Source organism: Nocardia sp. CA-084685, assembly GCF_050955785.1.
Lineage (GTDB): Bacteria > Actinomycetota > Actinomycetes > Mycobacteriales > Mycobacteriaceae > Nocardia.
The window spans coordinates 1723127-1953812 of sequence record NZ_CP192094.1 but is presented as its reverse complement, the minus strand read 5'-3'; the positions used below and the strand labels follow the sequence as shown (position 1 = coordinate 1953812).

At 65.0% G+C, this 230686-nt stretch carries 212 protein-coding genes, 6 tRNA genes and 11 pseudogenes (2 of these 229 cut by a window edge); 114 read left to right on the top strand and 115 right to left on the bottom strand.

Features of this window, described 5'->3' with window-relative positions:
- Together tig and ACQP2U_RS08580 are read right to left on the bottom strand one after the other, a co-directional pair.
- On the bottom strand, positions 1-775 hold the 5' portion of the coding sequence (tig, locus tag ACQP2U_RS08585) for a trigger factor (protein WP_433714178.1). Its footprint begins 599 nt before the window's first position; the window shows 775 of its 1374 coding nt (coding positions 1-775); it begins with the start codon at positions 773-775; its stop codon lies off the left edge, out of view.
- Positions 776-931: 156 nt separating this feature from the next.
- Complete coding sequence (locus ACQP2U_RS08580) at positions 932-1519, bottom strand: FKBP-type peptidyl-prolyl cis-trans isomerase (protein WP_433714177.1); 588 nt, start codon at positions 1517-1519, stop codon at positions 932-934.
- A gap of 271 nt (positions 1520-1790) precedes the next feature.
- Here ACQP2U_RS08580 and ACQP2U_RS08575 point away from each other — a divergent pair, with 271 nt between their 5' ends.
- The 4 genes from ACQP2U_RS08575 to ACQP2U_RS08560 all read left to right on the top strand — a co-directional run bounded on the left by ACQP2U_RS08575 (position 1791) and on the right by ACQP2U_RS08560 (position 9855).
- Positions 1791-4259, top strand: coding sequence for a phosphoketolase family protein (locus ACQP2U_RS08575; RefSeq protein WP_433714176.1), 2469 nt, complete (start codon positions 1791-1793; stop codon positions 4257-4259).
- A gap of 54 nt (positions 4260-4313) precedes the next feature.
- Positions 4314-5930: a 3' terminal RNA ribose 2'-O-methyltransferase Hen1 gene (locus ACQP2U_RS08570; protein WP_433714175.1), complete on the top strand. Its 1617-nt coding sequence runs from the start codon at positions 4314-4316 to the stop codon at positions 5928-5930.
- Positions 5930-8500, top strand: a complete 2571-nt coding sequence (locus ACQP2U_RS08565; protein WP_433714174.1) for a polynucleotide kinase-phosphatase — start codon at positions 5930-5932, stop codon at positions 8498-8500. Before ACQP2U_RS08570 ends, ACQP2U_RS08565 begins: the two co-directional genes overlap by 1 nt.
- Positions 8501-8616: 116 nt before the next feature.
- Positions 8617-9855, top strand: a complete 1239-nt coding sequence (locus tag ACQP2U_RS08560; RefSeq protein ID WP_433714173.1) for a serine hydrolase domain-containing protein — start codon at positions 8617-8619, stop codon at positions 9853-9855.
- Positions 9856-10171: 316 nt separating this feature from the next.
- Here ACQP2U_RS08560 and ACQP2U_RS08555 read toward each other — a convergent pair whose 3' ends face one another.
- Positions 10172-10888 carry a TetR/AcrR family transcriptional regulator gene (locus tag ACQP2U_RS08555; RefSeq protein WP_433714172.1) on the bottom strand — a complete coding sequence of 239 codons (717 nt, stop codon included), beginning with the start codon at positions 10886-10888 and terminating at the stop codon, positions 10172-10174.
- Between the two features lie 99 nt (positions 10889-10987).
- Between ACQP2U_RS08555 and ACQP2U_RS08550 the strand changes: the two genes are divergently transcribed.
- A complete protein-coding gene (locus tag ACQP2U_RS08550; RefSeq protein WP_433714171.1) occupies positions 10988-11689 on the top strand; it encodes an NAD(P)-dependent oxidoreductase in 702 nt (233 codons plus the stop codon).
- Positions 11690-11857: 168 nt separating this feature from the next.
- Here the strand turns inward: ACQP2U_RS08550 and ACQP2U_RS08545 are convergent, their stop codons facing one another.
- The 6 genes from ACQP2U_RS08545 to ACQP2U_RS08520 all read right to left on the bottom strand — a co-directional run bounded on the left by ACQP2U_RS08545 (position 11858) and on the right by ACQP2U_RS08520 (position 16978).
- Positions 11858-13810 (bottom strand): GMC family oxidoreductase N-terminal domain-containing protein, encoded by a 1953-nt coding sequence (locus ACQP2U_RS08545; protein ID WP_433714170.1) that lies wholly within the window; start codon positions 13808-13810, stop codon positions 11858-11860.
- Between the two features lie 35 nt (positions 13811-13845).
- Positions 13846-15375, bottom strand: coding sequence for a sensor histidine kinase (locus ACQP2U_RS08540; protein WP_433714169.1), 1530 nt, complete (start codon positions 15373-15375; stop codon positions 13846-13848).
- Between the two features lie 79 nt (positions 15376-15454).
- Positions 15455-16171 carry a response regulator transcription factor gene (locus ACQP2U_RS08535; RefSeq protein ID WP_433714168.1) on the bottom strand — a complete coding sequence of 239 codons (717 nt, stop codon included), beginning with the start codon at positions 16169-16171 and terminating at the stop codon, positions 15455-15457.
- 195 nt (positions 16172-16366) lie between these two features.
- On the bottom strand, positions 16367-16747 hold the full coding sequence (locus ACQP2U_RS08530; protein ID WP_433714167.1) for a hypothetical protein: 381 nt from the start codon (positions 16745-16747) through the stop codon (positions 16367-16369).
- Between the two features lie 39 nt (positions 16748-16786).
- Positions 16787-16860: transfer RNA gene (locus tag ACQP2U_RS08525), tRNA-Pro, on the bottom strand.
- Between the two features lie 44 nt (positions 16861-16904).
- A tRNA-Gly gene (locus ACQP2U_RS08520) sits at positions 16905-16978 on the bottom strand.
- Between the two features lie 491 nt (positions 16979-17469).
- On the opposite strand from ACQP2U_RS08520, the gene ACQP2U_RS08515 reads away from it, so the two are divergent.
- Entirely contained in the window at positions 17470-18423 is a 954-nt protein-coding gene (locus tag ACQP2U_RS08515; RefSeq protein WP_433714166.1) for a diguanylate cyclase domain-containing protein, read from the top strand.
- 73 nt (positions 18424-18496) lie between these two features.
- On the opposite strand, the gene ACQP2U_RS08510 is transcribed toward ACQP2U_RS08515, so the two are convergent.
- From ACQP2U_RS08510 to ACQP2U_RS08485, 6 genes are all read right to left on the bottom strand, one after another.
- A complete protein-coding gene (locus ACQP2U_RS08510; RefSeq protein WP_433714165.1) occupies positions 18497-19300 on the bottom strand; it encodes an alpha/beta fold hydrolase in 804 nt (267 codons plus the stop codon).
- Between the two features lie 24 nt (positions 19301-19324).
- On the bottom strand, positions 19325-20260 hold the full coding sequence (locus tag ACQP2U_RS08505; protein WP_433714164.1) for a PDR/VanB family oxidoreductase: 936 nt from the start codon (positions 20258-20260) through the stop codon (positions 19325-19327).
- Positions 20257-20451 carry a hypothetical protein gene (locus ACQP2U_RS08500; protein WP_040687624.1) on the bottom strand — a complete coding sequence of 65 codons (195 nt, stop codon included), beginning with the start codon at positions 20449-20451 and terminating at the stop codon, positions 20257-20259. Before ACQP2U_RS08500 ends, ACQP2U_RS08505 begins: the two co-directional genes overlap by 4 nt.
- Entirely contained in the window at positions 20448-21527 is a 1080-nt protein-coding gene (locus ACQP2U_RS08495; protein ID WP_433714163.1) for a Rieske 2Fe-2S domain-containing protein, read from the bottom strand. The genes ACQP2U_RS08500 and ACQP2U_RS08495 overlap by 4 nt, the downstream gene beginning before the upstream one ends.
- A 97-nt stretch (positions 21528-21624) precedes the next feature.
- The gene (locus tag ACQP2U_RS08490; RefSeq protein ID WP_433714162.1) at positions 21625-22368 is read right to left on the bottom strand and encodes an IclR family transcriptional regulator; all 744 of its coding nucleotides are present in this window, start codon (positions 22366-22368) and stop codon (positions 21625-21627) included.
- Between the two features lie 12 nt (positions 22369-22380).
- Complete coding sequence (locus tag ACQP2U_RS08485) at positions 22381-22839, bottom strand: MarR family winged helix-turn-helix transcriptional regulator (RefSeq protein WP_433714161.1); 459 nt, start codon at positions 22837-22839, stop codon at positions 22381-22383.
- 183 nt (positions 22840-23022) lie between these two features.
- Here ACQP2U_RS08485 and ACQP2U_RS08480 point away from each other — a divergent pair, with 183 nt between their 5' ends.
- The 6 genes from ACQP2U_RS08480 to ACQP2U_RS08455 are packed head-to-tail and all read left to right on the top strand — an operon-like array spanning position 23023 to position 29407.
- The gene (locus tag ACQP2U_RS08480) at positions 23023-24471 is read left to right on the top strand and encodes an aldehyde dehydrogenase family protein (protein ID WP_433714160.1); all 1449 of its coding nucleotides are present in this window, start codon (positions 23023-23025) and stop codon (positions 24469-24471) included.
- Positions 24472-24490: 19 nt separating this feature from the next.
- Positions 24491-25591 carry an NAD(P)-dependent alcohol dehydrogenase gene (locus ACQP2U_RS08475; RefSeq protein ID WP_433714159.1) on the top strand — a complete coding sequence of 367 codons (1101 nt, stop codon included), beginning with the start codon at positions 24491-24493 and terminating at the stop codon, positions 25589-25591.
- A gap of 24 nt (positions 25592-25615) precedes the next feature.
- Entirely contained in the window at positions 25616-26539 is a 924-nt protein-coding gene (locus tag ACQP2U_RS08470) for an SDR family oxidoreductase (RefSeq protein ID WP_433714158.1), read from the top strand.
- Positions 26536-27411 carry an amidohydrolase family protein gene (locus ACQP2U_RS08465; protein WP_433714157.1) on the top strand — a complete coding sequence of 292 codons (876 nt, stop codon included), beginning with the start codon at positions 26536-26538 and terminating at the stop codon, positions 27409-27411. The genes ACQP2U_RS08470 and ACQP2U_RS08465 overlap by 4 nt, the downstream gene beginning before the upstream one ends.
- Positions 27408-28922 (top strand): acyl-CoA synthetase, encoded by a 1515-nt coding sequence (locus ACQP2U_RS08460; protein ID WP_433714156.1) that lies wholly within the window; start codon positions 27408-27410, stop codon positions 28920-28922. The genes ACQP2U_RS08465 and ACQP2U_RS08460 overlap by 4 nt, the downstream gene beginning before the upstream one ends.
- A gap of 26 nt (positions 28923-28948) precedes the next feature.
- Complete coding sequence (locus ACQP2U_RS08455; protein ID WP_397039075.1) at positions 28949-29407, top strand: MaoC family dehydratase; 459 nt, start codon at positions 28949-28951, stop codon at positions 29405-29407.
- Between the two features lie 10 nt (positions 29408-29417).
- Here ACQP2U_RS08455 and ACQP2U_RS08450 read toward each other — a convergent pair whose 3' ends face one another.
- Positions 29418-30233: an Fpg/Nei family DNA glycosylase gene (locus tag ACQP2U_RS08450; RefSeq protein ID WP_433714155.1), complete on the bottom strand. Its 816-nt coding sequence runs from the start codon at positions 30231-30233 to the stop codon at positions 29418-29420.
- A gap of 209 nt (positions 30234-30442) precedes the next feature.
- Positions 30443-30916: a ribose-5-phosphate isomerase gene (locus tag ACQP2U_RS08445; RefSeq protein ID WP_433714154.1), complete on the bottom strand. Its 474-nt coding sequence runs from the start codon at positions 30914-30916 to the stop codon at positions 30443-30445.
- 174 nt (positions 30917-31090) lie between these two features.
- Between ACQP2U_RS08445 and ACQP2U_RS08440 the strand changes: the two genes are divergently transcribed.
- Positions 31091-32266, top strand: a complete 1176-nt coding sequence (locus ACQP2U_RS08440; protein WP_433714153.1) for a M48 family metalloprotease — start codon at positions 31091-31093, stop codon at positions 32264-32266.
- 1 nt (position 32267) lies between these two features.
- Here ACQP2U_RS08440 and ACQP2U_RS08435 read toward each other — a convergent pair whose 3' ends face one another.
- Positions 32268-32930 carry a DsbA family protein gene (locus ACQP2U_RS08435; RefSeq protein ID WP_433714152.1) on the bottom strand — a complete coding sequence of 221 codons (663 nt, stop codon included), beginning with the start codon at positions 32928-32930 and terminating at the stop codon, positions 32268-32270.
- A gap of 163 nt (positions 32931-33093) precedes the next feature.
- Between ACQP2U_RS08435 and ACQP2U_RS08430 the strand changes: the two genes are divergently transcribed.
- The 3 genes from ACQP2U_RS08430 to ACQP2U_RS08420 all read left to right on the top strand — a co-directional run bounded on the left by ACQP2U_RS08430 (position 33094) and on the right by ACQP2U_RS08420 (position 36064).
- Positions 33094-34341, top strand: coding sequence for an NAD(P)/FAD-dependent oxidoreductase (locus tag ACQP2U_RS08430; RefSeq protein WP_433714151.1), 1248 nt, complete (start codon positions 33094-33096; stop codon positions 34339-34341).
- Between the two features lie 97 nt (positions 34342-34438).
- Positions 34439-34840, top strand: a complete 402-nt coding sequence (locus ACQP2U_RS08425; protein WP_433714150.1) for a YciI family protein — start codon at positions 34439-34441, stop codon at positions 34838-34840.
- Between the two features lie 6 nt (positions 34841-34846).
- Positions 34847-36064: an RNA polymerase sigma factor gene (locus tag ACQP2U_RS08420; protein WP_433714149.1), complete on the top strand. Its 1218-nt coding sequence runs from the start codon at positions 34847-34849 to the stop codon at positions 36062-36064.
- Positions 36065-36255: 191 nt separating this feature from the next.
- Here the strand turns inward: ACQP2U_RS08420 and ACQP2U_RS08415 are convergent, their stop codons facing one another.
- Positions 36256-36651 carry a hypothetical protein gene (locus ACQP2U_RS08415; protein WP_433714148.1) on the bottom strand — a complete coding sequence of 132 codons (396 nt, stop codon included), beginning with the start codon at positions 36649-36651 and terminating at the stop codon, positions 36256-36258.
- 688 nt (positions 36652-37339) lie between these two features.
- On the opposite strand from ACQP2U_RS08415, the gene ACQP2U_RS08410 reads away from it, so the two are divergent.
- Entirely contained in the window at positions 37340-37876 is a 537-nt protein-coding gene (locus ACQP2U_RS08410; RefSeq protein ID WP_433714147.1) for an NUDIX hydrolase, read from the top strand.
- Here ACQP2U_RS08410 and ACQP2U_RS08405 read toward each other — a convergent pair.
- Positions 37860-39215, bottom strand: coding sequence for a hypothetical protein (locus tag ACQP2U_RS08405; RefSeq protein ID WP_433714146.1), 1356 nt, complete (start codon positions 39213-39215; stop codon positions 37860-37862). The genes ACQP2U_RS08410 and ACQP2U_RS08405 overlap by 17 nt on opposite strands.
- Positions 39216-39667: 452 nt before the next feature.
- On the opposite strand from ACQP2U_RS08405, the gene ACQP2U_RS08400 reads away from it, so the two are divergent.
- From ACQP2U_RS08400 to ACQP2U_RS08385, 4 genes are all read left to right on the top strand, one after another.
- Positions 39668-39991 carry a hypothetical protein gene (locus tag ACQP2U_RS08400; protein ID WP_433714145.1) on the top strand — a complete coding sequence of 108 codons (324 nt, stop codon included), beginning with the start codon at positions 39668-39670 and terminating at the stop codon, positions 39989-39991.
- Positions 39992-40466: 475 nt separating this feature from the next.
- Positions 40467-40949 carry a hypothetical protein gene (locus ACQP2U_RS08395; RefSeq protein ID WP_433714144.1) on the top strand — a complete coding sequence of 161 codons (483 nt, stop codon included), beginning with the start codon at positions 40467-40469 and terminating at the stop codon, positions 40947-40949.
- 44 nt (positions 40950-40993) lie between these two features.
- Positions 40994-42184, top strand: a complete 1191-nt coding sequence (locus ACQP2U_RS08390) for a hypothetical protein (protein ID WP_433714143.1) — start codon at positions 40994-40996, stop codon at positions 42182-42184.
- Between the two features lie 164 nt (positions 42185-42348).
- Positions 42349-42825, top strand: a complete 477-nt coding sequence (locus ACQP2U_RS08385) for an NUDIX domain-containing protein (protein WP_433714142.1) — start codon at positions 42349-42351, stop codon at positions 42823-42825.
- A gap of 515 nt (positions 42826-43340) precedes the next feature.
- Here the strand turns inward: ACQP2U_RS08385 and ACQP2U_RS08380 are convergent.
- Positions 43341-44177: a phosphoribosylaminoimidazolesuccinocarboxamide synthase gene (locus ACQP2U_RS08380; protein ID WP_433714141.1), complete on the bottom strand. Its 837-nt coding sequence runs from the start codon at positions 44175-44177 to the stop codon at positions 43341-43343.
- Positions 44178-44314: 137 nt separating this feature from the next.
- Here ACQP2U_RS08380 and pepN point away from each other — a divergent pair, with 137 nt between their 5' ends.
- The gene (gene pepN / locus ACQP2U_RS08375) at positions 44315-46897 is read left to right on the top strand and encodes an aminopeptidase N (RefSeq protein ID WP_433714140.1); all 2583 of its coding nucleotides are present in this window, start codon (positions 44315-44317) and stop codon (positions 46895-46897) included.
- A gap of 138 nt (positions 46898-47035) precedes the next feature.
- Here the strand turns inward: pepN and ACQP2U_RS08370 are convergent, their stop codons facing one another.
- The 4 genes from ACQP2U_RS08370 to ACQP2U_RS08355 form a co-directional block, all read right to left on the bottom strand.
- Entirely contained in the window at positions 47036-47500 is a 465-nt protein-coding gene (locus tag ACQP2U_RS08370; RefSeq protein ID WP_433714139.1) for a DUF5130 domain-containing protein, read from the bottom strand.
- Entirely contained in the window at positions 47487-47768 is a 282-nt protein-coding gene (ctaJ, locus tag ACQP2U_RS08365) for an aa3-type cytochrome oxidase subunit CtaJ (protein WP_433714138.1), read from the bottom strand. The genes ACQP2U_RS08370 and ctaJ overlap by 14 nt, the downstream gene beginning before the upstream one ends.
- Positions 47769-47974: 206 nt before the next feature.
- Entirely contained in the window at positions 47975-49579 is a 1605-nt protein-coding gene (locus ACQP2U_RS08360) for a glycoside hydrolase family 13 protein (RefSeq protein ID WP_433714137.1), read from the bottom strand.
- Positions 49580-49712: 133 nt separating this feature from the next.
- Entirely contained in the window at positions 49713-50117 is a 405-nt protein-coding gene (locus ACQP2U_RS08355; RefSeq protein ID WP_433714136.1) for a globin, read from the bottom strand.
- Positions 50118-50373: 256 nt separating this feature from the next.
- On the opposite strand from ACQP2U_RS08355, the gene ACQP2U_RS08350 reads away from it, so the two are divergent.
- Complete coding sequence (locus ACQP2U_RS08350; protein WP_433716405.1) at positions 50374-51081, top strand: HNH endonuclease; 708 nt, start codon at positions 50374-50376, stop codon at positions 51079-51081.
- Positions 51082-51620: 539 nt separating this feature from the next.
- On the opposite strand, the gene ACQP2U_RS08345 is transcribed toward ACQP2U_RS08350, so the two are convergent.
- Positions 51621-52181 carry a helix-turn-helix domain-containing protein gene (locus tag ACQP2U_RS08345; protein WP_433714135.1) on the bottom strand — a complete coding sequence of 187 codons (561 nt, stop codon included), beginning with the start codon at positions 52179-52181 and terminating at the stop codon, positions 51621-51623.
- A 108-nt stretch (positions 52182-52289) separates the two neighbouring features.
- Between ACQP2U_RS08345 and ACQP2U_RS08340 the strand changes: the two genes are divergently transcribed.
- Together ACQP2U_RS08340 and ACQP2U_RS08335 are read left to right on the top strand one after the other, a co-directional pair.
- On the top strand, positions 52290-52988 hold the full coding sequence (locus ACQP2U_RS08340; RefSeq protein ID WP_433714134.1) for an AzlC family ABC transporter permease: 699 nt from the start codon (positions 52290-52292) through the stop codon (positions 52986-52988).
- Positions 52989-53025: 37 nt separating this feature from the next.
- Positions 53026-53346 (top strand): AzlD domain-containing protein, encoded by a 321-nt coding sequence (locus ACQP2U_RS08335; protein ID WP_433714133.1) that lies wholly within the window; start codon positions 53026-53028, stop codon positions 53344-53346.
- Between the two features lie 444 nt (positions 53347-53790).
- Here ACQP2U_RS08335 and ACQP2U_RS08330 read toward each other — a convergent pair whose 3' ends face one another.
- The 7 genes from ACQP2U_RS08330 to ACQP2U_RS08300 all read right to left on the bottom strand — a co-directional run bounded on the left by ACQP2U_RS08330 (position 53791) and on the right by ACQP2U_RS08300 (position 66056).
- Positions 53791-54456 carry a hypothetical protein gene (locus tag ACQP2U_RS08330; RefSeq protein WP_433714132.1) on the bottom strand — a complete coding sequence of 222 codons (666 nt, stop codon included), beginning with the start codon at positions 54454-54456 and terminating at the stop codon, positions 53791-53793.
- Between the two features lie 183 nt (positions 54457-54639).
- Positions 54640-55062: an acyl-CoA thioesterase gene (locus tag ACQP2U_RS08325; RefSeq protein ID WP_433716404.1), complete on the bottom strand. Its 423-nt coding sequence runs from the start codon at positions 55060-55062 to the stop codon at positions 54640-54642.
- 41 nt (positions 55063-55103) lie between these two features.
- Positions 55104-60041: an NAD-glutamate dehydrogenase gene (locus ACQP2U_RS08320; protein ID WP_433714131.1), complete on the bottom strand. Its 4938-nt coding sequence runs from the start codon at positions 60039-60041 to the stop codon at positions 55104-55106.
- Positions 60042-60595: 554 nt separating this feature from the next.
- The gene (gene ettA, locus ACQP2U_RS08315; RefSeq protein WP_433714130.1) at positions 60596-62272 is read right to left on the bottom strand and encodes an energy-dependent translational throttle protein EttA; all 1677 of its coding nucleotides are present in this window, start codon (positions 62270-62272) and stop codon (positions 60596-60598) included.
- Between the two features lie 76 nt (positions 62273-62348).
- Positions 62349-62873: a single-stranded DNA-binding protein gene (locus tag ACQP2U_RS08310; protein WP_433714129.1), complete on the bottom strand. Its 525-nt coding sequence runs from the start codon at positions 62871-62873 to the stop codon at positions 62349-62351.
- Positions 62874-63027: 154 nt separating this feature from the next.
- Positions 63028-63996, bottom strand: a complete 969-nt coding sequence (locus ACQP2U_RS08305; protein ID WP_397038847.1) for a threonine/serine dehydratase — start codon at positions 63994-63996, stop codon at positions 63028-63030.
- A 20-nt stretch (positions 63997-64016) separates the two neighbouring features.
- Entirely contained in the window at positions 64017-66056 is a 2040-nt protein-coding gene (locus ACQP2U_RS08300) for a cytochrome c oxidase assembly protein (protein WP_433714128.1), read from the bottom strand.
- Positions 66057-66276: 220 nt separating this feature from the next.
- Between ACQP2U_RS08300 and ACQP2U_RS08295 the strand changes: the two genes are divergently transcribed.
- Together ACQP2U_RS08295 and ACQP2U_RS08290 are read left to right on the top strand one after the other, a co-directional pair.
- A tRNA-Arg gene (locus ACQP2U_RS08295) sits at positions 66277-66353 on the top strand.
- Positions 66354-66789: 436 nt separating this feature from the next.
- The gene (locus ACQP2U_RS08290) at positions 66790-67665 is read left to right on the top strand and encodes a TIGR03621 family F420-dependent LLM class oxidoreductase (RefSeq protein WP_433714127.1); all 876 of its coding nucleotides are present in this window, start codon (positions 66790-66792) and stop codon (positions 67663-67665) included.
- Positions 67666-67817: 152 nt separating this feature from the next.
- Here the strand turns inward: ACQP2U_RS08290 and ACQP2U_RS08285 are convergent, their stop codons facing one another.
- Positions 67818-69236 carry an amino acid permease gene (locus tag ACQP2U_RS08285; RefSeq protein WP_433714126.1) on the bottom strand — a complete coding sequence of 473 codons (1419 nt, stop codon included), beginning with the start codon at positions 69234-69236 and terminating at the stop codon, positions 67818-67820.
- Positions 69237-69319: 83 nt separating this feature from the next.
- On the opposite strand from ACQP2U_RS08285, the gene ACQP2U_RS08280 reads away from it, so the two are divergent.
- The gene (locus tag ACQP2U_RS08280; RefSeq protein ID WP_433714125.1) at positions 69320-70270 is read left to right on the top strand and encodes an FAD-dependent oxidoreductase; all 951 of its coding nucleotides are present in this window, start codon (positions 69320-69322) and stop codon (positions 70268-70270) included.
- 198 nt (positions 70271-70468) lie between these two features.
- Complete coding sequence (locus tag ACQP2U_RS08275; protein ID WP_433714124.1) at positions 70469-71068, top strand: hypothetical protein; 600 nt, start codon at positions 70469-70471, stop codon at positions 71066-71068.
- A 26-nt stretch (positions 71069-71094) separates the two neighbouring features.
- On the opposite strand, the gene ACQP2U_RS08270 is transcribed toward ACQP2U_RS08275, so the two are convergent.
- The 4 genes from ACQP2U_RS08270 to ACQP2U_RS08255 form a co-directional block, all read right to left on the bottom strand.
- Positions 71095-71490: a hypothetical protein gene (locus ACQP2U_RS08270; protein WP_433714123.1), complete on the bottom strand. Its 396-nt coding sequence runs from the start codon at positions 71488-71490 to the stop codon at positions 71095-71097.
- A 41-nt stretch (positions 71491-71531) separates the two neighbouring features.
- Positions 71532-72131 carry an Rv1733c family protein gene (locus tag ACQP2U_RS08265; RefSeq protein WP_433714122.1) on the bottom strand — a complete coding sequence of 200 codons (600 nt, stop codon included), beginning with the start codon at positions 72129-72131 and terminating at the stop codon, positions 71532-71534.
- 157 nt (positions 72132-72288) lie between these two features.
- Positions 72289-72765 (bottom strand): DUF4383 domain-containing protein, encoded by a 477-nt coding sequence (locus ACQP2U_RS08260; RefSeq protein WP_433714121.1) that lies wholly within the window; start codon positions 72763-72765, stop codon positions 72289-72291.
- 140 nt (positions 72766-72905) lie between these two features.
- Positions 72906-73289 (bottom strand): VOC family protein, encoded by a 384-nt coding sequence (locus ACQP2U_RS08255; protein ID WP_433714120.1) that lies wholly within the window; start codon positions 73287-73289, stop codon positions 72906-72908.
- A gap of 120 nt (positions 73290-73409) precedes the next feature.
- On the opposite strand from ACQP2U_RS08255, the gene ACQP2U_RS08250 reads away from it, so the two are divergent.
- Positions 73410-74069 carry a L,D-transpeptidase family protein gene (locus tag ACQP2U_RS08250; protein WP_433714119.1) on the top strand — a complete coding sequence of 220 codons (660 nt, stop codon included), beginning with the start codon at positions 73410-73412 and terminating at the stop codon, positions 74067-74069.
- Here ACQP2U_RS08250 and ectB read toward each other — a convergent pair whose 3' ends face one another.
- The gene (gene ectB, locus ACQP2U_RS08245; RefSeq protein ID WP_433714118.1) at positions 74070-75398 is read right to left on the bottom strand and encodes a diaminobutyrate--2-oxoglutarate transaminase; all 1329 of its coding nucleotides are present in this window, start codon (positions 75396-75398) and stop codon (positions 74070-74072) included.
- A 152-nt stretch (positions 75399-75550) separates the two neighbouring features.
- On the opposite strand from ectB, the gene ACQP2U_RS08240 reads away from it, so the two are divergent.
- From ACQP2U_RS08240 to ACQP2U_RS08230, 3 genes are all read left to right on the top strand, one after another.
- Positions 75551-76405: an ABC transporter permease gene (locus ACQP2U_RS08240; RefSeq protein ID WP_433714117.1), complete on the top strand. Its 855-nt coding sequence runs from the start codon at positions 75551-75553 to the stop codon at positions 76403-76405.
- Entirely contained in the window at positions 76398-77231 is an 834-nt protein-coding gene (locus ACQP2U_RS08235) for an ABC transporter permease (protein ID WP_433714116.1), read from the top strand. Before ACQP2U_RS08240 ends, ACQP2U_RS08235 begins: the two co-directional genes overlap by 8 nt.
- Before the next feature lie 128 nt (positions 77232-77359).
- Positions 77360-78223 (top strand): ABC transporter ATP-binding protein, encoded by an 864-nt coding sequence (locus tag ACQP2U_RS08230; protein WP_433716403.1) that lies wholly within the window; start codon positions 77360-77362, stop codon positions 78221-78223.
- Positions 78224-78259: 36 nt separating this feature from the next.
- On the opposite strand, the gene ACQP2U_RS08225 is transcribed toward ACQP2U_RS08230, so the two are convergent.
- Entirely contained in the window at positions 78260-78934 is a 675-nt protein-coding gene (locus tag ACQP2U_RS08225; RefSeq protein ID WP_433714115.1) for a DUF4389 domain-containing protein, read from the bottom strand.
- A 167-nt stretch (positions 78935-79101) separates the two neighbouring features.
- A complete protein-coding gene (locus tag ACQP2U_RS08220; RefSeq protein WP_397038820.1) occupies positions 79102-79428 on the bottom strand; it encodes a hypothetical protein in 327 nt (108 codons plus the stop codon).
- A gap of 391 nt (positions 79429-79819) precedes the next feature.
- On the opposite strand from ACQP2U_RS08220, the gene ACQP2U_RS08215 reads away from it, so the two are divergent.
- Positions 79820-80356: a DUF4254 domain-containing protein gene (locus tag ACQP2U_RS08215; RefSeq protein ID WP_433714114.1), complete on the top strand. Its 537-nt coding sequence runs from the start codon at positions 79820-79822 to the stop codon at positions 80354-80356.
- Here ACQP2U_RS08215 and ACQP2U_RS08210 read toward each other — a convergent pair whose 3' ends face one another.
- Genes ACQP2U_RS08210 through ACQP2U_RS08200 form a run of 3 tightly spaced genes read right to left on the bottom strand, consistent with a single transcriptional unit; the run spans position 80357 to position 82889 of the window.
- Entirely contained in the window at positions 80357-80623 is a 267-nt protein-coding gene (locus ACQP2U_RS08210) for a hypothetical protein (protein WP_433714113.1), read from the bottom strand. It abuts the gene before it with no gap.
- A gap of 42 nt (positions 80624-80665) precedes the next feature.
- Positions 80666-81814: a fatty acid desaturase family protein gene (locus ACQP2U_RS08205; protein WP_397038815.1), complete on the bottom strand. Its 1149-nt coding sequence runs from the start codon at positions 81812-81814 to the stop codon at positions 80666-80668.
- Between the two features lie 16 nt (positions 81815-81830).
- Complete coding sequence (locus ACQP2U_RS08200) at positions 81831-82889, bottom strand: ferredoxin reductase (RefSeq protein WP_433714112.1); 1059 nt, start codon at positions 82887-82889, stop codon at positions 81831-81833.
- 183 nt (positions 82890-83072) lie between these two features.
- Between ACQP2U_RS08200 and ACQP2U_RS08195 the strand changes: the two genes are divergently transcribed.
- Positions 83073-83690, top strand: coding sequence for a TetR family transcriptional regulator (locus ACQP2U_RS08195; protein WP_433714111.1), 618 nt, complete (start codon positions 83073-83075; stop codon positions 83688-83690).
- A 159-nt stretch (positions 83691-83849) separates the two neighbouring features.
- Here the strand turns inward: ACQP2U_RS08195 and ACQP2U_RS08190 are convergent, their stop codons facing one another.
- Positions 83850-85211, bottom strand: a complete 1362-nt coding sequence (locus ACQP2U_RS08190) for an MFS transporter (protein ID WP_433714110.1) — start codon at positions 85209-85211, stop codon at positions 83850-83852.
- 148 nt (positions 85212-85359) lie between these two features.
- Here ACQP2U_RS08190 and ACQP2U_RS08185 point away from each other — a divergent pair, with 148 nt between their 5' ends.
- From ACQP2U_RS08185 to ACQP2U_RS08170, 4 genes and pseudogenes are all read left to right on the top strand, one after another.
- Positions 85360-85941: a PadR family transcriptional regulator gene (locus ACQP2U_RS08185; RefSeq protein ID WP_433714109.1), complete on the top strand. Its 582-nt coding sequence runs from the start codon at positions 85360-85362 to the stop codon at positions 85939-85941.
- Positions 85938-87968 carry an FAD-dependent oxidoreductase gene (locus tag ACQP2U_RS08180; protein WP_433714108.1) on the top strand — a complete coding sequence of 677 codons (2031 nt, stop codon included), beginning with the start codon at positions 85938-85940 and terminating at the stop codon, positions 87966-87968. The genes ACQP2U_RS08185 and ACQP2U_RS08180 overlap by 4 nt, the downstream gene beginning before the upstream one ends.
- 142 nt (positions 87969-88110) lie before the next feature.
- Positions 88111-88914: a mycolate reductase gene (cmrA, locus tag ACQP2U_RS08175; RefSeq protein ID WP_433714107.1), complete on the top strand. Its 804-nt coding sequence runs from the start codon at positions 88111-88113 to the stop codon at positions 88912-88914.
- A 65-nt stretch (positions 88915-88979) separates the two neighbouring features.
- Positions 88980-89139, top strand: a pseudogene (locus ACQP2U_RS08170) (diaminopimelate decarboxylase); the annotation flags it as partial.
- Positions 89140-89149: 10 nt separating this feature from the next.
- Here ACQP2U_RS08170 and ACQP2U_RS08165 read toward each other — a convergent pair.
- Positions 89150-89593, bottom strand: coding sequence for a MarR family winged helix-turn-helix transcriptional regulator (locus ACQP2U_RS08165; protein ID WP_433714106.1), 444 nt, complete (start codon positions 89591-89593; stop codon positions 89150-89152).
- Positions 89594-89644: 51 nt separating this feature from the next.
- Between ACQP2U_RS08165 and ACQP2U_RS08160 the strand changes: the two genes are divergently transcribed.
- Positions 89645-90739, top strand: a complete 1095-nt coding sequence (locus ACQP2U_RS08160; protein WP_433714105.1) for an FAD-dependent oxidoreductase — start codon at positions 89645-89647, stop codon at positions 90737-90739.
- Between the two features lie 3 nt (positions 90740-90742).
- On the opposite strand, the gene ACQP2U_RS08155 is transcribed toward ACQP2U_RS08160, so the two are convergent.
- The gene (locus tag ACQP2U_RS08155; protein WP_433714104.1) at positions 90743-92386 is read right to left on the bottom strand and encodes a S8 family serine peptidase; all 1644 of its coding nucleotides are present in this window, start codon (positions 92384-92386) and stop codon (positions 90743-90745) included.
- A 130-nt stretch (positions 92387-92516) separates the two neighbouring features.
- On the bottom strand, positions 92517-94370 hold the full coding sequence (locus ACQP2U_RS08150; RefSeq protein WP_433714103.1) for a helicase HerA-like domain-containing protein: 1854 nt from the start codon (positions 94368-94370) through the stop codon (positions 92517-92519).
- Between the two features lie 224 nt (positions 94371-94594).
- Here ACQP2U_RS08150 and orn point away from each other — a divergent pair, with 224 nt between their 5' ends.
- Entirely contained in the window at positions 94595-95236 is a 642-nt protein-coding gene (orn, locus tag ACQP2U_RS08145; RefSeq protein WP_433714102.1) for an oligoribonuclease, read from the top strand.
- Positions 95237-95291: 55 nt separating this feature from the next.
- Positions 95292-95364: transfer RNA gene (locus ACQP2U_RS08140), tRNA-His, on the top strand.
- Positions 95365-95536: 172 nt separating this feature from the next.
- Here ACQP2U_RS08140 and menC read toward each other — a convergent pair.
- Positions 95537-96643, bottom strand: a complete 1107-nt coding sequence (menC, locus tag ACQP2U_RS08135) for an o-succinylbenzoate synthase (protein ID WP_433714101.1) — start codon at positions 96641-96643, stop codon at positions 95537-95539.
- 148 nt (positions 96644-96791) lie between these two features.
- On the opposite strand from menC, the gene ACQP2U_RS08130 reads away from it, so the two are divergent.
- The gene (locus ACQP2U_RS08130; RefSeq protein WP_397038791.1) at positions 96792-97070 is read left to right on the top strand and encodes a hypothetical protein; all 279 of its coding nucleotides are present in this window, start codon (positions 96792-96794) and stop codon (positions 97068-97070) included.
- Position 97071: 1 nt separating this feature from the next.
- On the opposite strand, the gene ACQP2U_RS08125 is transcribed toward ACQP2U_RS08130, so the two are convergent.
- A complete protein-coding gene (locus tag ACQP2U_RS08125; RefSeq protein WP_433714100.1) occupies positions 97072-98286 on the bottom strand; it encodes a L,D-transpeptidase in 1215 nt (404 codons plus the stop codon).
- Positions 98287-98601: 315 nt separating this feature from the next.
- Between ACQP2U_RS08125 and ACQP2U_RS08120 the strand changes: the two genes are divergently transcribed.
- Positions 98602-98674 (top strand) — tRNA-Lys (locus ACQP2U_RS08120).
- A gap of 413 nt (positions 98675-99087) precedes the next feature.
- Here ACQP2U_RS08120 and ACQP2U_RS08115 read toward each other — a convergent pair.
- Positions 99088-99432, bottom strand: a complete 345-nt coding sequence (locus tag ACQP2U_RS08115) for a hypothetical protein (protein ID WP_433714099.1) — start codon at positions 99430-99432, stop codon at positions 99088-99090.
- Between the two features lie 34 nt (positions 99433-99466).
- Between ACQP2U_RS08115 and ACQP2U_RS08110 the strand changes: the two genes are divergently transcribed.
- Together ACQP2U_RS08110 and ACQP2U_RS08105 are read left to right on the top strand one after the other, a co-directional pair.
- The gene (locus ACQP2U_RS08110; protein ID WP_433714098.1) at positions 99467-100351 is read left to right on the top strand and encodes a nucleotide sugar dehydrogenase; all 885 of its coding nucleotides are present in this window, start codon (positions 99467-99469) and stop codon (positions 100349-100351) included.
- Between the two features lie 80 nt (positions 100352-100431).
- Positions 100432-100764, top strand: coding sequence for a hypothetical protein (locus ACQP2U_RS08105; protein WP_397038754.1), 333 nt, complete (start codon positions 100432-100434; stop codon positions 100762-100764).
- 239 nt (positions 100765-101003) lie between these two features.
- On the opposite strand, the gene ACQP2U_RS08100 is transcribed toward ACQP2U_RS08105, so the two are convergent.
- The 3 genes from ACQP2U_RS08100 to ACQP2U_RS08090 all read right to left on the bottom strand — a co-directional run bounded on the left by ACQP2U_RS08100 (position 101004) and on the right by ACQP2U_RS08090 (position 102901).
- On the bottom strand, positions 101004-102071 hold the full coding sequence (locus ACQP2U_RS08100; RefSeq protein WP_433714097.1) for an NAD-dependent epimerase/dehydratase family protein: 1068 nt from the start codon (positions 102069-102071) through the stop codon (positions 101004-101006).
- 125 nt (positions 102072-102196) lie between these two features.
- Positions 102197-102343 (bottom strand): hypothetical protein, encoded by a 147-nt coding sequence (locus ACQP2U_RS08095; RefSeq protein WP_157110833.1) that lies wholly within the window; start codon positions 102341-102343, stop codon positions 102197-102199.
- Positions 102344-102511: 168 nt separating this feature from the next.
- Positions 102512-102901: a hypothetical protein gene (locus ACQP2U_RS08090; RefSeq protein ID WP_433714096.1), complete on the bottom strand. Its 390-nt coding sequence runs from the start codon at positions 102899-102901 to the stop codon at positions 102512-102514.
- 379 nt (positions 102902-103280) lie between these two features.
- On the opposite strand from ACQP2U_RS08090, the gene ACQP2U_RS08085 reads away from it, so the two are divergent.
- The 3 genes from ACQP2U_RS08085 to ACQP2U_RS08075 are packed head-to-tail and all read left to right on the top strand — an operon-like array spanning position 103281 to position 105401.
- Positions 103281-103664, top strand: coding sequence for a hypothetical protein (locus ACQP2U_RS08085; RefSeq protein ID WP_433714095.1), 384 nt, complete (start codon positions 103281-103283; stop codon positions 103662-103664).
- Positions 103665-103721: 57 nt separating this feature from the next.
- Positions 103722-104930: an alcohol dehydrogenase catalytic domain-containing protein gene (locus tag ACQP2U_RS08080; protein WP_433714094.1), complete on the top strand. Its 1209-nt coding sequence runs from the start codon at positions 103722-103724 to the stop codon at positions 104928-104930.
- A gap of 33 nt (positions 104931-104963) precedes the next feature.
- Positions 104964-105401, top strand: coding sequence for a hypothetical protein (locus tag ACQP2U_RS08075; RefSeq protein ID WP_433714093.1), 438 nt, complete (start codon positions 104964-104966; stop codon positions 105399-105401).
- Positions 105402-105419: 18 nt separating this feature from the next.
- Here ACQP2U_RS08075 and ACQP2U_RS08070 read toward each other — a convergent pair whose 3' ends face one another.
- The gene (locus ACQP2U_RS08070) at positions 105420-105818 is read right to left on the bottom strand and encodes a MarR family winged helix-turn-helix transcriptional regulator (protein WP_433716402.1); all 399 of its coding nucleotides are present in this window, start codon (positions 105816-105818) and stop codon (positions 105420-105422) included.
- A gap of 30 nt (positions 105819-105848) precedes the next feature.
- On the opposite strand from ACQP2U_RS08070, the pseudogene ACQP2U_RS08065 reads away from it, so the two are divergent.
- The 6 genes and pseudogenes from ACQP2U_RS08065 to hemB form a co-directional block, all read left to right on the top strand.
- Positions 105849-105959, top strand: a pseudogene (locus ACQP2U_RS08065) (VOC family protein); the annotation flags it as partial.
- A gap of 316 nt (positions 105960-106275) precedes the next feature.
- Complete coding sequence (locus ACQP2U_RS08060) at positions 106276-106566, top strand: hypothetical protein (protein WP_433714092.1); 291 nt, start codon at positions 106276-106278, stop codon at positions 106564-106566.
- Positions 106567-106571: 5 nt separating this feature from the next.
- Complete coding sequence (locus ACQP2U_RS08055) at positions 106572-107282, top strand: maleate cis-trans isomerase family protein (protein WP_433716401.1); 711 nt, start codon at positions 106572-106574, stop codon at positions 107280-107282.
- On the top strand, positions 107279-108427 hold the full coding sequence (locus tag ACQP2U_RS08050; RefSeq protein ID WP_433714091.1) for an FAD-dependent oxidoreductase: 1149 nt from the start codon (positions 107279-107281) through the stop codon (positions 108425-108427). The genes ACQP2U_RS08055 and ACQP2U_RS08050 overlap by 4 nt, the downstream gene beginning before the upstream one ends.
- A 1-nt stretch (position 108428) precedes the next feature.
- A complete protein-coding gene (locus ACQP2U_RS08045) occupies positions 108429-109220 on the top strand; it encodes an aspartate/glutamate racemase family protein (protein ID WP_433714090.1) in 792 nt (263 codons plus the stop codon).
- The gene (gene hemB / locus ACQP2U_RS08040) at positions 109217-110194 is read left to right on the top strand and encodes a porphobilinogen synthase (protein WP_433714089.1); all 978 of its coding nucleotides are present in this window, start codon (positions 109217-109219) and stop codon (positions 110192-110194) included. Before ACQP2U_RS08045 ends, hemB begins: the two co-directional genes overlap by 4 nt.
- Positions 110195-110657: 463 nt before the next feature.
- Here the strand turns inward: hemB and ACQP2U_RS08035 are convergent, their stop codons facing one another.
- Complete coding sequence (locus ACQP2U_RS08035) at positions 110658-111032, bottom strand: cupin domain-containing protein (RefSeq protein ID WP_433714088.1); 375 nt, start codon at positions 111030-111032, stop codon at positions 110658-110660.
- 77 nt (positions 111033-111109) lie between these two features.
- On the opposite strand from ACQP2U_RS08035, the gene ACQP2U_RS08030 reads away from it, so the two are divergent.
- The 3 genes from ACQP2U_RS08030 to ACQP2U_RS08020 all read left to right on the top strand — a co-directional run bounded on the left by ACQP2U_RS08030 (position 111110) and on the right by ACQP2U_RS08020 (position 113155).
- Entirely contained in the window at positions 111110-111580 is a 471-nt protein-coding gene (locus ACQP2U_RS08030; RefSeq protein WP_433714087.1) for a MarR family winged helix-turn-helix transcriptional regulator, read from the top strand.
- 538 nt (positions 111581-112118) lie between these two features.
- The gene (locus ACQP2U_RS08025) at positions 112119-112751 is read left to right on the top strand and encodes a transglycosylase SLT domain-containing protein (protein WP_433714086.1); all 633 of its coding nucleotides are present in this window, start codon (positions 112119-112121) and stop codon (positions 112749-112751) included.
- Positions 112752-112843: 92 nt separating this feature from the next.
- Entirely contained in the window at positions 112844-113155 is a 312-nt protein-coding gene (locus tag ACQP2U_RS08020; RefSeq protein ID WP_433714085.1) for a hypothetical protein, read from the top strand.
- A 1-nt stretch (position 113156) separates the two neighbouring features.
- On the opposite strand, the gene ACQP2U_RS08015 is transcribed toward ACQP2U_RS08020, so the two are convergent.
- The gene (locus ACQP2U_RS08015) at positions 113157-113621 is read right to left on the bottom strand and encodes a MarR family winged helix-turn-helix transcriptional regulator (RefSeq protein WP_433714084.1); all 465 of its coding nucleotides are present in this window, start codon (positions 113619-113621) and stop codon (positions 113157-113159) included.
- Between the two features lie 58 nt (positions 113622-113679).
- On the opposite strand from ACQP2U_RS08015, the gene ACQP2U_RS08010 reads away from it, so the two are divergent.
- A complete protein-coding gene (locus ACQP2U_RS08010) occupies positions 113680-114657 on the top strand; it encodes a pirin family protein (protein ID WP_433714083.1) in 978 nt (325 codons plus the stop codon).
- Positions 114658-114793: 136 nt separating this feature from the next.
- Positions 114794-115090, top strand: a complete 297-nt coding sequence (locus ACQP2U_RS08005) for an excalibur calcium-binding domain-containing protein (protein WP_062993065.1) — start codon at positions 114794-114796, stop codon at positions 115088-115090.
- 61 nt (positions 115091-115151) lie between these two features.
- Here ACQP2U_RS08005 and ACQP2U_RS08000 read toward each other — a convergent pair whose 3' ends face one another.
- On the bottom strand, positions 115152-115373 hold the full coding sequence (locus ACQP2U_RS08000; RefSeq protein WP_397038730.1) for a DUF3618 domain-containing protein: 222 nt from the start codon (positions 115371-115373) through the stop codon (positions 115152-115154).
- Positions 115374-115560: 187 nt separating this feature from the next.
- On the opposite strand from ACQP2U_RS08000, the gene bcp reads away from it, so the two are divergent.
- Entirely contained in the window at positions 115561-116034 is a 474-nt protein-coding gene (bcp, locus tag ACQP2U_RS07995) for a thioredoxin-dependent thiol peroxidase (RefSeq protein WP_433714082.1), read from the top strand.
- 150 nt (positions 116035-116184) lie between these two features.
- Here the strand turns inward: bcp and ACQP2U_RS07990 are convergent, their stop codons facing one another.
- Complete coding sequence (locus tag ACQP2U_RS07990) at positions 116185-117444, bottom strand: hypothetical protein (RefSeq protein ID WP_433714081.1); 1260 nt, start codon at positions 117442-117444, stop codon at positions 116185-116187.
- A gap of 314 nt (positions 117445-117758) precedes the next feature.
- On the opposite strand from ACQP2U_RS07990, the gene ACQP2U_RS07985 reads away from it, so the two are divergent.
- Complete coding sequence (locus ACQP2U_RS07985; RefSeq protein ID WP_245567053.1) at positions 117759-118379, top strand: TetR/AcrR family transcriptional regulator; 621 nt, start codon at positions 117759-117761, stop codon at positions 118377-118379.
- Positions 118380-118439: 60 nt separating this feature from the next.
- Here the strand turns inward: ACQP2U_RS07985 and acpS are convergent, their stop codons facing one another.
- Together acpS and ACQP2U_RS07975 are read right to left on the bottom strand one after the other, a co-directional pair.
- Positions 118440-118874: a holo-ACP synthase AcpS gene (acpS, locus tag ACQP2U_RS07980; protein ID WP_040687506.1), complete on the bottom strand. Its 435-nt coding sequence runs from the start codon at positions 118872-118874 to the stop codon at positions 118440-118442.
- A gap of 93 nt (positions 118875-118967) precedes the next feature.
- Complete coding sequence (locus tag ACQP2U_RS07975) at positions 118968-128324, bottom strand: fatty acid synthase subunit beta domain-containing protein (protein ID WP_433714080.1); 9357 nt, start codon at positions 128322-128324, stop codon at positions 118968-118970.
- A gap of 387 nt (positions 128325-128711) precedes the next feature.
- Between ACQP2U_RS07975 and ACQP2U_RS07970 the strand changes: the two genes are divergently transcribed.
- From ACQP2U_RS07970 to ACQP2U_RS07955, 4 genes are all read left to right on the top strand, one after another.
- A tRNA-Leu gene (locus ACQP2U_RS07970) sits at positions 128712-128793 on the top strand.
- 170 nt (positions 128794-128963) lie between these two features.
- Positions 128964-129398: a hypothetical protein gene (locus tag ACQP2U_RS07965; RefSeq protein ID WP_433714079.1), complete on the top strand. Its 435-nt coding sequence runs from the start codon at positions 128964-128966 to the stop codon at positions 129396-129398.
- A complete protein-coding gene (locus tag ACQP2U_RS07960; RefSeq protein WP_433714078.1) occupies positions 129395-130438 on the top strand; it encodes a tyrosine-type recombinase/integrase in 1044 nt (347 codons plus the stop codon). The genes ACQP2U_RS07965 and ACQP2U_RS07960 overlap by 4 nt, the downstream gene beginning before the upstream one ends.
- 23 nt (positions 130439-130461) lie before the next feature.
- On the top strand, positions 130462-131373 hold the full coding sequence (locus ACQP2U_RS07955; RefSeq protein ID WP_433714077.1) for a DUF2637 domain-containing protein: 912 nt from the start codon (positions 130462-130464) through the stop codon (positions 131371-131373).
- 281 nt (positions 131374-131654) lie between these two features.
- Here ACQP2U_RS07955 and ACQP2U_RS07950 read toward each other — a convergent pair whose 3' ends face one another.
- Positions 131655-132962, bottom strand: coding sequence for a tyrosine-type recombinase/integrase (locus tag ACQP2U_RS07950; RefSeq protein WP_433714076.1), 1308 nt, complete (start codon positions 132960-132962; stop codon positions 131655-131657).
- A 271-nt stretch (positions 132963-133233) separates the two neighbouring features.
- On the opposite strand from ACQP2U_RS07950, the gene ACQP2U_RS07945 reads away from it, so the two are divergent.
- The 3 genes from ACQP2U_RS07945 (at position 133234) to ACQP2U_RS07935 (ending at position 135882) form a co-directional block, all read left to right on the top strand.
- Entirely contained in the window at positions 133234-133572 is a 339-nt protein-coding gene (locus tag ACQP2U_RS07945; RefSeq protein WP_433714075.1) for a hypothetical protein, read from the top strand.
- Between the two features lie 928 nt (positions 133573-134500).
- Positions 134501-134833 carry an AbrB/MazE/SpoVT family DNA-binding domain-containing protein gene (locus ACQP2U_RS07940; RefSeq protein ID WP_433714074.1) on the top strand — a complete coding sequence of 111 codons (333 nt, stop codon included), beginning with the start codon at positions 134501-134503 and terminating at the stop codon, positions 134831-134833.
- Positions 134830-135882 carry a tyrosine-type recombinase/integrase gene (locus ACQP2U_RS07935; protein WP_433714073.1) on the top strand — a complete coding sequence of 351 codons (1053 nt, stop codon included), beginning with the start codon at positions 134830-134832 and terminating at the stop codon, positions 135880-135882. The genes ACQP2U_RS07940 and ACQP2U_RS07935 overlap by 4 nt, the downstream gene beginning before the upstream one ends.
- Positions 135883-135908: 26 nt before the next feature.
- Here ACQP2U_RS07935 and ACQP2U_RS07930 read toward each other — a convergent pair whose 3' ends face one another.
- Positions 135909-136328 (bottom strand): hypothetical protein, encoded by a 420-nt coding sequence (locus ACQP2U_RS07930; RefSeq protein ID WP_433714072.1) that lies wholly within the window; start codon positions 136326-136328, stop codon positions 135909-135911.
- 944 nt (positions 136329-137272) lie between these two features.
- On the opposite strand from ACQP2U_RS07930, the pseudogene ACQP2U_RS07925 reads away from it, so the two are divergent.
- A pseudogene (locus ACQP2U_RS07925) lies at positions 137273-137422 on the top strand (TerD family protein); the annotation flags it as partial.
- Between the two features lie 446 nt (positions 137423-137868).
- Here the strand turns inward: ACQP2U_RS07925 and ACQP2U_RS07920 are convergent.
- A complete protein-coding gene (locus tag ACQP2U_RS07920) occupies positions 137869-139257 on the bottom strand; it encodes a sensor histidine kinase (RefSeq protein ID WP_433714071.1) in 1389 nt (462 codons plus the stop codon).
- Positions 139244-139960 (bottom strand): response regulator transcription factor, encoded by a 717-nt coding sequence (locus ACQP2U_RS07915; protein ID WP_433714070.1) that lies wholly within the window; start codon positions 139958-139960, stop codon positions 139244-139246. Before ACQP2U_RS07915 ends, ACQP2U_RS07920 begins: the two co-directional genes overlap by 14 nt.
- Positions 139961-140592: 632 nt before the next feature.
- Between ACQP2U_RS07915 and ACQP2U_RS07910 the strand changes: the two genes are divergently transcribed.
- From ACQP2U_RS07910 to ACQP2U_RS07895, 4 genes are all read left to right on the top strand, one after another.
- The gene (locus tag ACQP2U_RS07910) at positions 140593-140790 is read left to right on the top strand and encodes a hypothetical protein (RefSeq protein ID WP_433714069.1); all 198 of its coding nucleotides are present in this window, start codon (positions 140593-140595) and stop codon (positions 140788-140790) included.
- The gene (locus tag ACQP2U_RS07905; RefSeq protein WP_433714068.1) at positions 140778-141290 is read left to right on the top strand and encodes a hypothetical protein; all 513 of its coding nucleotides are present in this window, start codon (positions 140778-140780) and stop codon (positions 141288-141290) included. Before ACQP2U_RS07910 ends, ACQP2U_RS07905 begins: the two co-directional genes overlap by 13 nt.
- Positions 141291-141579: 289 nt before the next feature.
- Positions 141580-143580 carry an NACHT domain-containing protein gene (locus tag ACQP2U_RS07900; RefSeq protein ID WP_433714067.1) on the top strand — a complete coding sequence of 667 codons (2001 nt, stop codon included), beginning with the start codon at positions 141580-141582 and terminating at the stop codon, positions 143578-143580.
- A gap of 36 nt (positions 143581-143616) precedes the next feature.
- A complete protein-coding gene (locus tag ACQP2U_RS07895; protein ID WP_433714066.1) occupies positions 143617-143799 on the top strand; it encodes a hypothetical protein in 183 nt (60 codons plus the stop codon).
- A gap of 77 nt (positions 143800-143876) precedes the next feature.
- Here the strand turns inward: ACQP2U_RS07895 and ACQP2U_RS07890 are convergent, their stop codons facing one another.
- Positions 143877-145676, bottom strand: a complete 1800-nt coding sequence (locus ACQP2U_RS07890; protein ID WP_433714065.1) for a chloride channel protein — start codon at positions 145674-145676, stop codon at positions 143877-143879.
- Between the two features lie 109 nt (positions 145677-145785).
- The gene (locus ACQP2U_RS07885) at positions 145786-146277 is read right to left on the bottom strand and encodes a MarR family winged helix-turn-helix transcriptional regulator (RefSeq protein WP_433714064.1); all 492 of its coding nucleotides are present in this window, start codon (positions 146275-146277) and stop codon (positions 145786-145788) included.
- A 218-nt stretch (positions 146278-146495) separates the two neighbouring features.
- Between ACQP2U_RS07885 and ACQP2U_RS07880 the strand changes: the two genes are divergently transcribed.
- The gene (locus ACQP2U_RS07880; RefSeq protein WP_433714063.1) at positions 146496-148694 is read left to right on the top strand and encodes a hypothetical protein; all 2199 of its coding nucleotides are present in this window, start codon (positions 146496-146498) and stop codon (positions 148692-148694) included.
- 6 nt (positions 148695-148700) lie between these two features.
- On the opposite strand, the pseudogene ACQP2U_RS07875 reads toward ACQP2U_RS07880, so the two are convergent.
- Positions 148701-148832 (bottom strand): annotated as a pseudogene (locus ACQP2U_RS07875) (multicopper oxidase domain-containing protein); the annotation flags it as partial.
- Positions 148833-148905: 73 nt separating this feature from the next.
- The gene (locus ACQP2U_RS07870) at positions 148906-149256 is read right to left on the bottom strand and encodes a hypothetical protein (protein ID WP_433714062.1); all 351 of its coding nucleotides are present in this window, start codon (positions 149254-149256) and stop codon (positions 148906-148908) included.
- Between the two features lie 160 nt (positions 149257-149416).
- Between ACQP2U_RS07870 and ACQP2U_RS07865 the strand changes: the two genes are divergently transcribed.
- Genes ACQP2U_RS07865 through ACQP2U_RS07850 form a run of 4 tightly spaced genes read left to right on the top strand, consistent with a single transcriptional unit; the run spans position 149417 to position 153598 of the window.
- Complete coding sequence (locus tag ACQP2U_RS07865; RefSeq protein ID WP_433714061.1) at positions 149417-150043, top strand: TetR/AcrR family transcriptional regulator; 627 nt, start codon at positions 149417-149419, stop codon at positions 150041-150043.
- Positions 150006-150755: an ABC transporter ATP-binding protein gene (locus ACQP2U_RS07860; protein ID WP_433714060.1), complete on the top strand. Its 750-nt coding sequence runs from the start codon at positions 150006-150008 to the stop codon at positions 150753-150755. Before ACQP2U_RS07865 ends, ACQP2U_RS07860 begins: the two co-directional genes overlap by 38 nt.
- 5 nt (positions 150756-150760) lie before the next feature.
- Complete coding sequence (locus ACQP2U_RS07855; protein WP_433716400.1) at positions 150761-153115, top strand: ABC transporter permease; 2355 nt, start codon at positions 150761-150763, stop codon at positions 153113-153115.
- A gap of 12 nt (positions 153116-153127) precedes the next feature.
- A complete protein-coding gene (locus tag ACQP2U_RS07850) occupies positions 153128-153598 on the top strand; it encodes a nitroreductase family deazaflavin-dependent oxidoreductase (RefSeq protein WP_433714059.1) in 471 nt (156 codons plus the stop codon).
- A 1031-nt stretch (positions 153599-154629) separates the two neighbouring features.
- Here ACQP2U_RS07850 and ACQP2U_RS07845 read toward each other — a convergent pair.
- The 5 genes and pseudogenes from ACQP2U_RS07845 to ACQP2U_RS07825 all read right to left on the bottom strand — a co-directional run bounded on the left by ACQP2U_RS07845 (position 154630) and on the right by ACQP2U_RS07825 (position 158868).
- Positions 154630-156258, bottom strand: coding sequence for an ABC transporter permease (locus tag ACQP2U_RS07845; protein WP_433716399.1), 1629 nt, complete (start codon positions 156256-156258; stop codon positions 154630-154632).
- Positions 156259-156260: 2 nt separating this feature from the next.
- Positions 156261-157208 (bottom strand): ABC transporter ATP-binding protein, encoded by a 948-nt coding sequence (locus ACQP2U_RS07840; protein WP_433714058.1) that lies wholly within the window; start codon positions 157206-157208, stop codon positions 156261-156263.
- A 97-nt stretch (positions 157209-157305) separates the two neighbouring features.
- A pseudogene (locus ACQP2U_RS07835) lies at positions 157306-157509 on the bottom strand (TetR/AcrR family transcriptional regulator); the annotation flags it as partial.
- Between the two features lie 131 nt (positions 157510-157640).
- Positions 157641-157859: a TetR/AcrR family transcriptional regulator gene (locus tag ACQP2U_RS07830; RefSeq protein WP_433714057.1), complete on the bottom strand. Its 219-nt coding sequence runs from the start codon at positions 157857-157859 to the stop codon at positions 157641-157643.
- Positions 157860-158616: 757 nt separating this feature from the next.
- The gene (locus tag ACQP2U_RS07825; RefSeq protein ID WP_433714056.1) at positions 158617-158868 is read right to left on the bottom strand and encodes a hypothetical protein; all 252 of its coding nucleotides are present in this window, start codon (positions 158866-158868) and stop codon (positions 158617-158619) included.
- A gap of 227 nt (positions 158869-159095) precedes the next feature.
- Here ACQP2U_RS07825 and ACQP2U_RS07820 point away from each other — a divergent pair.
- A pseudogene (locus ACQP2U_RS07820) lies at positions 159096-159850 on the top strand (SulP family inorganic anion transporter); the annotation flags it as partial.
- 1 nt (position 159851) lies between these two features.
- Positions 159852-160259, top strand: a complete 408-nt coding sequence (locus ACQP2U_RS07815; RefSeq protein WP_433714055.1) for a MerR family transcriptional regulator — start codon at positions 159852-159854, stop codon at positions 160257-160259.
- A 459-nt stretch (positions 160260-160718) separates the two neighbouring features.
- On the opposite strand, the gene ACQP2U_RS07810 is transcribed toward ACQP2U_RS07815, so the two are convergent.
- Together ACQP2U_RS07810 and ACQP2U_RS07805 are read right to left on the bottom strand one after the other, a co-directional pair.
- On the bottom strand, positions 160719-161030 hold the full coding sequence (locus ACQP2U_RS07810) for a hypothetical protein (protein WP_433714054.1): 312 nt from the start codon (positions 161028-161030) through the stop codon (positions 160719-160721).
- Positions 161031-161485: 455 nt separating this feature from the next.
- Positions 161486-161938 (bottom strand): LapA family protein, encoded by a 453-nt coding sequence (locus ACQP2U_RS07805; protein ID WP_433714053.1) that lies wholly within the window; start codon positions 161936-161938, stop codon positions 161486-161488.
- A gap of 172 nt (positions 161939-162110) precedes the next feature.
- On the opposite strand from ACQP2U_RS07805, the gene ACQP2U_RS07800 reads away from it, so the two are divergent.
- Positions 162111-162698, top strand: a complete 588-nt coding sequence (locus ACQP2U_RS07800) for an LGFP repeat-containing protein (RefSeq protein WP_433714052.1) — start codon at positions 162111-162113, stop codon at positions 162696-162698.
- Between the two features lie 103 nt (positions 162699-162801).
- On the opposite strand, the gene ACQP2U_RS07795 is transcribed toward ACQP2U_RS07800, so the two are convergent.
- From ACQP2U_RS07795 to ACQP2U_RS07760, 8 genes are all read right to left on the bottom strand, one after another.
- Positions 162802-163203: a sensor histidine kinase gene (locus tag ACQP2U_RS07795; RefSeq protein WP_433714051.1), complete on the bottom strand. Its 402-nt coding sequence runs from the start codon at positions 163201-163203 to the stop codon at positions 162802-162804.
- Between the two features lie 829 nt (positions 163204-164032).
- Positions 164033-165217, bottom strand: coding sequence for a phosphatidylserine decarboxylase (locus ACQP2U_RS07790; protein ID WP_433714050.1), 1185 nt, complete (start codon positions 165215-165217; stop codon positions 164033-164035).
- A 363-nt stretch (positions 165218-165580) separates the two neighbouring features.
- On the bottom strand, positions 165581-166180 hold the full coding sequence (locus ACQP2U_RS07785; protein ID WP_433714049.1) for a TetR/AcrR family transcriptional regulator: 600 nt from the start codon (positions 166178-166180) through the stop codon (positions 165581-165583).
- A gap of 290 nt (positions 166181-166470) precedes the next feature.
- Entirely contained in the window at positions 166471-168033 is a 1563-nt protein-coding gene (locus tag ACQP2U_RS07780) for a carboxylesterase/lipase family protein (RefSeq protein ID WP_433714048.1), read from the bottom strand.
- Between the two features lie 129 nt (positions 168034-168162).
- A complete protein-coding gene (locus tag ACQP2U_RS07775) occupies positions 168163-168573 on the bottom strand; it encodes a DUF6653 family protein (protein WP_433716398.1) in 411 nt (136 codons plus the stop codon).
- A 450-nt stretch (positions 168574-169023) separates the two neighbouring features.
- Positions 169024-169359 carry a hypothetical protein gene (locus ACQP2U_RS07770; protein WP_433714047.1) on the bottom strand — a complete coding sequence of 112 codons (336 nt, stop codon included), beginning with the start codon at positions 169357-169359 and terminating at the stop codon, positions 169024-169026.
- Between the two features lie 109 nt (positions 169360-169468).
- Complete coding sequence (locus ACQP2U_RS07765) at positions 169469-170107, bottom strand: potassium channel family protein (protein ID WP_433716397.1); 639 nt, start codon at positions 170105-170107, stop codon at positions 169469-169471.
- Between the two features lie 25 nt (positions 170108-170132).
- Entirely contained in the window at positions 170133-171566 is a 1434-nt protein-coding gene (locus ACQP2U_RS07760) for a TrkH family potassium uptake protein (RefSeq protein WP_433714046.1), read from the bottom strand.
- 516 nt (positions 171567-172082) lie between these two features.
- Between ACQP2U_RS07760 and ACQP2U_RS07755 the strand changes: the two genes are divergently transcribed.
- Positions 172083-172724, top strand: coding sequence for a potassium channel family protein (locus tag ACQP2U_RS07755; RefSeq protein WP_433714045.1), 642 nt, complete (start codon positions 172083-172085; stop codon positions 172722-172724).
- 118 nt (positions 172725-172842) lie between these two features.
- Here ACQP2U_RS07755 and ACQP2U_RS07750 read toward each other — a convergent pair whose 3' ends face one another.
- From ACQP2U_RS07750 to ACQP2U_RS07740, 3 genes are all read right to left on the bottom strand, one after another.
- Positions 172843-173031 carry a hypothetical protein gene (locus ACQP2U_RS07750; RefSeq protein ID WP_433714044.1) on the bottom strand — a complete coding sequence of 63 codons (189 nt, stop codon included), beginning with the start codon at positions 173029-173031 and terminating at the stop codon, positions 172843-172845.
- Between the two features lie 631 nt (positions 173032-173662).
- Entirely contained in the window at positions 173663-174877 is a 1215-nt protein-coding gene (locus ACQP2U_RS07745; protein ID WP_433714043.1) for an FAD-dependent monooxygenase, read from the bottom strand.
- Between the two features lie 275 nt (positions 174878-175152).
- Complete coding sequence (locus ACQP2U_RS07740) at positions 175153-175386, bottom strand: SGNH hydrolase domain-containing protein (RefSeq protein WP_433716396.1); 234 nt, start codon at positions 175384-175386, stop codon at positions 175153-175155.
- A 318-nt stretch (positions 175387-175704) separates the two neighbouring features.
- On the opposite strand from ACQP2U_RS07740, the gene ACQP2U_RS07735 reads away from it, so the two are divergent.
- The 7 genes from ACQP2U_RS07735 to trpS all read left to right on the top strand — a co-directional run bounded on the left by ACQP2U_RS07735 (position 175705) and on the right by trpS (position 180526).
- Entirely contained in the window at positions 175705-176157 is a 453-nt protein-coding gene (locus ACQP2U_RS07735) for a CBS domain-containing protein (protein WP_433714042.1), read from the top strand.
- Between the two features lie 28 nt (positions 176158-176185).
- A complete protein-coding gene (locus ACQP2U_RS07730) occupies positions 176186-177463 on the top strand; it encodes an SLC13 family permease (RefSeq protein WP_433714041.1) in 1278 nt (425 codons plus the stop codon).
- A 28-nt stretch (positions 177464-177491) separates the two neighbouring features.
- Positions 177492-178034 (top strand): TerD family protein, encoded by a 543-nt coding sequence (locus ACQP2U_RS07725; protein WP_433716395.1) that lies wholly within the window; start codon positions 177492-177494, stop codon positions 178032-178034.
- A gap of 277 nt (positions 178035-178311) precedes the next feature.
- A complete protein-coding gene (locus tag ACQP2U_RS07720; RefSeq protein ID WP_433714040.1) occupies positions 178312-178728 on the top strand; it encodes a TIGR02391 family protein in 417 nt (138 codons plus the stop codon).
- A 28-nt stretch (positions 178729-178756) separates the two neighbouring features.
- On the top strand, positions 178757-178912 hold the full coding sequence (locus ACQP2U_RS07715; RefSeq protein ID WP_433716394.1) for a TIGR02391 family protein: 156 nt from the start codon (positions 178757-178759) through the stop codon (positions 178910-178912).
- Between the two features lie 262 nt (positions 178913-179174).
- Positions 179175-179318 (top strand): hypothetical protein, encoded by a 144-nt coding sequence (locus ACQP2U_RS07710; protein ID WP_433714039.1) that lies wholly within the window; start codon positions 179175-179177, stop codon positions 179316-179318.
- Positions 179319-179506: 188 nt separating this feature from the next.
- Positions 179507-180526, top strand: coding sequence for a tryptophan--tRNA ligase (trpS, locus tag ACQP2U_RS07705; protein ID WP_433714038.1), 1020 nt, complete (start codon positions 179507-179509; stop codon positions 180524-180526).
- Here trpS and ACQP2U_RS07700 read toward each other — a convergent pair.
- The 9 genes from ACQP2U_RS07700 to ACQP2U_RS07660 all read right to left on the bottom strand — a co-directional run bounded on the left by ACQP2U_RS07700 (position 180521) and on the right by ACQP2U_RS07660 (position 189322).
- Positions 180521-181771, bottom strand: coding sequence for an MFS transporter (locus ACQP2U_RS07700; RefSeq protein ID WP_433714037.1), 1251 nt, complete (start codon positions 181769-181771; stop codon positions 180521-180523). The two genes, trpS and ACQP2U_RS07700, sit on opposite strands and share 6 nt — an antisense overlap.
- Positions 181764-183218: a hypothetical protein gene (locus ACQP2U_RS07695; protein ID WP_433714036.1), complete on the bottom strand. Its 1455-nt coding sequence runs from the start codon at positions 183216-183218 to the stop codon at positions 181764-181766. The genes ACQP2U_RS07700 and ACQP2U_RS07695 overlap by 8 nt, the downstream gene beginning before the upstream one ends.
- A gap of 117 nt (positions 183219-183335) precedes the next feature.
- Entirely contained in the window at positions 183336-183488 is a 153-nt protein-coding gene (locus ACQP2U_RS07690; RefSeq protein WP_397034970.1) for a hypothetical protein, read from the bottom strand.
- A gap of 222 nt (positions 183489-183710) precedes the next feature.
- Positions 183711-184331, bottom strand: a complete 621-nt coding sequence (locus ACQP2U_RS07685; protein ID WP_433714035.1) for a hypothetical protein — start codon at positions 184329-184331, stop codon at positions 183711-183713.
- The gene (locus ACQP2U_RS07680; protein WP_433714034.1) at positions 184328-185122 is read right to left on the bottom strand and encodes a hypothetical protein; all 795 of its coding nucleotides are present in this window, start codon (positions 185120-185122) and stop codon (positions 184328-184330) included. Before ACQP2U_RS07680 ends, ACQP2U_RS07685 begins: the two co-directional genes overlap by 4 nt.
- Positions 185119-186555 carry a B12-binding domain-containing radical SAM protein gene (locus ACQP2U_RS07675; RefSeq protein WP_433714033.1) on the bottom strand — a complete coding sequence of 479 codons (1437 nt, stop codon included), beginning with the start codon at positions 186553-186555 and terminating at the stop codon, positions 185119-185121. Before ACQP2U_RS07675 ends, ACQP2U_RS07680 begins: the two co-directional genes overlap by 4 nt.
- Positions 186556-186666: 111 nt before the next feature.
- Positions 186667-187557: a ParB N-terminal domain-containing protein gene (locus ACQP2U_RS07670; RefSeq protein WP_433714032.1), complete on the bottom strand. Its 891-nt coding sequence runs from the start codon at positions 187555-187557 to the stop codon at positions 186667-186669.
- A gap of 424 nt (positions 187558-187981) precedes the next feature.
- Positions 187982-188509 carry an MspA family porin gene (locus tag ACQP2U_RS07665; RefSeq protein WP_433714031.1) on the bottom strand — a complete coding sequence of 176 codons (528 nt, stop codon included), beginning with the start codon at positions 188507-188509 and terminating at the stop codon, positions 187982-187984.
- A gap of 162 nt (positions 188510-188671) precedes the next feature.
- Entirely contained in the window at positions 188672-189322 is a 651-nt protein-coding gene (locus ACQP2U_RS07660) for an MspA family porin (protein WP_433714030.1), read from the bottom strand.
- Positions 189323-189697: 375 nt separating this feature from the next.
- On the opposite strand from ACQP2U_RS07660, the gene ACQP2U_RS07655 reads away from it, so the two are divergent.
- The 4 genes and pseudogenes from ACQP2U_RS07655 to ACQP2U_RS07640 all read left to right on the top strand — a co-directional run.
- Entirely contained in the window at positions 189698-191413 is a 1716-nt protein-coding gene (locus ACQP2U_RS07655; protein ID WP_433714029.1) for a hypothetical protein, read from the top strand.
- Between the two features lie 337 nt (positions 191414-191750).
- Positions 191751-191951 (top strand): hypothetical protein, encoded by a 201-nt coding sequence (locus ACQP2U_RS07650; RefSeq protein ID WP_433714028.1) that lies wholly within the window; start codon positions 191751-191753, stop codon positions 191949-191951.
- A 698-nt stretch (positions 191952-192649) separates the two neighbouring features.
- A complete protein-coding gene (locus tag ACQP2U_RS07645; RefSeq protein WP_433714027.1) occupies positions 192650-192832 on the top strand; it encodes a hypothetical protein in 183 nt (60 codons plus the stop codon).
- Positions 192795-193274 (top strand): annotated as a pseudogene (locus tag ACQP2U_RS07640) (alpha/beta fold hydrolase); the annotation flags it as partial. The gene ACQP2U_RS07645 and the pseudogene ACQP2U_RS07640, both read left to right, overlap by 38 nt.
- Before the next feature lie 120 nt (positions 193275-193394).
- Here the strand turns inward: ACQP2U_RS07640 and ACQP2U_RS07635 are convergent.
- From ACQP2U_RS07635 to ACQP2U_RS07625, 3 genes and pseudogenes are all read right to left on the bottom strand, one after another.
- A pseudogene (locus tag ACQP2U_RS07635) lies at positions 193395-193559 on the bottom strand (alpha/beta fold hydrolase); the annotation flags it as partial.
- Positions 193560-193717: 158 nt separating this feature from the next.
- On the bottom strand, positions 193718-195259 hold the full coding sequence (locus ACQP2U_RS07630) for an MFS transporter (RefSeq protein WP_433714026.1): 1542 nt from the start codon (positions 195257-195259) through the stop codon (positions 193718-193720).
- Between the two features lie 35 nt (positions 195260-195294).
- Complete coding sequence (locus ACQP2U_RS07625; protein ID WP_433714025.1) at positions 195295-196719, bottom strand: MFS transporter; 1425 nt, start codon at positions 196717-196719, stop codon at positions 195295-195297.
- A gap of 185 nt (positions 196720-196904) precedes the next feature.
- Here ACQP2U_RS07625 and ACQP2U_RS07620 point away from each other — a divergent pair, with 185 nt between their 5' ends.
- On the top strand, positions 196905-197534 hold the full coding sequence (locus tag ACQP2U_RS07620; protein ID WP_433714024.1) for a TetR/AcrR family transcriptional regulator: 630 nt from the start codon (positions 196905-196907) through the stop codon (positions 197532-197534).
- 179 nt (positions 197535-197713) lie between these two features.
- Here ACQP2U_RS07620 and ACQP2U_RS07615 read toward each other — a convergent pair whose 3' ends face one another.
- From ACQP2U_RS07615 to ACQP2U_RS07575, 9 genes are all read right to left on the bottom strand, one after another.
- Positions 197714-199150, bottom strand: coding sequence for an MFS transporter (locus ACQP2U_RS07615; RefSeq protein ID WP_433714023.1), 1437 nt, complete (start codon positions 199148-199150; stop codon positions 197714-197716).
- Complete coding sequence (locus ACQP2U_RS07610) at positions 199147-200274, bottom strand: PLP-dependent cysteine synthase family protein (RefSeq protein WP_433714022.1); 1128 nt, start codon at positions 200272-200274, stop codon at positions 199147-199149. The genes ACQP2U_RS07615 and ACQP2U_RS07610 overlap by 4 nt, the downstream gene beginning before the upstream one ends.
- 106 nt (positions 200275-200380) lie before the next feature.
- Positions 200381-200878: a hypothetical protein gene (locus ACQP2U_RS07605; protein ID WP_433714021.1), complete on the bottom strand. Its 498-nt coding sequence runs from the start codon at positions 200876-200878 to the stop codon at positions 200381-200383.
- Positions 200879-200950: 72 nt separating this feature from the next.
- A complete protein-coding gene (locus ACQP2U_RS07600) occupies positions 200951-201529 on the bottom strand; it encodes a DUF305 domain-containing protein (protein WP_433714020.1) in 579 nt (192 codons plus the stop codon).
- 552 nt (positions 201530-202081) lie between these two features.
- A complete protein-coding gene (locus ACQP2U_RS07595; protein ID WP_433714019.1) occupies positions 202082-202297 on the bottom strand; it encodes a heavy-metal-associated domain-containing protein in 216 nt (71 codons plus the stop codon).
- 75 nt (positions 202298-202372) lie between these two features.
- The gene (locus ACQP2U_RS07590) at positions 202373-203794 is read right to left on the bottom strand and encodes an MFS transporter (protein ID WP_433714018.1); all 1422 of its coding nucleotides are present in this window, start codon (positions 203792-203794) and stop codon (positions 202373-202375) included.
- A 297-nt stretch (positions 203795-204091) separates the two neighbouring features.
- Positions 204092-204373 (bottom strand): hypothetical protein, encoded by a 282-nt coding sequence (locus ACQP2U_RS07585; RefSeq protein WP_433714017.1) that lies wholly within the window; start codon positions 204371-204373, stop codon positions 204092-204094.
- A 224-nt stretch (positions 204374-204597) separates the two neighbouring features.
- On the bottom strand, positions 204598-205254 hold the full coding sequence (locus ACQP2U_RS07580; RefSeq protein WP_433714016.1) for a class I SAM-dependent methyltransferase: 657 nt from the start codon (positions 205252-205254) through the stop codon (positions 204598-204600).
- Positions 205255-205264: 10 nt separating this feature from the next.
- Positions 205265-205834, bottom strand: coding sequence for a TetR/AcrR family transcriptional regulator (locus ACQP2U_RS07575; protein ID WP_433714015.1), 570 nt, complete (start codon positions 205832-205834; stop codon positions 205265-205267).
- A 108-nt stretch (positions 205835-205942) separates the two neighbouring features.
- Between ACQP2U_RS07575 and ACQP2U_RS07570 the strand changes: the two genes are divergently transcribed.
- On the top strand, positions 205943-206569 hold the full coding sequence (locus ACQP2U_RS07570) for a class I SAM-dependent methyltransferase (RefSeq protein ID WP_433714014.1): 627 nt from the start codon (positions 205943-205945) through the stop codon (positions 206567-206569).
- Positions 206566-207189 carry a DUF2218 domain-containing protein gene (locus tag ACQP2U_RS07565; RefSeq protein ID WP_433714013.1) on the top strand — a complete coding sequence of 208 codons (624 nt, stop codon included), beginning with the start codon at positions 206566-206568 and terminating at the stop codon, positions 207187-207189. The genes ACQP2U_RS07570 and ACQP2U_RS07565 overlap by 4 nt, the downstream gene beginning before the upstream one ends.
- Positions 207190-207372: 183 nt before the next feature.
- Here ACQP2U_RS07565 and ACQP2U_RS07560 read toward each other — a convergent pair.
- Positions 207373-207630: pseudogene (locus ACQP2U_RS07560) on the bottom strand (DUF302 domain-containing protein); the annotation flags it as partial.
- A 367-nt stretch (positions 207631-207997) separates the two neighbouring features.
- Here ACQP2U_RS07560 and ACQP2U_RS07555 point away from each other — a divergent pair.
- From ACQP2U_RS07555 to ACQP2U_RS07545, 3 genes are all read left to right on the top strand, one after another.
- Positions 207998-208876 carry a hypothetical protein gene (locus ACQP2U_RS07555; RefSeq protein ID WP_433714012.1) on the top strand — a complete coding sequence of 293 codons (879 nt, stop codon included), beginning with the start codon at positions 207998-208000 and terminating at the stop codon, positions 208874-208876.
- Between the two features lie 139 nt (positions 208877-209015).
- Positions 209016-210401 (top strand): MFS transporter, encoded by a 1386-nt coding sequence (locus ACQP2U_RS07550; RefSeq protein ID WP_433716393.1) that lies wholly within the window; start codon positions 209016-209018, stop codon positions 210399-210401.
- Between the two features lie 577 nt (positions 210402-210978).
- On the top strand, positions 210979-211365 hold the full coding sequence (locus ACQP2U_RS07545) for an ArsR/SmtB family transcription factor (RefSeq protein WP_433714011.1): 387 nt from the start codon (positions 210979-210981) through the stop codon (positions 211363-211365).
- 57 nt (positions 211366-211422) lie between these two features.
- Here ACQP2U_RS07545 and ACQP2U_RS07540 read toward each other — a convergent pair whose 3' ends face one another.
- Entirely contained in the window at positions 211423-211629 is a 207-nt protein-coding gene (locus ACQP2U_RS07540; RefSeq protein WP_433716821.1) for a hypothetical protein, read from the bottom strand.
- Here ACQP2U_RS07540 and ACQP2U_RS07535 point away from each other — a divergent pair.
- The 3 genes and pseudogenes from ACQP2U_RS07535 (at position 211561) to ACQP2U_RS07525 (ending at position 212488) form a co-directional block, all read left to right on the top strand.
- The gene (locus ACQP2U_RS07535) at positions 211561-211773 is read left to right on the top strand and encodes a hypothetical protein (protein ID WP_433716392.1); all 213 of its coding nucleotides are present in this window, start codon (positions 211561-211563) and stop codon (positions 211771-211773) included. The genes ACQP2U_RS07540 and ACQP2U_RS07535 overlap by 69 nt on opposite strands.
- 63 nt (positions 211774-211836) lie before the next feature.
- A pseudogene (locus tag ACQP2U_RS07530) lies at positions 211837-212043 on the top strand (plasmid pRiA4b ORF-3 family protein); the annotation flags it as partial.
- A gap of 304 nt (positions 212044-212347) precedes the next feature.
- The gene (locus ACQP2U_RS07525; RefSeq protein ID WP_433714010.1) at positions 212348-212488 is read left to right on the top strand and encodes a hypothetical protein; all 141 of its coding nucleotides are present in this window, start codon (positions 212348-212350) and stop codon (positions 212486-212488) included.
- 15 nt (positions 212489-212503) lie between these two features.
- Here ACQP2U_RS07525 and ACQP2U_RS07520 read toward each other — a convergent pair whose 3' ends face one another.
- From ACQP2U_RS07520 to ACQP2U_RS07510, 3 genes are all read right to left on the bottom strand, one after another.
- Positions 212504-212938 carry a PIN domain-containing protein gene (locus ACQP2U_RS07520; RefSeq protein ID WP_433714009.1) on the bottom strand — a complete coding sequence of 145 codons (435 nt, stop codon included), beginning with the start codon at positions 212936-212938 and terminating at the stop codon, positions 212504-212506.
- Complete coding sequence (locus tag ACQP2U_RS07515) at positions 212935-213186, bottom strand: CopG family transcriptional regulator (protein WP_433714008.1); 252 nt, start codon at positions 213184-213186, stop codon at positions 212935-212937. The genes ACQP2U_RS07520 and ACQP2U_RS07515 overlap by 4 nt, the downstream gene beginning before the upstream one ends.
- Positions 213187-213302: 116 nt before the next feature.
- A complete protein-coding gene (locus ACQP2U_RS07510; RefSeq protein ID WP_433714007.1) occupies positions 213303-213737 on the bottom strand; it encodes a transposase in 435 nt (144 codons plus the stop codon).
- Between the two features lie 7 nt (positions 213738-213744).
- Between ACQP2U_RS07510 and ACQP2U_RS07505 the strand changes: the two genes are divergently transcribed.
- The 5 genes from ACQP2U_RS07505 to ACQP2U_RS07485 all read left to right on the top strand — a co-directional run bounded on the left by ACQP2U_RS07505 (position 213745) and on the right by ACQP2U_RS07485 (position 220806).
- Positions 213745-216264, top strand: a complete 2520-nt coding sequence (locus ACQP2U_RS07505; protein WP_433714006.1) for a flavin-containing monooxygenase — start codon at positions 213745-213747, stop codon at positions 216262-216264.
- Between the two features lie 159 nt (positions 216265-216423).
- Positions 216424-218739, top strand: a complete 2316-nt coding sequence (locus ACQP2U_RS07500) for an ATP-binding protein (RefSeq protein ID WP_433714005.1) — start codon at positions 216424-216426, stop codon at positions 218737-218739.
- A gap of 316 nt (positions 218740-219055) precedes the next feature.
- Positions 219056-219709, top strand: a complete 654-nt coding sequence (locus ACQP2U_RS07495; RefSeq protein WP_433714004.1) for a hypothetical protein — start codon at positions 219056-219058, stop codon at positions 219707-219709.
- A 3-nt stretch (positions 219710-219712) separates the two neighbouring features.
- Positions 219713-220120, top strand: a complete 408-nt coding sequence (locus ACQP2U_RS07490; RefSeq protein WP_433714003.1) for a hypothetical protein — start codon at positions 219713-219715, stop codon at positions 220118-220120.
- 122 nt (positions 220121-220242) lie between these two features.
- The gene (locus ACQP2U_RS07485; protein ID WP_433714002.1) at positions 220243-220806 is read left to right on the top strand and encodes a hypothetical protein; all 564 of its coding nucleotides are present in this window, start codon (positions 220243-220245) and stop codon (positions 220804-220806) included.
- Between the two features lie 354 nt (positions 220807-221160).
- Here the strand turns inward: ACQP2U_RS07485 and ACQP2U_RS07480 are convergent, their stop codons facing one another.
- Positions 221161-222081, bottom strand: a complete 921-nt coding sequence (locus tag ACQP2U_RS07480; RefSeq protein ID WP_433714001.1) for a cyclase family protein — start codon at positions 222079-222081, stop codon at positions 221161-221163.
- 248 nt (positions 222082-222329) lie between these two features.
- Here ACQP2U_RS07480 and ACQP2U_RS07475 point away from each other — a divergent pair.
- Positions 222330-222497, top strand: a pseudogene (locus ACQP2U_RS07475) (helix-turn-helix domain-containing protein); the annotation flags it as partial.
- Between the two features lie 157 nt (positions 222498-222654).
- Here ACQP2U_RS07475 and ACQP2U_RS07470 read toward each other — a convergent pair.
- Entirely contained in the window at positions 222655-223386 is a 732-nt protein-coding gene (locus ACQP2U_RS07470) for an alpha/beta fold hydrolase (RefSeq protein WP_433714000.1), read from the bottom strand.
- 227 nt (positions 223387-223613) lie between these two features.
- Here ACQP2U_RS07470 and ACQP2U_RS07465 point away from each other — a divergent pair, with 227 nt between their 5' ends.
- The 5 genes from ACQP2U_RS07465 to ACQP2U_RS07445 form a co-directional block, all read left to right on the top strand.
- Positions 223614-224423: a PaaX family transcriptional regulator gene (locus ACQP2U_RS07465; RefSeq protein ID WP_433713999.1), complete on the top strand. Its 810-nt coding sequence runs from the start codon at positions 223614-223616 to the stop codon at positions 224421-224423.
- Positions 224424-224522: 99 nt separating this feature from the next.
- Complete coding sequence (locus ACQP2U_RS07460; protein WP_433713998.1) at positions 224523-226232, top strand: FAD-dependent monooxygenase; 1710 nt, start codon at positions 224523-224525, stop codon at positions 226230-226232.
- Positions 226229-228361, top strand: a complete 2133-nt coding sequence (locus ACQP2U_RS07455; protein WP_433713997.1) for an acetate--CoA ligase family protein — start codon at positions 226229-226231, stop codon at positions 228359-228361. The genes ACQP2U_RS07460 and ACQP2U_RS07455 overlap by 4 nt, the downstream gene beginning before the upstream one ends.
- Positions 228358-230040 (top strand): (2,3-dihydroxybenzoyl)adenylate synthase, encoded by a 1683-nt coding sequence (locus ACQP2U_RS07450; protein ID WP_433713996.1) that lies wholly within the window; start codon positions 228358-228360, stop codon positions 230038-230040. The genes ACQP2U_RS07455 and ACQP2U_RS07450 overlap by 4 nt, the downstream gene beginning before the upstream one ends.
- A 4-nt stretch (positions 230041-230044) precedes the next feature.
- Positions 230045-230686, top strand: partial view of a cupin domain-containing protein gene (locus ACQP2U_RS07445; RefSeq protein WP_433713995.1) — the 5' portion only. The gene runs 435 nt beyond the window's last position; 642 of the gene's 1077 nt are visible here — the first part of the coding sequence; its start codon is at positions 230045-230047; the stop codon falls past the right edge of the window.

Below are 230686 nucleotides of genomic sequence, written 5' to 3'. Positions count from 1 at the left end.
GGGTGTCGAATTCGCTGGCCAGCTGGGCGAACTCGTCATCGGCCTCGGGCAGCTCGCGCTCCTTGACCGAACGCACGGTGACGGTGATGACCGCCTCCTTGCCCGCGTGCTCGCCGGCGACCAGCGTCGAGGTGAACTCCTTGGACTCATCGACCGAAAGACCGATCAGCGCCTCGTCCAGGCCCTCGATCAGCTGTCCGGAGCCGACCTCGTGGGACAGGCCGGTGGTGGCCGCCTCCGGTACGTCCTCGCCGTCGACGGTGGCCGAGAGATCGATGGAGACGAAGTCACCGTTCTGGACCGGACGCTCGACACCGGTCAGGGTGCCGAAGCGCTGACGCAGCGAGTGCAGCTGCTCCTCGATGTCCTCGTCGCCGATGGTGAACGAATCGACGGTCACCTCGATGCCGTCGTAGGCAGGCAGCGCGATCTCCGGACGCACGTCGACCTCGGCCGTGAACGCCAACTCCTGGCCGTCCTCGATCTTGGTGATCTCGATCTCGGGCTGACCGATAACCTTGACCTCAGAGGTGGTGACGGCCTCGCTGTAGCGGCCGGGCAGCACATCGTTGACGACCTGCTCGAGGATCGCGCCGCGGCCCAGGCGGGCCTCGATGAGCTTGGCCGGGGCCTTGCCCGGACGGAAGCCGGGGATGCGAACCTGGTTCGCCAGCGCCTTGTAGGCCTTGTCGAAGTCCGGCTTCAGCTCCTCGAAAGGCACCTCGACGTTGATCCGGACCCGGGTCGGGCTCAGCTGCTCGACGGTGCTCTTCACGGACATGCTCCTTGTTCGTTGGTTCTGGTCGACTTGCTTGTGGCCGACTTGCTGGGGGTTATCACGAGCGAAATCGGCGCACGGCTTAACGTGCGTATCTCGACCAGGTTAGTTGACCCGTCGCGACGGGCTGCAGGCAGCACCGCCGCGGCGCGATTACTTGCCGACAGCGACCGCGTCGGTGACGAAGACCAGCGTTTCGTTGGGCTTGATGCCATTGCCGCCCGCGCCGTAACCGAGATTCGGCGGGATGATCAGCAGCCGCCGCGCACCGGCCTGCACGCCGACCAGCCCCTGCTCCCAACCCGGAATGACCTGTCCGGCACCGAGGGTCAGCTGGAAGGGCTTGCCGCGGTCGAACGAACTGTCCAGCTTCTTCTTATCCGACCAGGTGATCAGCGTGTAGTTCATGGTGAGCGGCTGGCCGGCGACCGCGCCGGGCCCGGTGCCGGGGACCAGATCCTTGACGACGAGCTGGGTCGGCGGGGTGCAGGTGTCCGGGATGGTGATCTTGGGCGTCACGCCGAAACCGCCGACCACCACGATGTCATCGGCGGTGCATTCGGCGCCGGTGTTCTGCGCGGGCAGCTGACCGAAGGTGGGCTGCGCCGATGCCGCGGCCGATGAGGTGGCGGCGGAGGTGCTGGCGCTCGAGCCCTTATCGCCGTCCGAGCCACAGGCGGCCAGCGCGAATGTCGCGGCGGCGATGGTGCCGATACCGATGATCCTGCGCAGTGTTTGCATGCGGCGGACCATAATCCACCGCGCCTCGTCCAGCTCAGCCACCCGCCGATAGCGCGACGACAGATGGCATCCGATCAGGTGACTTCCGGCACCAGACGCCGCCGCCGCGACGCGAGACCGTGAGAACCGATTGACACGGGCGCACGTGGGTAGGCTGGCTGTGAATTCTCCATCCGGCGTTATCAATCCAACGTCGGCAACCGTGCAGGACCCGGTAACCGGCGGTCCCTCCAGGTGCCGCCGCCGATGCCCGAGTGAGGAGAGTCGGCGCATGACCCAGATGGCCAGTGTCGGGGGCGATACCTCGGCCGACAATGTCGAAAGCAGCGGCGGTACGACCGTCGCGCCGCAACCGTATCGGCTCGCGGAGGTGGCGGGACCGCTCGATCGCCCGGAGCTGGAATCGCTCGACGCGTGGTGGCGGGCCGCGAACTATCTGGCGGTCGGCCAGATCTATCTGATGAGCAATCCCCTGCTGCGCGAACCGCTGCGGGCCGAACACATCAAACCGCGCCTGCTCGGGCACTTCGGCACCGTGCCCGGCCTGAATCTGGTCTGGGTGCACGCCAATCGGGCGATTCGTCAGCGAGACCTCGATGCGGTCTTCGTGGCCGGGCCCGGACACGGCGGGCCGGGGCCGAATGCCTGTGCGTGGCTGGAGGGGACCTACTCCGAGCTGTACAGCCATGTGCCCCAGGACGAGACCGGGATGGGCGCGTTGTTCGCCCAGTTCTCCTTCCCGGGTGGGGTACCGAGTCACTGTGCGCCGGAGACACCGGGTTCCTTCCACGAGGGCGGCGAGCTCGGCTATTCGTTACTGCACGCGTTCGGCGCGGCGCTGGATAATCCGGATCTGACGGTGTTCTGCGTCGTCGGCGACGGTGAGGCGGAGACGGGGCCGCTGGCCACCAGTTGGCACGCCAATAAATTCCTCAGCCCGGTGCGCGACGGCGCGGTGCTCCCGATTCTCGCGTTGAACCAGTACAAGATCGCCAATCCCACCATTCTGGCTCGCATTCCGGAATCGGAATTGCTGCAGCTGATGCGCGGATACGGCTACGAGCCGATAGTCGTCGCGGGCAGCGATCCCGCGGCCGTGCACCAGGAGATGGCCACCGCCGTGGACACCGCCCTGGATCGCATCGCGGAAATTCAGCGCGCCGCCCGCTCGGGGACCGATGGGGTGCGCCCGAACTGGCCGATGATCGTGCTGCGCACACCGAAGGGATGGACCTGCCCGCCGGTGGTCGACGGCGACCCGGTCGAGGGCACCTTCCGAGCGCATCAGGTGCCGTTGGCGGGTGCGCGCACCGATGACAGGCACCGGACGGTGCTCGAACAGTGGTTGCGCTCCTATCAGCCGGAGCAGCTCTTCGATGAGTTGGGCAAGCCGGTGTCGGCGTTGCTCGACTTGGTGCCCGATGGCAATCGACGCATAAGCGCCAATCCGATTACCAACGGAGGCACGCTGGTTCGTGATCTGCGGCTGCCCGATTGGCGGTCCTACGGCGTCGAGGTGCGCGAGCCGGGAGCGACCCAGCACGAGGCGACCCGGGTGCTCGGCACGTGGCTACGCGATGTCACCGCACGCAATCCGGACAACTTCCTGACCTTCGCGCCAGACGAATTGGCCAGCAATCGGCTACAGGACATTCTGCAGGTCACCGGGCGCAACTGGCAGGCCGAAATCGGCGAATTCGATGTCGATCTCGACCGCACCGGGCGGGTGATCGAGGTGCTGTCCGAGCATATGTGCCAGGGGCTGCTCGAGGGCTATCTGCTGACCGGCAGGCACGGGGTGTTCACCTGCTACGAGGCATTCATCCACATCATCGACGCGATGTTCAACCAGCACGCCAAATGGCTGGACGCGAGTGCGGCGGTACCCTGGCGGCGACCCATCGCTAGCCTGAATTACCTACTGTCATCCCATGTTTGGCGTCAGGACCACAATGGCTTCACCCATCAGGATCCGGGCTTCCTCGATGTGGTGCTGAACAAGAAGCCATCGATCGTGCGGGTTTATCTGCCGCCGGACGCGAATACGCTGCTGTCGACCTACGATCACTGTCTGCGCTCGCGGCATTACGTCAATGTGGTGGTCGCCGGGAAACAGCCGCAGGCCGATTGGCTTTCGGTCTCCAACGCCGCCGTGCACTGCGCGCGCGGTGCCGGAATCTGGGGCTGGGCCGGACAGAACGACGATCCGGGCACAACGCCCGATGTCGTGCTCGCCTGCGCCGGGGATGTGCCGACGCTGGAAACACTTGCGGCGGCGGCGATTCTGCGCGCACGTCTGCCGCAACTGCGTCTGCGGGTGGTGAATGTGGTCGACCTGATGCGGCTGCAACCATCCGACGAACATCCACATGGCCTGTCCGACAGCGAGTTCGACTCGCTGTTCACTCGGGACCGTCCGGTGATCTTCGCATTCCACGGGTACCCGTGGCTGATCCATCGACTCACCTACCGACGCGCCAACCACGGTGAGCTGCATGTGCGCGGATACAAGGAAAAGGGCACCACGACAACACCTTTCGATATGGTTATGCTCAACGATCTGGACCGGTATCACCTGGTCATGGATGTGATCGACCGGGTTCCGACCCTGCGGGAGAAGGCGGCGGGCCTTCGACAGGAGATGGTCGACCTGCGGTGGAATGCCCGCGCCTGGACTCGCGAGCACGGCGAGGATATTCCGGCCGTCGCGAACTGGTCCTGGCCGAACCTCAGCCTCTGACAAGGCCCGCGAAACTTCCTTGCGTGCGGTGTGCGGCTCGGCGACGATCGCAAGATGCTGTTGACGATCACCTGCACACCGTCGGAGGATGCGGCCTGGCCCGCGACCGATCTGGGCTTCTTGCTGCACAAGAACCCCGACCGGGTGCAGGCGTTCGAACAGTCCTACGGCACCGCGCATGTGGTGTACCCGGAGGCGACCGCAGCGCGCTGTACGGCGGCGCTGCTCTTGGAGGTGGATCCGATTCGGTTGGTGCGCGGGCGATCGCGCAGCACACCGGATTTCAGTCTCGGGCAGTATGTCAACGACAGGCCGTACGCGGCGTCGTCATTGCTGTCGGTGGCACTCGGCGCGGTATTTCGTACCGCGCTGCACGGACGTTGCGATCAGCGGCCCGACCTGGCGCAGACCGCGCTGCCGCTGCGGATCGCGTTGCCCGCGGTGCCGTGCAAGGGCGGACCCGAGGCGGCCGAGCGGGTCTTCACGCCGCTCGGCTGGACCGTGGTCGCCGAACCACTCCCCCTCGACCCGGCCTTTCCGGAGTGGGGCGATTCGCATTACGTGCGGCTGGAACTCACCGGAACCATCCGGCTAGCCGACGCACTCGCGCATCTTTATGTGCTGCTACCGGTGCTCGACGGGGCCAAGCACTACTGGTTGGCGGCCGACGAGGTCGACAAGCTGATTCGCGCGGGGGCCGGGTGGCTCGCCGAGCATCCGGAACGCGGCTGGATCACGCGACGGTACTTGGCACGACGTCAGTCGCTGGTGCGGACCGCGCTGGCGCGACTGGCCGAGGTCGACGAAGTGGAGCCCGAGGAACTCGATGCGGTCGAGGAAGGGTTCGACGAGGCGCTGGAGCCGGCCGCACTGGTCATGACCACAGAAACCACAGCCGCACTGGTCACGACCGCAGGACTCACAGGCGCTGTGGCCGCGGGGACGGAATCCGCAAGGGCGGAGACCTCGGCGGCGGAAACTACGTCGGCGCTGTCAGCGTCGACGGAGCCCACGGCGAACGGGGTCGAGGAGCGCGCACCGTCGTTGGCGGTCATGCGACGAGCGGCGGTCTTGGCCGCACTGCGGGAGGTCGGGGCACATCGGGTGCTCGACCTCGGCTGCGGCGAGGGAGCATTGTTGCGGGAATTGTTGGTGGACAAGGCTTTTACCGAGGTAGTCGGCGTCGATGTGTCGATGCGAGCGTTGAATATCACCAAGCGGCGCTTGCGGCTGGACCGGCTACCGGAGCGGGTGGCGCGGCGATTGACGCTGCTCCAGGGCGCGTTGACGTATACCGACGCGCGCTTGCGCGGCTATGACGCCGCCGTGCTGATGGAAGTGGTCGAACATGTCGACGAGCCGCGACTCGGCGCGCTCGAGTACGCCGTATTCGGTTCGGCCGCACCGGGTTCGGTAATCGTGACGACACCGAACGCCGAGCACAATGTGGTGTACGAAACGCTGCCCGCGGGCAAGTTCCGGCACTCCGATCACCGATTCGAATGGACCCGCGCGGAATTTACGGATTGGGCGTGTCGCGTGGCCGAGCGGTACGGGTACGCGGTGCGCTTTGTACCCGTCGGTGTCGAACATCCCGAATTCGGCCCGCCCACCCAGCTGGCCCTGTTCACCAAGGCCGCGACCGACAGCAGTACGAGCGGAGCCGCGTGATGACCGAGCTATCTGTTCCGGAGCTTTCCCTCGTCGTGCTGATCGGCAGCACTGGATCTGGCAAATCTACGTTCGCGCGCAGGCACTTTCGGCACACGGCGATCGTCTCCTCCGATACCTGTCGCGGCATCGTCAGCGACGACGAGAACGATCAGTCCTCGACGCCGGACGCCTTCGCCTTGCTACATCACATCGCCGGTATCCGGCTGCGGCGCGGCCTGCGCACCGTTATCGACGCAACCAATGTGCAGCCCAAGGCACGTCAGGAACTGATCGCGGTGGCGCGAGCGCACGATGTGCTGCCGGTAGCGATCGTGCTCGATGTGTCCGATGACGTGTGCTTCGAACGCAATACCCAACGTCGCGACCGGGCGCACCTGCCCAGGCATGTGGTTTCCCGGCAGCAGCGCGAACTGCGCCGGGGTCTGCGCGGTCTGGAACGTGAGGGCTTCCGGAAGGTGTACGTACTGCGAGGCGTCGAGGAGATCGACTCGGCGACCATCGTCGACGAAAAGGCCTGGAACGATAGGCGTGAACTCACCGGACCCTTCGACGTGATCGGCGACGTGCACGGCTGCCGTGCCGAATTGGAAACGCTGCTGGGCGAACTCGGCTACGAAGTGGCGCGTGACGACACAGGCCGGGCCGTCGGTGCGAGCCACCCAGCCGGGCGTACCGCGGTATTCGTCGGCGATTTGGTCGATCGCGGGCCGGATACACCGGGTGTACTCCGACTCGTCATGGGGATGGTGCGCGCGGGAACGGCATTGTGCGTCACCGGAAATCATGAGAACAAGCTGGTGCGCGCACTCGACGGTAAGAAGGTGCGTATCGCGCACGGCCTCGCGGAATCGCTGGCCCAGCTCGAGGCTGAGGACGAAGATTTCCGCAAGGCGGCGCTGGACTTCTGCCGTGGCCTGATCAGCCACTATGTGCTCGACGGCGGCCGGTTGGTGGTGGCGCACGCCGGGCTCAAAGAGGAGTACCACGGGCGTGCTTCGGGGCGGGTCCGCGCCTTCGCGATGTACGGCGAATCCACGGGGGAGACAGACGAATACGGTTTGCCCGTGCGTTATCCGTGGGCCGAGGATTACCGTGGCCGCGCCACCGTGCTGTACGGCCACACGCCGGTAACCGATCTGCGTTGGGTGAACAACACACTGTGCCTGGATACCGGGGTCGTTTTCGGTGGCGAGCTCTCGGCGCTGCGCTATCCGGAGCGCGTGCCGGTTTCGGTTCCGGCCGAACGGGTTTGGTACGAGCCGGCGCGCCCGCTGCAGGCCACTACCATTGCGACGCCTGACGGTGTGGTGCATCGCGACCATGGCGTGCTCGATCTGGACGATGTGATGGGTCGCCGGGTGGTGGAAACCCGCCAGCACGGCCGCGTCGGTGTCCACGAGGAAAACGCCGGGGCCGCGTTGGAAGTGATGAGCCGCTTCGCCATCGATCCACGCTGGCTGGTGTACCTGCCGCCGACCATGGCGCCCTGTGCGACCACTCAATTGGACGGCTACCTCGAACATCCCGCCGAAGCCTTCGAGTACTACCGGTCCGAAGGTGTGCGGCGCGTGGTGTGCGAGGAGAAGCATATGGGCTCGCGCGCGATCGTCCTCGTGGCACGCTCGGCGCCGGTCGCAGCCGATCGGTTCGGTGTCGACGACGGGAGTACCGGCGCGCTCTACACCCGCACCGGGCGTCCGTTCTTCGACGACACCGCGCAGACCGAGGAGCTGCTCGCCCGGGTGCGTACCGCGGCCGAAACAGTTGGCCTGTTCGAGGAATTGAACACCGAGTGGCTGCTGCTCGATACCGAGCTGATGCCGTGGTCGGCCAAAGCCATCGGCTTGCTGCGCAATCAGTACGCAGCAGTCGGTGCGGCCGCGCGTGCGGCACTCGGCACCGCGACCGATCTATTGGCCGACGTCGCGGCCAGGGGCCTGGATGTCACCGAACTCGCGGAGCGTACTGCCGCACGCAAGACCGATGCGGCGGCCTTCACCACCGCCTACGGCCGCTACTGCTGGCCGGTGGATGGCCTGTCCGGTCTGCGCATCGCACCTTTCCAGATCCTGGCTGGTGCGGGCGTCAACTACGCGATGCGCGACCATGAGTGGCACCTGGCCAACATCGACCGCCTAATCGCTGCGGACGCCGAGCTGTTTACCCCGACCGGCCGAAAGATCGTCGATCTGACCGATGCGGACAGCGAGGCTGCGGCCACCAGTTGGTGGACCGAACTGACCACGGCCGGCGGTGAAGGCATGGTCGTGAAGCCGTACGACGCGATGGTCCGTAGCTCAGGCGACCGCCTGGTCCAACCGGGCGTGAAATGTCGCGGGCCCGAATATCTCCGGATCATCTACGGCCCGGAGTACCTGCGCGACAACAACCTACGCAGGTTACGCACCCGCGGTCTGGGCCGTAAGCGTTCGATGGCGTTGCGCGAGTACGCGCTGGGCCTGGAGGCGCTGGACCGCTTAGTCGTGGGCGAACCGCTGTGGCGCGTGCACGAGGCGGTGTTCGCCGTCCTCGCCCTCGAATCGGAGCCGGTCGACCCGCGCCTGTGAAGGGTCACCCGGTACGCACCATTGCGTCTATCAGGTAACGCTGGTTACAGTAAGTTAGCAGGCTGCTTGCAACTGTTAGCAGCAGCCCGTTATCTGACAGACAAAGGAGTCTGACCATGCCAGCTGCGAGCACCGACGGCGCGGGTGTGCCCGGCCATATGCTGGTCGACGACCGGTTCACCGCTGTCGCGGCCAAGTTCTTCGCAATGTTCCGGCGCAAGAGCCAGGGCGGCGGCGCGCTGGCTGTGTACCTCCACGGAGAGCCGGTGCTCGATATCTGGGCGGGATGGGCCGACAGTGACCGGCGGTGGCGGGCCGACTCCATGGCGCTGTCTTATTCGACCGGTAAAGGGGTCACCGCGACCGTCGCGCATCGGCTGATCGAGCGCGGCGCGCTCGACTTGGACGCCGCGGTGGCGGACTACTGGCCGGAATTCGCGGCGCAGGGTAAGGGCGACATCACGATCCGCGAGGTGCTGAACCATCGCGCCGGACTGCAGCGCACCCGTGGCCTGGTCGCCGATTCGGACGAGTTACTCGACCACGATGCGGTCGCCGCCGCGATGGCCGCATCCGCGGCGGATCCATTGCGGCTGCGGGCTTCCGGATACCACGGCCTGACCTTCGGCACCCTGGTCGCGGAGATCGCGCAGCGCGCCACCGGCCGCGCCTTCACCGACCTCGTGCGCAGTGAACTCCGGGATCCGCTGGGCGAGCACGATTTCTGGTTCGGTGTCCCCGAAAACCAGCGGCAGCGGCTGGCTAGGCTCTCACCCCGTCTCGGTATCGCCGGGGTTCCGTTCGACACGCTCATCGCACCGTTCGCCTCGGTGAAGGTGATGAAATCCGCACGCAGTGCCGTCTACGACGGCTGGGCCGATATGACCCTCGGCATGCGCCCCTACGATGCGATGATGCCGGGCTGGAATGGCGTTTTCACCGCTCGTGCCATCGCCAAGATGTACGGCGCGATCTCCAATGACGGCTTGGTCGGCAACCGCCGCCTCCTCGGTTCCGAAACCACGCGTCGCATCGCGGAAATGCCGCCGAACAGCCGCTACGACTATGTTCTCGGCGCAGCACCGCATTTCGCACTCGGATACCACCGCGCCATCGTCGGCACCCGTCTCACCCGACAAGCCCTCGGCCATTTCGGCATCGGCGGTTCCGGCGGTATCGCCAATCCCGGCCTCGGACTCGGCATCGGCTTCATCACCAACCACCTCGGCAACCACGCCATGTCCCTCGGCGACGCCCGCCTCCCCTTCCTCGCCGCCCTCGCCGAGCACGCCGCCCGCGGAGTCGTCGGCGATCAGTCCACTGACATGCTGAACAGCACCCGCGCTGCCAGCTGATACCGCACCGTCGGCGAAGGCGATCAGTCGGCGGCCTCGACGCCGAGCGCAAGATCGCGGGTCTGCGCTGACGTCGGCGATCAGTCCACCGACACTCTGAACAGGACCTGCGCTGACGCCTGAACCGAGTGCGAGCGATTAGTCCTTATCCCGTGGGCGCCCTCAGGCTCGAAACCGCGTGCCCACCCCTCGCGCACTGCCACGGCCGCCGCGACAACGCAGAACGCAGCGGTCGGCCGAGCCTGTCAGTGCGATGCCGACCCAGGAAGGCAGCCAGAAACGACAGCTGACAATCGACGGAGCACCATAACCGGACTCATTGCTCGGGCGGATCCAGGCCCAGCGAACGGATGAGGTGGCGGATTTCGTTGCGGTAGAGCTTTTCCGGGTCGGTGGTCTGGGAACGCAGGTGGCCAAGGATTTCCAGGGAGACCAAGCCGTGCAGATGGCCCCAGATGCGCAGGGCGATCGCGACCGCGGCGGGAGGTAGGCCGGGGAATTCCGCCTTGACCTCTTCGACGAGTTTCGGTTCGAAGTCCGTCCACTCGAAACCATTGTCCGCGTATAAGTTTTCGGCGTGCGGCCACGCGCCTGCGGCCAAGCCGGTCAGGCCAGCGCACACACGGTGTTCCGCGTCCGGGGCCGCGCCGCCCTCGGGAGCCTCGTAGTTGGGTACGGGATCGCCGTAGATGAGGCGGAACCCAGCTGGATTCGCCACGGCCCAATCGCGAAATGCACAGGCCCACGCGATTATTCGTGCCGAAGCGTCGGCAGCGGGACGGGCATCGCGGGCAGCCTCGACCGCATCGGCGAGCTCGGAGTACACATCGTTGATCAGCGCGGTGATCAGGTCGTCGCGGGTCGGGAAGTAGCTGTAGACCGCGTTGGCCGTCATGCCCATTTCGCGCGCGATTGCCCGCAGGGTGATGGCGCCCGGTCCGCCCTCGGCCATCAACCGGAGCGCCACCTGCTTGATCTCCGCTGTCGTCTCGGAGCGTCGTAACTCCCGCCGGCTCGGCGTCGCAGTGCCCACGTCGGCAACTCTACAGCGGCGTGAGAAAACTAGACGTTGCTCACATAGTTCACGGCATATAGTTTATACACGCCGTATCAAATAGTTTCGAGGAGAACCATGTTCATCGGAATCGTCGGCGCGACCGGCAATATCGGCCAGCGGGTACTCACCGAGGCAGTCGCCCGCGGTCACCACGTCACGGCGTTCACCAGGGACGCCAGTCAGATCACCACGAGCCAACCGAATGTCAGCTGGCGCAGCCTCGACATCTTCGACAGCGCGGCCGTTGCCGCGGTCCTCCCCGGCATGGACGTCCTGATCAGCTGCTACCAACCGGGAAATGCGGCAGCGGATTTCAACGACACCCTCGCGCGCTCCATCGCCGATCCGACGGTCTACGGACGTGCCGCGCGTTCACTGCTCGATGCATTGCACACGCACCCGCGCACCCGCCTGATCGTGGTCGGCGGTGCGGGAAGCCTGGAGTACGAACCCGGCCGGGTCACCGCCGATGACGACCAGCGCCTGGCCGACACCCTCGACGGACTCGGCCTGCCCCGCGAATACGCGGCAGCGGTCCGCGGCCACCGCGCCGCCCTCGATATCCTGCGCACCTCGAACCGACTCTGGACTTACCTCAGCCCGGCCGAATTGATCGCCCCCGGCGAACGGACCGGCCGCTACCGAGTCGGCGGCGATCAGCCGATCCGCGACACCGACGGCCACAGCCGCATCTCCATCGAAGACGCCGCGGTCGCACTACTCGACGAGGTCGAGCTACCGCGGTTCATCCAGCGGCGCTTCACAATCGGATATTGACCGGATGATCGCGCACCGACAATCGATGCGGGAGTTCAGCTTTCGCTTTTCAACTTGCGCCTCGACCGCTTCCTGAACCACCTGATCGCACTGACCGACAGCCGCGCCCCTGTCCGACAAGGGGTTGCGGCTGCGGGATATCCGACACACCGACCGGCCGGGCAATGCTCAGGTCAGCCGCGCGGCCAGACGTGATGCGTTCATGTAGGCAATGGCCTCGATGCTGATCATCGGGTTCACCCCGGACGCCGTCGGGAAGCAGGAGGCGTCGGCGACAACGACATTCGGCACATCCCAGACCACCCCATCCGGATCGGTGGCCGAATCCGCGCGGGAGCCGCCCATACGTGCCGAACCCATGATGTGCAGCGCACCCATCGCGCAGCGGCCGGGATCGTAACCGGCACGCAGACATTCGGCAACGAAGGTGTCGTGTGAACCCGCGACTCCGGGTTCGTGGACCGGACCGGTCTGGTGCCCCGAGAAGATCCGGAGCGCGCCCGCAGCCTCCAAAATCCTTGCCGCACCCGAGATTCCGGTATGCATATGCGCTTGGTCGTATCCGGAAAGGCGATAGCGGACAACCGCATCGCCCGCACGGTCGACCGATACCATGCCGTGGTCGCGGTCCCGGGTGATCACCCCGACGGCGACGGTATTCGCGAGGTTGCGCATGATCGCCCGGTGCTGCGCCGCGCCGGTCCAATTCAGGAAGCCGACCGTCATGGCGGGTGTCAACGGCCCGGTTTCGTAGATAACGCCGTAGCCATGGCCGTCGAGGTCACGATGCTCGCAGGAGTAGCGCGTCTGCATGCCGCCTTCCCACGGCCGGATCTGCTCGTCGAAGGTACCGAAGACCGCGGTGGCCGGATGCAGTCGCAGGTAGCGGCCGATATTGCGGCCGGATATTCCGGAGCGACGCAGCAGCGCCGGTGTCTGTATCGCACCCGCCGCGACAACCACCGCACGGGCCCGGACGGTGACCGCGTCGCCTTGCGACGTGACGGCCTCGACCCCACTGGCACTGCCCTCCCGCAGTGTGATCGCGCGCACCTCGGTATCGATCAGCAGCCTGGCACCGTGCTCCGCGGCATCGGCGAGCCAGGTCTTGGTCACCGACTGTTTCGCACCGATACGACATCCGAAACCACAACGGCCGCATTCGATTCCGGAATCGCAACCGCGCACATTGCGCGGCATCGCATCGACATGCCAATCCAGGGCGCGCAAACCGCGCTCCAGGACGCCGTCACGGCGGGAGGCACCGGAGTGGTCACCGTTGACACCGAGCCTGGCCACCACCGCGTCCAGCGCCTCGGTGTACTCGTCGGCGACGAACTGCTTGGCGCCCAGGCTCGCCCATTCCTCGCGCACATCGTCGGGCGTACGGAACGAGGTGGTCCAGTTGACCACCGTGCCACCGCCGAGACACGATCCGGCGACCAGGCCGAGCTGTCCCTCCTGCGTGGTCACCGGGCCCGGTGCGTACAGGTTCAGCAATCCGGCGAGTTCGCCGGAGCCGAAGTCCGCGTCGTCGTAGTAACCCCCCCGTTCGACAACCACGACATCCAGTCCGGCCGCCGCGAGCACCGCCGCCGCGGTGCCACCACCCGCACCGGATCCGACCACCACCACATCGCAGTCGAGCGTCGTATCACTCGTCGGTCGCACTGGCGCAAGAGCGGGCTTCGGTGCCTCGGCAAAGGCACCGAGCGGACCCGGAAATCCCATCTCCCGCCAGGCCGGATTGGTCCCGGTCGAGCCGGGCGTCGCGTAGTACGCCGTCAACGCCGCCCCCTTGAGCGCCTGGAATACCGCACGCTTGCGACCGAACCGGGAGCTGCCGAGCCGCACCATGGCCTGTTCGCGTTCATCCTGACTCAGCTCCGCGAACCTGCGCGGTCCCGCCCCGATCAGCACTCCGAACCCACGCGAGTTCCACACTCGCAACAGCGTTTCGAAGGCGCGGCGCTGCGCGGCACTCGGATTGCGAGCGAGCAACTGCTCGACGGATTCGACGGCTCCCAGTCGTGACGCGGACGGCAACTCCGCACCGTCTCCTGGGGCGAAGGTGTCACAAATCAGTCCGAGCGTCGTGCGCTCGGCGAGGGTCAACGCCATCGTTCTCCTACCCCGGAAACAGAACGGTCATTAACTTATCCGATCCGCGCCGAATCCGCGGCGGATCCGGAAACGACGAAAAGAATCCGAAAGGTGGTACCCGCATCGGGCGTGCGCAACAGCTGGATCCGAGCTCCGTGCGCACCGAGGATCGCATCGGCAATCGCGAGACCGAGCCCGGAACCACCGGTGCGGGAACGCGATTCGGCTGCCCGATAGAAGCGATCGAAGATGCGCGGCGCGTTCTCCGGTGCGATGCCGGGTCCGTCGTCGTGCACATCGAGCACGGCGAATTCGGACGCGTCGGGCAGTTGCGCACCCGCTTCGACGGCGACCGGATCGGTCAACGCCGCCCCGGCCCTGATCCCGACGGTGACGGTGATCGCCGCCTCGGCGGGGGTATGCACCAGCGCATTGTTGACGAGATTCGTCACGACCTGCCGCAACCGATGCTCGTCACCGACGATCCGAACCGGGTCATCCGGACTCTGCAGACCGATATCCCGATCCGGAGCTCGGGTGGCCGCGTCGCGCACGACCTCCATCGCGAGCACCACCAGATCCATCTCCGCCAGATCCAGCGCCCGTTCCTGATCGGATTTGACCAGCAGCAACAGGTCGTCGACGAGCACACCCATCCGGATCGCCTCGCCTTCGATTCGGCTCATCATCTCCGCCACACCCACCGCTTCCGACGCACCACCGCGCCGATACAGCTCGGCGTAGCCGCGGACCGAGGTCAGCGGGGTGCGCAGTTCATGGGAGGCGTCGGCGATGAACGCCCGCATCCGCTGCTCGGAATCGGCGAGCTGGCGCAGTGCTGTGGACAGCCGGGTGACCATCACATTGAACGCGGTGCCGAGCCGACCGACCTCGGTATGCGGATCGGTCTGCGCGACACGGCGATCCAGATCCCCGCCCGCGATCGCCTCGGCCGTGTGCTCGATCCTGGTCAACGGGCGCAGGCCGATTCGCACCAGAACCGCCGCGATCACGCAGATGGCGAGCAGCAGCGTCGCACCAGCCACCAATTCGATCGTGCGCAGGTTTCCGGTGGTCGCCTCGGTGGTCGCCAGCGACATCGCGATCGCGACGGTACCGCCATCGGGCTGCCATTCGGTCGCGGGTTGGACGACAGTACGCACTCGCCAACGGATATCACTGTTCTGATCGACGAGCGTGAACGCGGTGTTCGGGCGGGCGCGTACCGATACCGCGTCCATCGCTGGCAATGCGGGCACGGTGCTCATCTGGGCCGGTGCGCCGAGCTTGCCGATCTGATGACCGTCGAGGTCGAAGAACATCAGCCGGAAATCCGATGGCAACTGCTCGTACTCCGGCGGGCCGGAGGGCGGAGGCGGCGGCGGCCGCTTGGTCGAGATCATATCGCTGGCAACGTGATTCAGCCGGTCGTCCACCCGGTCGAGCAGCGCGCGATCCAACATGGTGACGCTGAGCAGACCGAAGGCGGCCATTCCGATACCGGCGATCGCGACCAGAGCCAGCAGCAGCCGGGTGCGTAAGGTCAACCGGCGAGCCCGATTCCACACCCGGCGCCCGTTCATGACCGCGCCTCATCGGCGCTCGGCTCCGCCATGACCGGGCTATGCCCGGCTGTGTTGATTGTTCGCTCGCCGCACTCGCTCACGAACGCCCGCCGCCGAGCCGCAGCGTGTAGCCGACACCGCGAATCGTATGGATCAGCGGCGGATTCCGCGCGTCGACCTTACGCCGGAGCTGGCTGATGAAGGTCTCCACCACCCGCCCATCGCGCCCGGTCTCCGCACTCCACACCCGGTCGATGATCTGTTGCTTGCTGACCACCTTCTCGGCATTGACCACCAGATAATGCAGCAGGCTGAATTCGGTGGCCGACAACCAGATCTCAGTGCCCGCACGATATGCCGCGTGCGCATCGACATCCAGTTCCAGGTCCGCGTACCTGAGCACCCGATCGTCGCCGGACTCCGGGCCGAGGGTGCGGCGCAGAATCGCGCGCAGCCGCAGCAGCACCTCCTCGATGCTGAATGGCTTGGTCACATAGTCGTCGCCCCCGGCGGCCAACCCGGCGATCCGATCCTCGACCGCGTCCCGCGACGTCAGGAACAGCACCGGCACCTGACTGTCGACCTCCCGCAGCCGCCGCGCCACCGCATAGCCGTCCAAATCCGGCAGCATCACGTCGAGCACCACAATGTCCGGCCGATGGGCCGCGGCCTCGGCCAGCGCCGCGTACCCGCTCGCGGCGGTATGCACCTCGAATCCGCTCATCCGCAGCGCGGCGGAGAGCAGATCCAGAATGTTGGGCTCGTCGTCGACCACGAGAACGGTCGCGGCCGGTGACGTGTCACGGTCGGGCACGGCTCCACACTATGCCGCACCGTCGGCGACATCATGGAGGGCGATCACATCAGGGGAATTTCGGCCCGGATTCCGCGCGAGGTGCGCCGCCAGCTACGTCCCGGCATCGCGCCAGCAGGTTGCCCCGCAACACCTTTAACGCCTTCACGGCCAGCGCTTCGACACGGCCATGCCTGATCGTGCGGACGTGTTCGTCTACCCACCGTCCTGATCGACCACACCAAGCGCGACTAGGATCCGATCCAATTTCGAACCGACATCAGCGAACCGGTCATCCACTCGAGCGAACCGACTATCGATTTCGGCCCTCAGACCAGCCAACCGGACATCCACCTGAGCCAACCGGTCATCCACTTGCGCGAACCGGCCATCGATTTGACCGAACCGGTCTTCGATTTCGCCCCTCAGACTGCCGATCTCCTCGATAACCGCGGTATGGTTGCGCTCCACCGTCGCGCCCAACGCGGCGAGGTCGGTCGAACTACCCGTCTTCGCCTTCAACTCCGCCTGCTGCATCGTCACCACAGCCATCAGCGTCTCCAGGTTGGTAACCCGGTCCTCCAATGGTGCTGGCATCCTTCGCCCCCCTCGAACAACTACGAACCGGCGTTTCAGTCGGGGTGACAGGATTTGAACCTGCGACCCTCCGCTCCCAAAGCGGATGCGCTACCAAGCTGCGCTACACCCCGTGGCCTCGCGGCGAAAGACGGTGCCGACGAGGATGAATCCTGTGTGGAGCGGGTGACGGGAATCGAACCCGCACCATCAGCTTGGAAGGCTGAGGTTCTACCATTGAACTACACCCGCAGGCATACGACATCTGATGGGATCGCCACGATGTCGTGTGCGAACCGACTGTACCGAATCGTGCCTCGGAAACGCCAATCAGCCCCCACCGAAGCGCTCAGTACGGCCCTGATCCAGCGGATCACCGCAACCATCAGTAGCCGATCGCTATTACCGAGCGGAAAACCGCCGTTGCGGCGTGCTGTCGGCGTGTCGGTCCGCGACTTCCCGGCGAACAAAATTCATGTGTAACGCCGGCGGCTCGGCAGCGATGACATACCCGATCGCCATTCGCGAGGTACCGATAACTCGTTATAAAACGGCGTTTTTCAGTGCCGAGTGGCTTGCTAGGATCCTTTTTGCCGGACGGGGGTATCTGGAAAGGGGGCGGTGAGCGTGCACCAAGCGAGGTGGACACAACCGCGTAGCAGTGGGAACGATCGGGGTGGCGCCGGCACCTGCGTGGGAACAGGGCACCCGGGTACCGACATCACCCGTGGCGGGTGAGTGCGATGTCTGCGGATATCGAGCCACCCGTAGCGCAGATGGCAGGCGCGTGGGCGCGTGCGGTCTGCGCGGAACCGGGATCACACGCGTCACCACAACAGTTGCAGCCGGTATTGGTCGAGATCATCGAGCGGCTGCTTTTGCTGGCCAGGTCCGAGCCCTTCCCGGTGCCCGCGGCGCGGGACTTGGGGGCGCGACTGGTCGAGGCGCCGTTCGAACGGACCAGAATGCTGGCCCAGGCCACCCGCTGGCTGCTCGGCTTCCCGGCGGGGGCGCCAGGGTCGCTGGTCGCCACGCGCTGGCCGCTAGTGGCCAGTCAGGCCATCGACAGCTATGCCCAGGCGCTGCAGGAGCGGGCACTGGCCCAGCAAGAGCAACACATTTCGGCCGCGGTCTCGTTGCGGGTGCAGGAGATCGCCGCGCTGCAGCATCGGCTGCGGCACGAGGCCACCCACGACGCGCTCACCGATCTCGCCAACCGGACGCTGTTGCAGGACAAGGTGCGGCTGATGACGGCCGATCCGAACCGTGGCGTCGGCCTGCTGCTGATCGACCTGGACCGGTTCAAGCAGATCAACGACAACTACGGACATGCCGTCGGCGACGAGGTCCTCGTCGAACTGGCCCGTAGGCTGCGCGAGATCTGTCCGCCGGATACGGTGATCTGCCGTTACGGCGGTGACGAATTCGTGCTCGCCACCAACCCGTTACACAAGACCGTCGCCGAAATCGCACATCAGATCGTGGCCGCGCTGAAGGATCCGGTGTGGACGACGGCCGGTCCGGTGCCGGTCTCGGCCAGTGTCGGCACCGCCTACTGCCCGCCGGGCGACTCCTGTGACTTCACCGATCTGCTGCGTAGCGCCGATCGCGCGATGTATTCGGCGAAGACCGCGGGCGGACGCCGCTTCGTCCTCGCCAACTCCGATAAACCCGAAATCAAGGCCGTAGCAGGCTGATCCGGCACCGGCCCGCGGTCGCTCGCACCGTATCGGTACGAGCGACCAGAGGGTCAGCTGGGCCGCCAGAACGTTATGCCGGTTGGCCACTGGGTATCTCAGCCGTGTACAAGAAGTCCTGCACAAGTGACACGAGTTCGGCCGGCTTCTCGAAGAACACCACATGGCCGCTGTCGATTTCGGCGTATCGGCTGTTCGGGATCGCGGCGTGCAGGTCACGGGCGTGGGTGACCGGTACCAGCTGGTCCTGGGTGCAGCCGATCACCAATGTCGGTGCGACGATACGGCTCAGCGCGTCCCGGATGTCCACTTCGAGGTTCACCTCGATCTGCCGCAGCGTTCCGGGTTCGGGTTTCGTGGCGCGCAATTGCGCCAGACCCGCATGGCCGAGTCCGCTCAGGAATGCCGGGCTGAACGCCAGCAACGGGCCGAATGCGGAGGCCATTTCGGGACCGGCCTCCAATGAGGCCGCCCAGCCGTGCAGGGTGAGCAGTTGCCGGGGATCCTCTGTCACCGACCAACCCGCCACCAGGACGAGCCTGCGCACCAGGTCGGGACGCCGCCCCGCGACCGCCGCCGCGACGACCGCGCCGAGGGAGAACCCCATCAGGTCGACCGGGCCGGTCGATGCATCCTCGATGGCCGCGATGATCTGCGCGACCAGCAGGTCCAGGGTCAGTCGGCCGTCGGGTGTGGTGGTTTCGCCGCTGCCCGCATAGTTCGGTGCGACAACGGTGTGGCGATCGGTGAACTCGGAGGTGAGGTGCCCGAAATTGGATTCGGCACTCATGCTGGTGCCGTGGACGAGGACCAATCCTGGTCCGGCTCCGGAGACGGAGTAGTGAACATCGGTATCTGAGACACGGACGACGGGCATAGCGGGAACCTTTCGATAAGGGGGTTAGATATCCAGGACCAGGCGGGGGGTGTGGGCGCGTGAGCGGCAGATCATCATCACGTCGGTGTCCTGTGCGGTGAGGATGCTGTCGCGATGGTCGGGGATACCGTCCAGGACAACGGTTTCGCAGGTGCCGCAGGTACCTTCGCGGCAGGAGGACAAGACCGCGATACCGGCCTGTTCGATGGCGTCGAGGACGGAGGTATTCGCCGGGATGTGCACGGTGACACCGGATTGCGCGCATTCGACGTCGAAGGCGGAATCGACAGTCACGTCGGTCGGCTTCGGTGCGAACCGCTCGAGGTGTAGGGCATCGGCGGGCCAGGTTGCCGCGCAGCGGCTTTCGACGGCTGTCAGCAACGACTCCGGACCGCAGCAGTACACCAGCGTGCCCGGTTCCGGCCTGGAGAGAATGGCGGCGAGATCGAGCGGACCGGTCTCGCTCTGCGGACGCACCTCGATCGGCCCGAGTGCCGACAGATCGGATAGGTAGGCCATGCTCGTGCGGGTGCGGCCGCCGTAGTGCAGGCTCCACTCGCCGCCTCGACCCGCGACGGTGTGGATCATCGGCAACAGCGGTGTAATGCCGACACCACCGGCGATGAATAGATAGCGTTCCGCGTCCCGGAGCGGGAAGTTGTTGCGGGGACCTCGGATTCGCAGACGCTCGCCTACTGTCAGCTGGTCGTGGACGTAGGCCGATCCGCCACGGCTGCTCGCCTCACGCAGGACCGCGACCGTCAATCGGTCGTGGTCGTCGGGATCGCCGCACAACGAGTACTGGCGCACCAGGTCCGGGCGCAGGATCAGGTCGATGTGGGCGCCCGGCTGCCATTTCGGGGTGTGTCCATCGGTCACGGCGAGGGTGAGTTCGATGATGCCATCGGCGAGGGTGCGGCGGTCGGTGACAGTGACGGTGAATTCCGGTTCGGCGGTCATGCTCCGGCTCCGATCAGGGTCGCGGGCCGCGGATCGGGCGCGCGGTCGTGGTGACCGTCGGGGTGGGCGAGCAACCACTGCCAGATCTCGATCGGGTCATCGGCGATCCGGGTTGCGCCGCAATGGCATCGTCCGAGCAGCTGATCGCTGCCTGGAAACCACTGCACGCGGTGGCAGGCAGCCGCGGTCATGCTCGGATCGCTTCGGTCCGGGCGAGTTCGGCGATGAGCCGACGTGCCGCCAGCGCACCGGTGTCGATATTGATCGACAGCTCCTGGTAAATGCCCCCGGCGCGCTCCTCCGCGGCGATGACCTCCTCGACCAGGTTCAGTGCCACCACGTCTTGCATCACCACGGTGTGGTTGCTCTTGTGCAGGTAATCGGTGACGTCCTGATCGTCGATCGCGAAATCCCGTGCCACCATCCAGAAGTCGTGTACCGAATGCTCGGTTTCCGGTGTGAGGGCGTACACGATTTCGGTGTGGAAGGCCCCGGGATCGGTGTCGGCGCCGTGGCCTGGCAGGTAGCCCTCGGGCGGATAGTCGCCCTGCGGCGCGACGCGACTGTGCAGCCGGTACAGGCACGGGGGCTGGAACTCGATGTCCTGCCAGCGGGTGATGCGGCCGATGATGCCGGTCGAATTGGCATAGAACGGCGGGCATTCGGCATCGTCCATGTGACGACTCACCCGCACCACACCGGCAGCCTGGTCGACCTCGGTGGTGATCGGCGTCTCCGCGACCTCGGGCGTGCCGATATAGCCGCCGTGTAAATAGGTTTCGTGGGACAGGTCCATCAGATTGTCCATCAGCAGCGCATGCCTGGCTTGGATGGTCTCCAAGCCGCGGATGGTGGTCCAGCCGTTCTGTACCAGCCACGGTGCGCGCGGGATCGCGGCCGGGTCGGCCGACTCGCGGTCGCCGATCCACACCCAGACGAACGAATCCTGTTCCACCACAGGGTAGGAGGTGACACGAGCGCTGCGGGGTATGCGGGTCTGCGCGGGCACCGCGACACAGGTGCCGGTGCGGTCGTAGGTGAAGCCGTGGTAGCCGCAGACAACGCGGTCACCGACCAGCTGTGAGTGCGATAGCGGGTAGCGGCGGTGGATGCAGCGGTCCGACAGTGCCGCCACCGTGCCGTCCTCGGCACGGTAGAACACCAGTGGCTCGTTGCAGATGGTGCGCGCGAAGAGTTCGCGGCCGATCTCTTGGCTGTAGGCGGCCACATACCACTGGTTGCGGACTATCGCTGTTGTCGGGCTCATCGGAATACTCCTGAAGGTGATCCCCCTGGCAGGCTGTGCGGTCCATGGTGTGGGCCGCGCGAGGCGTGAGCCAAGACACACTTCCGTCGAACGGAAGTCAGCGCCCGCCACCCAACTGCCGGGTGATGCCGTGGGCCGCGGTGCGCACCGCCGGGGCCCACATCGCCCGGCGGGAGTCCCCGGCCGGTACGACAATCGACAGCGCCGCCACGACCTGGCCGTCGGAGCCGAAAACCGGTGCGGCGACGGAATATCCGTCGAGGGTCACCTGTCCATCACTGATCGCGACCCCGGTGCGACGCACCTCCGCCAGTGCCCGTCGCAGCACCTCGGGCGTGCTGATCGTCTTCGTGGTGAATACCGCCAGCGGCCGGTCGGCGATCTTGTCCACGATCTCGGCGGGAGCGTATGCCAGGATGGCCAACCCGACGCCGGTCGCGTGCATCGGCCAGCGTGCACCCACCCGGGTGCGCACGAATACCGCGTCGCGGCCGGCGAGGAATTCGACATAGACCACTTCGGTGCCGTCGCGGACCGCCAACTGCACATTCTGGTGCGTCGCCTCGTACAGGTCCTCCATGAACGGCAGCGCGACATCACGGATCGGCCTGGCGCGCGGGCAGTAGGAGGCGATCTCCACCATGCGCAAACCGATCTGATAGCCGCCGCCCGCGGCCCGATCAAGCGCACCCCACTGCACGAGATCCACCACGTGCCGATAGACCGTGGTCTGCGGTAGACCGGTGCGCTCGGCGAGTTCCGACAGCTTCAATACCGGGTGGGCGTTGTCGAATGCCTCCAGCAGGACCAGTGCGCGGGCCAGGACCGACGACTGGGTCATTGCCGAAGTCCGTCAGGACAGCGCATGCCAGGCTCGCACCAAGGCCGAGCGGAAATCGTCGGCCTGCTCGGCCGTCATACCGCTGATCATCTGGTGTTCCACCGCATCGACCTCGTCGGCGACATCGGCAAGCAACCGCCGCCCCGCCTCGGTGAGGTGGATCAGCAACTCGCGCCGGTTGCGTGCATTGCGTTCGCGCGCAATGAGTCCGCGACTCTCCAGCGCGCGGACGACGTCGGCGACCGACTGTGCCGTGACGAACGAATCCCGCGCCAGCTGCGCTGCCGGTAAGCCGTCGTGCCGCTCGAGCACGGTCAGCGCGGTGTACTGCAATGTGGTGATCCCGATCGGGCGAAGCAGCTCGTCGAGGCGCGCACGCACCGCCAGCTCGACCCGCTTCACCGCGTACAGCAGCGAAGTCTGGCTGCCCGGCAATCGGCTTACCGGCGGCTTCGCCTCCGAGATCGTCACCAGCACTCTCCTGACCTCTGCGCTGTAGCGGGGATGTTCGGCGAAATCGAGAATAGACCATTGACAGGAATCCTGTTAGTGGCGAATAGTGGCTGACATCACTAAAACCATCAGGTTTCCTGTTGATGAGAGCAGGCGCATCTCGGCCGGGGGCCGGGATCGTCGGGACGGGACCGAGGAAGCATGAGCACGAACGACAACATCGACGGACAGCTGTTCATCGATGGCAAATGGCGGAATTCAGCGTCGGGTCGCCACAGCGATGTGGTGGACCCATCGACCGGTCGGGTCATCGGCACCGTCGCCGAGGCCGACCGCGGCGACGTCGATGACGCGGTCGCCGCCGCGCGCGCCGCGTTCCCCGAGTGGGCCGGCCGCAGCGCTCGGGAACGGGCACGCATCCTGCTCCGGATCGCCGAGCTGGTGCGCGAGAACGCCGACGAGTTGGTCCGGCTGGAAAGTCTCGACGTCGGCAAGCCGGTCACCCTGTGCCGATCGGTGGACGTCGCGACCACCATCGAACAGTACGAGTACTGCGCCGCGCTCGCCCAGACCATCGACGGCGCCACCCGCCGCACGCCGCTGCCCGCCTTCGCCTACACCCGCCGTGATCCACTCGGCGTTGTCGCCGCCATTACGCCGTTCAACTTTCCGCTGATCCTGTCGACCTCCAAGATCGCGCCCGCGCTCGCCGCGGGCAATGTCGTCGTCCACAAGCCCGCCGAGGAAACACCGCTCAGCGCGCTGTTCATGGCGACATTGTTCGAACGGGCCGGTGTGCCATCGGGTGTAGTCAACGTCGTCACCGGCGCCGGGCCGGTCGTAGGTGCGGCATTACTCGAACATCCGGGCGTGGACAAGATCGCGTTCACCGGATCCACCGAGATCGGTCGGCGCGCCGCGAGCGCGGCGGGTGCGGCATTGAAACCGGTGACCATGGAACTCGGCGGCAATGCCGCGCACATCGTGTTCGCCGACGCCGATGTCGAGAAGGCGATCGGCGCGATCATCAAGGGTTTCGTCTTCAATACCGGGCAGTTCTGTATGGGCGGTCCCCGGCTGTTGGTCGCTCGGCCGCTCTACGAGACGGTCGTCGGCATCCTCAGTCAAGCCGTCGCGGGCGTACCTGTCGGCGACCCCCGCGATCCGGCGACCGTGGTGGGACCGATGGCCGCGCAACGGCATGTCGCGAAGGTCGAAGAGTATGTCGCGCTGGCCCGCCGGGAGGGCGGCCGGGTGGTGTGCGGCGGCGAACGACTGGATCTCGACGGCGGCTATTACTACCAGCCAACCGTGATCGCGGACCTCCCCGACGACTCCCGCGTAGTGCAGGAGGAGATCTTCGGACCGGTGCTCACGGTGCAGGCATTCGATACCGAGGACGAAGCGATCGCGCTGGCCAACGGCACGCCCTACGGACTCGCATCCGGCCTGCACACCACCGATGTCGCCCGCGCGCACCGCGTCGCCGACAAATTGCAGGCCGGCATCGTCTGGGTCAACGACTGGGCCATGCTCGACCCGGCCATGCCATTCGGCGGTGTCAAGGACTCCGGCTTCGGACGCGAATACGGACCGGAGGCGCTCGCGTCCTACACCAAGGTCAAATCCGTCGTCATCGCCCTCGATTGAATCCGCAAGGACACCCACCATGACCACCACCACTTGGGCAGCCGTCGTCGAATCCGGCGGTGCGCCTTTCACCCTCGCCCCGATCGAACTCGATGAACCACGACCGCACGAGGCGATCGTGCGCATGGTCGCGGCCGGTGTCTGCCACACCGATCTGGGCGTCGCCAGCGGCGGGCTGCCGTTCCCGCTGCCTGGCGTCCTCGGTCACGAAGGCGCGGGCATCGTCGAACGCGTCGGATCCGAAGTCACCGGTGTCGTACCCGGTGATCACGTACTACTGTCGTTCACCTCGTGCGGAGGGTGCGCGAACTGTCGCGACGGGCACCCCGCCTATTGCGCGACCTGGCTGCCGCTCAACCTGATCGGCGGTGCGCGAGCCGACGAGAGTCACACTATTACCCGCAACGACACGCCCTTGGGCGGGCACTTCTTCGGGCAGTCGTCGTTCAGCCGACTCGCACTCGTCGACGAGCGCAGCATGATCGTCGTCGACCCCGACGTACCGCTGGAAACGATTGCCCCACTCGGGTGCGGTGTCCAGACCGGTGTCGGCGCGATCTGGAATGTCGTGCGGCCGCGCCCGGGTTCGAGCATTGTCGTACTCGGTGCCGGTGCGGTCGGATTGTCCGCGATCATGGCGGCCGCACTGTCGCCAGCCACGACGATCATCGCCGTCGACAAAATCGCCGAACGCCTCGAACTGGCCTGGGAACTCGGCGCCACGCACCTCATCGATGCGACGACAACCGATGTGGCCGCGGCGATCACCGAGATCACCGGTGGCGCGGACGCTGTCGTGGAAACCACCGGCAGTACCGCAGTGCTGCGCACCGGGGCGGATGTCCTTGCCGCACGCGGCACGCTGGTCATTGTCGGCGCGCCACCGTTCGGTGCCGAGGTAGCGCTTGACGTCAATGCCATGCTGCCGGGCCGCAAGGTCGTCGGACTCACCCTGGGCGATAACGAAACCCGAACCGCCATACCGGCTTTGGTGTCGCTGGTTCGCAACGGTCGGCTTCCGATCGACAGGTTGATCACCCGATACCCCTTCGACGATATCGAGCAGGCCGTCACGGATATGACCTCCGGCAAGACGATCAAACCCGTCCTCGTCTTCTGACGCATACCGAAAGGAACATCGCATATGGATCTCACCGGCAAAGTCGCCATCGTCACCGGCAGCGGCCAAGGTCTCGGCCTCGCCTATGCCAAGGCTTTGGCCGCCGTGGGCGCGGCGGTCGTAGTCAACGACGTGGCTGCCGACCGCGCTGAGAAGGCCGCCGCCGAAATCGCCGAAGCGGGCGGTCGAGCACTCGCCGTACCGGTCGCCGTCGGCACCACCGAGGCCGCGCAGACTCTCGTCACGGCGGCCGTCGACGCATTCGGGCGACTGGACGCGATGGTGACCAATGCGGGCATCCTGCGCGACAAGGTGCTGTGGAATATGTCCGACGACGATTTCGACGCCGTCATCCACGTCCATCTGCGCGGTACCTTCACCTGCGTTCGGGAAGCGGTCAAACACTTCCGTCAGGCCGGGCACGGCGGGCGGGTCGTGCTCGCCGGATCCCCGGCCGGGCAGCGCGGCAATTTCGGTCAAACCAACTATGCGGCAGCCAAAGCCGGTATCGCGGCGATGGCGCGTACCTGGGCGATGGAATGCGCGAAGGCCGGAGTGACCGTCAACGCGATCGTCCCCAATGCGGCGACCGCGATGACCGAGACCATTCCCTTCCTCGCTCCCTACGTCGAGGCAATGAAGAACGGTGAGCCGATCCCGTCGGTGGTGCGCCGCGCCGCCTCATTCGGCACCCCGGAAGATGTCGCCGGACTGGTGGTTTTCCTGGCCTCCGACGCGTCCGCCGATATCACCGGTCAATGCATCGGCATCGGCGGCGACCGGTTGTCGCTCTGGTCGCATCCGAGCGAAATCCGCAGCGCCTTCCTCGACGGCGGCTGGACCGCCGACGCGATCGCCGAGACATTCGACTCCTCGATCGGTGAGCAGCTCGAAACCTACGGCATCCCGCTGCCCAAGATCCCGACCACCGCGAAGCAGCTGTCATGAGTCTGGACCTGGACCAACTCGTCGCGATCGACGTGCACACGCATGCCGAAACCGATGGCTGCGGCCACTATTCGCTACCGGAGCAGCTGCGGGCCGGTGCCGACGCCTACTTCGGCGCCGAATCGGGCCCGCCGACCATCGACGAGATGGCCGCCTACTATCGGCAGCGCCGGATGGCCGCGGTCATATTCACCGTCGATGCCGAAGCCGCACTGGGTCACCGGCGGATCAGTAATGAAGACATCGCCACCGCGGCCGCCGCGCACAGCGACGTCCTCATCCCGTTCGCCAGTATCGATCCAGCCAGAGGAAAAGCGGGGCTGGCCGAAGCCCGGCGACTGGTCGTCGAGCACGGGGTCCGCGGCTTCAAATTCCACCCGAGCGTGCAGGCTTTCCGGCCCGACGATCGTGCGGTCTACCCGCTGTACGAGACCATCAGCGAACTCGGGGTGCCCGCCCTGTTCCACTCCGGGCAGACCGGAATCGGGTCCGGGCTCCCCGGTGGCGGCGGCATCCGGCTCAAATACTCCAACCCGATGCTGCTCGATGATGTGGCCGTCGACTTTCCTGATCTGACGATCATCATCGCGCACCCGTCGTTCCCGTGGCAGGACGAAGCGCTGGCCGTGGCCACCCACAAACCCAATGTCTATATCGATCTGTCCGGGTGGTCGCCGAAATACTTTCCACCGCAACTGGTCAAGTACGCCAACAGCCTGCTCAAACGAAAGGTGTTGTTCGGCTCGGACTTTCCACTCATCTCACCGGATCGGTGGATGAAGGACTTCGAGCAACTCGATATCAAGGACGAGGTCCGCCCTCTGATCCTGCGCGAAAACGCCATCACCGCATTGGGATTGAGGTCGACATGATGGACCAGGGAATCGGTTCGTGGCCGCGGCGGCGCGCCCGGATGGAACCCGACGCCATCGCGCTGATCCAACAAGACCGGCGCGTCGACTACGCCACCCTCGCCGATCGCGTGGACGCACTCGCCGCGGCACTCGTCGATTTCGGTGTCGGACCGGGCGATCGGGTCGCCTACCTCGGGCACAACGATATCGCGACGTTCGAAACCCTGTTCGCTACAACGCATCTCGGTGCCATCTTCGTCGCACTCAACACTCGACTTGCGGCACCGGAGATCGCTGGTCTACTCGATGATGCCGATCCAGCGGTGTTCGTCACCGGTGCCGACAGCGGTATCGATGCGCTCGCACGAAGCTCCACCACTGCCCAACTGCTGCACCTGGGTGAGGAGTACGAGAACGCGATCACCGAACACCGCGGCCGAACACCGCCCGCCCAGGCGGTCGGACTCGACGATCCCGCATTGATCCTCTACACCTCCGGAACCACCGGCCGCCCCAAAGGCGCCGTGCTCACCCACGGCAATATCGTCTGGAACACCCTGAACCAGTTCGCCCATTTCAGTCTCGGCCGCGACGATGTCAGCCTGTGTTCCGCGCCGCTGTTCCACGTACTCGGCCTGGGGCAGATCACACTGCCGACCCTCTACGCGGGCGGAACAGTCGTTGTCATACCGAAATTCGATCCCAGCGAGTTCCTCGCCACCATCGAGCGCTGTCGTGCCACGGTTTTCCCGCTCGCCCCGACCATGCTGAAAATGCTGTGCGAGGCGCCGGAATGGGAGTCCACCGATCTGTCGAGCGTCCGCTGCGTCGCCTTCGGCGGCTCCCCCGTCCTCGAACACGTGGCCAAGGCGTGGCTGGCCCGCGGCATCCAGGCCCTGCAGGGCTACGGCATGACCGAGGCAGCGCCCGGCGTGCTCATGGCACTGCGTCACGGTGCCGACGCACATCCGGTGTCCGCGGGTGTTCCGCACTTCTTCACCGATGTCGCGCTGCTCACCCCGACCGGCGAGATCATCGAAGGACCCGGCCAGGGCGAACTACTCATCAAGGGCCCCAACGTCTTTGCCGGATACTGGCAGCGACCCGACGCCACCGAAGAGGCGTTCATCGACGGATGGTTCCGCACCGGCGATATCGTCCGCATCCACGATGACGGCTGGGCGCACATCGTCGACCGCGTCAAAGACATGATCATCTCCGGTGGCGAGAACATCTACCCCGTCGAGGTCGAAGCGGCCATCGCGCGCCTGGAGGGCGTCGGCGACTGCGCTGTGGTCGCCGTGCCGGACGAGCGCTGGGGTGAGGTCGGATTGGCGTTCATCGTCCCGCGCGCCGGTCACGTCATTGATGAAGACACGATTCGCACCCATCTCGAAGCAAACCTCGCCCGGTACAAGATCCCGAAGTATTACGTCTTCCGCGAGCAACTGCCGCGAAACGCCCTCGGCAAGCTCCAGCGCCTGCTGCTGCGCGACGACGCTCGCCACCTGCGCGGACTTACCCAGTAACCACGACAACCCAAGGAGACCGCCACATGGCGACCACCGTCGACAAACCCACCGACCTACTCGACCTCATCGGTACCGAACTCGGCACCAGCGACTGGCTCGAGATCCCGCAGCGCGATATCGACCTGTTCGCCGAAGCCACCCACGACGAACAGTGGATCCACGTCGATGTCGAACGCGCGAAGACCGGCCCCTTCGGCGGCACGATCGCCCACGGCTACCTGACCTTGTCGCTGCTCATTCCGCTCTGGTCGGAAATCCTCGTCATCGAACACCGCGGCATGGCAATCAATTACGGCCTCAACAAAGTTCGCTTCCCAGCCCCCGTCCCCGCGGGCGCCAAAGTCCGCCTCACCGCCACCCTCGCCGACGCCACCGACCTCGGCGACGGCGCGGTCCAAGTCACCGTCGACGCGGTCATGGAACGCGAGGGCGCCGACAAACCGGTATGCATCGCCCAGATGGTGCACCGCTACTTCCAGTAGATCCGACCTCTCAGCTGGACTGACAGGTGGGGCACCAGAAGAGGTTTCGACCCTCCAGCACGCTGTGCGCGATCGATGTGCCGCAGAGGCGGCAGGGCGCGCCGGGGCGGCGGTAGACGTAGGTGCGTGGACGGTCGGATGCGTAAGACGGTTCGCCGTGGTCGTGTTCGGGGCGGACGACGACCATCTTGCCGACCCGCACGCCGACCCGCATCAGCGCGACCAGATCGGTCCACATCGCGTCCCACTCGTCGACGGTCAGCGAGGCGCCCGGTCGATGTGGCGAAATGCCGTGCCGGAAAAGCAGTTCCGCGCGATACACGTTGCCGACACCAGCGAGCACCTGCTGATCCATCAGCAGTGCGCCGATCGGCCTGCGCGAGCGATGAATTCGCCGCCAGGCCCGTTCGGGATCGGCGCCGCGCCGCAGCGGATCAGGTCCGAGCCGTTCGGTCAGCGCCGTCACCTCCGCCCGGGTGTACACCTCGCAGGCGGTCGGACCGCGTAAATCGGTGCCGTACAGGCGATCATCGGCCGAGGCGTCACCGACAATCCGCATCCGCACCTGCCCGACCGGCTCCCCCATCGGCAGCGGCACCTCGGTGAATACCCCGTACAGCCCCAGGTGCACATGGACGACCAGACCCGACTCGTAGTGGTGCAGAAGGTGTTTACCCCACGCCTCGGCCTTGACGAGCGCCTGACCGTCGACCCGCGCGGCCCCGGCGGCGAATTTGCCCTGCGGGCTGGAAACACGCACCACTCCCCCGGCGAAACGCCGCTGATGTAGTCGCGCGAGCCGATGCAGCGTATGCCCTTCAGGCATCGAAGCTCGAAATCCTCTCCGGTCCGCCGACGCGCGCAGCAGGGGCGGCGACACCCTGCTGCGAGCTCGAAACGCAGACCACCCTGCCCCCGAAGCGCCATTGCCGCAGCCGGTGCGGCGCATAGCTCTCAGGCATCGAAACTAGAGATCCTCTCCGGTCCGCCTCGCATCGCCGCTCGGCTTACCTTGCGCGATGGCGGATTACGCGCTCAGTAGGCCGGAATCGCCGGGGCCACACCGGTCTTCTCGTACTCGGCCAGGATATCGATGCGGCGCTGGTGGCGCGGCTCATCGGACCATTTGGTGGAAACGAACGCGTCCACGATCGCCAGCGCCTCCTCGGTGGAGTGCATGCGGCCGCCGATGCCGATCAGCTGGGCATTGTTGTGCTCGCGGGCCAACTGGGCGGTCTCCACGCTCCAGGCCAGCGCGCAGCGGGCGCCGGGCACCTTGTTCGCGGCGATCTGCTCGCCGTTGCCGCTGCCGCCGAAGACCAGCCCGAGGCTGCCCGGATCGGCGACGGTGCGACGGGCCGCCTCGATGCAGAAAGCGGGGTAGTCGTCGAGTGCGTCGTACTCGACGGCGCCGCAGTCGACGACCTCGTGGCCCGCCTGCTCCAGATGGGCCTTGACGTGATTCTTCAGTTCGAAACCGGCATGGTCGGCACCCAGGTATACGCGCATGGCTGCGATTGTGTCAGGCGTGTTTCGCAGTGCCGCGAGAGGGGATATGCGACGCCGCGCGACCGCGATTAACACCGTTAGCGCCCGCGGCGAATCGACAGATGTGCCACTGCCGGTGTCCGCAACGTCAACGGCACCGAACCCCGTCCCCGGCAAATGAATAGAGTTCTCAGCATGCAGCCGCCCGAATCCAAGCCGCCCCAGCAGGCGGGCCGACCCGCCGACCCCTATCCCGCATTGGGCGGGTGGGCGCAGGCTCAGGACGCGACCGCCACCTCAGTTTCCGCCCAACACGATTCGTCCCAGTACCCACCGACATCGCAGTATCCATCGATACCCCAGCCCTATCCCGGTTCGCCGTACCCGGCACCCCACTACGGTCCGGCGCCGTACGCCCAAGGTCCCTACGGTGTGGCTCCGGTCCCACCCGGTACGCCCCCGCAGCGGCAGCCGCGCGGCCTGTCCCCCTACGGCATGCCAGCACGGCACCCGTGGGAGATTCCGCTGCTGGTCGTCGTCTGTCTGATCACCGCGCTCGCGATGCTGATCGCGGTGGCGGCGTGTATCGATCTCGTGCTCGATGGGAAGCAGCCGAACATCTACCTGATCATCCTGGTCTTCGCGCCGATCGTGGTGTGGTTCCTGCGCGGTATGAGCTACGCGTCCATGCGAGTCAACGGTGTCAAGATGTCGCCGACCCAGTTTCCCGAGGGCTATCAACTGGTGGTCGAGGCGGCGGCCCGATTCGGGATGGCCAAGGTGCCGGATGCCTACGTCGTGCTCGGTAACGGCCAGATCAATGCCTTCGCCTCCGGTCACGGGTTCCGGCGCTACGTCGCGGTCTACAGCGATCTGTTCGAAATCGGCGGCGCCGCACGCGAACCCGAGGCGCTCGCCTTCATCATCGGTCACGAGGTCGGACATATCGCGGCCGGGCACACCTCGTACTGGCGTCAGCTCGGCATGTTCGTGGCACCGTCACTGCCCATCATCGGCAGCTCGCTGATCCGGTCCCAGGAGTACACCGCCGACAACCACGGCTACTGCAACCGGCACGTCGGCGCACCCGGGGCCATGGGGACCCTCGCCGCGGGCAAGTACCTGAACAAACTCGTCGGCTTCGATGAAATGGCCGATCGGGCCGCGGTCGAGAAAGGCTTCTTCGTCTGGATCAGCAACGCCATGTCTTCGCATCCGGTGCTGACCTGGCGGATGTGGGCACTGCGCGACCGCGGCAGACACGGCAAACTGTTCTGGCGACCGAGCCGACCGGCCAGTGCGCCACCGGCCGGTCCCTACCCGAGCAGCTACGGCGAGGTTCCGGCGTTGCCGCCGAAAACCGTGCCGTAGGTCAGTCGAAGGACGGATCCTCGGTCCTGGTCCGCTTCAGCTCGAAGAAGTGCGGGTAGTCGGCCAACGTGACCGCCGCATCCCACAGCTTCCCCGCCTCCTCGCCGCGCGGAATCCGCGACAGCACCGGACCGAAGAAGGCATTGCCGTTGATGTGGATGGTCGGGGTGCCGACATCCGGACCGACCTTGTCCATGCCCGCGTGATGGCTCTCGCGCAGCGCCTCGTCGAATTCGGCGCTCTCGGCGGCGGCGGCGAGTCCGGCGGGCAGCCCCACCTCGGCGAGCGAATCCGCGATCACGGCGGCAAGGGATTCCTTGCGGGACTCGCGCGCGTACTCCTCGCGACGGTTGTGGATGCGGGTGCCCATCGCGGTGTAGAGCGGGGACAGCACCTTATCGCCGTGCTCCTGCGCGGCGGCGATGGCGACCCGGACCGGACCCCAACCGGTGGCGAGCAACTCCTCGTACTGCGGCGGCAGCCCCTCCTTGCCCTCGTTCAGCACCGACAGGCTCATCACGTGGAAGCGGGCCTCGATATCGCGGACCTGCTCGACCTCGAGAATCCATCGGGAGGTGATCCAACACCAGGGGCACAGCGGGTCGAACCAGAAATCGGCAACGTTCTTGGTGGTCGTCTCGCTCACAGACGTGTTCCTCTCCATCGCACGCTCGTAACGCGCGGATTCGCCGCGCCACTATCCGTGGCCAACCACGCGGGCGCGCGATTCGTTCCCGGACCGGACGCCCGATTTTCTGCAAAGGCGGCCTCGGGTCCCAGTAGGGTGACACGCAGGCGTCCGGTTCCCTCCCGAAAAGGAGTCCGTTATGACCTCCGATCAGCATTTCGTTATCGTCGGCGGCGGGTTGGCCGCGGCCAAGCTGGCAGAAGCACTGCGCGCCAACGATTTCCCCGGAACCGTCACGCTGATCAGCGCCGAAGATTACCTGCCCTATGAGCGACCACCGCTGTCCAAGGAACATCTGGCCGGTAAGAAATCACTCGAGGAATTCACCGTCGACCCGGGCCAGTGGTACCGCGATCACCACATCGATGTCCGGCTCGGCACCGAGGTCGGCGCGATCGATCCACGCGCGAAAACCGTGACGCTGCCGGATGGTTCGACGCTCGGCTACGACAAGCTCGCACTCGCGACCGGCTCGAACCCACGGCGCCTGCCGATTCCGGGCATGGATGCGCGCGAGGTGTACACGCTGCGCACCATCGGCGACTCCGACAGTCTGATCGAGCTGTTCGGCTCGGCCCGGCGGCTGGTCATCATCGGGGCGGGCTGGATCGGGCTCGAGGTCGCCTCGGCCGCACGCGCCGCCCAGGTCGAGGTCACCATTATCGAATCCGCCGAGCTGCCGCTGCTGGCGGCGCTCGGACCCGAGATGGGTCGGGTCTTCGCGGATCTGCACCGCGACCACGGCGTCGACCTGCGATTCGGAGCCCAGGTCGAGGCGATCACCACTCATCAGGCCGGGGCAATCACCGCTGGTCAGGGCGGGGTGGATCTGGCGAGCGGTGTCCGACTCACCGACGGCACCGTGATCGAGGGCGATGCCGTACTCGTCGCGATCGGTGCGCGGCCGAATATCGAACTCGCCGCGAACGCGGGGCTGGCGACCGACGGTGGCGTACTCGTGGATGCGAGCCTGGCCACCAGTGACCCGGATATCGTGGCGGTCGGCGATATCGCCGACGCGCAGCATCCGGTGCTCGGACGTCGAATTCGGGTGGAGCACTGGGCGAATGCACTGAATCAGCCCGCCGTCGCGGCGCAAACGATGCTCGGCAAATCGGCCTCCTACGACCGGCTGCCGTACTTTTTCACCGACCAATACGACCTGGGCATGGAGTACACCGGATATGCCGCGACCGGTGAATACGCGCGGGTGGTCGTGCGCGGTGATGTGGGCAAGCGCGAGTTCGTCGCATTCTGGCTCGATGCCGATAACCGGGTGCTGGCGGGAATGAATGTGAATATCTGGGATGTGACCGACAGGATCAAGGAGTTGATCGGCCAGCAGGTCGATCCGGACCGGCTCGCCGACACCTCCGCGCCACTGTGATGCAGATCACTATCGAGGATGCGTCGGATCTGTGTGCACGGCTGCGACCTGATCGCGAGCGCGCCGCAGGGGCGCATCGAAGGCTAGGAGACCGGATATGAAGTACATGCTGCTCAAGACCTATGGCCCCGCCGCCAACTGCGACATTCCGATCACCGAGTGGACGCCGGAGGAGATCCAGGCGCATATCGACTTTCAGCGGGCCCTCGGCGCGGAGCTGGCCAAAACCGGTGAGCTGGTCGACGCGCAGGGGCTGGCCGGGCCGGACGAGGCACGACTGGTCAGTTCGGACGGGCGCTCCGCACCGGTTATCACCGATGGTCCGTTCCCGGAGACCAAGGAGTTCCTGGCCGGATATTGGCTTGTCGATGTGGAAAGTCCGGAGCGTGCGTTGGAGATCGCCGCACAGGCTTCGGCGGGCCCCGGACCGGCTGGCAAGCCGATCGGTGAGTACATCGAGGTACGCGCGGTGATGGGCGCTCCGGCGACCGAACAATAATTGTCCATGCCCGAAGCGCTGCCCATCGAGGGCCTGTTGCGTGAACTCGCGCCGCAGGTCCTCGGCACATTGGTACGCCGATTCGGCGATTTCGACACCGCCGAGGACGCGCTGCAGGAAGCGATGCTCGCGGCGGCGACCCAATGGCCCGCCGATGGGTTACCAGATAATCCGCGTGGTTGGTTGATTCAGGTCGCGCAGCGGCGGATGGCCGATGTGGTGCGCGCCGAGGTGGCTCGGCGGCGCAGGGAGACAACGGTTTTCGAGCGCGACGTGCCCGATGCCCAGGCCATCGAGCGTGACGACACGCTGGCCATGTTCTTTCTCTGCTGCCATCCCGCGCTGTCGTCCGCGAGTGCCATCGCACTGACATTGCGTGCGGTCGGCGGGCTCGGCACAGCGGAAATCGCCAATGCCTTCCTGCTGCCGGAAGCGACCATGGCACAACGGATTACGCGTGCGAAGAAGAAACTGGCCGCCATCGACCGCCCGTTCGCCAGGCCCGGTGATGCGCAATGGCACGAACGGCTCGGTTCGGTACTGCATGTGCTGTACCTGATCTTCAACGAGGGACACACCACCACTGCGGGCCCCGACCTACAGCGCACCGACCTCTCGAATGAGGCGATCCGACTGACCAGGTCGATCCATCGACTGCTCCCCGACGACACCGAGGTCACCGGCCTGCTGGCGCTCATGCTGCTCACCGACTCACGGCGCGCCGCACGCACCGGAACCCACGGTGAATTGATTCCGCTCGCCGAACAGAACCGCGCACTCTGGGATCGCAAGCTGATCACCGAGGGCATCACCTTGACGACCAGCACCCTCGCCTCCGGCCTCACCGGCCCCTACCAGATCCAGGCCGTGATCGCCGTACTGCACGCGCAGGCGCTGCGTGCCGAAGACACCGACTGGCGTCGAATCCTGGCCCTGTACAACATGATCGAGCGCATCTCGAAGAACCCGATGGTCACCCTCAACCGCGCCGTCGCCACCGCGATGGTGCACGGCCCCGCCGCCGGACTCGAACTCGCCGACACCCTCGAAGACCAGTTGGCAGGCAACCACCGCCTCAACGCCGTCCGCGGCCACCTACACGAAATGGCAGGCGATTTCGCCGCCGCCATCAGCTGCTACACCTCGGCCGCCAACCACACCACCAGCATCCCCGAACGCGACTACCTAACCCTCCGCGCCGCCCACCTCCGCCATCAAACCTGATCCGACAGCGTCGGGATTAGACGATTACCACAGGCAACCATCGCATACAGGGAGGCCAATCCTCACGCGGCCTCGCGGCACGCTCTGCGTCCTGCCTTACGAGATCCAGATTCCGACTTCAATCGCCGAGAAAAAGCCTCCAAGAAAATGCGAGAGTTCGTCATCCCTTGCTGTGTCCGAATTTCGTCGCACTACCCGGCGGTCCCCACTTCCTCGGCAACCTGATGACGCTCGATCGCCTCGAAGATCCCGATGTCGGTCTGCTGTTGCCACTCAGGCAGCTCGTTCCACGGTGCGACGTAACCTGGCTTCGGATCCGGAATGCGTGCGTAGATTTGGCCGATCCAACAGATCGCGACGAACTGGCCTTTCAGTTCGGGACTCAATCGAGCAGCAGCACCGTTGGTAGCCTGAATGAAGTCGACAACCTGACGGTAGACGGCAGCCGCACTGGCGCGTTCCCACTCCGGCGTACTTTCCCACGGGGCGATATAGCTGTCCTTCGGCGTACCCGGATAGTGGTTGGTGACACCGGTAATCCACGCCTCCCGAAAAACCTTGCCGCCGTGATCGTTGTCGCTGCTCAACCGTGCTCTCCTCGCTAGTATCTGGGTGACGCCGTCAGCGTAGCGATCTGGTGTTCAAGGTGGTCGATGTGCCGGTCGCCCCGCATTCCTGACAGTCGCTGACTGAACTGGTCGAGCCGTCGCCCTATGTAGCCGGATCGCGTACGACGAGCGATGTCGACAGCGGCTCCGCCGTACCACGCTGCCTGCACTGGATCATCACGCAGCGCCCCCGCCGCGGCAAGGTCGATCAGGACGCTGGCACGACGACGGACTGACAGTGGCCGGTCCAGTAGGGGAATGAGAATATGTTCGGCGCGTTCCGGTCGGTCTAATCGGACAAGACAACTGGCGTGCTCTTCATCAATCCGATCACCGGAGAAACGTAACCACCCGATCGAGGACGTAGCGGACAGGTCAAGGACACCTCGCGCCGTGTCGAATGCCCGCTCGCACCCATACGCATCACCCAGCCCGGCCAGGATCTGCGCGTGGACACTTGCTATCCATTGGCTCGTTGGCAGCGAACTATCGCCGCGGCGTGCGACGCCCGCCGCGTGTTCGACAAGCGGCAAGGCGTACAGCGAGGACCGTCATGGCGGCAACGACCACCCGCACCACAATGCCCACGCTGATCGCGCAATTGCCAATGTCCATCCACCGTAGGACTTTCGTAAAACCCGCATGCATTGATTGCTACCTTCGACCTGTGAGCCGAACCCAGTGGATTATCCATGGCGAGCACCTCGTCGACGAGAACCGCCACATCCGACTGTCCACCGTTGATGTCGAACTGCCCGACGGCGTTAGGTTCACGCAGTACGTGGCGCGCATGCCGCAGTGCGCGATGACCCTGGTACTGAACGACAAGCGCGAGGCGTTGTTGATGTACCGGCATCGGTTCATCATCGACCGATGGGTGTGGGAACTGCCCGGGGGCTATGTCGACGGCGCCGAGGACGTTGCGCTGGCGGCTGCGCGGGAAGTCGAAGAGGAGACCGGCTGGCGGCCACGCACGATGGAACACCTCGTCACTTACCAGCCAGCGATCGGCACGCTCGATCAGCCGCAGTTGATCTACCTCGCCGACGGCGCCGACCTGACCGACAAGCAGCCGGACATCAACGAGGCCGAGCAGATCGAGTGGATCCCGCTACCGGATGCGGTCGCGATGATCGACCGCGGAGAGATTGTCGGCGCCGCGACTGTCGTTGCGCTGTACCGCGCTATCAGTCTGTCGCCTTAGTGACGGCGAGCACGCGCCGACGGAAGTCTGCGACATCGTCGAGTTCGTCGTGTAGCGCGAGGCGAAAGCGGACCTCGCGAAGGTAGGAGTAGCTGCGCCGGGACTCGAGGCTGCCCGTCAGATCGAGCGCCTCGTTGCCGATGCGGACCGCCTCATGTGGATCCGTGTCCGCAACGGCGGAAGCCAGCAGGCACAGGTTGAATGCCCGCCCTCGCAGATAGCCGTCGGACATGTCCAGGGATTGCTCGGCGTAGCGGGCCGCCCGGGCGAGGTCGCCGAGATCCCGGAAGCAGTGGGCGGTCTTGGCCGATAGGTACGCGCCATCGAAGTAGTCCAGCCATTCCGGCCGACCGGAATCTCCACGGCCGAACGCGCGCTCGGCGGCGTTCAAAGATGTCGCGCAGGAAGATTCGTCCCGCCGCGAGGCGTGACCGTGCGCCTCGACCATCAGGCACTCCGACTCCAGTGCGGCGAGGCCGGCGTTGCGGGCTGCCATTTGCGCCGCCCGAGCGAGGTCGACGGCGTCGCCAGGACGGCCGACGTAGGTCGCCTGGTGGCTCATCGCCGCGAGGATCTCCGCGCCGAGGCCGATGTCGCCCGCAGCGCGCGACATCCTCAACGCCTGTATGAGATAACGCTGTGCGAGGCCGTGTTCCTCGAGATCGTAGGCGGCCCAGCCTGCGAGCTTGGTGAGTTCGGCTGTAGTCGCGAACAGCTGTCGTCCGATGCGTTCGTTGTAGCTGCCGCGTAGCAGCGGAGCGACAGAGCTGTGCAGGTATTGGACGATCGTTGACCGCACCTTCCCGCCGCCGACCCGGTTGTCGAGGTCCCGGAACGCGGTTGTCATGGTCCGGACCGCATCGACGTCGCTCTGTCCGATCCGGCGATATCCAGCCGAGACAGGGTGCTCGGGTCCTGGCAAAGTCAACCATCGCATTGAGGCGGCTGGGTAGACCGCTACCGCATACGACGCGCCGACCAGGAACCGCCTGCGCTCCACATCACTCCTCCACAACGCAGTCGCCGAAGCGGTCGCCTCCGCGAGACTCAAAGAGAACTCGAGTCCGAGATCGGCTGCCTCACCCCTCATCCCACAGTCGGCAGCGGTGACCCGCCGCCCTGCCACCTCGGTAAGACACTCCGAGATCAAGTCAGGCCCGGGCGGATTGGGTTGCTCGCCCGCCAGCCACCGCCCTACCGAGGTGTGGTCGTAGCGCAACTCAATACCGACCGCGCGGCCTCGCTCGACAACTCGGCGAGCGAGCGCTTTATTCGGTAGGCCTGTTTCCTCGAGCAGCTCGGCGAGCTGCATGTTGGGTTGCTTGGGCTGCCGTCCCATTTCAGAAGTTTGGCACGCGAAACGCCTTGCACGCCACGAATTCACAGCCGCGCACACCCCCTGTGCACACACCCGCCCAGGCTGCACGCCTTACGGCGAGCCACCCGCTCAGCGTTTTCTTGATCCGGGCACCCAGCGCCGGGGTGATGCCTGAGAGCCCTCGGCGCCGGGCGGCCTGCCAAAACCCAACGAACCCAAGGCGGTACAGCCAAATGCCGTTCAACCCGCAAGATTCGCGGCGTCACGGGCGAGGCAACCATGCCTATTCCACACTGCCGCAACGCGATCCTTTCGTCGGCCCACCCGGTACCTACCGCGGCGCATCGGCCGATTTGATCGAGTTATTCGCGGATGCCGTCCGTCGATGGGGAGACCCACCCAAAGAAACATCCTTGTGTCGAGATGTCGCGTCCCCGGCACCGGTGACCACGAACGAAACGGGGTGATGCCAGATGGCGCTTGCTGAGCCCCAAGCGAAACTCTGCCCCCGCTGCACCTATGAGGATGCCGAGCCGGACACCGGCATTTGCCAGTGCTGCACCGCCGATATCGAGCGCACAAGCAGTGCAACTGCTATCGCGCTACGCGACGCCAACGCCAGAACCGATCGCCCGGCGGGCTGGTTGCAGCGCGAAGACGGATCATGGGCGCCAGTTGACGACCACGGGTATGTCGGACAGACATTCACATTCGCATCCGATGACCACCGCGAATTCGACGAACACGCCGTGATCACCGTCGAGCCGATCTCGACTGACGACGCGGAGGTCGACTAGCTATGACGACCACCGGAATTGTTTGCGCCACAGTCGCCGTGGTTTCGACGCTGGGCATCGTGCTGTTCTACGTACTCCCGTACCTCATCGACCGCCCGATCCACGTTGACGGTGAACGCCCCAGCACGGAAATACTCGCTCGCATCGCTCGCGACCGGTGCCACCGTGCACCGGACCATCCGTACAGCGTCGATGAAGCGCGCCGCGTATTCCGTCAGCGCATCGACTGCGACGCCGACTCATGCGGTGCAAAACATGAAGCGTTCTGGACTCTGGTCGACGCGGGGGCGCTCCGACCGAGCTCACGCGTCGATCGCTAGGACAAGTTTGGCAGACAAGGGGACAACATCAGCGATCAGATTACGAATCCGAGTCTCGATATCGGAGCGCGCCCTTGGTTAATGAGATGAGACACTGTTCCGACGGACTCCGAGTGCAAGATTGTTCTTGATCGAATCGAAGAGGGAGAAAAGGTATGGGCAGCGGGGACCAGATCGGGATGGATTTCGATGATGTCGACCTGACGCCGGTCGAAACTCCGGCACCACCCGGACCGCCGGAATGGGTTCGATGGTTCCGACAGATGGATGCACGGCTGACCACATTCACCACTGAGACAATTCCTGGTCTGCCACAACCGATATGGTCGGAGCCTGCGATGGATCGCATAGAGGCAGTGTTCTTCGATTTTCTACCAGATGAAGCATCGGTTACCGACCCCGCCAATGCTGATATCGCCGATCAGTTCGTCCGTTGGACCGGCGAATGCTTCGTCCGCGCATCCGGATGGCAGTGGTGCACCGTGCCCGACGCTCGTGCCCGTGGCGGGCTGTACCGAGATTTCGGTCCGGCCGTGCGTGGATACGACGACGACCCCGACCCCTTGTTCATCGTTCCGCTGCTGAAAGCAGCCACTCACAACGACTTCGGCGAAATCCGGTACCGGTTCGGTGGCTGACGGCCCACTTTTGTTAACCGATCCGATGCACGGGGGGCTGGGTCATGTCCGCAGACGACGCGCGCCGACGAGAAGATGCTAAGTACTTTCACTGGGGCGGCGCTCATTCGCGAGGTGAGACACCCGAACGTGGCTGGCGTCAGGAACAGGAGGTGCCCACGCCGGGCGGCACGTACCGGCGGATGGATTCGTCACGGGAGGTCGATCCGTCCGACAAGCGCTTCACCGAATACAAGTCCGGTCAGATCTCCGGCAAGACGAGCCGGGAACAGGCAGATAAGGATATTTATCTGGTTCGGGACCAGGGATGGTCCGGCCAGTGGGTGAGAGTCGAGAATGAGCGGTTCGACCCCGATATCCGCCAGCCGCTCGAGAAGTTGGCGCGGGACTTTCCGGATCGGTTCCAAATCGTCACGGTGACCAGAAAACAGCGGACTCAATTCATTGAGTTGGGTAGGCAATTGGAACGTGATGCGCCGCAGCTGGAATTGTTCGATGCGACTCAATTGCGGGAACAGCATAAGGCGCGGCAACAGGCGGCGCGGGACGCGCGGTTACGCGAGCAGCGGGCGCTGGATAAAGCGCCACGCGAAAAAGAAAGGCAGGCGCTCGAAAGAGTCGACCTGGTCAAGAAACGGGACACTCGAGCACGTGTGCAAAGCGAAGCCCGTGTCGCCGATAAGGCCCAGCAGAAAACAGCCAAAAGCAGAGCGCTCGAGAGGGACCCTGAGGAGCAAGCACGCACCCGAGAAGATAACCGGGACAAGGCGAAACCGCCCGTCGTCGCCAAAGTACGCGCCGACCCCACCCCAAAGACGAAGGACGCCCGCGAACGCGCAGAAGCGAACGCGCGGGAGATGGCGGATAACATCGGCCTCAACCTCGGCAATGCGCAGGCAGAGCAAGTGCAGGCCATCCTGCGAGAAGGCCGCGAGAGTAAGGACGTTTCCCGCGAGATCGAACCCACACGGAGCCAACAGCCCCCGGCACCGCCACCCGCACCACAGCGGACATGGGAGCAGGAACGTGAGCACGCCCGCGCCCTAGCCAGGGAGGCCGGGCTATCGCCGCAGATCATGGGCATTCTGGGGCTCAATACCAACAATCCACCGAAGATGATCGATGTCGGCCAGGCACGAACGCAGGCTGACTCGGAACGGGATCGATCGATACACCAGCAACGCGAACGCGAACGCTCCGAGCGTCAGCGGGAAGGTCGCTACCGAGGCGACTAGCGCGAGCGGGGAAGGCCCACGAGAGGGCAGGGCCATCGAGCTGACCCACAGCCTGGCTGTCCGACATCGCGGCGGTCTACAGCGTGCATCGACGCAACGCTGCACCCCACTGGACCCGCCGCCCTGTGCGCGCCAGAGCGGCAGTAGGCGGCAGACTGCTCGGTGTGGCAGGCAAATTCAGTGCTGGGATTCTGTTGTTCCGTCGGAGTTCCGGTGAGACCGAGGTGCTGATCGGGCATATGGGTGGGCCGTTCTGGGCGCGTAAGGATGCGGGGGCCTGGTCGATCCCGAAGGGTGAGTACGAGCCGGAATACGAGAGTGCCGAGGTGGCAGCGGCGCGTGAGTTTCTCGAGGAACTCGGGCTGCCGGTGCCCGAAGGTGAGCGGGTGCCGTTGGGAGAGGTCCGCTACGGCAGTGGCAAGTCCGCCAAGAACCTCACCGTCTGGGCCGTCGAGGGCGATCTGGACCCGGCCGCGGTGGTCCCCGGCACATTCGAGATGGAATGGCCGCCCAAATCCGGTCGCCTCGCCACCTTCCCGGAAATCGACCGCGCCGAATGGTTCGACCTCACCACCGCGCACGACAAACTGGGCGCGGGCCAGCGCCCCTACCTCGACCGATTAGCCGAACGCCTCACTTGACCGCACCTACCCAGCGAACGACCCGCCTCAACTGCGGCCCCCACCCGCTGGCGCTGGAACGCCGTACAGCAACCGGACACCCGGCACCCGTGTCAGCAGTCAGGCAACCCACGCACGGAGGGCTCGGACACCGAGAGGGGCGCCCCATAGCCAGAGGACGCGGCACTCCAGATGCTGCCTGGTAATGAGTCTGTACGTCTCCACGTACTTCTGACGAGCGGCCTCGATGAGTTCGGCGGGATCTCCGGCCCCAGGCACGGCCATCCGTGTAGCAATCGGGCACCCCGTATAGGGAGGCGCCCGGCCCTGAGACAGGGTAACGGTCAGCGGGAGGAGCCGCCCCAACTCTGCCCGGTGATGAGCTCGTATGCCTCGATGTACTTCTGCCGAGCGGCCTCAATGACTCGGCGGGATCTCCGGCCCCAGGCACGGCCATCCGTGTAGCAATCGGGCACCCCGTATAGGGAGGCGCCCGGCCCTGAGACAGGGTGCCCAGTAGCTAGTCGCCCTAACGGTCAGCGGGACGCGTCGCCCCAGCTCTGCCCAGTGATGAGTTCGTAGGCCTCGATGTACTTCTGCCGAGTGGCATCGACGATTTCGGCGGGGATCTCCGGCCCCGGGTATTCCTTGTTCCAGCCCGTGGACGTGGACCAATCGCGGACGAACTGCTTGTCGAAGGAGCGCTGCGGACGCCCCGGTTCCCATTCGGCGCCGGGCCAGAAGCGGGAGGAGTCGGAGGTCAGTACCTCGTCACCGAGAGTGAGAACGTCACCGTCCCAACCGAATTCGACCTTGGTGTCGGCGACGATGACGCCGCGCACGGCGGCGTGCGCGGCACCGCGGGTGTAGATCCGCAGGGTCAGCTCGCGCAACTGCTCAGCGACCTCGCGGCCCTCCTGATTCACCACATCCGCGAAGGTGATGGGTTCGTCGTGGCCCTCGGAGGCCTTGCTGGTCGGGGTGAAGATCGGCTCGGGCAGCTTGTCGCCATCGCGCAGACCCGGCGGCAGTGCGATGCCGGAAACCGTCCCGGTGCGCTCGTACTCCTTCAGCCCCGACCCGGTCAAATAGCCGCGGGCGATGCATTCGACCTGCAGCATCTTCAGCGGCTTGACCCGGATGCCGCGACCGGCGAATTCCGCGGGCACATCGGTCGCCGAGACCACATGGTTGGGCACGTCGGTGAAGTATTCGAACCACCAGTTCGACAGTTGGGTAAGCAGTGCGCCCTTATCCGGAATCGGCGTCGGCAGCACCACGTCGTAGACCGATACCCTGTCCGACGCCACGAGCAGCAGGGTGTCGCCGTCCTCGTAGAGGTCGCGCACCTTTCCGGCGTGGATGTGCTTCACGTCGCAGCTCCGATCCTGGTCGATAGGGTTTATGGGAAAAAGTCCCGCGCGGGCAACCTTACCGAGGTGGCATTGTGGTGAGTGCTGTGCCCGCCGGGGGCCGCCCGTGCACGTTCTTCGAACCACGAAGGAGTCCAATGTCCGCACCGAACCTGACTCGCGACCAGGCGATCGAACGCGCCTCGACAGTGCAGGTCGAGAACTATCGCATCGAGCTCGATCTGACCGACGGCGCGGGACAGCCGGGCGAGCAGACCTTCTTCTCTCGCAGCACGGTCACTTTCACCGCGACCGCGGGCGCGAGCACATTCATCGATATCGTCGCCCGCGGGGTCCGCTCCGCCGTGCTCAACGGCACGCCGATCGACATCGCCGACTACGACGAAGCCAAGGGCATCGCCCTCAACGGTCTGGCCGAGCGCAACGAACTCGTCGTCGAAGCCGACTGCGAATACTCCAATACCGGTGAGGGCCTGCACCGCTTCGTCGACCCCACCGATGACGCGGTCTACTTGTACTCGCAGTTCGAAACCGCCGATGCCAAGCGCATGTTCGCCTGCTTCGATCAGCCGGATCTCAAGGCCACCTTCGATATCAGCGTCACCGCCGCGCCGAGTTGGAAGGTCATCTCCAATGGCGCCGCGGTCGATACGCTCATCGCCGATCCCGGCAAACACCTGTTCCGCACTACGCCGCGGATGAGCACCTATCTGGTCGCGCTCATCGCCGGCCCATACACGGAATGGACCGACGCCTACACCGACGATCACGGCACGATTCCGCTCGGCATCTACTGCCGCGCCTCGCTCGCCGAGCATATGGACGCGCAGCGCCTGTTCACCGAGACCAAGCAGGGCTTCGGCTTCTACCACAACAACTTCGGTGTGCCGTACGCCTTCGGCAAGTACGACCAGCTGTTCGTCCCGGAGTTCAATGCGGGCGCGATGGAGAACGCTGGCGCCGTTACGTTCCTGGAGGACTATGTCTTTCGGTCCAAGGTGACCCGCGCCTCCTACGAGCGGCGCGCCGAGACCGTCCTGCACGAGATGGCGCACATGTGGTTCGGCGATTTGGTCACCATGAAATGGTGGGACGACCTGTGGTTGAACGAGTCGTTCGCGACCTTCGCCTCGGTGCTGTGCCAGTCCGAGGCGACCGAATACACAAGTGCCTGGACCACTTTCGCGAATGTGGAGAAGTCCTGGGCCTACCGGCAGGATCAGCTGCCCTCCACCCACCCGATTGCCGCGGACATCCCGGACCTGCACGCCGTCGAGGTCAATTTCGACGGAATCACCTATGCCAAGGGCGCTTCCGTACTCAAGCAGCTCGTCGCCTACGTCGGTCTGGAACCTTTCCTCGCCGGTCTGCGTGCCTACTTCACCGAACACGCCTACGGCAACGCTACTTTCGACGATCTGCTCTCGGCCCTCGAGCAGTCCTCCGGCCGTGATCTGTCCGGCTGGGGTGCGCAGTGGCTCAAGACCACCGGCCTGAATATCCTGCGGCCGGACTTCGAGGTCGATGCCGAGGGCAACTTCGCCTCGTTCGCCGTGGTGCAGGAGGGCGCAGTACCCGGCGCGGGCGAACGCCGCGTCCATCGCCTCGCCGTCGGCGTCTACGACGATCAGGACGGAAAGCTGGTGCGCACCAAGCGCGTCGAGCTCGATCTCGATGCCGCCGAGCGCACCGACGTTCCCGAACTGGTCGGTGTGCCGCGCGGCAAGTTCGTGCTGGTCAACGATGACGACCTCACCTACTGCTCGGTCCGCCTGGATGCCGATTCGCTCGACGTGCTGGTGAACCGCATCGCCGATATCGCCGAACCACTCCCCCGCACGCTGGCATGGTCGGCCGCCTGGGAGATGACCAGGCAGGCCGAATTCCGGGCCCGCGATTTCGTCGCACTGGTCCAGCGCGGTATCGGCGCCGAGTCCGAAATCGGTGTGGTGCAACGACTCCTGATGCAGGCCAACACCGCGATCGGCAACTACGCCGATCCGGAATGGGCCACCACCACCGGCTGGCCCGAGTACGCCAACCGACTGCTCGAGCTCGCCCGCGAGGCCGAGGCCGGTTCGGATCACCAACTCGCCTTCGTCAACGCGCTCACCGGCGCCAAGCTGTCGGCATGGCATACCGAGGTGCTGGGCGAACTGCTCGACGGCGATCCGGCAAAGGTCGGCCTCCCCGGTCTGATCGTCGATACCGATCTGCGCTGGCGGCTCATGACCGCGCTCGCCGCCGCCGGTGAGATCGACGCCGACGGTCTGGCCACCCCCACGATCGATGACGAGTTGTCCAACGATCCGACCGCGGCCGGTAAGCGCCATGCCGCGGCCGCGGCGACGGCCCGTCCGATCGCCGAGGTGAAGGAGCAGGCCTGGACGACGGTGATGTCCGACGATTCGGTCCCGAATATCACCGCCCGCTCGATTGTCGGCGGCTTCGCCCCCAATGGCCAGGGTGAGCTGCTGACGCCCTACGTGGAGCGCTATTTCGCCGAGGTTCCCGGCGTCTGGGAGCGCCGCTCCAGCGAGGTCGCTCAGACCGTAGTCGTGGGACTCTACCCGGCGTGGGCGATCAGCGAGGAAGCTGTCGCGGCGGCGGACAAATTCCTCGCCGATGACCATCCGCCGGCCCTGCGCCGTCTGGTGAGCGAGGGCAAGGCGGGCATCGAACGCTCACTGCGCGCCCGCGCCTTCGACGCCCAGGGCTGAAGGTTCTCGCGCGACTGAGACGGGGCGTGCCATCCATCGTGATGCGCATGCCCTGTTCACGGTTCGACAGCCGAAACGCAATCGGCGCGTCCACCTCAGCGGTGAACGCGCCGGAGCACGCGAAGTGCGACTGCTGGATCAGCGACCGATGGCCGCGGCCATCACGCGAACCGCGGAGACCAGACCGTCGATGAGCTGCCCCTGCCGGAACGAGCTCAGTGCGGCGGTGACGCCGAGCTGGCAGACGCGGTCATTGGCGCGATCGGCGACCTCGTGGCCGGAGCGCACCTCGATGGCCTTGTCGTTGGGCGAAACCGCGATGAGCACCGAACGCGCGGCCTCGGGGGTCCCGGGGAAGACCGCGTCCGCACCGGCGGCCGGATCCGCGCCGAGATCGCCGATGTAGATGTTGAAGCGCACCTTGGTCGCGCGGGTCGCCTCGGTGAGCACATTGTCCATGACGAGCCGCTCGTCATCGCTGAACGGGGCTTCCTTGAACACCCCGCCGGCCTCGTGCACACCCGAGACACGGCCGCTGCTCGTGACCACCGAACCGTGCGGCAGTTCGGATTCGACTACCGCGGGCCATTTAGAACTTGCCACTTGCCCGTCCTCCGATCAGCTCCACCGGGGTGGATTCGATTGCCGCATGATGCCTATGCGACGACTCAGGATCGTCGTAATGACCCAATCCGGTCACCTCGTCGGTCGCACTCCACAGCACGGCAGGCTGGGTCCACTTCTGACCGAGGTCGAAGTGGACCGGCTTCTCGCCGGGCAGTGGCTTGCCGAGATACGACAATCCGGCGATCGCGCCGTAGATCACCAGCGGGATGCCGAGGAAGATCAGCACCGTTTCGAGAATGCTCATGACCGCGCCTCGCTGACGCTCGGCTCCGTCATGCGCATGGCGCGCTGGCACATGGTTCGCTCGCTTCGCTCACTCACGGGACTAAAGGTAGACGATCCTCTGTAGTAGTTCGCGCTCTGGTCGAACTCGTGTTGTCCCGCACGACCGCGCCTCGTGGCACTGGGCTGCGTCGTGCGCGATGCGCGCTGTGGCTTCGGTTCGCTCGCTCACACCAGCCACGCAGCGGCATTCGCGGGCAATTGTCCGTTCACCGAGGGGGCGCTGGCGAGCAATACATCGCCCGGTGGCAGCGAGATCGGCTCGGGCGAGGCATTCAGTACGCAGACCAGTCCACCGGGTCGCCGGAAGGCGAGACAACCCGCGGGACTGCCGTACCACTCGAGCCGCGGACCCGCGAATTCCGGTCGGACACCGCGTAATTCGATTGCCAAGCGGTACAGCGACAGGGTGGAGCCCAGCGCCTCCAACTGCGCCTCGACCGACGACGACGCCCACTCCGGCGGCATCGGTAGCCAGGACTGCGCGGCCGTGGTGAAGCCGAACGGCGGCGCCGTACCCTCCCACGGAATCGGGACCCGACAGCCGTCGCGTCCGCGTTCGGTATGTCCGGAACGCTCCCAGACCGGATCCTGCAGCACCGTCTCGGGCAGATCGTCCACATTCGGCAGCCCGAGTTCAGCGCCGTTGTAGATGAAGACCGCGCCGGGCAGCGCCAACTCCACCATGATCATCGCCCGGGCCCGCGCCACCCCGATCGGACCGCCGCCGTACCGGGTGACCTCACGCTCGATGTCGTGGTTGGACAGGGTCCAGGTTGGTGCGGCGCCCACCGGCGCGACGGCCGCGAGCGAATTGTCGATGGCCGCCCGCACGGTGTCGGCGTGGAATTCCGCCTCGGCGAGGCGGAAATTGAAGGCCAGGTGCAATTCGTCCGGACGGACGTACTCGCCGAAGCGGGTGTTGTCATCGACCCATACCTCACCGATCGAGACCGCGTTCGGATACTCGTCGAGCACCTTGCGGATGCGGCGGTGGATCTCGTGTACATCGGGATGGTTGAAACGGGGATCGCTGTCGTCGTGCACGAGCATCTTCGTATCGACGCGTTCCATATCGGGCAGGCCGTCCGGTTTGGCCATGCCGTGGGCGACATCGAGGCGGAAACCGTCGACACCGCGGTCGAGCCAGAACCGCAGCGTTTGCTCGAAATCGGCGGCCACCTCGGGGTTCTGCCAGTTCAGATCCGGTTGCTCACGCGCGAAGATGTGCAGGTACCACTGGCCCGGGGTGCCGTCGGGCTCGGTGATCCGGGTCCAGGCGGGTCCGCCGAAGATGCTCGGCCAGTTGTTCGGCGGCATGGCGCCGTCGGGTCCGCGGCCGTCACGGAAGATATAGCGCTCGCGTTCGTGACTGCCGGGTGCGGCGGCCAGTGCCGCGGCGAACCACGGATGCTGGTCACTGGTGTGGTTGGGCACCAGGTCCATGGTGACCTTGAGATTGCGGTCGTGGGCCTCGCCGATCAGCTCGTCCATCGCCGCGATACCACCGAAGAGCGCGTCGATATCGCGCGGATCGGCGACGTCATAGCCGCCGTCGGCCATCGGCGAACGCATCACCGGACAGATCCAGAGCGCGTCCACCCCGAGTAGTTCGAGGTAGCCGAGCTTCTCGCGAACTCCACCGAGATCGCCGATCCCGTCACCGTTGGAGTCCGCGAAGGATCTCGGATAGACCTGGTAGAACACGGCCGACCGCCACCAAGGTTGGGCGGTGCGATCCACCGACGCCGGCACGGCAGGTGTATCAGTCACATCCGCAATAGTGCCAAAGATTTTCGGTAAATTCGCCCAGGCTCAACTGTGTTCTTCGACATCCGGCAAATTTTCAGCGTTGCACAACCTGAATCGAAACCCTAGGGCTGACCCCGGACCGGGCGAAATGATCTCACCAAGCCGCATTCATCAGCGAATTTGCCGCCATCTCCAAATAGTCGAGCAATGCCTTGCGATGTTCGTCATCCAGAATTTCCGGTTCGATTTCCGCCACGCCGATGCGCATGCAGCGCAGCCACGCGTCGCGCTCCACCGGACCGATTTCGAACGGCATATGCCGCATCCGCAGCCGCGGGTGCCCACGTTCGTCGGAGTAGGTGCGCGGCCCGCCCCAGTACTGCTCCAGGAACATGCGCAGGCGCCGCTCGGCCGGTCCGAGGTCCTGCTCCGGATACAGCGGGCGCAGCACCTCGTCGTCTGCCACCTCGCGATAGAACGCCGCGACGATGCGCTGGAACGTCTCCGCCCCGCCGATCGCCTCGTAGAACGACGTGGCTGTCTGCTCGCCGGAAGTCATCGAATCCTCTCGATCGGGGCCTGGCTGTTGTTTCGTGCGACGCAAGCGATCGCTGCTGATCCTTTCGAGCGACCACGCAAGCGATCGCTACGGCCGCCGTCCATTGTGCCCGCGTTACGAACGGGCGGCCCTTCAACCACAGTTCATCCGACATTGTGCGAAATCACCGTGCAATAGCAGGCGTTCCATGGTCAACTGGGTGGCAGTCTCTGCCGAGATACCACATGATCTTGATGACGAAGAAACCGGGGTCACCATGAAGCAGCGGCACGGCCGATCACATGAGGCCAGGACGCACCGACAACTCCAGCCCGCCGACGTCCACAATCGTGGGTCGGGGGCTACTCCGCTGCACATCTTGTCCGACCACCATCCGGGTGCCCATCGCACCGGTGAGCCTGCTCACCACATTCCACACCTCACGTCCGTCCAGAACGAGGCCGCCAACTGGTTGAAGCGCCGGGTGCTGCTTCTGAATGCCACCTACGAGCCGCTCACCGCCTTGTCCGCGCGCCGCGCCGTCGTACTTCTCATCTGCGATAAAGCCGACACCGTCCACCACGATCCCGAGGGTTCGGTAGTGCACTCCGCCGAATCCGCCGTCACGATTCCCTCCGTCATCCGGCTGCGCAGCTATGTACACGTGCCCTATCGTGCGCGCGTCCCGATGACCCGCGCCGCCCTCATGCACCGCGACCGCTACCGCTGCGGCTATTGCGGTGGCAAGGCGGAGACCATCGACCACGTCATCCCGCGCAGCCGCGGTGGTGAACATTCCTGGGAGAACTGCGTAGCGAGCTGCGCGCCGTGCAACCACCGCAAGGCCGATAAGCTGCTCAGCGAGTTGGGGTGGACGTTGCGTTCGCCGCTGGTTTCGCCGAAGGGTCCGCATTGGCGGCTGCTGTCCACGACCGCGGAACTAGATCCGGTCTGGTTGCAGTACCTCGGCGAAGGTGCTGCCTGAAGCTCGCGGGCACGATCCAAGGGCCTGCGCATGATCTCGACGAACAACGCAGCCCGACGCCCGTGGGCACGATCCGAGAGGCACATGCATAGCCTCGACGTCAACGCCACCCATGCAGCATGGCCCGAAAAGTGTCGACGGCACGCCAATTCTGACGACTTCTCGGCACGCCGCGCCGTGCTCATTTTTGCCGTGCCGTCGACAAAAGGCACGCGCATAACCGCGACGACAACGCCGCGTGACACCCATGCAATGGCCCGAAAGGCACGCGCATAACTTCGACGACAAGGCGGCCCGACACCCGTGAGCACGATCCGAGAGGCACACCAATAGAACTGGGCGACAAGGCAGCCCGACGCACGTGAGCATCATCCAAGACGCACACCATCCGCGTCCAAGTGGTCGCGACCGGCCGCGCCGAGCAGACCGAGCGGGCGACAGCGCAGCTGACACCCGGAGGCAGGAGGCCCGAGAGACACGCGCATGCACCTTGGCGTGATATTGCGTGCCCCGAGATGTTCGGATCAGCTGGCCGGGAATCACGTGTATTCGACGACCAGCGTTGCCCAGGTGTCGGGTTCGAGCGCCTCGAAGACGTGCGGTGCGTCGCCCGGATAGGCGATGTAGTCGCCGGCCGCCAGTTCGACCGGCGTGTCGATCGGGCCGACAAGCGCGCGTCCACTGGCGAGAAGTACATGCTCGACCACGCCGGGGATGTGCGGCACTGATTTGCGCGCATGGCCCGGTTCAGCGGTGATCCGGAACAGATCGCGGCGTGAGTTGGCCGGACCGGCTGCCAGCAGTGTCGCGCGGTACTCGGACTCCGCGGCCGCGACCACCGGTCCCTCGCCCGCGCGGATGACATGAACGGTGGGACGAGGCGGATCGAGTAGCCGCGAGAAGGGCATGTCCAGGGCCACGCACAGCGCCCACAAGGTCTCGAGGCTCGGATTGCCGGTACCGGATTCCAATTGGGAGAGTGTGGATTTCGCTACACCCGCGCGGTTGGCGACCTCGGTGAGCGATAGCCCGGCGCGGGTGCGCTCGCGGCGCAGGGCAGCGGCGATCACCGCCTGCGGCGTCGTCGGACTCTGCTCCATTTCCGCTCCCGTTGACTAGAGGGATGGCCGGCCGGGGTGTGAGTACAGCTGACCGCCCAACAGCGAACCATATTGACGAATCGTCGCGCCATGTTCACTATGAGCTACATGCGTTCGATATGGCGAACACTCGATCGGGACACAATCTCCGGAATCGCGGCGGTACTGCTCGCGGTCGGGCTGATCGGTGTTTCCTACGGCGCGACAGCTGTCACCTCCGGCTTTCCACTTTGGGTACCGATTGCGCTCGGGATCGTGGTGCTCGCGGGCGGTGCGGAGTTCCTATTCATCGGCATCATGGCCGCCGGTGGCAGCCCCATCGCGGCGGTACTGGCCGGATTGCTGGTCAATGCCCGGCATGTGCCATACGGGCTGTCGGTGCCCGACGTGGTCGGCACCGGGTGGCGGCGGCGCATCGGCGTACATGTCATGAACGACGAATCCGTCGCACTGGCGCTGGCCCAGCCCGATATGGCGCGTCGGCGGGCCGCGTATTGGGTGAGCGGTTTGGGTGTGCTCATTGCGTGGCCGGGTGGTGCGGCGATCGGCGCGTTGATCGGCACAGTGGTGCCCGATACCGGTGCGATCGGGTTGGACGCGGTGTTCCCTGCGGTGTTGTTATCGCTGATCATGCCTGCGCTACGAGCACGCGGCACCTTGCGCGCCGCGCTCATCGGTGCTACCGCCGCCGTGGCCAGCGCGCCGTTCTTGCCTGCGGGAATGCCTGTGCTGGTTGCGCTTTCCGGACTGTTCTTCGCCATCTCGAAGCGGGATGGCGAAGAGCCGGGCGAGGCGCAGAAATCATGATCAAGCGAACCGGCACGCAGCCGAGCGAGGCGCAGCGATGAGCACTCCGGTCCTGCTGGTGGCCATGTCGGCACTGTCCGCCGGAACCTACGCCTTCCGTTCGTCGGGCCCGGCGCTACGCAATCGCATCCGCTTCCCGGAGCGAGCGACAAAGCTCCTGGAGATCGGCGCGGTCGTCCTGCTAGCCGCTATGGTCGCCATCACCACCCTGCCCACCGGCTCCGGCAATCTGGGATTCGCGCTTCCCGCAGGCGTTCTCGTCGGCGGACTTCTAGCCTGGCGCGACCAGCCCATGCTCGTGGTGATCCTCGCCGCAGCAGCCACCACAGCCGTCCTGCGTCTGCTCGGCGCGTCCTGACACCCATGCCACCGGTCGACACTGGGACCCGATCGGCCGCTCTCCTTCTCGGGATGATCCCCGCCGTGACGAGCGCCCACAACAGATACGAAGCCTGAGAAGGGTTCGCTGAGCGCGGGTTAGCCGGGGACGGGTACGGAGTACCGCCACCTTGACGCGCACACCCACAACAGACGCGAAGCCCAGGAACGATCGAGACCGCAGACCAGCTAGCAGGCAAACAGGCCACCGCCAGCTCGACACATACCCACAACCGACACAAAGCCCAAGAACGATCGAGACCGCAGACCAGCCAGCAGACAACAGGCCACCGCCACCTCGACGCACACCCACAAAGCCCAAGAAAGATTGAGAGCGCGGACCAGCTAGCGAGCGAACGGAAACCGCCAGCTTGACGCGCGCCCGCAACGGGCGCGAAGCCAGAGTAGGGATCGGCAGCGCAGGCTAGCTCGGGGTAAGGGAGATGCCGCCACCTTGACGGCGAGCGACGGATCCGTATCGAGCATCGAGACGCAGCCAGGTCCTGGTGGCGCGTACGCGCACGATCTCGGCGGACGGGATGCGGCGCGGATCCGCCTTATCACCGGAGTGTGGAATGAAATCCATTGCGGTGAGTGCGAATACCACGCGCATCGGAACCTGCACCCGAACCTCGGCGGCGGATACCGTGAGTACCGTCTGGTCCAGCAAAGAGGAGGGCGGGCCGTGATTGCTGCCGTGCTCCTTGGCCAGTGCCGCACCCTGTTCGGCGAGCTCAACGAGGGTGCGCGCGGGCACATCATCTACATGTTCGAAACCGACATCCGGTGGCAGCGCACCACGCCAAGCCGAATCCATCGAGTAGCCGAGATCAATCGGACTACCGGACGGCAAACCGGCCAGCACCAGGTCGGCGCCGACGGTTACGTCATCGACGCCGAGTTCGGCGACCACGGTACGCGCCGCGAGCGCCTCGAAACCCGTTGCCACCCATGCGGATACATACCGTTCCCCGCGACGGCGCATGCGCACCACCGCCGCGGGATCCAGTCGAATGGCCCGGCTCAGAAAGGTCGCCAGGTTCTCCCGCTCGGCCGGATCGGAAACCTCGAGGACGCGCTGTCCCGACATCAGTGCTCCCACATCACCCCATCGCGGGCGCCGCCACACGACGACCGCAGTCCGCCACCAACCGCTACACGACCGCCTGCAACCATCACCATACGAGCCGATTCGGACCGCTGCTCGACGGCCGAAGCCAGCCATTACCGCCCAGCGATCCGAATCCGCCGCCCGAACGAGCCGGGCTGTCGCTCACTCTTTCCACTCGGCGAGGTAATCCCGCTCGGAATCGGTGAGCCGACGCAGGCGCTGCGAGCGCATATCGAAGGCCGCGATCTGGGTGGAGGCGATCACCGCGGGCGGCGAGTCCGGGGCCGTGCCATTGGCCCGGACCTCGTAACCGATGGTGAAGTCGACCGCACGCAGCTGCTCGATCCACATGGCGATATCGAGCGGGGTGTCCTCGTGACGCAACTGGCCGCGGTAGCGGACTCGGAGATCCGCCAGCACACAACCCTCGCGCAACGGCGCGGTCGGGCGTCCGTCCTCGAACAGCCACGGGATCCGCGCCTCCTCCAGCAGCGTCACCATGCGGGCATGGTTGACGTGTTGGAACACGTCCATGTCCGACCACCTGACGTCTACCTTGGCGTGGAAGCGCTTGGGCAACAGCAGGCTGCCACCAAGCGCCCTCCCATTACCGTTGAGCGAACTGGTCAACGCGGTACCTCCGATTGGGCGCCCACCCCGCTCACCATGCTTCGCACTTGCCGCGCCGCAACCGACAGCGTGGCGAGATCGTGGGTTCCGGACTCGAACAACTCCGACAGCGCGGCCCGAGCACGTCCGAGCCGGGACTGGTTTTTCGACTCCCAGTATGCAATCTTTTCGTCCGCTGTCTCCTCCGGGTCGCCCCCGGAGAGCACGTCGAGGGTCAGCGAGCGCAGCGATCCGTACATATCGTCGCGCAGTGCGAGTCGGGCCAGCGCATGCCAGCGATCACCGCGTTCCAGGTGGCTGACCGCCTGCAACAGCCAATCAATCTTGAGGTGATCGTTGAGCGCGTAGTACAGCGAGCCGACCTCCTCACCGCTGCGATCGGTGATATCTGCGATATCCAACACATCGAGCAGCGGGAACAGATTCAGCAGCCCGAAGACCTCGGTGGCGAGGTCGGTCGGCGCGCCGCGGGCGATCACTTCGGCGGATTGATCGGTCAGCGTCGCGACATGATGTCCGCGCAGCCAGCCCGGCACCTTCGGGGCCAGTTCCCGCACGCCCCGGCTGTACCGATTGATCTCCGCGCCGACCGCGATCGGCTGCGGGCGGTTGCTCAGCAACCAGCGCGAGGCGCGGTCCAGCGTCCGCTTGGTCTCCAGTTCGAGTTCGTCGCGCACCGACACCGCGGCGTCGGTGGCCCGGATCCGCGCCCACATATCGTGCAGATCGAAGATCTCGCTGGCCGCCGCGAATGCGCGCACGGCGTCGGTCGAGCTGGCGCCGATCTCCTCGCTCAGCCGATGGGCGTAGGAGATGCCGCCGTAGTCGACCATCTCGTTCACCACCATGGTGGTGGTGATCTCGCGACGCAGTCGGTGCCGCTTGATGGCGGTGCCGAAGCGCTCGCGCAGCGGTGTCGGGAAGTACGCCGGCAGCCGAGTGGCGAAGTACGCGGTATCCGGCAGATCGGTTTCGAGCAGATCGGCCTTGAGCGAAAGCTTCACGTGTGCCATGAGATTGGACAATTCCGGGGAGGCGAGACCAGAGCCCTCTTCGAACCTGCGCTTGATCTCCACCTCCGATGGCAGCGCTTCCAGCTCGCGATCCACCCCGCGACGCGCCTCCAGATCCTCGATGAGCCGCTGGTGCACATTCAGCATCCGGGGCGCCTCGGCCCGGGAGATGCCCATCAGGAAATTCTGGGAGACGTTGTCCTGCAACACCATCTGGGCAACCTCATCGGTCATCGAGGCGAGCAGCGGATTGCGTTCGGCCTCAGGCAGTACGCCCGCGCTGACCACACCATCGAGCAGCACCTTGATATTGACCTCGTGGTCGGAGCAGTCGACACCGGCCGAGTTGTCCAGTGCGTCGGTGTTCATCTTGCCGCCGTTGCGGCAGAACTCGATTCGGCCGAGTGCGGTCGCACCCAGATTGCCGCCCTCGCCGATCACCTTGACCCGCAATTGATTTCCGTTGACGCGCACCGCGTCATTGGACTTGTCGCCGACCTCGGCGTTGGTCTCGGTACTCGCCTTGATGTAGGTGCCGATACCGCCGTTCCACAGCAGCTGCACCGGCGCGAGCAGGATCGCCCGCACCAGTTCCGGCGGTGACAACGCGACCACATCGTCGGCCAGCCCCAATGCCTTTCGCGCCTGCGGGCTGATCGGCACCGACTTCACGGTGCGATCCCAGACGCCACCGCCGGTGCTGATCAGCGAGGTGTCGTAATCGGCCCAGGACGAGCGCGGCAATGCGAACATCCGCTGCCGCTCCCGGAACGACGTGGCCGAATCGGGATCAGGATCCAGGAAGATGTGCCGGTGGTCGAAGGCGGCGACCAACCGGATGTGCTCGGAGAGCAGCATGCCGTTGCCGAACACGTCGCCGCTCATATCTCCGACGCCGACCACGGTGAAATCGGTGGTCTGCGTGTCGATATCCATCTCCTGGAAGTGGCGTTTCACGCTCTCCCATGCGCCCTTGGCGGTAATGCCCATCGCCTTGTGGTCGTAACCCGCCGAACCACCGGAGGCGAATGCGTCACCGAGCCAGAACCCGTAGCGCTGGGCCACATCGTTGGCGATATCGGAGAAGGTCGCGGTGCCCTTATCGGCGGCGACCACCAGGTAGGTGTCATCGGCGTCGCGCCGGATCACCCGCTCGGGCGGCAGTACCGCACCGGTCGCGCGGTCGACATTGTCGGTGACATCGAGCAGACCGGAAATGAAGGTCCGATAGCATTCGACGCCCTCCGCGCCGAGCGCCTGCCGATCCGCGGTCGGATCACCGGTGGCCGCGGGCGGCTGCTTCACCACGAATCCGCCCTTGGCGCCGACCGGCACGATCACCGCGTTCTTCACCGCCTGTGCCTTCACCAGACCCAGGATCTCGGTACGGAAATCCTCCAACCGGTCCGACCAGCGCAACCCGCCACGCGCCACCGGACCGAAGCGCAGATGCACGCCCTCCACCCGCGGCGAGTACACGAAGATCTCGAATTGCGGCCTCGGCTTGGGCAATTCGGCGATTTCGCGCGGTTCCACCTTCACCGAGATGTACCCGCGCGAATTGCCCTTGGCGTCGGTCACGTAGTAGTTCGTCCGCAGCGTCGCCTTGACCAGCGACAGGATCGCACGCAGGATCCGGTCGGCGTCCAAGCTGACGACCTCATCGATGCGACCGCGGACCCGGGTCTCCAATTCGGCGGCGTCTTCGGCCGATTCGGTATCCGGATCGAACCGCGCCGCGAACAGATCGACGAACAGTCGCGCGATATCCGGATAGGCGAGCAGCACCCTGGTGATATTCGCCTGGCTGTAGGGGAAGTCGGCCTGCTGCAAGTACTTCGCGTACATCCGCAGGATCGATACCGCGCGCCACGTCAGGCGGGCGCGCAGCACGAGTTCATTGAGCCCGTCGGCTTCGGCACGCCCGAACCAGACCGCTTCGAAGGCCTCGGTGAACCGGTCGTGCAGGCCCCGTTCCTCCGATTCCAGCGCATCGGCTCTGGCCGAGGATTCCAGCAGTTCGGCGTCCAGATCCCGGTCCAGCGAACTGCGCAGCAGTTCCGGGCGAGCCAGCAGGCCGAAGTCGTAGATCCAGCGTTCCCCGCCGTCATCGCCGAGCACCGGATCCAACAGAATCTGATACGGCCGCTCGTCGACCACCTCGACGCCGAGGCTCTGCAACACCGGCAGCACCTGGCTCAGCGAGATGCCGCTGCCGCCGATGTAGAGGGTGAACCGCCACGAACCCGGCACCGAATCCGCGCGGCGATACAGGTGTTGGTCGATGGACCCCGCGGCAAGTCCCTCCAGCCGAGCCACGTCGGCCAGCGCGCGCTCGGCGGCGAAATCCTGTTTGTACGCCTCCGGGAAGGACTCGGCGTAGCGCTGCACGACGCCGGGATCCAGCACGGTCGAGGTGCTCACCGCATCGTTGAGGCGGTCTTCCCAGGTATTCGTCGCCTCGGCGAGCAGGCTCTGGATGCGCAGCCGATTGGCCTCGGAGGTGTCGGCTTGGGCCACCGATTCGTGCGGCAACCCAAGTTCGGATTCCGGCATGCGCACCGTGAAATACACACTGGCCAGCTCGCTCTCGCTGACCCGCGCGGAGTAGTCGATGGAGACGCCGCCCAGTTCGCGCACCAGGATTTCCTGCATCTCCAACCGCACCCGCGTGGTGTAGCGATCCCGAGGCAGATAGACCAGGCACGCGACGAACCGCCCGTAGCCGTCCGAGCGCAGGAACAACCGAACCTGTCGGCGCAGACCGACATTCAGTACCGCGGTCGCGGTGCGACGCATGGTCTCGGCATCGGAGGAGAACAGTTCGGTGCGCGGGAACGACTGGATGACCTCTAGCATGGCCTGCCCGGAGAAGGAATCCAGGTCGAAGCCGCTTTCTTCGATCACCGAACGCACCCGGCGCTCGATCACCGGGATATCCAAGACGTTCTCGTGCACCGCGGTCACGGTGAAAACACCGATGAACACGTGCTCGCCGACGATCGTGCCGGACTCGTCGAAGTCGGCGACGCCGATGAAGTACGGGTACACCGAGCGGTGCACGGTGGCAGGCACCAGGCCCTGGGTGAGCATGAGCAGCGGGCCGTCGCCGGCGTTGATCGGCACCCGGAAGTCGGTGCCGACATCCGGACGCAGCACGCCGAGGCAGGTGCCGGGCAGCGGGTTCGAGATCGTCTGCCCCTGGTCGGCGCTGATTCGGTATCGGGCATAGCCGAGCACGGTGAAATTGCCACTGGCCAACCAGCGCAACAGATTCGCGGTATCGACCAGATCGATATCGGAGAACGGCGCGTGGCCGGATTTCGCCGCCACCTCCAGCTCATCGGCGAGGTTGCTCTGCACCTGTTTGATGGCCTCGGTATCGCCGATGACCTGACGCACGTCCGCGACCACATCCGGCATGGACTGCTCGATCCGGTCCAGCAGTGCCCGACTGGTCGAGGGATGCAACTGCAGGTGCATCCACGATTCGCGCAGGCCGTCGGTGCCATTGCTGTCGACCTCATGCGGTGCGGCGCTGATCAGCCGTCCGTCCGGATCGCGCGTCACCTCGAAGATCGGGTGGATCACCTCGCTCACGCTGACGCCCATCCGGCTCAGCGACGAGGTGATCGACTCCACCAGTAGCGACATATCGTCGGTGACCAATTGCACCGCCGCGCCGAGGCCGGAGCCGTCGTCAGGGTGGTAGACCCGCACCAGCGCCCGCCCGACGGGGCGAGTCATCGCGAGTTCCATATGCCGCCGGAAGATCTGAGTGATCCCGGTGATCGCACAGTCCACATCGCCCGCGTCGACGTGGCGGAAATACGCCTCCTCGAGGGTTGCGAGTTCGCCGCGCAGCGACTGCGGCAAACTCGCGGCCCACGCCGCACTGGACAATTCGGACGAGACCGTCATTTTTTCGCCAACTCCTCGGATTCGGTTCCGCAACAAAGTGACGCCGGTCCGAGAGTAGCTGTGCCGTGCTGACGCGTGGGTGAAATCCCTTCCAAATGCAGGGTGTTCACCAATACCGCAGCGTTCGCCGCTTGATTGCCGAGGTCGATGGTCCCGGCACAGCACCCGATCGGACCGGCGACGTCAGGTAGACGCAATCGCGGTGGTAGCGACCCAATGCCCGGACTGCGCCTGCACATGCACGTTCCCCACCATAGTCAGATCTTTGGAAGGGCGTGTGTCGACCGCATTTCCTTCGATGAAGACGCTGCGCGGTGCCTGTTCGCCGCAATTCCTTCGGCAGAACGACCGTTCAACGTCGTCATGCACAGAGTCGATCGCCTCCGTGCCGTTCCGCAACCCGCTGCCCCCGCAGCAGCAACGGTCTTCTCGAACAACTCGCCGCGGCAACAGGTCTGCCCGGCCACGACCGAATGGTCGGTTCGCCATCCGGCACTCACAAAGCCACCCGGCGGAGGCAGCGCAAACAGCGACCGCCCCGCCGGACGCCGGACTCAGTCGCGGGTGAGCTTGCGGTGCGTCACCCGGTGCGGGCGGGCCGCCTCCAGGCCGAGGCGCTCGATCTTGTTGGCCTCATATGCCTCGAAGTTGCCCTCGAACCAGAACCACTTGGCTTCATTGTCGTTGTCACCCTCCCACGCCAGGATGTGGGTGCAAGTGCGGTCGAGGAACCAGCGGTCGTGGGAGATGACCACGGCGCAGCCCGGGAACTGCTCGAGCGCGTTCTCCAGCGAGCTCAGCGTTTCCACGTCGAGGTCGTTGGTCGGCTCGTCGAGCAGGATCAGGTTGCCGCCCTGCTTGAGGGTGAGCGCGAGGTTCAGTCGGTTGCGCTCACCACCGGAGAGCACCCCGGCCGGCTTCTGCTGGTCCGGCCCCTTGAAGCCGAACGCACTGACGTAGGCGCGCGATGGCATCTCCTGGTTGCCGACCTCGATGAAGTCAAGCCCCTCGGAAACGACCTGCCACACATTCTTCTTCGGGTCGATGCCCGCTCGGTTCTGGTCGACATAGCTCAGCTTGACCGTCTCGCCGACCTTCACCTCGCCGCTGTCGGGCGACTCGAGCCCAACAATCGTCTTGAACAGCGTGGTCTTACCAACACCGTTCGGACCGATCACACCGACAATGCCGTTGCGCGGCAGAGTGAACGACAGATCCTTGATGAGCTGACGATCGCCGAAGCCCTTGTCCAGATGCTCGACCTCGACCACTACACTGCCCAGGCGCGGGCCCGCGGGGATCTGGATCTCCTCGAAGTCCAACTTCCTGTGCTTCTCGGCCTCGGCCGCCATCTCCTCGTACCGACCGAGACGTGCCTTGTTCTTGGCCTGGCGGGCCTTGGCGCCGGAACGCACCCAGGCCAGCTCCTCCTTGAGCCGCTTCTGCAGCTTCTGGTCCTTCTTGCCCTGGACCTCCAGGCGCTGGGCCTTCTTCTCCAGGTAGGTGGAGTAGTTGCCCTCGTACGGGTAGGCACGGCCGCGGTCGAGTTCGAGGATCCACTCGGCGACATTGTCGAGGAAGTACCGGTCGTGCGTAACGGCGAGAACGGCGCCCTGGTAGGAGGCCAGGTGCTGCTCGAGCCACAGCACGCTCTCGGCATCGAGGTGGTTGGTCGGTTCGTCGAGCAGCAACAGATCGGGCTTGCTGAGCAGCAGCTTGCACAGTGCGACGCGGCGGCGCTCACCACCGGAGAGGTTGGTAACCGGCTCGTCCGGCGGCGGGCAGCGCAGTGCGTCCATGGCCTGCTCGAGCTGAGAGTCGACATCCCAGGCATCGGCGTGATCGAGGTACTCCTGCAGTTTGCCCATTTCGTCCATGAGCTCGTCGGAGTAGTCGGTGGCCATCAGTTCGGCGATCTCGTTGAAGCGATCCAGCTTCACCTTGATCTCGCCGAGGCCCTCCTCGACATTGCCGCGAACCGTCTTCTCCTCGTTCAGCGGCGGCTCCTGCTGCAGGATGCCCACCGTGGCACCCGGGGCGAGGAAGGCGTCTCCATTATTTGGCTGGTCCAGTCCGGCCATGATCTTCAGCACGCTGGATTTACCCGCGCCATTGGGGCCGACGACGCCGATCTTCGCGCCGGGAAGGAAGTTCAAGGTGACATCGTCGAGCACGACCTTGTCGCCGTGCGCCTTGCGAACCTTCTTCATTTGGTAGATGAACTCAGCCATAAAGGAAAGCCTATCGGTGTGGGTATCGATGGAATGCAGCAGAGCCACCACTGTCGCCGGGTATCCGGCCGTGTGGTCAAGCGTCGACGGGCTCGTTATCCGCGAGCCGCGGTGGTGCGGAAGTCAGGGACGTCGCGTCCTCCCCCGGTCCCTCCCCATCGACGCGTGCACGGTCATCAGCGCTGGATCGGTCACAACTATTCCGTGCCAGGGTACTGGGTCCGGACGCCGCGCCCGAAACCGCGCGCCGGACCACCTGCGCGGTACAGCGGGACAGGTCCGGACCGATCGAGGTGGCGCGCATCTCGACATCACGCCGCTCCACGCCGTCCTTGGCTCGGTACTCGTGGGTGCGCAGCTGGCCGTAGGCGATGACCGGATCACCGCGCCGCAACGAGGCATCGACACCGACCACAAGGCGACGCCAGCAGCTAACAGTGAGGTAGAGAGTCCCGCTGTCGACCCATTCGCTCGTCTCCGGATTGAACCGCCGCGAATTGCTCGCCATCCGGAAGGTCACCACCTGCTCACCATTGGTCAGATCGCGCTTCACCGGATGGGTGACCACAGTGCCGATCACGGTAACCATCGACTCATACATCGTTGCGCCCCTTTATGTTTCGATCCGTCAGGCTCACCCCTCGCTGAGAGGGCCCTTTCAGCCTGACGGTTCCGAACCCCCTCAGGCCGCCCCGATTTCCGAATGTGGACAACTTCGCGGCATGTGGACAGTCGCCGCTTCACAGACTCCCGAGCTAGAGGACCGCCAGATCGGTATTGGCGCCACACAGCACGATCACCGGACGCTCCCCCTCAGCAGGCACGTACGCACCGCTCTGCACGGCGGCCAATGCCGTCGCCCCCGCAAGTTCCACCACCACTCGAAACTCGCGCCACAGATATTCCCGCGCGGTCGAGATGGCATCATCGGTCACCAGCAGCGACCGGACTTCATAGCGTCGCGCGATATCCAGCGCGATATCCCCGATTCGATTGGCGCCCAGCGAATCCGCCACGATGCTACGGACATTCACGTCGACCGGCCGGTCCGCGACCAACGCCGCGTTCAGCGTCGGAATGCCCTCCGGTTCGATCCCGATCACCTGCTGGCGCCGGCCCAACGCCGCAGCGATCCCGGCGACCAATCCGCCACCACCGACCGCGACCAGCACCGGAGGCCGCCCGCGCACCTGCTCCTCCAGCTCCAGCCCGATGACACCCGCACCGGCGACCACGGCAGGCAGGTCGTAGGCGTGCAGCTGCAGCGCGCGCCGCTCTTCGGCCAGCTCGGTCGCGTACTTGTAGGCCTCGCCGTAAGTCGTTCCGTGCCAGAGCACTTCGGCACCGTAGGACCACATCGCGGCCACCTTGGTGTGCGGCGCCGACTCCGGAACCACCACCGTGCATGTCTTGCTGAGACGAGCCGAAGCCAGCGCGGCCGCGATTCCGGCGTTCCCACCGGAAGCGATCACCACATGATCGACCTGAGCCGAGGACTCCAACAGCGCGTTGAAGCTGCCGCGAACCTTGAATGTCCCGCCGTACTGTAGGTACTCGAGTTTCAGCGTGACCGGGACGGGTCCGTTCGGGCCGATGACCGAGGTATGGAAGACCGGCGTCTTGCGCACCTGGCCGGCCAGCCGTCTGCGCGCCGTCCGCACATCGGACCGATATACCCGTCGGGCGTGCCTGTTCTCCACCACCGCGGTACCCCGCTCACTCACGCTTGCACCTCGATGGGAGCTCAATGACGTATTCCTCGATCACGTTTGGCCAGTTCGGCGAACATCGCATTGTGGGCGGCCAGCTCCGCGTCGTGGTCGCGATCGGCAGCCCGGTCGGTCCGCTTCGCGAGTTTCGCGTCGCTGCGTGACCACTGGATGAGCAGTGCCAACATCACCACGACCAACGGCAGTTCACCACTGGCCCACGCCAGGCTACCGCCGGTGCGCTGATCACCGAGCAGGTCACTATTCCAGCCGAGGGCAAGACTGTGGAAGAACCATCCGCCCATCACGGTGGTCATGCTCATCAGCGCGATACCGAAGAAGGCGTGGAAAGGCAGCGAACCGAACACCATGCCCAGCTTGGTCAGCGGCTGCACCTGGCGCGGTTTGGGGTCGATGCCGATGACCACCCAATAGAACAGATAGCCGCTGAGCAGGAAATGCAGATTCATCAACAGATGTGCCGCGTGGGAATCGACGAACGAGTCGTAGATACCGCCCATGTACAGGGCGTAGAACCCGCCGACGAAGATCACCGACGCGACAATCGGATGGGTCAGAAATCGCGAGACCGGATTGTGCACCGCAGCCAGAATCCACTCCCGCGGCCCGGGCACTCCGCCACGTCCGGCCGCGGGCAACGCCCGCAGTGCGAGAGTGACCGCACCGCCGAGCGCGAACAGAATCGGCGCGAGCATCGATAACGCCATGTGCTGTCCCATATGCACACTGAAGACCGCGGGCGAATACCGGCCGACCCCGGCAGAGGTGGCGAAAAGCAGGATTGCGCAGGCCGAGAGCCATGCGATGGTGCGCCCGACCGGCCAGGCATCGCCCCGCGCGCGCAACCGACGCACCCCGAGCAGGTACAGCACGGCAAGCACGATGGCCAGCGTGCCGAAGATCAAGTCGAAGCGCCAGTCGAACAGAATTCGCGAGGCGGTCGGCGGCCCGTCGAGGTTGTAGCCGAGTTCCACCTCGGCCGGTGTCGGCACGCTGGTCGGCGGCGGTGGCGGCGTGCGCCCCAACCCGACGGCCAGACCCATGGTCGCCGCGAAGATCAACACCTCCAGCCCGCCGAATCGGATCAGCGCGGCGCGGTCACTCGGATCGGCGGTGAGTGCGGGCAGGCTGGCACGGCGCTGTAAATATCCGAATACGCCGAGCACCACCAGTGCACAGGCTTTCGCGATCACGAGTCGGCCGTAGGTGGTGGTGAACAGATCGCCCCACGGCACCCGCACCCAGGAATTGATCACACCGCTGACGCCGATCACGACGAAGGCGATCGTGGCGGTGAGCGAGAACCGCTTGGCCGCGATATCGGTGTGCTCGCCAGCGCGCATCGCATGCGCGAGCACCGCGAACAATCCACCGACCCACACCGCAGCCGACACCAGATGCAGAATCAGGCTGTTTGTGGCCAGGTCGTGCGCGCCGCCCGCGGACGAATGTCCGGTCAGTGCCAGCGGCATCATGGTCACGATCGCGCCGCCGAACAGCACAGGGGCCCATCCCCAACGCAGCGCGAGTCGGCAGCCCACCGCGACGATCAGCGCGAACACCATCGTCGTACGCCACGCCTGGGCCAGCTCCACCTGGTCGATCGCGTGCCACAGCTGCGCCGGCCGCCAAATCTGGCCCACCGGCTGCCCGGTGGTGTCGGACACCGTCAGCGGTATGAGCAGCGCCGCGCAACACGCCCAGGCCAACGCGAAATTCGAGGCGCGCCGCACCGCCCGATATCCACCGACATCGAGTAGCCCATTGGACTGCGGCGGCACCAGGAAAGCGGCGAGCAGCAGCGATCCGACGGTCAGCGCCGCGGACAGATCGGCCAGTGCGCGCACCCCGGGCAAGCCATAGGTGGTCAGCGACCCCGGATCCGGAATGCCCAGCAGACTCAGCGCCTGCGCCGCCGACAGTCCGACGATCATCGCGGCAACCACCGCCGCGATCGCACCGGCCAGCACGGTCAAGATCGCGGAGCTCGTCCCGGAGCCCGGCTTACCCGCTTCGAGCTCGGGTGCGACAGACGGGTCATGCGGTGACGACATGGCACTGAGCGTAGTCGGCCCTTAATGCGTGGCCCGGCGGGGTTTGTGCCGATATGGTGGCTACCGATCAGAGGTGCGATGTCGATCATCCGCGACTCGCTTGGCCCGCACACCGTAGGTGGCTGAAATGTTGCTGACGCTTAGAACCTAGCCATCTGGACGGTCGCTATACTTGGCGAGCTGGACAGCACGGCCAATGTCGGCCATGGTGGAACCCACTGCCTCCGTAGCTCAGTTGGATAGAGCAAGGGCCTTCTAATCCCTAGGTCGCAGGTTCGATTCCTGCCGGGGGCGCCACGCAGCCCGTCCGTTCGCGTTTACGCGGGCAGACGGGTACCGCGCACGTCGCCACACCCTCTGTCGACCGTACGCGGATCCAAGTTCGAGGGCGCGTCCCCGAGTCACATCCAAGAACTCACCGATTCAGTTGTCATGTCTGTGACCGGTTTCCCATCCGAGTAGCCCGAAGTATGCAGAGGTCACGGCCTGCCGTGGGATAGGTACCACCCCAGACCAGCCCTTAAACGAGAAAAATCAGACTTCTTCAACGACTCGCCGCGACCCCACCGTTTCTACAGAGAAGATTCGGAGCCCGCGTCCATCTGGACGCGAGCGGAAACCGCCAACCTCGCCCAGCCTCGAGCGAGCTTGCCCCAGCCAGGCCGACCGACATCGCGGTCGAGCCCCCGCATGATCGACTAACGTGCGAGGTGTGGAAGAAACTCGAAATGACATGACACAGCGTCCTTTTCGGTTCGCCGTCGGGTTCTACGACGCGGGCTCGCGCGCGGAGTGGCGGGATAAGGCACGGCAAGCCGAAGACCTGGGCTACGACGTGATACAGGTTCCCGACCATCTGGGTATGACTTCACCTTTCCCCACGCTGGTCGCCATGGCGGAGGCAACCAACCGTGTGCACGTCGGCACGATGGTATTGAATGCGGGCTTCTACCGGCCTGCTCTGCTGGCTCGTGATGTCGCCAGTGTGGATCAGCTCACCGATGGCCGGTTCGAGTTCGGACTCGGTGCGGGACCGGATTTCGCGAAGCCCGAATTCGAGGCAGCGGGGCTGCCGTTCCCGGGCGGGCGACAACGTATCGAGAACCTGCGTGCCACCATCGGCGAAATCCGGACACTGTTCGGGAACGGTCACCAACCGCCGGTCCACCGCCGGATTCCGCTGCTGGTGGCCGGGCTCGGGGATCGTCTGGTGCGGGTGGCAGCCGAACACGCCGACACCGTGTCGCTGGCCGGGGTGCCCGTCAGCGCCGACATCGATTCCGAGAAAGCCGGAACCGTCGCGCTCGCGCAGCGCGTCGAGTTCGTCCGGGCCGCGGCCGGAGAACGCTTCCCGGATCTCGAGGTGGGCCTGATGTTGCAGGCGGTGGACGTGCACGGCCACGCCGAGACGGATCTGTCGCTGCCCCGCAGGTTCAATCCGGACCTGTCCGATGCCCAGTTGCGTTATCTGCCCGGTGTGCTGCACGGATCCGCACACAGCATCGCCGACACCCTGCGGCACTACCGCGACGCGTACTCGATCACCCATTACTCGGTCTCCGAGACCCACATGACCGCGCTTGCGAAAGTGATCGAACAGCTTCGGTGAGTATGTCGCTATCGGGAAGGTCCGCGCTGGTCACGTGATTCCGGCGGCCGCAGCGCCGGTCGCCACAGGAGCGGGACCGCGCATGCGGCTGCGGATCTGGACCGCGTGATCGCCGTCTCGTCGACTCCGCGTACGGCGTCGGCCGTGGTGTTCTAAGGAGACGATTCGGTGTCCGCCGATTGAACGGCCTCGGCGGTTCGTCGTCTGAGGAACCAGCCACCGACCAGCACCGGGACCATGATCAAAGGGACGGCGACGATCGCGCTGCGCTGTTCTGTGCTTCCACTGCTCGCCATCAGGGCTACTACACCGGCGAGGAAGACCAGGGTGGCGATGCTGGTATAGGGGGTGCCGATCAGGCGGAAGGTGGGGCGGGTCGCGCGGCCATCACGCCACCAACGCCAGAGTTGCAATTGGCACAGGACGATTGCCGCCCAGGCGGTGATCACGCCGAGGGCCGACATGTTCAGCACTATCTCGTATGCCTGATCGGGGACGACCGCGTTGAGTCCGACGCCCGTGAGGGCGATCGCCCCCGTGGCCAGAATCCCAACGTAGGGAACCCCATTCGCTGACAGTTTGGCGGCGCGGGCGGGGGCGCTGCCGTTCATCGACATGGACCGCAGGATTCGGCCGGTCGAGTACAGACCCGCGTTGAGGCTGGAGAATGCCGCCGTCAGCACGACCAGGTTCATGACCGAATCCGCGCCGTCCACACCGATTTTGGCGAAGAACGTGACGAATGGGCTCTGCCCCTCACGGAAGGCGGTGTAGGGCAGCAGCAGACTGAGCAACACCAGCGAACCGACATAGAACACAGCGATGCGTGCGATCACCGAGTTGATGGCGCGTGGCATGATCTTTTCCGGATTGTCGGCCTCGCCGGCGGCGGTGCCCACCAATTCCACTGCGGAATAGGCGAATACGACACCGGTCGTGACGACGACCAGGGGAAGCAACCCGGTCGGGAACAACCCGCCGTGATCACGCAGGACACCGGGCCCGGTGCTCTCGCCCGCTATCCGGAAGCGGCCGACGAGAAAGACCGTACCGATCACCAGAAAACCGACCAACGCAACAACTTTGATCAGCGCGGCCCAGAACTCCAGCTCTCCGAACCAGCGCACCGACACCAGATTGATGGCCACCACCACGGCCAGCGCGATCAGCGCGATGACCCACTGCGGAATCGCGCCGAACGCCGACCAGTAGTGGACGTAGGTGGCGATGGCGGTGATATCCACGATGCCGCTCATGCACCAGTGGAAGAAATACATCCAGCCGACGGCATACGCCAACTTCTCGCCATAGAACTCGCGTGCGTAGGAGACGAACGATCCCGATGACGGACGGTGCAGCACCAACTCACCCAGCGCGCGGAGCACGAAGAAGACGAACACCCCACACACTGCGTACACCAGCACCAGCCCGGGACCGGCGCTGGCCAACCGACCGCCCGCGCCGAGAAACAGCCCGGTCCCGATGGCGCCGCCGATCGCGATCATCTGTAGTTGACGTGGACGGAGACTCTTCTGATACCCGACGTCCTCGGCGTGCAGTACGTCAGCCACAGTGCCTCCCGCGCTCCTAAATCGTATCGTTGAATAATGTATCGTCAAATAACGGCACACTCAATGGTGTTAAAATAACGGGTGTGCGAGCGGTGGTAGTCGGATCCGGGATCGTTGGCCTGTCAACGGCATTCGAGCTGCTGCGCGGCGGACACCATGTCGTGATAGTGAGCGCGGAGCCCATCGACTCGACGACATCGTTTCTCGCCGCAGCGGTGTGGTTCCCCACCGCGGCCGGGCCGACCGATCGGGTGGCCGCTTGGAGCGTCGAAACCTTCACCCATCTGGAACGACTCGCGCACAACGGTGCGCCTGGTGCGCGCATGTGTGAATCACTCGCCGTTTATCGGGACGAGCCAGCGACGCCGTCCTGGTCCGCGGCCGTCCAGGCGTTCCGGCGGGCGCAACCGGGCGAACTCCCGCCGAACTACCGATTCGGGTTCCGGTTCGCCGTTCCACTGCTCGAGATGCCGATCTTCCTGCCGTGGTTGGCCGCTCAGGTTCATCAGGCGGGCGCGTATTGGGTTCGGCGGACGATCCGGAGTCTGGACGAGCTCGACGATCTGGCGCCCGATGTGATCGTGAACTGTGCGGGTCTGCGCGCGGGTCCGCTGGCCGATGACGCCGAGGTCTACCCGATCCGCGGCCAGGTCGTGCGCATCACCAATCCGGGCATCTCGGTGTCGGTGCGCGACGAAGCACATCCGCTCGGGCGCGCCTATGTCCACCCCCGCACCCACGACTGCATCCTCGGTGGCTCACTGGAGACCGGAGCGTGGGATCGCACCCCTGATCCGCAATTGACACAGTCGATCCTGCGCCGATGCCGAGATCTCGTACCGCAGTTGTCCGGCGCCGAGGTCATCGAAACGCTCGTCGGACTGCGGCCGGGCCGCGCCGAGGTCCGCCTGGAGATCGCCCCGGTCGACTCGTCATCGGTACCCGTGATCCACAACTACGGGCACGGCGGCTCGGGCATCACGGTCGCACACGGCTGCGCCCGCGAGGTATCGGCTCTCATCGACACGCTGTGAGCCGAACGGCGGCACTAGTGGACATCGATGCAGCTCTGCCTCCGAGAGCCGGGCTGTCCGCGCCCGGCGAACCCGCACTGTGAGATAGCGAACACCGCGGCTGCGCCTTTCGGGTGAACCAAGCGGTCACGGTCGCTCGTGGTACTGGAGACGAGATGCGATGTGCAGCTTGCCGAATAGCGACGGAGGGTTCCAAAGATGAATTCAGCCAAGCATTTTCAACGTGTCACAGTGCCACTCGCGGCTGCCGCGATCGCACTCGCGGGTCTGCTCAGCGCGTGTGGTGGCGACAAAGGTGCCGAGGCCGCAGCGAAGCCGTCCTCGACCGCTACCGCGGCAGCTGCGACCATCGCGGGACAGGCGCCCGCAGTAGCGAAAACGCAGGGCTGGCTGAAGATCTACGACGGCATCGCCGCAGCCGGGACCACGAATATCGTGCAGCTCCGGGCGACAAGCAATCCCACCGTCGGACAGTATGTTTCGGATGGATCTGGCCGGTCGCTCTACCGGTTCGACAAGGATACGGCGGCACCGTCGGTATCCAACTGCTCCGGGCAGTGCGCCACCACCTGGCCGCCGCTGACCGTGACCCGCGATCAAGTCCTGTACACCGCAGGCGTCGATCCTCAACTCGTCGGATTCATCGAACGTGCCGACGGCACATGCCAAATCACCATCGGCGGTTGGCCGGTGTACTACTTCTCGAAGGACACCAAGCCAGGTGACCTGCTCGGACAAGGTGTCGGCGGCACCTGGTTCGCGGTCGCTCCGAACGGTGGCAAGGCGCTGAGCAAGTGATCACAAACTGCGGTCGCCCGGATACCTCAGCCGTCGACGTCCAGCAACTCCCACGACAGTAAATTCGCCAGGCCGGGATCTTCGGCCCGCCACGCGCGGTACACCTTGTTCACGAGATCCATTCCGGCGAAGCCGTACAGACCGGTAATCCTGGCACGGTAGTGCTTGTCCGGTGCACCGTCGCGGAATTCGACGTCGTAGTCGACATCGACCTCCTCGTCGAGGTCGGGGTCCTGGTCACCTACGTAATCGAGGTGGATCTGGAAATAGAATTGCCCCGGCGGCTCACGATCGAGTCGTTCCACGATCGCGAACGGCCAACGGGCGTTCAGGTCCGCGAACAGGTCGTGTACCTCGGTGTCGGTCGGATCGGCCAACGCCCGTCCACTCGCATCGAATGCTCGAAGTATCGGTGCGCTCACGCGAGGGATCGTAGTCCGCCGCACGGTTGCCTGCCGAGCGATTACAAGCTGCCCTGGCCGGTGGAATGGCTGAATTGACGCCATTCCCGGTCCAGGCGGATGTGGCGGCGATGGTTCAGGGCCCAGATGGTGAACCCGACCACTGCTAATGCGCCGCACCAGATTTCGAGTAGCACGGCGATACCGACGCCGATGCCGTGCACGGCGGCGGCACTGGATTGTTCGGGAGGGGCGGTCGGTTTACCGTCCGGGTCCAGCCAGACCGGGGCGGGCTGGCCGCGTTCGGCGGCATCGGGGACGCCAACGGTCGCGGTGCCGGATTTGCCGTCGTGGGTCCAGGACACTTGCGCTTCGAACTGGTCACGCACCGTCGCGTTGCGGTCCGCGACGGGTGCGCTGACCCGGACGGGTGTGCCGACAATGGTGCCTGTCACAACGACTTTCGTCGCGTTCTCGCCGCGGATCCGTTCGGATGCCGAGCTATAGGCCGCGGTGCCGGCCGCCGCGGCGGTCGGCACGGCGATCAGCAGCACCAGAACGGCCAGAATACGGACGAACCCCTCCACCCGGTCAGAGACCCGCATCAGCGGACTGGGATTCCAGGGCTGCATCCGCCAGCTCCGCACCGGCCACGTCGGCATCTGCGACACCTTCATCACCTCCTACAACGGAGTTCGCGAGCGACCGCGACTCCTACCCCGGGCATTCCCCCGACTCGCCGGTTGATGCATCGGCGGGAACCCGCGACATGACAAACCCCACTCGGCGCACATCCGAGCGGGATTCATCGGCTCGTACCTATTGAATCGACGGACGCGGATGCCCGGTTACGCCTCGGCTGCCCGACCAACCAAGCGCTGCCCCGACGGCGACCATCCCGACGCCGAGAGCGAAGTGCAGCCAGTTGTCGGCGGTGTTCACCGGCACGAAGTTCGCATCGCTGTCCTGGTCGGTGACCAGCCCGTACAACCACAGCACCAGGTAGATCAGTCCGCCCCCGAGCAGGAACGCCCGGGACGTGAGCGCTGTGCGCGATGCCAGCAGGCCGGCTACGCCGAATACCAGGTGGACGATATTGTGCAGGATCGAGACGTTGAACAGCCCGAGAAGTTGGGCGTCGGAGCTGTGTCCGGCCCATTCCATGCTGTCGTAATCAGTGGTGACGCCCGGAATAAAGCCGAGCACGCCGACCACCAGGAACACCGCACCGACCGCCGCCGCCGCGATCCGCAGCGGCGTCCAATGCGCTGAGGTTTTCGCCTGATGCGCGCCCATGGTGACTGCCTCTCCCGAACCAGGCGTCCGGACGGGCGCCCGCTTCGTGCGACTGGATTCAGCGACTGCCGATTGCGGCAGCCATCTGCGTCATACCCGCGCCTCGGGCGGACAAACGGACAAACCCGCAGGTACAGCGCTCAGGACCGCCCGTCCAGCCAGATGAGGCAGAAGGTGTGTCCGACGGGATCGGCATAAACACGGAACTGGTCGTCGTCATTGGCTTGCACCAACCGCGCGCCCAGCGCGAGCGTCTTCGGCTCGGCCTCCTCGATATCGTCCACCAGCACGTCGAAATGTATCTGCTGAGATGCTTCCGGATCCGGGAAACGCGGTGGTCGATATTGCGGCGCGTATTGGAACGCCAATCGCCTGCCGCCGGGTTCTTCGATGACGACCCACGTGTCATCCGAGGTATAAGTCGGTTCGGCACCGAAGAGGCGGGCGTAGAACTCGGCGAGCTTGCGTGGATCCGGGCAATCCAAGACAACCGTGCGCAGACTCCCCACCTTGCCTTCCGTCATTACTCGACCTCCTATTTGTCGCGGCCATGCTCATCGCGTACCCGCGTGTGGACACTCGAACCCACCTGCCATGGCAAGGATGAAATCTGCATTAGGGTCGAGGCCCATCGGGAGGTTCATTTGTCGAAACGCATAGCGTTGCTCATCGTGCTGCTGGCTGGCGTCGTCGCGTGCTCCAGCACGTCGAAGTCCGATCTGCCCCTGCCGTACCAGGGCGAAGCCGACCAAGTCATCACCGTCGTCGCCGAGCACGCCGCCGATACCAGGGCGACATTGACTGCGTGGCAACGTATTCCGGGCGGGTGGCGGGCCGAGATCGGTCCGCTCCCCGCCTATGTCGGGCGTGACGGCATCGGCCGCGCCAGCGAGGACTCGGCGCACACTCCCGCCGGTGTCTGGACGCTGAGCGAAGCGTTCGGTATCGGGCCGAACGACGGAACCCGGCTGCCCTATCGTCAAGTCGGCACGCAGGACTGGTGGGTCTCCGATACCAGCTCGCCGATCTACAACCGCTACACGCAATGTGTCACTGGCACTTGCGAATTCAACGAAAGCGCGAGCGAGAATCTCGGCGAGGCGGGACCGGCGTACGAACACGCCGTCGTAATCGACTACAACCGTCAGCCCGTCGTCGCGGGCGCGGGTTCGGCCTTCTTCCTGCACGTCGAGACCGGAGGCCCGACCGCTGGATGTGTAGCGATCCCGGCCGCCGACCTCAAAGCCGTTATGCGGTGGCTGGATCCGAGCGCGCACCCGGTGATCAATATCGGCAGCAGGTGACTATCCGCAGATCGACTCCACCGCACCCGCGAGCAACGACAACCCGTGATCCAATTCGTCCTGGCTGATCGTCAACGGCGGCAACAGCTTTACTACCTCGTCGGCCGAACCCGAGGTCTCCACGAGCAGTCCGCGCTCGAAGGCGAGTTGGCACACTTTGCCCGCGCGGGAGGCTTCCTCGAACACGATGCCGTGCACCAGCCCGCGCCCACGGGTCGAGACGCCGGGAAATGCCGCCGCGATGTCGGCAAGCGCGCGTGCCGTGCGCTCCCCCTTGGCGACCGTCGAAATCTCCAGTGCACTATCGGACCAGTAGTGCTCGAGCGCGACCCGCGCGGTGACGAATGCCGCATTGTTGCCGCGGAAAGTGCCGTTGTGCTCACCGGGCGCCCACTGATCGAGGTCGGGTTTGAAAAGTACCAGCGCCATGGGCAACCCGTACCCGCCGATGGATTTCGAGAGCGTCACGATGTCGGGCGTGATGCCCGCGAACTCGAAGGAGAAAAACCCACCGGTCCGTCCGCAACCCATCTGCACATCGTCGATAATCAGCAGAATTCCGTGCGCGCCACACAATTCGGCCAGCTGCCGCAGCCATTGCGAGCGCGCAACATTCACCCCGCCCTCGCCCTGCACCGTCTCCACAATCACCGCGGCGGGCTTGTCCACCCCCGAGGACGAGTCGTCCAGGGCCCGTCGCATCCAGTCCAAGTGGTCGGCCGCATCGAGGAAACCGTCGTAGGGCATGGGCATCGCATGCGGGAGTGGGACACCGGCAGCCGCCCGTTTGGCGGCATTGCCGGTCACCGACAACGCGCCGAGCGACATTCCGTGGAAGGCGTTGGTGAAGTTGAGAACGGTCTGGCGTCCGGTGACCTTGCGAGCCAACTTCAGCGCGGCTTCGACCGCATTCGCGCCGGTCGGACCAGGAAACTGCACCTTATAGTCGAGTTCGCGCGGCCCGAAGATCGTGTCGCGCAAGGCCTCGAGCAGCCGTCGCTTGGCGACGGTCGACATATCGAGACTGTGCGTGATCCCGTCGCCGACGATGTAGTCCAGCAGTGCCCGCTTCAGCACCGGATTGTTGTGGCCGTAGTTGAGTGCGCCCGCCCCCGCGAAGAAGTCCAGATAGTCCTTGCCGTTCTCATCACGCAGCCAGGCGCCGCTGCCGGTGTCGAAAACGGTCGGCCAGGCCCGGCAGTACCCGCGCACATTCGACTCGAGCGTCTCGAAAACGGTCGATGCGGTGCTGTTTCGAGCAATCTGCGAGCAGTCGCTAGCAGTGCTGTTACGAGCGACCTGCGAGCAGTCGCTAGCGGTGACAGTCATCGACGATCCTTCCTGTCGTGCGCGAGCGCCCACCGGGGCAAATCTGAAGTGACTGCGTTTCTAACATTGGTGCAGCGGGTTTGTCGCACTTTTCCAAAAATCGCGCGCTCAACTACCGCGCGTCCCCCGACGCACCGTAGAGTTAACCGATTGTGCACGGCAAAGTGGAGGGGAACAGATCGCAACTCGCCGTAGCGCACCCACTGCGGACCGCACGGCTGTACCTCTATCTCGTGCGAGCCGGTTTCCGACGCCAATCCCAATACAAGCTGGCGATGTTCGCCGGCCTGTTCACCAACTGCGTGTTCGGATTCGTGCGTGCGGCGGTGATGATGTCGGCGGTGCGCGCCTCCGGCGGCTTCGGTGGTTACGACGCGGGATCGATCGGCGCCTACGTCTGGCTGTCGCAGGGCCTGCTCGGTGCGACCCAATTCATGGGACCACCATTGGAATTGGTGGATCGGGTCAAGAACGGCGATATCGCGATCGACTTCTTGCGTCCAGTCGATGTCCAATTCAGTTATCTCGCCATTGATCTCGGCCGCGCATCCTGCACGATCCTGCCGCGGGGCGTGCCGAGCGTACTGGTCGGCGTGCTTACTTTCGGGCTAGTGATGCCCGGCACCCCGGGACCCTACGTGCTCGGGCTGGTCAGTGTGGTGCTTGCCGTTACGTTGTCATTTCTATGCCTTTTCGCTGTCGGATTGATCGGATTCTGGGTAGTGGAAACCCGCGGCCTGCGAGTGCTATACCAGATTTGCGGCACGTTTCTGGCCGGGTTGTTCGTGCCGGTCCACATGTTCCCGGCATGGCTGCGCACCGTCGCGCAGGCCACTCCGTTCCCGTCGATCCTGCAGTCGCCGATCGACATCCTGTCGGGTCGGGTCATCGGGATGGATGCCGTGACGGTCGCTGCCGCACAAGTGTTCTGGGTACTCGCGGTCGGTGCGGTGGGCCGGGCGCTACTGGTGGCTGGACGCCGCAGGCTGGAGGTCCAGGGTGGTTGAGCCCCCGTATACATCCGTACCGGCCGGTACCTGGCGCACCCCGTATGCCGCGGTACTGCGGTCGCGAATGCGAGCCCAGCGCGCGTACCGATTGTCGTTCGCCAGTGAGGTATTCAGCGCCTTCCTGATCGGCATCGTCGAATTCGCCGAGGTATGGGTCATCTACCACAATGTCCAGGTGCTCGGCGGCCTCGACCTGAACGGCGCACTGCTGCTGTTCGGCCTGAGCAATTCCGCATTCGCACTGGCGCAAGTCCTGTTCGGCCACCTGGATTCACTGCCGACCCTCATCCGGCTCGGCGCGCTCGACGCATACCACCTGCGACCACAGCCCCTTCTGCTGCAACTCATCACCAGCGACATCTCACTGCGCCGATTCGCCCGCGCCTCGGTGGCGATCATCGTGTTATGCCTCGGTCTCGTTCGCAACGACCTCGACTGGGGTCCACGGACTCTCGCACTGCTGGTAATCACCATGCTCAGTGGCATCGCACTGTTCGGTGGGGTATTCGTCTGCGCCGCCGGGGCGCAGTTCTACCTGATCGACGGTGCGGAACTGACCAACAGCTTCACCTACGGCGGTTCCTTCGCGGCCATGCAACCGGCGTCGGTATTTCCGACTTCGCTGAAGCTGGTATTCGGCTTCGCCATCCCGGTCGCGTTCACGGCGTATCTACCGACCATCGCACTGCTGCACCTACCCGGCCCGCCGCTGCTGCCGCCCTGGCTGGCCTGGTGTGCACCGCTGGCCGCGCTATGGGTGTGGCTGCTCGCGTTGGGTCTGTGGCGACTAGGCACTCGGCACTATCAGGGAGGCGGCGGGTAAGCGTGGCGGACAGCGAGTTATCGGACTCGATCATCGAGATCGAGAATCTGACAAGGCAATTCATTCTGTACCGAAAAAACGGGCAGCGCTGGCGACGCAGCCGCGAAACGCTCACCGCGGTGGACCGGATGACATTTCGCATCGAACGCGGTTCGGCGGTGGGGTATATCGGCGCGAACGGGGCGGGCAAGTCGACCACGATCAAAATGCTGACCGGCATCCTGGTCCCCACCTCGGGCACCGTGCGCACCTGTGGACTGGATCCGGTGCGACAGCGGCGCGAACTAGCCGCCCGAATCGGGGTGGTGTTCGGGCAGCGCTCCCAGCTGTGGTGGGACCTACCACTGCGCGAATCGTTTTCCATTCTAGCCGCGATCCACCGGCTGGAATCCGATGTCGCGCAAAAACGTACCTACGAGTTGGTCGAACAATTGGAGATGGCCGAGACATTGGACACCCCGGTGCGCCAGCTGTCACTCGGCCAGCGCATGCGTGCCGAGGTCGCCGCGGCGCTGCTGCACTCTCCCGAATTGATCATTCTCGACGAGCCGACCATCGGCCTCGATGTGCTGTCGAAACAGCGACTACGTGAATTCCTGCGCGCCGAACGCAGCGAGCGCGGCACCACACTGTTGCTGACCACCCACGATATGGGCGATATCGAGCGGCTCTGTGATCGGGTGCTCGTCGTCGACCGCGGCAGTCTGGTGTACGACGGTTCACTGACCGGCCTGGCGGTGCGGGTGGGCGCGCGGCGGGTGCTGGTCGTCGATCTGGCCGGACCGACCCGCAATCTCGACGATCTGCCCAGCGCCGAACTGTTGACCAGCGAGGGCGGGGGCATGCGCCAGCGATTGGCCTTCGATGCCGAATCCACCACCGCCGCAAAGGTTCTGGCCGCAGTCTCCGACCGCGCTGAGGTGCGCGACCTATCCATAGAGGAGCCGGACATCGAGGACGTGGTCCGGCGGATCTATGAATCCACCTGGTGACCGACGCCGCTGTCCGGCTCCGAATTGGGTTGATATTCAGGTGTTTTCGGGTTCGCGAGCGCCCTGGTCGAGCCGCAACGGCGGATATTCGTCACGCATCAGTGAGGCATAGGCGCCCACCCGAATGGACCATCGGTGCAGACCGAGCAGGAAATCGAACAGCCCTCTGGGATAAGCGGCCGTGAACAGCAGCGCCACCGCCGCGACCAGCACCAGAACATTTGCCAACGCGAATCCGCCCCAGCCGTCTTTGCCGCCCACACCCGCACTGAATATCGCGGCGAGGATCAGGTAGTGCGGAATGGCCAGCAGCCACCATTTCACCAGCACTAGACCACGACTCAGCTGCTCGGGATAGTCGATCTCCAGATCCGCCGGATAATCCGGATCCGACTGCAGACTGAACGGCGGATACCGATCGGTGCCGAGCACCGAGTAGGCGTAGAAGCCGACACGCCACCCCCAACGCATGACGCCGACATTGAAGTCGAACAGTGCGCGCGGATAGTTACCGGTAATAAGAATCGCGAAGAACGCGACCACCGAGACGATCACATACGCGATATAGAGAAATACCAGAATAATGGCGTGCGGGATGGCCAGGATCCATTTGACCAACCACATCCAGCGCGATAGCGCGGGATCGAGATCGCCTCGGACACGAATCGGATTGGCCGGGCCGGCTCCAGCGACGGTTTTCTCGGGCTCCATGATCGATGCTCCTTCCAGGTGCTTCGATGCCTCCACAACGAGTGGAATGTCCCGATTGTCCCGTATCGGGCAGCCGGTCGGACCACGTTCCGATACCGACACGCCAACGAAAAGGTGGCCGCCGAGGTGGCGAATCACGTAGTGCCGCAACGGCGCTGCCGCGAACCTCAGCCCGGCGCCTGCCCCTGGGCCGAATACAGGCTGACCTCGCCCTCCTCGCCGAGGAACGCATTCACCAGCATGATCTGTCCGGCCTCCAGCTCGTCCGGGTCCGGCGCGCTGGTGGTGATCGAGATCTGCGGAATCACCGCCCAGTTCACGACATAGCGTTCGGGCGGTCCGTCGTCGTCGGACAGGCGCGCGAGCCGGAACACCGACACCGTCTTGCGGAGGATGAGCGTGCGCACGACTTCGGCGATTCGCTCCGGATCTTCCAGCGCGAACATGAACCCGAACGTCAGCTCGGGCGAAGACACATAGGCGGGCACGAACACCGAGGCTAGTCGATCGATCGAGGTCTCGCTCGCCCCTGGCCCGAAGTGGTTGCTGCTCATGCGCTCAGCGATTTCACGAAGGTAGGAAAGTCGGCGGTTATGTGACCGATCCGTAACGGATCATAACGATTTCCCGGCAGCTCATCTGTTTCTACACCATTCTATTGCGCCGATTCGACTATCGCGCTTTCCTGAAAAGGTCCCGATTTTCTGGGCGTCTTCCTCATCGCATCGTCGCGGATTTCCCGGTTTCTTTGCCGTGCTGGTGGACTGTATGGAGGGCGATCCGGGTGCGGGGCTGCGCCGGAGCCGAGGGGTGCCCCTCCCCGAAATCCTCCTCGGCCCTGGCGCATCCAAATACACACCCATCGCCACCGCAGGGGCGTGCATCATGACTACCCAATACGCAGCCGATCGTATCGAAGCCGACGAGCTGCCATCGCCAGCGGCGCTACTGCGCGCATTTCGCGATCCACACGATCCGAATCGACACCGGCACCGTGTCCTGGCCGCGGGACGCGCACTGGTCGAATGTCATGAACGCAGGCGCAATGCCCTGCAGACGGCGCACGCGCCGGACGCACCGAGCGGCCGCGTAGCACAGTGCCTACAACTGGTCGACGACCTCGACGCACACCGAAGCGAGCTGGTCGGCCATATCGATAATTGGGTCGCCAGCAATGTGGAGCACCGCGCAGGCGCCTCGCTGCACACCGAGACACTGGGCGCGGTCATCGATCGAATGGCCGCGAAATGGGTTGCGGCACAATATGCTTTGGGTATGTCGGCACCGGTCGGTTCGACGCATCCACTGCAGTTGGACGATGAAGCCCAACTGCAGTGGAGCCGATTGGCCGAACTGGCCGACGGTTACACGGACCTGATCACCGATGTGATCCAGCACCGGCGCCGGCTGCCGGTGTGGTGATCACCGGGGTTCGTCCGCTTCCGGTTCGACGACTTCCCCCTCGACGAACGACGTGCTCGGCTCGACCTCCGCGTCATAGGACACATCGGCCGCGTCGACCAGATCGGTCGTATGCCGCGCCGCGGCATCCTTGCGCGCGGCAGCCGCTGCCTCGTTCATCTCGATGGCGTCGGTGATCCACTCACCGATCTCCCGGGTGACCTCCGCGACGGTGCCGGTGATGATATTCGCAATATTTCCGACATGTCGCGCACCAGAGGAAGTCAATTCTTGAATTAGGTCCTTGTTGCTTTCGAATTTCCCGATCATTCACACGCCCACTTCGGTTGCGTTCCGCTGTCGCATCACGATAACACCGGGCGTGGACTCCTTCCCGACCAAGAACGGCGGCAGTGCCAGCTTGCAAATCTTCAGCCACACCGATCCGACTTGCTTACCGAGCGAACCGGTGTTGTACGGCAATCCATACTTCTCGCACAGTTCTCGAACCTGCGGCGCGATCTGCGGATAGCGATTCGCGGGCAGATCCGGGAACAGGTGGTGCTCGATCTGGTGCGACAAATTGCCGGACATGATGTGGAACAGCTTGCTACCGGTGATGTTGGCCGAGCCGAGCATCTGCCGGACGTACCATTCACCGCGGGTCTCCTCGGCGGTCTCCTCTTCGGTGAACGTCTGTACGCCCGTGGGGAAGTGGCCGCAGAAGATGATGGAGAAGGCCCACAGGTTGCGCACCAGATTGGCGGCGGTGTTTCCGGCGAGTGTGCTGACGAACAGCGGACCGGTCAGCGCCGGGAAGATGACGTAGTCCTTGAGCACCTGCCGGCCGGCCTTGCGCCACTGGCCCTTCACCAATCGCTTGATGTCCGACCAGCTCTTCTTGCCCCGGATGATGTTCTCCACCTCCAGGTCATGGCCCATCACACCCCATTCGAACAGCACCATCAGCGCGAAGGCGTAGAGCGGTTGGCCCAGTCGCAGCGGATTCCACTGCTGGGCCTCGTCCATGCGCAGGATGCCGTAGCCGATATCGCGGTCCATGCCGTGGATATTGGTGAAGGTGTGGTGCATGTAGTTGTGCGAATGCTTCCACTGGTCCGCCGGACAGACCGTATCCCATTCGAACTCACGGGAATTCAGACCGCGCTCACGCATCCAGTCGTACTGTCCGTGCATGACGTTGTGGCCGATCTCCATATTGTCCAGGATCTTCGACACACTCAGCGCGGCCACCGCGGCCAGCCAGAACGGCGGCAGGAAACCGAGATACATCAGGCCGCGCCCGGCGATCTCGAAACCGCGCTGCGCCTTGATGATCGAGTAGATGTATTCGCGGTCGGCATCGCCGAGATCGGCGACGACACGGGCACGCAGTTCGTCGAGGGCCCGGCCGAGTTCCTCGACCTGGTCCGGGCTCAGTACCAGCGGGCCGTCTTTCGTTTCGGTCAGAATTGTCATTGCTGGGTCCCCTTTGTCAGATATCGATGTCGACGTCGCCGACGGGCGCGTTGATGCAGAGCTGAATGGGCTGATCCGGATCGCTGTCGGTCTCGCCGGTGCGCACATTGCGGGTGCAGCCGGAGCGCCGAACAGCGGTGCAGGAGAAGCAGATACCCATCCGGCAGCCGTACTCCGGTGTCAACCCCGCGGCCTCGGCCTGTTCCAGCAGGACGGCACCGTTGTTCTCGGCGCTACGTCCGCTGGCCGAGAAGCTGACCGTGCCGAAGGCCTCATCGGCGTCGACGGGGGTGGTGGACAGGGTGAATTCCTCGGTGTGCAGCCGCTGCTCCAACTGCTCCGCCTCGAAGACCTTGCGCACCGCGCCCATCAGCCCCGGTGGCCCGCAGACGTAGGTCTCGCCATCGGCGAACCAGGGTGCGATGCGTTCGAGCTGGTCGTAGTCGAAATAGCCGGAGCCATCGCCGGGATAGCGCAGTTCGACGCGGAAGTTCTTGTGCGCCTGTGCAATCGCATCCAGCTCGGCCCGATGCGGCACCGCCTCCGGTGATTTCGCATAGTGCAGGAAGGCGACTTCGCCCGGATAGCCCTCATCGGCCAGCGTGCGCAGCATGGACAGCACCGGGGTGATGCCGCTGCCGCCGCTGATCAACAGCACTCGTTCGGGACGCGGTTGCGGCAGTTGGAAAACACCGGCCGCCGGTTCCATGCTGACCACCATGCCGGGTATGGCATTGCGGTAGAGGTATTGCGATACCAGGCCGTCGGGATGCGCCTTGACCGTCAGTTGCAGGTGGCGGTCGCGCCGCCCCGCCGGGTTGACCGGCGAATAGCACCTGGTGTGCCGGACGCCGTCGATTACGACGCCGATCTGCACGTATTGCCCCGCGACATGGCCGCGCCACTGCCGGGTCGGGCGCAGGGTCAGCGTTACCGAACCCGGCACCGAGCGGCGAACGTGGGTGATCTCCGCACGCAACTCCCGAACCGTCAGCGTGGGGCGGACGAGTTCCAGGTAGCGGTCGAGCGGGTGCGGTGTGGTCAGGGTTTGCACCAGGTCGATGAGTCCCACCATGCGGTTGCCTCTACTTTCGGGCCGCGGCGTGCTCCCGAACCCTCCTCGGTGAGGATTTCAGTGCACGCCTGTACACTCAACTAGTGTGACCGATGGACCGGGTCAGGTGTCAACCAGGAACTGATGTGACCCGAACTACATCCTTGAAATAGATGAATGGTGAACGGCTGTATGCTCACTGTGATGACCGAAACCGCAGCTACCCGGGGCGAGCGCAAGGAGCGCACCAGGCAGGCCCTACTCGACGGCACGCTCGCGCTGGCCGCCGAGCGCGGCTTCGGCGCGCTGAGTCTGCGCGAGATCGCCCGCTCCGCGGGCATTGTGCCGACCGCGTTCTACCGGCATTTCGCCTCACTCGACGATCTCGGAGCGGCCTTGGTCGACGAGGGCATCCGTGCGCTGCGCCTGGCCCTGCGTCAGTTGCGCCGCACACCTGATGCCCGACTCTCGCAGACCGTTCGGTTCGTTTTTGATCAGGTCGCCACCAAACGCGAACTCTTCGGCTTCATCACCCGCGAACGCCGCGGCGGCTCGGCCGCCCTGCAACATGCCATCGCGCTCGAACTGCAATTGATCGTGCGCGAACTGGTCGTCGACCTATCCCGCGTCCCTGCCCTGGACTCCTGGTCCCCCGACGACCTCGAATTGGCCGCCGACCTGATCGTCTCCACGGTCGCCGACTGTATCGCCGACTACGTCGCCGCCACACCGCGCGACCAACCCGCGATCATCGATCGCACCGTCCGCCAGGTCCGCCTCATCGCACTCGGCATGGCCGCGTGGTTGCCGAGCAAGCCATAGCGTCTACCGGTTCTCCCGGCGGCCGAAGCGATCTGCCAGCAAGGCCCGGAGTTCGCCGCCGATCTCGCGATCCCGGTACGTCACTGAGCGCGCCATGGCCAACTCGTAGCTTCGACTGTCGACCGACTGGCGATGGCAGCCGACGACAAGCCACCGGATTCAGTCTGCGGTGCGATCCCACCTAGGGTCGCTGATGCTGTCCGGGCTACGAACTGGCAATAGTGCAGCGAGACCGAGGGCAAGCACCAGCACAATGCCGACGATGCCCGCACGGTCGGCGTCGAAGGCCCAAACGAAGAAGCCGAAAAGTGCTGGGGCAAGAAAGGATACAGCGCGGCCCGTGGTGGTGTAGAGGCCAAACATCTGGCCCTCGCGGCCGGGCGGGGCCAGGCGGGTGAGGAAGGAGCGTGCGGCGGCTTGCGCGGGGCCGACGAAGATGGTGAGCAGTAGGCCGAAGACCCAGAACATGACCGGACCCGACACGATAAACAGTGCGATGCCACAGATCACCATGGCGACCAGCGATATCACGATCACGATCTTCGGGCCCAGGCGATCGTCGAACCGACCCGCGGTGACCGCACCGAGTGCTGCGACGACATTCGCGGCGATGCCGAACAGCAGCACATCGGAGTCGGCGATACCGTAGACCCGCACGGCCAGGATCGCGCCGAAGGTGAAAACCCCGGCAAGACCGTCACGGAAGATCGCGCTGGCGATCAGGAAACCGACGGTACGTCGGTCCACGGACCACAGCTCGCGCAGATCCCGCCACAGCACCCGGTACGAGCCGAAGAATCCGGCCTTGGCCGCACCGGGATCGGCATTGGTGTGTGGTAATTCGGGTACGGCGAACAGCACCGGCAACGCGAAAGCGGCGAACCAGACCGCAGCCAGCATCGCGACCAACCGGATATTCGTACCGTCATCGGTGGGCACGCCGAGTAGGCCGCGATTGTCGCCGTGGCCGGAGATGAAGCCGAAGTAGCTGATCAGCAGGATGAATATTCCGCCGAAATAGCCCATGGCCCAACCGAATCCGGAGACACGACCAACATCGGCGGGGGTGGAGACCTGGCGCATCATGGCGTTGTAGGGCACGCCGGCCAATTCGAAGAATGCGGAACCCAAGCCCAGCAGGACCAGGCCGAACCAGAAGTGGTGGTAATCGTCGTGCACGAAGAACATCAGCGCCATCGCCAGGATGGTGAGCGCGGTCAAAACCGCCAGTGAGCGTTTACGTTTCGCACTCGCATCGAAGCGCTGACCGCTGATCGGCGCGGTGAGTGCGACCACGAAACCCGCGAGGCCCAGAGCCCAGCCGAGCCACGCGCTCGGTGACACTCCGCCCGGCAGATCGTCGCCGACCTTATCTGTGAGGTAGACCGAGAAGACGAAGGTCAGGATCACGGCATTGAACGCTGAGGAGCCCCAGTCCCACAACCCCCACGCCACCACTTGTCCGCGCCCCGCGGCCTGCCCGACAGTCGTCCGCGCGTCAACTTCCGACTCATCCGTCACCAGCCACCACCCTCATCGAATCGCTGCGCGATGCGGCGTACATGGGCGCAGCCTAATGCGAATTTCATCGGCGAGCGGGCCAACACTCGAGACGCGCTTTGCTATGCACCCAGTTGCATAGTACTGGGTGTAACGATAACCTGGCGTCATGGCACTCGAACATGCGCTCCTGGTTTCGCTGACCGAGCGTGCCGGTTCGGGTTATGAACTGGCGCGCCGCTTCGACAAGTCCATCGGCTTCTTCTGGCGCGCCACCCATCAGCAGATCTATCGCGTGCTCAAGCGCATGGAGGAATCCGGCTGGCTCAGCAGCGAAACAATCGCCCAGGAGGGTAGGCCGGACAAGAAGGTCTACACGGTGAACGAGGCGGGCCGGGCAGAGCTGGCACGCTGGATCGCCGCGCCGACCGATACCTCGATACCGCGCAACGAACTCGGCGTGAAGATCCGCGCCGCCGCGCACGGCGATATCGGCGCACTCTGCGACGAGGTCGTCCGGCATCGTGAGCAGCACAATCAACGCCTCGAGCTGTACCGGCTCATCGAGAAACGCGACTTTACCGCTGCAGATCAGCTCGCCGGTACCCCGCTGCACCAGTACCTCGTGCTGCGCGCGGGCATTCGCGTGGAGTCCGGATTCGTCGAATGGTGCGACGAAGTACTGCAAGCCCTGCAACCTCGTGCAACAGCCCCGCACGCGGACCCGAAGAAAGGTGAGACTCAGCGATGAGTTCGTTCCCCCATCTTTTCGAGCCCCTCGATCTAGGCTTCACCACACTGCGCAATCGCGTAGTCATGGGGTCGATGCATACCGGCCTAGAGGATCGTGCCTGGGATACCAACCGGCTCGCCGCCTATTTCGCCGAGCGTGCCCGCGGCGGTGTGGGTCTCATCATCACCGGCGGTTACGCCCCGAATCGCACCGGCTGGCTGCTGCCGTTCGGCGCGAAACTCACCAACAAATCCGAGGCCTACCGGCACCGAGTGATCACCAAAGCCGTGCACAAAGAGGGTGGCAAGATCGCCATCCAGATCCTGCACGCCGGCCGGTATTCCTATATGCCGGGCAGTGTTTCGGCATCCTCGATCAAGGCCCCGATCAATCCGTTCCGGCCGCGCAAGCTCTCCGCGCGCGGGGTCGAGCAGACCATCGACGACTACGTCCGCTGTGCGAAGCTGGCCCAGTTCGCGGGCTACGACGGTTGCGAAATCATGGGCGGTGAAGGCTATTTCATCAACCAGTTCCTCGCGCCACGCACCAACAAGCGCACCGACAAGTGGGGCGGCTCGCCGGAGAACCGGCGCCGACTCGCGGTGGAGATCGTTCGCCGCACCCGCGCCGCGGTCGGGCCCGACTTCATCATCGTATTCCGTTTGTCCATGGCCGAACTGGTCGAGAACGGGCAGACGTTCGACGAAATCGTCGTGCTGGCAAAGGAACTCGAAGCCGTCGGTGCCAGCATCCTGAATACCGATATCGGCTGGCACGAGGCGCGGGTGCCGACCATCGTCACCTCGGTACCGCGAGCCGCCTTCGTCGAATTCACCGCGAAGATCACCGGGCAGGTCAACATTCCGGTCTGCGCGTCCAACCGGATCAATATGCCCGAGATCGCCGAGGAGATCCTTACCCGCGGTGACGCGCAACTGGTTTCGCTGGCACGACCGTTGCTCACCGATCCGGAATGGGTGAACAAGGCCGCCGCCGACCGGGTCGACGAAATCAACACCTGCATCGCCTGCAACCAGGCCTGCCTGGACCATGCGTTCCAGCACAAGACCGTGTCCTGCCTGCTCAACCCGCGCGCTGGCCACGAGACCGAACTGAAGCTGCTCCCGACTCGGCGCACCAAGCGCGTCGCGGTCGTCGGCGCGGGCCCGGCCGGATTGTCGGCGGCAGTGAATCTCGCCGAACGTGGGCACCGAGTCGAGCTTTTCGAGGCCGACGACAAGATCGGCGGACAGTTCGATATCGCGCGCCGCATCCCGGGCAAGGAGGAGTTCAACGAGTCGATCCGCTACTACACCAGGATGCTGGAGATCACCGGTGTGACCGTGCATCTGAACAAGCGGGTCACCGCTGCGGAGCTGCTCGAAGCACGCTACGACGAGATCGTGCTGGCCACCGGCGTGCGCCCGCGCATTCCGAACATTCCCGGCATCGACCACCCGATGGTGCTGTCCTACGCCGAACTGGTGCGCGAGGAGCGGCCGGTCGGCAAGCGCGTCGCCGTCATCGGCGCGGGCGGCATCGGCTACGACGTGAGCGAATTCCTGACCGTGGAAGGACATCCCACCCTCAAGCTCGACGAGTGGAAGGAAGAATGGGGTATCGACTCCGCGGACGAACAGATTCGCGGCCAGCTCACCAAACCGAAACCCGCACCCGCGGCCCGTGAAGTCGTTCTGCTGCAACGCAAGTCGACACCGTTCGGCAGAGATCTCGGCAAGACCTCCGGCTGGGTGCACCGCGCGGCACTCGAGGCGAAAGGCGTCGAGCGCGTCGGCGGCGTCAACTACGAACGTATCGACGACAACGGCCTGCACATCAGCTTCGGCGAGAAGCGCCAACGCCCCCAACTGATCCCGGTCGACAACGTCATCATCTGCGCGGGACAGGAATCCGTCCGCGAACTCGAAGAACCCCTACGCGCCGCCGGTGCCAACATCCACCTCATCGGCGGCGCCGACCTAGCCGCCGAACTAGACGCCAAGCGCGCCATCGACCAGGGCACCCGCCTAGCAGCCCGGCTCTAACGCACTACCGAACCGCTGATCACCATGCGCTGGTGGAGGCAAATGTCGACTCGAGTCCAAGGGGTTACATTCTCGATCCACTCGGTGGGTTTGCGGCGTGGGCTGGGCGGGTCGGGTTGGGTTGATCGCCTAGGCTTCTCTCGTGAGTTTGCCCTCCCCTACGTCTGAGAATCGTGCGGTTGTTACTGGTGCCTCTTCGGGGATCGGGACTGCGCTGGCCGCTGAGCTTGCTGCTCGCGGGTATTCGTTGATCCTGGTCGCGCGGCGCGGTGAGGTGTTGACCGAGCTTGCGCAGCGGTTGACGTTGGCACATGGGGTTACCGCGGAGGTGCGGGCGGTGGATCTGGCCGATCGGACGGCGCGGGGGGCGCTGGTCGAGGAGTTGGCGGCGCGCGATATTTCGATTCTGTGCAATAACGCGGGGATCGCGACCTTCGGCGCGGTCGCCGAATTGAATCCGGCCTATGAGCGGGATCAGATGGAGCTCAATGCCGTTGCGGTGCACGATCTCACCTTGGCCGTGCTGCCCGGCATGATCGCGAGGGGTGGCGGTGGCATCCTGATCAGCGGTTCGGCGGCGGGCAATATGCCGATCCCGAACAACGCCACCTATGCGGCGAGCAAGGCCTTCGCCAACACCTTCTCGGAATCGCTGCGCGGCGAACTGAAGGGCTCGGGCGTGCACGTCACCCTGCTCGCCCCCGGACCGGTCCGCACCGAAACCCCCGATCCGGCCGAGGCCTCCATCGTCGACCGAATGGTGCCCGACTTCATGTGGGTCACCTCCGAATACACGGCCAAAATCTCCATCGACGCCTTGGCCCGCAACAAAATGCGCGTCGTTCCCGGCCTGATCAGTAAGGGCATGAGCGTCGCAGGCCAATACGGCCCTCGCGCCATCACGGCCCCCGTCGCCGGTGCGTTCTACAAGAAGCTCGGCGGCTGAGAAGCGCAAGCTGCGCCTGCACCACACGATTCTCGCCGCCAGCCGTAAACCCGAGCGGGCCAGCCGGCGAGGTGCTCGCTGTGCCGTGCACAGGGCCTACCACCACAGCCTCGCCTCGTCTTACAACCGCATCGGCCGCCCACCGGTCATCGCAGTGCTAGACGCGCCCAACGGGTCCGACGCGAAACCACCGACGATCTACTCGCCCGCGATATCGGCGACTGACGGGCCGTTCTCAGGCCTGTCCGGCGGCGTGGTCGATGAACCGACCGAGCAGTTCATGCAACTGCCGGCGTTCGGTCGCGGAGAACGGTGCAAGCAATTCGTCGACCACCCCATCGGCGGTGCGATTGGCGGCCGCTAACCGCTCTCGCCCGCTTGAGGTGATGTGCACGGCGTAACTGCGCCGATCCCGCTCGTCCTTGCGCCGCTGCGCCAATCCCTGCCGCTCCAGCTCATCGATGATGTAGACCATCGAGGACTTGTCCAGCTGCAGCCTGTCGACCAATGCGCGCTGACTGAGTGGACCCACCTCGGCCAGACAGCCGAGCACCCCGAGGTGACGCAGCTCGAGACGCTGTTCCCGCAGTGCCCGATTGGCCGCCGCGCGCGCATAGCGGTGCGCGAGATAGAGCTGACCACCGATCTGCGCGCCGAGCTGCTCCGAAGTATCCGCCACGAACGAACTATAACCGATGACAGATCGTCTGAATTCAGATAGTTTTGATGAATGAACATTGTCATCGTTGGCGCCGGGCTGGCCGGACCCCTCCTCGCACAGGGCCTGTGCAGAGCCGGGATCACCGTCGAGCTCTACGAACGCGAGGCGGCAGGCCACCACAGCCAGGGCTATCGCATCCACCTCGATCCGGAGGGCGATCTCGCACTGCGCGCGTGCCTGCCGCCGGACCGCTACGAACAGATCGTCGCGACCGCGGGCAAGCGCGGGACGGGCGTGCGGTTCCTCGACCCGCAACTGCACGTCGTCCGGGAAATACTGGTTCCGCCGTCAGCGGATGAGGATGTACACGGGCGACACCTGACCGTCGACCGGCTCACGCTGCGCAAGATCCTGCTCACCGGCATCGACGTCCACCACGGCGCATCATTCCAGCGCTTCGAACTGCTCGACGACGGTCGGGTCCGCACCTACTTCGACGACGGCACCGTCACCGATGCGGATCTACTCGTCGCCGCCGACGGCACGCATTCGCGCATCCGCTCCCAATGGCTGCCGGATGCCGAGGTAATCGAAACCGGCCAATCGGAGATTTACGGCAAGACAGCGCTGATCGACGATATCCGCGCGCTCACTCCGGAGGCAGCACTGGACGGATTCAGCGTGGTCTCTGGTACCGATGGCCGATTCATGTCGCTGGCCGCCCACGAATTCGTCTCCGGTGACGGCGACGACTACGTCATGTGGGTGGTCGTCGCGCCGACCGCACTGATCCCGGCCGACCTGTCCGCCATGGACAAGCAACAGCTGCAGAAGATCGCCACCGAACTCATCGCCGACTGGCCCGACAATCTCGCCGCACTCGTGCGCCATGCCGACCCGGAATCCGTCCACAACACCACGATCCGGACCGCAAAGCCGTTGCGGCACTGGGAAACCGGACCGGTCACGCTGATGGGCGACGCCATCCACACCATGATCCCCGCCGGAAGCAGCGCGGCGACAGCCCTGCGCGACGCCGCCCTGCTCTGCCGTCGCATTACCGAGCGGCCCGATTCGCTGCGCGATGCGGTCCACACCTACGAAACCGAAATGCTCGACTACGGTTTCGCGATGGTGGAACGCTCGCTGCACAGCGTTACCTGAAACTCACTGCGGCTCCCGCAGTTTCTTGGCCGTCTGCACCGCGGTGAGCGCATTGAGGCGGCCGAAGCCGTACTTGTCACTGCGCCCATCCGTGCCGTACGCGCCATGCTGCGGATCGATCATGTCGCACGATTGCTTCAACAAGTCCTTGACCTCGCTCGACGTGAGATCCGGATGCACCGACAACACCAATGCCACGACACCAGCCGCTCCCGGGCACGCGCTCGAGGTGCCGCCGAAGCTATTGGTGAAATTGCCCGCGGCATCGCCGTCATCGGTCGTGCCCACGTTGTATCCGGCGCGACCGTGCCGATCGACGGTCCAGATGCCGGTGGTCAAGGCATCGGGGTGATGCAACGCCGGATCTCCGATGTCGTTACTCGGAAAGGCGCACCAGACCGCCTTGCCGAAATCGCTGTATACACTGCGCTTTCCGGTGTCATTACAGGCCGCGACCGCGATGACCTTCCCGAAACTCGCGTAGCCGTCGTTGTCGACGGACTCATTGCCATTGCCCGCCGCGAAGAGTACGACGCACCCCTTGCCATTGCGTCCGTTCGTCACCGCATGCTCGATCGCCAGGCGGGTACTGGCCGGTATCGGCACGACCTGATTGTGCGCCGGATCGTCCGGCCGGAACCAGACTCCGTCGGCCGGCCCCCAACTGCACGAGATGACGTCGGCGCCGTGGTCGGCGGCCCATTTGAAGGCGCTCGCCTCCGCCTGCGATCCGAGATCGGAGGCGAGCCGAATCGGCATCAACCTGGCCTCGGGCGCCACCCCGGAGGCGCCGACGGTGCCGTTGGCACAGGCCACGCCCGCGCATGCGGTTCCGTGGTTATCCCCTTTTTCGGGGCCGGTTCCGTGCGTATCGCGCGGACGCGGATCGTTGGTCTGTCGGGTCGCATCGCGTGGTGCGACCACCTTGCCTATCCCGGCGAATTCGGGGTGGTCGATATCGACACCGTCGTCGATCAATGCGATCGTCGCCCCGCTGCCGCGCGTAATCGCATGGGCTGCTTCGACATTCGCGTGCGCATTGATCGTGACGCCACCAATGGTCGTCGCCTTCAGATGCCATTGCTGCGGGAAGATCGTCTTGCGGACGCGTCGCCGGATCAACTCGGGATGGCAGTACTCGACATCGTCGCGGCGCAGCAGCCCGTTCGCGATTTCGAACACCTGTTGGCCGGTCCCCTCGGGTGCTGCGGTGAAGTACGCGTTGACGGCGTAGTCCACCGTCTCCTTGATCCGCAGACCTGCAGCGGCCAGCACCGCCCCGCACCGTTCGGGGTCCGCGTCATCGGTGAACTTCACGAAGACGTTCTCCGTGTACAGCACGGGCTCACCGGTCACCGAATCCACGAGTACATGACCGGCGAAACGCACCTCCGGGGCGGCGGCGAGCACGGACTTGCGCTGAGCGATCGAGCGCGAATCGGGCGGCACCCGATACACCTCTACCCCCGCCTCCGGATAGGACACCACCAGTGCCGCGTCATCGAGTTCACCGCTCAGCGGGGTGCGAACCGATCCGATGGAGCGGGGCAGCGGACGTCTGTCCTGGGTTCGGACCGCGATCAGGTCCGGGCTTTGTTCCAACTGGAAACCGGGATCGTTCTTTGTCCCGAAATTTGCGGTAGGCATGACGACTCCTTATCTACGACCGGCAGAACACCACTGCAAACTTAGCGCTGACCTGCGCTGATGCAGCGAATACCGACTACTCGAAAACAACCGGACCCACCGACCGGCGAGTCCGGGATATCACTCGTACTCAGCGTTTGCGGGTGCCGAAAATGCTGCGGCTGATCTCGCGCCCCGCTGCGGCCGCGGCCGACCGCAGAAAGCTCTTCACCGCCGGATTCCTCATGATGCGCTCGGCGGCGGATTCCTCCTCTGCGGCGGCCTTCGAACGCCCCGGCGGTGGCGGGGCCTCCGGTTCCCGCTGTGCCGCTGCGGCTTTCGCGGCCATGATCTCGTACGCCGACTCGCGATCGATGGTCTGGCCATATTTTGCCGCCAGCGCGCTGGATAGCGCCCGCGATTTGATCTGATCCTCGCCGATGGTGTCCATCAGCGAGCGCGGCGGCTGAATCCTGGTCCACGCCACCGGAGTTGGCGATCCCTTCTCGGAAAGCACCGTCACGATCGCTTCACCGATCCCCAGCGAGGTGAGCGCCTGCTCCAGGTCGTAGACACCGGTCTTCGGGTAGGTGCGCACCGTCTTGCTCAGCGCCTTCTGGTCGTCAGGAGTGAAGGCACGCAGTGCGTGTTGAATGCGCGCACCCAGTTGGGAGAGCACCGAATTCGGGATATCGGTGGGTAGCTGGGTGCAGAAGAAGACGCCGACGCCTTTGGATCGGATCAGCTTGACCGTCTGCTCCACCTGCTCCAGAAATGCCTTCGAGGCATCCGCGAACAACAGATGCGCCTCATCGAAAATGAAGACCAGCTTGGGCTTTTCGATATCGCCGACCTCGGGCAGCGTCTGGAAGAGATCGGCGAGCACCCACATCAGGAAGGTCGAGAACATCACCGGGCGCGCCGCCTGCGCACCGAGTTCGAACAGTGTGATCACGCCATGGCCACCCTCGGTCCGCAACAGATCGGCCGGATCCAGTTCGGGCTCGCCGAAGAAGGTGTCACCGCCGTCGGCCTCGAGATTCACCAGCGCACGCAGGATGACGCCCGCCGTCGCGGCCGAAACCCCGCCGATGCCCCTGAGGTCCTCCTTGCCCTCCGGGCTGGTGAGATGGGCGATGACCGCGCGCAGATCCTTCAGATCCAGCAGGCCGAGACCCGCCTTATCCGCCCAGTGGAAAATCAGCCCGAGGGTTGACTCCTGAGTTTCGTTGAGCCCCAAAACTTTACTGAGCAGCAGCGGACCGAATGCGGTAATGGTCGCGCGGATCGGCACCCCGACGCCACCGGTGCCGAGCGAGACGAATTCGGTCGGATAGCCGGACGGTGCCCAGTCCGGCGCACCGGTCTCGACGGCCCTGGCGCTGAGCTTTTCCTCGGTCTGCCCCGGCTGCGCAAGCCCCGACAGGTCACCCTTGATATCGGCGAGCACCACCGGAACCCCGGCCCGCGAAAGCTGTTCGGCAATACCTTGTAACGTCTTCGTCTTACCCGTACCGGTCGCACCGGCGACCAGCCCGTGCCGATTCAAGGTGCGCATCGGAATCCGCACCCGCGCAGTCGAATCCACGGCGCCATCGACGACAACAGTGCCCAATTCCAGTGCTGCCCCGTCGAACGCATAGCCGGCCGCGATCTGCTGCGCCACCGACTGCTCCGCGATCTGCGCGGTCGTGTTCGCCGCCGACTGTGCGGATTCCGCCGCGGCAGCGCTGGCGGCCGCGGTCTCCGCCGTCTCGGTGACCTTGGCTTGCGCGGCCTCGGCCTGCGCCACCGCATTCGCCGCATTCGGATCCGCGCTCGCGGCGGCCGCCTCCTGCTCGGCCAACTCACGTTCGGCGGCCTCGGCCACGGCGGCGGCTTCCGCGGCCGCGCGCGCCGCCTCCTCGGCCGCTTTCCGAGCCGCGGCCGCCTTCTCCTGAGGGGTGGGCGCACCTGTCTCCCGACCGCGACCCTCCATCGAATCGCTTGGCGATCCTGCGTCCATCGCGTCCTCCGTCTGGTCTGACCCTGACTGCTTTCGCAGTGTTAGCTGTCGTGCCGAAACGCATACGCCGATCTCCGCAAACTCTATCGCCGCCGATCCCACCGACACGGCTGCTCCAGTAGTGACATGCACTCCTATGCAACCAGCACCGGTTTCGAGCGAAGCGAGAGCAAGCATGTGCGATGCCGCAGGCATCCCGGACAAACACCGCTAATGTTGCCGGGGTGTCCGACAAATACGTGGTGTGGATGGATTGTGAGATGACCGGCCTTCGCCTCGACAGCGACAAGCTGATCGAGGTGGCCGCGCTCGTGACCGACAGCGACCTCAACATTCTCGGTGACGGTGTGGATATCGTCATCCACGCCGACGATGCGGCCTTGGCCGCCATGCCGCAGGTGGTCGCCGATATGCACGCACGTTCGGGCCTGACCGAGGAAGTGCGCCGCTCCACGCTCACCCTCGCCGATGCCGAGCAGCAGATACTCGACTACATCCGCGAATATGCCCCGACCCCCGGCACAGTTCCGCTGGCCGGCAATTCCATCGCAACCGACCGCGGCTTCATCGCCCGCGATATGCCCGCACTCGATGCGCATCTGCACTACCGCATGATCGACGTGAGCTCCATCAAGGAGCTGTGCCGCCGCTGGTACCCCCGTATCTACTTCGGCCAGCCGGAGAAGGGCCTGAGCCACCGCGCCCTGGCCGATATCAAGGAATCCATCCGCGAACTGGAGTACTACCGGCGCACGGCCTTCGTCGCCGCACCGGGCCCGTCGACCGCGGAGATCACCGCCGTCGCGAACGAACTCAGCGGCGGCGAGAAGGAGACCGCGCAAAACGCCACGTCAGAAACCGATTAGGGACTCGAGGGGTTGACACGCTAATATCGACCGCGCTGGTGATTCACCGGCGATGGTGGCTGTAGTTCAGTTGGTAGAGCACCAGGTTGTGATCCTGGCTGTCGCGGGTTCGAGTCCCGTCAGCCACCCTTACGCGAGGGCGCGAACCAAACGGTTCGCGCCCTCTTCTTTCTTTCGCCCAGCTAGAGACAACCTGAGCAACTCCGGTTCGCACACTGGGACATTGCCCCGAATAACGCACGAACCGCCGTACCCTACGGCCCATCACCTGGCCCGTTGTCTACTCGAGTGTCGCGCGGGTCATATCGGGGACAACCATTCCTTGCTCGTCGTTGCCGCCTCCAACGCATCCGGCAACGGGTCTACACCGAGGCCGGGCCCGTCAGGCACTGTGATGTATCCGGCTTCCAGCCGCAGCGGTTCGATGATGTCTCGTTCGTAATAGCGATCCGAGGCCACGATGTCCGCGGGCAACGTACACCCGGGTAGCGCCGCTACCGCCAGATTCGCCGCCTGACCAAGCCCGGTTTCCAACATTCCGCCGCAAAATGCCGGTACGCCGTGTGCCACACAGACATCGTGCGTCGAGCGTGCCTCGAGATAGCCGCCGAGACGTCCGGCTTTGATATTCACCACCGAGCACGCCCCCAGCTCGATCGCGTCGACAGCGCCGCGGGCCGAGAGAATCGATTCGTCCAGGCAGATCGGCGTACGCAAGCGGCGGGCGAGGCCGATGTGATCGCGGCAGCAGTCCGCGGCGAGGGGCTGTTCCAGCAGTTCGAGTCCGAACTCGTCGAGACCAGCGAGGTGGTCGGCATCGGCCGAGGTATAGGCGCCGTTCGCGTCGACCTGCAGCTCGAGAGCTTCGCCGAACCGCTCCCGTACCGCCCGCACCGGCGCGATATCCCATCCTGGCTCGATCTTGAGCTTGATCCGCTGGTAGCCCTGTTCCAGATATTCCACGACGGTATCCAGCAGTTCGGGTATCTCGTCCATGATCCCGATCGAGACACCCGCGGCCACCGATGTGCGAGTCGCGCCGAGATATCCGGCGTAAGAACCTCGTCGGGAGCGCAGCCAGGCGTCGAGGATCGCCATCTCCAACGCAGCCTTGGCCATTCGATGACCACGAAACCGCGCAAGCGTGGGCGCTACATCATTCGGGTCGAGATCGCGGCCGCCCAGCGCCGGCAACAGAAACCGGCGGATGACGTCGGCGGCGCCATCGATGTACTCGGAGGAAAAACTCGGAGAGGGCAGTGCTACGCACTCGCCCCACCCCTGGGCGTCCGAGGCAACCACCCGCAGCAGGAGAATGTCGCGCCACAATTCGACCCCGAACGAGGTCCGAAATGGGCTGCGCAGCGGAAGGCCCAGCCGACGCAGCTCAACGCCTTCGAGCCTCACCTTCACAGCTTGGCATATCAGCCCCTTGCCGATAGCCGCTTACTATCACCGATAATCTGACAGATAACTGTTTCACTCCGTAGACTGCGGGCATGGGCGGTGTCACCGGGACGCCACTCCAACTGATCAGAAAGACACCAAGTTCGTGATGCGTTCGGCGGTAATCGCAGCTTTCGTCGGCACAACCCTGCTCGCCGGCGCCACCGGTACCGCGACCGCGGATATCGTGGTCGAACCGGGCACCGGATCCAGTACGGGTTCGAGCTCGACCACCACCGGATCAGCCGGCGGTGTCACCACCACCGGCTCCTCGGGCACCGGCTCGGCCGGTGCCGCGATGTCCGGCTTCGAGAATCTATTGTTCGGCGGGCCACTGCTGTGCGCCGCACTCGGAAGCGCCGTCGGAGCGACGCTCAGTTGCGCGTAGGCTAGCCGTTGTCGGCGTTGCCCGCCTTCCATTCCGGCCACGGGATGTTCCAGTCACCGAGTCCGTCCACGCCCGAAAGCGTGCCCCCAACGGTGTTCTTGACGATGGTGATATCGCCGCGCTTGGCGTTCTGCAAAACCCACAGCGCGTTCGCGGGGCTCAGGTTGAGGCAGCCGTGGCTGGTGTTCGAGTAGCCCTGCGCACCGACCGACCATGGGGCGGAGTGGAAGAAGATGCCGGAGTAGGAAAGCCGGGTCGCGTAGTCGACCGGCGTCTTGTAGCCGTTCGGCGAACTCACCGCGACGCCGTAGGTCGAGGAGTCCATGATGATCCGGTCGAAGCGGTCGCCGACGATGTAGATGCCGTTATCGGTAGGCGTGCTGTCCTTGCCCATCGAGGTCGGCATGGTTCGCACCACCTCGCCGTTCATCTCCACCGTCACCTGCTTGGTGTTGTCGTCCGCGGTGAAGATCGTCGGAGCACCGACGGTGAAGAACGAGTGGATATTGTCCTGGCCGAACAGTCCGTTGCCGAGATCACGACCGTAGACATTCACATCGATGGTGACCTTGGTGCCCGGCGCCCAGAAATGCTCCGGCCGCCACCGGACCTCGCGCTTGTTCACCCAGTAGAAGGCGCCCTCGACCGGCGGCTCGGTGGTGATCTTGATCGCATTCTGCGCGGCCTTGCGATCCGGGATGTTCTCGTCGAACTGCACGGCCACCGGCTGGCCGATGCCGACCACCTCGCCCTCACCCGGCAGCAGATACGGCTTGGTCTGGCTGTCCGGGGAACTTGTGGTGAAGCTCAATACGGTCGAGTTCGCGCCGCCCAAACCGATTGCATCGGCCTTCAGCCGGTAATTCTTGCCGTAGCCGAGCACCTCGGTGGTCTCCCACGTCCGCCCATCGGCGGCCAGCTTGCCTGCGACCGCAACACCCTGCGGATTGGTCAATGTCACGGTGGTGAACTTGCCGTCGTCGACCTTGAAGGTCAGCGGCACGCCCGGCGAAATCCCCATGTCACCGTCCTTGACCGGCGACAACAGCTTGGGCTTCATCAGCTCGGTGATCGGATTACGGTCGATGGCAACCGTCGGATTGTCGGCGGCGTTGGATGACGAACACGCCGTCAAGGCCAGCGCCAACACCGCGCACACGATCACCGGTCCCGTGATCTTTCTCATCGACCGATGTCGACCAAGACCAACGCTCATAACCAAACCCCGTTTCAAGTCTCGATGCACCAGGGCACCGATGGCTCGGATCCAACCCGACCACGCTCCTCCCGCAACGCCGACGGAGTTCGGTCCGGATCACGCTCCAGACATTCTGCCAGCGCAACGGGTCCGGTCCACTGTGAAATCCCTCCGCCACAGGCGAGTTCCACCGGTTAGATCATCGGCACCCCATCGGGTGTTAACACCGATCGCGAACTCCCCCACCGCCCCCGGTCAGAAACCGATTTCACTTATGGGTACTCGGCCTGTTAATGTTTGTCCCGCACCGGAACACGGAGCGCAGCAAGACACGCGCCATTAGCTCAATTGGCAGAGCAGCTGACTCTTAATCAGCGGGTTCGGGGTTCGAGTCCCTGATGGCGCACTTAAATTAGCAGGTCAGGCCTGATTTCATGAGTGAGCTTGTTCGCTCGACCGGAACGTCACCAAAAGAACACCAAAAAGTCACCACCACTGACCGATGGTTTCTCAGCTGGCGGTGCCCAGCTCCAGCACCGCCGATGAGTCCGGTGCCTGCTCCGGCGAGACGATGTAATGCCGCTCCGTGATGCCCTCCGGGTCGGCGAACTGCGGTGGCGGATCGCGCGGTGCCGAATCCCTCCGCGCGCCATCCCGAGACTCGAATCGGCCGCCGCACCTACGCACGAGTGGGCAATCGTCGAGACAGCTCCTGCGACCTACGGTGCGGCACAACACACATGTCGAACTGACTTCACCGGCTTGGGTGGGCGCGAAATCCGCAGTGGGACAGGGGATTCCCTGACATCGGGCGATTCGTCACCGTGTCGCGCGGCGTAACAACCGGATCACCGCACGTTCCACCACCAACTGACGTCCGTCCTTGGAATCGGCTATGGCAGCGCGCGCCAACGCGTTGGAAATCGTGACACCATCGGCGAACGACTCGACCACGCGGGGATCGATATAGGATGCACGGGCCACGGCAGGGGTATTGCCCAGCGCGGCAGCCACTTCGGCCACCACTTCCCGTTCGGCACTCTTGCGTGCACGCTGCGAGGTGGGCGGATCCACGCGCCCGAATCCCGCCGCAGCGAGCACGGTCGCCTGCCAGGTGCGAAGGTGGATCCCCGCGCTGACCGGCCTCGCGAGCACGACAGTCATCAGCAATCCCGAATTCCTCCGGGAAGGCCATGCGGTGCACGACTTCTTGCACCCCGACCGCGTCCTCGTCGGTGCAGCCGAGCCGGATCGGGAGTCGGCCGATCGTGTCGCGGCGCTTTACGCAGGTACGGGCGCGCCGACACTGCGGTCGGACTCGGCCAGCGCGGAACTCGCCAAGTACGCCAGCAACGCGTTTTTCGCGGTCAAGCTCTCGTTTGTGAACACACTTGCCGAATTGTGCGAACGGGTCGGTGCCGATTTCACGAAGGTCACCAAAGCGATGGGGATGGATGAGCGGATCGGTCCGGCTTTCCTCACGCCCGGCCCGGGCTGGGGCGGCTCGTGTCTGCCGAAGGACACGCGCGCGCTCCTGCGGACCGCGGAGGCGTCCGGGGTGGACTTCGCTTTGGTCCGGGATGCCTTGCGAGCCAACGAGTATCAGCATGCGATCGTGATGCGCAAGATCCGCCGCGCGGCCACCGGTGCCGTGGACGGCTCGCTGTCGGGTACGCGGATCGGCGTACTCGGCCTCGCCTTCAAAGCCGGGACGGGGGACCTGCGCGACTCCCCCGCCGTCGCGATCACACGGCGCCTTTCCCACCACAGCGCCACCGTCACTGCTTACGACCCGTGTGTCCTAGCATCGAGTCTCCCCGATCTGACCGGCATTCGGGTGATGAACGACCCGTATCTGGTGGCAAAGTACGCCAGTGCCATCGTGATCCTCACCGAGTGGCCCGAGTTCCGTTCACTCGACTGGACGAGACTCGCGACCGAGGTCGACCAGGCCGTCATCGTGGACACCCGAAACCTGCTCGACGAGCGTCTGCTCAGTGGCACCGGTTTCATCCTGCTGGGCACCGGCACCGCCGAGATGGACCGCGCCAAAGATGCCATCCGCAAACCCCACACGAAATGATCACCACGCACGCCAGGCGGGAAACGCCACGTCTAGCCGTATGAGCCGCCACCGTCGGTCATGAGGGGGACAATTATCCGGTGGCCACCCGATCGGTAGTGAGCCCTGCGGAGCAGCTGAACTGCCTGGTCGACCTCACCTGGCCGGCTGGTCGGGGCGTGTGGTGGAGCGTTTATCACATCGGCAGCGGTACGCAGGTGGCCGCCGCGCTCGATGAGCTCGCCCAGCGCATCGTCATCGACCATTGGACCCAGGCCTTGTCTTTACTGGAGCGGCCGTTGATCGGCTGCAACCTCACGGTATGCCGCGCCGATACCTCGGTCATCGATCACGCTTCGACCGCTGTTCTTATCGGCACGCTGCCCGCCGTACTGCACGCCCACGCTGCGATCATCCGCGCGCAAATCCGCTGAGGCTGCAGGGTACGAGCCAGGAGCCCCTCGAACGGGCTGTCAGTTGCCTTTTTCGATGGTCAGTTCAGCAATAGTCGCCTCGCAGTCTGGATAGACGCCACGGTGAAGTCACCGTGGAGGGGTCGACGTCGAATACGGTTCGGTCAGGGTGTCGAGGCGGTCTCGGCGCGACAGCCGAGCGTCAGGCCGTACCCGCCGGAAACCGATACTGCCTCAGCCGCCGCAATAACCATGGGTTTTCAGCCGCGCTGGTCGATGAGGTCTCGACCACCGACTCCGGAAAGGAACTCGCGCCATCGCAATGGTCCGCCCGCGTCGGCGGTCAGGGGTGGTGTGTCCTCTCCCGTGCCTGCACGAAGACCGGCCAGCATCTGTCGGAGTGCCTGCACCGCCGTGAAACGAGGTGTCCACCCCAGCTCGGCTCGGGCGCGCCCGGTATCCATAATCGGCAGGTGCATCACCGCATCGAACAACTCCGGTGCCGCTGGCAGCGCTCGCGCGTGCCATCCCATCGCGAGCGCCGTGCGCGCGAGCGCGGGCGGCACCGACACCACCCGTGCACCGAACAACTCGGCCAGACGGAAACGGTCGATCACCGGCTCCGCGGCCAGGTTGAACGGACCGCGGGCATCGGAATTGATCGCCAGCGCGTAGGCGCGACCGATGTCACGGCTGTGCACGGCCTGAAACCGCAGGCCACGCGGAACCGGTAGGACCGGCGCAATCCCGGGCCTGACCAGGCGATTCGGTAGCAGCGGTCCGGCGAACAAGCGCCGCTGCTGACTGGCTGTCTCCCGACAGAAGGTGAATGCCGGCCGCATCCGAACCACCCGCAGCTCCGGATTTTCAGCCTCGAATCGGTCGAAAAGCCGTTCCACGTAGGCTTTCTCACGCATATACGCGGCCGGAGGCCAGCCGTCGGTCGGCCAGCTCTCGGGTACCGGCCGGTCGTCCTGACATGGGGAATACGCACCGACCGAGGAGGCGTATACCAATGCGGGTACTTGTGCCGCCGCCACGGCGCGCAGCACACGTTCCGTGCCGCCGACGTTCGCGCGCCATGTGACCAGGGGCTGATGGGTCGGCTGGAACAACCACGCCAGGTGAACTACCACATCGGCGTCATGGAAACAGGATTCCAGATCGTCGGTTCGCACATCCGCACGAACCCATTCGACGCCGTCGTGGGGCTTACCCGGTACGCGCCGCGCAATACCAACAATCGAGCTGACTCCGGCCTCGTCCGATAGCGCCTCCAACACACTCGTTCCGACGTTTCCGGTCGCGCCGACGATAACGACTCGCATGTCCGCTCCTTCGCTCGACGTCGAGGGTCGTTAGCGACATACCCGCCATTGTCGCGACGACACCGCACCCCAGAGGCGGTTGCTCGCCCGGACTGATCCGCCGGAAACTGCTGCTGCGACGGCCACTAACGATCCTGGTCGGCAGGCTTGTCTGCATGCCGCATCGCTTCCATCAGTTCTGCGCGAAGTCGAGCGACAGTCGGCTCATCACCAGCGTCTTCGGCTGTGGTGATGTCCTGGCGGAGTTGCGCGATAACGTCCTGGTTGCTCATGGATTTCTCCCGTCTTCGTGGTGACCGGAGTGCGCGGCTAGCGATCACGGTCACGCCGTGGGTCGATCCGATCCGTTATGCAGGGTGTCCGGATTCGGGCCGGTGAAACAGTGCATGAGCTCGGCCGCACAACCGGCCTCGTCGCTCGACGCCGACCCCCGCGCGCGTCTACGGATTCCGTGTGGCAGTCGTTCCATCAGCCGAGATGCCCAGATCTCGCTCATAGACGTCCGGTTGTCGATCCTCTTGCTCACCCGTCCACACCGCCGCGGCCTCCGCGGGGCCCGGTGTGGCCGGTTCCGTCGGTGCCACCTCGGGTTCCTCTTCGGCCAACCGTTCTTCCAGACCACGATCGTGGGCCTGTTCCCACGGAGTCATTCCGTACTTCGTGGCCCCGGTCCACTGTTCTGGAGGATCCATTCCCGCTTCGAGCGGGTCCGTGTGCAGTCGGTCCTCGTCCAGATCCTCAGCGCCGGTCAGCGCCGCCCCATCGGATTCGACGGGGTCCGGCGCGCCGGTGTCCTGCGGCGGATCCCAAGAACTGTTCGGATCGGTCATGAGAGATCACTCCTTTCCGCCCGCGCCCAGCGACGCTCGACGTCATCGCCCCTGTGACCGCTCCGCGAGCGATCAGCTGACTGTCCCCGTTTACCCGACGAATCGGGGACGAATCCGTGCTCGCTCGGCATGCCCGAAAGCGGTCGCATGGCGTCGCGAAGCTCGCACGGCATGTTTCCCGTTTCATCCGGACGTCGACGGGTAGGCGGCGCACAGGAGGTGAGGTATCCATGGTTCACCACACGCGGAACCGACCACACACCGAAACATGTCCGACGTCGAGGCAAGTCGCCGATGCGACCACGCGGTTGACGCACCGCGTGCAAGCCGAGACGCGGCGCCTGCGGGATCGGGACACCGGAGCAGATCGGAGCCGACGATGACCGCAAACCTCCCCGATACCCCGGAACCGATCCATGAAGACCGTGATCGAGCGGGACAGGGACTCGACCAGCGCATCTCCGAACCCAGCGACAGAGCTGATATTCCGGCCGGCGCGGAGACCGAGATCAACGAGCCCGCGCGCCGGGCGCAGCACCGCACGGTTGAGACCGGACACGTGGTGGACGATGTCGCGCACGACGACTCGACTCGCGCAGGACAGCTGGTCGAGAACCCGACGCCGTCGGTATCGGAACCACTCGAGGACGTAGGCAAGCAGGTCGCGGATTCGGCACGCAGCAACCGCGTGCCCGTCGCGGCGATCGCCGCCGGTTCCGCCGCCGTGCTCACCTGGATCATCCTGCGGCGCAGGCGAACATGATGATGCCGCATCCCAGCAGCTGACCTGTGCATAGCCCGACAATTAGGGAGTTCGACCATGAAAGCGATCGTGTGGCACGGCGTGGGCGATATCCGTCTGGACGAGATCGCCGACCCGAAAATCGAAGAACCCACCGACGCCCTCGTCAAGATCACGACCTCGGCGATCTGTGGAACCGACCTGCATTTGGTGCGCGGCACCATGCCCGGGCTGACACCCGGCACCGTCCTCGGACACGAGGCCGTCGGCGTTGTCCTCGAAACCGGTTCCGCGGTAAGGGGGTTCGCGGCCGGTGATCGCGTGGTGGTGTGCTCCACCATTTCCTGCGGGTACTGCTCCTATTGTCGCGCCGGCTATACCGCGCAGTGCGACAACGCGAATCCGAACGGCCCGCATGCCGGTACCAGCTTCTTCGGCGGCCCCACGGCGACCGGACCTTTCGACGGACTACAAGCCGAGGCGGCACGCATTCCATACGCGACCAATACCTTGGTCAAGGTTCCCGACGGCGTGACCGACGACCAGGCGATCATGGTCTCCGATGTGCTGCCGACCGGGTGGTTCGGCGCGCGCCTAGCCCAGGTAAGTAGCGGCGACACCGTCCTGGTTCTCGGTGCGGGAGTGGTCGGGCAATGCGCGATAGCCGCCGCGAAAAGGCAAGGCGCCGCGCGAGTTCTGGTTGTCGATGCCATCCCCGACCGACTCGAGATGGCGCGAGCGCAGAACGCCGAACCCATCGACTTCAACGCCGAAGACCCGGTCGCGACCGTACGAGAACTCACCGGCGGAATCGGCGCCGATCGCGTGATCGACGCCGTGGGTGTCGACGCGCAGGCGCCGAAATCCGGCCCTGCGGCGGACAATCTTCCCGTCGACACTTCGACATTCGAACAGGAACGCCGCACGGCCGCGCCGGAGGGCAATATCGACGACGGCCAGTGGCTGGTCGGTGACGCACCGAGCCTGGCGGCGCGCTGGGCGACCCAGGCCGTCGCGAAAGCCGGCTCCCTCGGAATCATCGGCGTATATCCACCCGGATTCGACCGCTACCCCCTCGGTGAGACCCTCAACCGCAACCTGACCGTGCAAGCCGGCAACTGCAACCACCATCGCTACGTGCCCGGTCTGCTCAATCGGGTCGCCCGCGGCGATATCGACCCCACGCGGTTCATCACCCAGCACGCGGAACCGCTGTCGATGATCGACGCCTACGAGACATTCGATCGCCGCGAAGGCGGATGGGTCAAGACCGTCGTCCCCATGTGATGCCCGAATCGATGCTCTCCGAAGGAGAATGCCATGTCGATACACCACCACATCGCACGCTCGCTCCTCGCCGTCGGCGCATTGGGTCTGGCCGCACTCACCGGATGCTCCGATAACAACGACAACCATGACGGCGTCATGACGAGCACTCTGCCGACGACCTCGAGGCCGACCTCTGCAACATCCACGGCGCCCGACATCACGCCCCAGGCAACCCGTCAGCTGTGCGACATGATCGGAACCGAAATCGACAACTGGCGCGACCAGGGCACGACCATCGCCAAGGTGAGCTTCAACGGAACCGTCCAGGACTGGGCCGCCCGCAACGACAGCCTCAATGACGACGTCATCCGGGACAAGACCATCATCGACCGCATCACCGTCCAGACCTGCCCCGACGTGCGTCAGCGCGCCCTCGATGTGCTCCACACCGATAACCTCGCCGACGCACTGATCGGATTCGGCGGCTAGCGCCTCGACGCGGTCCGATTACCCGCGACCATCGAAGCGGTAGCGCCGGGGTGTGCTGTAGGTCACCTCCCCGATCAGGCGACCCAGGGGCGGGTTGATAACGGTTCCGTCGGGCAGCTCACCGCGGAATCCGACCGGGACCGTCCCGACGAGCACGGCCGGCTCGGCGGCCGAATTCGTCAGGGCGATCATCGAATTCGGGGGTGCCTCCGCGGGCCTGGTCACGTAGCCGTCTCGTTCCAGGGCCTGGAGCAGCACGTTCATCGTCTGCCGTGTCACGAACGCGCCCCGCGCGAGCTCGGAGTTCGACAAGCCCGGTCGTTGAGCCAGCAGCTCGAGGCAGGAATAGTGCGTCACGCTCATCCCGAGCGGCCGCAGCACCTCCTCCATGGCTGCGCGCAGGGCGCTCCGTGTCAGAAGACTGACACGAAGAGAAGGAGCATCATCATGCCCGCCACCGGCCCCGACTTCATCTCGCTCCAAGCGCGCGACCTCGACGCTTCGCGGGCGTTCTACGAGCAGTACCTCGGCCTCGTCCGCTCACAGACCGGACCTCCCTGTTTGCCAAGCTCGGCGTCTCGTCTCGCGCCGAACTCGCCGCCGTTGTCGCCGGTTGTCCGGCATCGGCCACGACTCGACCGGTAACCGATTTGAGGGGGTTTCCCTACTACCTGCGCTGTCCGACGGTATCCGAAACTTGTTGTGGCAGTGGCGTCGAACGTCTGACCGACGAAATCTCGGCGAGCTGCGGAAGCCGAGACCGGAGGACATGCGCTGTGCAACCCATCCATGCCGACCTCTGGTGTACGGCATCGCGGCCGGACCGCCGATGAGCGCGGCATTGTCAGGTCCTGTCGTCGTACGGAGCGCCCAGATGGAGCCGATCGAGACCAGTGCCGACGACCAGACGGCAAACCGGCTCACCACCGAGACATTGTCGTCGCTGCGGAACTGGGTGGGGGCCGTGTGTGAGGCGGAACTGCGTCGCCTGGACTCCCGTGCGCCCAGGCTCGACGCCGACGCGCGCGCCGAAGTGGCCCGCTCCATCCAGCGGGTGGTCGATGGCCTCCTCGGCGACCTCGGATCGCGGGTGGCCCGCGATGCCGGACTCGTCGACGCGCTTCGGACCTTCTTCGTATTCGACCGCCCAGGAGGCAAACCTTGACCAGAGTGGGTGTGGTTGTGCCACCGGCCAATCCGGCGGTAGAGCCGGAGTTCGCACGCCTCCTCGACGCGCGGGCAGATCTGCATGTCACCCGCTTTCCGGTACGGCCAGGCCGCCCGCTGGCGGAGCGTTTGGACGCCTACAACGACGCGTTGCCCGACATGATCCGTTCGTTCGGCGATCTGTCGCTCGACGCTGTGGTCATGGCGTGCAGCGGCTCGCGCTATCTGCTCGGCCCGGCCGATGATCGTCGCCAGTGCGCCGAGCTGAGCGCAGAGTTCGGCCTGCCGGTCGCCTCCGCCACTGAAGCCATCAGATGCGCGCTGTCACACCTCGGCGTCGATGAAGTCGCCTTGGTCTCGCCCTACCAGCCGTGGCTGACCGCATGCGCCGAGCGGTTCTGGGCGGCGGCGGGCGTCCGAATCGCCCAAGTGGTCGCGGTGCAGGCCGGGACGCGTTTCGCTCCCTACGAGGTGACAACGGATCAGCTTGTTGCGCAGCTCGAGCAGGCCGCGCCGCCACGGGACACAGCGCTGCTGCTGACCGGCACTGGCATGCGCACGCTGCGCGCGATCGACCTGCTGACTTCGCGTGCTGAGCGGATCGTTCTGACCGCCAACCTGTGCAGCGCCTGGTGGGCGCTGACCAGCGCAGGCCTGCCCGCCTCCTGGGAACGCACCGCGCCCCAGACGCCGGCCCAGTCGGTCGCGACATGAGCCCCGAGGTGATTGTCGCGGGCGCCGGACCGGTCGGTTTGGTTGCGGCTCTCACCCTGGCCAGGGCCGGGGTGTCGGTGTCGGTGCTGGAACGAGAGCCACGGCCCGCGACGCGTTCGCGCGCCGCCACCTTTCACCCGGCCACGCTCGAACTGCTAGACGAGCAGGGAGTGGCCGCGGCCCTGGTGGCGCGCGGCGTCGTCGTGAACCGCCTGCAGTGGCGCGACCTGTCCGGAGCGGTACTTGCCGAGATGAGCATGGCCACCTTGAGCGAGCTGACCCGGTATCCCTTTCGGCTGCACGTGGAGCAGTCGGAGCTCGTCGCGCTGCTGCTCGCCGCCCTCGAAGCGTATTCGGAGGTCGATGTCCGATTCGGCACCGCAGTGCAAACGGTCACCGACACAGGCGTATCCGTGCGTGTCCGCACCGCGGGCGGCTGGTGTCGGGCCAGGTACCTCATCGCTGCGGACGGCGCGCACAGCACCGTCCGGGCCTCACTCGCTGCGGCATTGCCGCTGTCGGTCTACCCGACGCATGCGTTGCGGATCTTCACCCGCGCACCGCTGGACGAACTGCTTCCGGGCTTGGCGTCGGTCACCTATGTGCGTGACCCGATTCAGTCGTGCAGCTTGTTGCGGTTGCCCGACCACTGGCGGCTCATTCTCCGGCTCGCCCCCGACGAGCCCGTGCCGCGGTGCGTGGCCGGGCTGGAACTGAGCACCTTGGACATCTTCGACGTGCACCGCTACAGCTTGGCGAGTGGCGTACTCGACGCTTTCCGCCACGGCCGGGTGCTGTTCGCGGGCGACGCCGCCCACGTCACCTCCACCGCAGGCGGTCTCAATATGAACGCCGGTATCCACGATGCGGTGGATCTCGGCCGGACACTCGCCGGCGTGCTGGCCGGACAGGCCGCACCGGACGCGCTGGCCGAGTGGTCGCGGCGACGCCGCGCGGTCCTGGTCGATCATGTCGTCCCGGCCACTGAGGCCAGGGTCGCCGGCGTTCAGGACGGCGACAGCGCGCGGCTGCGCGCCGCTGTCGCCGCGCTCACAGCCATCGCCGCCGATCGCGAGGCCACCAGGAACTACCTCGTGAACGCCGCCATGCTCGACACCGCCCCATTACCGGTAAGGAAGATCTGACATGCGAATTCGGTTCCAGAAACATGCCGTCGAGGGGCGTTCGCAGCTGCTCGACAAGCTCTACGCCGACCATCTGGCAAAGGTCTCCGATCCCACCACCGAGGTCGAGATCCATACCCTGCCGCCGCAGCTCTACTCGACGGAGCTACCCGAGGACTTGGTCGGGTTCGGGACAATCGGGCTGCTTTTCGCCGACTATTTCGCGCGCACCGCCGTCGCCGCCGAACGCGACGGCTGTGCCGCTTGGATCAGCGGCGCTGGCCAGGACCCGGGGCTGGTCGCGGCACGGGTGCGCGCCACCATTCCCGTCGTCGGGTACGGCGATGCCACTTGGCAGACCGCCAAGCAGGAGCGTCATCGGCTCGGCCTGATCGGCTTCATTCCACATCTGATCGAGCCGATTACCGACAACATCGCCGCCGCGGGCGCCGCGTTGGCCTCTTATCAGTTGATCGATGACGGCGCGGCGGTCATCTCTCGTGCGCTGGCCGGCGACTTCGAACCGTTCGTACGGGCCTACACCGTCGCCGCCGAGCGGGCGGCGGCGGCAGGCGCTCAGTGGTTAGTTCCCGCAGAAGGCATACCCAACGAGCTCCTCGTCCACCTGGAGATCCAGGAGCTGTGCGGACTGCCGGTCATCGACCCCGGCGGATTGGCGATCAAAACCGCCGAGCACCTGGTAGGACTCCGCGCTCTCGGCATCACGGCCAAGGCCACGACCGGATACTGGCATCGGCGGCCATCCCCGGACCTGCTGGCGCACATCGAGCAGATCTTGGAGTTCAAAGCATGAGCTTCCCCTCCGACCGACCGCGGCGACTGCGCCGCACCGCCGCGCTACGAGCGTTGGTAGCCGAGCATCGGCTGCACCCGTCGGACCTCGTTCAGCCCATGTTCGTGCGCGAGGGCATCGACGAGCCGAGGCCGATCCCAGCCATGCCCGGCCAGGTCCAGCACACGCGCGAGAGTCTGCGCAAGGCGGCTGCGGCGGCCGCGCAGGCAGGCGTCGGCGGCATCATGATCTTCGGCGTGCCCGAGCACAGGCATCCGGACGGACGTGGCGCGTGGGATGAACGCGGCATCGCCCAGCTCGCGATCCGCGACGTCGCGGCCGAGGTGGGCGACACGACCGTGGTGATCAGTGATGTCAATCTCGACGAATACACCGATCACGGCCAGGTCGGGCTCCTCGGCAATGACGGTGACGTGGATAACGACGCCACGCTCGACGCCTACGCCCGAGTCGCCTTGGCACAGGCCTGCGCCGGAGCCCACCTGGTGGCGCCGAGTGGAATGATGGACGGTCAGGTCGCCGCCATCCGTGCCGGACTCGACGCCGCCGGACACGAGCGCGTCGCCATCCTCGCGTATGCCGCTAAATACGACTCCGCCTTCTACGGTCCGTTCCGCACGGCTGTCGAATCCTCGTTCACCGGAGCCAGATCCACTCATCAACAGGACCCCGCCAACCTCCGGGAGGCGATGCGCGAGGTACTGCTCGACGTCGAGGAGGGCGCCGACCTGGTCATGGTCAAACCCGCAGGCCTCTATCTCGACGTGGTGCGCCGAGTGGCCGACGCCGTGAACGTGCCGGTTGCCGCCTACCAGGTGTCGGGCGAGTACGCCGCCATCGAGGCGGCAGCGCAGTACGGGATGGTGCAGCGCGAGAGGGCCATCGAGGAGAGCCTCATCGCGATCCGCCGGGCCGGGGCACGGATCATCCTCACCTACTGGGCCACCGAGTTCGCTCAGCGACTGCGTGCTTAGTCGACGACCCACAACCCAACTCGGCCGCTGTCGACGTCGCGAGAGAGGCGATCGGTGAGCGATCGTCGGCGCCTCAGGCGTCGTCGTGACCTCACCGAGGCGGTGTTCCGAGGTCGGTGTACGCGTCGGCGCCGAGAACGGTCGAGGCGTCACCGGCCAGACTCAGTGTTCGGGCTCGCCGATAGCGGCAGTGGGCCGAATCGAATACCGCGGCTGCGGCGAGCGGGCGCGCTGGGTCATGGCCGAACAGGGCGGCCGGGGTGGGGCGGCGAGCGTGGCAAGAAGGGCATCGAGTCCTACTACAACATCAAGTCGGTCTACATCGGCCACTGAAAGCGGTCGCCCCGGGAGAATCCGGACACCCAACACCCGTTCGGTCGAGGATCTCGGATTGTGATTCGAGAAGTCCGGGCGGGTTGCGGCACTGCGTGTGGTGGGAACGCTCGGCTTTCCACCTACACCATCAGGCGACCCAGGGCGGGTTGATGACGGTTCCGTCGGGCAGCTGACCGCGGAATCCGACCGGGACCGTCACGACGATTACGGCCGGCTCGTCGGCCGAATTCGTCAGGGCAATCATCGAATTCGCGGGCGCTACTGCGGCGTCACCGGCCACCAGGGCCTCCGCCTGCCCGTCGATTGTGATCGTCACCGCACCCTGGATGACCACGAACGCCTCCTCGCGCAGCACCTTGTGCGGCACGCCTTCGGTGTGGGGCGACACCTGGATCTGCCAGACGCAGAGTTCGGCGCTGCCGGTGCCAGGACGGATGTAAGAGGTGAATCGGGTGCCGTGCATTTCGTGGACCTCGGCATCGGCGGCACGGGTCACTGGCATGTCTGAACTCCTTCATTTGGTCAAGCAGATTGACTATATAGTCAAGCAATTTGCCTATCTGTGTCAAGATGTCAGCCATGTCGAATCCGAAATCCGCTTCGACCCCGCGGCCCGGCCAGGACCTCGCGCTGCTGTTGCTGGCCGCAGGAGCCGCCGCCACGGACGCCATTCACGCAGGAGTGGTCGCGGCCGGGTTCACCGACGTGCGGCCGACGCACGGATTCGCATTCGTGCGACTGGCGCCGAACGGGGCGACGGTCGGCGAGTTGGCCGAACATCTCGAAGTGACCAAGCAGGCGGCCAGTCAGCTGGTGGACGAACTCGTGCGCAAGGGGTACGTCGAGCGCAACGCACATCCCGACGATGCGCGCGCCCGGTTGATCACACTCACCGCGAAGGGATGGGCCTGCACGCGCGCGGCCGATGCCGCCGCAGCCGAATTCGCCGACCAGTGGGCATCCGTTTTGGGCGATTCCAAGGTGGCCGAATTGCGTAACATTTTGACCCGCGTAGTGGCCCCCGGACGGGTCCGTCCGGCCTCTTGGTGACCAAATCGAGACAAAGTGGCCTGCGTTACTCCGAAATTTAAGTGACCTGCGTCACATCGCGTTTAGGAGCAAACTCCCCGCATAGAGGGGATTTCCAGGAGCGCGACCAGGGCTTTCCAAGATCGGTAACTCCTGCCATTCACTATTCGTTCATGTTGCGTTAACCGACCGTGACCAAGCTGAGACCCGGTCAGAAACAGACCTGCAGTTTGGTAACACCGTGGAGCAATCCACACACAGTCGGAAAACGATCGCAACGGCAGATGGCTTCCATCCGCAGCGGTCGCTGGAGATATCAGCGGCGCAACAGCCCGTGACCGCATTTCTCCACGCTCGACAGCGGCACCCGCCGGGAACCGACCTCGGGTGACTCGCACTGCGTCGTGCGCCAGGGCTCGCCTGGCCTTCACAACAAAACCCGAAAACAGCATACGAACCGATTCAGGCGGGCCTTCCCACCGGGTGCCCCGTCGGAGATCCGCACTGCCTCAACCGGGCCGGATCGCCTCTCTGGACACGACAAGGAACTGATTTCGAAATGCTCGACAAACGCCTCCCTTCTTTCCGCCGCCTTTCACTGCGTGACGGTGTCACCCTGGCAGTGGCCGCGGCCGGTGTCATCGCCGTCGGCACCTCCTCCGTAGTCGCGCTGGCCGACGACAGCGTTCCGTCGCGCATTGCCATGGTCTCCGAGCAGCAGCCGGCCCCCGTGGCCGCGCCGGTCGACGCGGCCGCTCCGGCCCCCACGGTCACCCCGGTCGACGCCCCGATCATCCCGGGTCTTCCCGCACTGCCCGAGCTGCCGCCGATTCCGGGGCTGCCCCTGCCGCCGCCCCCGGCCCCGGTCTACGAGGACAACCTCGACGGCTGGATCCACCACGCCCTCGACATCATGGCCGGCCAGGGCATCCCGGGCAGCTACAACGGCATCTACCGCAACATCATGCGCGAATCGGGCGGCAACCCGCAGGCCATCAACCTCTGGGATTCCAACGCCGCCAAGGGCATCCCTTCCAAGGGCCTGCTCCAGGTGATCGACCCGACCTTCAACTCCTACCACGTCGAAGGCACCGCCTGGGACATCTGGGATCCGGTCGCCAACATCACCGCGGCATGCAACTACGCAGCCCACCGCTACGGCTCGATGGACAACGTCAACTCGGCGTACTGATCCACGACTGCTGAACAATGCCTCCCCGCCGTCGGCGGGGAGGCATTGTCGTAGGGTCGACCAGGACCGACCACCACGATGCGGATTCCGCCATGACCGATTACGCCCACTCCGACCACGCGTCGAAGAGCCGCGCCGAGAAGGCGCGCCGCCTCGCCATCTATATCTGGGATCGTGGCATCACCGGGAAGGAACTGCTGGATATGCCATCGGCGGTCCGCCGGAAGCTGGCGCGCGCGGCCGAGACGAATCCGCCGAGCACCGACGAGACCTGGACGACCGTGGCGAAGCTGCTGGAGGAGAAGGACACCTGGGCCGCCCGGCATCCGAATCACCCTGCGGCACAGCGCAATAGTAGCGACGAGAAGCTGCTGTGGGTGAAGCCGCCGATCGCACCGTGGTGATTCAATAACCGAGTTCGGACTCGCTCTCGGCCTCGACGACCACCTTGTCGGCCAGCGAGCGCAGTGCACGCGCCTCGGTGGGTGTCATCGGATCGACGAAGATCCTGCGCACCAATTCGACATGATTCGGGGCGGCCTTCTCGAGCACCTTGCGTCCTTCGGGGGTGAGTTCGACCAAAATCCCCCTGGCGTCGTCCTCGGCCGGGCGACGGTCGACGAGTCCGCGAGCGGCCATGCGCGCCAAATGTTTCGAGAGCCTGCTCTTCTCCCAGCACACCTCGGCGGCCAATTCCTTGGCACGCAAACAACCGCCGGGCGCGGCCGACAGCGGTACCAGGAGTTCGTAGTCGGCGGTGGACAGACCGTCCTGGGCCAGCCCTGCCGCTAGCGCCGCATCCAGGCGCTGGCGCAGCCGTATGAAGGCTTGCCAGGTCTGCTGCTCGTCATCGTTCAACCAACGCACCACGGGAATGATCCTAGCCAGTGTTTGGTTGACATGGACACCAACTATTCAGGAGGTGCCCATGCCAGCCATCACCGTCCCCGACATCATGGTGCTGCCGCGCCTGCCCCGACCCACGGATTCGACGCGGGAGCGGCAGGTGAGCAGCATCAGCACCGCACATCAGCAGCGCGAAGGCGCGGGCTTCGAGGTGCGCAGGCCGTTCCCGAGCATGGATCTGCGCTCGGCTGATCCGTTCATCCTGCTCGACCAGATGGGTCCGGTCGCCTATGAGCCCTACGAGGCCAAAGGCGCGCCATGGCATCCGCATCGCGGCTTCGAGACCGTCACCTACGTCATGGACGGCACCATGGTGCACCACGATTCCAATGGCGGCGGTGGCGTCATCAGCGAGGGCGATACCCAGTGGATGACGGCCGGTTCCGGCATTCTGCACGATGAACTGCCCGCCGAGGAATTGGTCATCGCGGGCGGCTGGTTCCACGGCATCCAACTGTGGGTCAACCTGCCGCGCGCGCAGAAGATGACCGCACCGCGTTATCAGGATCTGCGCGGCAGTGAATTGACGCTGGTCAGTTCGCACGACGGTGGCGCATTGGTGCGCATTATCGCGGGTGAGATGGGTGGCTACGCGGGTCCGGGGTCGACCTACACACCGATCGCATACGCACACGCCTCCATCACCCCGGGCGGTCAGCTGGAAACCCCATGGCAGCAACGATTTACCGCGATGGCATACGTACTGTCCGGCAGCGGAACGGTGGGCGCCGAGCGCCGACCGATCAGCGAAGGCCAACTCGCGGTATTCGGTCCCGGCGACTCGATCACCGTCGCCGCGGATGTTATGCAACACAACCGCACCCGCGATCTGGAGGTGCTGCTGCTCGGTGGTCTGCCGATCAAAGAGCCTGTGGTGCAATACGGTCCGTTCGTCATGAACACCCGCGCCGAAATCATCCAGGCAATGGAGGATTACCAGGCCGGACGCATGGGCAATGTCCCGGCCGAGCATCTGATCGGTAGACGTTTGGGCGAATAACTGAAGAAGGGGCGTTGTCCCCTAATGCCCCTAATTGTTTTGCTGCGCAGTTGACAAGTACGCGGCCCGTCACAACAGTGGATGCGGCGTCTCCCCCTGGACGCTACTCCACCGCAGCACACAAACAGAGGAATATATGAACGTTCGCCGGCTCACCGTCAGCGTTGCCGCGGCAGCACTCGCCTTTCTAGCGGCGCCCGCAGCCCTGGCCGACGTCCCCACCGGTTCCGCAGGAACGGGCTCATCCGCCATCGATACCGGATCGGCCGCGACCGGTTCGGCAGGCATGTCCCAGACCGGCTCGGCCGGTGGCGCATTCGCCAACTGCGACGAGGCCCGCGCGGCCGGTCGGGCACCGCTTTTCCGCGGGGAACCGGGCTACGGCCCGCATTTGGATCCGGACGGCGACGGCTTCGCCTGCCCGACGGTCTGATAGCCCTGAAACGCAGAACACCCGGTGTGCTCAGCCACACCGGGTGTTCTGCGTTGTGGGCTCAGCGGAAAATCTTGACCAGCACCAACCCGACGACCACCACGGCCGCGCCGACCAGGCTGTACTTCACCTTCGGCTGATTGAGCTTCGCCAACACCATGTGCTTGGTGTCATCGGCGATGCGCTGTGGATCGGCCCGCACGGCGATTTCGTCGAGCGTGCTCGCGAGCCGTGTCCGTGCGGCCTCGATCTCCCGCTCGATCCGCTCGGTATCCCTAGCCACGTATATCCTCCTGTGTTCAATTGCGGTGCTCGCGGGCCTGTCCGAGGTTACTCAGGCTGCCGCCTGGCGAGCCCGTCGCTCACACCGCGATTCAAATGTGCCGCGAACCGCGCTCGCCGACGAGTCTAGCCAGCCGGGCTGCGTCGGTGCGGCTGCGTTGTCGGGACATTCGATTACCGTGCAAGAGGTGACCGACAACCAACGACTCTCCCCTGGCGATCCCGCCCCGGATTTCACCCTGCCCGACGCCGACGGCAAGGACGTCTCGCTGTCCGATTACCGCGGCCGCAAGGTGATCGTCTACTTCTATCCCGCCGCGAGCACCCCTGGCTGCACCAAACAGGCCTGCGATTTCCGCGACAACCTCGCCGACCTCGAGGGCGCGGGCATCGATGTCATCGGCATCTCCCCCGATAAGCCCGCCAAATTGGCCAAATTCCGCGACAACGAAAATCTCACCTTCCCATTGCTCTCGGATCCGGACAAATCCGTCCTCACCGCGTGGGGTGCGTTCGGTGAGAAGACGATGTACGGCAAGACCGTCACCGGCGTTATCCGCTCTACATTCCTGGTCGATGAAGAAGGCAAAATCGACGTGGCGCAATACAACGTCCGCGCCACCGGCCACGTCGCGAAACTCCGTCGCGACCTGTCGGTGTAGACCTGCTGCTCGAACGAGCGCATGCCCTGCTCGTAGCCGTCCACGGCCGATGCGCAGATCGCTTGCGCCCAACGGGTTTCGTTCAGGCCGAGGGCGCATAAAGCGAAAGGTCCGGAGCCGCTGGGGCACCGGACCTCTCGAAGATTTCTCCTAGGCGGGTTGCAACTGCTGGGCCGCCCATTGCATGAGCATGCGGACATGGTTGTCCCACCAGCGGTAGAACTCGGGGGTGAAGGCCGCCGGCGGCGGAGCCTCACCGGGGAAGAGCATGGCCTCGTTCGGAGCACCTACCTTCGTGGTCGTCCCCGGAATTCCGGTGCCCGGGAGCTGCTGAGGGGATCCGGCCGCCTCGTTTCCGTACTCGTGTGCATCCGGAGAGACCGATACGGACGGCTGAGCGCCCCAGTGTTCGTTGTACTGCGGAAGGTTGTCCAGATCGAAGGCGGCCACCGTCGAGTCGGCGGTGGATCCGGCGGCGGTGGGTTGCCGAGTCTCCGGACGATCGAATGGGTTGCTATCCGGCCGCACCGAGGAGCCCGCGGTGGAGCCGCTCGCCGATGCGGTACCACCATCGACCACGCGGGCATCCGCGGTGACCCGCGCGTCTGCGACGACCGCGCCCGTACGCGTTGTCACGTACATGCCTCCCGCGGCCAGCACGCCGACCAGCACGCTGGCCGCGGCGAACAGCGCCGTGTGACCGCGCGTACTGCGAACCGGCTCGATCGGCTCGTTCACACCCATCGCATCGCTCATCGCGAACAGCGCGGCACCGACCGCCGATGCGGAGGTCGCGATCTTGCACGGCAGTACCGGCGCGCCGAAGCCGTCTATCGCCGCGGCCACCACTGGTCCACCCGTGGCCGAACCGATCAGCACCACCGCATCCGGCCGGACCATGGCCGCCTCGAACTGATCCCAGGCATCCGACACCGCGACGTCGAGGGCCTCGGCGGACGCACTTCCGGCCTGACTCGTCGCGGCCAGTACGCGGCTGCGCTTGCGGTCGATCAGTGTGAACGCCTGATGCCCGGGGACCAGCTCGCAGATGAGTAGATCGTCGAATTCATCGAGCCAGGTCATGACCCCGGCCACACTCAGATGTGCCGACTTGGCCGATACCAGCGAGGCGGTATGCCACGGCCCGGACGCCAAGGTGGTGACGATGGCGCGACGCTCGATGGCATCGCGGTAGGCGACCGCCGTGCCCACGATCTCCCGCTCCGACTCCAGCTCTGCAGCTAGGGTGTCCAGCGCCGTCTGGACCGCGACCGCGAGGTCCGCCTTCGAATCGCCACGAGTTTTCACCACCCGCTGAAGCAGCACCCGCTCGGGTAGCTTCTCGCCGCCGTCGGCGAGGGCTACCGCGTGAACGGCGCCGCGTTCGGTGGAAACGCCTAGTGTTACCACGGATCGAGCTCCCACTGATCACGCCTTCCCAGTGCAATTGCAGAGCCCACGAGCTTGCCGAAACCCCTGAGCCCCTTGGATTCCCCGGCACGAAACGTGCGTTGAGATGCACGCACGCTCGGTTATGTGTTCGGCGCCATCTCAGGCTTGGATGGGTGATGAAATGTGACAGTCCTTAACACGCAGATATGGTGCGCGTGTCGCACGCGTGTCGATACCGCTAGCCTTGATACGTGGATGTACGCACGCAGGCCAGGTCGAAGCAGCGACGTCCGGACCCTGCGTTGGACCTGCAGGACGACCCGCAGGAGCTCATGCCGCGGCGCAGGCCGACTCAGGAACGTAGTAAGCGCAAGTTCGATGCCCTCTTGCAGGCGTCTCGGGAATTGCTCGTCGAGGTCGGGTTCGAATCGTTCACCTGCGAAGAGGTGGCCGCGCGGGCCGAAGTGCCGATCGGCACGCTGTATCAGTTCTTCGCCAATAAATACGTCATCGTCTGCGAGCTGAATCGCCAAGACCTGGTTGCGGTTTCGCAGGAACTCGCCGACTTCCACGGTGAAATCCCGTCATTGGACTGGTTGCGGCATATGAACCAGTTCGTCGACCATCTGGCGAATCTGTGGATGACCGACCCGTCCCGGCGCGAGGTATGGCTGGCCATGCAGTCGACCCCGTCCACCCGAGCCACCGGCGCGATCCACGAAAAGGAATTCGCCGAGGTCGTCTCGCAAATGCTGCGCCCGCTGACCCCGCGTACCCCGCGCGCACGCCGCACCATGATGGCCGAAGTCCTGGTGCACGTCGTCTACTCGATGCTGAATTTCTCCGTGCAAGACGACCAGAGCAACACCGAAGCGGTCTCCGAACTCAAACGGCTGATGGTGGCGTACCTCATGGTCGCCGAAAAGGAATCCCGAACAGGCGGGGAGCGCTAACCTTTGGCAACCCGCGTTCGAGCCGGGCAACCCTGGGTTCCCGGCTCGAACATGGGTCGGCTACTGCGCTTCGCGACCTTCGATCAGGTCGGCGAGTTCACCCGGGTCCTCGAGGACGACCATCGCGGCCGCGGTGTCGCCGTCGTGCGTCAGAGACAGGTGAACCCTTGCGCGAGGCAGGAATTCGGCGGCGAGGCCGTGCAGTTTGATACTCGGGCGACCCCAGGCGTCGTTGACCACCTCGATGAGGGGGTACGGATTGTCGCCGATCTGCGGGCGGCGCGCGAAACGCGAAGACGCCCATGCCTTCAGCACCGCCTCTTTGGCCGCCCAGCGCGCAGCGTAACTGCGTGCCGGGTCGGTGCCCTTACTCTGACAGTAGCGCCGCTCACCGGCGGTGAAACTCTCCCGGAGCATGGTGGTTCCGGACCGTTGCAACTGTTCGGCGAACTCGGAGATGGTCACCAAGTCCAAGCCGATACCCAGGATGGTCAATGCGTCGCCGCTCCTCAGCCTTCGAGCTCAAATGAAAAACTCAGAGTGCGGCCGCCGTAGCGACCGCACTCTGCACGGTAATGGCCGAAGCCGCTACGCCATAGAGCCACCGGCATCGAGTTGCCCGAGAATCACTGCCCCGGTACCACAACCCGCGCCATCGGCCCTATAGGTGCCATTGCCCGACAGCCGTGCCTCCGGCGAGAGCAGCACGTCGGCCTCCAGCTGCCGCTTCTGCTCCGACGGCGTGCCATCGGCGCCGAGGCGCCGATCCGCGGGCCGCTCGTAGAGCGGGGCGCCGCCGCACATGGCCTCGGTGAACCGCTGCCGTCCGGCGAGCTGACGCTGCTGCGCCCGGCGCTGGTATTCCTCGCGCCGTCCCGGCTCGATCGCCTGGATGAACGCCTCCGGATGCACCACCGCGAGCAGGCCCGAGACGTGGCCGAAGCCGAGCGAGGTCAGCAGACCGGCCTTGAGCGGGAACCGCTCACCGAAGCGCAGCGGTTCGCGCGCCCAGACCAGATGCGGGTAGGCATGCATCTTGTCATCGACACAGTCCAGGCTCCGATTCGGCGGTACCACACCGTTTTCCAGTACCTGGCACAGGCCGATGAGCTGGAAGGCGGCCGCGCCACCCTTGGCATGTCCGGTCAGGCTCTTCTGCGACACCACGAACAGCGGCGCGCCTTCGGAGCGTCCGATGGCCGTGGCCAACCGCTCGTGCAGTTCGGACTCGTTCGGATCATTGGCCGCGGTCGAGGTGTCGTGCTTGGAGATGACCGCGATATCGTCCGGCGCCACACCGAGTTTGCGCAATTCGGCAGCGAACTTGGATTCGCGACCGCCACGCCCCGCACCGAGGGCGCCCAGGCCGGGAGCCGGGATGGAGGTGTGCACACCATCGGCGAACGACTGGGCGAAGGCGACCACACCGAGCACCGGCAGGCCCATTTCCACCGCCACGTCACCGCGCGCGAGCAGGACGGTGCCACCACCCTGCGATTCCACGAAGCCGCCGCGACGGCGGTCGTTGGCGCGGGAGAAGTACCGGTCGCTGATGCCCTTGGCGCTCATGGCCGCGGAATCCGCGGTGGCCGACATATCACCGAAGCCGACGATGCCTTCGATACCGAGATCGTCGAACCCACCGGCGACCACCAGTTCGGCCTTGCCCAAACGAATCTTGTCGACGCCCTCCTCGACCGACACCGCGGCCGTCGCGCAGGCCGCCACCGGATGCACCATCGCGCCGTAGCTGCCGACGTAGGACTGCACCACATGCGCGAGCGCGACGTTCGGCAGCGCCTCCTGCAGGATGTCGTTCGGGCGCGGCTCACCGAGCAGGTTGTCGACGTAGAGCGTGCGCATCGAGGTCATGCCGCCCAGGCCGGTGCCCTGGGTGTTGGCGACCAGACTCGGGTGCACCCAGCTCATCAGCTCGGCCGGGCTGAAACCGGAGCTGATGAACGCGTCCACGGTGCAGACGATGTTCCACAGCGCGACCCGGTCCACCGAGGCGGCCATGTCGGCGGAGATGCCCCAGATGGTGGGATCCCAGCCGGTCGGGATCTGACCGCCGACGGTGCGCGACAGCTTGGCTTTGCGCGGCACGCGAATCTCGGTGCCCGCCTTGCGGATCACCTGCCAGTCACCCGAATCCGGGACTGGTGTGATCACCGTGCGCTCCGGATCGGAAGCGTAGAAGGCGCGCGCCTCGGCCTCGCCGCCGACCGTGAAGGTCAGATCCTGATCCAGGAAGACCGAGGTCATCAGCGGTGCGGCATTGTCGATCATGGCGCCGTCGTCCTCGTAGCGGCGCACACCGCAGCGCGCGACGACCGCGTCATGGTACTTCTCGGCCAGCTCGTGTTCGGGGACGTAGTCACCGGATTCGGTGTCATACCAACCGGGCTTGGGATCGTTCTCCCAAGTGACCATGCCGGTAGTCCAGGCGAGCTCGAGCACACCAGCGGCCGAGAGCTCGTCGGAGACCTCCATCTCGAACCGGGTGCGCGCCGAACCGTACGGGCCGAGCTCACCCGCGCCGACGATGACGACCATATCGGCGAGATCGGCGGTGACCGAACCCCATTCGGGCACCGGCAGCGCCGAGCTCATGGTCGGCGGTGCGGGCAGCGCCGAAATCGTCGCCCCCGCGACGGCTTCCTCGGTCTCGACCGATGCGTCCTGCTGAGCTTGCTTGGCCAGTGCGGGCAGATCGAGCTTGACCCGGGCGAGTCCGCCGGTCAGGTCGATCTGCTGCGGTCCGGTGGCGGTCACCTGACGGGCCCGCGAGGTGCACCACTTGAGCAGCTCATCGGCCATCTCGGTGGTGGACCAGGTATGCACACCGGCCTTTTCGACCGCTGTCACCATCGGATCGTTGTGGCCCATGAGCCCGGTGCCACGCACCCAGCCGATCAGTGCGTGTACCAGGGTCACCCGGCTCGACCACGACTTCTCCGCGCGCCACTTGGCGACCACCGCGTCGAGTGCGGCCTTGGACTCACCGTAGGCGCCGTCGCCGCCGAACATGCCGCGGTTGGGCGAACCAGGAAGCACCACATGCAGTTTCGCGTCGACATCGTGATCGGCGCCGATCTTGGACAGTCCACCGATCAGCCGCTCGACCGACCACAGCAGCACCCGCATCTCCATTTCGGCACGGGCGCCGGCGTCGGCGAGATCACCGGCGACCCGCGGCGCCGCGAACGGCAGCAGCAGGGTCGGTGTCATCGCGTCCTTGATCTTGACCTTCGCACCACCGGCATTGTCGATCTGCTCGCTGCCGACCCAGTCGATCAGCGCGTCGACGTCCTGGTAGGACGCCATATTCGCGGGGACGACCCACAGCGCGGCACCGTGACGCGCGTTCTCACGGTAGAGCTTGCGGTAGAAGCCGAGTCGCTCGTCGTTGAGGCTCGAGGTGGTGACCACAACGGTGGCACCGCCGCCGAGCAGTCGACCCGCGGCCGCCGCCGCGATGGAACCCTTACTGGCACCGGTGATCACGGCGATATCCGAGGACCACAGGCCGGAGTCTTCGGTGTTCAGCGCGGCCTCGGCGATACGCCCGTACAGTCCGGCGAGCACCGAGCGGGCCTCGTGCTTGGCCTTCTCACGCCACCAGTTCGCCTGTGCCGCAACGGCTTCACCCGCACCGAGGAAGCCCTCCACCGACTCCTCACCGGAGCCGATGTCATCGAGCAGCCAGAGCTCGGCCAGATCCTCGCGCGCGGTCGCCCATCGGTCGTCGATCAGCACCGCCTTGCGGGCGTCGAAGGCTGGCGCGACCAAACGCGGCCATTCCGAACCCAATTCGGCAGAGACCAGATCGACGAGGGTGTCGTCCGAAGCCTCCGGTGCGGACGCATGCTCGGTCAGGCCGAGCTGTTCGAGCACCACCCGTGCGGCCGTGGCAAGTACGCCGTCGCGGCCGGTGATCTGTTCGGTGAACTCACCAAGCGCCGCGGCGTCCACGGTGGCACCGCCACCGCCGCCCGCGCTCGGCAGCGATACCGCGACACCGCGCCGAGCCGCGACGGCCTGCACTGCGGCGTCGATGGCCGCATCGACCGAGGCGGCGTCGCTCACACTCGCGACCAGCCCGCCGAGATCACCGCCGCGCACGCTGACACCCTCACGGGTGCCGAGGGAAACCTCGGCGGTGACATGGTGGGCCCAGCCGTCGCCGAGCTCCCAGACCTTCTTGACGCGCTCGGCGATCGCCGCGGGCCGCTTGCCGGACGGACCGAAGACCTTGCGCAGGTGATCGCCGATGGCATCGGACAGCACCGAACCAAAAGGCTTGTAGGTACGGGCAAGTCGCTCGACCGTGGCCGAGAGCGCACCCATATCGGCGTCGGCGGCACCGTCGATCGCACCCAGCGACAGCTCGGAGCCGAGGTCGACGAGCAGCTGATTGCGCCGCGACGAGACACCGTCGCACAGCCCCTCGATGGTGTCGACCGGGCCGATCTGATCCAGCCGCAGCTTGGTCCACAGCGCGATGAGTACGCGGGTGGCGTCGGCAGCGGTGAACGCGATGTCATCCGGACGCGGACCACCCGAGCTCGCGACCGGTGCGGCCACCGGGGCCGCCGCCGCGACCGGCGCCGCGGCCGAAGCGGTTTCGACCGGCTCGTCGGCGGGCTCGTCGACCGGCGCGGGATCGGTATCGGTCGAGTAGACGATCGCGGCCTCGCGCTCGATATTCAGCACCTCGACGGTGACCGTGCCGAAGGCGGGCAGCTTCAGCGTCTGGCTGGCCAGGTTCGCCACGGTCGGCGTTGCGCCCAAACCGATTTCGACGAAACGCTGCACCCCGAGTCCACCGTGGGCGGCATCGGTGAACAGCAGATCCTGGGTCTCGATCCAGCGCACCGGGCTGGCGAACTGCCAGGCCAGCAGCTCGATCAGCACCACACGGCACAGTTCGGTCGGGCGTGCGGACCAACTGTCGAAGTCGGCGAGCACGGCGGCCAGCGGCTCGGAGGGCACCAGATCGGCGATCTCCTGAATGAATGCACGCTCCAGCGAGAACGGCTTGGGCACCAGGTTCGGAATGTAGCGTCCGAGCAGGACTTCCGGGTGCAGATCCGCGGGCAGCAGCTGCTCGAGCTTCTGCCGGAACTCCGGCACACCCTCGCGCAGCACGGTGGAGTGGAACGGCACATCGATGCCGGGAACCAGGATGAACGCCCGCTTACCGCCGAATTCGGCACGGCGACGGTCGATTTCGGTCTCCAACGCCTCGAGGCCCTTGACCGTGCCCGCGATCGCGTACTGCGAACCACGCAGGTTCAGGTTGACGACCTCGAGGAATTCCCCGACGCTCTCGCCCACCCCCTTGACGAAGTCGATGACCTCGTCATCGGGCAACCCGATCTGCGACGGCCGGATGGCAGCCATCCGATAGTCACTGCGGCCCTGCGCATCGCGGGGCACCAGCTCGTGCATGGCGGAACCGCGCTGGAAGACGACCTCCAGCACCGCCTCCAGCGGCAGCACACCGGCGACGGCCGCGAGTGCGTTGTATTCACCGACCGAATGTCCGGCCAGCATGGCGCCCTCGACATAGGCACCGGCCTCACGCAATTCGGCGACCTGAGCGACACCGAGCACCGCCATCGCAACCTGGGTGAACTGCGTCAGGTGCAGCACGCCGTCCGGGTGCCGGTGCTCGACACCGCGCGCCTTGAGGTAGGTCGGGTTGTCGCGGACCACGGCCAGGATCGAAAAGCCCAGTGCCGCACGGGTGTGCTTATCGGCCCGGTCCCAGATCTCCTTGGCGGCCTTGGAGCGGGCGCGGGCGTCCAGGCCCATGCCCTTGCGCTGAATACCCTGGCCCGGGAAGGCGTAGACGGTCTTCGGAGCGGCGGTGCGACCGGTCGCGGTCATCACCAGATCGCCGTCGGCGCGGCAGGAAACCTCCACGATCTCACTGCCCGCGTCCACGGCGATCCGCTCGACGCGCACATCGATCTGCGCACCCGGGCGGACCATACCGAGGAAGCGAGTCGTCCACGCGGTCACAGTTCGTGCCGGAGTGGAGCTTTCGGGATCCACCGCGGACACCACGTGCTGCGCGGCGGCCGAAAGCCACATGCCGTGCACGATCGGGCTGCCGAGTCCGGCCAGTTTGGCGGCCGAATCACTGGTGTGGATCGGGTTGTAGTCACCGGAGACCGCGGCGAAGGCACGCATGGTGCGCGGCGCCAGGATGGTGACGTCACGGCGGCGGCGACGTGGGGTGTCGGTGGCCGCATCGGAGACCACTCCGGCCGCGCGCGGCGGATCGGTCAGCTCGCCCGCGCCATTGCGGCCGCGAATGGCGAAGCGCTCGGTCAGCGTCGCCAGCGGCACCACATCGAGGCCCTGATCGCGCATCTCGCCGACCGACACCCGCACCTCGACGACGCGCCCCAGGTCGGTATCGACAACGTCGCCCGATTCCGCGCGGACAACGAGAATGCTGGTGTCCTGCGGCAGATCACGCTCGAGTGCGATCTGGTGATCGAGGTGGACCAGATCCAGCATGCCCTCGATGACACTGTCACCGTCGGCGCTGCGGGCGGCACCGAGCACCGCGAAGACGGCGGGCCAGCACGCGCCGACAAGCACATCGGGCGCGCTGCGCCCGAGCGTGCTCAGCGCACCGGGCAGGCCCGAACCGGTGACACCCGCGTGGTCGGCGATGAGGTCCGGGGTCCAGGCCACGTTGAGGTGTGCGACCTTGCCCTTCACCTCCGGCAGCGCCTGCCCCGCGGCGACCGCGAGCAGTGCGGACATGGCGGTGTCGGCATCGGTTTCGGTGATGACCGGCGCGCCGCCGTTGTAGAGGGAGGTCGGCACGGTGATGCGCAGGCGGATGCGCACGGCGTCACCGCCGAACAGCGGCACCGTGAGCTCGACATAGGCGTGATCGGCATCAGGACCAGTGGTTTCGGTGACCGTCGCACCGGTCGGCGGATGTACCGCACCCTTGTCGTCGACGGTCCATTCGGCGACGTCGCCGAGGCGGTGGATCGGGTTGACCGTGGTGCGGCCGGACCATTGGACATCCGGCGCGGCCAGCACCGCGTCGATCGGGCCCTCGGTGACACCAGCGGAGCGGCGCGCGTGCACCGCGACCGGCGATACCCCGGCGCGAACCAGCGCGTAAGCCGTGTCCTGCTCGAAACGATCGAGCAATTCGCCGACCGGCTCGTCGACGCGGGTGATACCGGCGACCGCGACCGTGCCTGGGATGACACAGACCTGATCGGCCGAGTAGCGCGGATCATGGGCCTGCCACAACGAATCCGAACGCCACCAGCGGCGCACATCACCGTCGACCACCGGCACGAAGTTCACCGGCTTGCCCGGGGTCTTGCACAGACTGACGAAGAACGGCACATCCGCCGGGTGCAGCAGGGTCTGCTCGGCGGCCGGGTACTGCTGCTTCAGCGCGCACAGCGCGTCGACCGGGCTCTCGAAGGCCTCGTCGGATTCGAACAGCGTCGGAATTTCGCCGCGATCGGCCGGGTGCAGCCGGGATTCGGTGCGGCGCATCATCTCCGCGAACCGATCCCGCCAGGTGATATCGAGCCAGACCGAGCGGGTGGCGTCGAGGATGGCGTCGCCGAGGTCGCTGCCACAGTCGAAGTCCTTGCGCCGGTCCAGGCCGACGGCCAGCTCGACGTAGCGTTCCAGCCACTCGAGGTAGGTCATGGTGGTGACATCGCCGAAATACGGCTTGGCCGTGGCATTCAGCGCGGCGATGATCTCGTCGCGACGCTCGGCGACCGCATCGGCGTCGCCGGCGACCTCGTCGAGCAGGCGGCCGGTGCGCGAGGCGGCATTGTCGATCTCGTGGATATCGGCGCCCAATTGACTACGGCCGGAAGCCATTCCGCCGGTCGCGGTACCCGCGCCGACCCAGTCCGGGGTGCCGGGGGTATCGACGAGCAGCTGCTTGACCTCGGGTGCGGTGGTGGCCTCCAGCGTCGCCATGGCGGCGGTCCCGACCAGTACACCATCGAGCGGCATCACCGGATAGCCGTGCGGCACAGCCCATTCGCCGGTCAGGTATTCGGTGGCACGCTCCGGGGTACCGATGCCGCCACCGACGCAGACCACCACATTGTCGCGGTTGCGCAGCTCGGCGTAGGTCTCCAGCAGCAGGTCGTCCAGGTCCTCCCAGGAGTGGTGTCCACCGGCCCGGCCGCCCTCGATGTGCATGATCACCGGGTAGTCCGGCACTTCGTCGGCGATCCGCAGCACCGCGCGGATCTGGGCGACGGTGCCCGGCTTGAACGCCACATGCGTTATGCCGACCTCGGTCAGCTCCGCGATCAGCGCGACGGCCTCTTCCAGCTCCGGAATGCCCGCGGTGACGACGACACCGTCGAACGGCGCGCCCGCCGCACGGGCCTTCTGCACCAGACGCTTACCGCCGAGCTGCAGCTTCCACAAGTACGGGTCGAGGAACAGCGAGTTGAACTGCACCGCGCGGCCCGGATGCAACAGCGTCTTCAGCTCGGCCACCCGGTCGGCGAAGATCTGCTCGGTGACCTGGCCGCCACCGGCCAGCTCCGCCCAGTGGCCCGCATTCGCCGCCGCCGCAACGATTTTCGCGTCCACGGTGGTCGGGGTCATGCCCGCCAGCAGGATCGGCGAGCGACCGGTCAGCTTGGTGAACGAGGTCTCGACCACGACGCGTCCGCTCGGCAGACGCACCGGACGCGGCGTGAAGGCCGACCACGGCTGGGCGACCTCGGGCGCGGCGCCGGGGGTCAGCAGGCTGCGCTGGCCCGCACGGGTCGCCGCCGCGACGATGCCGACGCCGGTGCCCTTCAGCGAACCGCTGGTGAGCCGACTGAGCAGATCGCCGGGACCCAGATCGAGAATCCACTGCGCACCGGCGGCGACGACACCGTCCACCTCCTCGACCCAGTCGATCGGGTCGACGAGGATCTCCTTGGCCAGCGAACCCGCGAGTTCCGCATCCAGACCACACTGGGACGCCCAGCCGCTCACGATGTCGACCGTGTCGGCGAGCGCGGGGTGATGGAAGGCGACATCGACGGCCAGATCCTCGAAGACCGGCGCGAACACCGCGCCACCACGGGTCTTGGCATCGCGTTCGCGGGTCTGCGCGTCATGGATCTGGGCGCAACGCTGACGCACCCGCTCCAGCTGGGTCGGCGTACCGGAGAGCACCACGCGCCGACGACCGTTGCGAATCGAAATCACCGCGGCAGCGGCGGGATCCACGCCCGCGGAGACCTCGGCAACCACCGTGCGCAGATATTCGGGATCGACATTCGATACCGCGACCATCGACGAACGCTCGCCCACCGGCATCAGACCGCGCCGCCGGGCAACCAAACCCGCTGCGGCACCGATCATTTGGGCGATGGCGAGCAGTTCGGCGTCGCGTTGTCCACCGGCCTGCACCGAGGCCGCGGCGAGGCGCCCCTGGGAGTGCCCGACGACCGCGACCGGCGCGTGTTCGTTGGCATCCAGCCCCTGCAGCCGCAGCGCGCGCACGGCGGCCACCTGTGTCAGGAATACACCCGGCATCGAAACGACGGCGGACCGAAGCACCTGCTCCGAAGGCGCACCGGAAACCTCGGCCTCATCACCCTCGGCGAGCTCGTTCTCGAGCATCCAGCCGATCGGGTCGAAGCCGACCGGTCGCACGACAAGGAGTTGCCCCGCAACGGGTTCCAGCAGCGTCGCCGCTTGGTTGACCAATGCGGTCAGCTCGGGCTCGAGTGCGGCATCGCGCCCGATATCTTCCAACTCACCGAGCCAACGCGCACCCTGCCCACCGAAAGCCAGCGCGTAGGGCGTTCCGCCCAGCAGTCGATCCAGCAGCGGAGCCCGTGAACCCCCCTGCTGTGGCGCCCCAACCACTTTCGGGCTCTGTCCGGTTCCGGCCGCAGTGCTCTCATTGATTGTCAAGACGCTTCGACTTCCTTCTCCTGGCGACATGCCGTTCAAGACACGCCGCTCCCTCGGGTGCGCAGGTGTTTCTCACCAATGAGCCCTGATGACTGCAAGGATTCCAGAAAATCATGAGGAAATCCTCACGTTTGCATTGCGACGCGCGCCTTACCGCCGAGTATTTCCACACTGCCGTACCAGAATGGCCAGAAACATGACTCTCCCTCATGTTCAAACCCGCTGGTCCACCCGGTTACTAACGCGTACGAAACATGAGCACTCCTCATGTTGAGCGTTATCGAATCGTTATAATACCAGGTGGTGTTACTGGCGAGTACGACATGCCGGGGCTGCTCTTCGCGATGTCGATCAAGCCCGGTAGAGTTTGGACGGTCGTACCATCAAGCGCGAGTGGCGAAATTGGCAGACGCGCCAGATTTAGGTTCTGGTGTCCACGGACGTAGGGGTTCAAGTCCCCTCTCGCGCACAGATTCACGTCAAACGTGACAGAAATCCGTGCTCTGTGTGCGAGTGCCCTTGCACACACAGGAGCCGACCAGTGGAAATACCTTCTGACCTGCACCGATTCCTGGCGGATCTGCCAGATTGCGTCATATCTGCCCCCGCGCGGAAGTTTGCTGGCGCAGGTGATCGCCGATGATCGCGCCTGTCATCCCGCCTCATGCCCCACTGCAGGAGCTCATCCACGGCCCGATGCCCGAGAGCCGGACGGTGCGCCCTGCCGACGGTGATGTCGTCTACGGGATCTGCACCCTCGGCGACGGAGGCCGCGTCCTCGACAAGCTCGGCTTCGCCGCGCTCGACTGGAGACCCGGCACCCGTCTGCAGCTGACCCACCTCGACGCTGGGGTACTGCTGGCTCGACCGGCCCTCGACGGGCACACCGTCATCGCCGCGGGCGGGTACTTCCGCATTCCGTATCGGCTGCGGCGGCAGGTGAGCTTGTTCGTCGGCGACCGAACCTTGCTGATCGGACACTGCACCCACCAGCAACTGCTGATCCACCCACCCGCCGCACTCGACGAACTGTGTGCCGCCAGCCTGCGACTGCTCGAGGCGGTGCGCCGATGAACACACCGACCGCCAACGCGGAAACTGTCGCTGCAGCACGGCTGCTGCTGACCCAAATGGGTATCTCCCCCGCCGACCTCGTCACCGTCGGCGCAACGGCGCCGACATTCGCCGAGATCGTTCCCCGCATCCGCGAAACGCTCAAGGCGGGCACCAAACGCACCTATGGCACCCATCTGGACCGGCTGGAACAGCAGTGGCCGGACCGCCGCCTCGATCAGGTGACCAAATCCGACCTCGACGAAATGGCACGCGCCATCCAACTCGGTGCCCGCGTCAACCGCGCGTCCCGAGGCGGCGCGAGCGCGGTCGAGCATTTCATCAGCGCCGTGCGATGTGTGTACCGCTACGCCGAGGACCACGGCTGGGTACGCCCGTGTGACAACCCAGCACGCCAGCTCACGATGCCGGTGCGACGCCCCTCGCACCGATACGCGATCCCCTCGGCCCAGCTGGCCGAAATCTGCCAGACCGCGGCAACCACCGGTGACGACCCCGAACTCGACTCGATGATCCTGCGCCTGCACATCGAAACAGCCTGCCGCCGAGGCGGTGCGTTGGCGTTGCGCCCGCACGATCTCGACCCCGACCAATGCCTGGTGTACCTGCGGGAGAAGGACGGCGCCGACCGCTGGCAGCCCGTATCGCCGACGTTGATGCGGCACCTGCTCGACCACGCCACGAAGCGCAACAGCCCACAGTCGGAACAACTGCTGCGTTACCGCAACGGAAAACCCATCACCACACGCCGATACGACAACATCTGGAACCGCGTCGGCGAAGTCCTCCCTTGGGTCGCCGCCCAAGGCATCACCATGCACTGGCTACGCCACACCACCCTCACCTGGGTCGAACGCACCTTCAGCTACGCCGTCGCCCGCGAATACGCCGGTCACCGCGGAAAGACCAGCGGCGCCACCGCCACCTACGTCAAGTCCTACCTGCAGGAAGTAGCAGCCGCACTGTCGGTCCTGACCGGTGAACCACATCCCCTCGTGCCCGCACACCAGCCCAGCGCACACAGTCCGTCCGCACGCTGACCACGTCGCACAAAGGACCATCCGTGACCGACACTGCCACCATTTCGCCCACCACCGAGGTGCCCAGCGCGCGACCGGAACTCACCACACGTAAACCGCGTGCGCACGCCTTCTTCTGGACCGTGCTCGCCGCGGCAGCCACCGTCAGCATCACCGGCAACGCCACCCAAGCTCTCCTGCACAACACCGCCCTGCCGGCGGTGGCCGCAGCGGTCGCGATCATCCCGCCCCTGGCGCTATTGGCTGCCGTCCATGGGGTTTCGGTGCTCCTGCGTGCGCACGCAGGAGCACGCGGCACCCACCTGATCGCGACCGCAATGACCGTTCTGATCGCCACCGGCGCGTTCTGGTTGTCGTTCACCGCACTGCGGTCGCTGGCGATCACCGCCGGTGTCCCGCACAGCGAAGCGTGGCTATGGCCATTGATCATCGAAGGGTCGATGGCACAATCCACCGTCGCACTGTTGGCCCTCGCCCACTCAACTCACGGCAGTGAACATCCGCACGATGCCGACCACGAAGCTGATGACTCCCCTTCGCACCACACCGAGCGACCAATCGCCGAAAACATAGCCCAGACTGCACAAGCAGTACCGAACGCGGTCCGTGACGTGCACACGCCTGTGCACGCTTCAGTCGATGCCCGCCAAGACTTTTCCGATCTGGCGGAGCGGTTGTGCGCACGCGATCCAGCACGGCGCCGCGACCCCGCACTCGTCGCCCAAGCCCTGACACACCGCCACCGCGACGGATGGAACCCGACCCGCATCGCCAACGAACTCAACAAAAGCCGGTCCACCATCAGCCGAATATTCAGCGACGCAGCAGCCTTCAGCACCCACGACGCAATTAGTGAAACCACTGTCACCAGCGACCACCGGGGCGGAAGTTCCCCATCTCTCGTCCCTCCAAATGAATTCATAGCTTCCGCGTAGCTCCGTTAGGCGCAGCGAGCTTGCTAGCCACGGCTCCCGAACGGTCTGGGCGGGAATGTCGTGCCCAGGCTGCCGCGTCCGGGAGCAATCGCTGCACTGCTCTACCTGCACACGAGACGAGTGCCGTGCAGCAGCTCAGAACCGACACTGACGACTCGGCGGTGGTGGGGCCGGTGATGGCTTTCAGCCTTGCGAATTTCATTCCATTTCATTTCATTCCGTTACATGGAATGGAATGGAATGGAATTCGACCGGTCGGGATGGGTGACGGACGCCACCGGTCAGGCAGCGGACCCGGCGAGCATATTCGCGCGGACGCGGGGCAGCCGCTGGGCGATGACCTGGGCGGCCGATTCGCTGGCGCGGCGGTCGTTGTGGCCGTAGATGCGGTCGGTGACGGTGACCGATTCGTGCCCGGCGTCGCGGGAGACCACAAACATCGGTACGCCGTCCTGTAATTTCCAGGAGATACCGGTATGACGCAGCGTGTACGGGGTCAGGTGCTTGTGCCGCAGGGTCATCAGCGCCGCGGGATAACGGGCGACCAACTCCACCGGGTCGGCACCACACCAGAGCGCTTTGCGGGTGAACGGGCTCAGATATCGGTAAGCCAGACAGTCGTCACCTTTGTTGAATGCGGCCGCAGCGCGGGCCAGCGCGTCCAAGCGCCGCCTGGCCGGTTGCCACGCCTTCTCGTAGAAGCAAGAGGCCCTGATCGGCCCATTGTCCTTGGTGCAGAACAGGTATTCGTCGCCATCGCGGTCCAAATCCAGTCGGTCGAGGGTTTGGACGGGGATATTGATGGTGCGTTTACCGCGTTCGGTCTTCGGAGCGCCCAGGGTCAGTCGGGAGCCACTGTCCTTCCACGCTTTATTGATCTTCACCGCCCCCGTGACCGGGTGCACATCGCGCACAAGCAGAGCACCGACCTCAGACGGCCGTGCCATCGACACCAGACCGAACTCGGCTTGCGGACGCCACCGTTCGATGATCAATTCCTCGAACAACTCCCACTCCTCGCTGTCGAAGATGTCGATCTCGCTCCCGTGACACGCGGGCAGTCGCATACCGCTGCCCGGATTGAACGGCAACAAAGCGACCGGGCGCTGCTCAACGGCCGCACGCAATCCCGCCGAGAGAAATCCGTGCTTGTTCTTGATCGTCTTGGCCCCGTTACCCTTGTCCTGCTCCAGAAATACGATCCACGCCGCGTCGCTGTCCTGAGTCACCGCATCGATCGGAGCGTTCTCCCCAAAGAACGGAGTGATGTCATTGCGGATAATGCCCAGATACTTGCGGTACACCGGCGGGGAGATACTGCGGGTCTTCAACAGCATGTCGGCGTAATCGGTGAGCCAACCGTCCAGCAGCACATCGCTCTCGCCGCCACCGCGTTTGGCCTCGAGCATCAGCAGCGCCTGGTCCAGACCATGGCGGGCGAGGTAATCGCACCACCACACCGCTTGCTCGTAGTCCTCACCGAAACTCTCCGCTGTGCATCGGCGAACACCGTCGCAGTCGTAGTAATGGAAGGGAACCTGCCAGTTGACCGTGCCGTCCTTCCGCTGACGCGGCCGAGGAGTAGCCATGAGAATCGCTCCTGTCGTTGCAGTGTTCGTCCACCTGATCGCACCACCTCGAACTGACCGCGAACCGAGCGTCCAACTACAAAGACCTGTCTCGGTTCGCCCGGCTAAGTTGCTCGCGATATTCGGCGCGAGTGCATCGTCACCGCTACCACCGGCTCATCACAGCTCACTACCGGTGGAATGAAATCGCCCAGCCACAAATAGAATCGGACCGCCCCGATCGGCCACACGAACCGATATCGACTGCTCCACCAGCATGAGAGGGTCGAGGATGAACAACGATTCGAATATCCCGGTGCCCGAACACGAGCAACTCGCACCCGGTGGTCCGCACGAACCGACCTACCCAGTCTCCGCTGGCGCCCGTGCTCTAGGCAAGTCCGAACGCTGGTACACCCAGCAACTCAAGAACGGACGTTTCCCGGGACACAAAGCAGGCCGCAACTGGTTCCTCACCGCCAGCGACATCGACGCCGCCATCCACGCCACCCGCCAACCAGCCACCACACCAACCATTCCCCCGACACCGACACAACCAACAGACTCGATCCGCCGCCCCCAACGGCGCCGCACCCGCCGCCGCCGTCCCATCCCCCCACAGAACCGATAGCGACATCATCTCAGGACCGGCCATCCTGCAGCTTCGGAACACAGGGCCGCCACGCGGACGAACACAACTGCTCGCTGCCGATACTTGCGCGCGTGCGGTCCACCGTTCCGGGCGCACTTCTCCGAAACCGTCTCCGGTATGCGGACTTTGACCGACCCGCTCAATACCCGACATAAACAACCGGATACAGACGGCAGAGAATTCGTGTCGGACACTGGCGTTCTCAAGCGGTTACGCCACCGCGACTCAAAAAACTAATCCCACTCCTCAGCGGGGCTGAGACCGTGACCTTACGCGCCAGATTCTGCACTAACGCAGTACAGACCCATTGGGATACAAGTGAACACAGGAAGATTCGCAACGCTCTAACGACCATACGCCGCAATGGCGGTAACCAATCAATTGACGATTGCGAATTCGCACAAACCGCGCAAGAATATTGAAAAGGTGTTGAGCCACGGGGGATTTGACGGGCCTAGGAGGACTTGAACCTCCTACCCCTCGGCAACATAAAGTCGCAGGTCAGCGCCCTGACAACATCGGCACCTGTCATAGACAAAATCAACTTTGACGATAATTCAGTACCTTTCATGACATTTTGCGACACTGAGCTGCAATTACTGGTGACCGCAACAAATCCTCGAACGGCAAAAAATCACTTGGTAAAGACGGGCGACCACCAAGTGCAGTAAAGGGCTGCCCCAGCTTCTTAACGGTGGCACCAATTGGGCCGCACGTTGCCCTCCTCTGCCCCATCACGGAAATCAGTGTGGCGCCACCGCCAAAAATCGGCTTTCATGGGGTTGGGAGAATCTGCAGGCTGGATGAGAAAGAAGCGTCCATGCCTATTCAGTCGCGCCAAAAAGGTCTCCCTCTACCTGGAGGACTTGTCCCACCCCCACACCAGCGTCAGCCAGCAAGTTCGGTGATGACGGTATCGATCATCAACGACCGCGCACGCTTGTCAGGTCGACGAATCTTCGCTGAAATGGGATGGCCCGCGGGCTACCCCATCACCTACGTAGTCGCCGGGAACCTCGTCGCGATCCGCACCGCCCAACCGGAGGCAGCACGACACAAGATCGGCCGACTAGGACAAATACGACTGCCTGCAGCGGTGCGCCGCGCCACCGGCATCGCCCTTGGCGATGCACTACTGCTCATCGGCTTACCCAGCGTCGACGTGGTCGCGGTCGTTCCGTCGCGGGTCGTGCACGAGGCCCTGTCGTCCACACTGGCCAACCTCCGGGGCGACGCATGAGCACCCCCAACGACCACGAAGTAGCTCGACTGTTCCTGGACCGCCTGGGAATCCACCCCGAAGAACTACTGCGAGCCACGGCCCCAGGCAGCAAAGTTCCCACATTCGCCGAGTACGTACCGCGAGTCGCCCAAGCAGTATCTCCCGGCGCCCGACGCGCCTACCTGCCCTACTGGCGTCGTCTCAGCGCGTGCTGGCCCGACCGGGCACTCGACGAACCAACCGCCCTCGAACTACAGGAACTCATCGAGCAAACTCGACGCACCGCCGTCGTACGCCGCAACAACCGCGGCGGACGCTCCGCTGCCGAACACATGGTCAGCGCACTGCGCTGCCTGTACCGATACGCCACCCGCGACGGCTACGTCTCTCCCACCAGCGACCCCTCGACGGACATGGACATGCCCACGCGACTGCCGAGCACGCGTCGCGCGCTCTCCGCCCGCCAACTCGGACAAATCAACCACGTCGCCGCAACCACAGGAGACGACCCGGAACTAGACACCCTCATCCTGCGCCTTCACCTCGAAACCGCCTGCCGCACCGGAAGCGCCCTCAGCCTCCGTAAAGAAGACCTCGACCCCGAACAATGCCTGATCCGACTATTCGGCAAGGGCGGAACCCTGCACTGGCAGCCCGTATCGCCCACCCTCATGAACCGATTGATCGAACACAGTGAACGCAACCCCGATCCAGACCAGCAACTGTTGCGATACCGACATGGCCGCCCGATCACCCGCCGCCGCTACGACCATCTCTGGAATCGCATCGGACGCCACCTACCCTGGGTCGCAACACAACAGATAACCACCCACTGGCTACGACACACCACACTCACCTGGGTCGAACGCAACTTCGGATACGCAATCGCCCGCGCCTACGCCGCACACGCCACACCCAGCGGCCACGACGGCACCACCCTCACCTACGTTCGAGCAACCATCGAAGAAGTCGCATCCGCCCTCACCGCACTCACCGGCGAAACCCATCCCCTCGCACCTCCACACGACGATGACACACCAACGCCCACCGTCACCCGGATCCTTTGACCAAACTCTCTGGCCAACAGCCGAGTCTACTGCCGCACCGAATCTTGTCTGTTGCCAATGAATCTGACGCATAACTCACGCCGAACGATGAATGAACCTGAGGGCGTGGCCCTTTCGTGGGATGCCGTGGACCGGCGGCACCCCACCACCCCCGGCGCGCCGAGGTTGCGCACTGCGTGCTGCATCTCGTTCCAACGCGCCGCCGGTAACAGCGCGTCGCGTCCGGTGAGCACGCCGGCAAGTTTGCTGTTCACCACCGTCGCCGTCGCCGGGCCCGCGTAGGTGTAGCCGACGCCGGTTCGACCGCCCGCCCCGACGGTGACGAGAACGAACGTCGTCGAATCCCAGGACAGCGTTCCGTCGGACTCCGGGCTGTCGGTGGGGATGTCATACACCGATACCTGAACGGAATCGATCGGTATCGGATCGGCGGCCGACCGGGTCATGGATGTGGCCTACCCGATTCGACGCCACCTATGCGGCCGCACCCACGCTGTGCGGACCACCGCCAAAACAGCGGGCTCATCGTCGTTTCACCGGCGACCGATCGGGTACCGCGCAGGCGAACCGGGGGCAACCATACGAGGAGATCGTTCCTCGCCACGGGCAGGGTTTTGCCGTGACGGTTTGACATTCCCGTCGGTGCCTCTTTCGAGATCTCGGCGACCAGGTGGTAGATCGCTTGGAACTCATTGACCGGGCGGACGAACTGAGTGCGGTAACGAATGGTCCGCCAGGGCTACGAAAACGGCCCGCTCGGATTCCCACATCCAACGAAGAAGACATCCCGGGTGGGCTCCGCACGACCTTCGAACACGGCCGGATCGAATGGAACGCCGCTAGCGGCCAGCTCACCACCCAGGCACAGTGACCGGCGGCCCCCGTCCGCGCCCCTCCAGACACCGCAGCCAGCTCCGCCGCTGCCCCGAGAACCCGAATGAATGCCCGCACTGGTCGTGCGGCCTACTGCAGTAGGTTCAGTCGTCCCATTCGGGCGTCCTGCGGGTCGCTGCTGCCGAGATCCGCGAGTTGTGATCCACTGCCCGCCAACTACATTGACGCAAAACCGTGCCGTGATTGTGGGCGAGAGGACCGAGCAGTCGGTCCGGCCGCAGGATAGCGGCGGATTTCGCGTAAAGGAAACGTCAAGACATACGGTGGGGCTTTGTGTCGTTTCGGCGGTCGACTGATGTGAGGCTGCGGGGCGGGAAAAGGAAACTGATGGTCTTTACGCTGCATGGCACCGGCGGGGCACCATCGTGGATGTCGTCTATCACGAGCAGCTGATTTCCGAGGATGGTTCGGTGCGGCCTCTGGGCGATAGCGTTACCGGTGAAGGTAATGGCGACAACGAGGTATCACCGATGACCTGACGCGGTTGCCGCTGGAAGTGACGGCGATCTTCTTCATTGTGGCCTCCTATTCCGGTCAGACCTTCGATCAGATCCAGAATGCGTTCCGCCGCTTGGTCGATGCCAAATCCGGGGCCGAGATCGCCCGATACGACCTGACCGGCGACCGATCGTACACCGGCATGGTGATGGGCAAGATGTTCCGTGCCGACGGCGCTTGGCATTCCGAAACAATCGGCCAGACGCTGCACGCACGGCACCCAGTTGAAGCCGTCCCGCAGTTGACGGCGTTCCCCGATCCAGCGTCGAACCGGCCGCGAATGCCGCCAGGCCCTGCCGAACAGGCGCGGTGGCCGCCGCCACCCGTAAACGCGCCGTTACTCCCTAGCTCGCGGCCACGGCAGCGGCAACAGGACCATCCGACCTCGGCGTATCTCCGCGCACCGCTCCTCTCACCACCCCGAGGCGATCGTGCCGAATGCGACCGACCCTCTGCAGAGATTTTGCCAGCACCCGGACAGCTACTGGCAACCAGCCGCACATCGGTAACAACGGGAGAGTTTCGAGCAACGAGTGAACAGGCTGTCGCCGTTCAGGAGTTGGAACGTTTTCGGGCCCGCGGTATCGGCGCTTTCTATTCGATTCGCGGCAAGCGGATGCTGAAGCGGGCGCCACCGCCGGGGCGGTGCGCACATTCGACGCGGCCGCCGTGCGCGGTAACGGTTTCGGCGACCAGGGCCAGGCCGATCCCAGTGCCGGCCCCGGAGGTCGAGCGTCGGCTGGTACGCACGGTGGCGAACCGTTCGAAGATCCGCACGCGATGCTCGGCGGGCACGCCGGGTCCGGCGTCGTCGACGGTGATCACCGAGTCCTTCCCATCGCAGTGCAGATGCACCGCCACTACCCCGCCACCATGTCGATCGGCGTTCTCGAGCAGATTCGCGATCGCCCGTTCGAGTTCGAGCTTGCGCCCGCTGATCCGGATGTCCTCGTCCACGGTCAGCAGCTCGAGCGGGTACTGCCGCCCCGCCAGCGTGTGTGTCAGTAGCGCGGCAACCGACAACTCCTCCGCATCGGCGCCGTGTATCCCGGCCTCGACCCTGGCCAAGGCCAGCAGATCATCCAGCAATCCCCGCAGATGCTCGACCTCGGCGCCGACCAGTCGCAGTGCTTCGCGCGGCCGCTGCGACAATTGCTGGTGATAGCGGTTCAGCACCTCGATTCCGGTGACCAGTGTGGTCAGTGGCGAGCGCAATTCATGACCGATATCGCCGACCAGCCGACGCTCGCGTCCGATGCGCTGCTGTAGTGAATCGACCATGGAGTTGAAGGCGTCGACAGTGGTCGCCAGTTCATGGTCGCGGGTCTGCGGCAGACGCAGGTCCAGCTCACCGGACGCGATGCGGGACGCCGTCCCCGCGACTTGTCGCAAGGGTTTGAGCACGCGCCGACTGGCCCATGCTCCGTTGGCCGCGCCGATCGCAGTGGCGACACACGCACCCGCGACCAGAAGGTTGCGCAGCATCCGCAGGTTCGACTCCAGCTCATCGATCGGCGCGAACTCGTAAACGAGGTTGCCGTTGCCATCCAAGGCCACACCAACGCGTAAGTAGTGACGTCCCGCCACCGAGGTCCGCTCCACCTCGGACTGCTCGGTACTGGGAAGTGAGTCGGTGCGCAGCAGCTCGGCCATGAATCCGGGATCGGTGTCGAACCATTCGGAATTCCACCACAGCAGCAGCACATTGCCTTCCGGCGGATGCACGGCTGACAATGCGAGCGCACCCGATTGGTCCGGCCCAGTCACATGTGCATGTAACAGCTCGGCGTGCGCCCTGGCCAACCGCTCCACCGCCCGAGAGCGTTGACTCTCCATATATCCGCGCCCGATAGCGAAGACCGATATCACCAGCACCAGAGAAACCAGGCTGGAGCTCAGCGCGAAGGCAAGCACGACCCGCCCGCGCAGGCTCTGGAACCGGGGCTCACGCCTGGCCGCGGACTGTCGGTCAGCGTTGCGCATCGAGCCGATAGCCGAGTCCGCGCACCGTCACGATGATCCGCGGATCGGCGGGATCGCGCTCGATCTTGGTCCGCAAGCGGCGAATATGGACATCGACGATCCGTTCGTCCCCGAAAAACCCTCGGTCCCATACTCTTTCGAGCAATGAGCCGCGGCTCAGCACCCGGCCGGATGTTTCGGCCAGTTCACACAGCAGCCGGAACTCGGTGAGCGTCAGATGTAGTTCCTGCTCGCCGCGTCGGAGGATGCCGCGTTCGGGCAGCAGCACCAGTGGCGCGGCCGGATCGGCGTCCAGGACCACTTCGAGTTCCGCGGTTGCCTGCAGCTCGGCGGTCTGTCTGGCCCGTCGCCGCAGTGCTCGCAGTCGGGCGGTGATCTCTTTGATCTGATAGGGCTTGGTAACGAAGTCGTCGGCCCCCGCTTCGAGGGCGGCGACCACATCGTGGGTGTCGTCGCGAGCGCTGACCACGATGATCGGGACATCGTGGTTGCGCCGAATCTCCCGGATGCAGGTGTAGCCGTCCATGCCGCCGAGCATCAGGTCGACGATCATCACATCGGGGGCACCGCTGACGCGCAGTTGTTCTAGCGCGACCTCGGCCGCCTCGGCCTCGGTGATCTCGTACCCCTCGTCCTCCATCGCGAGTCGCAAGGAATCCCGGATCCTGGCGTCGTCTTCGACAATCATCAGGCTCGCACCCATGCCCTCATCCCTACCAGAAGCGGGACACACTCCCGACAGGGAGCGAAACAAAGCCTTTCGCTCCCTCTCGACCGCGCGTCAACTGCCCACGGCACCATCGCTTCGATCGCGCGAACCAGCAAAGTCGAAGGCTACGTCGAGCGTAGTCATGTGATGGCTGGGTCGCGGTGTCGAGCCTGCACTTCACTACGCTCGATTTAGCCGGGCCGCCACTCGAACGGGCTCGGGGCCTTGCGGACATCGCGGGTACGGCGCAGCAGACCGGGGCGACGAATGTGACCACCTATTGTCGGTCGTCATGAGTTCGCAAAGCAGCCGACAGTCATTCCGTAATGTGGCCTTGCCAGCATCACGAAGGTGAAGCAGACCCGACCGCGGCGTCATCTCTACGCCGCGGACTCGTCCGATTCGGCCGTAGATCGACGACGGTGAAAGGTGAGGGGTTCGTCGTGGTCACTTGGAGTGATCATTCGGGATCATCGTGCCGATACCCGCGATCAGGTTTCGCAATCACGTGGAAGATGGTGCGGTCCATCGATCAGGCCAGCCGCACCGCTCTCGACAACGGCGTCGTGCTCGAGCAGGGGGCTTTACGATGAACCTGCTCGTCGTCCGCTGACTGTCGCGCGATCATGCTGAACGAGTGCCAAGTCCATGTGCGGCGGCTCAGATTTCCCGACGGCGGCGCGGCCGTGGACTACCGGACCGCCGACGCGATCGCACACCGATTGGCCACCGACCTCACACGGCATGGCGTCACCGTCACCATCGACAACGAGGTACACGACAACCTCCCGACGCTGCCGAATACCGAGATATGGACCAATTGAGACGCACGCCGTCGCGACGGCGTACCGATCCCCCGGATCGAATCCGGTCCGCGATCCGAATCCTGATCATCGTGGCTTGCCTGTGCGCGTTCCCAGTGGCCGGCGCGGTCGCCATCCGCACCGCGGCCACCGCGGTCGACCGCATCGAAGCCAGCAATGCGACGAAATCCCTTGTCACCGCGACGGTCGCGGCCCAGCCCCGGGTGGTCGCCGCACAACGTGTGGCGGTAGCACGGGTCCGCTGGATCCGGGACGGGCGCTCCGGGGCCGCACTGGCACCGGTGACCACGACCGCAGTCCGCGGCGATATGGTCGAGGTCTGGCTCGGAGCTGACACCGCGCCCACAGCCCCACCCGCCGATCCGTCGGGAGCGCTATCGGCCGGTTTACGCGCCGCCGCGGCAGTACTGTTGGGCACCTGGGCCATGAGCGCACTAGCCACCTGGGCCACCGATCGGTGCCTGCGACATCATCACAACACCCAGCGCAAGACTTGGTAGCGACGATCGAACCTCACGCTCGACTGATCCGATACGCCGCCGGTCAGTTTCGATCCACGAGCGACCGCAGAAGCAGATCGGGGTTCCAGACTGGTGAGATCGCGTATTCAACTGTCGTGTGTTGTCGGGGTCCCGGACCGAACGGAATCCGGCGCTAATGCGGCGGTTCGGCGCGGGGTTGATGTCGGAACCAGACGTAAGCGATTGCGGCCGAGGCAATTTGCGGCGGGACCCGCCGGCGGCGAAACCCCTTGGCCCCGAATGACACCCGGCGGCCATGATGGCCGGCATGAGCCTCGTTCGGTCGAAATCCAGGGGCGGTGAGACCCAGTGGAATGGCATGCTGTTTCGGGTGACCGGTATGGAGGCAGGGGCCGCGGCTGTGCGGGCTGGTGCGGCATTGGTCCAACCGTCGAAGTCGTTGTGGCGGTGGTGGAAACCGCCTACCGACAGGGCATCGGTGGCGGCGTGGGCCGATGAGTTGGCTGCGGCGGTGCAGAGCGCGGAAAGGGACCTGCGCAAGGACCTCTGTAGTGGTCCGGTCGGGTTCATTCGTGTCGATTTCGCCTTCGCCGCAGTGTCGCAGTCGAGACCGGGTGAGGTGATCGAGTCGGCCGATGCGTCCGAGATCGCAACCTATTGCGAGTCGCTCGATCCGCCACCGCGGCGGTTGGTCATCCTCGGAGAGCCCGGTAGCGGCAAGACCGTCGCCGCGACCTATCTGGTGCAGGGACTGCTGAAAACACGATCGGGCATGGCCGATGGGATTCGCGCCGAACACCCGGTCCCGGTGCGCGTGAATGCCGCGGGATGGGACGGCACAGCTGATTTCTCCGGCTGGTTGATCACCCGGCTCGGCCTCGACTATCCGCAATTGCGTCCCGCACTGACACGGAAACTGGTGGAAGTGGGGTTGATCCTGCCCGTGATCGACGGCCTCGACGAGATGGACACCACCGACAGTCAGGGCAAATCGGCTCGCGCGCTGCTGGACCACCTCAACAACACCTGGCGTAGCGAGCCGGTCATCGTCGTGTGCCGCACCACCCTGTTCGAGCAACTGTGCCGCCAAGGCGAGGACAACGGACTGCACGCTGCCGCGACCGTCACCCTGCAACCGCTACTAGCCGACCAGGTCAGCGATCACCTCACCGGATATCGCGATGCCACCGGCACGACCAGCCAGTGCTGGTCGATGATCACCACCCACCTCGTCTCCGACCCGCACGGGCCGTTGGCGACCACGCTGGAAACTCCCTGGATGCTCGGCCTCGCCATCACCGCCCTGCGCCATGACCCGCGAACCGCCGACCAACTCATCGCCTGCGGCACTACCGACGCCGTCGATGACCTGCTGTTCGCCGCCCAGATCCCCGCAGCGGTCACCGGCCGCGAACCCAAAGACGAACACCGCGACTACACCAGTGACGACGTCCGAACCTGGCTGCAGTCACTGGCCACACACCTGGATCACCGCCGCAGCATCGGAGCAGATGGCACCGCCATCCGGCTCGACGAGATCTGGGAAATCGCAGGAACCACCCGATGCCGCGCCCTGCACGGACTCACCGTCGGCATCATCACCGCACTCGCGTTCGGGCTTCCGGTCGGGCTCTTGTCCGGACTCGCGTCCGGCGTCTGTGCAGGGCTAGCGTTCGGGGCCGGGTTCGGGCTCGCGTTCGGGGGCGCTCCCGAGTCCTCGAGGGCAAACCCAATCGTGTGGCGTGCCCCCGGACGATCCAGATGGCGCGGGCTTCCGTTCGGGCTTTCGATGGGGCTCGCGATCGGGCTTGTGGTCGGCCTCCCGGTCGGGGCCATAGCCGGGCTTCCGACCGGGCTTACGGCCGGACTCTTGTCCGGACTCATGTCCGGACTAGCGGCCGGGCTTACGGCCGGGCTCACGGTCGACGACGAGGAACGGTTACGTGTTGCGGTCGATGAAAGGCGATTGGTCCGCGATAGCGCCATCACCGCAGCCTTGGTCGCGCTTCCGTTCGGGCTTTCGATCGGGCTGGCGTTCGGGCTCGTGATCGGGCTCCGGTTCGGGCTCCCAGTCGGGCTTGCGATCGGGCTCGGGCTTGGGTTTGGGATCAGTCCTGCGGCTGGCCGGTTTCTCATCGCAACGCTGGTCTTCCGGTTCACCAAGGCGTTTCCGGCCCGGCCTGCGATATTCCTAGATTGGGCTCGACGCAAGGGCCTGCTACGAGTGAACGGCACTGCCTATCAGTTCCGACACGAAACCTATCGGCAATGGCTTCAGCGACAACCACCCCCACTAGCGCAACAGTAATTTCCGCAGACAAGAGGCGTACTCACGTGGTGGCCGGTGCCAGCCGCTGAGCATGTCCAGCAGATGCCCGCCCCTGTCGTCGCCGATGCCCTCGGCTATCACCACACCACCACAACGAAACTTGCAGCCGAGGCCGCGACCACCTGGAGCCGCTACGTCACCGCGCCCCGGTTCCGGTCACCCGCCGGTTGGAAACCGTCGACAACCCGCGACAGTTGAATACGCGAGTTCACCAGTCTGGAACCCCAGATCCCCGAAATCGACAGAAATGGGCACCTAACGCAACCCTGGGAACACTACCCAGCCACCGGTACGCCTTGAAGTGCGGTGAGGACCGCACGGTGGGTGAGCCAGCCGACGACGGTGTGGCCGTCGGTGTCGAGGACCGGGAGGCCGGTGCCTTCCGCGTCGGTGAGTACGTCGAGAGCTTCTGCGAGAGTGGAGATTTCGCTGATCTTGTGGGGGATGACAGCGAGGTCGGCGACGGTGGTGTCGGTGGACTCCGGGGCGGCGAGGTTTTCGGCGATGGCGCGGGCGGTGACGCAGCCGTGGTAGCGCTGGTCGGCGCCGATGACCGGCAGTATGCCGTTGGCCGACAACCAGATCGCGCGGCTCGCGTCCTCGATAGAGGTGTCGGCCGCGATCGGTTCGGGCATGAGTTCCATGACCGAGGCCACCGTGCGCCGGTCCAGCTGTGCGGTCGAACGACGGTGTGCCGCATCGAGATCGACGCCGCGGCGGGTGAGCTTGCGGGTGTAGATCGTGTCCTTGGACAGCACCCGGGATACCCCTGCGGCCACGACGATGGCGAGCATCAGCGGCAGGATGATGGTGGTGTACTCGCCGGTCAGCTCGAACAGGATGACGACGGCGGTGATCGCGGCGCGGGTTGCACCGGCGAAGGCCGCGCCCATCCCGATGAGCCCGTACATACCCGGCGCCGCGGTCGCGTCGGGAAACAACTGCCCGACCGTGATGCCGAATGCGGTTCCGCCCATCGCGCCGATGAACAGCGAGGGCGCGAACACCCCGCCGGAGCCGCCGATGCCGATGGTGAGACTGGTCGCGATCATCTTGCCGACCATCAGCACCACGAGCATCCACAGCACATATTCGCCGTCGATCGCACCGGCCAGCACCGGATAGCCGACGCCGTACATCTGCGGCAATACCAGCAGCACCGCACCGAGCAGCAGACCGCCGACGGCCGGGCGCAGCCATTGTGGGCCCCGCCAAGCCCAGTCGCAGAGATCTTCGATCAGATACAGCACCCGCGCGAAGCCGACCCCGACGGTGCCGATCACGATCCCCAGCGCGGCGAAGGCCAGATATTCCCAGCCCGATCGCAAGGTGAATTCGGGTAGGTCCATGAAGGGGTGGTTGCCGTACGCGGCGCGCCCGATCGCGCTCGCGGTCACGCTCGACAACACGACTGCTCCGAAGGATTCGGCCGCGAAGTCGCGCAGGATCAACTCCATAGCGAAGAACGGCCCGGCGATGGGCGCGTTGAACGTCGCCGCGATACCACCGGCGGCGCCGCACGCCACCAGGATCCGTAGCCGGTTCTCCGGCACGCGGGCGAGCCGGCCCAGGCTCGACCCCCACGCCGCGCCGATCTGGACGATCGGTCCCTCCCTGCCGACCGATCCGCCGCCACCGATACACAGCGCCGAAGCCAGCGCCTTGACGACGGTGACCTGCGGTGCGATCCGCCCGCCGCGTTCGGCGACGGCATACATCACCTCGGGCACCCCGTGGCCGCGCGCCTCAGGCGCGAACCGGGTGACCAGCGGACCATAGATCAGGCCCGCCACCACCGGCGCGAGCAGAACGAACCACGGCCCGAGCCACGGTACGAGCGGGTTGGCGGCGTGACCGGCGGCGGAGTAGTCGTCGTGGCCGGACAGGATTCGGGTGAATGTCGTGATCAGCCAGCGGAATACGATGCCGCCGAGGCCCGACCCGGCCCCGATGACCAGGGCAAGCAGCACCAGCCCACCGCGGCTTTCGCGCACCCACTCCCAGATCGGGATCCGCTCCGGAACCGGTAATGACCACCGCCGCCCACCGGCGGACGGGTGAGTCGCTGTCGTCATCGCATCCTCATCACACAAACCATTGCAGAGTGCAACAATTGTAATGGGTGCGAATGGGTTGCCGCTCGTCGGGAACCTCGACGGCCGAGTGTCGGCTACCGCCAGTCGATTACAGGTGGTAGCCCTCGATCTCGGCGGTAGTTGGTGATTCGCCACCGGCTGCGGTGAACGCCGTCAGCGCGCGTACCAGGCCGTGCCGGTCGGCGGCGGGCATGCGCTCGACCACGGCGGCGATCTCGGCGCGGCGGCGTGCGGTCACCGCGTCGACGATCTCACGCCCGCGAGTGGTCAGGTCCACCACCAACTCACGGCGCGAGTTCGGGTTCGGCTGCCGATCGATCAGCCCGGCCAGGACCAGGCGATCGACCATCCGGGTGGCGGTAGATGGCTGCACATTCAGAATCCCGGCCAGCGTCGCGAGGTTGGCCGGACCCCGGGTCGACAAGATCACCAGCGTGCGGAACTGCGGAATCGTGATCGTCTCGTCCACATGGGCGATCGATCGCGCGGATAACGCGACCAGCAGCCGCGACGCCGTCAATAGCGCGTCGGTGATCACATCGGCGGATTCCGGCACCACTACATCAACTCGACGCGTCATCGCCACTCTCCGTCCTTCCGGTTCTGCTACCCCAACCATCCTGCCCGCCATACCCGTCACAGGCAGCATCTGGCCTCGGTGCGCCGGTTCGATGCCCTCTATCCGGCACACAATCATGCAAATGACAACTGTTGCAGAGTGCGCTTGTCGGGTAGGGTCTGGCTCTCGTGGCGATAAGTGCGACAGGTGAATCCCGCCAGCAAGTGTTGCGGTGGGGGGTGATCACCGCGCTGGGTGTGATCGCGGGGTATGCGGCTGTGCTGCTTGCCAATCCGCGGCATTTCTATACCGACGACACCGAATCCCAATACGGTCCGATGTGGGTGATGCTCGGCAGGCAACTGCGGGAGGGACGGTTTCCCGCGCTGGTGCCGTGGGAGTGGATGTCGGGCAACTACTCCTTGGAAGAGGCCGGGCTCTACAACCCGCCCCAAATACTGGTGGATCTGTTCGCGCCGTCGGTGGACAACCTCGCGCTATACGTGACGGTGGTGAAGCTGATCTTCTCGATCATCGCCGCGCTCGGGGTGTTCCGGATCTGCCGGGTCTACGGGGCGCGGGCACCGTGGGCCGCAGTGGCGGGGGTGGCGTTCCCGCTGTCGGGGTGGTTTCTGTTCTTCGACGAGGCAAGTTGGGCGACTTCGCTCACCGGAACCGCGTGGATGCTGCACGCGTGGGCGTCGTCGGTCCGCTACGCGCGGGGTCGTAGCGGACCGATTCCGGTGTTCGTGTTCCTGTATCTAGCGATCTCGGTCCAATACGTCTTTCCGGCAGTGGAATCCGCGTTGATGATCACGGCGGTAGCGGTCGGGGAGGTCGTCTACCAACGGACATGGCGGCCATCGCTGCGGCTGCTCGCTGTCGCCGCCTGCGCCGGTTTCGCGGGGTTGGAGACCTACCTGCCGGGCCTGTTGTCCTCGGCGGTGACCTGGCGCGGCAACCAACGCATCCTCAACGAGGACTTTCTCAACGTGCCGTGGTCGGAGTCACTGAACGCGAGCCTGCCCAGCACCGTGCCCGCGTTCACCGGCTGGTGGGGCTATGTGCAGCCCCTGCCGATGGTCTACATCTCCTGGTTCCTGATTCCCCTGCTGGCCTTCATCGATTGGCGCGCGGTGCTGGCGTCGCTGCGCGAATACTCGGGCCTGATCCTGTTCGCGATCATGTTCTTGATGTGGACCGCCGGACCCGGCCGCATCGGCCCGCTGCGCTGGCCCGCCCGGGTACTGCCGATGCTCGCCGTCGGGCTACTGGTGCTGGTGTGCGTGTTACTCAGCCGCTACGGCACCTTCACCGATCTGCGCCGCCGCGGCATCGCCACCGCAGTCCTGATCGGACTGCTATTCGTCCGAACATTCAGTGCGGCACCACATCTGGTGATCCGCCATCTGGTCGCCGTCGTGGTCGTGGCCACCCTTGTCGTGGCATTCGTGTGGCTGGCTCGCACCCGGGGCATCGCGGTGGCCTGCGCGCTGGCCATTGTCGCGATGTTCCCGATCGCCTACGACCAGGTACGCGCCCAGTCACCGACACCGATGTCCTACCACTACCCCGAACGCCGCTCGGACATGAGCGCGGCCTTCCCGCATTTCGATGGTGTCACACTGCAACTGGCCGACCGCGCGCTGGTGCCGCCGCCGGATCAGCGCCTCACCGGAGCGTGGGGTTCACTGGCTTTCGGCAACTACGCCAAGAACATGGGCCTGGATTACGTCAACGCCTACACCCCGATCGGATACGCGGCATTCAGCAAGCTGCTGTGTATGGGCTGGGACGGCAGTACCTGCCCCGCCGCCTACCACGCCGCCTTCTCAACCGAATCCACCACCGGCCGCACGATCGTCGATCTGATGAAGGTGGATCGTGTTGTGCTGCAACGTGCCCAATACCCCGACGCCCGCAACCAACCCGCGCCGCCGGGTTGGAAGTGGGTCGACTACCCCGGGCACGAACGCTACATCTGGGTGCTCGAACGCGAAAACGGCCTGATCTCGACCCGCAACGGCCTCATCTCGGCCGCCGACGGCGTGACCGCCACCTCGACCGAACGAACAAGCCTCACCAGCCGGATACGGGTGACCTCGGCACAAGGCGGCCGCGTCGTCTTCGCCCGACTGGCGTGGCCCGGCTACCGCGCCACCCTCAACGGCCACGACACCGAGATCCACACGATCGCCGATACCTTCGCCGCCGTGGACATTCCACCCGGCACCCGCGACGGCGAACTGATCCTCACCTGGCGCCCCCCTGGCTGGAAAATCGGCATCACGACCGCACTGGCCGGACTCCTCGGACTCGGGCTCCTGCAATGGTGGTACCGGCGCCGCGCCCGCCCCGCGCCCGAACCACCGACCGACGCCCCACCCACCGACCTCCCCGACCCGGACTCCGAAATGCTGGCACCGGTCCTGACGTGACCGCGCTCAGGCACGCACGCGGTAGCGGGTTGCCATGCCCTCCATCATTTGATCATCGGCGTAGCAATGGAACTGCCACACACCGACGTTGTCCGGGCGCATATTCGCGGTGATCACCTGAGCGGGCAGCAGAACGACGACATCGGTGCGGTTCCCTTAACCAGCACTGAATCTCCGTGCCAGTGCGGGGTATACAGATCGGTCTCACTGTTCAGGCCCAGCAGATACCAGCGCACCTGCCCCTTCCGATAGTGATGGCGGGACGATCGGCGGCGGTACCGATGGGGTCATTGCCGAACAGGTAGCCGTTGATTGCGGATTTCGTGTTGCTGCCCTGCAACGCCGCGTCCGCGGGATCGAGGTGCCGACCACCGCCATAGCGGGCGATGTTCTCGACGAGATACGGACTCACGTTCTCGTCGAATTCGGTGAATAGGAAGAACAATTCGCGCTCGACATCGGTGGGACGGCCGTCGGCATGCGCACCGTCGCGGCGGGTGACCGTGATCGTGGTACAGCCACACCACCGAGGACGGATCGTCCGGACCGGGCCAGCGGGCACCGGCCAGGAATGGGTATGCGTGGCCCTGCGCCGATCTATTCGGCCCAGCCCTTCATCACATAAAAATTGCCTATGGCAACTATTGCATAGTGCCATCAACAGGGCGTAGTTTGGTCATACGCCCAAGGTGAACGACCAAGCGAGCGGGGAGAGGAGCGAGATGGTCACTTCGGCAGAGCAGGGCCGGGACACGCGCGCCCGATTGATGAGTGCGGCAACGCAGCTCGTCGCCGAGCGCGGGTGGGGTGCGGTGACGACCCGCATGGTGGCCGAGCGCGCCGGAGTGCGAGCGGGCGTGGTGCATTACCACTTTCCTACGGTTACCGATCTGTTGATCGATGCGTCGTTGCAGCTGGCGCGCGCCGAATACGACAAGGCGATGGTGGGGGTGCTCGCCTTGCCGGGGCCGGAGGCGATGCGGCAGTTGCTGCGCGCGATCGGCTCGTATTCCTCCACCGATCCGGCGACCGTCGCGATGAGCGAAATGATGCTGGCCGCGACGAGACACGAGCGACTGCGCGGCGAACTCGGCCGATTCGTTGCCGAAGCACGCACGGCCATGACGACATGGCTGCGCGAGCAGCAGGTGGTGACCGATCCCGAGGCCACCGCCGCGGTGCTGCTCGCGCTCATCGACGGCCTGATCCTGCACCGAATGATCGACCCCGCACTGAGCGGGATCGACGTGACCGGTCCACTGATGCGCGCGGCAGGCCTGGCCGACCACCCAGCGAGCAAAGGAACATCTCATGACCGAGCACGCAAAGGCGAGCACATCGACGAATAACTGGCCCCGAGGTGGTGTCACCCTGCGCGAGGTCAGCAAAACCTACGGCGAAGGTGGCGCCGCCGTACACGCCCTCACCGACATCGATCTCGATATCGGTCCGGGTAAACTGGTCGCGATCCTCGGCGCCAGCGGGTCGGGCAAGACCACACTGCTCAACCTCATCGGCGGCATCGAATCAGCCGATAGCGGGTCGATAACTGTTGCTGGACAAGATATTTCCGGGCAGCATCCAGCGCGACTCGGGGCGTTCCGGCGTGACCATATCGGGTTCGTCTTCCAGTTCTTCAACCTGATACCCAGTCTCACCGCTCGCGAGAATGTGGAAGTCATCGTCGAACTCACCGGACGCGGCAACCGGCGGCGGGTGCTCGAATTGCTGGATGCGGTCGACTTGACCGACCGCGCAGACCATTTCCCCGCACAGCTGTCCGGAGGGCAGCAACAGCGGGTGTCGATCGCCCGCGCGCTGGTGACCGATCCGGACCTGCTGCTGGCCGACGAACCGACCGGCGCGCTGGACGTGGCGACCGGGCGCGGTGTACTCGAACTACTGCAGCGCACCAGCCGAGCCGGGCGCGGCGTGGTGATGGTGACCCACAACGAGGTGGCCGCCGCAATCGCCGACCGGGTGATCCGGATGCGCGACGGGCACATCATCTCCAGCGACACCAACGCCCGCCCAGTCGACGCCGCGACCATCCGGTGGTGAGCCTGATGCACCTGCCATCGAATCCTATTCTGGCGCATAAGATCTGGCGCGACCTGCGCCGCCGCCCCGCGCAGGTCGCCGCGATCGCGGTCACTGTGCTGCTCGGGGTGCTGCTGTTCGTCGCCAGCTACGACTCCTTCCACAACCTCGAGACCTCATATCGGCAGACCTACGACCGCCTGCATCTTGCCGACTTCACCGCCACCGGCGGCGATCCGGCCGCCGTCGCCGCTGCCGCTCGCACGGCGGCGGGTGTCGATCGGGTCGCGGTGCGCACGCAGGCCGACGTGCCGCTGACCATCGACGGCACCAAGCTGGTCGGGCGCGTCACCGGACTGGCCGACGCCACCGCACCCAGCGTCGACGAGATCGACCTGACCTCAGGTCAACTGCCCGACCCGAGCCGTCCCGATGACGTCGTCGTCGAACACCACGCGGCCGAAACCTTCGGCCTGCGAGCCGGCTCCACCTTGCAAGTGTTCGACGGCCGGACCTGGCAGCCGGTGACCGTGTCCGGAATCGCGCGATCGGCTGAGTACCTGTGGCCGGCCCGCAATCGCCAGGAGCCACTCGGCGACCCGCACGCGTTCGCGGTGCTGTTCGCACCGCAGGCCCAGGCCCAGCGACTGGCCGGACAGCCGGGCCCGAACCAGACGATCATCGAAATGTCTCCCACCGCAACATCGTCGGAGTACGCGCAGATGTCGGATGTACTGCGCTCGGCGGGCGCCGGGGCAGTCGAGCCGCAGGCCGACCAAGCCTCCAACGCGACGCTACATGAGGATCTCAACGGCTTCTCCGAACTGGCTGTGGCCTTTCCGGCCATGTTCCTCATCGCCGCCGCGATCGCGGAATACGTGCTGATCACCCGGCTCGTGCACAGCGAGCACCCGATCATCGGCACCCTGCTGGCACTCGGCGCTCGCCAGCGCACCATGGTCGGCCACTACATCGGCTACGGTGTTGCGATCGCCGCGCTCGGCGCGGTACTCGGCGTGCTCGGGGGGTTCGTGGCGACCTCGGCGGTCACCGCCGCCTACACCAGCGCCATCGGCATACCGGATACCGTTGTCGCACATCGCATCCCGACCACCATCGCCGGATTCACGATCGGACTGCTCACCGGCGTACTCGCCGCACTCGCCCCCGCGATCGCGGCGGCCCGCACCGCACCGGCGGCCGCGATGCGCGGCGACGGTAGCGCACCGATCCGGGTCGGTCGGCTCACCCGAATGTCGGCGCACTGGCGAGGTGTGCCGGTCGTGGTGCGGATGGCGCTGCGATCGCTGACCAGGGGCCGCCGCCGCACCGTGGCGACCATGACCGGAACGGTGCTGGCGCTCACACTGATACTCGCCTCGGTCGGGATACTCACCAGCATGCGCAACCTGCTCGACATCCAGTTCGGACAAATCCAACGCGAGGATGCCACAGTGCTCACCACCGCCGAAACCGGACTGGCACAACAGCTGTCGGGCATCCCCGACATCGCAGCAGTCGAGCGGGCCCGCTTCACCCCGGTATCCGTCGCCGCAGGCGAGCACACCTACTCGACCACCCTGACCGGCCTGCAACCCGATACCACGATGCATGGCTTCCGCACCCCCGACGGTGGCACCCGCCAACTTCCGGCCGACGGGCTGCTCGCGGGCGCGCCGCTGGCCGATCGTCTCGGCATCGCCGTCGGCGACATGCTCACCGTGACACCAGCATTCGGCGCGCCGCGGCAGCTGCGGCTGGTCGGCCTGCTCGACGAACCGCTCGGCACCTTCCTCTACGCCAGCGAGCACACCGCCACCGAGGTGGCGGGCATCGGGAGGACCGGATACCTGCTCCGCTTCACCCCCGGTGCCGATCGAGATCGGCTTCGGGGCAAGATATCAACGCTCCCAGGCGTTATCGCCTACACCGACACTCACGCCCTCCAAGCCCAGATCAACAAATTCCTCGGCCTGTTCTGGATCTTCATCGTGGTCATGCTGATCCTCGGCGCGGTACTGGCCTTCACCGTCATCTACGTCACGATGACCGTGAACCTCGCCGAACGCACCACCGAACTGGCCACCCTGCGCGCGGCAGGGGTATCGGTGCGCAGACTCACCGCCGCACTGGCCACCGAAAACCTCGCCGCCACCTTGCTCGCGGTCCCGCTCGGACTGGTCGCGGGCATCCTGGCCGCCTGGGCGTTCGTGCGGTCGTTCAACAGCGACATGTTCGCTTTCCACCTCTCGCTCGGCCCGCTCCCGATCGTGCTGGCCGCTGTCGCGGTACTGGCCGCCGCGGGCTTGTCCCAACTACCCGCCACCCGCGCGGTCGACCGCATCGATATCGCCCACGTGGTTCGGGAACGCGCCCAATAACAGGAGAACGAAATGACCGAATCGAACGTCTTCACCAAGGTCGGCGCACGCGCACTACGCACCCGCTGGCTGGTCCGCGCGCCCATATGGCTCTACCGCTGCGGGCTCGGATTCCTCTTCGGCTCCCGACTACTGATGCTGCAGCACACCGGCCGCCGCACCGGCACACCGAGATACGTCGTTCTCGAAGTCGTCGACCGGCCCGCCCCCGACGAATACGTCATCGTCTCAGGCTTCGGCACCCAATCCCAGTGGTACCGCAACGTGCTCGCCGACCCCCAGATACACCTCTCGACCGGCACCAAACACAACATCGCCGCGACCGCGACACCCATGACCGACCAGGAATCCGCCCTCGCGCTCGAGCACTACGCCCACAACCACCCGAAAGCCTGGAACAAGCTACGCGCCACCATCGAACACGCCACCGGGTCGCCTGTTACCACCCTGCCCATGGTGTTGTTGCGAACCAGCTGCCGCTGAGCCGTCCCGGGCCGTGACGGCACGTACAGCCACTCACGTCCGCACCCCGCTGCTCACCGCCATGACCGAGCTGCCGCAGCAGGTACCGACAACGAATCCGATCTTGTTGTACGACAACGCTTTCAGGCACGATTGCCCGGATAACAGGGCGCTCCGTGCCGGTCCGGCAGAGCTGATTGCCAATCGCGAAGCGGAGAAAGCACAACTAACCAACACTGGGTAATATCCACGGAATTAGCGGATACGCCCCCTTCGGCTACTTCCTGACCAGGTGCTGTTGGTGCATGGTCCTACGACCCGCCCCAGGTAGAATCGGACCAGACGGTCATGCGTCGGCGGTACACCGTCCCGCCCGACTTAGCCACGGAGTGGAGATGAGCGCATGCGACGGTCTTGGTCTGCGGCGCTTGCATCGCAGCACCCGGGTGCTGTTGGTCACCGTCGCGGTGTTCGTCGTGTCGTTGCTGACCATTCCTCGCCTGGCCAGTGCCTATATTGCCTGGCTATGGTTCGGTGAGGTTGACTTCCGTGGCGTCTGGGGGCACCGTGCTGTTGACACGCCTGTCGCTATTCGACGTGGTGACGCTGTTCATCGGAGCCGTCGTTTTCGCGGCAGTGTGGTTCGCGTTCCGGTTTCGCCCTCTCTACTTTCCCGGCGCCGGAAAAGAAGAGAGTCTCCGGCCATATCGCGCGATGGTGATCCGGCGGCCGCTGCTATTCCAGCATCAAACCGCTGCCGTCCCACATCGAAGACCGGTTGACCGTACTCGCCAGCGACGAACAACCCCAGAAGCTGCACGCCGTCGTCGAATCACGATGACCATCGAGTCGACCGGCTGTGTCCGGCAGGAGTGTCGCAGCAGAGGCACGGCATATCGACGCGGCCACCCACAGCAACAGAGCACGGTCCCAATCGTGCGATTCCGATTCCGGTCCCGGACCGATCGCGGCGCTCCGGTGGTGTGGTACGACCTCATGCGGCTGGTTGCCCGCGTCCGACCGAAGCCGAACGCGGGCAGCGCGCAACCGATTCAACGCAAGTCGCGTCTGCGGAATGCGGCGATGCCGACAGCGAGCAGAGCGACAGCGATGGCGAGCAGCCACAGGATCGGCTGCGCGTCGAACTGCGAACCCGGAAGCTTCGGCGGATGGACGAATGGCACCAGATCCACGATGGCCTGCGGCAATCCGTCCAGCGAGCCGATCAGGAAGATCACGATCATGGCGCTGAGTACGCCCCAGGCTACCGGGGTGTAGCGGGGCGCGATCCCGTAGATGGCGACTGTGATCCCGGTCAGCACCCACACCGCGGGCAGTTGGACCGCCGCGGCGACGATCCCGTCACCGACGGTGTCGGCCAGGTCGCCTGCCATCATACCGTAGACGAAGCCGATCGCCGTCCCGGAGACCAGCAAGGCTACGGCAGGGCCGAGCAGAGCGATGGCGATGTGGCTGAGGGCGTATCGCTCCCGGCCGACGGCTCCGGCGAGCGTAGCCTCGGCTCGCTGGGTCGATTCCTCATCGTGCAGGCGCAGCGCGGCGGAGATGGAGTAGGCCGCGGCCGCGGCCGCGAGCATTGTGATCGCGTAGCTGATGAACGAATCCTGCAAGATGCTCGAGCCTCCCATGCGGTTGATCAGGTCACGGATCTGCGCACTGTCGTCGAGCATGTCGCCGACGCTGTCGATGGATCCGCCGATCAGCAGTCCGTAGAGCAGGAAACCGGTCGACCAGCCCAGCAGCGCGCCGCGCTGCAGACGCCACGCCAGCCCGACCGGGCCGGACAGGGCGGGCGCCGCGGCGGCCGGGCCGGGCCGGTCGGCGATCAGACCGGAGCCGGTGTCGCGCCCGCGCAACAGCCGATACGCGGCGAATGTGGTGAGTGCGGCGACCACGAGCAACGGGACAAGCACCCACCAGCGTTCCTGGGCGTAGGGCCTGATCTGCAGGCACCAGCCGAGCGGCGAGAACCAGGACAGCACACCGTTTCCGGCGTCACCGACCGCGCGCAGAGCGAAGGCTGTGGCCAGAGTTCCCAGAGCGATACCACGCGCGACCCGGGCACCCGTGCTGACCTGAGCGGCGACTGCGGCGACGCCGGCCCAGACCAGCCCCGAGGCGGCCAATGCCGCGCCCCATGCCAGCGAACCGGCGCCGGGTAGGTCATTGGCGTAGAGGGTGGCGGCACAGATAATTCCGGCAATGAGCGAGCCGACGCCGGTCATCAGCAGCGCCGCGCTGAGCCCGGCACAGCGGCCGATGCTGGTGGCCCCGACCAGTTCCGCGCGCCCGGTCTCTTCCTCGACTCGGGTGTGCCGGATCACCGTGAGGATCGCCGCGATGGCGATCATCGAGTACGTCGCACCGGCTTTCCAGGTGCCGATCGAGCCGAGTGCCGAGCTGAACACGGGACCGTACATGGCGATCAGCGCGGGACTGTCCGCTGTGGTCCTGGCCATAGTGTCGAGTTCGGCCGGGGTGTCGTAGAGCCCTTTGGCGCTGGCGACCTGGACCCCGGGCATCAGGGCGAGCATGAAGACCCAGAGCGGCAATACGATTCGGTCGCGGCGCAGGTAAAACCGCAGCAGCTGCCAGGTCCCCGCGAAGTCGGCTGATGCGCGCACGACGAGTGCGCCGTGCTGCCTGCCGATAGTTGCCATGCTCACGCCCGCACCTTCTCTGCACTGCTCGTGGGCTTCGTGCCTGCCGAGTTTCCGGGTTCGACCCCGTCGACGTGGTAATGGCGCAGGAACAACTCCTCCAGGGTGGGCGGGGCGCTGCTCAGGCTGCGCACTCCGATGTCGCCGAGCAGCCGGATCAACTCGCCGAGGTGTTCGCCCTCGACCTGGCAGCGTAGGGTCGAGCCGTCCAGTTCGATATCGTCCACACCGGCGATGCGATGCAGATCGCCTGGGTCGCCGAGCAATTCGGCGGTGATGGAGGTCCGCGACAGATGCCGCATACCCGACAGTGTGCCGCTTTCCACGGTGCGCCCGGCGCGGATGATGGTCACCCGGTCGCAGAGGGCCTCGACCTCGGAGAGGATGTGGCTCGACAGCAGCACGGTGGTGCCCCGGTCCTGGGCCTCTTTGACGCATTCACGGAAAACCTTCTCCATCAACGGATCCAGGCCCGAGGTTGGCTCGTCGAGCAAGAGCAGGTCGACATCGGAGGCCAGCGCGGAGATCAGTGCGACCTTCTGTCGGTTGCCTTTTGAATAGGTGCGTGCCTTCTTGCGCGGGTCCAGATCGAATCGCTCGATCAGTTCGGCGCGGCGCTCGGTGTTGATGCGGCCGCGCATCCTGGCGAGCAGGTCGATGGTCTCGCCGCCGGACAGCGACGGCCACAGCGTGACATCGCCTGGCACATAAGCGAGTTCGTGGTGCAGGGCGACCGCATCGGTCCACGGATCGCGGCCGAACAGTTCGGTACTGCCGCCGGTGGCGCGCAGGATGCCGAGGAGGATGCGGATGGTGGTCGACTTGCCCGCGCCGTTCGGGCCCAGGAAGCCGTGGATCTCGCCTGTGCTGACCGACAGGTTCAGCCCGTCGAGCGCGGTCACGTGGCCGAAAGATTTGCGGAGATCGTTGACGTGGATGACCTCGGACATCAGTGCTCCTAGTGACAGTGTCCACAAGTGTTGGGTCGGTTAGTAGGCCTTGGGTGTAGAACTCCAGGGCGGGAGGTGTGAGCTCATCGGTGATCGCACGGATGGCCTTGCCGAAGTCGAGTTGTTCGCCGTTTTCCTGGTGCAGTTGCACCTACAGCAGGGTCGCGCCGACATTGAGCGTCGTCAGGTACCTGGCGCCCGCCGCGGGATCGCGGCTGGGTTTGACTGTCCCCGCCTCGGCCGCCTGCTGGATGTACCTCTCAGCATCGGAAACCATGTGATCGAACAGCGATTTCGCCATCGGGCCGCCCGCCTGCAGGCTGCGCACCACAGAGGCGACCAATGGGCCGTACACCTCGATCTCGGCCAGCACGACGAGCATGTCCTTCGCGAAGTTCGGGGCGGTGATCGCCTTGACCTTCTCGTCGCGAATCAGCTGGAGTACTCGCTCACCGCAGGCTGCGCCCAGCCGTCCTTGGAGCCGAAATGGTGGTTCACCAAACCTGGGGATACGCGTGCCGCCGTAGCGATGACGCGGACTACGAACTGGAATCCGTGCTCGCCGAAGACCTCGATCGCGGCATCACGAATCCATGCCGCCGTTGTCAGATCAGCGGCGGATCCTTGCGGAACGGACTGTCGGCTAGACACATGTACAACATATTAAACGTGTGTTCAACCCGCCACAAGGGTTCGACAGGGGATGTCGCGTCAAGTGTTTGTCCGCGCGGTCGGTCAGCGCGAGCTGGCATCGGCCCCACCGTTCGTCTCCAGTCGCCTGGTTCGAACCGCTTGCGCGGCATGGCTTCCCGAAGGCTGGCTCGCCTCGAACGCGCGGATGGCCGACTCGACGGCGCCGATGCGGTCGGCCAGCAGGCCGCCTACTGAACGGGCCCCCGAAAGGCGATGCCGGTGGATTCTCGAGGCGGTGTCACCGCACTCGGCGCGGATGTGCCCCAGCGACACTGCCGGATGATTTCCAGGATGTGGATCGATTGACAGGAGCGTGGGGACATTCATACTGGGCGTAGGTGTACCTCGTACTCCTACGAGAGGGCTCAGAAATGATGACCATCGAACTGTTCGTCTCCGATGACACGATCTCCGCCGAGCGTTCAAAGGAATTGGCTTGTCGCGTACGGGATTCCCTGACGATTGGCGAAAGCGCCCCGGCTAGCGTGCTGGCGAGGGCGCAGGAGCTCACTCATGTCGTGGTGCACCGACCCCAGGCATGGGCGACCGGCGGCGAGGACGTGATCGCGAAGCCGCGGTATCTCGTGCGAGTGACCGTGCCAGGAACCTGCATCGGAAACGACTTCGGCGAGTATGCGATACCGACGCTGACCGGTGTGATCGGCGACTTCGACGGCAATCCGCAACGGCTGCATCGTAACCCACACTGCCTGATTCAGCTGATCGGGTTGCGCGAGGGCAATTTCGGCACTTGCGGGCGTGTCACTTTCAGCTCCGAAGTGACCAGGATGATTACCGAGGAGTACCGGGATTCCGGCGAAGCGGCCGCCACACCGGCGGTCGGCAGCGTCGATCCGGTGTGCGGAATGATCGTCGATCCAGCCACCGCCCGGTTCACGCTCACCACAACGGGATCGATTACGCGTTCTGTGCCTCGGTATGCCGGAAGGTTTTCGGCGAGGACCACGACATCACCGCGTGACCGTTCAACCGTCGGCCCATTCAGCACGCACCCCTCGCGGCAGTGCCCGAGATCCGAACGAAAATTCCTGATCGGTCGGAGAAACTGTTGGCGCATATCTCCCCCGGCACGCACCGAGAACATCCACTTCTTCGACGCGATCGAGGTCGACATCGATGACCGGCCACTGCGGGTGCGCGAGACCTGGTTCCGAGCAGCCATCGGGACGCGGGGACATCACCGACAGCCACTCCGACAAGACCCGCGAAGGCTGGGGCCAAGGCATCGCGAACGTGGTCACCGGCCTCTTCGGCGGCATGGGTGGCTGCGCCATGATCGGCCAAACCATGATCAACGTGAAGGTCTCCGGCGCCCGCACCCGCATCTCCACCTTCGTCGCGGGTGTGTTCCTGCTGATCCTGGTGGTCGGCCTGGGCGGGCTGGTCGCGCGGATCCCGATGGCCGCGCTGTTAGCGGTCATGATCATGGTTTCGGTGGGCACCATGGACGGCACTCCATCGCGCCGAAGACATTGCGGCGCATGCCGACGCCGAAATCACCGTCATGCTGGTGACCGTCGCGGTCACCGTCGCCACCCACAACCTCGCCTACGGCGTCATCGCCGGCGTGCTCACCGCCATGGTCGCCTTCGCCCACCGTGTCGCCCACTTCACGAGGTCGTCAAGGCCCACGAGTCCGACGCCGACCACGACGGCGATATCGACACCCGCGTCTACCAGGTGCGCGGAGAGCTGTTCTTCGCCTCCAGCAACGACCTGGTCTACCAGTTCGACTACCTCGGCGATCCGCACAATATCGTGATCGACATGTCCGACCCGCACATCTGGGACGCCTCCACCGTGGCCGCCCTCGACGCCATCACCACCAAATACGCCGCCAAAGGCAAACACGTGGAGATCATCGGGTTGAACCCGGCGTCCGAGGCCCGCCATGAGCGGTTGTCCGGACTTTGGCCGGTGCGCACTGACATGAGCACCGACACCGGCGGCTACCGGCAGATCGGGCAGGTAGCCGAGCGAAGCGAGTTGTCGCTGAAGACCATTCGCCACTACGACGAGGTCGGGCTGGTGCAACCCTCGGCACGATCGACCGGTGGATTCCGGCTCTACACCGCCGCCGATGTGGAGCGTCTGCTGGTGATCCGCCGCATGAAGCCGCTGGGGTTCACGTTGGCCGAGAGGAAGCAACTGCTCGACGCCGTCGACGTGCTCGATGACCAGACCGCGACCGCCCAGCAGCGGTCTGCGGCTCGGGTGGACCTGCTGGCCTTTCGGGACAAGGCCCGCGATAGGGCCGAGCGACTGCGGCAGCAGCTGGCCAACGCCGAGGAATTCACCGACCTGCTCACCGCGCGCACCTGTGCACCGTCGGCCTGATCGAGGTGGTCGTCATGGCGGCGGATTCGGTCGGGTCGCTGGCACGGACGGCGAGCATGCCCACGAGGATGGCGGCCGCGAACGCGAACGCCGCTACGAGATGCCCGACGAGGCGGTCGAGCGCGCTCGAACGACTTCGAGCACACGATGACGACCTTCGAACGAATGCGCGCAAAGCATGGGCGGTGGGTCGGGCCCGCCGCTGTGCTGCGGCGGAACCGGTTACGCAGTGCCAGCGGCATACAGACCAGCGCGACGAGCACGGATACTTCGACGCCATCGTCCAGAGCTTGGCCCGAGGCCGCGCCGCAGGTGGCGATCGCCTCCCGACCGAACTCGCCTCGACCGACCACTCGGCTGAAAACCGTCGCCACCCGCCTGCGACGTGAGTTCGACGGCACCACCAATCGAACGGTTCCTGCACTCGAGCTCAATCCCGCCATGGAGCACGTCGGGTTGTCAGCGCGCTCCGCACGTGCCCGTTGGGGTGTATCGGCAGGGGTTCTCGGTGCGGCCCCAGTACTGATCGTGGCCGGCGCTGTTGGCGCGCACTCCGTAACCGTAACCACTGTTGCGCTGACTATGGTCATTGCTGTTAGGGCGCGTTCCCGCGCCGTAGCCGTGACCGGCCCCGGGACTGTGCGAATCCCGAGTCCCGGCCGTAGCCGCGAAAAGGTGCGGCGAGGCGACCGTCAGCGCCACCAGCGCGATGGCGAACAGCATCGCGACCACCACCCGACGCACCGTCCAGAACTCCGTCGCGATCTCCATCAGCCACCTTTCCCTCAATTAACGTACCGCTATATAACGACACATTAATTGATGGTTCGTCGCAGGGGAAGTGTTTTCCCGGGATTTCGCGCGCACTACATCACACGCCGGCGCTGAGGCCAACAAACCCTCCGAACAGACCTGATGACCCGCGACACACAGCTGTCAATACAACAGTCCAGCTTGACTACCCTCGTTCGTCACAACGGTCGATATTCTCCACCTTCAGATCCGACGCGCACTATCCCGCTGGTGCGTCATCGCTACCGGATGCCATCAGTGTTCAGCCGGAGAATGCCGGGGTGCTGCTCGACGAGCGGGCCGGGAGCACTCCAACGGTTCGCACGGCTTCCGGTGATCGATCCGGACGCGCCGGACGATAGTCCTATGTCTGCCGGGCCGATCACGGGAGCCGCGGAGGTCGACCCGAACAGGGACGCGTGTCAAGTGGGAGGTCAGTCTCCTACACGTTCGTGTTTCGCAGTCTGGGTGCGTTGGTGGCGTAGCTGCCAGATGCGGGCACCACCGGCCAGACCCATCACCAGCACGCCGCCGATCGTGGCGAACAGCAGCGCCACCCCCAGCGGCATGGTGAAGCTCCACGGCAGGAAAGAGATCTCGGTCTTGGCGGTGTTCTGCAGGATGAAGATCAGTAGCACGACCACGAGGCTCGCGCCGACGGCGACCTCGAGCCACGCGCGCGCGGTCCAAGCCTGTGCGCGGCTACTCCAGATACCTCGCGGCCTTTTCCGATCGACATGCTGTCGGCGGATGAAGTGCCTTCCTGAGCTGTTCGTTACCGTTATCGGCTGATGTCCGGCGCTCATCGCGCCCTCCTCGATATCGAGCGCCCGTCGGCGCAAGCTCAAAGCCAACCCTGGCAGACCCTTCGGACCGGGGCGTCGCATGCAGGCCGGCTCTTAGTAACGGGGTACCCGCGCTATCGGTTGGCAAACAGCGAACGCTTGTCGGCCAGCGAGCGCTGCTAGCGGCTGTTTCCGCAGACCAGGGCAAAGGTTTATCTGTCCGTGGACTGTGTCATCCCACCCAAGGGGTCGACTCTCAGAAAGAGGTCGCCTCATGAACACGATTCGAGCAATCTCCGGCCGCGTGGCGCTGACGACAACCCTGGCTGTGCTTTCACTCGGGCTGGCAGCCTGCGATTCGACCGAGGAACCATGCTGTTGGCCCACCGCCGGGATCGGGACTCGCTACGCCGAACTCTCCGGTCCCACCGGCCCGCTCGGGGGCTGCCGCAGCGGAGAACACGACCGAGACAGCGGCCGGGTCCAAGACTTTCAACACGGTGCCATCTACTGGACCGCCAAGACCGGCGCGTGGGAAGTGTACGGGCTGATCGAGGACAAGTACGTAAGCATGGGAGGTCCGACGTCAGTGTTGCGATGGCCCATCAGCGGAGAGTTGTCCACGCCGAACGGTCTCGCCAGGTTCAACCGGTTCGAGACCGGCAACATCTACCATTCCCCAGTCGGAACCCACGCGGTATATGGGGGCATTTTCGGCGAATGGGCCCGGCAAGGCTACGAGAAGGGCCGGCTCGGATTCCCCACCACGGACGAATACGACCTACCCACCGGCCGTCGAATGGATTTCGAACACGGCTGGATCGAATGGAACGCCACCACGGGCCAACTCACCACAGGATGAGACGCTCGCACGGTATAGGGCGGATCGTCGAAGCCGAGCGGTGCCCAGTGAGTCAGCGTCAGACCGCCGGTGCTTGTGGAGCCGGTATGGGTAGGCGAATCCGTCAATCGTGCGCCGCCTGCGGCGGTTCGGTGCACTCGAAGTATCCGCCATGCCCGGAGATCGTTTCGGCAACCATCGCCAGCCCGATCCCCGTGCCGCTACCCGAAGCTGAACGTCTGCTGGTCCGTGCAGTGACGAACCGCTGGAAGATCCGTACCCGATCCGGCACGGGCACTCCAGGTCCCGCATTGTCGACCGTGATCACCGCTTGGGCTCCATCCTGGCGGACTGTTATCGCGACCACACCCCCACCATGCCAATCGGCGTTGTCGAGCAGGTTGGCAATCGCACGTTCCAGCTCGAGCTTGCGGCCGCTGGTCCGCATATCCGCAGCCAGGTCCAGTAGTTCCGGTGCGTAGTGCCGTTCGGCAAGGGTGTGGATGAGCAACGCACCGACGGACAAGGTTTCTTGGGTTCACGGCGAATGCGGCCGAACAGGCAGTGCCACTCCGTCCGTCGACCGAATCGAGGCGCAGAACCGAGGCAGGCCCTGGGACGGCCGAGTCTTCGACGCTGTAGAGGCCAGGTCCTGCCTATTCGACAGCGGTGCCAGAATCGCTTGGTTCAGCGTCGCTGTCGTCGACGAGCACGACCTCGGCCCGCACGACGAGCCATGCGATCACGCCGCTGCCAGCGATGATACCGACCCCCGAGCAGCACAGCCCCCTGGACGTACCAGGGCTGCCGGTGGCACGCGGCGAAAGGTTCACGGCCTCCAGCATCACCCACGCACCCGCGACGAGAGCGACCACCGGAGTGAGCCAGCCGAAGTGAAAAACCTGAGGTCCGCTGCTAACGGGCCATGTGGACAACCAATGCGAGCACCACTAATCATGGTCAGAAAGAATCCGGTTGTGTATTCCGAGACCAAGGTCGCGTAGATACGGTCGGAGAAGGCCCAGATCGTGATGACCACGGTCAGGATGTCGACCGCGGTGATCGCGGCGAGCGTGTCCGATGCTTGCTCGAAAGCTTGGACAAGGTACCGGAAGCGGGCGGCGTTCCTTCGCGCGCCGCCGAGTGCAGCGCGCCGAGCGAGCCGTGACCTCATCGGCCGCAGCGCGGTCGCCGTCAACAGGCCGTTTCAGCGCGAACTCAGGGCGTGGAACGATCATCGGCGTCGCTGATCTACGGCGTTCGATCGGCGTCTGCGCCCGGCGATCGAGCTGCTCATGCGCACTACGAAGAAACGCCAACTCGCTGTGTTGAGATTTGCGTCGTCGGTGCAACACTCAGTCTTCTGCTATGCCACGGGCTCTGCAGCGCGCCACGGGCGTACCGACGAGCCGGAAGTCCTTATCTGTGTCTATTTGAGAATCAACTCCGTCCTGGAGCAGGATGATTATGTCGGAGCCGCCGAACTGGAAGTAGCCGAACTCCTCGCCTTTTGACATGTGCTTGCCCTGAACCGCGGTTAGTACGACCGACGACACGTGCGCCATTCCAACCGGGACGACCGCCACGACCCCCAGATCGCCCCCATCTGATGCTGATGTGTCGATAGTGACGACACCCCGGGTCTGGGAGAATTCGTATCCACTCGTGGCGCTATCGCTGGCGGCAAACTGCTGGTCTTTCAGGCCGACCCGCATGAACACTTTGCCGTTTATCCGAAAGGACTCCTTGACCAGACCGCCGACCGGCAGGTGATAGCGGTGGTAGGCATGGACCGGCAGCATGTAGTGTACGAATGTTCCCCCGGCAAAGCTTCCACTGTAGTCGCTTCCTTCGAGGAGATCCCTGATATTTTCGAACTTCTCGTTCTTCACGCTGACGGCTGGGATGCTCGAGTCGGCGCCGATATCGTAGGCGTGCTGGTACTGGCAATCAGCCGGTGAAGTGACCACCAGGTTGCTGGCGGGATCGGCGATCGGACGTAGCCCGCCATTGATTTCACGGGCGATGAACTGATTGGCCGTCAGCCACCCGCTGGGCGCATTCGGCGCTCCGTCGACAAGCGACTCATCGATGCGGTATTCCGGCGCGTTGTCGATGTACGACTGCAGCACCTCCGAGTTGAACGACTCCGGCGTATCCAAGAAAGTGCCCCACTGCCGAGCGAAATCGGTCATCCATTCACGGAAGGCGTCAGAGTCCTGCGGGGCCAGATCGCCGTCCGTCTGGTCGACCAGAAAGTAGAAATGCGACATCCGGTCGCTTACTTCCTGGGCGCGGTTTTGATCCTTCCAGGCATTCGCATCCGACTCGTGCGGCACAAACCGAACAAAGCGCTGCAGGTAGGCCTCGTACTCAGTGATATCGCGTGGCCACTCCAACGCCGCGTACAATTCCGGCTTCAACTCGTCCTCAGCCCACTCCCGGGCTTTCACCAGGGAGCGCTCGAGCAGATCCCCGAGACCACGTTCCTTCTCGAGACAGTCTCGCAGTTTCTGGATGATCATTTCCGGCTCGCTCATATCACTGCTCCTTATCGTCGTCACGCAAAACTGCCATTCTGGGAAATTGCCATCGAGCCCATACCGCACGAAGGCCCGAGAAAGGGTATCGATTGGAATGCCGCAGCCGTGAGTGCTGGTGCACGTAGTCCGCTCGCAAGGGAGAGTCGAAAGATTTTTCCGCGCAGGAGACCGCGGTGATGTGCGGGATTGGGGCGGGTCTCGCGCTCGCCAGGCGGGCCGACGAGCACGGAAGCCGCCCAGACCAATCCGGCGGCGGACTATCGCCACTCGCATCGTTTCGGGATCGGTCAACTGGTCCATCCCTATGAATATGCCCAGGGGCAGCGTGCTCACGCCAGCTACCGTCCTGGCTTCGCGCCGTTAGGTCGTGACTCCGGCGGTCAGTGCGTCGATCGTCAGATCTAGTACTTGCGGGTAGGCGTCGCCGAACTCGTCTGCGTGCATTACCAGTAGCAGTGCACTGCGTAGCGTGCCTACCACCACCCAGGGGTCGTCCCCGATGATGTCGCCGGCGGACTGTTTGGCCGCGATGAACTCGGCCAGCTCGGCCATGCCGTTGTTTCCTGCGGCGGCAACCACTTCCGGAGTCAGTTTGCGTTGCAGCAGTACCATCTCGTCCGGGTGCGACATCAATCTGCGGTACAGCGGATCTTCGTCCAGCACCCGTACCACCGCCCGTAAGTAGCGGCGCAACGCATCGACTGTGTCCTGTCCCTGGTGCAAACCATTGTCGATGGTGGCCTCGCGCACCCGCTGGGCATGTGTCAGCAGCAGGTCGAGGTATAGCGCCTCCTTGGAATCGAAGAAGGCGTAGAAGGTCGACTTCACGATCCCGGCGCCGACGACCAGTTCTGCTAGGGACGTCTTCTTGAGCCCTACTGTCGAAAACAGCCGCTGCCCCGACGAACGCAACGCTTCGGTGATGTGTGCACGCTCCTGCTCGGTGAACGCTACGGGCAAACCAACCCTCCAACGGTAAAAACGATCTGAAGCAATGTTTTCATGCTAGGTTCCGGGCTATTCGGTAGAGCACCGGGTACTGGGAAATCGGCGCTCGGGTCTTCTCGGGCGGACCGCAACCACCTGGTGACCGGCGTTCCCGCCTGCGGGAGGCGCCGGCGTTCACGAACAGGCGCGAAGCCCTCAGCGAACTGCTGGGCTCCGCGCCGGTTTCGGGGTCATCCTGGCGGACACTGTCTTTCGCCGTCTTGCCGTTTCCTCGCGCTCGGCAGTGTCGTTCCGGTGCTGCGCTACATCAGGCCGACCCGCGCGTCGCCCGGGAACTCTTCCCAGAGCAGCCGTTCCTCCTCGTAGGGCGCCTTCGCTACCTGCCAGTCGTCGCCGATCAACATGGTCTCTCGGGCGGCCCCGTAGGTCGGCCAGTGCCCGATGCTCGCACATGACGGGTCTCCGGTCGCCGCGAACGCTGTCCAGGCATCCTGCATCCGCTCCGCCAGCCGGTCGGCGACGGGGCCTTCGCCGTTGAATACCTTGGCCTTTTCGTCGGTGTAGGTGCCGAACAGGAAGCCGAGTTCCAGTGCGTGCGCGGCACCGAGTCGCCCGCCCATGGCGGGCGACTCGTAGGTGAAGATGAAGTGGTAGCCGGGTCGTCGCCGTTCGTCGAGTGCCTCGGACAGTTTGATCGACGGGTATCGCAGTACCCGGTCGGTCTCGATGGCCAGCATCACGTCGGTGGGCCCGGCTGGCAGGCCACGTCGCGTGCGAAGGTCGGTGTAGGCGGCCATCATTCGTTCTGCCTCATCACCGAGGAAGACCCGGCACGCGGCGAGTGCTGCGGCGTAATCCAGTTCCATCGGTGGCTCCGAGCCCAGCCCCAACCGGGTCTCGTCCAGCGTGGTGCCCACCATGATCGAGATATCGTCCGCAGCACCATCGCGCACCGCGTCGTAGGGGCGCATGGGCAGGAAGTCGCCGTCGACAACCGGATTGAAGTGCATTCGGCCCGAGTTCGGGTCCTCCTGTTTCATCCGGCTGAGCAAGTCGGTGGATGCCTGGACCAGCCGCGTCGGCGCTACCGCTCGAAGTGCGTCGGCATCACGAGGGTCGACGCCCAGGATGTCGAGGAACAACTCGCTCATCCGGGTGGCGTTCTCGATGGTCTGGGACGAATGGGTGGCGGTGCTGTGCAGCGCGGCGCGCCGGAACAGGCCTTTCGCGGGGGTGATCGCGAGCAGGGCAGCCACCTCGATGGACCCGGCCGACTGGCCGAAGATCGTGACATTGTCCGGATCGCCACCGAAGGCGGCGATATTGCCTCGCACCCAGGTCAGCGCCGTGATCTCGTCCATCCGGCCCTCATTGCCGGTGGATGGGATCAGCCCGCCGGTGAGCTCGTTCAAGCGGAGGTAGCCCAGTGCGCCGAGCCGCATGTTGATGGTCACCACGACCACGTCTCGGTTCGCGGCCAGTGTGGTGCCGTCGTACAGCGGTTGCGATCCCGACCCGTACTCCAGCCCGCCGGAGTGGATCCAGAACAGGACCGGTCGCTTGGCGTCGTCGAGCCCGGGTGTCCACACATTTAGATACAAGCAGTCCTCGCTGTGCGTGCCGGGAACATCCAAGATGCCCTTGTGGATCTCCGACGGCGGCAGCGGGTGCTGGTGGCTCACCGGCCCGAAGGTCAGCGCCGGTCGCACACCGTCCCACGGCTGCACCGGTTGCGGTGGCCGCCAGCGGAGTTCGCCGACCGGCGGCGCCGCGTAGGGGATCCCCCGGAAGACAGCGACGCCGTTGCGTGACTCGCCCTCGAGTTTGCCGTAGGTCGTCGAGACAATGACCGATTCGGTCGTCACAGGTCTTCTCCTTCATGGTGTTCAGCGCGAACTGAACAGTCCGGTAGGTCTTTGATGCTGGAATTGCGCGGCTCGACTCTCGCCCGGTCGAGGAACGCGTGAGCATCAATATGTTTCGGGTCCGCGGTGTCACCTTCGCGGTGTGTCGACGCGGACGGCGCTGTCGTATATGGCGACGAACCTGTCGATCTGCCACAGCTGGGAAATGAAGACCAGGGTCCAGCCGAATACGGTGGGCCAGATCTGGGTGCTCACCAATCCCCACACGATGATCGGCAATCCCACCCCGGCGATGCCGATGATCGTGGAGATCGCGCGGCGGTGCGGTTCGGCGGCCGGTGCCTTCTCGGTCCACAGGCGTTCGCCGTAGATCCCCTTCTCGTCCCAGCGGCTCGGCACATCGATGGGCCGGAACATGCGGGTATTGGCGAACATGAACGCGACGCCGCCGGCGAGCACCGCCAGGGTCCACCAGCCCAGGACATCGCGAAGGTAGATCGCGGCGAGCATGACCGCGAACGCGGCCATCCGGCTCCACACGCTCCACGGGTTCGCGTGTTTGCGCCAGTTCTCATCGTTGAGTCCGAAGGTGTTGGCGGTGATCTGGGTGGTGCTCATGGTTCGTACTCCTTGGGTCGCGGGGGGCTCCTCCACCCGCCTGAAACCATGAAAACATATTGGACTATTCGTTTTCAAGTGCTCATAGAGTGTCGAAGTCGGGCCATATGGGGACCGCCTCTGCTGGCGCCACCCCCACCGGCCGGGCAACCAAACGTCAACTCGCCCAATTCCGGCGAGGTCAACCGCTGCGTCGGCATCGCGTACTGGCCCGCGGACAGCCGCTACGACCCGCTTCTTTCCAGAAACACCACGAACACCGCCGCCCGCAAAGGCAACTCGGTGTGGTCTGCCTCATGATCAACGAGACATCCGGCTCACTTTCCACCCCCACGAATCTGAGGCACCGCAGCCCAGCGAGCCGATCACGCCTCACGACCTATGAGAGCAGGACAGCGGTGCTGCGCTCGGCGTGGCTTCGGTAGCCGGAGTCATCCCTGCCACGTGGACGCCCGCAGCACCTCGTAATCGACGCCACTCGACACCCGCGAAAACACCGCCGCACACGGCGTCGCGCCACCGATGAACGTCAGTTGTCTCGGAATCAAGTTTTCGAGACAACTGACGTTCATCGGTGGCCGACCGCGCCAGCACCATCAACAGGATCGGGGAGCGGCGCTGCGGATCCCGACGTTCCAGCGCCCGCACCGATCCGTCGGCCACGGTGGCGACCAGCCCAGCGAACTTCGTGAGGACGAGATCCAGCATCTAAGGCGTCCTATTGCCCGAATTCGGTTGTCGCCCTTGATCAGTACTGTGTTCCGTAGCGCACCGATCATTCCAGACGAAGACTGGTCCAATTGCTCACACCATGGACCTAGGTCATATCGGCGAAGCGCTCCACATCTTCGATCCGACCGGACACGATGAGGTGGTCGCCCTCGGCGACCACGGTATCGGCAGTGGCGTAGGTGAATTCGCCGCCGCGGTGTTTGATCGCGACGACGGTGATGTCGAAATAGTGGCGTAAACCGCTGCCGGTCAGGGTCTTTCCGATGGCCGCCTTCGGGGCGACGGTCTTGGCCATGGCGTAGTCGTCATCGAACTCGATGTAGTCGATCATCCGACCGGCGACCAGGTGGGCCACTCGCTCGCCCATATCGTGTTCGGGGAGCACGACATGGTGGGCGCCGACGCGTTCGAGGATCTGGCCGTGCTGGCGGCTGGTCGCCTTGGCCCAGATTCTCGGGATCTCGAAATCGGCGAGCAGCGAGGTCGTCAGGATGCTCGCTTCCATATTGCTGCCGATCCCGACGACCGCGTGCGGGAATTCCGGCACACCCAGCTGTTCGAGCGCTTCCTTATCGGTGGTGTCGGCGACAGCGACGTGGGTGAGTTCGTCGGAATACTGCTGCACCAAGTGCGGACTGGAGTCGATGGCCAGCACCTCCGACCCGTGGGTGACCAACTCACGAGCCAGCGCGCTACCGAAGCGGCCGAGCCCGATCACCACCACCCGGGTGCCGTGCTTACGAGTCGACTTACCCGACAATGGGTCGCTCCTCCGGTAGTTCGTAACGTCGACCGCGTTCCCGCAGCGCCAACGCGGTGGCGAGGGTGATCGGGCCGAGGCGGCCGATGAACATGAGCATGATCAAGACGATAAGCCCCGGATCGGGGATGTCGGCGGTGATGCCGGTGGACAACCCGACGGTGCCGAACGCGGAGACCACCTCGAACAGCACCGCATCCAGGTCCATGCCGGTGATCGCCAGCAGCGTGATCGTTCCGGCGACGACGGCGCCGACACCGAGCAGCGCGACTGTCACGGCTTGCCGCTGCACCGGGGCCGCGAGCCGTCGCCCCATCACGTGCACGGTCGGTTCCCCGCGCACCTCGGCCATGATGACGAACGCCAATAGCGCGAAGGTGGTCACCTTGATCCCGCCCGCGGTGCCCGCGCTACCGCCACCCACGAACATCAAGGTGTCGTTGATCAGCAACGTCGCCGAGTTCATCGCGCCGACATCGAGAGAGTTGAAACCCGCTGTGCGCGGGGACAATCCGTGGAATCCGCCGACCAACAGCTTGTGGGTGAGATTCAGCGGACCCAGCGTATCCGGATTGGTCCATTCGAACGTGGTGATCGCCAGTACCCCGATGACGCCCAATGCGAAATAGGTGATCAGCGTGACTCTAGTGTGCAGCGACCACCGACGCGGCGGCGCATCCCGGGACCGCCATCGACGCAGCGACCGGGTGACCTCGAAGACCACCGGGAAGCCCAGCCCGCCGATGATCAACGCCATGGTGATCGGGACGATGATCCACGGATCGGTCGCGTACCCGACGAGGCTGTCCTCATACAGCGCGAACCCGGCGTTGTTGTAGGCCGAAATCGCGTGGAACACTCCGAGATAGACAGAGCGCCCACCGCTCTCGTGGTACCCGGTCACGAATCGCAGGGTCAGAACCACCGCGGTGACAGCTTCGACCAGCAGACTCATCCGGATCACACCCACCACCACCCGGCGGCTCTCCCCCAACCGCAACGTCTTGGTCTCCGACTGCGCGATCAGCTGCATCCGCAACCCCATCCGCCGTGCCACCAGCAGCCCCAGCAGCGATGCGAGCGTCATGATCCCCAGACCGCCGATCTGGATCAAACCCAGGATGACGATCTCGCCGAACAGCGACCAATGGCTCCCGGTATCGACGACCACCAGACCGGTGACGCATACCGCCGAAACCGCCGTGAACAATGCCGCGATCGGCCCCGTCGCGGAGCGCGACTCCGCCGCGACAGGCAGCATCAGCAGCACGGTGCCCGCCACCGTCGCGGCACCGAAACCGAACACCACCAACCGAGCCGGATGCCGGGGACTCGGCAACACACGAGCCACAAAAGCGGCAAAGACCGACCACACACGGGTCAGCTCACCACCGCGCCGCGCGGGATCGCGCTGGATGTCCACCTGATGTCCTCGCTGCGAGTGCGGTTCGCCGAAGGCGTCCCGGCCGTTCGGGCAACTCGCCGCAAACTACTGCCGATCCGACGCCGACGCAAACATCACAGCCGCCGCAGGCTGTTTTCGCGCAAGCCTTGCCGGTCAATGGTTTCAGTGCTGCCGTGATCGAGCACCCCGGAGGCGATGGTGGACCAACTCCGCCGTGGCGTGCGCGTTGTGGACCGGCCGGTATCAGCCAGTAGTGGGTGACCGCGCAGGACTGCTGCAAGCGCGCCATCGCCGACGGCGGCCGGGCGCGGAGATCGTGCGAGGGGAGCCGCCGACCGATCTACCGTCCAGAGCTGCAGCGCCATGCTTGGCGGTGCCGGCCGCCGCTGCGTGGCTCGACCGCTGCATGCAGCCGCACAACGTCGAGTTGCCAGTGGCCGGTGCTCCAGCCTGCTAGCGTGGGCGCCTGGTGTGCCGGGAAGCCTGGTCGGCGATGGTTCCACGATCGCCCACTACGGTTGCCAGGAGTCACGTATGAGCATGCATACCGTTCTGATCGGTTACGGCACAACAGGACGCTGTGCCACACAGGCATTGTCGGCCGAGGTAGCTGGGGCCGGTGTGGTGATCGTTGATATCGACTGCACCCGTACAACTTTGGCTCACGGCGACGGAGTTCGCGCGGTCCTCGGCGACGGCAGCGACACGGACACACTCCGCCGCGCTGGTGTGGCATCGGCGAGCCGTGTCGTCGTGGCGGTCGGATCGGATCGCGAGGCAGTGCGCATAACCTCGATCGTTCGGGATCTCAATCCCGTTGCAATGGTGTGTACTTCGCTGCGCGGACCGGGGTGGGAGCAGCTGGCGCGGTATCTCGGTGCGAACCAGGTCGTGGTCACCGGTAGCCTCGTCGGTCGACTGCTGGGATTGAGCGTGCGCCGCCCCGAAGTTCTGGCCGACTTCGACCGCGCGCTGGCAAACCCACCCAGCTTGGTTGTCACCGAACGTCCGGTGCGTCCGGACGAAATCGGCCACGACCCGGCCCGCAGCGGGCCGCTGCTGCTGGCCGTCGTACGCGGCGGCCGCATCCGATGGCGCGACGAACCCGCGACATCACCCCTGCGAGCACACGATCGGCTGCTAGTGCTGATCGCTAGGTGGCCGGACCGCGAGTGAGACAGACGCATCAGTGCAGGGTGCGGACCTGCACACCGGCTCGGTGTAGGTAGTTCAGCAGCGACTCCCGCGTGGCCCGATGCCCACTGAAGTGATCGATCGACAACACCACCACGTCCTATGCTCCCGACCGCCGCAACTCCCCGAACAGATCGAACAGGGCGCCGGAATCGGGGGCTTTTTCATGGAATACCGCGGCCAAATCGAATCCGTTCGCAGCGGCGTACTGCTGGAAGCGTTCGTCGCACTCCTCGATCAGATCCAACCGAAGATAACCGTATAGCAGTGGGCGAAGCGGCTCGGTCACCGATCACCAAGCAGAACGAACTCCGCCGACACAACGGTCGCCACACCCGCCTCCCGATACCGATGTCCTGCGCTGATCGCCCTGGCAACCGTGCGGACGGTATCGCACACATCGTGCAATACCGATCCTGGCACGCCATCGTTACCCTACGGCGTCGCAATCCTCGTTCCGCGAGACATTTCCGCACTCGACGACCGCAGCTACCAGGCCAGCTCGACGGCAGCGCCGTTAAAGGCAGGTAGACCGCGCCCAACCGAGTCCCATGCCTCGTACACCTAGGGCTACCGCGATCCGTGACATGGCCGCAGTGGGCCGATTCGAATTTTCGCGCCCGCTGCCGACCCGACAAGTGTCCATCTTTCCGGCATCGAAGCCGCACCGCCCGCTGGGACCAGAGAGAGCGGCGTATCGGTCGTGCGCGCTGAATTAGGCCGCCGAATCAGCGGCGTTGGACGCGGAGCAGTGTAAGTCCAGTTCGTGTCGCCGGGATCAGGAAGGCAGCCCCGGCTGTGGCACCACGCCCGCCGTTACGGGATGGTGTGGCAACCGCTGCGTTTCGAGACCACCGAGGTGGGCGGCGCAGGTGCAGCACTATCGCCCTGTACTGCCGCCACTCCAGTTCCTGCGCAAACTACCCGCGCGTCTTGTCGAATGCGATGTAGTCCTTGACGACGATCGAGTCGTGCAGGCGCACCCCTTTGGCGTTGAGCTTGGCGGCCGCGCGGGTGACCGGTGCGGGCAAGACGTTGATCAGACGCACGGCCTGGATCATCGCCCACAGCTCCAAGCGTCGGGCGGGGACGATCGTCTTCGCGGCGGCGACAGCGAAACGGCGACTGCGCCGGACATAGTCGCCGATCTCGTGTTCGTATGCGGCGAACGCGGCGGTGTAGTCGCCGGAGTGGGCGGCGAGTTCACCCGCGAGAACATAGGCACCGACCATAGCCATGCTGGTGCTTCCGCCGACCGCCGGGCCAGGGCAGTACGCGGCGTCACCGACCAGGCCGACCCGGCCACGCGACCAAGTGTCCAACCGCAGTTGCGTGATGGAGTCGAAGTAGAACGACGGGGTATCCTCCAGCTCGGACAGCAGCCGAGGCACCTGCCAGCCCATATCGCCGAAGTGCTCGCGCAGCAACTGTTTCTGCCGCTCGATGTCTCGATAGTGGTAGTCCAACGGTTGCGGCGGGCGCAGAAAGAACCCCGCGCGCCCACCGTCGATGCGGGCGGCGCCGTAGATGCCCGCGACCCGACCGACATCGACGGTCATCTCCATCACACCGTTCAGATTCAGGTAGTTGGGAACGGAGAAGACCGCCAGATAAGCGCCGAGCCAGGTGGAGAATCGGGACTCGGGGCCGAAGACCAGTGCCCGCACATTCGAGTGCAGCCCATCGGCCCCGATGATCACGTCGAAGCGCTGTGCCGGGCAGTGCTCGAAACTGACTTCGCCGTCGTCACCGATCGCGGTGATCGAGTCCGCGAAGATGTAGTCGACATCGGAACATGTTGCGTTATAAAGAATTTCGCTCAGATCGTCGCGCATGATCTCCACATGGTTGTCGGAGACAGCGGTGAACATCTTGCGCAGATCCAGCATCACCGGACGCGCGGCAGGCCGATGGATCAAGAGCCTATCCGTCCCGGTGGCCTTCGCCCGGATGTCCTCGGCTACTCCCATGCGCTGCGCGATCTGCATGGCCGGTCGGAACAGATCCACCGCGTGGCCGCCGGTCTTGCGCGGCGCCGGCGCGCGTTCGACAACGGTGACGTCGAATCCGTACCGGTTGAGCCAGTAGGCGAGCGTGGGTCCGGCGATGCTGGCCCCGGAAATCAGGATGTGCATCGGTACACCTCAGGTCATCGAACTCATCGGCCGCCAGTGCGGAGGCCCAGCTTCGATCCTGCACCTGTCCAACCGTTGTCGGACGAAATCGAGCTCGGCCAACGATCTGGAGTGGGGCGCGAATTGGGCCGCGTGCTCATGGCAGCCGTATTCACGCTGACCTCCCACCACGAGCGGACACCTCCTGTTGCCAGGTCACACCGCACACCGTACTGGAAGCGCGGGCAGTATCGGCACACATCCCGTTTTCCGGGAACAAGGGACAATCGGCTCTCCTACCACCAGCCGAGCAGGGGTTGTAGTTGACGGCCGAGCGGCCCGGCCAGCGAGCGGGAGTAGCTGGTAGTGAAGTGGTGCTCGTCGTGGTAGATCAGGAGGTTGCCTTCCACGACCGCGCACACGGTGGGTTCGCAGACCGCGTCGGTGAGGTCGATCGGGAACACGTTCGGATAGCGGGACGCCGATTCGAGTTCGGGGTTGACCGCATCGAGGGCGTCGTCGCGGCGTATACCGCAACTGATTCGGTCACCACCGCGGTCAGCCAGCCGCTGGTCACCACGAGTACCGCGACAGCGAGGACCGCCACCGCCACCGCCACGCCCGCCGCCCGACGCCCCGGTTTGCCCAACCGAGGTTTTTACGGCATCTTTACGGGTGGTGCGCCGGGAAGTCTGGTCGGCAACCCGATCCGGTCGGCGGGTCGGGCGGTCCGGCGAAGGGGTGGCTCATGGTGCTCACGCGGGCGTGCGCTACGACAATGGTTGATCGTGGCGATGTCGACGGCAGATACGTGTCGGTGGAGGCTCGGGCAGTCGTATCGTGCTGGTGTGCACGCAAGTCAAATAGCCGAGGACTATCCCTCGGTGACCAAGGATTCCGAGGCGTTGGCCGCAGCGAGGCTGCTGGCCGAGCATCGGCTGCCGGGCATCGTGGTGACCGACGCCGCCCAAGTGCCCCTTGCGGTGCTACCGGCGTCGCAGGTGGTGCGCTTCCTGGTACCGGGATATGTTCAAGACGACCCGTCGCTGGCCGGGGTTTTGTCGGAATCGGTGGCCGATCGGGTCGCGGAAGCGTTGCGCGGCAAGACCGTTGGCGAACTGCTCCCGGAATCGAAACCCAAGCCCATCCTGCCGGTGGCCCACGCCGACGACACCGTGATCGAAGTCGCCGCGCTGATGGCCCGCTGCCGATGCCCATTGCTCGCGGTGGTCGACGGAAAACGGATGATCGGCGTGATCACCGCCTCTCGGTTACTACAGGTGGCGCTCGCCACAATCTGATCGGTGAGCCGCGCGCGGGTGACCCACGATGACCGCCGTCGCGATCACCGCATTCGTAGTGGCGTATCTGCTGATCGCCACCGAACGCATCCACAAAACCAAAGCTGCCCTCGGTGGCGCCGCGGTGATTCTCGCGCTGGGGGTGCTCGATTCCGGGGAGGCGTTCTTCTCCCACGACACCGGCGTCGACTGGGATGTCATCCTGCTGCTGTTCGGGATGATGATCATCGTCGGGGTACTGCGCCAGACCGGCGTCTTCGAATACACCGCCATCTGGTCGGCGAAACGCGCCAAGGGGTCCCCGGTGCGGGTGATGATCCTGCTGACGCTGATCACCGCCGCGGCCTCAGCGTTCCTGGACAACGTCACCACCGTGCTGCTGATCGCACCGGTCACCCTGCTGGTATGCGACCGACTCGGCATCCGCGCCGCACCATTCCTGATCGCCGAAGTACTGGCCTCCAACATCGGCGGCGCGGCGACCCTGATCGGCGACCCACCCAACATCATCATCGCCAGCCGAAGCGGGTTGTCGTTCAACGACTTCCTGGTCCACATGGCACCGATCGTGGTACTCGAACTTGCGGTGTTCACCCTGATCCTGCCGAGGCTGTTCCGTGGCTCGTTCGATGCCGAGCCCGATCGGATCGCCGATGTGATGGCACTGGACGAACGCGAAGCCATAGCCCTGATCCAATGCGGCATCGTGCTACTCGCGGTGTTCACCGGATTCGTGGGTCACTCACTGCTACACGTCGATCCCTCGGTGGTCGCGCTGCTCGGTGCCGGGGTGCTGGTGCTGATCTCCGGCACCGAACCCACCGACTACTTGTCCGGCGTCGAATGGGAAACGTTGCTGTTCTTCGCCGGACTGTTCGTGATGGTCGGCGCGCTGGTCAAGACCGGTGTGGTGAAGACGATGGCAGGCTGGGCCACCGACGCCACCGGCGGTAATGCGCTGGTGGCGGTCATGTTGATTCTCGTAGTGTCGGCGCTGCTGTCCGGGATCATCGACAACATCCCATACGTGGCGACGATGAGCCCATTGGTCGCCGACCTCGCGGCCGGAATCGACAACCCCGGGCACACCGACGCCCTGTGGTGGTCGCTGACCCTGGGCTCGGACTTCGGCGGCAACCTGACCGCGGTCGGCGCCAGCGCGAACGTCGTGATGCTCGGCATCGCCGCCCGCGCCGGGGCGCCGATCTCGTTCTGGGAATTCACCCGCAAGGGTGCGGTCGTCACCGCCATCACGATCGCGGTCGCCGCACCGTATCTGTGGTTGCGCTACTTCGTATTCGCCTGACAACACCAGGGAGAAACCATTGTTCGCAATGTTGCGCGACGAGAGCGGAGCGGCGCTCGCCCATGTCACCATGGCGCTGGGTTGGGATCCGGTCCGCACCAGCCGCTGGCTGCGCTCGCGGTCGGACGACATCGACCTGAACGCGGCGGCACTGCTGTTCGCCGCCGACCAGATCGTCGATGTCGTCTACCACGAACAACTCAGCTCCCGCGACGGATCGGTACGACACCTCGGCGACAGCACGACCGGAGAAGGCAAGGGCGACAACGAAATAATCACCGTCGACCTGACCCGATTACCCCCAGAGGTCACCACCGTCGTCTTCATCGTCACCTCCTACTCCGGCCAGACCTTCGACCAGATCGAGAACGCGTTCTGCCGCCTGGTCGACGGCGTGTCCGGTACCGAAATCGCCCGCTACGACCTGACCGGCGGTGGAACCCACACCGGACTGGTCATGGGCAAACTGTCCCGCATGAACGGGGTGTGGCAGTTCGACCCGATCGGCGAAGCCATCCGCGCACAACATCCCGTCGAGGCCATCCCCCAACTGCGGGCGTTCTTGACATAGTCGCGAACACAGAACCAGGCGTTTGGCAGCTCGAGTCGATCAGCGAACGCGGCCGGGCACGGCCTCTCGTCGAGGAGATCCCGCAACTCAGAACTTTGTTGACCTAACAGCTCAGGCGAGTTCGTGGACGCATCGACGATGGCAGGGTTTGATCCCAGGTAACCACCGGTCCCACAACCGAATAGGCCAATCCCGACAGGACCAGAGGCCCATCCCGGCCGCTGCGAGCACGGCGGTCACTACGCGAAGAGGCCGGTGGAAAGCACACACCAACACAATGCCCATCGTATCCACACAGCCACTGCTCGCTGGCGTCCGCGCGGTCCGCACCTCGACCGACCGTAGCGTGCAACGTCCTTCGATATCGGCAGCAGAGCCGAAGCGCGGCGGCGCGCAAGGCGGAGGCGCCGCCGCGGCAGCCGGTCCCTACAGGGTCACCCGCAACAATGACATCAAACGACCGGTGAAGATCGACCTACCTGGCCTCCATCCGTCCATCTCTGCAGTCGCTGGCGGCCAGTTCGCCCAATCCCATTACGACAGCGGGATTTTCGATGCGTTTAAGGCCGTGGAGAACCGGGTGCAGTCGCTGCCCGGGAGCAAGCAGAGCGGTAAGTCGCTGATGACGAGCGTGTTCAACGAGCAGAATCCTCGGCTCGCGACATCAGCGAAGGCCGCAGGCTCGCCGAGGTGACGAGTTGGAGGGGTTCAAGTTCCTGTTCATGGGAGCATCGCAGGGTGTCCGGAACGTTCGCGCGCACGGCAACCCGTTGGATACTCCCGAGCAGGACGCTCACGAGATGCTTGCGTTAGCGAGCTTGTTGATGCGGATGCTGGATCGTGCTGAGGCACGACAATCGGGCAAGCCCATCGTATGAAACCCTGCCCGACAGGACCGGACGCACCGCGACTCGAATGTCGCCTTGAGCATCGCGCATCTGCCTAGCTGTACTGACCACGGATGTTGGTGACGGCGTGGCGAGTTGGCACGGCGCACGGAACAAGGAAGAGATCCAACTACCGATCGACACGCCGTACCGATGACTCTCTACCGAACGGATTCCATCCGAGCCAGTTGGCCGACTACGGTCGAGGTTTGAGTCCGTCAGCCAGCGCAGCCCCAATCACCGGAGGAGTCGGATGCCTCGCAATCACGATGATCTGGCTGTGGGGCAGCAGTGGGTGGCATCGGCAGCGCTGCTTCCCGCCCTTCCAGGCGCCTCCCGGGTCGGACTGCGCTCCCCTCCTACCGGACTGCTGCGACAGCCCGGCGGGAAGGTCTAACACCTCCTTTGATGTCCACCGCCTCACGGCGCAAACCGGAAGTGAGCCAGAGCCGCTAATAATCCGAAACTCCCTCGGCGTGCTGACGGTCGGCCAGGACGTTGTATCGAACAGGCGCTACCAGGGGGTGCACCACTACCGGATAGATTGAGCAGAGTCGAGACGGACCATGGTGGAGGGTGAAAATAGTGGCAGCGCAAGCGAAAAAGCGGGTTCTCAGCGGGATCACCGCTACGGGACGACTTCACATCGGCAACTACATCGGCGCGATCAGCCAGTGGGTCGATAACCAGGCCGTCTATGAGAACTTGCTGTTCGTCGCCGACCTGCATGCGCTCACCATCCCTCAAGCGGTCGCCGGCCAGGACCTGCGCGCGCGGGTCGAGGAAATCTTCGCGCTCTACCTCGCCTGCGGTATCGACCCCGAACAGTCGACGCTGTTCGTCCAGAGCGACATCGTCGAGCACGCCGAACTCGGCTGGATCATGACCTGTACTACGCCGGTGTCGTGGTTGGAGCGGATGACCCAGTTCAAGACAAAGGGCAAAATCGCCGATGTCGATACCGGGGTCGGTGCCGGACTGCTCTGCTATCCGGCACTACAGGCCGCCGACATCCTGCTCTACGACCCGGACCTGGTACCTGTCGGTGAGGACCAGAAGCAGCACGTCGAGATCACGCGTGACATCGCGAAACGGTTCAATACGCTGTTCGGTGACACTTTCAAGATTCCGGACGTGGTCATCCGACAGGCAGGTGGACGAATCATGGGGCTGGATGATCCGACTGCCAAAATGAGCAAGAGCACCGCCGAGCGTGCCCCCGGACACGCGATCGGTTTGCTCGATCCCCTTGACAAGGCACGCAAGTCGATCATGCGCGCCGTGACCGACTCGAACTCCGGCGTGGACTTCGCTACCGAACTCGCGCCCGGCGTCACCAATCTGCTGACAATCTTCGAATGCTTCACCGGCACCTCTCGCGACCAAAGCGCGGCACGATTCGACGGAGCAGGTTATGGGAAACTCAAGTCCGACGTCGCCGACGCCGTGATAGGGCGCCTTACCGAGATCCAGCAGCGTTATCGCGAGATCACCGACGACCGTGACCAATTGAACAAGCTACTCACCCAAGGTGCGGAACGAGCACGGTCGATCGCGGGGCCCAAGCTCGCGCAGGCATACCGCGCAACCGGACTGCGCTCATGACCCGGCGCTGCTGAGCCGCATTTCCGGCGCCACTGGCGTCCGTGTGCCGAACAGCAGGAGTATGAAGCCCGCGAAGATCATCGCACCGCAGCAGATGATCGCACCTTTCGGTTGCACGGCCGCCGCCAAGGCGGATCCCATCAGGATGGAAACCGCCGCCCCGCCTCGCGAGATCAGCGTCGCTACCGCTGTGACGCGGCCGAGCAATTCCTTCGGCGAAAAGGCCTGTAGCGCAGTCCTGGTCTCGACGCCGTAAACGGTCAGTGCAATCCCGAAGGTAAAGATCGTCGCCGTACCCACTACCAGGTGCTGTGGGGTGAGCCAGGCGAATAAGGCGAGGGTGACGCCCAGAGCGAGGCCGCAGTATGCGATCGCTCGGACAGAGGCCTTTTCGCCACGATCGCTCAACGACAGTACGGTCGACGCCACCAGCATCCCGGCACCTTGAGCCGACATATAGATGCCGATCCCGGCAGGTCCGATCGATCTGAGATGCAGCACGAAAAGGGTTGCGTTGGCACCCGATCCGATAAAAACGATAGCCTGCGAAATCATGACCGGCCGGAGCACACCATCGCGTATGACGAAGCGGAATCCCGCACGCGCGTCGTCCAAGAAGCTCGGTCGCCGACCGGCCGGCGCAGGCGGTTCGGCGGGCAATGTGACAAGGAATGACCCGAGGGCCCCGATCACGAACGACAGCGCGTTGGCAAAGAAACTGACCTGGTAACCGAATCCGGTGACAGCGAGACCACCCACTATCGGACCGATGACCAGGGTCGCCGAATAACTGAAGTGCAGCAGGGCATTCGCTCGCCGCAGGCCACCACTTCCCGCGACCGCAGTGATCAGATGGTTCTGCGAGGGCACAAAGAACGCCGTTGCTGCGCCGGTGGCCGCCGCGGCGATGTATGCGATGTATATCGAATCGACCGAGGAGACCAGCAGCATGGGAAGAACAAGGACAGCGCGTATCAAGTCGCTGGCGACCAGGATGCGACGTTTATCGTGCCGATCGACAAAGACGCCCGCATAGATCGAGAACAGGATGAAGACCACCGAACCGACAGTCGCCACCGCGCCGACATGCAGATACGAGCCCGTCGCCCGATATATCCACAGGGGAAGCACAATCATGTAGTAGGACGTCGCGAACAGCGAGACGAACTGAGTCGACCAGAACAGCAAGAAGTTTCGATTGCGAAGCAACGAGGACGCCGGATCATGCCGGACTGAATCAGACAAGACACTCCCCCGAACTGGCTGCTGCTTCGATCAGCGCCACACTATCCAGCCGCCGATAGCCGGATCGGCAAGAAACAAGGCTAGCGGATACCGGCATGGCGCCGTCAAGGCAATCTTTAACCAGCTCACCGGTCTGCGGCTGATCCGGCCAGTTCGGACCGAGCTCCGCCGACAATCGGCTGCGGAGCTGAGCAGCCAGCATCCAGCCGCGCAGGTAGACGGATGCGTACCAATGCAGGTCCAGGTAGTACATCGGGGTGGCACCCGCGAAGTCGAATAAGGTATTCGCCTTCAGCTGGTCGATCAGGCGCGTGGTGCCGATCGATGCGGTGGCGTCGTCGGATGCGTCGACGAACTCCAACTGCCAAAGCAATTTGGCTATGTGGATCCGGATGAGATAATGCCGCTTGAGGGCGTATAGGCGATGCAGCGCCTTGCACTCCGTACGTGTCTTCGATATGTGCCACAGCGCCATATCCTCGTGCAGTGTCGCAATGGCCTCGCCGACGACGGGGTCCTGCCATCGAGCCAGGTTGACGTCGCCCGCCGACGGTTGGGCCAACACCGCCACACCGTGACCTATCTCGTGGGCGGATAGGAATATATTCTCGGCGCCTTTTTTGCTGTTGATGAAAACATAGACCTCGTCCGGAACAGCGACCGGCAAGCAGCGTGACCGAAAATCTCCCTCCGCTACACGAATGATCTTCAGCAGACGTTGTTCCCGTGCAAACCCCGACGAGTTCGCCACCGCAGCAAGGATCGAATCGCTGTCGTGGCTCGCTAGTCGGTTCAAGTGACCCCACAACCGCGGTGCGTCCATCTTGTCCAGTCGGCTCACCGGCAGCCCGAGAAACTCTTCGGCGCAAGACGACAGTAGATGCCGGTAGTGACCGGCGGTACGCAGTGCGTAATCGCAACATTCATTGGCCAGCTCGGCAAAATCCACTCCTTGACAAGCGGCGTACATTGCGCTCTGGCCCGCATATCCCAGACCGCTTGCGAATCTGCCGACCATTTCGTGCAACCTGCCGTAGATCGGCTCCAAATTCGAGGCTATCGCCCGATCCACTTCGCCGACTATTGTCCTCGACAGGCTGCGTGAGGCGGTGTCGGCGATCCGAAGCGCGGCGGTCATCGTGACAAACGAATCATCGACCCGGACACGTAGCGACTCGGATTCACGCGCCGCCTCTCCAACAATCGGCTTCACGGCGAGATTAATGAACTCCTGCGTAAAGTTCCGAGTCTGTGCCAGAAACAAGTTGTCGGGATCAATCGCTAGCTGCCGATGGTCGGCGGCCAGCGATTCGAAATCGAACAAGTGACCATACTCTTGGTAGATCAGATGCTCGCTGGACCCGGAACGGCCCGTCAATTCATCGGCGGTGTTTCGGTACAGCATACCCTGGAATTCATAGAGCTCAGCCGTCGCGATTTTCGACAATGGTTCTCTCTCGCCGATTCTTATCGATCCGAAACAGATTCTGCACCGACAGCGACGCAGGTCGCCATCCGTGTACTTTGGTACGGACGGCGACCTGCGCTACCAGCCGTTAAGGCGTCAGAAGGCCGGCTCGACCGATTCCGACCAGGTCAAACCGGTCAGAGCCGTGCGACCCTCGACGGTCGACTCAGCGCTCTTCAGAGCGTCGAGCAATTCATTGAAGTTGGCCACACCCACGGCCGGGTGTTCCGCGCTGACTTTCGGAGACATAATTACCACCTATTTGGTAGACGAACAATTACAGGTATTACGCTAAGCGGTAGTCCGAAGACGGTCAAGCAAGTGATCAATTCACAGTCGCGGCCCGAACAGAGCACACGGAATGCGCTGCGGTGACCGTAGACGGAGCCGGGCACGCCGTGATTTACCATAGGCAGACACGTCGAATACGGGCCGAATGAATCATTCGGTCCGTACTGTGGGCGGGTAGGTCTAGGACCGAGCCGGAAGCATGCTTAGTCCATATGACTGCTTGGAATCTATGCGCCGCAAGTCAGGGCCATAGCTGTCGAGGTAGTTCAGGATGCCGCATTCATCGGAGAATTGATTCGCACCGGATTCGCTGGACCCGGTGACTTCAATCTCTATACAACGGAACACACAGAATGCGTTATCCGAGATCCGGGTGAACGTGACCGTATCGAACGAGCAGTGCCATAGATTTGCATCGGCGGCATACTCGCGGTGCACGCGGCGCTGATCTACCACATATTGTGGAGCGATATCCCGCAGTGGCACCTTGTCGCCCAGTTCGGAGGCCAATTCGGCGACGCCAGCCGCGTTGTACTGACCGAAAATCTCCTGCCGTGTCAGCGCCTTCGTTTCCACGCTGCAACAGAACCCACGTTTTAGCACATACGAGCCGTGCAAAGATCGTGCGGCGAGCGTCAATCCGCCTCTGGCCAGCGCAAAGTCGCCGGTATCCAAGTAGACCCGGCACTGTGCGTATTCGGTTTCCTTCTCGAATCCTGCTCGGCCGAAGCAGTTCGTCGAGAGGAGGGCGGCAAAGGAAGACGTCGAAGCGAGGTATACCACCTCGGTTTCGTACCTCATGAGGTTCGCTCGACCGCGATGGGCACGACCAGGTCTGCGTCGATCTCGAGGCCGTTCGACACAGCATCGGTCACGATCGCGAGACTGTTCGCGCGGGGGCGGAAGTGGCCGGACTTGTTGTTGACTATCGCTCCGGCCAGCGCACCGTCAACGGTCTTGGTGAACATTATTTCGCCAGCGCCGTACACCGAGAGCCCCCGTCGTCGGACCAACACCGGGTGGGCAATCGCCCCGGAGGGGGTGGTGAGCCCGTTTTCGGTACCCAGCAGACCGGTCAATCCCATCGATTGTCCGTAAACGACCGGCACCATATCCGCGTCAATCGCGTAGATGTAGAACTGCCGCGGCACGATGGCGTCTATCCACGTGCTGTCGATCTCGCGCACCTGGTCCTGAACGCACGGATCCGACGTGAGATGCCGATCGTAGGCATCGGCGGGATAGAAGATCTGCTCACCTGCCGGCGTCGAAACCCGTTGCACCGGTGCGTAAGACGTCGCACCTTGCGGAGCACGACGAGTACTGTCGTAGTGATCCTGCACCAGTCGACGGGCCCGGTCGATCAACTCAAGGTAGCGGCTGTTTCCGGAATCGAGAAGATAGGTTCCGATTTCGATCACCTGGGAAAGCAGATGATATTTGGCCAGCAAGCAGGCGATTGAGTAGAACCCGTACTTCTGGTCGTAGACATCCAGAATCTGTTGGTACTCGACAAGCGATTGCTTGACAACAGCGTCATCGACCAGATCGACCAACTGCTGAGTCCACAATCCTGGTTCGGTGTCACTCATGGCATTCCGATCCTTGCTACCGTTGCCGGTGACTCGAGCAGCCGGAAGGACTCGTCGACGAAGTTGCCACCCGCCACCAACCCCGGGCTGTCGGAGATCGCCTCCAGAACGGTGCGCAGTACGCCGCTGAGACGTCCTTCGAACCTTTCCTCCATGATCCGCCTGGTCCGCGCCCTCAGCTGCGAGTTCCAGTAGATGTCGATCAACTTGGTGAGGACTACCGCCGTACGGATGTCATCGCCGTTCATCCGGTTCGACTCCGTGACAGCGTTATACAGGTCCAGATCGTAGCTGTAGCCGAACTCCTGCTGTTGCGCGAGCAGCACGGTATTGGGCAAGAGCTTCAATAGATTCGACTGGATTACGACATCGCCGAGCGAGGAACAGAAATCTACCGTCTCCAGCCAATCACTCAAAGTCTCATTCGGGAGGGCCACAATGGTGTCCACCACAACCTGTATATCCCGGCGTAGCAGAGATTCGACCACGGACCGAAATTTTTCGAGGTTGTTTCGCCGCTTGATCGCACGCTGAGTGGATTGATGAATGGTTTGCAAGCCAAGCTCCACGGACTCACATCCCGCGATGGTCAGGAGGTCCATCTCGGGATCGGTGAGATGATCCGGTTTGATCTCGGCGTGGAAGGTCCACGGCTGCTCAGCGGAGATCAACTTCTCCAGCACGAACTCGGTCCTACTCGGTTTGAGATTGAACGTGCCGTCCAGAAAGTCGATATGTGAGGTCGCGCGGGATGCGAACAGTTCGATATCTTTTCGAATCCTCTCATCCGAGAGAGTTCGATAGGCCTGATGTCCTTGGTCACAGAAGGTGCAACTGAACGGGCAGCCGCGCGATGTCTGATACTGGACGCTGCCCGCCGCGATCGACTGCTCCAACAATTCCGGGCAGACCAGATAGGGGTTCGGGAGGTAGTCCAGGCTATCCCTCGGCGTGAAGATTTGTCGTTGGAGCTTCACCTGTCCCGCAGCATGCGGCATGCAGTAGACACCTGTGGACGGTTGGATGTCCTGCCCGCGGGAGAGATCCTCAAGTATAGCCAGGAGCGGCCGCTCGCCCTCACCGATGACCAAAGCGTCCACTTTGCCCGCGGAGACCAAGCCAGTGAGGCGCATATCGTTGGAATCGGTATGCGGCCCTCCCATTATCACGGCGGCTTCCGGTAATTCGGACTTCAACACCCCGGCGAGCGCAAGCGTCACGCCGTCGTTCCAAATGTAATGAGAGAGCCCGATCAGATTCGGCGACTCCACCCGCAGACATTCGAGTATGTTGTCGACCGAGATTTCTGCCGAGAGGCTTATTACCTTTACCTCGACCTCCAGTCCGTGCTCGTCAGAGTAATGATCAACAAATGCTTTGAGGGCCCAAACACCATATGGCGGTAAATGAAAGTTTCTGGCATTTACCGACACCAAACAAAGCTTGATAGATCGCATGTGAATGCTTCCCGTCTTCATACATCCCAAGAAGAGGACGACGACCCGCCAAGGGACAATCGGCCCGAATAGCTAATTGCTTCGGTTTCAGATGGAGTGCTGCGGCAACGAGGCAAGTTGCGCGGCGAACTCCTGCCAATTCATCGCACACATCTGAGCGACCTGGGCAACGGCCGGTATCCGGTGCGCGGGAATGCCCGATATCAGCTGTTCACGGGTTCGCCGGTCGACCCCGGTATCGAGTAACCGCAAGAGTGCCCGGCCCTTCTCACTCGATCGAATCGACGGATCACGTCGCAGACTGTCGAGGATCGCGCCGGCTCCCGACACGTCCAGAGCCGTTGTGCTGTCAGCACGTTGGAGTTCGCCTCTACCTACGGCGGGTGCCTCACCCCTCGACAACCGAGCCTTCACATCGCTGACGGTTGCGGGTGATAGTCCTACGGCCCTGGCGATCTCGCGCAACGAAGCATCGGGCCGGGCACCTAGCAAAGCCGCTGCCTGCTCCCTGGCTCTCGAGCTGTCGACTGCCCTTGCCTTACCGTCCCGCCCGACTCGCTTGTTCAACCGATTCTCGACCGCAGTTGAACAGTCTCGGGTCGCGGCAACTGTTTTCGTCGACAGTCCGGTGTACTTCGCGATCGCGCGATCGGACCAGTCCGGGTGAGTGCGAGTGATCCGACGCGCGGCAGCCAGCCGTTCCTCACGCGAAAGCGGCAGGCCATGTGTTGTATTGGCGTGGACTGCCAGCACAAATGCGTCCGCCTCGGTGCCGGTGAAGAACGAAACTTCGATCTCTGATTCACCACGCAGCCGAGCCGCCCGCAACCGGTGCGCGCCATCGATGACTTCCATGGTCGCCCGACTCACGATGATCGGCGGCAACACCCCGTCCACATCGGCCAGCAACCGAGTATGCTGCGAATTCTCCCCCCGCAACCGTGGCGTCTTCGCCACCTTCAGCTCACCGATCGGCACCCTGACTGGCTCGGCACAGCACCCCGCCCGAATACCTGACACCTTCTGGTGCCCCCTCGACGATATCCCCACATCTAGCATCCCAACCCCCGACAAGTCAGTTACGTTAACCTCTAATCAGTTTGGACGCAGCAGATCCAAAATCGGTTCCCCCTTCTTTCACCCAGCAGAGATTGACACGGGCACTCGCCGACGTGGTGTCCTCGAACTTGCCTGCTACCCCACGCGACCGGCACATCGCCTCGCATCCACAGCGCGTTTTACGCGCTGCAACTCGTCCCGCTTGATTACGAATCACAGAGCGACAGATCCGTGCGAATCCATCCGCCACCTCCATACCAGAACTCCCCTGTCACTTGGCCTGATGCAGCAGGTTCACGATCGGTTCCATCATTTTCAGACTTCTCTCCAGCGAACCGCAGTCCTACACGACGACCGGGTCGCCATACACTACGACCGTTTCGTCATCGATCTTGGATTTTGCCGACACCATCACGTAGGAACGGAGCGTGAGTCCGGTCAGGCAACCATCGGCTTTGATACTGGTTCGAACAACATCGATGCGCGGCTCGTGATCTTTCAGGGAAATCTTTTCGATAGCTATGTCCGAGATCGTTCCCGCTGCAAGGCGAGCGGCTATTTTAGGTTTCACCTCTACTTTGGGTGACACCTTTGACCGCCGATCGCTCGGCGACTCGAACACCTGCGGAGTTATCACAAGCACACTTGGCGATACGAGTCCGGCATCGACGCCGAGGGACGCAGTGATCGACTGCAAGGACGCTGCGCATCCGACGTGATAGCCGACTATCAGCTCGGCGTCCTTCAGGTTCTTGAATACAGAACCCTTGATCTCGGCGTAGGCCGAATTGCTCACCACCGCTTCCCGAGTCGGGATGAGTCCGGGACCGGTCGCGTTGACAACTTTCTCGTCACGGTGTCCGACGATCAATGTTCGACCGTCCGCGGTCCGGACCGACAGTTCGTGTCGGTCACTCCGCGAAGCGTCGGCTGAGGCGTTCGGTGCACCCGTGATCAGGACGACCGCAGTGAGCGATGCGCACAACCAGGCGCTACGAATTCCCTGTTCTACCTTCACCGCAGCGCGCCTGTGCTACAGCGGGACCGGATCACCGTAGACCGCGAGCGAGTCGTCGGCTTGGGTGGATTTCGCGGCGATGATCGTGTACGAGCGGATACTCGCTGGCCCTACACAGCCGTCGATCTTCACATGGGCATTGCGGGTGGTGATGAATGCCTTGGTGTCCTCTATCGGCTTTTCGCCGGTAGGGAGATCGGCAACCTTGCCTGGTGCCAGCGTGACTTGGAAGCTCGGCGAAATCGAGGCGGTCGGACCGATATTCGCGCCGACGGTGGGTGTCGGGATGCCGGGGTTGATGAGGATGCCCGGGGTGAAGCCGACGTTCACCGTAGCGCCCAGGGTGATGGATGTCAGATCTACCGCGCATCCGACGTGGTAGCCCGTCCGTAGTACCACACCCTGCAGTTTTGAGCCGCGTCCCGCGATCGAGCCGTAGGCCTGGTTGGTTACGAAGACTTCGCGGGTGGTGCCGATGCCGTTGAGCGGGGAGACGCGGTTGGCTTCCTCGTTGCGGTGGCCGACCCCCAGCTGCCAGCCATCCTCCATGGTGACGGAGCTTTCGTGGGGTGGCAGGACCAGCCCCTCCGCCTGTGCATTGGTGGCATTGGCCAGCAGAGCGGCGCCTATGGCCGCCATAGCCGGGATCGAGGTCTTGGTACGCATCAGCTCCCCCTTTCGATCGAATGAACCGAGTCGACCAACTCCCTGGGCCGCTCGGCATTGCGCCCGGAACGCTAGGGCACAGCTGGCGGGCATCGCAATCCCGAACTCGCGCCGTACACAGCGACTGTGCAGGTCACACACAATGCAGATTTAGTCCGGTCCGGACACACAACGGAAGTGGGCACGGACGAACGTGCATGCCGGAATGGCCCAGGCTGATCGCACGTCCTGGGCTCGCTGGCTCAGTACGGGCAGGTGACGAAAAATGTTGGAAATCAATGGAACTGAATCAACCTCGCCGCCGTCTATACCTGTCGTAGAGACAAACACAACCGACCAGTCGTCAACGACGACGCGGTCTGTTCGGGGGAACGCATGACGCTGCCATCAACTGACACAGCCCAGTACGCCAACCACGGCAGGCCGGAGCGGGGGGAGTTCGCCAGCCAACTGTCTGCCCTGCATCGGGACGCGGGCGCCCCCTCGTTGCGGCATGTCGCCACGCTGGCTCAGCAGCGGGCGCGCAATACCGTGGGCGGGGGTCGTTCGGTACTGGCGACGGCGCAGCGGATCAGCGACTGGATGAACGGACGCAACGTTCCGGCACGGTTCGAATCACTGGTTCCGGTCCTGCATGTCTTGGACGCACGGGCACGACGCCGCGCCGGAACACCCCGCGAGACAGTGAGTCTGCAAGCCTGGAGATCATTGTGGGCGGCGGCGCGGCGCGCCCCGGCGGCCCCATCGGACACCACGACCCAACCGCCGTATCCGAATGCCGACGGGTTCCCAGAAGGGCAGGAACCTGCCTTCTTCGGGCCGCAGCGTGCCGTTAGTTCCATCCTCGAAATGGTTCGAGCATCGGCAAGTTCACAGCGCAACGCCGATGCCATAGTGCTCACCGGCGCGTCCGGTATCGGCAAGACCGCGATGCTACGTGCCGGCGTCATTCCAGTCCTGACCGCAGAATCGACGCAGTGGGGAGTTGTCGTCACTACGCCAGATCGCAATCCTCTCTGCTCCCTGGCCCGAATATTCTGTCCCACAGATTGTTTCAGCACACCCGAGCCGGATCTCGACGCCATCCGGCGATGGGCCGGTGACCGTCGGCTGCTACTGATCATCGACCAATTCGAACAGTTGTACCGGCCAGATGTTGATGCGACAGTCCGCGAGAGGTTCCTGATCTGGCTGAATCAGGTGTCGACGATCGGGTCGGTCCTCGTTGCAGTGCGATCCGACCAGCTCACCAGTTGCTCCCAGCATCCGTGGCTGGCACATGCCGTTCAGCACAACAGCCTCACACTGAACCACCCAGATCGTCAGGAGTTGATGTCGGCCATCGTCGGCCCACCACACACACGCGGAGGCGCTGTCGACCCTGCCGCAGCAGAACTGCTGATCACCGAGTTAGAAGGAAACCGACCAGGCAGCAACGACCCAAACGCCGGCGCCGGCGTGCTACCCCTGCTCTCAGCGACCATGCGATCGATGCGGGCAGGGCACAGCGGACGTCGACTGGACCTTGCCGCCTATCACCGGGTCGGAGGCGTGGCCGGAGTGGTCGGTCAAATCGCCGAACAGACCTGGGAGGCCTTGACATCGGCACAACAGCTCGACGCGCGTCCCATCCTGCTGGCACTCGTGACAGTCCATCGCGACGGCACTATCACCCGCTGCCGGACATCGACCGCCGAACTCGCACGAGTCGCCGCACGGACCAGCACAGGGCCCGACCTCGTCCACCGGTTGGTGGATGCACGGCTAATCACCCTGGAATCCCGGTACGCCTGCCTCGTGCACGATGCCCTACTGAAGTGGGATCGACTATGTAACTGGATAACCGAGCAGCGATCGCAACTGATCTGGCGGCAGCGCATCGAAGACGACGCCGCCGAGTGGGAGGCCGCCCACCGCGACCCCGGCCTGCTCTACAGGAGTATCCGACTGACAACGGCAATCCAAAATGCCGACCCCATCACAAGCACCCTGGCCACCGCATTCCTCCGCGCTTCCGCCACAGCCGAACTCGCTGCACCGCCAGCTCAACTCCAACCCGAATTCGAGTATCCGACAACCGCCCGACAGTGAGGACAGTCCTCAAGGCCACGCATAAGTACCGCTGCCGCATACGGATTGAGCCACACTTTTGTGGTGCCGTAGTCGGTTCGGTGGACGATCAGGATTCCGTCGTAGGCGCAGCGGATTCCGAGGTTGGTACCGGTTGGCCAGTGGAGTGCGTCGAGGACTGCTCGGTCGTGGATGCGTCCGGCGGCGCCGACGGTACACATGCTGTAGACGATGTCGGGATCTACGGGTGCAGCGACTGGTCGTGGCGTGGTGCGGATGGCTTGGATGAGTTCGCCCACACAGAAGTCGAGTACTCCCAGCCCGAACATTTCGGTACTGCCGGAGGGTGGTGGCCCTCGTGCTGATCGCACTAGCGCAGCAGCTGTCCGTCGGGCGGGCTGCGGCGTTGTTCGGCGTGGTGTGCCACCGCACCCACGCCAGCGGCACCACCGCCACCTACGTCAAAGCCAACCTCCACGAAATCACCGCCGCACTCACAGCACTCACCCAAGAACCCCACCCACTACTCACCGCCGAACCCCAACCCCACCACCCCTGACAACCACGGTGCCGGTCGCCCACAACACGCGACCGGCACCACAATGGACAACATTCCGATCAATGATTCCGCCCATGCCACAACCCATTTGAAGCAGACAACACACCGAAACCGAACCAATCGACAGAACGCGACAACGGTCCCCCACTCAGCTACTTCTACTGTGGCACCGAAAACCATTACAGCTCAATAGCATACAGATATTGCACCACAATCGGTGACCCTATGCTATGATCCAGCGAACCCAAATAGCCTCCACTTGAACACCAATCCGCGTCATCGATGACAGAGATTCGTGATCAAGTCCCCTCTCGCGCATTACTCGAGCACGTATTTGCATCAAATTTGATGCAAATACGTGTTCGATCACCTCCTCGCGCACGTTCCCCGCTGGCTCGTACAGTCAGACGTGGCTCAGATGCGACAGCGAAGCCGCTCGCGGCACACAGTTTCGTCATTGGTGACGCATCTGCGTGCGCGAGTAGAAGGTCGCTCCCCCTCTAACACGCGGCAACGGCACAACTGAGACGGACGCGTGCACGAGCGATCCCTCACACCCCCGCTGACATACGGGCATGACACAGTTCAGCCACACGGAATGTTTGCTGGACAACGTCGAGGACCACGGATCCTGATCGAGCCAGCGCGGAGATCCTTCCATCCGGCAGGTAGGAATCTCGCAACCCAGCGGACAGAACGTGAAGACAGCCCAACGCCGGCGACCCCTCGCCGACTGGCGCCGCTACTTCCCACTCGGCGCACCCAACGGCCACGTCGCCGTGATCACCCGCACCAACACCGCGGTGACCGCCACCCGATGCCTCGTGGTGCCGGTCTCCGACAATGCGCCCGAACTCGGTGTCGCCGTATCCAACACGTGATCCTCAGCGGACGGCGAGGCTGACCCTCGGCGGCTTCCAGATACTGATGCATGCCGGCGGGCCCGATCATGAGAGCCTTCTCCCGCTGGCCGCTCGGCTCGCCGACCGCGGCCCGGTGGTTCTCCCGGATCTGCGTGGCTATGGTCGGTCCGTCTGCGCTGATCCGGCACGCCACACGTGGGCCCAGTACCCCGACGATGTCGTGCGCCTACTGGACCATCTGGGTCTGGCGGGCGTAGCGCTCGGCGGTGCCGGTCTCGGCTCGACCATCACGCTGCGCGTGGCCGTAGCGCACCCAGGCCGCGTGCGTGCCGCGGTCTTGATCGGGGTCGAGGACATCGAGGACAACGCGGCGAAAGAAGCCGAGATCCGCTTCTTGGATGCCTTCGCCGCTCGCGTCGCGGCCGAGGGCATCGAGGCGGGCTGGGCACCGATCTTGGCCGGGTTCCCGCCCGTCGTCGGTGCGATGGTGCGCGACGCGATTCCCCGATCGGACCCGGCCAGCATTGTCGTGGTGGGTCTGGGCGAATCGCAAGGCGAACCCCCCGCCCCACGAATGGCCGATGACGGCCGCCCGTTCGACGCCGACGGCGTCGAGGAAGTGCCCTATCGACGCGACGACCGCATCTGTGCCGAACGGGCCCGATCTATCGGCGATTTCGGTCCGTCCTTGACCGGGTGGGTCTGCCGCGAAGACGGTGTGCCCGTGCGCGAGTTCCTTGATCATTGCGGCGAAGGTCAGTTTCCAGCCGCCGCTGCCGGGAATCAGTAGCACCGGTGGTCCGTCGCCTGCCCGCGCGTAATAGATGCGAGCAACTGGTGTGTCCACGAACGCTTCCCGCACTGTCGGTTGCCAAGCCCCGAAGCCGGCCGATGGTTTGCGGTTCATGGTCGGTTGTCCTGGTGGGTGGCTCCGCGACCGATGGCGACGGCGATGAGGGCACCAGCAATGACCACTGCGACACCGGCGATGAGTGCGGTGGACATAGCGTGTTCGAAGCTGTCGAGCACGCTCGTCAGCAGGTGTGGTGAGGCGCCGGGCGCTGACCCGGCGACCACGCCTGCGGCCACCGAGTCCTCGATGGTGTGCGACAGCTGTGGCGGTAGTTGTTGTGCGACCGCGTCGCTGATGCGGTCGCGGTAGCTGTCGCTGAATATGCTGCCCAGCAAGGCGATTCCGAGGACACCGCCGAGCTCGCGGGTGACATCGTTGAGTGCGGACGCGACACCGTGCTGCTGTGGTGGCAGCGCCGCCATGAGGGCTTCGGTCGCCGGTGTGGCGGCGAATGCGATTCCGCTGCCGAGCAGGAACACGCCGATCCCGATCGGCAGATACGACGAGTGCGCGGTCAGTGTGGTCATTGTCAGTAGGCCGATGGCGATCATCACCATCCCGATGACGACCACGCATCGGTACCCCCATTTGCCATGCAGCACAGGCACGATCGGTGAGAACACCATCGCGGCCAGCGCCAGTGGCAGCATGGCCAGTGCCGCGCTCAGCGGCGAGTAGTTCTTGACGATCTGCAGGTACTGGAGGCCGACGAAGAAGAACCCGAACATCGCCAGCGACTCCGAGGTGATGACCACCGCCCCGGAAGCCAGGCCGCGGTGCCTGAACAGACGCGGGTCCAGCAGCGGTCGGGGGTGGCGCAATTCCCAGCCGACGAATACCGCGGCGCTGAGCGCGGCCAGCGCGAAGGCTGCCACGACCCAACTCGATGTCCAGCCGAGTTCCGGGCCTTCGACCATGCCGAAGACCAGCGATGCGACGGCGACGACGGACAACAACCCGCCACCGATATCGACCGACTCACTGCTCGACCGAATCTGGCGCGGCACGAGCACCGTCGCGATCAACGTGACCGCCGTCAGCGCGACATTGAACACGAACACCGACCGCCACGAGAACACCTCCAGTAGGCCGCCGGCGGTGAGCAGCCCGATCAGCGCGCCGCCGACGGTCACGCCGGACCAGACGCCGACCGCGCGTGCACGCTCCTGTGGTGGGAATACGTGGGTGATGATCGACAGGGTCGTCGGCATCACCGCCGCCGCACCCGCTCCGGCGACCGCGCGTAGCACGATGATGGCAGTGGTGTCTTCGACGAGAAGCACCGCTGCGGACGACATGCCGAAGATGAGCAGGCCGATGACCAGCATTGCCTTGGGCCCGTAGCGATCTCCGAGTGTTCCAGCGGTCAGCAGCAGCCCGGCGAAGGTGACGCCGTAGGCATTGACGATCCACAGCAGCTGCGTCTGCGACGCGTGCAGGTCGGTGGCGATACCGGGTGCGGCGACCATCAACGAGGCCATCATCCCCACGATGGCCACCAACGCCAGCGACATCACGGCCAGAATGAGATTGCGGCGGACCACACCCGGCACTTGCTGTGCGGCAGATGATATTTGGTGTAGTCGAACCATGGTGGAACTCCTTTCCCAACTGGTGCGATGGCGGGTTAGTGCGCGCTGACCCGCATTCCCGCAGGTGGCTTGCCCGCCGGTATGAACGCCGCCGCAGCTACCGCGATCACGGCGGCGACCAGAGCGCTGGTGATGAAGGCATTGGTGAAGCCACTGGGATCGGCACCGAGGGTGCGCAAACTTACTGCCGCGATCGTGGAGATCACCGACACACCGAATGCCGCGCCTACTTCGTGGAAAGTGTTGACCAGACCGGAGGTAACTCCGGCCTGGCTGTGCTCGACGTTGGCCAGGGCAGTGGTTGTGGCGGTGACGATCGTGGCGCCTTGGCCTGCTGCCGCCACACTGAGCCCGATGATCAGCGCGGGCGTGCTGTGCCAAACAGCGGGTATCGCTGCCCCCGCGGCAGCAACGGTCAAACCGAGGACACCGACGAGGCGGTATCCCAAGCGCCCGATGAAATGACCGGCATTGTGCGCGCCGATGATCGTGCCGAGCGCGACAGGTACGAACAGCAGACCCGTGACCAGAGCTGAGTTCCCTTGTGCCTGTTGCAGATAGAACGAGCCGAGGAAGAATCCGGTGATCAGTAGTCCGGTCGCCACGAACATCAACACCGCGCCCGCCGCCACGGGACGCCGCACCAGCAGGCGCGGGTCCAGTAAGGGATCGCGCGCGCGGCGCTGGTAAGCGAGGAATCCCGTGCCGACGATGACGGCGGCCGCGAGCGGGACGAGGGTGGCCGAGTCGGTCCAGCCGTCGTCGCCCGCGTTGATCAGCCCGTAGATGGCTGCGCCCGCGGCGGCGGTGACCAGCATCGCGCCCGCAACATCGATGCTGCGTCCACGCTGCGCAGGCTGGTCCGGGACGACCTTCGTCATCGCGGCGAGCAGCATGATGCCCACCGGGACATTGACGAAGAAGATCCATTCCCAGCCTGGTCCCGCCGTCAGCAGCCCACCGGCAAGCACGCCCACCGCGGCGCCGGTGCCGCCGAGCGCGCCCCACACCCCCAGAGCTTTGTTGCGCTCGGCGCCGTGAAAGGTGGTGGTCACGATCGACATCGCCGCTGGTGACAGCAGTGCGGCACCGATGCCCTGTCCTATCCGGCCACCGATGAGCAGCGGCGCGTTCACCGCGAAACCGGCGAGCAGCGACGAACCGGTGAACACGGCCAGTCCTATCATCGCCATCCGGCGGGCACCGAACAGGTCTGCGGCACGTCCACCGAAGATCATCAGCCCGCCGAACAGCAACGTGTAGGCGGTGATCACCCAGGTGGTCGCCGCCCGGCTCAATGCCAGATCGCTGCCGATATCCGGTAGCGCGACCGTGACCACGGTGATGTCGAGGATCAGCATGAACTGCGCGACCGCGAGCACGCCCAAGGCCCGCCACCGGCGCGGATCCGGAGGCGAGGCAACCTCGTGATGGTGCTGAGCAGAAGTCTGCGGGTGCATGTCATACCTCTCAAGTCGAACACCTGCGTTCAAGTTATTTCTCGACCATAACTCGAACGCGCGTGTTCAAGAAAGAGCTTTCGTGTGATATGAGTCACTATCGACCGGGCCGTTGTGACGCGCCCCTGTCGAGCTACAGTGACAACACAACCTGTACAGCGATGTTTGAGAAGAGGCGGTGACCCGTGGCGGGAGCACGGACGCAGGAGCACGGGCATGCGAAACGCGCCGACGCTCGGCGCAATATCGCCGCGATCCTCGACGCCGCCCAGGAATGCCTCGTCGCCGACCCCGATGCGAACATCAGCGACATCGCCAGACGCGCAGGTGTCGGCCGCGTCACTCTGTACGGGCATTTCGCCTCACGCGCAGACCTCATCGATGCGGTGTTCACGCGCGCGGTTACCGATAGCGATCAGGCGCTCGACTCGGTCGATATCGACGGCGATCCCCGCGAGGCGCTGACCCGGCTGGTCGCGGCCTCCTGGAAGATCATCGACCGGTTCCGCTCCCTTTTGCTGGCCGCGCAGAACCACATTCCCGCCGAACGGATCCGCGCCGCCCACGATCTGCCGATGCGTCGCGTGCGCCGACTCATCGAACGCGGCCAGAAAGAGAGCATCTTCCGCGATGACCTGCCTCTTTCCTGGCTGGTCGCGGTCTACCACAGCGTGGTACACGGCGCGGCAGGCGAGATCACCGCAGGCCGCATCGCCGACGACGACGCAGCCGCCCTCATCACCACCACCCTGCTGGCGGCCTACGCTCCGCCGGGCGCGACCACCCGTTCACCACACTGGGCGCCAGCCTCGTAGCCGCGCGACGATCACCCCGCGGCTACACCAAATCCGCGAGCCCGCGCCATCGCGAGCCCGGCACGAAACAGACTCGTCGAACCGAGGAACGGGCGCCCGGTCACCGGGCGCCCGTCCGCTGTTCCTGGCGGTCGTGTGCGGCCTGGAACGTCTCGTACCAACCTCGAAGTGGGCGGTGACTATCGCCGCCCCGTCCTGGTCGGCCACGGCTCCCTGCGGCCTCCGTCGCCTTCGGGACGCCCAACAGTCGGCTCCCAATCCGCCTTCGCATTGGCAGGCGTCCGGTAAGGGCCGGTCTCTGGCGTCCGCGTGGTCGGCTCCGGCTTCGCCCTATCGGTGTGCGTTTGGTGGCGGCCCGTGCTCTTCGGGGGCACGGTCCGACCGGTGTTGTGTCGGGTGGGTTGGGGGCGGTCGAGCCGGTGCAACGCGCAGGCCGCGATCACACCGATGAGGCTGAGCCCGAGCCACACCGCCCAGTCCGCGCCGAGGTCGCGGGCGGCTCCGACGACCGCGCCGGTCGCGAGGTTGCCCGCGAGGATGCCGACGCCCACCACGGTGTTGTAGAAGCCGTAGTGGGTCGCCACCAGCTTTCCGCCTGCCAGGGATACGACGGTGTCCATCTCGCACGGGAACACCGCCGCCGTGCCCACGGCCAGCAACGCGGCCGACACCAACAGCGCCGCGACCGCGGCACCGGTACCGAATCGGTGCGAATCAGGGATCGCCATCAACGGCAGAAACGACGCCGCGAGAATGCCCATCCCTACAACCAAGCTGCGCCCGGTACCCCACCTCGCCGCGAACAATCCGGTGATCCGCAACTGCCCGGCTACAGCCACCACTCCCGACACGACGAACACCGCCGACACCAGTAGCTGCGATCGTGCGCCCGCGACGAATTCCGCCTGCAACGGCAGCGCGAGATACACCTGGAACGACAGCACATACGAGCCGATCATCGCCACCGCGAACCACACGAACCGCCGGTTGGCGACGACCGTCCGCCAATCGTCGAGCACTCGGGTCTTCTCGATCGCCAGCTCGTCGCGGCGCGCGGGCAATGCGAACAGCTGTGCCACCGTCAGCGCCGCGAATACTATTGCCGCCGCGCCCGCGGTCACCCGGAAATCCAGCGTCATCAGTGCCAGACCCACCAGCGGTCCGGCCAGGATGCCCGCCTGATAGAAGATGTTGAACACCGCGAACGCCTCCACCCGGCGCTCCCCGGTATCAGCCGCCAGGTAGGCGCGCACTGCCGGATTGAACAGCGCCCCTGCGAAACCCGTCGCCGCCGAAGCGATCAGCAACCCCGGTAGTGATGTCGCGAACATCAGCAGCGCGAAGCCGCCGGTGCGCAGCAGACAGCCCGCGACGATCAGCGGTTTGTAGCCGAGCCGGTCGGCCAGAGTGCCACCGAGCAGGAACATGCCCTGCTGGGAGAAGTTCCGTACCCCCAGCACCAGCCCGACCGCCCACGCCGCCAAACCGAGCGGACCTGCGAGGTATCCGGCCAAATAGGGCATCAGCATGTAGAAGCCCAGGTTGATGCCGAACTGGTTGACCATCAACAACCTGGCGGGGAGGTCGAAGCTACGGAACTTCCTCAACGCCGTCATGAGGCCGACCCCTCGAAGCCAGCTGAGTCGCGCGGATCGACGACCGTGGTGCAGCGAGTCCAGGAACGGACCACCCGCTCGGCTGGATGCGCGATCGTGTCCGGTTCCACCGGCGGGTCGGCGTCGAGCAGACCGTGCTCGTGGCAGTAGGCGTCGCTGTAGACGGTGTCGAAGTAGCGGTGCGGCCCGTCCGGAAACACCGCCGCGATCCGAGCGTCGTCATCGCAGGTGCGGGCCGCCCAGCCCGCGACCAACGCCACGGCACCGACACTCCAGCCACCGGAGGCATGGTGTGTCGCGGCCAGGGCGCGGCAGGCCCACACCGCCTCCGACGGCGCCACCCAATGCACCTCGTCGAAGGCGTCGTAGTCGACATTCCTCGGGTAGATGCTGGATCCGAGGCCCCGCATCAGGCGGGGACCGGCCGGTTGGCCGAAGATCGTCGAGGCCACCGTGTCGACGCCGATCAGCTTCAGTTCCGGGTTGAACCGGCGCAGCACCCGCGCCACTCCCGCCGAATGTCCACCGGTTCCTACCGCGCACACCAGCACATCGACCGAACCGAGCTGTTCGATCAGCTCCAGCGCCAGGGGTTCGTAACCGGCGACGTTGTCCGGATTGGTGTATTGGTCCGGGCTCCACGCATCGGGTTCCCGGTCGAGCAGTTCGTTTACCCTGTCGCGGCGTGCTTGCTGCCAGCCGCCGCTCGGATGTGGCTGGGCCACCCGATCTACCCGCGCCCCGTAGGCCGCGAGCATCCGCGCGACGATCGGCTCCAGACCTGTATCGGTCACCACGGTGACCGGGTGCCGGTAGGCCATTCCCGCCAGTGCCAAACCCAAACCGAGAGTGCCGCTGGTGGATTCGATGATCCGCGCCCCCGGCGCCAAGTCACGACGTTCCTCGGCGCGGCGCACCATGTGCAGCGCCGGGCGATCCTTCATGCCGCCGGGATTGAATCCTTCGAGCTTGGCCCAGAACCCGCGGCCTGCGGGTGCCAACGGCGCGCCGACCCACAGCACCGGGGTATTTCCCACCAACTCGCGCGGCTGCTGAGCAGCATCGGGCGCGGTGACGAGAGCCGTCGGCATCTGCCTGGGGTTGTGCAGCACAGCCTTGTTCATCTTGTCGCTTCCTGTATCGAGACCGCCGCAACAAAGCGGCGCAGACGTGAGCGGGCAGCGAACACCAGCCGACAACACAGCAAGGCGTCGGCTTGGCGCTGACCGATCAGCGTCGCGAGATACAGAACCGCGTGAGAATGTCGCGCCCATCGCTAACGGGCAGACACGCCACCGGCGGGCCACGCATACCAGCGCCGGTGGACCAAAGCGCGGTCGCGACAACTACGACCGCCGCCAGGATCAAGGTCAACAACTGCACCAGCAGCAGGCCAGCCGCAGTGCCGGGCAGCATTGACTTGACGATGCAGTGGACGATATGAGGTCCGCAGTGATCGTCGAAAATGGTGATGACCCCATGCTCGAGATCCGCCGACACAGAATGTATGCCATGCCCAGCGGCCGCCGCGGGCTTCGAATGCGGATGTCCAGCGTCACCCAACAGCGCGCAGTCGATCATCGGCGCCACCAGCAACACTGCCATCAGCAGTGCCGCCGCATAGCTACCGCGCCGCAATCGAACTTTGACGCTCACAATGGACCAATCGTAACAACGAATGAGTAACAAACGGGTTCGCCCCTGCACAGTACTGACCAGCCTCGGCATCAATCACCCGCCCGAGAACAGCGGAGCGGACCGAGCATGCTGCGCGCTCCTGGAGCGTCTGATATGGGCCGCTCAGCTTTGCCCGAGCATCGCGTTCATCTGGTCGATCTCGGTCTGCTGAGCGGAAATGATGCTGTCGGCGAGCTTTTGGGCCTCCGGGTTCGTCCCGCTCGCCTGTTCGGTTTCGGCCATGTCGACGGCCCCGGTGTGGTGATTGATCATCATTTCCAGCCACATTCGGTCGAAGTCCAGGCCGGACAACGCTGCCAGCGATGACATCTGGTCTTGCGACATCATGCCGGGCATTCCGTGGCCAATGCTTGCATCGGCGGACGGTGCCGGCTTGCCGAAGCGTTGCAGCAGGGCGCCGATTTGCGTCATCTCGGGGTCCTGGGCCTTCTTGATGTTCGCGGCCAGGTCGAGCACCTGCTGGTTCTGTGAACGGTTGGGTACAAGATCCGCCATCTCCACAGCCTGTGCGTGATGCGGATACATCATCTGCAGGAACGTCACATCCGCGTCGTTGTACGCGGTATCCGACCCGGGCGCTGGGGCTGCGGTGGTCATCGACATCGCCGGCGTGCTCGGCTTGGACGTTGTGCCGGGCACAGTGTCGGAGTCGTCGCCATTGCCGCATCCGGCCAGAATCACAGCGATCGCGGCGAGACCGGGTAACGCCCGGAGCATCGTGGAGCGTGCAGACATGATCAAACTCCTCGCGGTTGAGGAACAATGATGTCGTGGCCGCGGGCACTGTGCGGCGATTCGCTCACCAATGGCTGAGCCACCGTGAGCTCTACCCGGCTCTGTGATGCCGAAACTCCGGTTTCGCACTGGACAGCGCGGGCGGACACGCTCGATCGTGATCAGCGGCCCGAACCTGTCTGGTTCGGCGCAAGGTACGTGTGTCGGCGAATAGCTTGCTGAACTGCTCCTGCAGCGCACGCAACAGCGCACCGGATTACCGTCCGGGTCGCCGGGTGGCGCACGATTCGTGTGATGGTCTGCGACAGGGCAGACATCGGCTACTCCTAGGGGTATCGGGCGGGAACGGCGTATCTGCCGTCCCCGCCCAGTTTGCGTTCGGGCGGGCCGACCTACGGCGGAGCGGAACCGCAGGATGCTGCCGACCACGAGCACCGGCAAGAACGCCATTGCGATGCCGACGAGCATCGGATTCAGCCAGGTAATGCGGGCAAGTGATCAGTCGGCGAGTTTGTAGCCGGCTTCATCGACCGCCCCGGCGATCACGCCGCGCTCGATAGGCGCTGCGCTGCCGACCGTGACCAATCCACTGGCTAGGTCGACATCGACGGAGGTGACGCCGTCGATCTTGCCGACCTCCTCGCGGACCGACGCGACGCAGTGACCGCAGGTCATGCCGGTAACCGTCACAGTGGTGCTGGTCGCGGTACTCATGGTTTTGCCTCCTTGTGCCACAACGGCTTTCCATCGAACTCGTTGAATTCAACCATACCCACAGGGGGTATATTGTCAAGCGGTTGCAGTGACCTGTTCCTGGGCGGTGGCGCGCATGGTCACCGCGGTGATGCCCGCGCCCGCCAGTGCGATGACAGCCGCGCCGAGGAAGGCAGCGGAGAACCCGTTGGTCAATTCCGGCAGGTCACCGGTCTGATCCGCGCCGAGCGCGGTGGCGACCGCGGTCATCGCAGCCAGCCCGACGGCGGATCCGACCTGGTAACTGACGTTGACAATGCCCGAGGCCAGACCGCCCTCCTCCGGGCGGGCCGCGGAGATCGCGGTGCCGAGGGAGGGGATGAACGCCAGCGACATACCACCGGCCGCCACGAGCGAGGCGGGCAGAACATCGATCCAGAAATTGCCCGTCGGACGCACCAGCGACATGATCGCCAACCCGAGTCCGAGAACGATCAGACCGGTCACGATCATCGGCTTGGCGCCGAATCGCTGCATCGCCCGCGGAGCCAGCACCACCATGCCAAGCATGATCAAGGTCGTCATCGGCAACAGCGCCGCGCCCGAAGGGAAGGCGCTGTAACCGAGCACCTGCTGCAGGTACAGGTTCAGGAAGAACCACATCGGCACCCACGCGGCACCCAACAGCAACTGCGCGATATTGGCGGCGGCTAAGTTCGGGGCACGGAAGATGCCCAGCCGCATCAACGGTTCGGTACGGCGCGACTGGATGAACACGAATCCGGCCAGCAACGCCGCCGCGACCGCGAAGACACCCCCAGTTCGTCCCGAGGTCCAGCCGACCTCCGGTGCCTGCACGATGGCGTAGACAGCCGCGGCCAAGCCGGCGGTGACAGTAGCCGAACCAAGCAGGTCCACCGATCCAGACCGCGCCGGAGCGGCGGGCATCAGGGCGGGAACGGCGATCAACGCCACGATGGCGATCGGAATATTGATGTAGAAAACCCAAGGCCAGCTGATGTATTCGGTGATGACACCGCCGAGGAACACCCCCGCGGTGCCGCCGGCGGGCGCCGCGGCGCCATAGACGGCGAGCGCTTTCGTCAGTTCCCGTGGCGAAGCGCCGAACAGCATCATCAGCAGGGTCAGAGCCGAGGGCGCGATCAGCGCCGCGCCACCGCCCTGGACAGCCCGGCCCGCCAACTCGACCGCCACATTGCCCGCGGCGCCCGCGATGACCGAACCCGCGAGCAGCACCGCCCAACCTGCCGCGAACACCCGACGCGCGCCGAGCAGGTCCGACAATCGTCCGCCCAGCAGCAGCAACCCACCGAACGCGATGACGTAGGCGTTGAAGACCCAGGACAGGTTCTCCTGGGAGAAACCGAGTTCGGCCTGCATCTTCGGCAGCGCGATCCCGATGATCGAGGTGTCCATGATGACCATGAACTGCGCGGCGGCGATCACCGCCAAAGCCCACCACCGCCGGGCGGTGGTGAGTTGTGCCTGCGTACTCATGACAACTACTTCCGTTCTTTCGAGCCAGTAACGAGAAAGGTACGGTACCCCCGTAGGGTATTTATTCGCAAGAGGCGTTAGTCGGTCGCGTGTGGCTAACGTTTGGACGCGGCCCTCGCCGCGACAATCTGGACGTCGGCTGTTCGTATCACCGAGAAATCGTGATCACAGCCTGGGAGCTGATGGGTAACCTCGAGCGTGGGGCTGCCGTCGAACCGTAAGCAGGACAACGTCGACGACCTCGACCAACGACAGCGTCTGTCGCGCTATACCCCTACGGGGTTAGGGCGAAATTCACTATGCTGGCGGCGTGGTCGGACAGCAGTTGCCGCGCCGAGTATGCGGGGCGGCCCGGTGGTCGGTCTGCTCATGCTGCTGTTCGCGGTCGCCATGCACGCGGGCGTATTTGCGAGCGGGCCCGGCCCGGAGCATCACTCCCTCGATCATCAGAGCGTCGTGGTGACGCCGGCCGACGCGTACGCGGCCAGCGGCGATCACGGTTTCGTACACGGGGTCATGCACGGGTGCGGGTTCATCCTGTCGGCGGCGGTCTTCGCTTTCGGTCTTGTGCTGCTGCACGGGCTGTTGAATAACGGTCTGCTGGCGGTCACCTGCCCATATCCCGGCACTGGCGGATGCGGCGCGAACGACCGCCGCCCTGGACCGTGCTGCCTCTGGCCGAATTGTCGATTCTGCGGATCTGACAGGTCTCGCCGCTTCCGTGGGCTCCCATGATCCGGACGCGGCTCTCGCCTGCCCGAAACGGGCGTGTCGTCCTACACGCTCAGGCCGGGTGGGTGCCATCAAGGCCGGAGCAGGACCACGTTCCACAGTCGTCGAGGTAACTCACCTTCCTCGAACTCCTTGACCTCCAGCACCTTCCAGCCCTTGGCAAGTTCGTCGACCAGACGCCGTGAGAAGAAGTGCACTGCGAATCCGCCGTGTTCGAAAATATCGTCGCCGTGGGCGATACCGGAGCCGTAGTGCGCATCGCCGGTGTGGCGCACCGTGTACAAGAAGGCGCCACCCGGTCTCAGCACCCGCCGTATCTCGTCGACCAGTGCAACGATTTCCTGCGTGGACAGCGCCATGCACAACAGCATGTGCGCATACACCGCATCCACCGATTTGTCGGCCAGCGGAAGGTGATCCCGCACATCGATGACCGCTGTGCGCGGACCCCTCAGGCCCGCAGCGTCAGCGCGGTCTCGGAGCTGTTGTAGACCTACAGCGCTGAAATCGGTCGCCAGGACACCGAAGCCTTGGCGCGCGAAGTGCAGCGAATCCCGTCCGTGACCTGCTCCGAGTTCCAGCACGTCCTTCGCGCCGACCGTCCGTAAGATCTCGACAGCATGCAGTGCTGGTATGGAGGGTTGGTCACCATACATCCCGGGATGGGCAGCATAAGTGTTCTGCCAGTGCTCGCGCTGAGCCTGAGCCAGGCGATCCGGTTCGTCCATCGGCATATCTTCAGTCTCGTAGACCGGAGAGGGTGACAGCGACCAAGCGATCGATCGCCGCCTCGCTGGTCGAGGTGGCTGCAGCGGTCAGGGCGTGCAGGCAGTAGTTGGCTAGTTCATCGGGGGCCACGTCGTCGCGAAGTTCGCCGCTGCGGGCGCCGTCAGCGATCAAATCGCCGATCATGCCGCGTAGCTGCTGCTGCGCTTCGGCGATCTGCTCGTCGGGATGCAGGAACTTCACGAGCTCGGTGTCGTGGCTTCGGGTCTGCTGGGCGATGTGTGCATAGGTGGTGAGCACGGCGTGCAGGCGCTTGCCGGGAGTGTCCGCGCTGTCCCGGATCTCGGCGAGTTGGCGCAGGTGACCGGTGATCTGGCGGGCATGCCAGGCGTGCAGGATCGCGTCCACGTCCGGGAAGTATTTGTACAGCGTCGCCCGCCCGATACCGGCCGCATCGGCGATCTGCGACATCGTCACCGCGCGCAGCCCGTGCTCGAACACCAGCGCGGCGGTCGTATCCATGATCGCGGTGCGCACCTGCCTGCGATGGGTCTCGATCGTCTCGTTCCACAGTTTCGGCACCCGACAAGCATACATTGCGACCTTACTGAATACATTCCCTATTGACCGTAGACATTATGTATCGCAAAATCTGATGAGGGGATCTCGAAATAACAAGTGGAGAGCCAGATGACCCAGTCACACAGCCACTTTCATCCCGACATCGCCGTGGCGGCGGATCTGTATGCCCAGCGACCGCCCTGGGATATCGACCGACCCCAGCCCGCCTTCGTCGCACTCGCCGAGGCCGGTGCGATCAGGGGGCGGGTACTGGACATCGGTTGCGGAACCGGTGAGCACGCGCTGCTCGCCGCCGCTCTCGGCCTCGACGCCACCGGCATCGATCTGGCCGACAACGCCCTGGATTCCGCCCGGCGCAAGGCAGCCGACCGCGGCCTGACCGCAAGGTTCTCGTATCGGGAGGCACTCGCGCTCACCGAGTGGGACGAGTCCTTCGACACCGTGCTCGACTGCGGACTGTTCCACATCTTCGACGCCAACGACCGTGCCGCCTACGTCGCGGGGCTGTGGTCGGTGATCCGACCCGGCGGCCGCTACTTCATGCTCGGCTTCAGCGACCGCCAACCCGGTACCGGCGGGCCGCATCGCCTGACTCGCGACGAGATCACCGCCGCATTCGCGCAGGAGTGGCGCGTCGATTCCATCGAAGCTGCCACCATCGAGATCACCACCGACCCTGAAGGCATCCGAGCCTGGCTGGTCGCGGTCACCAAGCCGGAACCGGCGCAGCAATGACCACACCGACCGTCCAGGCACGGATCGAAACCGACAGCGCGACAAGGTATCTCACTCAACTGATCAAGCATGCCACCGCGATGGCAGGCACCGGCGGACACCGGATCCCAGGACACAAACCCATCACCGACGAGGTAGAGGTCACCATCGAATCGTCGGAAACCGACGGTGTCATCGCGTTCGGCTCATGGGGCCGCTGCACCCTCCACGCCGAAACCGACGCCTTGACCGCACGCATCGACGCCGCCGACGAGGAAAAGCTCGTACGGATCCAAACCATCATCGGCAGGAACCTCGATCGGTTCGCCCGACGCGAGGGCACCACCGTCGACTGGCAAAGAACCGATGACTCAGGCGGCCCTGATACACCCGATGATCCGCCGGCACCCGGCACGGTCGATCGCCGTCGACTCGCAGCGGTAGCCTTGCCGGCGGTCATCGCGGCGCTGGCGATCGCACTACATCTCGGGCTCGGAACCGCCGTGCTGACGAACGGGAACTGGATCCGCGGCACCGCCGGCCTGATCCTTCTGTTCGCACTGGCGAAATCGGCTGTTGTCCTCGGCGGCATCGCCTTTCGACGGAAATGGTCGCACCGGTCGCACCGGCACCGGAGCTGAGCGACGCCCCCAGCCGAGGACCAATTCCACCCAGTCTCGACCAGGGATCGGATACAGGAGCCTGGGCGCACCCGCGTTCGACTGCCGATCCCATGTATGAACGCCGCAATCCCTCCACCAAGCGGACGAGCGGCGAATGTCGTCGCGGTAGATGATCGTCGGCCTGGCACCACTACTGGACGCCTACGGTCGGGAACCGAGGTGACTCGATCCCCGATCGTGTAGGGATTCGATTGCCGCTCGGAGTTTGGTGGCGGCTTCGGCGGCGATGGGTTCGAGTGCGGGTTCGCCGGTGACTTGGACCAGCAGATCCGGGTTCATGGCTTCGACGATGATGGTGGTGTCGTCGGCTGTGGGGTCGCGGCGGACGGTCACGTTGCAGGGCAGCAGAAGCCCGATCTGGCGGTTGATGCCGACCGGGCGGTGGGCCAAGGGTGGGTTGACCAGCCTCGGGTCGACCACCACCCATGGGCACCTACGTGGCCGCTTCGCCTCCCTGCCGAACCCCAGAAATATTGTGGCGTCAGCTTTCTCGCCGAGTAGATCGATCCGGCTCGGGCGCGCGTGCTCGGCACCTGCGGTACCACCTGCCGGTGCGGCGGCGCAGTACGCCTGAGCGACTTGGTCAGCCCATTCGCCGAACACCGAACACCGAACACTCGAGCGTGAGTTTGTTCCGGCCAAGTTGGCCACATACAGAGGTGTATCGCTCACCGAATCGCAAGTGCGGCGTATCACACTTGCATGCATACCCCTAGGGGGTATACATTCCTCGGTGTCGAAGAAACAAGATCGAGAGGCCGAGCCAATGACCACGCAGACTCACACCAATCACCCTGGCGCGCACGGCGATCACGCCGCTCATACCGGGAACGACCATGGCGCACAGGCCGGTCACGACAACCACACCAACCACGCGACTGCGGCCGCGCACGCCGGACACGCTGACCATTCCGGGCACGACGCCGGACTGCCGGGCGGGCTGCGGATCACCCAGAACGGCTACACATTGCAGCTCAACGAGCCGATCCTCGGGCCGGGTGAGATCGACTTCCGGTTCCGGATCCTCGGACCCGACGGTCAGCCGGTCACCGACTACACCGCCATCCACGACCGCGACCTGCACCTGATCGTTGTGCAACGCGAACTGACCGGCTTCTGGCATGTACACCCCCAGCTCACCGCGGACGGGACCTGGACGGTGCGCTTGAATCTCCCGGAGGCGGGCGCATACCGCGTCTTCACCGATATAGCGCCGCGAGCCCTCGGCAAGACCATCACCCTCGGTGCGGATCTCGCCGTTGCAGGCGTGTACGAACCGCGCCCCACGCCCGCGGCCACGCGCACCGCGATCGTGGACGGCTACGAGGTGGCCCTCGACGGCGAACTGGTCCCGGACGAGGGCCGGTTGCTCACGCTCACCGTGCTCAAGGATGGCGAACCGGTCACCGACCTGCAGCCCTACCTGGCCGCCTACGGTCACTTGGTGATCCTGCGCTCGGGCGATCTCGCCTACGTCCACGTCCACCCGAACGGTGAACCCGGTGACGGGGTGACCGCACCAGGTCCGGACATCACCTTCCACACCGCCGTGCCCGGCCCCGGAACCTACCGATTGTTCCTGGATTTCAAGCACGGTGACGCCGTCCGCACCGCCGCGTTCACACTGCCGACCACCGATGCCTGATCACTGAAACATGCTGAGCAGGTGCATGTTCCACCCGACCACTGCCTGTCCGGAAAGGAGCCCGAGGTGTGTGAGTGTCGCTGTCCCAACAGCCGTGATCCACCCAACTCATTCCAAGGAAGTGTCTGCGATGCGTTCCATGCCCATGACCGCCACACTGTTTCGCCACCGCGACTATTCGAAACTGTTCACCGCTCAGGTGTCGGCCCTATTCGGCACCGGCCTCACTACAGTCGCCCTCGGGCTGCTCGCCTACGAACTCGCCGGGACCGACGCCGCCGCCGTCCTCGGCACCGCGCTGACCATCAAGATGGTGGTCTACGTGACGGTCGCACCGATCGTGGCCGCCTACGCCGACCGATTCCCCCGCCGGATATTCCTGGTGGCGCTCAACGCAATTCGAGCCGCCGTAGTACTGACACTACCGTTCATCGACCAGGTGTGGCAGATCTATCTCCTGATCGCGGTGCTGCAAACCGCCTCGGCCGCATTCACTCCCACCTATCAGGCGGTCATCCCCGACATCTTGCCCGATGAACGCGAATACACCAGAGCGCTGTCGGCCGCGCAACTGGCCGCCACCATGGAAACCCTACTGAGCCCAATGCTCGCCGCGGCCGCACTGGCCGTGATCAGCTTCCACTGGCTGTTCGTCGGCACCGCAATAGGTTTCGTCGTCTCGGCCGCCTTGGTGATCACCACCCGCATCCCGAACGCGACCGCCGCCATCCAGGGGTCCTTCCGAGAACGGATCATGGTGGGCCTGCGCATCTTCGCCGCGACACCACGACTGCGCGGCCTGCTCGGACTGAACCTCGTGGTCGCCGCCGCAGGATCGGTGATCATGGTCAACACCGTCAACTACGTACGCGACACCCTCGGCGGCACACAATCCGGAGTCGCGATGCTATTGGCTGCCAACGGATTCGGCACGATGATCATCGCACTCGCGCTCCCACGGATCCTTGATCGTATCGGCGCCCGGCCAGTGATGCTCGCGGGTGCGACCACGCTGATCACCGGACTCGGCGCAGCCATTGCACTGTCGACCGCCGACAGCGGCGACTGGCGATGGGCCGTCGCAACCGCAGTGTGGGCTCTCATCGGCTCGGGCACCGCGGCCGTGCTGACACCGACCGGGCAGATCCTGCGACGCTCCTCACAAGCCACCGACCGCCCCGCCCTCTTCGCGGCGCAGTTCTCGCTATCCCACCTGGCGTGGTTGATCACCTACCCGATCGCCGGATGGCTGACCACCATCGCCGGTTTCACCACCACCTGGGTAACGCTGGCGATATTCGCCGCCACGGGAATCACGATGGCACTGCGGATGTGGCCGCACCACGACCCGGCGGAACTGACTCACCTCCACGAAGTCGGCACCATCGACCCGGCCCGCCTGGACGATGCCGACCGTGTGGACGAACGCCACTACCGGCACACCCACGTCTTCCTCATCGACACCGAACACCGCCGCTGGCCCACACCGGCGCAACGACCGCTGGAAACTGCCACAGCAGCCTAGCGATCGACACTGCTCGACACGAGATACGAGACGGGCACCCGGTTCTCGGGTGCCCGCCTGGTCGTCCGACCGTTTCGTCGCGTACATGGCGAGCATGTCCTCGCAATGGCCGACGAGCGGCCACGGCGATATCGAGCGACCCATTCCAGCCAGACGCGCTTGCCCAGCTCGGTCTGAACCACGTGTGGTTCGCACCATCTTGAAGGGCATCCATGCCAACATCTGGCGATTCGCGGTACGACGCACCCAGGGTCTCAGCATGATCTGCGCCGTCACGTTCAGCAGCATGCTCGGCGCGGGAAACCGGTCGAACTGCGAATCGGCGGCGTCGTGTGGTTTCAGGTTGTCGCGCGGACTTCGACACAGCATTCGCCGACCTGTAGTGCGAGTATCGCTTGCACGGTGTCGGCATGGAGGCCGGACAGTGTGCCGGAGCAGAAGGCATGGTTTAGCGCGCAAACCAGCTCGCCGCCGCGCTCGCGCTGGCCGCGCTGGCTACACTCGGAGCAGCAACAGCCGCGCGGGTATGGCCCGCAAACATCCGCGCGGCTTCGGAATTGGTGGTGACCGGAGGGCGGTGACAACGGTGGCGGGCACGGCGATACCGGATGCCGCGCGGGCACTGCCCGCAGCGAGCCTGAGTCATCCGATCACCCCGGATCAGCCCCATCTGGACGCCGCCACCAATACCTTCCGCATGCTCGCCGATCCGACCCGGCTGCACATCCTGTGGATCCTCACCGAGGGCGAAGCCGATGTCACCGCGCTCACCGAAGCCTGCGACACCTCCCGCACCGCGGTCAGCCAGCATCTGGCCAAACTCCGCTTCACCGGCCTGGTCGACAGCCGCAAAGAGGGACGTCGCGTGATCTATCGCATCCGTGACGGACACCTCGCTCGACTGGTCCGCGAAGGGCTCAATCACGCGGATCATGTCATCACCGGCGAGCCGCCGCACGCCTGACGAGCGCGGCCGGACAACCCGTACGCTGCCGCAATGCGTGCTCGCCTCAGATCAGGTTCATTGCGGTTGCTGACCGCTTCCCTCCTGCGCACCGTCACGGTGCTCGCCGCCATGATGACCACGCTGCTTCTCACTGCGGGCCCGGCCGCCGCGCACGCCGCCTTGGCCGGGAGTGATCCCGCCGACGGCGCCCGCATCGACACCGCGCCGCCACAGATCACCCTGACCTTCAATGAGGCCATCCAGGAATCCTCGGTGACACACAGCCGCCACTGTGGCGCCGGTTGGACTTGTCCTCGGATTTGTTTCTCGACGAATTGCACGAGGAAATCCAGACCACAGCGGACCGAGTTACTACAACCCACGCACCGAGTACTACCTGTACCCGTACATGGCCGAGGACGGTGAACGGCCCGGTGCGCCCGAGGAACAAGTCCGGCTCGACGAGGTGCTCCAAAGCCGGACGACGTTCTGTTCTACTGTTACGACTTCGGCGACGACTGGCAACACACGGTCACCCTCGAAGAAGTACTGCCGCGTCCGCCGAAGGCACCCTTTGCGATCTGTCTCGACGGGCAGCGCCCTGGACCGCCGGAGGACTGCAGCGGCACCGAAGGCTACGAATTATTCGTCGCCGCCTCTGATCCCAGCGATCCGCGGTATGCCACCGTCCTCGCCGAATTCCACGACATTTTCAGCGACGAGTCCGACCCATCGACGCATCCGCCGATCCTGTTCGACATCGACCGGATCAATCGCACGCTCGCCGGCTTCGTGCGCCGCACCACCACCGACGAAATCGCCGCAAGCCTGCCTCCCACGCTGGCGACGACGCTGGTGGATGCCGCGCACGGGATGTTGCGCCGCGAGTTGCTCATCCTGATCAGCCGTGCCCGCCTGGACGCGCCCGTGCCGGTGAACGCCGCCGCCGCCGAACGCGCGCTACACCGCTACCGGCGCCTGCTCGACCATGTCGGCGACGGTGTCGAACACCCGGGAAGACCAACCCTATCCAGTCCTGTCCCTGCGGGAATCCGCCCAGGCGCTCGGCCTGCTGCGCAAGCACCGCGGCCAGCTGCTTCCCACCACCAAAGGCCGGGCGATAAAGAAGATTCCGACGTGAGCACCGACAGATCGGCTAGAGATCGTCGGGCAGCAGGCGGAACGCGGCATGACCAGTGAGCGGGGTAACCGCGCGGAAGTCGCGTCGGTCGAGCGTCAGCACCTCCACAGTTTCGTATCGTTCGGCCAATGAAACATTAGTGGCGTCCGTGAGATCCAAGCGCATGGCCGCGTATCGGTTCTGCACCTTGCGCGCGACCCGCAACAGATCCGCCGAGACCGTGGGCACTTCGATGCGTCCGGCGTGTTCTTGTGCCAACAACCAATCATTAACCGCATAAGCGGCTTGACGATTGATATTTCGGGTGGTGATGTGTTCCACTTCGAGCAAGACGAGCGGAGAGACGACGGTCAGCGCCGCCCGCTGCAGCGCCGCGCGCGCGTCGACGTGCTCGGGATCCGCGGAGTTGAAAGCGGCGACCAGACCTGAGGTGTCGCCGATCACGATCATCCAGCATCGGCTTCGGTGTTGGTGATCGCTTCTCGCACAGTGCGATCGATTTCATCTGCCGTCACCGCATGCCCGTAGTCGAGAACGGGGATGTCCCATACCTCATCCCATCGGCGAGTGCGTATCGCGGCCAGATGAAAAGCTTCACGAAAGTACTCGGACTCCGGCCGCCCTTCACGCGCCGCGGCCATCTTCACCAACTCGAGGTCGGACTCGTCGACCATGACCGTCGTCTTCTTCAAACCCATAGGGTTATGGTACCCGCACCATAACATACTGGCCAGCTGGTGGCGGCTCGAAGATTCGGCTGCAAACGCCGCCGTCTCCGCCTGTGCCGCCTGACCTGGGTAGAACGCACCTTCGGCTACGTCCAAGAATTTTCGTCGATACCGCTGATCGCGGCCCGGATCGAGGGATTCATCCGCACGGTCACCGAGAAATACGCGCCCAGCGCCCTGGCCGCGGCAACAATCTCCTCGGCGTAGAACGCCGAATCCGCCCGCACCACCAGCAACCCGGACGCACCGGCAGCGCGGGCAGTCTTGATCGCCTCGGCCACGAAACTCGCCGCACCACGCGCGGAGTTGGTGGCGCCCTTGCGTAATCGTGCCGCGACGATCACCGGCCGCGCCAATGGTGAACTGACACACCCGATCAACGCGTTGAGGCCCTTGACCTTCGAATACCCGATCCCGGCGCCCTGTTTGGCGTAACCATAGGTGCGGCGGATCGTGTCATCGATATCGACATACGTTGACGCTGTAGTCGTCGGTGGCGGCTTCTCTGGCTTGTATGCCACCCATCGCTTGCGCAATCTGCAGGGATTGACCGTGCAGGCCTTCGAGGCTGCCCCGAGTGTCGGCGGAGTGTGGTTCTGGAATCGCTATCCCGGTGCGCGCTGCGACTTCGAGAGCATCTTCTATTCGTATTCGTTTGACGAGGATTTGCAGCGGGACTGGCGCTGGACCGAGCGCTACGCCTCTCAACCGGAGATCTTGCGCTATCTGGAGCATGTCTGTGACCGCTTCGATCTGCGCCGGAGCTACCAGTTCAACACCCGGATCACGTCGGTGGTATGGGATGAGGCCGCGACGCGCTGGGTGGTCGGCACCGACGACGGTCGCACCACTACTGCGCGGTTCTTCATCAACGCAGCGGGGGCCTTCTCGGTCTCCAAGCCAAATGACTTTCCCGGCCAGGACAATTTTCAGGGTGCAGTCGTGCACACCAGTCATTGGCCGGCCGACGGCGTTGATCTGACCGGTAAGAGGGTCGCAGTGGTCGGCACGGGCTCGACCGGAATACAGGTCATCCAGACGATCGCACCGCAAGTTGCCGAGCTGACGGTATTTCAGCGCACCCCGAACTTCGCTTGTCCGCTCGGCAACCGGCCACTGACCGACGAGGAATTCGATTCCGTTGTCTCCGACTATCCGCGTCTTCGCGAAGAATCGCGCAACAGCATCAGCGGGGCCGCTTTTCCGCGGGCCGTTTTGCCGGCGCACGCGCACACCCCCGAAGAGCAGCGCCAGATGTACGACACGTACTACAACGGCGGGGGATTTCGGATGCTCGCCTCGACCTACTACGACCTGATCTTCAACCCGGAAGCCAACGCGACTGCGGCCGACTACATCCGCGACCGCATCCGGGAGCGAGTGAAGGACCCGCAAGTCGCCGAACTGCTGTGCCCGAACGATCACCCCTACGGGGCAAAGCGAGCGACGTTTGAGACCAACTACTACGAGGCCTTCAACCTGCCGCATGTGCATCTGGTTGATGCACGGACCCATCCGATCGTGCGGATCACAGAGGAGGGCATCGCCACAACGGCCGCGGAATACGAGTTCGACGTGATCGTGCTCGCCACCGGATTCGACGTCGGCGGGGCGGGCCTGATGCGCATGGGCGTCGTCGGCCGCGACGGCGAAGCGCTGACCGATCACTGGGCGCACGGACAGCGCACCTACCTCGGCACGGCCACCGAGGGCTTCCCCAATTTGTTCCATGTCAACGGTCCGCAAAGCGCGGCGGCGTTGTTCAACAACCCGATCGCCATCGAGGACAGCGTTGACTTCATCGGTGCCCTCATCGCTCACATGGACGCCAACGGCTACACCACCGCCCAGGTGACCGAGGCGGCCGAAACCCGGTACAACGACCTGGTGCGTGAGGTCGCCGACGCGACGTTGTTCCCGAAAGCGACGAGCTGGTACATGGGCGACAACATCGCGGGGAAGCCGCGAGTACCCATCTCGCTGTTCACCGGTGCGCCCATGTATCGGGCGATCTGCAGCGAGGCGCGAAGCAGCGCGTTTGCCGGATTCTCTTTCGACGGAAGCGATTCCGACGTCCCTCCCACGATCACACTTAACGGCGCGTCGGTGTTCTTTCTCGCCGGCATGATGAATATGGGCGCCAAACCGCTGGAGCAGTGCTCGCTGGAGGAAGCCCGCTTCATGATGGAAACCTTCAAGGCGATGCAGCTACCGTTGCCGCCCGATGTCACCATCACCGACACCGCCTTCCCCAGCGAGGCGGGACCGCGGGCGGCGCGGCTGTATCGACCGTCAGTGGAGGGCACGCTTGCGGCGGTGGTGTTCATCCATGGCGGTGGGTGGATCGGTGGCAGCCTCGATGCGTTCGATGAGCCGTGCGCCGCACTTGCCCACCGGCTCGGCGCCCTTGTCGTGTCGCCGGACTACCGGCTGGCCCCCGAGTATCCATTCCCCGCGGGCCCAGATGACACGTTGGCGGCCCTGCGCTGGGTCGCCGACAACGCCGCCGCGTTGGGGGTGGATCCCGACCGCATCGCGATCGGAGGCGAGAGCGCCGGAGCAAACCTCGCCGCGGTCACGGCGCTGCGGGCCCGTGACGAGGGAGGCCCGCGACTGCGAGCCCAGGTGCTGGTGACGCCGCCGATAGACCCTTTCGCCGACACCGAATCCCGCAACCTCTACGCCGGTGGACCGATCATTTCCGCCGAGCTCGGCGCGCGGATGTGGGCGCTGTATTTGGGTGATCTGGCGAACGCGGCGTCGCCGCATGCGGCACCGAACCACGCCGACGACCTGTTGGGGCTGCCCCCGGCGTTGGTGATCACGATGGAGGCCGATCCGACGCGCGACGAGGCCGAGGATTACGCCAAGGCGTTGGCCGACGCCGGCGTGCCGACGGTGTGCCAGCGGTTCGACGGTTTGTTCCATACGACGCTGTCGCTATCCGGTGCCGTCCCGCGGGCGGCGGAGATCCAACAGGCGATGTGCGACTTTCTCACTCCGCTGCTGTCGCGGGTATCCGCAACCGTGCCTACTGTCGTCGGTTGATTCCTGTCGACGCCGACCATGGCAAGCGAGAGTCTTCGCTACTGCTCTGCGCCAGGTGGCCCGAGGGGTACACCAAGAGTGCAGACCGGCAGCCCCTCGGTTGCTGCGCTTGATGCGTTTACCACCGATGGCGTGTCCGGAAGGGCGTAGCATCCCCGCATGAGTGCGCTCGGACCTCGTCGAGGGGGAGAGCGGGTCGGTCCGTCGCGGAACCGGCTCGTGGCTCGCAGGCAGGACCTCGATTCGGCGCAACGCGCACTGTCGGAAGCCCGGCTGCTGACTTTCACCGGCCCCGGTGGGGTGGGCAAGACACGGTTGGCGCTCGAGTTGGCCTTCCGGGCCGCCGACCGATTCCCCGACGGTGCATGGCTGGTACGGCTCGGTGAGCTTGGCATCGGTGCCGACGTGACCGACATCGAGGCCGCCATCCTCAACGCGCTGGGGGTAAGTGATCAGTCCGCGACGGAGCCCCGCCAAAAGCTTGTCACGTTCCTCCGTGACCGCAAGCTGCTGTTGGTGACGGACAACTGCGAGCATGTCTTGCCGGCCTTGCGTGTCCTGTTGCCACTCCTGCTGCGCGAGGCACCGCAGATTCGCGTCATCGCCACCAGCAGAGAGCCGCTTGGTGTAGAGGCCGAGGTGCTGCGGCCTGTGCTGCCTCTGACCGTGCCCGAATCGGGCACGCCGGCCGAACAATTGATCGCCGACGGTTCGGTCAGTCTTCTGATGGAGCGTGTGGGTGCGGTGGACCCGGACTTCGATATCAGCGACGACAACGCGGTCGCTGTCATTGAGTTGTGCCGCCTGCTGGAGGGTGTTCCGTTGGCCATCGAGCTGGCGGCGGCGAAGCTGCGCGCGTTAACCGTCGAGCAGCTGGTTCAACGGTTCGGCCAACGGATTACCGAGCTCGCCGCAGCGCACGACCTGCAGGGTTCCCGACACCGATCACTGCGGTCGATGGTCGACTGGAGTTTCGAACTGTGCACCACCACCGGCCAGGTGCTGTGGCGGCGGATGGCGGTCTTTCCCGCGACTTTCGACCTTGACCTGGCGGAGTCGGTGTGTGCATTCGGCGAGCTGCAACCTGCCGACGTGATCGACGCCATCGAGCGTCTTGTCGGGCAATCGGTTCTGTTGACTGATCGCGGCGCGGGCACCATGCGATACCGGTTGCCCGCAGCGGTGCGGGAGGTTGCGGCCGAACTGGCCGAGAACGCTGGAGAAACCACGCAACTGCAGCGCCGTCACCGCGACGCCATGCTGGAGCGGGCCGAGCGCACTGTACAGCGATGGTGTGGGCCCCAGCAGGCTGTCCTGATCGAACGGATGCGACTTGACCACGCCAATTACGTTGCGGCACTGCAATGGAGCGCGACGACGCCAGGTGAGGAGCGGACCGCTCTGCGGCTCATCGCAGCGCTTCGCTACCACTGGATGTCAGGAGGGCATCTGGCCGAGGGCCGCATGCGGGCCCAAACGATGTTGGCGACGACAAGCGAGACATCTCCCGACCGGTTCGACTGTCTGTGGGTGGCGACATGGATCGCGCTGATACAGGGCGACTATGGTCAAGCCAAACAGTGGCTTGATGAACTCACCGCCCTTGCAACGGAACTGGGCATCCCGGGGCTGGAGCGCTATGTCGATCATTGGACGGCGTTGCTGGCGATGTTCACCGGCGATGTCGACCATGCGCTGCCGCTTTTCGAGCGCGCGGTCGACCGACACCGCGCCGCGGGGGACCTGGAAATGGAACTCACCGCACGGTACATGCTCGTCGGCGAGCTCGCGTTGGCCGGCCGGGCCGAGGAGGCTCTGGCGCTGAGCTCCGACACCGTGACGTTGTGCGACCGGCATGGAGAGAAAAACGCACGAGCGTACTCGGATTGGGGTGCGGGAGTGGCCTTATGGACGCTCGGGAAGTTCGACGAGGCCGAGCAGCACGCTCGCCGCGTGTTGACTGTTGATCGAACGATGTCCGATGGCATTGGCGTTGCACTCTCGACCGAACTGCTGTCCTGGATAGCCCGCGATCGCAAACAGGTCGCCCGTGCCCGCACGCTCTCGGCGGCCGCGCGCCACGTGTGGCGCTCGTTGGGCACGTCGATCAACGCCTTCGGACCGCAACTGTCGGGATTCGTCGAAGCCAACGCCCTGCCTCCGCAGGGCGGAACACCGGAGGTCGATTCAGAGGATGTGCCGCGCCGGTTCCGCGATCTCGACGATGTGATCGATTTCGTTCTCGGCGTTGCCGCGGGTCGCCGCGGCGTCCGCTCAGCCACTATGAGCCTGCTGACCCCGCGGGAACTGGAGGTGGCTGGTCTCATCGAATCGGGACTGTCGAATCGCGAAATCGCGCAGCGACTTGTGATCTCCAAGCGCACCGCGGACGGCCATGTCGAACGGATCCTCGCCAAGCTGGGATTCAGTTCGCGCGCGCAGGTCGCCGCATGGATGGCACGGCGCGCGTCATAACGGCAAGTCATAGCCACGACCGACAGCCGGAATCCATACAGCCTGCCGCCGTGGCGGTGTCCTTCCAGATGTTGTCGTATCGGCGTGAGGTGATGGGTTTTCCGTTGCGATAAGGCAGCAGTTGTCGCGACTGTGGGCTGTTGCGTTTGGTGGCGTGGTCGAGCAGGTCCCGCATCAACGTCGGTGATTTGGGCTGCCGGTAACCAGAAACTGCTCCATACCCCGTTGATGTATCAGCAGGACAGCACACCGACGAGCAAATTCGTTCGAGGAGCGACCCCTGCGCAATCGGTTTGCAACGCATAGCATTCGGGACATGCACCCAGGCAACTGGTTCCGTGTCCTGCTGTGCCTGGCAGTGCTCGGCAGTACCAGCGGATGTATCGGCGCGGTGGACCGCGCGGATTTCGAGGACCGGATTCGAACACGCGGCGGCGGATTGGTGAGTGCCCTGCCGCAGGCCGCGATCGCCGCGCTGGCCGAGCGCATCGACGCCAGCGACCCGGATGTGAACGTTATCCTCCTCACGGCACCGAACTCGACCCAGTTCCGGCTCGTCCTGAACAACCAGCCTGCCCAGGTGACCAACTTCCTCGCCGGAAACGATTTCACCGCCCGCGAACCCACTGTCCGCCTGCGCGTCCGGCCGCCCGGTCTGTCCCGCGTGATGGACGACTACTCCTTCACCCTCGGCGACCTGAGTGCCCCACGCCCCGTGCGGGTTTCCTCCTTCGACGACCCGGACGGCGAGAACTTCACGATACGCGAGGTGCCCGGCTTATCGCGGATCGAAGACATAGTCGAAACCGCCCGCGCGCGCAGCGAAATCCCCGACGGCCAGGTCACCGCCATCGTGGTGAGCCGCTTTGGCCGCGACATCCGCATCGTCGCCAACGTGGTCTCCGCCCGCTCGGAGGTGGTCGCCGAATTCGACCGCACCGGCGTCTTCCTCCGAGCCCAGCAGGTATAGCCGATGTCCCGTGTAGTCACAGCCCTCTCGACCGGGCTCCTCATCGGCGCCTTCAGCACCGTCGTGCCCGTCGCCATCTGGCCTGGCGAAGCGAAACTCACCGCGCCCCTGTTCTGTTCAGCCCCGGCCACCGAACCGATGGTCGTCTCCGACACCTTCCACGACTCCGAAGGCACCTCCACCAACTACACCCTCTACTGTGTAGGAGACCACGGCATACTCACCAACGAGGGCTTCGCCCTGCCCATGTTGGTGATGCTTACCGCGCACATCGTGATCGTGACAACCCTGGTACTGCTCGCCACATTGTGCAAAACCAGGACAGAGCCTGAGCGCGATCGGCCTGTTCGAGGTCCCCTTCAATCAGAACCGAATCCGCACGTCAGCACTGAAGACTACTTCGAACACTGACCCGCCGGCCGCTGCTCGGCGGCATGAACGCGCACAGCGGCATGGACGTGCGTTACCGTTGTGGGAAGGCTGGGCGGCCCCTGATCAACCTGTCCACGAACGATGGCCGTAGCGTCGCATCGGTGAGTGGTGAGAGCCGTTACCAGGCATACGAAGCAGACCTATGGGAACGATTGGCCGCGCTGCTGCCCTCGGTCGACGACACCGAGAACTTTCGCGACTGCAGAAAGACCGGCCGACAGGAAGCCGGACTGTGGATCTTGACGCGACTGTTACTCGAGCACGAAGTGCCCATCAACGATCGAACGCGCGCCGAGATCGAAGTGCTGGCCGAGCAATGGGGCGAACGACTGGTGCGTCACGACGAAATCATCGCTTGTGCACGGGATTCCGATGACGAGGCTTCCATTCGACTGCTGCCTGACGATTCTTCGACGCCGATCGACCCAGCACAACTCGGCATCACAGACTCCAGCCTGACAGGTTTGCTCGTCGTTCCGTGGCTCGAATGCCTACGATGCGGGCAGGTGCTGGATCGCGTCCATGCATTGGAACCGTGGGGCGATCTGCGGTATCTGGCTGCCTACTACGCCGTTCGGCATCGTGCCGCGTCGGACGCTGCTCCCGAGATCTTCGACGGGGCGGACCTACACAGCGCGTTCGAGTTGCTACTGACCTGTAGCTGACCGCGCCACTGACCTCGATTCGGCTACCGCGTGTTCGACAAACCCACGCCGATCGCAGATGCCGGAGTTCACCAGCGCAGCCACGGGAATAGCACACGGTCCAACATGACCTTCGATGGACTGCACTCTTGCCAGGTAACTCCTGGGACCGGTCCAAGCCGGTACGAGGTGTCCCTGCGCAGCACCCGCAAAAGTTCCAGCAGGCAGTCACGACAGTGATCATCGAATCGGCCCATAGCGCACCACCGCTGATCGTGCTCGTTGGCTCCGCGAGTCCACAGATCGATCGCTGCGTGGCGCGGGGTACCGAGTCCGAAGAAGTCGCCGATCACGTCGGCCGCATCGATGCCGCCGTCAGAATGTGGCGATCGGGTTGACCGGGCTGCCGGACGTACCGGCGAAGCGGATCGGCGCGACTGCGAGGTGGAAGTCCCACTGGCCGAGCTCGGCGGCCGTCGTCGCACACGCCTCCAGGTCGCAGTTGTCGAGCAGCCACAGACCCATCGCGACGAGGCCCACGGTGTGAACCGGCATCGCCATGTCGTCATACCCTGACGGCTGGACGTCCTGGGGGGTGTCAGCGCCGATCAGCGCGACCTCCCGTTCATGCAGCCACGGCAGGCAGGACGCGTGCCACCCGGCCTGTGTGAAACCGCTGGTCGCACCGGCCTCGTGCCGGACGCGGCCATAGCCGGTCCGCAGGAGTACCGCATCGCCGGCTCGTACCCGCACCCCCTGGCGACGCTCGGCCTCCTCGAGATCTTCGGGAAACACTCCCTGCCCCGGTTCCAACCACGGCACATCGCGGACCTTCGCAATGTCCAGCAGGACACCACGCGTGACGATCCCGTTCGCCGCCGCCGTGACGGCCGCCCACGCCGATCCCGTTGCGGCGTCGACCAACGAGTGCGACCGCCCGTTGTACATCGTGCCGTCCCAGAAGATGTGGCACGGCGAGTCGACGTGGGTGATGGTGTTGCCGTGGAACAGGATTCCGAGCCGTTCGTTCGAATAGCCCCAGTGCCGGTCGTTGCGGAATCCGGGCAGCGGCATGTTCTCCGCACCTGGCATGTCGGCGGCGCACGGGCACGTCGTGGTAGACCGCTCCATCTCCTCCGGCACGGCAACCTCCCACGCGCACGACACGCTCCTGCCGTGGCGCACGGCCCGAACCGCCGCCAGCCGGACGTCGTCGGTGATGTGGTTGAGCGTGCCGAGCTCGTCGTCGTTACCCCACCGTCCCCAGTTCGACAGCGTGTTGAAGTACCCGAGCACGTCGTCCTGTGTGGGCATCGGTCGCCCTGCCGTCATCCACTATCAACTCCTCCGGTCACGCGGTTCGCGGCGCTGCGGGCGGGGTATCCCACCCTCCCTCTCGACGTATCAAGGCCGCTGAACTGACATGACACTAGATCAGCGGGCCGCTGCAACTACGCCAAGTCGCCGAACTCATCGCCGCTCATGCCGAGCACGCCCGAACATCAACGACGGGGCGACGAATGAAATGAATGAGGATTTGCCTGGACCTAGTAGCCGACGGCCTGACCAACAGGGCCATCGCCGCCCGCCTGAGCATCTCCCAGCGCACCGTTCAGGGACACATCGAACACATCCTCACCGAACTCGGATTCACCTCGCGCGCCCAGATCGACGCCTGGGTCGCCGAGCGGAGCCGACCCGCACACAGTTGAAGGCGCAGTGTTCCATTGCCGAAGACGAGCGCCTTGCCATCAGCGAGTCCTTCGATCAACGCGCGGGCGTCGCCTGCCGGCTGCGCCACCGACATCGGCGCTTCGACCCCTTGGCGGACTCCATGGGCGCGAACGTGGGGTTTGTGACACGCGCGGGTCAAGCCGCCGCGGCTTGAATGAGCGCCTCCGCCAAGGGTTCGGGCTGGGTCAGCTGTGATTCGTGGCTGCCAGGGGTGTAGATCAGCGGCGCGCCGGGCAGGCGCTCCGGGAACCTTGGCGCCCAGGCGAATTCGCCCGGCGGCAGGGCGAGGTCGTCCTTGGAGAGGACGTAGGACGACGGCAGTTGCAGGCGCTCCCACTCGTCGAGGTCGAGCGACTCGTTCATGGTGTGGAAGGGCTGGCGTTCGAGCAGCGGGTAGACCAGCTTCTGCGTTTCGGTCGATACGTCCTGCATGAACGCCGCGCAGAAGACCTCGAACGGAAACATCACCGAGTTGTCCGGCGATGCCGCCGCCGAGGCGCGGAACATCTCCCCGTAGGCCGGCGGGCACAGGTCGATCAGCGTCTCCCCGCTGCGCGGAACGAACGCGCTCCAATACACCAGGCGCGAGATGCGGGTGGCCAGGCGCGCGGCGGCGCCGGAGACCGGGAAGCCTCCCCAGCTGTGCCCGACCAGGGTCACTTCGCGCAGGTCGGCGCGCTCTACGTAGTCGACCAGATAGTCGACCGTATCGGGCAGGTGGATGTTCGCACGCTGATCGCCGGTGTTCAGGCCGGGCAGGGTGGGCGCGTGCACGGCATGGCCTTGTGCCTGCAGGTGCTCGGCCACCGGCCGCCAGGACCATCCGGCATGACAGGCGCCGTGGACGAGGACGAATGTACGCGACATCGTTGTCTCCTTTTTCAGGGTGGTGATAGCCGGACGGGAATGCCGCGGGCGCACCGGGGGCAGACTCTCTTCCGCCGGTCTTATCGATCCCTTCGGCGGGCAGGGCCGGTCGAGAGGCGACGTCTCGGCAGAGACGAGAACGTGAGCCCTGTCACTATGTAACATAATTGAGTAGGATGTCAATGGTTTTGAAACATATCGAGGCCGACCGGCCCGGAAGGAGTGCGATGCGGCCACGAGCCCTGATGTTCGACCTGTACGGCGAGTACTTCCGCTACAACGGCGGCGCTGCCAAGCTCGGCGCCCTGACCGAATTGATGGGGGTCTTCGGCATCGAGCCCGCCACGGTGCGGGTGGTGATGACCCGATTGCGCAAGGAGGGTTGGTTCGACTCGACGAAATCCGGGCGCGAAGTGTCCTACCTGCTCAACGACAAGAGCTGGCGGCTGCTCGACAACGGCCGCGCCCGCATCTTCGAACGCCACTTCGACGAATGGGATCGAACCTGGACTCAGGCACTGATCGACGAGACCGCCCTGGACCGCCCGCAGCGCGCACGCATCGAAAAGGCATTGAGCTGGTGGGGCTTCGGCGGTTTCGGCGGCCCGGTGTGGTTCTCTCCGCACGACCGAGAGAAGCAGCTGCGCGAGGAGCTGACGGGAGCGGACGAGCTGCGAATCCAGTTCCTCCGCAGCAAGACCGCCGACCTGGCCAGTGACGGACTGATCGCGCAGCGGTGCTGGGATCTGGGCGGGCTCGGCGCCGACTACCAGGCGTTCATCGAGGAGTTCCGGCCCCGGCTGGCCCGCTACCGGCGCGGATTGGGCGGCAGCGCGGCGCTGGTCGAACAGATGCGGCTGATGCAGCACTACCGGCGCTACCCGTTCCGCGATCCGGACCTGCCCGAGACGTTGCTCCCACCGGGCTGGCGCGGACGTGCCGCGCACGAGGTCTTCACCGAATGCCACGACCTGCTGCGGGCCGAGGCCGAGCCGTTCGTCGCCGCGGTCACCGCCCAGACCGCTAAAGGCGCTTGAATATGTAACAACTTTCTTGACTGATTGGATTTTATTGTTACATACTTTGGCAACAGTCGTTCTCCGCATCCACGCCACCGTCAGATAGGGCCGACGCCGATGTCACCGTCAGATCCCCGCCCCGCTCCCCTACCCGCACCGCTGCGCGTCGCATGCATCGGCGGAGGGCCGGGCGGTCTGTTCGCCGCGATCGCGTTCGCACACGCCCTGCCGGGCACCGTCGTCGACGTGTTCGAGCGCAACAGCGAATCCGACGTGTTCGGTTTCGGGGTGGTGTTCTCCGACGCGACACTGGACAACGTCGATGCCGTGGACCCGGTATTGCGTGATGCGCTGGCCGGGTACGGTCGGCGCTGGGACACCATCGAGGTTCATGCGAAGGACGCGGTGATCGCCGCCGGGGGCAACGGCATGTCGGCGATTCACCGCCGGGTGCTGCTCGACGCACTGCGGCGCCGCGCGAGTGAACTGGGTGCGCGGCTGCACTATTCGACCGAAGTCGACGTCGATGACCTCGACGCGCGCGGCGACTATGACCTGATCGTGGCCGCCGACGGCGCGAATTCCTCGGTGCGCCAACGCTTTCTCGGTGAGCTCGGGCATTCGGTCGAACAGGCGGCGGTCAAGTTCATCTGGTTCGGCACCACCTACCCGTTCCGTGGCCTGACCTTCCTGCACGAGCAGTCCGAACACGGCAACTTCGCGGTGCACGGCTATCCGATCGGCTCCGGTTTGAGCACGTTCATTGTGGAGACCGACGAAGCCACTTGGCGGCGTGCGGGTCTGGACGGCTTCGATACCGCGCTGCCTCCTGGGCCGTCGGACGAGGTGACCCAGCGGTACCTGGAGCGGCTGTTCGCCGCACGGATCGACGGGCACTCGCTGGTGGCCAATAACTCTCGCTGGGCCAATTTCCGCACTCGGCGCACCGAGCGCTGGCACGCGCTTGGCATGCACGGCACGCCCGTGGCGTTACTCGGCGATGCCGTGCATACCGCGCATTTCTCGGTGGGTTCGGGCACCAAGATGGCCATGGAGGATGCCGTGCAGCTGGCCCGGGCAATGGCCGAGAATCCGGGCGACTTGACGGCCGCGCTGGTTGGATTCGAGCGGACGCGCCGACCGCAGGTGGCGAAGATCCAGAATTCGTCGCTGCCGAGTCTGTCGTGGTGGGATCACTTCGGTGAGTACTACCGGGCTTTGGAGCCGTGGCAGTTCGGATTCCATTTCTTCAGCCGGGCCATCTCGGCGGAGAAGATCCGGGTGCGCGACGGTGCGTTCGTGGCCGCCACCGAAAGGGCCTGGCGGGCCGAACACGATGCGCCGGTTCTGGATTCGATACTCCAAGTCGGCTCCCGCACGCTCGGCGGCCGACTGCTGCGGCTCACCGAACGCAGCGCCGACCGCGTTCTGCTCAGCGACGGTGGCACCGGACTGATCGCTGACAGCGAGTGGGCAACCGGGGAGGACGCGATCCCGCTCATCACCGCGCCCGGCGCCGACGCCACCTCCCTCTCCGGTGACGTCCGGACCGAATTGGACAAGCTATGTGCGGCAGCGCCCGCGGCGGTGGTGGTGTCCGGAGGCACCCCGCTGTCGAGGGTGCTGTGCGCCGAGCGCGTCCGCCTGCACCACCGCGTCCCGGCGATCGTCATCGACACACCCGCCGCCGTGCGTGCGCGTCGAGCGGTCGATGAGCTCGACAACGCGACCACCCTGGTCCTGTCCGGACGCGCCGACGCCGTCGCGTACACCCAGGATCCGCAACCGGCCGAAATGGTTCCGGCGGACGCGGAGGCGGTCCGATGACCGTCACACACTCCCCCACCGACATCGCCGAGCTCGATCGGCCGCGGCTCGACCGGCTGTTCCGGCCCGCCTCGGTCGCTGTCGTTGGCGCCTCGACCGCGCCGGGCAAGCTCGGTTCGGTGATGCTGTCGGCCGTCGCGAACGGCGGCACCGGTGTCCGCACCGCCTACGGGATCAACTCCCGATCCGAGGGCGACGGCATTCACCCTTCCCTGCGTACGGCGACCGAATTCCACGGCGGCCCAGCGGATCTGGCCGTGTTGTGTATTTCCGCCGCTGCCACCCCCGCGGCGCTGCGCGAAGCCGCGGAGTGTGGCGTCGGCGGTGCGGTGATCTGCTCCGGCGGGTTCGCCGAGGTGGGTGGTGACGGTGTCGCGCTGCAGCAGGAGCTGGCGGCAATTGTTGCCGACACCGGCATCCGCTTGCTCGGACCCAACACCTCCGGATTCTTCCGCCCCGGCACGACCACCGTGAGTTTCGTGCCGACCGTACGGCACATCACCTCGGGCCCGGTGGCGGTCGTCGCGGCCAGCGGCGGCATGAATCACGCGCTGTCATTCCTGCTGTCCGAACAGGGCGTCGGCGTCGGGTTCGGGGTGGGACTGGGCAACAGCGTGGACATCACCACCGTCGACGCACTCGAGTACTTGCGCACCGACCCGTCGATCACCGCCATCGCCCTGCACATCGAGTCTGTCGATGACGGCGCGGCACTGCTGTCCGCGGTGCGGGCCGTGACCACGGACAAACCGGTGGTGGCCCTGGTCGTCGGACGCAGCGACGTCTCCGCCTTTTCCGCCTCGCACACCGGCGCACTCGCCACCTCGTGGCGCACCACACGCGCCTTGCTGGCGGAAGCCGGTGCCGTCGTTGTGGATTCGGAGCAGCAACTGGTCGACGCCGTCGCCGCCCTCAGCCGTACGCGTTTGCCCGCCGCCGCCGCGCCCGGCATCGGCGTGATCACCGCGCAGGCCGGTCCTGGACTGTTGGTGCTGGATCAGCTACTGGCACACCAGGTGCGGGTTCCGGCGCTCACGGAGTCCACCCGGGAGCAGTTGTCCCGGCTGCTGCCGCCGATGACCTTCCAGGAGAATCCGGTCGACACCGGTCGCCCCGGCGCGACGTTCGACGCCGTCCTCAGCGCCACCGCCGCCGATCCCGGTATCGATGCCCTGGCGATCTACGCGCTGGCCGAACCCGACGCCGTCGACCTGACCGTGGCCCTGCGCGAGTCCGGCGTCCGCGACCAGCTGCCGGTCGTCCTCGGCACCGGCGGCCCGCACGGCGTGATCGGTGAAATCACCTCCGCGGCAGCGACTCTCGACGTGCCCGCGCTCGCCGGCCCGACCGCGCTGGCGACCGCTGTCCGAGCGCTCGTCTCCGACTCCCGGGCTCGATACCTGCGTACCGCGGCGGATACCGAATCGACCTCGCCCCCGGGCGGATCGGGCGAGCGCGCCGACTTGCCGACGATCGTATTGCCCGCCGACGAGGCGGCCGCCAAGGATGCGCTCGACGCACTCGCGATCTCTACGCCGCCGCGACGGGTGTGCGGTGACCGAGCCGCGGCCCACCGGGCGTTGTCGGAGTTGCCGCTGCCGGTGGCGGTGAAGATCCTCGACGCGGCGGTGCTGCACAAAACGGAGATCGGCGGGGTGCACCTGAACATTCGCACCGCCGTCGAACTCGATTCCGCACTGGACGCGCTCGATTGCATAGGCGCACCCGCCTATCTGGTGGAGAGCATGGCCGCCGGTGGCGTCGACCTGTTCCTGGGAGTGCGTCGCGACCCGGTGTTCGGCCCGATCGTGGTGGCCGGACTCGGTGGCACCGCGGCCGAGGCGATCGGTGACGTGACGATCCGCAGTCACCGGGTCACCCCCGCCGGTGCGGCCGCCATGCTCGACGATCTGCAGTGCGCGGCCTTGCTGAACGGCTGGCGCGGCGGACCGGTCCTCGACCGGGACGAATTCGGCCGTATCGCAGTCGCTCTCGCGCGTTTTCTCGCCGCACACCCCGCGATCGGCGATATCGAAATCAACCCGCTGCGCCTGACCGCGACTGGACTGCTCGCGCTCGACGCGGTCGTCGTGGCGGCGCAGGATCGGGTCGAAGGAGAGCTGTCATGAACACTCGAATCCCCGTATCGATCGACGGTGTCGTGCCCTGGCCCGACGAGATCGCCGCCGGCTACCGCACGGCCGGATACTGGCAGGGCAGATCGCTGGCATCCTTCATCGCCGACGAGGTCGCCCGCCGACCCGACGACGAGGCTGTGATCGACGGCGCGCACCGGCTGACCTACCAGCAGCTGTGGGACCGCGCCGCATCCTGCGCGCAGGCACTGATCGATCTGAATATCGCCGCCGGGGACCGGATCCTGCTGCAACTGCCCAACTGCTGGGAATTCATCGCACTGACCCTCGGCTGTCTGCGCGTCGGGGTGGTGCCGGTCATGGCGCTGCCCGCGCACCGGCAGTACGAACTCACCCACCTGGCCGCCCTTTCCGAAGCGGTGGCGATAGTGGTGGCCGATACCGACCGTGACGCCGACCTGCGGCAGGTCGCACAGCAGGTCGCCGCGCAGGCGCCCAGCATCCGGCACGTTCTGGTGCACGGTGAATTATCCTCTAGCGCAACAGAATACGCGCCGGAGCACAGCCTGAAGTCCGCGCTGTCCACGGTCGCGCACTTCGCCGAGGCCGAGTACGAGCCCACCGGCTCCGACGTGGCGTGCATGCTGCTCTCCGGCGGCACTACCGGACTGCCAAAACTCATCGTTCGCACCAACGACGATTACGCCTACAACATCCTCCAGTGCAACGCCGTCTCCGAATTCGACTCTGCAACAGTCTATTTAGGTACCCTGCCGAGCAGTCACAACTTCCCTCTCGCCTGTCCGGGGGTGCTCGGCGCGCTGTTCGCGGGCGGCCGCGCGGTCATGCTGCCTTCACCAGCGCCCGAACGCGCGCTGCGCACTATCGACGCCGAAGGCGTGACCGTGGCCGCCGTTGTACCCGCAGTCGCCCAGAGCTGGATCGAATACCAACGCGCGCACCAGATTCTGCGCGGGGACAGCTTGCGGGTGCTGCAGGTGGGAGGCTCCCGCATGCCCGACGAACTCGCCGCCCGCGTCGAACCGGTGCTCGGCGCCCGATTGCAACAGGTGTTCGGCATGGCCGAAGGTCTGATCAACATGACCCGCCTCGACGACGGCCCCGATGTCATCCTCAACACCCAGGGCCGCCCGGTGAGCGACGCCGATGAGATCCTGATCGTCGACGAGAACGGCAATCCGGTCCCCGACGGCACCCAGGGCGCGCTGTGGACTCGCGGTCCCTACACGCCGCGCGGCTATTTCCGCGCCCCCGAACACAATGCGCGTGCTTTCACCCCCGACGGTTGGTACGCCAGCGGCGATATCGTCGTGCGCCGTCCGGACGGCAATCTGCTCGTCGCGGGTCGGGACAAGGACATGATCAACCGCGGCGGCGAGAAAATCTCCGCCGAGGAGGTCGAGAACTTCGCCTATCAACTCGACGGCGTCGAACTGGCCGCCGCCGTCGCCATGCCCGATCCGATGCTCGGCGAGCGGCTGTGCCTGTATCTCGAACTAGCCCAAGGCCATTCGGTAACCCTGAGCGACATCACCGAGCTGATGAACACCGCCGGGGTAGCCCGCTTCAAAATCCCCGAACGGCTCGAGATCGTGACCGCGATGCCCACCACCAAGGTCGGCAAGATCGACAAGAAGGCGCTGCGCGCCGACATCAGTGCACGCCTCACCGACTCCGCCACAGAGGACTGACCCGATGACCGACTCCGAACCTCAGATCGACGACAAACTGCTCGACGAGTTGTACCACGATTTCGAAACCGCCAACCTGAACCCGCTGTGGACTCAGCTGGGCGACCTCATGCCGATGACGCCGACGTCGAAAGCCGTTCCCTTCGTATGGAAATGGTCGACGCTGTACCCGCTGGCGCAGCGCGCCGGCGATCTGGTGCCGGTCGGACGCGGCGGGGAACGCCGCGCCATCGCGCTGGCCAACCCGGGCCTGGGTGGCGCGCCGTATGCGACGCCGACCCTATGGGCAGCCATCCAGTACCTCGGGCCGAAAGAAACCGCACCCGAACACCGCCACAGCCAGAACGCCTTCCGATTCGTCGTGGAGGGCGAAGGTGTGTGGACGGTCGTCAACGGCGACCCGGTCGCCATGCGCCGCGGCGATCTGCTGCTCACCCCCGGCTGGCACTTCCACGGCCACCACAACGACACCGATGCGCCGATGGCCTGGATCGACGGCTTGGACATTCCGTTCGTCCACTACACCGACACCAGCTTCTTCGAATTCGGCTCCGACGACGTGACCGACGACGCCACCCCGGACATCTCCCGCTCGGAACGACTCTGGGCGCATCCCGGCCTGCGCCCGCTCGTCGGCCTCGACGCC

Excerpts from the sequence above, each read along its gene's own strand:
- ACQP2U_RS07685 (WP_433714035.1), bottom strand. The coding sequence starts at position 184,331 with ATGAGGTACGAAACCGAGGTGGTATACCTCGCTTCGACGTCTTCCTTT.
- ACQP2U_RS08510 (WP_433714165.1), bottom strand. The coding sequence starts at position 19,300 with ATGCCCGTCGTCCGTGTCTCAGATACCGATGTTCACTACTCCGTCTCC.
- ACQP2U_RS08115 (WP_433714099.1), bottom strand. The coding sequence starts at position 99,432 with ATGACTGTCGTGCTCGCGAGGCCGGTCAGCGCGGGGATCCACCTTCGC.
- ACQP2U_RS07945 (WP_433714075.1), top strand. The coding sequence starts at position 133,234 with ATGAACAACGATTCGAATATCCCGGTGCCCGAACACGAGCAACTCGCA.
- ACQP2U_RS08490 (WP_433714162.1), bottom strand. The coding sequence starts at position 22,368 with ATGACCCAGTCGTCGGTCCTGGCCCGCGCACTGGTCCTGCTGGAGGCA.
- ACQP2U_RS08085 (WP_433714095.1), top strand. The coding sequence starts at position 103,281 with ATGACCGCAAACCTCCCCGATACCCCGGAACCGATCCATGAAGACCGT.
- ACQP2U_RS08185 (WP_433714109.1), top strand. The coding sequence starts at position 85,360 with ATGGCACTCGAACATGCGCTCCTGGTTTCGCTGACCGAGCGTGCCGGT.
- hemB (WP_433714089.1), top strand. The coding sequence starts at position 109,217 with ATGAGCTTCCCCTCCGACCGACCGCGGCGACTGCGCCGCACCGCCGCG.
- ACQP2U_RS08480 (WP_433714160.1), top strand. The coding sequence starts at position 23,023 with ATGAGCACGAACGACAACATCGACGGACAGCTGTTCATCGATGGCAAA.
- ACQP2U_RS07725 (WP_433716395.1), top strand. The coding sequence starts at position 177,492 with ATGTTGCGCGACGAGAGCGGAGCGGCGCTCGCCCATGTCACCATGGCG.
- ACQP2U_RS08060 (WP_433714092.1), top strand. The coding sequence starts at position 106,276 with ATGGAGCCGATCGAGACCAGTGCCGACGACCAGACGGCAAACCGGCTC.
- ACQP2U_RS08005 (WP_062993065.1), top strand. The coding sequence starts at position 114,794 with ATGAACGTTCGCCGGCTCACCGTCAGCGTTGCCGCGGCAGCACTCGCC.
- ACQP2U_RS08570 (WP_433714175.1), top strand. The coding sequence starts at position 4,314 with ATGCTGTTGACGATCACCTGCACACCGTCGGAGGATGCGGCCTGGCCC.
- ACQP2U_RS08455 (WP_397039075.1), top strand. The coding sequence starts at position 28,949 with ATGGCGACCACCGTCGACAAACCCACCGACCTACTCGACCTCATCGGT.
- ACQP2U_RS08010 (WP_433714083.1), top strand. The coding sequence starts at position 113,680 with ATGCCAGCCATCACCGTCCCCGACATCATGGTGCTGCCGCGCCTGCCC.
- ACQP2U_RS07550 (WP_433716393.1), top strand. The coding sequence starts at position 209,016 with ATGCCCATGACCGCCACACTGTTTCGCCACCGCGACTATTCGAAACTG.
- ACQP2U_RS07950 (WP_433714076.1), bottom strand. The coding sequence starts at position 132,962 with ATGGCTACTCCTCGGCCGCGTCAGCGGAAGGACGGCACGGTCAACTGG.
- ACQP2U_RS08275 (WP_433714124.1), top strand. The coding sequence starts at position 70,469 with ATGAATTCAGCCAAGCATTTTCAACGTGTCACAGTGCCACTCGCGGCT.
- ACQP2U_RS08460 (WP_433714156.1), top strand. The coding sequence starts at position 27,408 with ATGATGGACCAGGGAATCGGTTCGTGGCCGCGGCGGCGCGCCCGGATG.
- ACQP2U_RS08025 (WP_433714086.1), top strand. The coding sequence starts at position 112,119 with ATGCTCGACAAACGCCTCCCTTCTTTCCGCCGCCTTTCACTGCGTGAC.
- ACQP2U_RS07615 (WP_433714023.1), bottom strand. The coding sequence starts at position 199,150 with ATGACGGCGTTGAGGAAGTTCCGTAGCTTCGACCTCCCCGCCAGGTTG.
- ACQP2U_RS08260 (WP_433714121.1), bottom strand. The coding sequence starts at position 72,765 with ATGGGCGCGCATCAGGCGAAAACCTCAGCGCATTGGACGCCGCTGCGG.
- ACQP2U_RS07465 (WP_433713999.1), top strand. The coding sequence starts at position 223,614 with ATGCGGCCACGAGCCCTGATGTTCGACCTGTACGGCGAGTACTTCCGC.
- ACQP2U_RS07770 (WP_433714047.1), bottom strand. The coding sequence starts at position 169,359 with ATGCTGGATCTCGTCCTCACGAAGTTCGCTGGGCTGGTCGCCACCGTG.
- ACQP2U_RS08465 (WP_433714157.1), top strand. The coding sequence starts at position 26,536 with ATGAGTCTGGACCTGGACCAACTCGTCGCGATCGACGTGCACACGCAT.
- ACQP2U_RS07940 (WP_433714074.1), top strand. The coding sequence starts at position 134,501 with ATGACGGTATCGATCATCAACGACCGCGCACGCTTGTCAGGTCGACGA.
- ACQP2U_RS07920 (WP_433714071.1), bottom strand. The coding sequence starts at position 139,257 with ATGCGCAACGCTGACCGACAGTCCGCGGCCAGGCGTGAGCCCCGGTTC.
- ACQP2U_RS07605 (WP_433714021.1), bottom strand. The coding sequence starts at position 200,878 with ATGCCGAGGCTGGTCAGTACTGTGCAGGGGCGAACCCGTTTGTTACTC.
- ACQP2U_RS08030 (WP_433714087.1), top strand. The coding sequence starts at position 111,110 with ATGTCGAATCCGAAATCCGCTTCGACCCCGCGGCCCGGCCAGGACCTC.
- ACQP2U_RS07690 (WP_397034970.1), bottom strand. The coding sequence starts at position 183,488 with ATGTCTCCGAAAGTCAGCGCGGAACACCCGGCCGTGGGTGTGGCCAAC.
- ACQP2U_RS07660 (WP_433714030.1), bottom strand. The coding sequence starts at position 189,322 with ATGCGTACCAAGACCTCGATCCCGGCTATGGCGGCCATAGGCGCCGCT.
- ACQP2U_RS07930 (WP_433714072.1), bottom strand. The coding sequence starts at position 136,328 with ATGACCCGGTCGGCCGCCGATCCGATACCGATCGATTCCGTTCAGGTA.
- ettA (WP_433714130.1), bottom strand. The coding sequence starts at position 62,272 with ATGGCTGAGTTCATCTACCAAATGAAGAAGGTTCGCAAGGCGCACGGC.
- ACQP2U_RS08575 (WP_433714176.1), top strand. The coding sequence starts at position 1,791 with ATGACCCAGATGGCCAGTGTCGGGGGCGATACCTCGGCCGACAATGTC.
- ACQP2U_RS08265 (WP_433714122.1), bottom strand. The coding sequence starts at position 72,131 with ATGCCGACGTGGCCGGTGCGGAGCTGGCGGATGCAGCCCTGGAATCCC.
- ACQP2U_RS07840 (WP_433714058.1), bottom strand. The coding sequence starts at position 157,208 with ATGTCCGAGGTCATCCACGTCAACGATCTCCGCAAATCTTTCGGCCAC.
- ectB (WP_433714118.1), bottom strand. The coding sequence starts at position 75,398 with ATGACTGTCACCGCTAGCGACTGCTCGCAGGTCGCTCGTAACAGCACT.
- ACQP2U_RS08300 (WP_433714128.1), bottom strand. The coding sequence starts at position 66,056 with ATGTCGTCACCGCATGACCCGTCTGTCGCACCCGAGCTCGAAGCGGGT.
- ACQP2U_RS08440 (WP_433714153.1), top strand. The coding sequence starts at position 31,091 with ATGCAGCCGCCCGAATCCAAGCCGCCCCAGCAGGCGGGCCGACCCGCC.
- ACQP2U_RS07490 (WP_433714003.1), top strand. The coding sequence starts at position 219,713 with ATGTCCCGTGTAGTCACAGCCCTCTCGACCGGGCTCCTCATCGGCGCC.
- ACQP2U_RS07500 (WP_433714005.1), top strand. The coding sequence starts at position 216,424 with ATGAGTGCGCTCGGACCTCGTCGAGGGGGAGAGCGGGTCGGTCCGTCG.
- ACQP2U_RS07495 (WP_433714004.1), top strand. The coding sequence starts at position 219,056 with ATGCACCCAGGCAACTGGTTCCGTGTCCTGCTGTGCCTGGCAGTGCTC.
- ACQP2U_RS08205 (WP_397038815.1), bottom strand. The coding sequence starts at position 81,814 with ATGACAATTCTGACCGAAACGAAAGACGGCCCGCTGGTACTGAGCCCG.
- ACQP2U_RS08290 (WP_433714127.1), top strand. The coding sequence starts at position 66,790 with ATGACACAGCGTCCTTTTCGGTTCGCCGTCGGGTTCTACGACGCGGGC.
- ACQP2U_RS07570 (WP_433714014.1), top strand. The coding sequence starts at position 205,943 with ATGACCCAGTCACACAGCCACTTTCATCCCGACATCGCCGTGGCGGCG.
- ACQP2U_RS07845 (WP_433716399.1), bottom strand. The coding sequence starts at position 156,258 with ATGGCAACTATCGGCAGGCAGCACGGCGCACTCGTCGTGCGCGCATCA.
- ACQP2U_RS07855 (WP_433716400.1), top strand. The coding sequence starts at position 150,761 with ATGCACCTGCCATCGAATCCTATTCTGGCGCATAAGATCTGGCGCGAC.
- ACQP2U_RS07850 (WP_433714059.1), top strand. The coding sequence starts at position 153,128 with ATGACCGAATCGAACGTCTTCACCAAGGTCGGCGCACGCGCACTACGC.
- ACQP2U_RS08080 (WP_433714094.1), top strand. The coding sequence starts at position 103,722 with ATGAAAGCGATCGTGTGGCACGGCGTGGGCGATATCCGTCTGGACGAG.
- ACQP2U_RS07470 (WP_433714000.1), bottom strand. The coding sequence starts at position 223,386 with ATGTCGCGTACATTCGTCCTCGTCCACGGCGCCTGTCATGCCGGATGG.
- ACQP2U_RS07610 (WP_433714022.1), bottom strand. The coding sequence starts at position 200,274 with ATGAACAAGGCTGTGCTGCACAACCCCAGGCAGATGCCGACGGCTCTC.
- ACQP2U_RS08340 (WP_433714134.1), top strand. The coding sequence starts at position 52,290 with ATGCGTTCGATATGGCGAACACTCGATCGGGACACAATCTCCGGAATC.
- ACQP2U_RS08225 (WP_433714115.1), bottom strand. The coding sequence starts at position 78,934 with ATGGAGCCCGAGAAAACCGTCGCTGGAGCCGGCCCGGCCAATCCGATT.
- ACQP2U_RS07580 (WP_433714016.1), bottom strand. The coding sequence starts at position 205,254 with ATGGACGAACCGGATCGCCTGGCTCAGGCTCAGCGCGAGCACTGGCAG.
- ACQP2U_RS08400 (WP_433714145.1), top strand. The coding sequence starts at position 39,668 with ATGGCGCTTGCTGAGCCCCAAGCGAAACTCTGCCCCCGCTGCACCTAT.
- ACQP2U_RS08425 (WP_433714150.1), top strand. The coding sequence starts at position 34,439 with ATGAAGTACATGCTGCTCAAGACCTATGGCCCCGCCGCCAACTGCGAC.
- ACQP2U_RS08090 (WP_433714096.1), bottom strand. The coding sequence starts at position 102,901 with ATGACCGATCCGAACAGTTCTTGGGATCCGCCGCAGGACACCGGCGCG.
- ACQP2U_RS08200 (WP_433714112.1), bottom strand. The coding sequence starts at position 82,889 with ATGGTGGGACTCATCGACCTGGTGCAAACCCTGACCACACCGCACCCG.
- ACQP2U_RS08545 (WP_433714170.1), bottom strand. The coding sequence starts at position 13,810 with ATGGCGTTGACCCTCGCCGAGCGCACGACGCTCGGACTGATTTGTGAC.
- ACQP2U_RS08255 (WP_433714120.1), bottom strand. The coding sequence starts at position 73,289 with ATGACGGAAGGCAAGGTGGGGAGTCTGCGCACGGTTGTCTTGGATTGC.
- ACQP2U_RS07915 (WP_433714070.1), bottom strand. The coding sequence starts at position 139,960 with ATGGGTGCGAGCCTGATGATTGTCGAAGACGACGCCAGGATCCGGGAT.
- ACQP2U_RS08335 (WP_433714133.1), top strand. The coding sequence starts at position 53,026 with ATGAGCACTCCGGTCCTGCTGGTGGCCATGTCGGCACTGTCCGCCGGA.
- ACQP2U_RS08550 (WP_433714171.1), top strand. The coding sequence starts at position 10,988 with ATGTTCATCGGAATCGTCGGCGCGACCGGCAATATCGGCCAGCGGGTA.
- ACQP2U_RS08405 (WP_433714146.1), bottom strand. The coding sequence starts at position 39,215 with ATGGGACGGCAGCCCAAGCAACCCAACATGCAGCTCGCCGAGCTGCTC.
- ACQP2U_RS08150 (WP_433714103.1), bottom strand. The coding sequence starts at position 94,370 with ATGGACGCAGGATCGCCAAGCGATTCGATGGAGGGTCGCGGTCGGGAG.
- ACQP2U_RS08515 (WP_433714166.1), top strand. The coding sequence starts at position 17,470 with ATGTCTGCGGATATCGAGCCACCCGTAGCGCAGATGGCAGGCGCGTGG.
- ACQP2U_RS08035 (WP_433714088.1), bottom strand. The coding sequence starts at position 111,032 with ATGCCAGTGACCCGTGCCGCCGATGCCGAGGTCCACGAAATGCACGGC.
- ACQP2U_RS07985 (WP_245567053.1), top strand. The coding sequence starts at position 117,759 with ATGCCGCGGCGCAGGCCGACTCAGGAACGTAGTAAGCGCAAGTTCGAT.
- ACQP2U_RS08155 (WP_433714104.1), bottom strand. The coding sequence starts at position 92,386 with ATGCCTACCGCAAATTTCGGGACAAAGAACGATCCCGGTTTCCAGTTG.
- ACQP2U_RS07910 (WP_433714069.1), top strand. The coding sequence starts at position 140,593 with ATGCTGAACGAGTGCCAAGTCCATGTGCGGCGGCTCAGATTTCCCGAC.
- ACQP2U_RS08430 (WP_433714151.1), top strand. The coding sequence starts at position 33,094 with ATGACCTCCGATCAGCATTTCGTTATCGTCGGCGGCGGGTTGGCCGCG.
- ACQP2U_RS07715 (WP_433716394.1), top strand. The coding sequence starts at position 178,757 with ATGGGAGCATCGCAGGGTGTCCGGAACGTTCGCGCGCACGGCAACCCG.
- ACQP2U_RS08020 (WP_433714085.1), top strand. The coding sequence starts at position 112,844 with ATGACCGATTACGCCCACTCCGACCACGCGTCGAAGAGCCGCGCCGAG.
- ACQP2U_RS07805 (WP_433714053.1), bottom strand. The coding sequence starts at position 161,938 with ATGCGACGCCCCGGTCCGAAGGGTCTGCCAGGGTTGGCTTTGAGCTTG.
- ACQP2U_RS08445 (WP_433714154.1), bottom strand. The coding sequence starts at position 30,916 with ATGCGCGTATACCTGGGTGCCGACCATGCCGGTTTCGAACTGAAGAAT.
- pepN (WP_433714140.1), top strand. The coding sequence starts at position 44,315 with ATGTCCGCACCGAACCTGACTCGCGACCAGGCGATCGAACGCGCCTCG.
- ACQP2U_RS07745 (WP_433714043.1), bottom strand. The coding sequence starts at position 174,877 with ATGCACATCCTGATTTCCGGGGCCAGCATCGCCGGACCCACGCTCGCC.
- ACQP2U_RS08420 (WP_433714149.1), top strand. The coding sequence starts at position 34,847 with ATGCCCGAAGCGCTGCCCATCGAGGGCCTGTTGCGTGAACTCGCGCCG.
- ACQP2U_RS08355 (WP_433714136.1), bottom strand. The coding sequence starts at position 50,117 with ATGACTTCCGGCGAGCAGACAGCCACGTCGTTCTACGAGGCGATCGGC.
- ACQP2U_RS08450 (WP_433714155.1), bottom strand. The coding sequence starts at position 30,233 with ATGCCTGAAGGGCATACGCTGCATCGGCTCGCGCGACTACATCAGCGG.
- ACQP2U_RS08045 (WP_433714090.1), top strand. The coding sequence starts at position 108,429 with ATGCGAATTCGGTTCCAGAAACATGCCGTCGAGGGGCGTTCGCAGCTG.
- ACQP2U_RS08215 (WP_433714114.1), top strand. The coding sequence starts at position 79,820 with ATGACTACCCAATACGCAGCCGATCGTATCGAAGCCGACGAGCTGCCA.
- ACQP2U_RS08050 (WP_433714091.1), top strand. The coding sequence starts at position 107,279 with ATGAGCCCCGAGGTGATTGTCGCGGGCGCCGGACCGGTCGGTTTGGTT.
- ACQP2U_RS07730 (WP_433714041.1), top strand. The coding sequence starts at position 176,186 with ATGACCGCCGTCGCGATCACCGCATTCGTAGTGGCGTATCTGCTGATC.
- ACQP2U_RS08310 (WP_433714129.1), bottom strand. The coding sequence starts at position 62,873 with ATGTATGAGTCGATGGTTACCGTGATCGGCACTGTGGTCACCCATCCG.
- ACQP2U_RS07865 (WP_433714061.1), top strand. The coding sequence starts at position 149,417 with ATGGTCACTTCGGCAGAGCAGGGCCGGGACACGCGCGCCCGATTGATG.
- ACQP2U_RS07680 (WP_433714034.1), bottom strand. The coding sequence starts at position 185,122 with ATGAGTGACACCGAACCAGGATTGTGGACTCAGCAGTTGGTCGATCTG.
- ACQP2U_RS08435 (WP_433714152.1), bottom strand. The coding sequence starts at position 32,930 with ATGGAGAGGAACACGTCTGTGAGCGAGACGACCACCAAGAACGTTGCC.
- ACQP2U_RS07460 (WP_433713998.1), top strand. The coding sequence starts at position 224,523 with ATGTCACCGTCAGATCCCCGCCCCGCTCCCCTACCCGCACCGCTGCGC.
- ACQP2U_RS07625 (WP_433714025.1), bottom strand. The coding sequence starts at position 196,719 with ATGCACCCGCAGACTTCTGCTCAGCACCATCACGAGGTTGCCTCGCCT.
- ACQP2U_RS07450 (WP_433713996.1), top strand. The coding sequence starts at position 228,358 with ATGAACACTCGAATCCCCGTATCGATCGACGGTGTCGTGCCCTGGCCC.
- ACQP2U_RS08330 (WP_433714132.1), bottom strand. The coding sequence starts at position 54,456 with ATGTCGGGACAGCGCGTCCTCGAGGTTTCCGATCCGGCCGAGCGGGAG.
- ACQP2U_RS08100 (WP_433714097.1), bottom strand. The coding sequence starts at position 102,071 with ATGCGAGTCGTTATCGTCGGCGCGACCGGAAACGTCGGAACGAGTGTG.
- ACQP2U_RS08230 (WP_433716403.1), top strand. The coding sequence starts at position 77,360 with ATGACATTTCGCATCGAACGCGGTTCGGCGGTGGGGTATATCGGCGCG.
- ACQP2U_RS08075 (WP_433714093.1), top strand. The coding sequence starts at position 104,964 with ATGTCGATACACCACCACATCGCACGCTCGCTCCTCGCCGTCGGCGCA.
- ACQP2U_RS08470 (WP_433714158.1), top strand. The coding sequence starts at position 25,616 with ATGGATCTCACCGGCAAAGTCGCCATCGTCACCGGCAGCGGCCAAGGT.
- ACQP2U_RS07935 (WP_433714073.1), top strand. The coding sequence starts at position 134,830 with ATGAGCACCCCCAACGACCACGAAGTAGCTCGACTGTTCCTGGACCGC.
- ACQP2U_RS07755 (WP_433714045.1), top strand. The coding sequence starts at position 172,083 with ATGAGCATGCATACCGTTCTGATCGGTTACGGCACAACAGGACGCTGT.
- ACQP2U_RS08560 (WP_433714173.1), top strand. The coding sequence starts at position 8,617 with ATGCCAGCTGCGAGCACCGACGGCGCGGGTGTGCCCGGCCATATGCTG.
- ACQP2U_RS07965 (WP_433714079.1), top strand. The coding sequence starts at position 128,964 with ATGATCGCGCCTGTCATCCCGCCTCATGCCCCACTGCAGGAGCTCATC.
- ACQP2U_RS07790 (WP_433714050.1), bottom strand. The coding sequence starts at position 165,217 with ATGAGCGAGCCGGAAATGATCATCCAGAAACTGCGAGACTGTCTCGAG.
- ACQP2U_RS07800 (WP_433714052.1), top strand. The coding sequence starts at position 162,111 with ATGAACACGATTCGAGCAATCTCCGGCCGCGTGGCGCTGACGACAACC.
- ACQP2U_RS08495 (WP_433714163.1), bottom strand. The coding sequence starts at position 21,527 with ATGAGCCCGACAACAGCGATAGTCCGCAACCAGTGGTATGTGGCCGCC.
- ACQP2U_RS07515 (WP_433714008.1), bottom strand. The coding sequence starts at position 213,186 with ATGGGTTTGAAGAAGACGACGGTCATGGTCGACGAGTCCGACCTCGAG.
- ACQP2U_RS07720 (WP_433714040.1), top strand. The coding sequence starts at position 178,312 with ATGCCCATCGTATCCACACAGCCACTGCTCGCTGGCGTCCGCGCGGTC.
- ACQP2U_RS08320 (WP_433714131.1), bottom strand. The coding sequence starts at position 60,041 with ATGACGGTCTCGTCCGAATTGTCCAGTGCGGCGTGGGCCGCGAGTTTG.
- ctaJ (WP_433714138.1), bottom strand. The coding sequence starts at position 47,768 with ATGAGCATTCTCGAAACGGTGCTGATCTTCCTCGGCATCCCGCTGGTG.
- ACQP2U_RS08390 (WP_433714143.1), top strand. The coding sequence starts at position 40,994 with ATGTCCGCAGACGACGCGCGCCGACGAGAAGATGCTAAGTACTTTCAC.
- ACQP2U_RS08160 (WP_433714105.1), top strand. The coding sequence starts at position 89,645 with ATGAACATTGTCATCGTTGGCGCCGGGCTGGCCGGACCCCTCCTCGCA.
- ACQP2U_RS08130 (WP_397038791.1), top strand. The coding sequence starts at position 96,792 with ATGCGTTCGGCGGTAATCGCAGCTTTCGTCGGCACAACCCTGCTCGCC.
- ACQP2U_RS07815 (WP_433714055.1), top strand. The coding sequence starts at position 159,852 with ATGAGCACCGACACCGGCGGCTACCGGCAGATCGGGCAGGTAGCCGAG.
- ACQP2U_RS07655 (WP_433714029.1), top strand. The coding sequence starts at position 189,698 with ATGACGCTGCCATCAACTGACACAGCCCAGTACGCCAACCACGGCAGG.
- ACQP2U_RS07860 (WP_433714060.1), top strand. The coding sequence starts at position 150,006 with ATGACCGAGCACGCAAAGGCGAGCACATCGACGAATAACTGGCCCCGA.
- ACQP2U_RS08505 (WP_433714164.1), bottom strand. The coding sequence starts at position 20,260 with ATGACCGCCGAACCGGAATTCACCGTCACTGTCACCGACCGCCGCACC.
- ACQP2U_RS08125 (WP_433714100.1), bottom strand. The coding sequence starts at position 98,286 with ATGAGCGTTGGTCTTGGTCGACATCGGTCGATGAGAAAGATCACGGGA.
- ACQP2U_RS08345 (WP_433714135.1), bottom strand. The coding sequence starts at position 52,181 with ATGGAGCAGAGTCCGACGACGCCGCAGGCGGTGATCGCCGCTGCCCTG.
- ACQP2U_RS07455 (WP_433713997.1), top strand. The coding sequence starts at position 226,229 with ATGACCGTCACACACTCCCCCACCGACATCGCCGAGCTCGATCGGCCG.
- ACQP2U_RS08195 (WP_433714111.1), top strand. The coding sequence starts at position 83,073 with ATGACCGAAACCGCAGCTACCCGGGGCGAGCGCAAGGAGCGCACCAGG.
- ACQP2U_RS08350 (WP_433716405.1), top strand. The coding sequence starts at position 50,374 with ATGAAGCAGCGGCACGGCCGATCACATGAGGCCAGGACGCACCGACAA.
- ACQP2U_RS07710 (WP_433714039.1), top strand. The coding sequence starts at position 179,175 with ATGCCTCGCAATCACGATGATCTGGCTGTGGGGCAGCAGTGGGTGGCA.
- ACQP2U_RS07520 (WP_433714009.1), bottom strand. The coding sequence starts at position 212,938 with ATGATCGTGATCGGCGACACCTCAGGTCTGGTCGCCGCTTTCAACTCC.
- ACQP2U_RS08540 (WP_433714169.1), bottom strand. The coding sequence starts at position 15,375 with ATGAACGGGCGCCGGGTGTGGAATCGGGCTCGCCGGTTGACCTTACGC.
- ACQP2U_RS07905 (WP_433714068.1), top strand. The coding sequence starts at position 140,778 with ATGGACCAATTGAGACGCACGCCGTCGCGACGGCGTACCGATCCCCCG.
- ACQP2U_RS08500 (WP_040687624.1), bottom strand. The coding sequence starts at position 20,451 with ATGACCGCGGCTGCCTGCCACCGCGTGCAGTGGTTTCCAGGCAGCGAT.
- ACQP2U_RS07900 (WP_433714067.1), top strand. The coding sequence starts at position 141,580 with ATGAGCCTCGTTCGGTCGAAATCCAGGGGCGGTGAGACCCAGTGGAAT.
- ACQP2U_RS08095 (WP_157110833.1), bottom strand. The coding sequence starts at position 102,343 with ATGAGCAACCAGGACGTTATCGCGCAACTCCGCCAGGACATCACCACA.
- ACQP2U_RS07595 (WP_433714019.1), bottom strand. The coding sequence starts at position 202,297 with ATGAGTACCGCGACCAGCACCACTGTGACGGTTACCGGCATGACCTGC.
- ACQP2U_RS07565 (WP_433714013.1), top strand. The coding sequence starts at position 206,566 with ATGACCACACCGACCGTCCAGGCACGGATCGAAACCGACAGCGCGACA.
- ACQP2U_RS08395 (WP_433714144.1), top strand. The coding sequence starts at position 40,467 with ATGGGCAGCGGGGACCAGATCGGGATGGATTTCGATGATGTCGACCTG.
- ACQP2U_RS08475 (WP_433714159.1), top strand. The coding sequence starts at position 24,491 with ATGACCACCACCACTTGGGCAGCCGTCGTCGAATCCGGCGGTGCGCCT.
- ACQP2U_RS07810 (WP_433714054.1), bottom strand. The coding sequence starts at position 161,030 with ATGGAGATCGCGACGGAGTTCTGGACGGTGCGTCGGGTGGTGGTCGCG.
- ACQP2U_RS07590 (WP_433714018.1), bottom strand. The coding sequence starts at position 203,794 with ATGAGTACGCAGGCACAACTCACCACCGCCCGGCGGTGGTGGGCTTTG.
- ACQP2U_RS08580 (WP_433714177.1), bottom strand. The coding sequence starts at position 1,519 with ATGCAAACACTGCGCAGGATCATCGGTATCGGCACCATCGCCGCCGCG.
- ACQP2U_RS07890 (WP_433714065.1), bottom strand. The coding sequence starts at position 145,676 with ATGACGACAGCGACTCACCCGTCCGCCGGTGGGCGGCGGTGGTCATTA.
- ACQP2U_RS07630 (WP_433714026.1), bottom strand. The coding sequence starts at position 195,259 with ATGGTTCGACTACACCAAATATCATCTGCCGCACAGCAAGTGCCGGGT.
- ACQP2U_RS07555 (WP_433714012.1), top strand. The coding sequence starts at position 207,998 with ATGACCACGCAGACTCACACCAATCACCCTGGCGCGCACGGCGATCAC.
- ACQP2U_RS07960 (WP_433714078.1), top strand. The coding sequence starts at position 129,395 with ATGAACACACCGACCGCCAACGCGGAAACTGTCGCTGCAGCACGGCTG.
- ACQP2U_RS08180 (WP_433714108.1), top strand. The coding sequence starts at position 85,938 with ATGAGTTCGTTCCCCCATCTTTTCGAGCCCCTCGATCTAGGCTTCACC.
- ACQP2U_RS07885 (WP_433714064.1), bottom strand. The coding sequence starts at position 146,277 with ATGACGCGTCGAGTTGATGTAGTGGTGCCGGAATCCGCCGATGTGATC.
- ACQP2U_RS08565 (WP_433714174.1), top strand. The coding sequence starts at position 5,930 with ATGACCGAGCTATCTGTTCCGGAGCTTTCCCTCGTCGTGCTGATCGGC.
- ACQP2U_RS08530 (WP_433714167.1), bottom strand. The coding sequence starts at position 16,747 with ATGCCAGCACCATTGGAGGACCGGGTTACCAACCTGGAGACGCTGATG.